The sequence below is a fragment of the Bradyrhizobium sp. HKCCYLRH3099 genome, assembly GCF_051167855.1.
Lineage (GTDB): Bacteria > Pseudomonadota > Alphaproteobacteria > Rhizobiales > Xanthobacteraceae > Bradyrhizobium.
Window position 1 is genome coordinate 56,649 of record NZ_JBNPTW010000006.1, and the last position, 227,734, is coordinate 284,382.

Genomic DNA, 227,734 nt, shown 5'->3' on the forward strand with positions numbered 1-227,734 from the left:
CTCTGCCTGTCCGCAAGACATCCTCCCGATCAACGGCAAGGCCGGACAGCCTGTGGAGGCGCATTTCACGGTGACATCGGCATGAGTGCGCAGAACAAGGCCGAGCGCGCCGAGGCCAACCGCCGCCGTTACGAGGAGTTGCGTGCGGCGGGGCAGGAGCTGAAGCAGTTGCCGCCGCTGACGGCGCTGGACGGTGCGCCCATTGCTCCCGATGCGGTCATTTCGACCGAGCAGGTGCCGCCCGGATGGCACACGACGGTGCGGCTGTCGCGTGGCGAGGGCCTGCGCATCTCGGATGATCTCGGACGCTCCAGCGTTTCGCTGCTGGCCTGGCGGACCGAGGATCCATGCGAGCGGATCAACTGCGCCGACACCGTGAAGGTGCAATGGAGCGCGGCGCTGTCGAAGGGCAGGATGATCCTCTCCGATATGGGGCGCGTGCTGCTGTCGGTGATCGAGGACAGTTCGGGTGCCCATGATCTTCTGGTCGGCGGATCCACGGCGGACTCGACGCTCGCGGCGTACGGCGAAGTCACTCGCAACACCCAGGCCAATTTCATCTCGGCCGCGGCCAAGATCGGGCTGGGCCTGCGCGACATCCCGCCCTGCGTGACGTTCTTCGCGCCGGTGACGACCGATGCGGCCGGGCGGTTCGTCTGGCACCCCTCGCGCAAGCGGCCCGGCGACTTCGTCGATCTCCGCGCCGAGATGAACCTGATGGTCGCGGTGTCGAACTGCGCTCATCCTCTCGATCCCGCGCGTCCCGCGGCGACGGCGCCGGTCACGCTGATCCGGCATCGGCTGCCGCAGCCTGCTTCTGACGATGTCTGCCGCACGGCATCGCCAGAAGCGCTGCGCGCCTACGCCTTCACCGATCGACTGTTCGTCTGAGGGGGCGCGTTGATGTCTGAGACCGATACGGACCAACCCATCTATGCCTTCGACATTCCCGCCGAGCAGCCCTGGTCGCGCGTGCTCAAGAAAGGCCAGACGCTGCGCATCATCGACAGCGAAGGCGAGCAGGCAGTGGACGCGCTGATGTATGTCGCTGCTGACACCGCCGAGCGCTACAGCGCGCAGGATACGTTGCGTGTCCAGGGCTCGGCCTATCTCGAGCTCGGTACGAAGCTGATGTCCAACCGTGGACGGGTCATGGCGCGGATCACTGCCGACACCTGCGGCCGCCATGATACCTCGGCAGGCTGCTGCTCCTGCGAGAGCAACGCCGTGCGTTTCGGCGAGGCGACGCGCTATCTCCATGCCTGCCGGGAGAACTTCATCCTCGAGCTGTCGCGCCATGGCCTGACCAAGCGCGACATCGTCTCCAACCTCAATTTTTTCATGAACGTGCCGATCGAGCCCTCAGGCAATTTTACCGTGCTGGATGGCCCTTCGGCGCCGGGCAACTTCGTCGACGTGACCGCCGAGATGGACGTCTTGTTCGTGATCTCGAACTGTCCGCAGGTCAACAATCCCTGCAACGGCTTCGATCCGACCCCGATCCGCGTGGAAATCAGGGAGCCGGCTGCGCCAGCGACTCCATGATCGAGCTTGATCCAGCCTCACCACGATTAGTCGATCTCAATGGCCGTGAGCGTGCGGAATGACGGTGCAGGCGCTGCGAGTTCGCGAAGCCGCGCCCGCTCTCTTGAACGTGGAGGGATGTTTGGGTGCGGAATGTCAGGGGCGTTCCGAGAGTTAGGTCTGCGCCGCCGGCGGCGAAGCTCGCCGGCGCCACCGATCCGGATCAGGCCGCGCGGGCCAGGCGATCCTTGCGCGACTGCATCAGGGGCTGAATATGTTGGCCGAACGTATCGATTCCCGCGATGAAGTCGTCGAAGGTCAGCATCAGCCCCTTGGTCCCCGGCACCGTGGCGGCCTCGTCGAGCAGCTTCGCGACGGTGGCATAGGAGCCGACGATGGTGCCCATGTTGAAGTTGACGGCCTGCTCGGGCAGGTTGATCGTCTTGGCGGTCGAGGAGTCGGCAGCCGACTGATCCTTCGAACCCTGATCGGCCATCCAGGCCAGCGCGTCGACGTCGACGCCGTCCTTGTAGGATTGCCACTTCGCCATCGCGGCGTCGTCGGTCTCGTCGGCAATGACCATGAACAGCACATAGGCGCCGACGTCGCGCCCAGACTTGGCGACGGCCTCCAGAAGCTGCGTGTTGGTCTTGGCATGTGCGGTCGGCGTATTCACGCCGCTGCCAAGCACGAAATTATAGTCGGCATATTGCGCGGCGAACGCCATTCCGGTCGGGCTCTGTCCGGCCGCGACGATCTCGATCTTGTGCTCCGGCATCGGCTTCATGTGGCAGTCGGACATCTGGAAGTGCTTGCCCTTGAGATCCGAAGTGCCTGTGGTCCAGAGATCCTGCATGACCTGGACGTACTCGGTCGAGTAGCCGTAGCGGTAACCGAAATAGTCGTCGCCGGGCCACAGGCCCATCTGCTCGTATTCCGCCTTGGCCCATCCCGAGACGATGTTGATGCCGAAGCGTCCGCCGGAAATGGAATCGATGGTCGTGGCCATGCGAGCGACGATCGCGGGCGGCAGTGTGAGCACCGCGGTCGACGCGAACAGCTTGATCTTGGTGGTCACGGCGGCGAGGCCCGCCATCAGGGTGAAGCTTTCGAGATTGTAGTCCCAGAACTCGCTCTTGCCGCCGAAGCCGCGCAGCTTGATCATCGAGAGCGCGAACTCGAAGTTATAGGCCTCGGCGCGCTGGACGATTTCCTTGTTGAGCTCGAAGGTCGGCTTGTACTGCGGGGATGCGGTCGAGATCAGCCAGCCATTGTTGCCGATCGGGATGAAGACGCCGAGATCCATTGCAGTCGCTCCTGGTTACGGAAGAGATCGATTGGCTCGCCGGCAAGCGCCTCACCGGCTGATAGTCTGCTAGCAAACGCGATGCCAGATATTGGCGATGCCGGAAGATGCGGCCACGGCGCGCGATCGGCAGGCGTCGTGGCCGGGAGAGCCATGGGTCAATGCTCTTCCAGCAGGCGACCGAGACCGGAGATCCTGTCGGTAATGCCGTTCTGCCGCAGGGCGTGCCAATACGTCGCGGTGTTGATCGCGATCACCGGCTTGTCGAGCCAGAACTCGGCGATCGCGGCGAGCCGGATCATGCTGAGATTGGTACCGACCTGAACGATGGCGTCGACATCGTCGCCATTGAGCTCGATCAGTCGGTCGCGCAGTGTATCCTCTGGAACCTCGGCGATGCCGGTCCAACTCGGGCATTTCAGGCAGATGTCGCGCACCACCGTGTAGCCGGCCTCGGTGAAATAGGTCCGCACCTGATCATTGGCGACCGGATAATACGGCGTCAGGAACGCGATGCGCTTGCCTGCGCCGTAAGCCTTGAGCGCCGCCGTGCAGGCGTGCGAGCCGATGCTGATGCCGACGCCGCTTTCGCGCTCCACCTTGGCCTGGAACGCATCCGCGCCCTTGATGCCGCCATAGAAGGTGATGGCCGACATGCCCATCACGAGATAATCCGGCGAGCAGGTCATGACGCTTTTCACGGCATCGACCACGTTGTCCGAGATGATGCTCGTACCCGCCATGAAGGTTTCATTGCTGACGGCGTGCGAGTTCGGCGTGTAGATGCGGCTGTAATGGTTGGTGACGCCGGCAGGGCGCATCGCCTCGAAGTCCGGCTGGACCACCGTGTTGGTCGACGGTCCCAGCACGCCGAACTTCTTGCGCCATCCGAGGACATCACGCATCGCTTGTTCCTTATGATGCTTGTTACGCTTTTTATGCTTGCCGGGCCGCGGCCTGGCCGGCCAGCCGCCCGAGCGTCACCGCCATGCACAGACCGGCGGCCGGGAGATAGCCCCACACGCCAGGCCCGGAGATGCTGCGCGCGGTGCCGCCGCCGGCAAACAGATTGGGCATCGGAGATCCGTCGGCGCGCATCACGCGGGCGGTGTCATCGACGACCAGGCCGCCCTGGGTATGAAAGAGAGCGCCGGTCACCTTGGCCGCAAAGTAAGGGCCTTCGCCGCTCAGCGGGGGATTGCGGCGGAAGTCGCGGCCGAACGGATCCTCCGCCGCGCCGTTCGCGCAGGCGATGGCGTGGGCGAGGGTCGCCTGCAGCGCGGCCGCGGGAACGCCGATCAGTTGCGCGAGACTTGCCGCATCGGGCGCGGACTTGACCATGCCGAGCTTGGTGAGGGCCTGGTACTCCGGCCAGCGCAAATTGCTCTGTCGCAGCCGCTCGTCATAGACCACCCAGGCGACGCCGTTCGGCTGCGCCAGCACCTGCTTCGATTGGCCGGAAATGTCGAACAGTTCGTTGGAGAAGCGCGTGCCGGTCAGGTTGACCTGGATGCCGCCTTCCATGATCAGGTTGTAGTTGACCAGCACGCCCGATTCGATCGAGAGCGCGCCATAGCCCTGGAACGCAGCCATGTCGGCAGTGGCCGCGCCGAGCTCCATGCCCCATTGAATGCCTTCGCCGTCATCGCCCTCGTGCCCGAAATAGGGGCTGTCGCCCATCTCCGGGATGAAGCGTCGCACCATCTCGCGATTGGCGCCGAAGCCGCAGGTCGCCAGGACCAATGCTGCGCAGCCGATGGTTTCGCGGGTGCCGTCCGGACGCAGGAGACCGACACCGAGCACGCGATCCCTGTCGTCGGCGTAGACGTCGACGACATGCGCGTTCGTCGTCAGCGACACCCGTCCTTCGCCGGCGCGGATCAGGCGACCGAGCAATTCCGTTCCGCTGCGGGATGGCAGCCCGTGCAGCCGCGGCACCGAGTGGCCGAAATCCGTGCGCCAGGCGAGCTCGACATCGAAGGGGAAATCATGATCGGCCATCAGCCAGTCGATCGTGGGGCCGGACTCGCGGGCGATGGTTCGGGCCAGCCGCTCATCGGTCTGTCCGCGCGTCTTCGTCATGATATCGGCAAACATCGCCTCGGCGCTGTCGCTGACCCCCTTGTCCTTCTGTGCCCGCGTCGCGGCCGCGCAGATGAAGCCCTGCGCCATGCTGGTCGTGCCGGTCGGGCTCGCGTCGCGTTCGAGCACCATGACATCCGCGCCTGCATCGGCAGCGGCGAGTGCTGCGGTCATGCCGGTTGCGCCGGCTCCAACCACGAGCACCGGCACCGACGCGTCGAAGCTCATGGCATGGGTGCGGATGACCGGCATTGAAAATCCTCTGATCGGGCGGCGAGGCCTGGTCGTGGATGGACCGACGTCGCTGTCGGTAACCAGTGCAAGATTGTATGCACTGTTGTTCGAGTCCGTCAACGCCTCCGACTACTCATCACGAGCAATCGTCCGTCGCGTTTCAAGAAATGGCTTTCTTATAGGTGTTTTGCGATCGTAACGCGGCGATTGCTGTACTAATGGGCAGGTTGCCTACGCCGTTGCACAGAAAAAGTGTATGCAATCTTGTTGAGGGCGGTGTTAGCCTGACGGCCAGACGGCAGCGATGGGGGCTGGTCTTGAGGCGGATCTTTCAACTGGTCGGCTTACGCAAATGGCGGTCTCGGCCCGCGCCTGGCGCGCCGGTCTCCGCGCCAAGTGCTTGCGCGCCGAGCGTCGCATGAGCGGCAGCACTGCGCTGGTTGCCTCCGAGCGCTTCGCGCGTCATGTCGTCGCGACGCGTTTTGCTCAGTTGACCTCTGACGCGATCGCGCAGGCCAAGGTTTTCATTCTCGATACGATTGGGGTCGGTATCGCGGGCTCGTCGGCCGCCGGTGCCGATCAGCTCGCTGCGGCTTCGGCTGGGTGGGGCGAGGGGAGCGAGGCGGTCGTCTGGGGGCGCCGCATGCGCGCGCCGGCCTCGATGGCGGCGTTCCTCAATGGATTTCAGGTCCATTGCCAGGAATATGACTGCGTCCATGAGCGCGCGGTGCTGCATCCGATGGCGACCCTGCTTCCGGCTGCGCTCGCTTATGCGGATCGCAAGGGCGGCGTATCCGGGCGCGAACTGATCGCCGCCGTCGCGGTCGGCATCGACGTTGCGGCCGGTCTCGGCGTCGCCTCCCGCTCAGCGTTGACGTTCTTTCGGCCGGCCACATCCGGTGGATTTGGCGCTTCCGCAGCGGTCGCGCGCCTCGCCGGCCTCGACGCCGAGGCCACCTGCAATGCGTTCGGCGTTCAGTATGGCCAGACCAGTGGCACGATGCAGGCGCATGTCGAGGGCAGCATCGTGCTGCCGATGCAGATCGCCTTCAATGCACGGGCCGCGCTGCAAAGCTGCGATCTCGCCGCGGTCGGACTCGTTGGTCCCCGCGATGTGTTCGAAGGACCGTTCGGCTATCTCAAGCTGTTCGAGGGGCGCTGGGATCTGGAGCCGACCTTGGATGGTCTCGGGCGCGACTGGCTGGTCAGCGAGCTCAGCCACAAGCCTTTTCCGGCCGGACGGGCCACCCACGGTGGGATCGAGGGCCTGATCGCGTTGCGTCGTGAGCACGGCTTCACGGCCGTCGACGTCCAGTCCGTGCGCGTCATAGGTCCCTCCTTGATCAAGCGGCTTTGCGGACGTCCGGACGTGCCGGCGCCGAATGCCAACTACGCGCGCCTGTGCATGCAATTCATTGCGGCCAAGGCGCTGCTGCACGGCACGGTCGATCTCGCGCATTATCGCGGCGCCGAGCTGACGGACGCCGCGACGCATGACGTCGCCGCCCGCGTCACGATGGAAGCCGACGACAATCCGGATCCGAACGCGCTGGTGCCGCAGGAGATCGTGGTGACGCTCAGGAGCGGCGAGGTGCTGCGCCGGCGCTGCGAGGTGATGCTGGCGCATCCGTCCCGGCGGCTGTCGCGCGACCAGCATCTGATGAAGTTCCGCCGCTGTCTGGAGTTCGCGCAGGTGCCGCTGCACGCCGAGGCGGGGGACCGGTTGATCGACATGGTCGACCGCCTCGAAGACGTCGAGGACGTCCGGGGGCTGACGGCGCTGCTGATGCAATGAGATGAAGAGAACAGGAGAACGACGGATGCGGACGATCTGGGCTGGGGTGACGATGCTGGCGCTTGCGGCAACACCGGCTGCGGCCGAAAGCCAGCTGTTGTTCCTGGCCGAGGACGTCCCAGCGGGGCTCGACTATGACGGCCCGTCGGTCTCGACCAACACCTCGCAGACCGGATTCATCAATCTGTCCGAGCCCTACATCTATTACCCCTATGGCCCGGCCAACAGCGAAGGCATCCGCACGCTCGACTACTCCAAATATGAGGGGCGCCTGGTCGAGAGCTGGGAGTTCGACGAGCCGAGCCTGACCTGGACCTTCCATCTGCGCAAGGGCGTCAAGAGCTGCGCCGGCAACGAGTTCACGGCGGACGACGTGCTCTACACCTTTGCGCGCGCAAAATCGGTCAGCGGCAAGGCGCCGATCGGCTGGTTCCTGGCCAATCTCGCCTCGGTCTCAGGCTTCACGCGCGACGTCTTCAAGCCCGGGGCGGACAAGAGCCTGGGCGATGCGGTCACCAAGGTCGACGACTACACCGTGCGCATCAAGCAGTCGTCGCCGAACCGCCTGTTCCAGATGGTGATGACGATCTATTCGACCTATCCTTACGACAGCAAGGAGATGAAGAAGCACGCCACCGAGGCCGACCCGTGGGCGCATGACTACGTCAACACCCAGAACGTGCCGTCCTTCGGGGCCTACTGCCTGGAGCGCTGGACCAAGGATGACGAGTTCGTCCTGGTCGCCAACCCGAACTATTACCGCGGCAAGCCGGCGATCGATCGCGTCGTCATCAAGAAGGTGCCGCAGAGCTCGAACCGGACGCTGGCGCTGCGCAGCGGCAGCGCGCAGTTGACCCAGCGCCTGACGGCGCGCGAGTTCAATGGCCTGCGCAAGGCCAACGGCGTCAAGGTCGCCGGCATCTTCGGTAACGAGATTCTGATCCTCAACCTGAACTTCAAGACGCCGCCGTTCGATAACCCGAAGCTGCGTCAGGCGATCGCCTATGCGATGCCGTATCAGCAGATCACCAATGTCGGCTATTCCGGCGCGGCCCAGCACATGGACGGTCACTTCTCGCGGGCGCTGAATGCCTATGTGAAGCCGTCGACGCAATACGACACCGACCTCGCCAAGGCCAAGCAGCTGCTGGCCGAGGCCGGCTATCCCGAAGGCAAGGGGCTGGAGGCATACCCCGACGCGTTCAAGCTCGCCTTCGTCGCCGAGCGCGAGTCGCTGCTGGGGCCGATCGCCACCGTGATCCAGTCGTCGCTGAAGGATATCGGCCTTCCGGTCCAGCTCGATCCCTTGCCGCAGACGCAGATGAGCGACCGTCGAATCGTCAAGAAGGATCTGCCGATGGGTCTGTCCGATCAGGAAAAGCCCGTCGGACCCGACGTCGGCTACGCGACGATGCTGTTCTTCGTGTCGACCGCCGCGGGCGGCGTCAACAACCTCGCCAATTATTCGAGCCCGGACGTCGACAAGCTGTTCAGCGAGGCCAAGAGCGAGGTCGACGACGCGAAGCGCCGCCAGATCCTGACCCAGATCCAGGAGCGGCTGCAGACGGATCTCGCCTGGGTGCCGCTGGTCGAGACCAAGACGGAGTGGGCCTTTTCCAGCAAGCTGTCCGGCGTCACCTGGCACCCGGAGAACTCGATCCACTTCATCGATCTGCAACTGCAGAACTGACGGAGCCGGTCGCGTGATCCCGTTCGTCGCCCGGCGGTTGGCCGTCGCCATGCTGCAGCTGGTCGGGCTGCTGCTCGTGGTGTTCTTTGCGATCCGCATGCTGCCGGCGGATCCGGTGGCGCGGCTCGTCGGCATGAACGCGACGCGCGAGGCGTATCTGTCGTCCCAGCATGCGCTCGGGCTGGACAGACCCGTGCTCGAGCAGCTCCTGAGCTATGCGGCCGGCGTCGCGCGTGGCGATTTCGGCCGCTCCTGGGTGAGCGGCGCGCCTGTCATGCAGGACATCCGCAATGTCCTGCCGGTCACCATCGAACTGATCACGATCAGCTTCGTGCTCGCGTTTCTATTGTCCGTGCCGCTCGGCATGCTCTGCGCACTGCGCCCCGGCGGCGTTGCTGACAGCGCGACCTTCACCTACAGCCTGTTCGCCGGCTCGCAGCCGGAGTTCTGGTGGGGGCTTCTGTTCATCTACGTGTTCTTCGCCGTGCTGGGCTGGGCGCCGGCGCCGCTCGGCCGGATCGATCCGATGATGACGCCGCCGGCGGCGGTCACCGGATTCATCACCATCGACTCGCTGCTCGCCGGCAACATGGCGGCGCTGCGCGATGCGCTCCATCATCTGGCGCTGCCGATCGCCACCAAGGTGTTCGTGCTGTCAGGCCCGATCATCAAGATGGTCCGGCAGAACATGGTCCGCGTGCTCGGCGCCGACTACATCCTCTATGCCCGCGCCTCCGGACTGCCGCCGTGGCGCATCGCGCTGGTCGCGCTGAAGAATGCGCTGGTCCCGGCGCTGACGCTGCTCGGCGTGCTCTACGGCTATATTCTCGGCGGCGCGGTGCTGATCGAGACCGTGTTCTCGCTCGGCGGCATCGGCCAATACGCGGTGCGCTCCGTGCTCGCGTTCGACTACCCTGCCATCCAGGCGGTGGTGCTGGTGATCGCCGCGATCTCGCTGTTCGTCTATCTTGCGCTCGATGTCGTGCATGCCTGGATCGATCCGAGGCTCGCGGCATGACCGACCTGATCGACACGGCCGACATCGGCCAGCGCATCGTCGAGCGGCGAAAAATGTCGTGGCTGTTCGGCTTCGGGACTGCTCTCGTGCTGTTGTCGCTGGTCCTGATGATGGCGGGCCCGTGGCTCGCGCCCTACGATCCGAGCCGGCCGACGATGGAGGTGAGCGAGCCGCCGCCGGAACTCGCGAGCGTTCCCGGGCTGATGTGGAGCGCCTTGCGCGGCGCGCCGCATCCGCCGATCCATTGGTTCGGCACCGACGCCACCGGCCTCGACGTCTTCTCGCGGGTGATCGCCGCGCCGCGCACCGACGTGGCGATCGCGGTCGGCGCCAATCTCGCGTCGCTGGTCATCGGCAGCCTGCTCGGACTCCTCGCGGGCTTCGCGCGGTCATGGATCGCGGCCACGGTGATGCGGCTGTCGGACCTGATCCAGGCGTTTCCGGTCTTCATCACCGGCATGATCCTGGTGACCTTGGCGGGCCGCAGCAACACCACGATCATCGTCACGCTCGCCTTCCTCTACACGCCGATCTATGTGCGCCTGACCCGCGCGGAGGTGCTGGCGCAACGCGCCCGCGGCTTCGTCGATGCCTCGCGCGCGCTCGGCAAGAGCGAGTTGTTCATCGCGCTGCGCCACGTGTTGCCCAATGCGTTGGCGCCATCGTTGATCCAGGCCTCGGTCACGATCGGTTTCGCGATCCTGATGACCGCCGGCCTCAGCTTCGTGGGCGCCGGGGTGCGGCCGCCGTCGCCGGAGTGGGGGCTGATGATCGCCGCCAGCGCCAATGACCTGATCCAGGGCGAATGGTGGTCGTCGCTCTTCCCGGGTCTCGCGATCTCGCTGACGGTGTTCGGCTATGCCGCCTTCGGCAACGGTCTGGAGCGCATCTATGCCGAATGAGACCGCGGTCATCGATGTCAGGGGGCTGACCGTCGCCTACGGCGCGCGTGCCGCGATCTCGGACTTCGCGCTGACCATCGCCCCTGGCGAGGTGGTCGGCCTGACCGGCGATTCCGGCAGCGGCAAGTCGACGCTCGCCTTGGCGCTGCTCGGACTGACCCGCGGCAACGGTCGCATCGTCAGCGGCCAGATCATGATGCAGGGGACCGATCTGCTCGCGCTCGATGAAGCCGAGCGCCGCGAGTGGCGGGGCCGTGACATCGGGCTGATCGTGCAGAATCCGCGCAGCGCGCTGAGCCCGCTGCACCAGGTCGGCAGCCAGATCGCCGACGTCTATCGCTCGCACCATCCGGTGTCGGCGCGGCAGGCCGAAGCGCATGCGGTGACGATGCTGCGCAATCTCGGCCTCAATGATCCCGAGCGTCGCGCCAAGGCCTATCCGCACGAGATCAGCGGCGGCATGGCGCAGCGGGTGCTGATCGCGATGGCGCTCGGGTCCGGGCCGCGGCTGGTGGTCGCGGACGAGCCGACCAGCGGTCTCGATGTGACCATCCAGGCGCAGTTCCTCGACGAGATGTGGCGCTCGGTGCGCGAGGCGGGATCGGCGGCGCTGCTGATGACCCAGGATCTCGGCATCATTGCCAATTACTGCGACCGCGTGATCGTGCTGCAGGGCGGACGCAAGGTCGAGGACGCGCCGACCGCTTCGTTCTACGCCGCGCCGCGCGACGCCTACAGCCGCTCGATCCTGGCGCGCCGCAAGGAGGCGACGGTGAGCGCCGCAGCAGTCACGCCGCTGCTCAGCATCAGCGGTCTGCGCAAGACGTTTCCGCTGCGCGACAGCGACAAGCGGGTGCAGGCCGTCGATGACGTCAGCTTCACGGTCGGCCGTGGCGAGACGCTCGGCCTCGTCGGCGAGAGCGGCTCGGGCAAGACCACCGTCGGGCGGGCCATCCTGCGCCTGGTCGAGCCGGACGCCGGCGAGATCGATTTCGCCGGCCGTTCGCTCAGCCGCGCCTCGGCGCGCGAGTTGCGTCTGCTTCGGCGCAAGATGCAGATCGTCTTCCAGGACCCGCTCGACTCGCTCGACCCGCGCTGGACCGTCGCCGATCTCCTCGCCGAAGCGATCGAGCCGAAAGCCGACGCCAAGCGTATTCGTGAATTGCTGGAGCTGGTTGGCCTGCCCCCCGAGACGGCGCGGCTCAAGCCGCGCGCGATGAGTGCCGGAGCGCAGCAGCGGGTCAACATCGCGCGCGCCGTCGCGGTCGAACCCGACCTGATCGTGTTGGACGAGCCGACCTCGGCGCTGACGCCGCTGGCGCGGCTCGCGATCATCAAACTGTTGCGCGGCCTGCAGGAGCGGCTCGGCGTCTCCTATGTGTTCATCTCGCACGACCTCAACACCGTCGAGGAGATGAGCCATCGCGTCGCCGTCATGTATCTCGGCCAGATCGTCGAGATCGGCAGCCGCGAGCAGATCTTCCGCCGCCCGCTGCATCCGTATTCAAAGGCGCTGCTGGCGGCGCATCTCGTGGCCGACCCTAGCCATCGCCGTGTCGACCGGACCGACATCGAGGCGCTCAGCGGCGAGATTCCGAGTCCGATCGATCTGCCGCGCGGCTGCTATCTCGCCGGGCGCTGCCCGGTCGCGCGGCCGTCCTGCAGCGACCAGCCGCAGCCGCTGCTTGCCGCGCCCGATGGGCGGCTGGTGCGCTGCGCGCCGGCCATCGCCAACGTTCTGCCAGCATCCCTCAAGGAGGCCTCATGCATCTGACGCGCCGTACATTCATGGCGGGTGGCGCCGCCGCCATCGCCGGCGTCTCCCTGTTCGATCCCGATCTGGCCCTTGCGGCCGACAGGATGCTGACGATCGCGCTGCCTAACAATCCCTCGACGCTCGATCCGATCCAGATCTCCAATCATGACGCGATGGCGATCACCAACGCCGTGTTCGAGAACCTGCTCGAGATCGACCTCGACGGCAAAGTCGTGCCGTCACTGGCGCGTGCCATGCCGGAGATCTCCGACGACCAGACCGTGTTCAAGTTCGACCTGCGCGATGACGTCGTGTTCCATGACGGCTCGCCGTTCAGCGCCGAGGACGTCAAATATTCCTACGAATACATGCTGGACCCCAAGAACAAATCGGTCCGCCGCTCGCTGTTCGCGCCGATCCAGGAGATCGTGATCGAGAGCCCGACGCGGATCGTGTTCAAGATGAAATCGCCGTACCGGCCGTGGTTTCAGTACATGACCAAGTTCATGGGGATCTTTCCCAAGGGCAGTCGCGAGAAGCTCGGCGACAACGGCTTCAAGACCGCGCCGGTCGGCGTGGGCACGGGGCCGGGGGCCTTCGTCGCCTGGAAGCAGAACGATTATGTCGAGTTGAAGCGGCACGACAAATATTGGCGCAAGGGAGTTCCTGTATGGGACCGCCTGGTCGCGAGGATCGTGCCGGAGGACGCCACGCGCGTCGCCTATCTGATGACGAACCAGGCGCAGATCATCAGCGCGCCGCCGCCGCACGAATTCGAGCGGCTCAAGACGGTGCCGGGCATCGCGACCGGCAGCAAGGTCGCCGTCGGCGGCATGTGGTTCCTGCAGACCAACACCAAGCGGGCGCCGTTCGACGATGTGAATTTCCGCAAGGCCGTCTCCTGCGCCATCGATCGCCGGAAGATCGCCCGCGAGGTGTTCTATGGGCTGATGGACCCGAGCGCGGTGCCGGCGCCGACCAACGTCTCCTATTTCAATGCCGAGGCCGACAAGGCGGTGGGATACGACCCGGCGAAAGCGCGGGATTACCTGTCGCGCTCCAAATACGCAGGGAATGCCGAGTTCGAGCTGCTGGTGCCGTCGACGCCCTATCTGTTCGACCAGTCGGAAGCCGCGATCGTGATCCAGTCGCAGCTCGCCGAGGTCGGCATCAAGATGAAGATCACGGCCATGGAGATGCCGCAGATCCTGTCGCGCGCCATGGCGGGCACGCAGGTCGCCTCCGCGCTGCCGCTGATGGGGCCGAGCGATCCGACCTTCATCATGCAGATCTGCTACACGGCCGATCAGATCATGTCGAAATCGTCGGGCTGGACCAGCGCGGCGCTCGATGACGCTATCAAGGAGAGCTACAAATACCAGGATCCGGCGCATCTCGACCCGCTATTCCAGAAGATGCAGGCGATCCTCGCCGAGGACTGCCCCAACGTCTGGCTCGGTTTCGTCGGCGTCGCGAATGCTTGGCGCGCCGAGATCAAGGACTTCGTCCCGAACACAGGTCTCACGATCTGGACTCGCGACGTCAAGATGAGCTGAGCGGTCGGGATCGTGATCGCCATCGCATACCGCATCATGGGCGCGATCGTGACGCTGGCAGGCGTCAGCCTGGTGCTGTTCGTGCTCGTCCATACGATCCCGGTATCTCCGGCGCGCGTGGTGCTCGGCGCCGATGCCTCCGAGGCTGACGTCGCCGAGTTCGACCGGGATCACGGGTTGGACCGGCCGCTGTGGCAGCAATACGCGTCGTGGATCGGCGGCGTGGCGCGCGGCGATTTCGGCAACTCCGTGATCGACGACACGCCCATTTCGAGCCAGATCGCCGATACGTTCCCGGTCACCTTCGAGCTCGTGGTGCTCGGCTTCGCGTTCTCGCTCGTGACGGCCATTCCCCTGGGCGTGCTCTCGGCGCTTTACGAGGGGCGCGCGATCGACCAGGTCGCGCGGGTGCTGTCGGTGGCCGGCGTGTCGATCCCGAGCTTCTGGCTGGGGCTGATGCTGATCGCATGGGGCGCGGTGGCGCTGCGCTGGTTTCCCGCCGGCGGCTACGTGCCCTGGCGGGACGGGATCGTCGCGCATCTGCAGTCGATGACCTTGCCCGCGATCGCGCTCGGCATCTACTACGTTGCCATCATCAGCCGGATGACGCGCTCGGCCGTGGCCGATGTGCTGAGGGCCGACCACGTCCGGGTGGCGCAGGCGATGGGACTGCCGCGGCGCCGCATCCTGACCTACGTCCTGAAGAACGCGCTGCCGCCGGTCGTCACGGTGTCCGCAATGTCGTTCGGCTACATGTTCGGCTGGTCGCTGATCGTCGAGCAGGTGTTCAACATCGCCGGCATGTCGCGGGCGCTGCTGAGCGCGATCTTCCGGCGCGACTATCTGATGATCGAGAACGTCGTACTCGTCATCACGGCGGTTTTCATCGCCGCCAATGCGCTGGCGGACCTGCTCTACACCTGGCTTGATCCGAGGTTGTCGCGATGAGCGGAGCTGGATGGCGCCTGGAGAGCCGGATCGGCCTCGCGCTCGTGCTCGCGGCGGCCGCCACCGCGCTGCTGGCGCCGTGGATCGCGCCCTATGATCCGCTCGCCGTCGATCTCAGCCGCAAGCTCGCGCCGCCGAGCGCGCTGCATTGGATGGGCACCGATCAGACCGGACGCGATATTCTCAGCCGCATCATCTGGGGCGCGCGGCCCTCGCTCACCGTCGGCCTGCTCGCGGTCGCGATCGGCCTGACCGGCGGCATTGCGCTTGGCGTCAGCGCCGGTGTCGCGAGAGGCTTCTGGGAGCAGGCGGCGATGCGCACGGTCGATGGCCTCGCCGCGATCCCGATGCTGATCTGGGCGATTGCCGTGGTCGGCATCGTCGGCGTCGGCCCCGTGCCGATCGGGCCCTGGCTGCTGCCGAACGAGAGCAAGATCATCCTCCTGGTCGGCATCCTCTACATTCCGCCGCTCGCGCGCGTGACCTATGGCGGCGCGCTGGTGGAAGGGCAGGCGGACTACGTCCGGGCACGACGGATGCAGGGGGCATCGCGGCTGTCGATCATGTTCGGCGACGTGCTGCCGAACTGCCTGTCGCCGGTGATCGTGCAGGCGACCCTTCTGATCGGGGTTGGCATCGTGGTGGAAGCCAGCCTGAGCTTCGTTGGGCTCGGCGTCGAGCCGCCGAACCCGAGCTGGGGCGGCATGCTGGCCGACGCGCGCAAGTACATCTTCTCCGGCGAGTGGTGGACCTACGTCTTTCCGGGCCTTGCCATCTCGCTGAGCGTGATCGGCTTCAATCTTCTCGGTGACGCACTTCGCGAGCTGCTCGATCCGCGCAGCGCCGCCAGCCTGTCGATGGTGGCGTGAGATGGCGCTGCTCGAGCTCGACGATCTGCATATCGGCTATCCCGCTGACGGCGGGACGATCGAGCTGGTCCGCGGATTGAGCCTGTCGCTCGATGCCGGCGAGGCGGTCGGCCTGGTCGGCGAGTCCGGCTCCGGCAAGAGCCAGACGGCGCTCGCGATCCTGCAATTGCTGCGGCCGCCGCTCCGCATCCTCAAGGGACGCATCATCTTCGATGGCCAGGATCTGACCGAGGCCGGCGAGGCCGCCATGCGCCGCCTGCGTGGAGGTGCCATCTCCATGGTGTTTCAGGATGCCATGTCGGGGCTCAACCCGGCCTTCACCATCGGCGCGCAGCTGACCAACGTGATCTCCGCGCACCGCAAGGCGAGCCGCGCCGAGGCGACGCGGATCGCGGTCGAGGCGCTCGACATGGTCGGCATCCGCAATCCCGAGGCCCGCCTGCGGCAATATCCGCACCAGTTCTCCGGCGGCATGCGTCAGCGCGTGCTGATCGCGATGGCCATCGCCTGCCGGCCGAAGCTGCTGATCGCCGACGAGCCGACCACTGCGCTCGACGTCACCGTGCAGGCGCAGATCGTCGATCTGCTCGGCGACCTCCGGCGCAAGCTTGGCCTTGCCGTGCTGTTCATCACCCACAATCTCGATTTGATGGCCCAGCTCTGCGACCGTGCCGTCGTGCTCTATGGCGGCATGCTGATGGAGGAGGGCAAGGTCGACGCGCTGTTTGCTGCTCCCGCGCATCCCTATACGCGTGCGCTGCTCGCCTGCGTGCCGCGGTTGTCCGATCTGCCGGGCGTCATTCATACGATCGAAGGGTCGGCGCCGGTGGCCGGACGGCTCACCACGGGATGTCCGTTCGCGCCCCGCTGCGGCGCGCGGGTCGCGCAATGCGCTGACAGGCCGCCGGTGCGGCTCGTCGCCAGCGGCCGCGTCGCCTGCTGGGAGGCGGCCGCATGACCGCGCTGCTCGAACTCGTCGACATCTGCAAGACGTTCGAACTCGAGCGCCGGCTGCTGCCGCGGTTGCTCGGCGCCCGCCAGCCATTGCATGCGGTGAAGAGCGTCAGCCTCAAGGTCCCGCGCGGCGGCGTGCTCGGCATCGTCGGCGAAAGCGGCTGCGGCAAGTCGACCCTGGCGCAGATCATCATGCGGCTGGAGCGACAGAGCTCTGGCCGCATCCTGTTCGATGGCCACGACATCAGCGCGCTCGATGGCGCGGCGCTGCATCCGTTCCGTCGCCGCTTCCAGATGGTGTTCCAGGATTCGACGGCCTCGCTCAACCTGCGCAAGACGGTGCAGCGGACCTTGCAGGAAAGCCTGGCGCTCGCCGGCCTGCCGAAACCGCAGCGCGCGTCGGCGGCCACGGACCTGCTCGGCATGGTCGGGCTGGATGCCGAGCTGCGCGGCCGCTATCCGCACCAATTGTCGGGCGGACAGCGCCAGCGCGTGGCGATTGCGCGGGCGCTCGCGATGCGGCCGGAGCTGCTCGTCGCCGATGAGCCGGTGTCGTCGCTCGACGTGTCGCTGCAGGCGCAGATCCTGCGTCTGTTGATCTCGCTGCGCCAGCGTCTCGGCCTGACGATGATCTTCATCAGCCACGATCTCGCGCTCGTGCATCATCTCTGCAGCGAGGTCGCGGTGATGCAGGCCGGCGTGATCGTGGAGCAGGGCACGCCGGCGCAGGTGCTGCGCGAGCCGCGCCACGACTACACGAAGAAGCTGCTCGCTGCGGTGCCCAGGGCATCGGCGCACGTGCAACAACGCGACATGACATCCATTTCGTCTGCTGACTTTCAAGGAGAATCCGAATGACCGACGCGCTCGGATGGCGCAAGAAGTTCGCGGTCCTGGTGCCGTCGACCAATACGTCGGTGCAGCCTGAATTCGACGGCATGCGCCCGGTCGGCGTCACCAACCACATCAGCCGGATCCGCATCCCGAACATGGCGCTGCGCAGCAATGACGACTTCCAGCGCCTGGTCGAACTGATTGCGGCGGCGCAGATCGAGGCCGTCGACAGCGCCATGTCGATGGAGCCGGACCGTCTCGTGCTCGGCATCTCCGCCGAGTCGTTCTGGGACGGCTATGCCGCGGCCCGGCGGCTCAAGCAGGAGCTCGAGCAGCACAGCGGCATCGCGGTCACCACCGGCTCGGATGCAGTCGAGTCCGTGCTCAAGCTGATCGGGGTCAAGCGGATCGCAGTGATCACGCCGTATTTCCCGGTCGGCGACGAGAATGTGGTGCGCTTCTTCGAGGAGGCCGGGTTCTCGGTCGCCAAGATCCTCGGCCTGAAATGCGAAAGCCCAGTGGCGATCGCCCATGTCAGCGAGGCGCGGCTGCGCGATGCGATCGTCGCGGTGAACGCGCCGGATGTCGAGGCCATCGTGCAGGTCGGCACCAACCTCGCAATGGCCGCGCTCGCGTCCCGCGCCGAGATCTGGCTCGGCAAGCCCGTGATCGCGATCAATACCGCCATCTACCATCACGCGCTGCGGGCGTCGGGGATCGAAGACAAAATCCCGGGTTGGGGACCGCTGCTGGAGCGCTACTAGCAGCGCGAGCGGCTATATATATCCCGAATCGGCGCGAATGCCGCACACAAGAGAGAGCGGGGAGGCGAATGGCAGCAGCAGTCGAGAGGGCCTATGCCGCGATCCGGGAGGGCATCCTGGGCGGCAAATATCCCGGCGGCTCACATCTGAAGGCGGAGGATCTCGCGGATGCCGTCGGCGTCAGCCGCACCCCGGTTCGCGAAGCCCTGCGCCGGCTCCATGCCGAGGGTCTGGTCGATTTCGTCGCCAATCGCGGCGCCTATGTGCTGAGCTGGGAACGCTCCGATGCCGAGGAGGTGTTCAGCCTTCGCATGGTGCTGGAAAGCTTTGGCGCAGAGCAGGCCGCCGTGCGGCGTTCGCCCGAGCAGCTCGCCCGGCTGCGCGAGCTCGCCGAGCGCATGAGCGTGGCGGCGCGCGAGCGCGGCGAGCATCATCTGGAGGTGATCGCCGAATTGAACACGGAGTTTCACCAGCTGCTGCACGACGCATCCGGCGTGAAGCGGCTGGGGCCGCTCCTGAAGACCATCATCCAGATCCCGCTGACCATGCGAACCTTCAGCCGCTACGACGATGAGGATCTCCAGCGCAGCGCGGCCCATCATTGCGAGATCGTCGCGGCAATCGAACGGCGCGACAGCGAATGGGCGGGGGCGGTGATGCGCAGCCATATCGCGGCCGCGCGTCACGTCATTCTCGGCAGCGACGCTCAGATCGTCGCGTCAGCCAGCGACGCCGCATGATGCGAGATCAAGTGCTGGCGGAGATCCGAAAGCGGCATCAGGTCCGCATATTTCTGCCCCATGTCGAACAGATTGGCTTCATGCGGCGCGATCGCCCGGTCGCCGACGCAGTCAGTCACGACAATGGTCCGCAGATTGTGAGCAGAACTGTCGACGACGGTGGCGCGAACGCACCCCGAGGTCGTGCACCCCGCCACCAGCAGCGTATCGATCCTGTTCCATGTCAGCCAGGCGCCGAAGTCGGTGCCGAAAAAAGCCGATGCGTGCCGCTTCTTGACGATCAACTCACCCTGCCGTGGCTGCAATTGCGGAACGAACTGGCTGAGCGGGCTGGTTTCCGTGAGCTTCAGCAGGCCCGGGGCTTTCCTCGCAAAGGCGCCGGCGTCGCTGCCATCGTCGGCATAGACCACCCGTGTGTGAGCGATCGGAAGCCCGTGCGCGCGCGCCAGCTCGAGCAGCTCGACAGTGCGCTCGATCGCGGGATCGATGTTGCCGCCGCCGAAATGATCGGGGTCGGTGAAACCGTTGATGAAGTCCACGACCACGACGGCCGGGCGATCGCCGAGGCCGACGGTCTGCGCAAATCCCTGTTTGGCGTAGATATCAAGTTCGCTCATGCGTGCTCCGCGTCAGTGACGAGCTACTCTGTCACATCAAATTCGTCCTAACAACTGTCGTGCGGCACTGCCTGTGCTGCAATTCCTCTCACTCCATCGCAACGTCAAGCAACGAGGTCTTCATGGCATCCCCCGCGCTCAAAGCATCGATCGAAGCCCGCGAGTTCATCGTCGCGCCAGGCGTCTACGATCTCATCTCGGCCTTGATGGCAGACCGCATGGGCTTCAAGGCGCTGTATGTCACAGGCTACGGCACTGTCGCCTCCGCGCTCGGACTGCCGGACGCCGGGCTCGCGACCTACACGGAGATGATCGACCGCATCGGCTGCATCTGCCGTATGACCAAGACGCCGGTCATCGCCGACGCCGATACGGGCTATGGCGGCCTGCTCAATGTCCGCCACACCGTGCGCGGCTATGAGGCGGCCGGCGTAACCGCGATCCAGATCGAGGACCAGGAGTTTCCCAAGAAGTGCGGCCATACGCCGAACCGGCGCGTCGTTCCGATGGCCGACATGGTCCGCAAGATCAAGGTCGCCAGCGACAGCCGCAGCAGCCGTGACTTCCTCATCGTCGCGCGCACCGACGCGCGGACGTCGCTCGGTCTCGACGAGGCGCTGCGCCGCGGCGAGGCCTATGCCGAGGCGGGCGCCGACATCGTCTTCATCGAGTCACCGGAGACCGAGGCGGAGATGGTGGATATCGGCCGGCGCATCAAGACGCCGCTCGTCGCCAACATGGTCAATGGTGGGCGGACGCCGATGCTGCCGGCCAAGCGACTTGCCGAAATCGGATTCTCGCTCGCGATCTTCCCCGCGGTCGGCTTTCTCGCGACCGCCAAGGCGCTCGAGACGGCCTATGCCGATCTCAGGGACAACGGCACCACGACCTTGTCCGACACGATGTTCTCTTTCGCGGAATTCAACAAGCTGATCGGCTTCGAGGACGTCTGGGCATTCGAACGCCGCTATGCGGAGACGTGAGATCGGCTTCGCCTGCTGTCCCTGGAAACTCATCGAGATATGTCATCACGGTATTCCGATAGTCCGTAGTACTACGAGGGAGGGTTAATGGGCGATTAACGGCGATCGGCCAGCATGGGAGGCGAGTTGCATGGTCGCAATTCTTGCCTGCCGCGGGGGCGCGGCCTGTTGGGAGCTAAAAAGGTGCTGTCCTTCCTGATGAATTTGAAGACGTCACGTAAGATTGGTGCCGCCTTCCTCTTGACGATCATCGTATCCTTGGTGGCGAACGTCGTAACGTGGCAGAACCTTGGTACGCTCGCCCAGAACAACCAATGGACGGTCCACACCTATCAGGTGATCGATACGACCAAGGCGCTCGTCTCGGCGATGGTGGATGCCGAAACCGGCGTGCGCGGCTTTCTGGTCGGCGGGACGGACAACTTTCTCGAGCCCTACCGAAATGCGGACGCGGCTTTCAAGACTGCGTTGAAGGAAGTGAGGCAACTGACGTCCGACAATGCCGCCCAGCAACGTCGGCTGGAGCAGATCGAGACGGCCGCGAAGGGCTGGCGGCAGGACGTCGCCGAAAAGGAAATCGCGCTGATGCGCAATCCGCAGACGATCGCGGAGGCGCGCAATCTCGAAGCCTCCGGCGCCGGCAAGAAGTACATGGATGGACTGCGCGGACTCGTGAAAGAGGTGATCGACGCTGAGGCGTCGCTGCTCCATACCCGCGCGGAGGCCGCTGATGCAGCTCTCGCATCCTCGAAAATGGCCATCATGGTCGGTGGAGTGGTGATGGCGGTCATCGCGCTGCTCTCGCTGCTGATCCTGAACTCGGCCGTGACGCGCGGCATCACCAGCATGACCGTCGCAATGGGGCGGCTGGCCAATCAGGATTTGAGCGTTGTCATTCCTTACGCCGATCGCCGCGACGAAGTTGGCGAGATGGCGAAGGCCGTGCAGGTTTTCAAGGACAACGCGATCCGCGTGCAGGCCCTCGAGGCGGAGCAGAAGGAGACGGAGCGCAGGCAGGTCGAGCAGCGGCGCCGCGACATGCTGGATCTGGCCAACCGTTTCGAACAGGCCGTCGGCGAGATCGTCGACACCGTGTCGTCGGCATCGACACAGCTCGAGGCCTCAGCCGGCAGTCTCAGCAAGACCGCGGAACGCTCTCAGGAGATGTCCACGTCGGTGGCCGCCGCCTCGGAAGAAGCCTCGACGAATGTTCAATCGGTGGCCTCGGCGACCGAGGAGTTGTCATCCTCCGTCACGGAGATCAGCCGTCAGGTGCAGGAGTCCGCGCGGATGGCGAACGAGGCCGTCGGGCAGGCGCGCAAGACCAACGAACAGGTCGCCGAACTCTCCAAGGCCGCGGGTCGGATCGGTGACGTGGTCGAACTCATCAACACCATCGCCGGGCAGACCAATCTTCTGGCGCTCAACGCCACCATCGAGGCGGCGCGCGCCGGCGAGGCGGGACGTGGTTTCGCGGTGGTTGCGACCGAGGTCAAGGCTCTCGCGGAGCAGACGGCCAAGGCGACCGGCGAAATCGGCCAGCAGATTGGCAGCATCCAGACGGCGACCAACGAATCCGTCGATGCGATCAGGGCCATCTCCACGACGATCGAAAAGTTGTCCGAGATTGCCTCGACCATTGCTGCGGCGGTCGAGCAGCAGGGGGCGGCGACGCAGGAAATCTCCCGCAACGTCCAGCAGGCGGCCTCCGGCACGCAACAGGTGTCGACCAACGTTGTTCAGGTCCAACGCGGGGCGTCCGAGACCGGCTCTGCCTCGAGCCAGGTCTTGTCTGCGGCGAAGTCACTGTCTCGCGACAGCGAGCGATTGAAAACCGAGATCGGCAAGTTCCTTACAACGGTCCGGGCGGCCTGACATCGGGCGCGTGCGAGCTCCGGAGCTTCATAGTCGCTCCGGAGCGGCCCTGAGATGTGATCGCGGATAGGTTTCTCGAACGATCTGCAGATCGACAAGATCTGCGGCTTCAACGGTTAGACCGCCCTCAGGGGCGGTCGTCTCGAAGAGCGAGACCGGAGCTCGGACCTGTCGTAGGCGGGGTCACGTCGCGGGTCAGCGCTCCTTCATCCTGTCGCGCCGCATCTCGTCCTGCCGCATCGGCATCGCATCGATGCGCTTGAACAATGCCTCGGCCGAAATGGGCTCGTCCGACGCGAACGCCGTGTGGCCATCCTTGCCGATGAGATACACCCTGAAGCGGCGGCCGTCGGTGCCGAGTGCGGCCCGCAATTGCCGCGACGAGGTGCTGTCGTCATCGGCTTGCAGCAGGACGATGGCGCGCTCGGACATGCCGGCTCTGGCGGCATCGTAGATCCGGCGTTGCTGCTGCGTGGCTGCGTCGTCGGATCCGGTCACCACCAGAAGGCGGTTCTTCCATCGGTAGGAGTCGAGTGGAGAGGCGTCGCTCGGGTGCGGCATGGCGATCCATCCCAGCAGGAATGCGGTCGTGAGCAGATGTAGCTGCATGGTCGGGGCCTCCTGATGGCTCTCGCCAGAACGCTGGCAGCCGCGCGGTGGATCTGTTGTCCTGCCGCCGGCATCCGCGCGGAAAAACGGCCTCCGCCGTGTGCCCTGCTGCTCCTCGTGTCGAATGCTGCCGCGACTCTCGATGCGGTCTCGATGTCCTGGCAATAGGCATGCGCGCCGAATCTGACCGCGCCGGCATCCCGGACTTCGAACGGCATCGGAATGAAGCCGCCCTGTCCGTGCCGAGGACGACGCGGCCGTCCGTGCGGGATGCCGGACTAAGCGGCGTAACATCAATGGCCGTGACGAGCCCGGCCATGACGCCGTCGGACGACGAGCGGCGCGACCACGGTCGCGCCGAGATTTCGATCGGGGGCGGCTCAGCGGCAGTTCCAGGTCGTGCCCTGCGCACACACGGCATTCGGGCTGTCGCCGCCATAGACCTGATAGGGGAATTCGCCCTTGCGGTAATAGCCATAGGCGTGAGGGTTCGGGCCGTAATAGGACGGCCCGTAGTACCCTGGGCCGCCATACACCGGACCGTCATAGTAGTCATAGGCGTCGCGGCTCGCAGCAATCGCAAGTCCGGTGCCGATGGCACCAGCCGCAAGCGCTGCGCCCACCGCAGCGCCGCCGCCGCCGTGCCAGCGCCCGTTCCGCGCCTCGGCGCTGGTCGGAGTCAAGGCGCCGATCGCGAGTGCGGTCAGCGAAGCGATGACGGCCGTGCGGCCGAGCAGAACAGTTTTGGTCGACATGTCTGGCCTCCAATGAGTATGCCGTGGTCGGCTGATGGGTCCAATGTCGGCCTCGCCGAGACGTCTCGACGACGGTCCGAACAGAGCGGTGTCAAACGCGAGATCAATTCCAGGTCTGGCCCGACCTCGTGCGGCACGGGAGGCGCGAAGACGGATCCACCGACCTAGAACTGCGACCAGCCTTTCGAGTTCCGCCGCGCACGGGGCGCATGCCGACATTGCCCGTCGCGCCAGTTTGTCGCGGCCCTCGGGCGCATGCGGCCGCGAGACGGCCGGCCATGCTCGCTGCTTGAAGATCAAGCTGTTTGGGGCGTGAAGACAATGCCGGCGTTACCGGTTGCCCTGGTCCTCGATCGGGACATCGTCCCATGGTCGATAGTACAGCTTGCTGCAGGCCTCGCGCAGAACGCCGCCTTCGATCGAGATGTCGTCGCGATAGGCGTTCGCGACGAAGTCGAGCGTGTCGACGTGCCGGGTTTCGAAGTACATCTGGTGCACGTCCTCGCGGCCGGCGCCGTAGACGATGCGGCCCACCTTGCTCCAGATCGACGCCATCGTGCACATGCCGCACGGCTGCAGGGTGGTGTAGAGCGTCGCGCCGCGCAACTCGCCATCGTCGAAGCCGCGGCCGGCGGCGCGGATGGCTTCGATCTCGGCATGCGCCGTGGCGTCGCGCTTGGCGGACACGTGATTGCGCTCGGCGGCGATGATGTCGGAGCCGAGCACGATGACGCAGCCGATCGGCGACAGCGACGGATCCGCGCCATCCTGCGTGGCGACCTTGATCGCCTCCTGCATGAAATGCTCGTCGGTTTTCAGGTTCGGCACGATCGGGCGCTCAGGTTGCGAGCTGCTTCATCTCGGCGATCTTCGCCTGCAACGTCTCGCGCTGCCGGCGCAGCGTGGCCGCGGTCGCGGCGTCACCGGCGCAGTCCTTCAGCGCGTCGTCGTATTGACCGAGAATCTGCTCCTCGCCGCTGACGAAGGAGGACAGCGCATTCGTGCCGAGGCCGGTCACCGCGGCGCGGACGCGGATGACGGTCTGGTGCACCGTGGACATGAATGAGCCGGACTCGTCCGGCGTCTCGCCCATCCGCCGCAGCGCGTCATGCAGCTCGGCGTGATCCCGTTCCTTGAGCGCGATCATCTCGGCAAACAGCGCCTTGAGCGCCGGCGTCTCGGCATCATCGGCGGCTTCCTGATAGCCGTTGCGCGCATCAACCAGGGACGTGTGCAGTGTCTTCAGGCTGTCTGCAGCCATGGTCGCCTCATCGTTTTGCTGAGTGGAAATTTCGACCACGACAATCCGGCGTCGCAGGCTTTGTTCCGGCCCGCTGCCTTCCGCCACAGGGGCGTGCGATTGGCGTTGCCGCACACACGGTCACCACCGCGGATGGTTGCCCGCGCGGGGCCGGCATCGTAGGCTCGCGGCTTGCAAGGAGTGTGATCGCAGAGGACGGCGCGGGTGATGGAGGAGGACGACCGGAGCGGACAGATCGCCTTGATCGAGATGCGGATCGAGCAGCTGGCCGACATGGCCGAGCGGTGCCGAAAGATCATCCTGGCGTCGAAGGTCCTGATCTCGGTCGGCGCGGCCTTGCTGCTCGGCGCGGTGCTCGGTCTGCTCGGATCCAACGCGGTGGCGCTGCTCGGCGCGATTGCCGCGGTGCTTGGCGGCATCGTGTCGCTCGGATCGAACGTCAGCACCTTGCTGCAGACCACGGCGGCGATGGCCGATGCCGAGGCGCTGCGATCGGATCTGATCGGCAGCATCGATCTCCGCGTGGTCGGCGAGGGCAGGCGACTCGGAGTTTAGCTCGGCCTAGAGTGATGGTGTGGTGCCGCATCTTGCTGCGGCGTCGTCAGTCCGTCGCCAGCCCGCGAAGGATCTGCTCGATCACGGCGAGCACATCCGCCGGTGCGACGCCCTCGACGACATCGATGGCGGCGCGCTCGAACATGGCCGAGAGCAGCGAGGCGAGCGCATTGAGCGGCAGGCGGGGCAGGGCACCGGCAGCGATCGCCTCGCCGAGGCCGGTCTTCAGGCTGGCGTCCCCGTTGCGTGCTTCGATGGCGCGAATCTCGTCGCGGCCCAGCACGGCCGGGCCTTCGATCAGCAGCAGCCGCGTGCGGCCTTCGGCCTGCATCGCCTGCACGTAGGCCTTGGCGCCGGCGAGCAGTCGCGCCTGCGCGGACAGCTCCGGCGCGTCGGCGGCCGCGATCGCCAGGGCGACATCGGCGGACTCCGCTTCGACCACGGCGCGAAAGATCGCCTGCTTGTCCGCGAAGTGATGATACAGCGCGCCCCGCGTGACCCCGGCCGCTTCGACGATCGCCGGCGTGCTGGTCGCGGCATAGCCGTGTGCGACGAACAGGCGCCGCGCCGTCGCGACAAGCCGCGCTCTCATCTCGGCGGTCCGCTCGGGATTGCTGCGCCGGGCCGATTTCATTTGCATACAGTCTGCCTGTTTGTTAAGAACAAGAAACATACAGAATGTATGTTTATTTGAGGGAGAAGGGAAGCATGAAGATCACCAGCTACTACCCCGTCCTCATGGCCGACGACGTCGCCGGAACGGCCGCGTTCTATGTCCGGCACCTGGCGTTCCAGCCGCTGTTCGAGGCCGACTGGTACGTCCATCTGCAGTCGACACGTGACCCCGCCGTCAATCTCGCGATCCTCAGGGGCGACCACGCGACAATCCCCCAAGCCGCCCGCGGCCGGGCCTCGGGTGTGCTGCTCAATTTCGAAGTCGAGGATGTCGACACGGTGCATGCCGAGGCGGTCGCGGCCGGGCTGCCGATCCTGCTGCCGCTGCGCGACGAGGAGTTCGGCCAGCGGCATTTCATCACGCAGGATCCGAACGGCGTGCTGATCGATGTCATCAAGCCGATTCCGCCGAGCGCAGCCTTTGCCGCGCAATACGCGCCCGACGCGCTGCCGCAGTGACGCATGACGATTGCGGCTCGCCGCATCCATTGCGACACTCGCATCCAACACATCGAGCGTCTGCGCCAGGCCGAGGCGCAGGCGGTCGGCAGACGAAGCAACACGGGGAGGACGCCATGCTGAAGGGGATCGATCCGCTGCTCAATGCCGACGTGCTCTATGCGCTCAGGGCCATGGGGCATGGTGACCGGCTGGTGATCTGCGACACCAACTTTCCAGCGGATGCGATCGCGCGGCAGACCGTGCTCGGCGAACTGCTGCGCATCGACAATGTCAGCGCGGCGCGGGCCGTTCAGGCGGTGTTGTCGGTGCTGCCGCTCGACACCTTCATCGACGATGCCGCCCTGCGCATGGAGGTCGTCGGCCATCCCCTGGAGGTCACGCCGGTGCAGCAGGAGGTGCAGGCCGCGATCGACGCGGCCGAGGGCAGGCCGTGGCCGCTGGTCGGCGTCGAGCGCTACGCGTTTTATGAATTGGCCAGATCAGCCTATTGCGTGATCGCCACCGGCGAGCGCCGCTTCTATGGCTGCTTCATCTTCAGCAAGGGCGTGATCCCGCCGGAGGAGGTGTAAGGCAAATCCGCCTCAATGCTCCTGCCGCATGATCTTCTCGAAGCGGAAGAAGTCGCCGTCGTCGGGCATGCCGTCCAGGGCAGGCCGGTGCGGCAGCGGATTGTGCGCGTTGTAGTATTCGACGATCCGAAAGCCGCATTTGTTGACGTAGAAGTGGATGTTGCGCTTCTCGAAATAGGGCGTGAACGTCTGCCACACCCGGGTCTCGGGATAGCGCGCCTCGATCGCGCGCCATGCGCGCTGCCCGAGGCCGCGGCCATGTTGACGGATCGAGATGTAGAACAGGTCGAGCGAATTGCGCTGCGAGACCGGATCGATGGTCAGGACGACGCCCCCGACACGCCGTCCGTCAAGCAGCACATGATAGGTCGCGGCGCCCGGCGCGGTGAAGGACTGTTCGATATCGTCAGCGGACGGAATCGCCTGATCCGGAAACGAGCCGAGCTCGTCCATCAGGGCAGCCGAGAACGCCTCCTGCAGTTCCCGCTTGAATGCCGGCAGATCGCGCGTGTCCGCGACTTCGAGGGTGACGCGGTCGTCTTCACGGTCGTGTTGCAAGGTCGCCTCGCTGCAGAGCTGCCCACGCGATCCGCCGCGTCCAGGCGCGGTAATGTGAACGCCGTGAAGCTTACCGCCGTCTGACGTGCCGACGTTGGCGAAGCGTCGCGTCACTCACCCCATCGTCGCCAGCCGCACGGCGAGCGCGCAGGCGCGGTCGTATTCGTCGCGGTTGATCCACTCGTCGATCGTGTGCGGCTCGTTCTGGCCGGTGCCGAAGGTGACGGTGGGGATGCCGTGGCGGACCATCCAGTTGGCGTCGAGGCCGCCATTGCCGGCGCGCAGGGTCGGCGTCGCGCCGATGTCGGTGACGGCGGCGGTGGCGCGCTTGACGACGGGCAGGGTCTCCTTGATCTGGAACGGCGGAAACTCCGTCACCGCCTTGAACTTGACGCGGCCGGACTTGCCGTCGCTGTTCGTGACCTGCCTGGCGGCCTTCTCGAACGCGGCCTTGTAGGCATTGCTGATCTCACGGACGAATTTGGCATCATGGCTGCGGCACTCGCCGACGACATGGACATAGTCGGTGACGACGTTGGTGGCGTCGCCCGCGGGGCGGCCCTCGCCGCCGGTGACCGGGCCGACATTGCTGGTCCCAAGCTTGGCGTCCTTGCCCTTGCCCTTCACCACCTTGCCGAACCAGCCGCCGGCTCTGACCTCGGCGAGCGCCAGCGACAGGATTATGGTGGCGCTGATGCCGCGCTCCGGCGCGACGCCGGCATGCGAGGCGCGGCCGAAGATCTCGACCTCCCATTTGTCGGCGCCGACCGCGGCGATCGTGATGCTGGACGCGGAGCCGCCGTCGAAATTGAACGCCATCTTCGGCGCGCCGAGCGCGTCGAGATCGACATGCCGCGCGCCGTGCAGCCCGCTCTCCTCGCGCACGCAGAACAACAGCGTGATCGGCGGATGATCGAGCTTTTGCCGGACGAGTTCGGCCGCGAGCGTCACGAGAATGCCGCAGCCGCAGCGGTTGTCGCCGCCGAGCGCGGTCTTGGCCTGGTTGACGATCTTGCGCCCCGAGATCTTCGGCTGCGCGCCGGCGCACAGCGGCACCGTGTCCATGTGGGTCATGAACATCAGCCGCGGCTGATCCTTCAGGCTGCCGCGGCCGGGCAGCTCGACGATGAGATTGCCGGTCTCGGTCGGCAGCGCGATGCGGCTATTGGCATCGTCGAACCGCATCGCCTTCGCCAGCACGCCGGCCTGCTTCAGCGCCGCCATGATCTCGCGCCCGATCGCCTTCTCCTGTCCGGTGACCCCCGGCACGGCGAGAAAACGCATCAGGCGATCGGTGGCGGCGGCAGTGTCGACGGACATCAGGCGATTCCCATGTTTGAACGAGGGCCGGAACATCCAGCCCGGCGTCCCCTGGCGCAAGGGGACTCTTACAATCAATTCGGTCGCCTGACTCCTTTTCGATGCCTCGATCGTCTTCATGTCATCTGGACAATGGAGCATCATCATGAGCCTGAAGGACAAGTCGATCGTCGTCACCGGTGGCAGCCGCGGCCTTGGCCTCGGGATCGTGGAGGCGCTGGTCGATCACGGCGCCAAGGTGACCGTGGTTGCGCGCGGAGCCGAGGCGCTGAGCGCCGCCGCTGACCGGCTGGCCGTGGCGACGATCGCCGCCGACGTCACCGACGAGGCCGCCGCGCATCGCATCGTCGGCGACATCCGGCCGGACATCCTGATCCTGAACGCCGGAACGACCCCGCACATGGACCGGCTGGATCGGCTGAGCTGGCAGGACTTCTCGGTCGCCTGGGACACGGACGTCAGAGCGGGCTTGTACTGGATCCAGGCGGCGCTCAAACTGCCGCTCAAGCCGGGGAGCCGGGTCCTGGTCGGATCCAGCGGTGCGGCGGTGGGCGGGTCACAGATGTCGGGCGGCTACGCCGGCGCCAAGCGCATGCTCTGGTTCATGACCAAATACGCCAATGGCGTGGCGCAGGACGACAAGCTCGGCATCCGCTTCCAGGCAATCGTGCCGCGCATGATGATTCTGGGCACCGGCATCGGCGACACCGCCGCGGGCGCCTATGCGGGCGCGATGGGCATCACGCCGGACGCGTTCGTCGCCCGCTTCGGCGCGCCGATGCCGCCGCGCGCCTATGGCGATCGCGTCGTCGCCGTGCTGGAGGACGAGCGGTTTGACGAAGGCGTCGTGTTCGGTCTCAACGGCGACGACGGCGTCACGGTGATGGAAGGAGCGGCGGCTTGAGCCACGGCCAGCCCAAATCCGAGGCGGCGCGCACCGAGCTCGTCACGCTGGCGCAGCGGCTGCGGCCCGAGCTGCATCGCTACTGCGCGCGGCTGATGGGCTCGGTGATCGATGGCGAGGACGTCGTGCAGGATGCGCTGACGCGCGCGCTCGCAGCCGTCGACGAGATGCCTGATGTCGCGACGCCGCGCGCCTGGCTGTTCCGCATCGCGCATAATCGCGCCCTCGACCTGCTGCGCAGCCGCGCGCTGCGGGCCGCGGAGCCGATCGATGCGGCCGGCGACGTGGTCGATGCCGCCGCGCCCGACCCCGTGGAGATGATGATGCGCCGGGAAGCGATCGAAACCGCCATATCGCGCTTCACCGCGCTGCCGCTGCACCAGCGCAGCGTGCTGATCCTCAAGGACGTGCTGGACGAGCCGCTCGCGGAGATCGCAGCCCTGCTCGATCTGACGCTCGATTCGGTGAAAGCCCATCTCGCCCGCGGCCGCGCGCGCCTGCGCGAGATCAACGCCAGCGCCATCGATCCGCCGCCTGCAAGGCCGCCATCCGACGCGGTGGCGCGTTACGTCGCGATGTTCAACCGGCGCGATTGGGACGGCTTGCGTGCGTTGCTGGCCGACGATGTCAAGCTGAACCAGTCCACGCATCCCGTCCGTTCCGGCGCGGCCGATGTCGGCATGTTCTTCCAGATCTACGCCAAGGCCGACACCATCTGGCTTGCGCCCGCATGGCTCGAGGGCAGGGAGGTGATCGCCGTCTTCGAGGACCGCGGGGATCACGAGCCCAGCTACGTCATGTGGCTCGCGTGGCGCGACGGAAAGATCAGCTTCATCCGCGACTACCGCTATGTCCGCTATGTCGTCGCCGGCGCCGAACTGGTGCTTGCACCCGATGCAGGGCGCGCCGGCAGGGGCATTGTTTCGAGAACCTGAACACCGCATTTGGTCCCGGCGCCATTATCAACCGGCCCGGGAGCCGCCACATCGGCGCAACGAGCATGATGGTCACGAGAAACCCGTCGAGGCGGCAACGCAGGCGATGCCGTCGTGGGAGCGCGCGGTGGTTGAACAGCAAGGATCGGGCGGAACCCGCATGGTCAATCCGAACAAGGAGCGCTCGCCGGCGGATGCGCGGGCGACACCGCCTGCGTCCGCAGGCCGTGCGCTGCGGCCGCTCGCCGGGCTTGGCCTGATCGTGGGATTGTTCATCGCGCTGTGGTGGATGGTCGATTACGTGACCGTCGGCCAGTATCTCGTTCATACCGACGAGGCCTATGTCGGCGGGAACGAAGTCCCGGTCAGGTCGGCCGTGCCCGGCCGGGTCAGTGAACTGCTCGTGACCGATCATCAGGAGATCGCCGCCGGACAGCTTCTCGCGCGCATCGCGCCCCGCGAGGCGGACACAGCGACTGTCGCGCTGAACGACGTCATCGCTCCCGTCGCCGGCGTGGTGACGGTGGGCGGTCTCCATGTCGGCGACGTCGTCACGGCAGACCGGTCGATGATGGCGGTGGCCACGCCGGGCGAGCCCCACATCACCGCTGTCCTCGCTGTCTCCGACATCACCTATGTCGCGCTCGGACAGGCGGTCACGATCGAGGTGCCGGGCCTGCCGTCCATCCGGCTCTACGGACATGTGGCGGATGCCGAATGGATCGGTGCGGCGCCGGGGTCGCCGAACGGCGAAGACCGCGTCGCCCTGAAGATCCGCCTGAAGACTGTCCTTCCCGCCGGATTGAGGCCGGGCATGGCCGTTAGCGCCACCATTCTGACCGGCCTGACCGGGACGGAGCGGATGGTCTCGGAGATCCTGCAGGAAAAGGCCCAGCGAAGCTGCCGCTGCGGACAGGATCTCCAACCCGCGTCCGTGCGGCGGCGCATCTGACCACAGCCATCTCCGCGCGACGCGCGATCCTTCCATGCGCTGCCTGATACTGCGCCCTCGCCCCCAAGGCGAAGCGAAGCTTCGCCAGGGTGGGAGAGGGCATGTCGGACAGACCGGCAAGCGCGGTTGGGTGAGGGGTCTCTGTCAACGAGCAACGGTTGCAGAGAGAGACCCCTCACCCAACCGAGCACGTTGATAGTTCGGAGATGCCCTCTCCCACCCTGGCGAAGCTTCGCTTCGCCTTAGGGGAGAGGGCGCAGTCACGACGATCGTCGTTCGGCTTCTGAACGTCGGCTGCAAGGATGGATGCGCCGAAACGACATCGTCGTCATACGTCGAGCCGTCCGCGCTGCGTGTTCAATGGTTCAGTGCCTGCACGCCATCATGCACCTGATAGACCACCTTGCCCTCTCGCCATGCGAACGGCGCGCCGGGGTTTCGGCAGGCGATGGCGGACTCTGGAATCAGTTTGTCGCACAGCATGACGATGATGGATTCCAGCGGCGCCGACGTATCGTTCTCCTCGGTCATGCGGTCGATCGAGATCTCGCCGCCCTCGACGCCGTCATCGATGTGCACGATGAAGATCTCCTCATGGCCGTGAATGCCATGCGCCGTCACCCGGAACACTTCTCCCTTGTATTCGAATTCGCGAACCATCGTTTCCGCCCTTGATGAGTTTGTTGATCGCCGCAAGCGGGGGCGGAAGCTAGGAGCGGTCGGCGCGGGGGTCAAGAAAAGTTGGTGTCGCGAATCCGACAAAATGCATCTGCCAGTGAAGTAGTTCGGAGTAGTTTGCAGCGATCGTTGCAGTGCAACGAGGTCTTGCCCGCGCTGTGCTCATCGCTGCGAGCGGCGGGCCTCGGCGCGCAGCCAGCGCCCTTGCAGGAAGCCGCTTGCGGCGAGGACCGCGACATGGCCGAGCGGCAGCTCGAGGAGATGGTCGCCGACAATAGGACGCCTCGCGCGCGTGAGCAGCGCGCCTGGCCGCAGGCGCGCGGCACCATCCGGTCGAAGCGGCCGACGACGAGCCGGCCGTCGGGCGCGACGCGTTCGATCCAGTTGACCAGTTGATCGGATTGTAGCGGCCGAGCGCGGCGGCAACATCGTCGCACCCGTAGCCGCGCCGCTCGGCCTCCTGCCGGATCGTGCGCGCCGCCGGGCTCGCCCAGATCATCAGTTCGCCGCGACCGGCGGAGGCGAAGCTCCACAACGGCCGGCCGATCCTGCTCGCCTTCAATCAAGTCCAGCGCGGAAACCGGCGCAGAGCGTTCGTACGACGTTGCGAGCCATTCTCTCGCTCGGAAGATTGGCTGCGGCCGCCGCTGCGACGTGGGCGGGGTGCACGAAAACGGTGACTGCATCTCGTACGACGCCAGCCGCCGCATCAATATCGTCAACTTTGATTTCGCCACGTTTTTTCGCGTCAGCGAGAATGCGGGCGATGAGCGAAGTCATTGCTCGGGAATAGGCCGCGATGATCTCTGGCCGCTCTTCCACAATGCGACGGTACAACCCGTAAACTTCCGGGTCGGCAACGAAGCGTTCGCGCTTGCGGGCGTGCAGCGCAAGCACCATGCCCTCGATCCGCTCTGCGAATGGTCCTTTGGCGTCCGCGAAGCGACGCGCCATCTCTTCCTCATCACGCATGGCCTCGACGACGAGCGCATCGAAGAGGTCAGCTTTGGAGCGGAAGTGGCGATAAATCGTCGTGTGTGACGTACCCATGGCCCGGGCGACATCGACAACGTTGGTCTTGGCTTCGCCATGACGTCGCACCTGATCACGCGCCGCATCCAGAATCTGCGCCCGAAACGAATTTTCGTCGTCGGGAGAGGGGGGTGCGGAGGTGGAATCCTTCGATTTCATGGTCCCATCACAATAACGGTGGGTCTCCGAATACGCAAACGAACAAAATATGAAATATGTTCGTTGACTTTTGAACGAGTGATCATCAGGATCGGACCATCAGCAGAAGAGGTCCGTCATGATTGCTACCGCTTCATCGTCCCGCCCTCCGCGCCTCGCTCTTGTGACGGGTGGCTCAGGCTTCGTCGGACGTCACCTGATCGCGCGTCTTCTCAGGGAGGGTTGGCAAGTGCGTGCGCTCGCCCGCAGCGCGGACAGCGAGGCAAAGGTGAAGGGTCTCGGAGCAAGCGTCGTCCCCGGCGAACTCAACGACGAACAATCGCTGCGACGAGCGATGGACGGATGCGAGGTCGTTTTCCACGTGGCCGCGCACTTCAAGCTTTGGGGAAAGCAGAAAGTCTTCGACACGGTCAACGTCGAGGGTACGCGCTCGGTCGTCAAAGCTGCAGTTGCGACGAGCAGCGTGCGCCGCGTGGTCGCCGTGAGTGCCGCGGCCGTTGTCATGGGCGATCCCGAACCAATGTTCGATGTCGACGAGAGCTTCCCTCTGCACACGCGGGCCTTCTCGCCTTATGGATCATCGAAGGCCGAAGGTGAGTGCGCTTTGCTCGCAGCCAACGGCGTGAGGCCAGGTCTGGAGACGGTCGCACTGCGGCCACCATTCATTTGGGGCGGCGAGATGCCGACTCTTGATCACATGGTGGAGACGGTGAAGGCCGGACGATGGCAGTGGGTGTCCGGTGGCGAACAGGCCATGTCGAGCTGTCATGTCGATAATCTGTGTCATGCGCTGCTTCTCGCCGCAGACGCGGGTCGCGGCGGCCACGCCTATTTCGTCGCGGATGCCGAGCAGAGCACGTTGAAAAGCTTCATTTCGTCGTTGCTTGCCACGCGCGAGGTGACTGCACCGGACAAGGCGGTCCCGTTCAGGATTGTCTGGATGATGGCCGGGATGATGGGCGTCGCGTGGCGTAGGCTGCGCCTCAAGGGTGAACCGCCGATTACGCGGCAGATGTTACGCCTTATCGGCCAGCCGTTCACCATCAGCATCCGCAAGGCTCAAGCCGAGTTGGGCTATACGCCGCAGATCACGATGCGCGAAGGCCTGTCGGCGATGCGGAAGACCGCGCCCAAGTTCGCTGGTGCCCTTGCTCAACACGGCGAGCACCGCGCGAGCATTGCTTCGTGACGACCTTATCAGGCCGCTCGGCGGGCTTTTTCGGAAGTCCTGCCGCCCTTGTCGCGAATGCTTTAACGATCGGCATGCTTGGGGGCATTCACGATGAATCTCGCCTGCGCCCAGTGGTTGAGCATTTGGCGCGCATCGGCTGGCTCGTTGAGTCAGAGCAAGATCAGGAGTGATGGACAGCCGGTTTTATTCGATGTCGCTTCTGGGCCAACTCGTACCGCCGGTCTGCGCCCGGCGACGTCCGCTCCCGAGATGTAACCCGGAGTAAGCCGTCGGACGGCCGGAGGGCAGCTTTTGACCCAGAGCGAACATGTCGCCTTGCGGATACGGATGGCGTCATACGCCGCGCCTTTGTTGTGCTACAAGATGGCAATTCCAACCTACTCGTCGCGGTGCAAGTGATTCGCCTGACCGAAATCAAGTTACCGCTGGATCATCCGGCTGAAGCAATCAAGAAGGCGGCCGCCGCTCGGTTGCGCATACCGGTGGAGCATCTGCTCTCGTGCGCGATATTCCGGCGCGCCCATGACGCACGTAAAAAGTCCGACATCGCGCTGGTCTATTCGCTCGATGTCGAGGTGAGGGACGAAGCGGCCGTGCTGAAGCGCTTCGCAAAGGACAAGGATGTTGTTCCCGCTCCAGATATGACTTACCGGTTTGTCGCTCGCGCGCCCGAAAGCCTGCGCGTGCGGCCGCTCGTGATCGGTGCCGGGCCTTGTGGACTGTTCGCGGCGCTTGTGCTTGCCCAGATGGGCTTTCGGCCGCTCATTCTGGAGCGCGGCAAAGTGGTGCGGGAGCGCACCAAGGACACTTGGGCGCTATGGCGCCGCTCTGTGCTTGATCCAGAATCGAACGTGCAATACGGCGAGGGTGGCGCGGGAACGTTTTCCGATGGCAAGCTCTACAGCCAGGTCAAGGATCCGCGCCACCTCGGCCGCAAGGTGCTGACCGAGTTTGTCAAGGCGGACGCGCCATCTGAAATTCTCACCGAAGCTCACCCCCATATCGGGACTTTCCGCCTCGTGAAGATGGTGGAGAACATGCGGGCCACGATCGAAGGGCTTGGTGGAGAATACCGTTTCAAGAGCCGCGTTGCGGATTTCGATATCGAGACGTCCAGCAACGGTGAGCGGCGCATCCGTGGCGTCATACTGTCCGACGGTGAGCGCATCGCAGCAAGCCATGTCGTGCTCGCGATCGGCCACTCGTCGCGCGATACTTTCCAGGTTCTGGCGGATCGCGGGGTCCACGTGGAGGCGAAGCCGTTCTCAATCGGCTTCCGGATCGAGCATCCGCAATCTGTTATCGATGCGGCGCGGTTCGGCGCTCGCGCGGGGCATCCTGTTCTGGGCGCCGCGGATTACAAGCTTGTCCATCATGCCTCCAATGATCGCGCCGTTTACAGTTTCTGTATGTGTCCGGGCGGCACAGTGGTCGCAGCAACGTCCGAGCCTGGACGCGTGGTCACCAATGGCATGAGCCAGTATTCACGCGCCGAGCGCAACGCCAACGCGGGTATCGTGGTCGGGATTACCCCGCGCGATTTTCCGGGCGGGGCGCTGGCGGGGGTCGATTTCCAACGGCGCTGGGAGTCGGCGGCGTTTGTTGCGGGGGGCGGCACTTACGCGGCGCCGGGGCAGCGTGTCGGCGACTTCCTTGCCGGCGTACCTTCAACGTCGCTCGGCAGCGTTATCCCGTCCTACAAGCCAGGCGTCACACCGACTGACCTTTCTGCGTGCTTGCCCGACTATGCGATCGCGGCGATCCGCGAGGCGCTCGTTGTGTTCGGCCGCAGGATCCGCGGTTTCGATATGGGGGATGCGGTTCTTACCGGCGTGGAGACACGCACGTCTTCCCCCATTCGCATCACGCGCGACGACACGTTCCAGAGCCTCAACACCAAAGGGCTGTTTCCCGCCGGCGAGGGCGCTGGCTATGCCGGCGGAATTCTCTCCGCCGGCATCGACGGCATCAAGATCGCGGAAGCGGTGGCGAAGAGCATAGTCGTCGACTGACCTCCGGGAGAGCCGGTCCGAGGACTGGTTATCGGTATCTGCTATTGATTCATGTCAGACAATTCCGCCAGGCGACCACAATGCATGCCGCATCGCTATTTTTCAGGCCGTAGGCCTTGGCTCGGTCTGGCATATCCGCGTCGGTTCCGCGCATGACCGGCCAGGCCGGCCATTGGTGCATTGCGGAAGTCAGGTCGCCCTTTTGGCTTGACGCGGGTTGTATGTAGTTGCCGATTTTCGGACGGAACTGGTCGTTTCCCAGTGGTTGAGAAAAGAGCACGTTTGGTGCAACGAGAGTACCGTCGCCTGATGATCGATGCCGGACAAGTTCGCCGCCAATACATCTTCGCCTTGGCTGGGCCGGTGATCGGCTGGATTGTTCTGTGCGCCGTGCTCGGAAAGCCAGCGTTGCTCATCATCGGTACATTGGTCGGATGGCCCTTCATCTATCTATTTGGGCTTCCCCTTGGGGGCCTCGTCTATTGCATTGATCGCGAGTTGATAGATCGGTCAATGCCGCTCTGGTCGAGGAGCCTCGGATGTCTGCTCTCGGGTGGCATTCTCTCATTCGTTCTGATTGAATTCGTTCCACTCCCGCTCAGTCTTGATCACCCGGGTGCTTTGCTCGCGAGTTTACCCGGAGCCATTGCGGGAGTTGTCTGTGCCGCTTGGGGAGACAACTGAAGCTGCAAGGTCAGCGAAGTCCGCCTCTGCCATCGAAACCGACTAGCGCCATCCTTCAGGAAATCGTTCTCGCCTTCAAAACGTACAGGTGAGAACCGGCCGCTGTGATCGATAAATGACTATCCTGAAGTCAGCATTGCAAGGAGTGGTCTGAAGATGGCCGTGACAAGAATTGTCGCTAATCTCTCCGCCCGTGACCCCACGGCGTTGGCAACATTCTATCAGCAGGTGTTCGAGCTCGATCTCCCCCTCGACATGGGTTGGATCACTTTTCTAGGCAAAGGCACAAGCCAGAAGATCGAGCTGCACACTGCGTCCGAGGGCGGCGCTGGCACAGAGCTACCTGTTATTTCCATTGGAGTCACCGATCTCGCCGCGACCGAGCGCGCGGTTCGAGCAGCCGGTGCGGAAGTGGTTTATGGTCCCGTTACGGAAAGCTGGGGACTTCGTCGGTTCTTCTTTCGTGATCCGGCGGGCAACCTCGTGAACGTCGTCGATAGCTGAAGGTCACCGGAACTCTTCTCCGAGTTTCGCCGGACGTTCCAGTCGGCGCCTGGGACGCTTGCAGTTGGAGTGCGACCGGACGTAGGGTGCTGGCCGACCAGACGGCGGCTTTTGACCCAAACCGGACTCGAACCAGCCCCTTTACGATGTAGGAAGGCTTTCGTCACCCGCGCGCTGGCTGATCTTGACGACGTGGACGAGACCGGTAAACCTGCATAAGCTGTTTTCCGACTTCGCGTTTGCCGAGGATTTCAGCCGTCACACGAGACTCCATTCCATGATCGATCCAAGCGCTTTCGTCGCCTCATGGCATTCGAGCAGCTTCGCACGGCACGGATTGGAGCCGTGGCAGATCACCACCCAGGCCTCCGAGCTCATTCGCTCAATGATATGCGGTCTCGGTGCCGGCTACGCATTCGAAGGCGATAAGGCGATCCATGAATCCTCGACGATCGAGCCCGGTGCGATCATCAAGGGCCCCGCAATCATCGGTCCCGGATCGTTCGTGGCGGCAAGCGCATATCTGCGCGGCGGCATATTCCTCGGAGAGGAATGCATTGTCGGGCCGGCATGCGAGCTCAAGACGACCATCATGTTTTGCGCCTCCAAGGTGGCGCATCTAAGTTTTGTCGGCGATTCCATCATCGGCGCCGGCGTCAACATCGAGGCGGGCGCCATCGTTGCGAATTATCGTAACGAGATGGACGACAAGCGCATCAGGATCGTCTGGCAGGGAAGCGTTATCGACACCGGTGTCGACAAGTTCGGCGCGCTGATTGGAGATAACGCCCGCATTGGCGCGAACGCCGTCATTGCTCCGGGGGCTTTGATCAAACCCGGCTTTCGCCTGACGAGGCTAGGCAAGGTCGATCAGCACCCAAATCTGCTTGCCTGAGTCGGGACCATGGCGACCTGCCTATCGAACAGGCGAGCAAGTAATGGCTGGCGATCAATCTCAGAACCGCAAGACCGCTCGGGACTGAGGCTCCGTCCGCCGCCCGCGCCGCCGAGTGTTCGCTGTTGGTGATAGATCGGAACTGGCTTGGTTGAATCGCAACTTCCGAAATTGGCCCATCTCGGAGCTTCCGACCGGCAAAGGCGACGTCGGCTCGCAGGACACAACCGGAAGTGACCTGCGGCGAAAGCGATAGACGGCTTGTGGCTTAGAGCGCTCGTCGTCGGGCAGCGAACCCGAAAGCCCCACAGCTCCGGACAAATCCGCCTTCACTCTGGCGGATATATACTGACTTTTGTCAAGATCGGCGGTTGCTGCAAACCGGCAGGTTGGTAGAGACGGCTTCTCGTCTCGCTGAAAGGCAACTGGATATGAAGCTGCTCAATTGGGGAGGGCTTACGGTCATTGCATGCAGCGCATTTGTGGCGTGGACGGCGATCAGGGTGCTCAACGCGCCGTCAACCGAAGAGGCAATGCAGCGCTCTCTCACTGCATTGAACAGGCCGGAACTTGCCATCGTGTATTCACTCCACCGCGATGCATGCTCGATCGACAAGATCAGCCCTTGGAGATGGAGGGCGGAATGCGTGGGCGTGCCGCAGCATTTTTACCGAGACACCATACATTGTGAGTCACGCATATCGGAATTGCCAAAATGCCGTCCGGCGGCCGCAACAGAGGATGAGGACTGCAGGTCGTTCTTTTGGGACATTGACCTCGATGCTAAACCTATCGATTCCATCACTCATAGAAGCAGTCACTACGCATCTTTGAGTTCGGAATGTAACCCTAAGGGCACCTTCGCCTCCGAACGGGAGGAGATGGCTCGCCGCGGCATTCGCCCGGTCAGAGTGGAAATCAACGGTGGCATGATGAGGAGGCTCGACGAGCCCTGATTCCGATGGGGCGCGCTCGATATCCCCCTGGTCGCGGAGCACAGCATGTCCGCTCTTCGGTGCTGTACTCTTGAGCGATCTAAGTCAATTCTTGCTCGCGAGGGGTCATGAGCTTTCGGCCAGGCTGATGTGATCCCGTCTGCACGACGGGCAACTTCCGCATGTCACCCCTGCGCTAACTGCCCGTCGAGCCAGTTTGTCGCGGACTCATCCCTTGTGTCGTCGGGCAAATCAGCTGCACATTTCCGCGCATCCCGGCTCGCTGAAGAGGGACGTTTCGCGATCGTCATGAAGCGTCGAGCCGGAGATGCGATGGGCGCATTGGTCCGCAGCGTGAACCTGGTTTGCGCCGACGAACGGAGCGATGCGACGGCGAAATGGTGTGGTCCTAGTCTCCCGACGCTGAGACCAAGCCGGTGGTGATGATGATCCGCTGGCGACGGGGGCAAGACAGCCGGTCCCCGGGGAGAGCGCCTATAACCCGCAAAACCGTCGCGCAGGGAAGGCCGGATATTGGGCTGAACCTGTGGTTCTGCCGCGTGCTTATTTGCTGCACGCGGACCGCGGGTATCGGTCGATACCCGGTCTTCCCTGCGCCTCTTCTTCAACGAAGAGGTCGACTGATGCAAAACTCGGGCGCGACGCGCCGCGGGATCGCGATCTCACATGTGTTGTTCGATAAGTGGAAAGACGCCCGTGCCCGCCGCGCTAGCGACCGGCATCATGCGCGTTGATGACGGCGACGAAGGCGTCGCCATAGCGCGCGAGCTTGACGGTGCCGGCGCCCGGAATCGCCGCGAGCTCGGCCGTGGTGCGCGGATGGCGCGCGGCCATCTCGGCCAGGGTCTTGTCGTGGAAGATGACGTAGGGCGGCACGTTCTGTTCTCTCGCAAGCTCCATGCGCTTGGTGCGCAGCTTGTCGAACAACTCGCGGTCGATGTCGGGGAACGCCGCCGCGGTCTCGCGCTCCCTGGCCTTGCGGTCGCGCCGGGTCTTCTTCAGCACGCGCAGGCTGAGCTGCGGCTTGTCGCGCAGGAACTGGCGGCCCTCGGGCGAGATCGACAGGCCGCCATGGCCGGCGATGTCGACGCTGATCAGCCCGTGCGCGACGAGCTGGCGGACGATCGAGCGCCAGGCGTTGCGGTCGTGCTCGGTGCCGATGCCGAAGGTCGAGAGCTTGTCATGGCCGAGCCGCTCGATGCGCTCGTCGCGCTCGCCGAGCAGCACCGCGATCACATGCATCTGGCCGAAGCGCTCGCCGGTGCGGTGAATGCAGGACAGCAGCTTCTGCGCGGCGATGGTGCCGTCGAAGGTCTGCGGCGGGTCGAGGCAGATGTCGCAATTGCCACACGGCTCGCAATCGTCGCCGAAATAGCGCAGCAGCACCTGGCGGCGGCACTGGCAGGTCTCGGCGAAGCCGAGCAGGGCGTCGAGCTTGCGGCGCTCGGTGCGCTTGCGCGCATCGGGCGCGTCGGATTCGTCGATGAAGCGGCGGCGCAGCGCGATGTCCTCGGCGCCGTACAGCATCAGGGTCTCCGACGGCAGCCCGTCACGCCCGGCGCGACCGGTCTCTTGATAATAGGCCTCGATGCTGGAGGGCAGGTCGGCATGGACGACGAAGCGCACGTCGGGCTTGTCGATGCCCATGCCGAAGGCGATGGTCGCGACCATGATCAGGCCCTGTTCGAGCTGAAAGCGGCGCTGGTTCTTCTCGCGCGCCTTCATCTCCATGCCGGCGTGATAGGGCAGCGCCGGGAAGCCGTGCTCGCTGAGCGAAGCCGCGACCTCCTCGGTCTTGCGCTTCGACAGGCAATAGACGATGCCGCTCTCGCCTTCGCGCGATTTCAGGAAGGCCAGCATCTGCTGCATGCTGTTGACCTTCTCCGCCGCGCCGTAGCGGATGTTCGGGCGGTCGAAGCCGGCGATGAAGCTGTTGTGCTCGCCGATGTGGAGATGCTCGACGATCTCGGCCCGCGTCGGCGCATCCGCCGTCGCCGTGAGCGCCATGCGCGGGATCTTCGGGAACAGCTCGGCGAGGCAGTCGAGGGCGCGGTATTCCGGCCGGAAGTCGTGGCCCCATTGCGAGACGCAATGCGCCTCGTCGATCGCGATCAGCGACAGCTGCGCGGATTTGAGGCGGTCGATGTTCTCCGGCTTCAGCAGCGTCTCCGGCGCCATGTAGAGCAGATCGAGCTCGCCGCGGTCGATGTCCTGCCACAGCAGGTCCTTCTCCGCGCCCCACAGCCGCGAATTGAGCGCGGCCGCCTTGATGCCAGCCTGGCGCAGCGCCGTGACCTGGTCCTCCATCAGCGCAATCAAGGGCGAGATCACAAGGCCGAGGCCGGGACGCGCCAGCGCCGGGATCTGGTAGCACAGCGACTTGCCCCCGCCGGTCGGCATCAGCACGAAGGCGTTGTGGCCGGCGATCACGTGGTCGACGATGTCGCGCTGCCGCCCGCGAAAACTGTCATAGCCGAACACGGTCTTGAGGATCGAGAGCGGATCGGCAGTCATGACAACGCACTTCTTCGGCGGACGATGGGACTGGATAAGTCCCGTTGCAGCCCGCCGCCGTCAAGCGAAAGCTGCCCGCGGCCGTTGATTTCGGCGGGAAACAGCCGCGCGTTGGACAAGCGGACGAATTGTGGCAGAATCGGCGTGCATCGCATTATGCTCCTATCTCGATACGAGCATGGGCTCGGGGTGGGCTGACATGACCAACCGGATCATCACGCTGGCCACGCTGAAAGGTGGCAGCGGCAAGAGCACGGTCGCGACCTGTCTCGCGGTGCATTGGCACCTCAGCGGGCGCAGGGTCGTCCTCGTCGACGCCGATCCGCAGCGCTCGGTGGTGCGGATCGCCCAGCGGCAGCGCGGATTGGCGGGCTTGCGGATCGTGGAAGACGCCACGGAAGGCGTCTGGCGCACCGCCAAGGAGCTCGCCAAATCGGCGCTGGTCATCATCGACACGCCGGGGTTCCGCACGCCGTCGACGCTCGGCGCGCTCGCCGCCGCCGATCTCGTGATCGTGCCGGTGAAGCCGTCGCCGCTGGATGTCGACGCCATGCTCGACACGCTGGCGATCCTGGTCAACGGCATCAAGGGCTGGCGGCCGCTGTTCCGCTGCCTGCTGACCCAGACCACGCGCGAGTCGGTCATCGCCAAGCACATCCGCGCGGAGATCATGAAGGCGGGCTTCCCGCTGCTCGACAGCGAGATGCAGAACCGCGTCGCCTATCCGGAAGCCGCGCTGTATGGCGCGACGCCCGATCTCGTCGACGAAGGCGGCCGCGCCGCGCAGGACATCGCCGCGATCGCGAACGAGATCGATCGCCTGTTGCTGCATGAGGCCGCGGCATGAGCCGCAAGCTGCCGAAGGCGGTCGGCCGGACGATGGGAGAGATGCGCGGCACGGGTGCGCCCGGCGCCGGCGATGCCAAGATCGGTGACAAGATCGAGGACGGCAAGGCCGCAAAGGACAAGGCTGCGTCGCGTGAGGCGGAGTCCGATCCGGTCGATGAGGTGGTCGCGCCGGCGCTGGCGCCCGCGTCGATGGCCGCCGTGCCGCCGCATCGCGACCGCGCGCAGCTGATCGTGGAGCGCTACGCTGCCTACGCGGCCGCCGGCGGACTGATCCCGATCCCGTTCGCGGGACCCGTGGGCGTCGGGCTGATCGTGCTCCACATGCTGAAGAAGCTCGCCGAAGAGTATGGCGTGCCGTTCCAATACGACCAGGCCCGGCCGATCGTGGCCAGCCTGATGGCCGCGGCCACGCCGGTGGTCGCTGGAGGGCTGACCACGGCGGCGCTCAGCCGCGTGGTGCCCGGCGCCAACCTCTACGGCGTCGCGGTGTTCTCATTGACGGCGATGACGACCACGCGCGTGCTTGGCGGCATCTTTCTCGATCATTTCGAGCAGGGCGGCAGCCTTGTCGATCTCGCCGCGTGAACGTTATGCGCTCCGGTCGAGCGCGCGCGACCAGTCGGCGATGAGGTCGGCGGCCTCTTCGAGGCCGGTCGAGATGCGGACCCAGAACTCGTCGGCCGGCTGCCGCGCGAACAGCCGCGGCGGCGGCTCGAGGATCGGCAGGACCAGGCTCTCGGCGCCGCCCCAACCGAAGCCGAGCCGGCTGAGCGCGAGGCGGTTGATCGCCGCGATCACGTCGTCGCGGGCCTCAGTCGTGAACGCGACGGTCAACAGCCCGGCGGCGCTTCTGCAGTCGCGGCGCCACAGCTCGTGGCCGGGCGCGCCCGGCAGCGCCGGGCACAGCACGCGCCGCACGTCGGCGCGGCCCGAAAACCAGCGGCCGAGCTCGATCGTGGTTCGCAGCTGCCGCTCGCCGCGCAGCGGCAGGCTGCGCAGCCCGCGCAGCGCGAGATACGATTCCAACGCGCCGGGCACGTGGCCGAGCTGCACCGCGATATCCTTCAGCCGCGCGGCATGGCGATGCGACGTGACGAGCGCGCCGAGCATCAGGTCGGCATGGCCCGCCGCCTGCTTGCCGAGCGACACCACGACGACATCGACGCCATGGTCGAACGGCCGGAAGGCGCCGAACGCGCCCCAGCTGTTGTCGAGGATGGTGACGACGCCCCGCGCCCGCGCCGCAGCCGCGATGGCCGGGACGTCCTGCATCTCCAGCGACAGCGAGCCCGGCGACTCCATGTAGACCGCGCAGCTGTCCGGGCGGAGCAGCCGGGCGATATCGGCCCCGATCGCCGGATCGTAGAATTCGATCTCGACGCCGAGGCCGCGCAGCACGGTCTCGCAGAACCGGCGGGTGCTGGAGGCGACGGTGTCGACGACCAGGAGATGCTGGCCGGACCGGGCAAAGGCGAGCAGGGCGGTCGTGACCGCAGCGCTGCCGCTGGAAACCAGGATGGCGCGCTCGCCGAGCTCGAGCTGGGCCACCGCCGTTTCGATCCGGCTGACCGCGGGCGTGCCCATGCCGCCATAGAAGAACACGTCGAACGGATTGGCCTCGGCCTCATGCAGGCTCTCGACATTGTCGAAGAACACCGTCGAGGCGGGCTGGATGGCGGGCTGCGGCGTCTGCCGTTCGCTGGTTGCCTGCACGACGCGGGTGGTCAGATGGAGCGGCGTTTCGCAGGGCCGGTCCGGAGCGCCCGCCGCAATTCGCGACAGGCTCAGTCTGATAGCGTTGTTGTCAGTCACGGCCGGTGCCCTCCGGAGCGAGCATGTCGATCAGCGCGTCGAGTTCGTCTTCCGACAGACCGTCGAGCGCATCTTCGGACGGTGGCGGCATGTCAGCAGCGGCAGGAGGTTCGGCCAGCGACGCGTCGGCTCGCAGCGCTTCCAGATGCGACGCGATCAGCCGCGGGGTGGGATGATCGAATATCACGGTGGCCGGCAGACGGATGCCCGTTCGGGCTTGCAGGCGGTTGCGCAGGTCGAGGCCGCTCAACGAATCCAGACCGAGCTCCGCCAGGCGACGGTCGGGATCGATGCCGTCGCCGGAGCCACGTCCGAGCGATCTTGCGAGATCGGCCAACACTCCCGCGAGCAGCGTCTCGTCCGAATGGCCGGGCTCCTCAACAGCATCGATCCGGGCCTGCCGCCGTTCGCGGCCGCGCAGCTCGTCGAACTCCGGCGCCGTTCCGCGCCGCTCCAGGAAGCGGTCGAGATCGAGCGGCACGACGCCGACTTGCGTGGGATTGGCCTTGAGGATTCGAAACAGCGCGTCGAGTCCTTGCGCCGTCCGGATCGCGCCGATGCCGAGGCGCTGCAGATTGGCTTGGTGGTCCAGACCCGCCACGACACCCGTCTCGGACCAGGCGCCCCAGTTGATGCTGATCGCTGCGAGTCCGCGCGCGCGCCGATGTGCAGCGAGTGCGTCGAGCCAGGCATTGGCCGCGGCATGGCTGGCCTGTCCCGCCGAGCCGAGCAGCGATGCGGCCGACGAGAACAGCACGAAACAGGCGAGATCGGTCTGTGCAAACAGACGATGCAGCACCAGCGCGCCCGTCACCTTCGGATCGAACGCGCGGGCCAGCCGCTCCGCGGACTGCTCGCTCAGCAAGGCATCGTCGAGCACGCCGGCGGCATGAAAGACGCTGCGGATGGGCACGTCGCGGGGCAGAGTGGAGAGTGCGGTGCGCATGTCCGCTTCGTTGGCGACATCAGCGGACAGCACGTGGATCTCCACGCCCGCGGCACTCCATTGCGCGAGACGCTTGCTGATGGTTTCGTCGGGCCCACGCCGCCCGACCAGCGCGAGCTTGCGCGCGCCCTTTGCGACCAGCGCCTCGGCAAGCGCCAATCCAAGACCGCCATAGCCGCCGGTGATCAGCTGGATGCCGTCGAGGGCGAGAGCAGGCGGCGGATCGTCGGCCCGCTCCGGCGCGGCCGGTGCGATCCGTGCCACCAGACGGCGGCCGTTGCGGACAGCCTGCAGCGTTTCAGCCTCGCTGCTCTCGAGCACCGCGAGGAGATCGGCAGTAGTCGTGCCGGCGTCGATATCGATCAGGCGGGCGGAGAGATTTGGTAGCTCGAGTGCGGCCACTTTCATCAGGCCCGGCAGAGCCGATGCGGCGAGGCCGTCGACGGGATCGCCCGGCGTCGTGGCGATTGCGCCTTGCGTCAGGATGCTCACGCGCGCCGGCGAGGACAGCGATGCTGCGACCTGCAGTGTCGCGAGGCCGCGAGCGGTGGTGTTGAGAACCGCCGTGCGCATCGCCTCGACGGCGACGCCGGTTGTGCCGGCCGCATCCAATGCCGTGCAATCGACGATGTGAAGGCGGCCCTTCGCTGCGTTTACGCGGCGGGAAAGCTCGGATCGGCGCGTCAGGCTGCACGGCGCACCGGTGTCAGACAGCAACTGCGCCAGCCGCGCGGCCTCTCCGCCCTCATCGGCGATGAGCAGCCATTCACTGTCGATGTTGCGGCCAGCACGCGCGAGGATGGCAGTCTGGCCGAACGGCTCTGCGCCAAGCAGCGGCGAGATTTCGCCGAAGCCGTGCCGCGCGAGCATTCGCGTCCAGCCGGGGATGTCGAGCAGGGCGTGCCCCGTCTTGCGCCGATCATCGTCGAAGCGCCACCAGCCCTCTGTCATGCCGAAGGTCAGATCGAGCCAGCGTTGCGGCGTCACCGCCTCGACCAGCACCAGCAATCCGCCGGGCGCCAGCATCTGACGCGTATGTGTGAGCGTGGCCGCGAGGTCACGCGTCGCATGCAGGACGTTGGCGGCGATGACGATATCGAAGCTTCCCTGGGTCACGCCCTGGCTGGCCGGATCGGCCTCAATGTCGAGCCGCTGTGTCTCGATGCGGTCGCCGAAGCGCTCGCGCGCGTTGGTGAGAAATGTTGTGCCGACGTCAGTGAAGACGTAGCGCGTCGTGTCACCCGGCAGGGCGTCGAGCACGGCGGCCGTGGTCGCGCCTGTGCCAGCGCCGATCTCGATCGCGTGGATCGGGCCGGGGCCGGCTCGCTCCACCCAGTCCGTCAGCGCCTGCTTCACCAGCGTGTTCAAGCAACGTGTTGGCAACGGCTCCGAATACAGTTCGGCGAGCAGGTGCGGATCGCCGGCGGGCGAGAGCAGTTCGAGCGGATTGAGCTCGCCGGTGAGCACCTCGGGCAGCCGAGGGCCGCAGCGCGACAACAGGCGCCACTCGGCGGCGATCGAATGGTCGCGCAGATCGGCGGGTGGAACCGGCGGCAGTGGCCGCTCGAGCCGGTCGGCATAGCCGGTCGATGTCGCGGTCACGAGGCCGGCTTGCGCCAGCATCGAGAGCATGCGCGCGAACAGGGCACGCTGGTGCTGCGCAATGCCGAAACGCGACGCGATCGTCTCGAGGGAGCCGTCGTGTGCGAGATGACGGCGCCAGCCGAGGGCTTGAAGCGCATGGGCCGCGTAACACAGGCTGACGTCATCGAGCACGCGCTGGCCTTCGCGATAGGCGGCATAGGGCTGCGCCGTGGAGAGCCGCGCGCCTTCTTCTCCGGTCCTTGCCGCGAGTTCGCGAATGCCGGGCCGATGCAGCCGTCGTTCGCGCCACTGCTCGGCGATGAACCAGGCATCGGGCGCGGCATCGGCGGACGTGAGCCAGTCGGGCAACATCGCACGCGCTTCGAAGCCTTCGATCACGAGCAGCGTGGCGCCGCCGTCCGACAGCAGGCGCAGATCCGCCGTCACGCTCTCGGCGTCGCGGTGCGTCAGTCGCATGTGCCACCAGCCGCTCGCCAACTCCGGACGTTCAGTCCAGCGCACGCTGGCGCAGCGCACCGGCACGATCGGCGCGCGATAAGCGTCGCCGAGCGCCGCGAGCAGCAGTTGGAAGCCGGCATCGATCAGCCCGGGATGCAGCGGTCCGGCTTCGTCTGCGATGACGCCTTCGGGCGGCGCGCAGTGCGCCAGGGCCTCGTCAGGACCGCGCCAGACCTGCTGCAGCCACCGGAAGCGAGGACCAAGCGCGATCCCGAACCGTCGTGCGTGTTCATAAAGCGCGGTGACGTCGACGACCTCACGACACGAGCCGCGGAGCGCCGCGAGCGCGCTCGTCGGCAGCGCTGTCTCCGGTCGATCGAGTTCGGCAGTCAGGCAGCGGCGCCATGTGGACGAGCCCATGGCGCGGCTCATCAGTGTCAGCTGACCGCGATCCTGGTCGCCGTCGTGGATGGCGATCTCGCCTTCTACTTCGGCGCCGCGCCCGAGCGTGAGCGGCTGCGGCAACCTGACATCGCGCAGGCCACCGGCCTCGCAGCGTGCGGCCGCATCGCAGGCCACCGCGATCCAGACGGCGCCGGCGACGACGAGCGTGCCCTGCACCTCGTGATCGGCGAGCAGCGGCTGCAGCGGCGCACCGAGCCGGAACTGAAACAGCGTCGCACCGAGCGCCGCCGAGCGCATAAGCGCGCCGAACAGAGAACGCGGCGTGCCGCTTGCGAGATCGAACCAATAGCGCTGTCGCTGGAACGCCGTCGTCGCGACCTCACGCTTGCGCCAGGTCTTCGCAGGCCAGAGCAGCGTCCAATCGACGGGGCGGCCGGCAAGATACGCGGCAGCGGCGGCGCGACGGTCGCTGGTCTGCTCGGGATCGCCGCTCGCATGCCGCACGACGGCAGATCTGAGCTCCGGAGCGGCTTCATCCCGCGCGAACGCGCGCAGACGCGACGCAAATTCGCGTGGCGTGGCAGCCGTCACCGCGAGGCGATGCGCGAATGCACCGCGGCAGGTCGCGGCTGTCGCACAATAGTTGCTGAGTTCGCCCGCTGGCAGCGCCTCGATCAGATCGGCGTGACGGTCCGCCTGAGCGCGCAACGCCGCGGCAGATTTGGCGGAGATCACCAGCAGCTCTTCGTTGCGCGGCGCGCTCGCTTCCGGCGCATCAGCCGGCGGGGGCGTCTCGATGATAAGATGCGCATTGGTGCCGGAGAAGCCGAACGCGCTGACGGCGGCGACGCGCCGGCCGGCCGGCAGCGGTGCCGGCTCGCGCGGAACGGCGAGCTGATAATGGTGCCAATCGATGTTCGGGTTGGGCACCTCGAAATGCAGATGCGGTGGCACCACGCCATGCTGCAGACTGAGCAGGGTCTTGATCAGGCCGGCGACGCCAGCTGCGGCTTCGAGGTGTCCGAAGTTGGTTTTCAGCGAGCCGACCAGCAACGGGGTGGCGCGTTCGGTGGCATAGACGCGGCCGATGGCGCGCAGCTCGATCGGATCGCCGAGCGGCGTGCCGGTGCCGTGCGCCTCGACATAGGCGACATCGGAGGCGGCGAGGCCGGCGCGGCCGAGCGCCTCGCGCATGACGGCTTCCTGCGCCGCGCCGCTCGGCACGGTCAGGCCGCCGCTGGCGCCGTCCTGATTGACGGCGCTGCCCCTGATGATCCCGAGGATGGTGTCGCCGTCGGCTTCGGCGTCGGCAAGACGCTTCAGCACCACGACGCCGCAGCCCTCGCCGCGCACATAGCCGTCGGCACCGGCATCGAATGTGCGGCAGCGGCCGCGCGGCGACAGCATCTGCGCCTTGGAGAAGGCGATGCTCGGGATCGGACTGAGGATCAGTCCGACGCCGCCCGCCAGAGCGAGGTTGCACTCGTTCTGCTGCAGGCTGCGGCAGGCCTGGTGGATCGCGACCAGCGACGAGGAGCACGCGGTATCGATGGTCATGCTCGGACCGGTGAGGCCGAGCACGTAGGACAATCTACCGGCGGCGACGCTGAGCACCGTGCCGCTGACATGATAAGGACCGACGCGATCGCGGTCCTCGGCCTGCAGTGTCGCGTAGTCGAACGTGCCGAGGCCCATGAACACGCCCGCCGGGCTGCCATAGAGCACGGTCGGATCCTGGTTGGCGCGCTCCAGCGCCTCCCAGCTGACTTCGAGCAGCATGCGCTGCTGCGGATCCATCGCATGGGCTTCGCGCGGCGCGATGTTGAAGAAGTCGGCATCGAAGCGATCGATGCCGTCGCAGAACGCGCCGTGGCGCGCGGTCATGTGCCCCGGCGCGGCGGGATCCGGGTCGACGAGACGATCATTGTCCCAGCGATCCCGAGGCGTCTCGGCTACGGCGTCGTGCCCGCGCGCGAGACTGTCCCACAATTGCGCTGGCGTCTCGGCGCCGGGCAGGCGGCAGGCCATGCCGACGATCGCGACCGGCGCCGGTGTCTTGAGCCGCGCGATCTCCGCCTCCAGGCGGCGGATCGTCAGCAGCGCCTGCTTGATCAAGGACGGGTCTTTGGGCTCGGGAGTGCTCATGGCGCTTGCTGTGTCAGGCCTGATAGGCCAGGCGTCGGCCGAAGCGGCGCACCGCCTCGTTGAACGCCTCGCGCTTCTGCCAGATGCGCTGCCGCCAGGCGGGGCCGGCGGGCGGGCGGCGATAGAACGCGCACAGCGCACCGTCGAGAAAATCCTCGGCGGTGATCACCGGCTCCGCCGGTGGGTGCTCGCCGGGCAGCAGCGTGCTGCGATAGCATTCGCCGGCGAGAACGCGCATCTGCCGGTACTTCTCGCGCGCGCTCGCTGCCGGTTCGGCGGCAGCAGCCCGTAGCCGTCGTGCCGCCGCCTTGCAGGCATCCGCGCGGCGCGGGTCCAGCGTGCCGGCGACGATGTTCTGGATGTGGCAATCGCGGTGCACGCTGCCGATCAGAGCGACTGCGTCGGGATCAGTCACGCCGCCGAAGCGGAAGCTCACCGACATCGCGGCATCGACATAGCCGACATGATGCCACCAGAACGCCGGCATCAGGATCGTCTGTCCCGTCTCGACCACGATTTCGACGCCGCCGGCATAGGCGATCAGCGCCGCGCGCTCGGCATCGTTCATCGCGTTCACCGCGACGGTCGAGAAGATGTCGATGGGAAACAGCTTGAAGCCGGACTCCGGGGGAAACAGCACGATGCGCTTGCGGCCGAACACCTGGTGCAGCAGGACGTCACGGCCGTCCCAGTCGGTGTGGAGATCCGACGCATTGCCGGCATTCGCGACGAACATCAGGGAATGCGCCTCGCTCGCACCGCGCTGCGCCAGCGGATTGCCGTAGCCGCCATGCACTTTCTCGATGCCGACCGCGCTGAGATCACAGCTCTCCAGGATTCGTTGCGGCGTCGGCTGCTCGCTGGTGAGCGCGCGCGTCATGGGCTCGCGCGCGATCAGGTCGAGATAGTCGCGCAGCAGGCCAGGCTTCTTGTTGATGGCGATCGGCGCGCTGCTGCCCTGCACGAAGTTGCGGATGTTGGACAGGTGGGCATCGATGTAGTTGACGCCGATCATGACCTGAAGATCGCCCAGGGCGTCGCGCACCTTCTGCGCATCGGTCAGCTCGCCGAGCAGACGTCCCTTGAACAGCCCGTTGATGACCGCCGGCTGGCGGCGCGCCAGCAGCTCGTCGCGGCGCGCCGGGAGATCCGCGGCATCATAGGTGGCGATGACCGGCTGGTCGGGGTGAGGTGATGTCATTGCAGTCGCTCCAATTCCTGACGCAGCAGCCGCTCGGCCTCTTCCTCGGAGAGGTCGTCGATCTCGGTCGTGCTGACGGTCTGAGTGATGCCACTGGCGGGCGGCGTAGCGGGATCAGCAAACAGGCCGGTGAGATGATCGAGCAGGGCCTCGATGGTCGGGTAGTCGAACAAAAGGGTCGCGTGCAGCTGATGGCCCAGCCGCTCGCCGAGATCTTCGCGTAGTTCGAGCGCCGCCAATGAATCCAGGCCGAGATCGAACAATCGCGTCCTCGGCGTGATCGTGTCGACGTCGGCAAGACCGAGAACCTGTCCGAGCAGCTCGCGCAGGTGGCGTTCGATCGCAGCACGGCTCCGATCGGTTGGCGGCGCGGCTGCAGCCGTCGCCGCGGCCGGATATGGTGTCCTGGCAGGCGCTCTGATGGAGACGGGCGTGGTCTCGCCGGTCAGCATGCGGCGGCTCGCGGTGCGGAAGACGAAGCCGTTTGCGACGAGGACCGGAGCCTGGCCGACCGTCAGTTGCACGCTGGCCGCCGGAGAGTTTCCCGTCGCGGTCGTGCCGTCGTCGCGCCATGCGGTGCACGACAATTGTCCTTCGATGGGCTGCGCCCAGAGCCGAAGCTGATCGATGCGGAAGGGCAGATGAGCCAGGTCGGCGTCGCGCCGGTCCCAGAACCGGCTGAGCAGCTGGAACGCGCTGTCGAGCAGCCCGGGGTGAATAGCGGCATCGGCAACATCGACCAGGGGAGCCGGACGCCGAAGCTCGGCGGTCAGCTCGCGACCATCGCAGCGGATCGCATCGGCCCATTGAAACGACCGCCCGAGATCGAAGCCCTGCGCGATGAGATCGTCATAGAACTCGCTTCCATCGAGCGCCTCGGCGTTCAATGCCGAGCGGCCATGCTCGACCGGAAGGCTTGCGGCAGCGGCATGCTGCTCGGCGCGGCCGGTGACATGGGTCGTCCAGCCATCATCATCGAACGGATCGGCTTCGGCGCGGCGGCTCATCAGGCGGATGCGGTGCATGCCGGGACCGGCAGGTGTCAGCACAAGCTGCATGACGATGCCCTGCGGTGGCAGATGCGCCGCCTGAACCAGCGTCACGTCGCGCAGCGTCAGAGGACCGGTAGCGGAGAGCGTTCGCAAGGCGGTGAAGATCATCGCGAGATGCCAGGCGGCGGGGACGATGACCTCGCCGAACACGCGGTGCTCGATCAGAAACGGATCGCGCCCGGCGATCTCGGTTTCGAACCGCAGCTCGCCCTGCGCCTGCGGCAACGCGAGCCTGCGGCCGATCACGTGACTGCGGCTTGGTGCCGGCGCTGCCGCTTCGGCGGATGACGGCAGGCGGATCGGGCGGCGGTTGAACGGCGTGGTGGGCAGCCGCACGCGTGGTGCCGCGGGTTGGCTGGCGGCGAGATCAGTCGGCAATCCATCGACGGTGAGCGCGGCCAGCGCGTGGCGCATCTGCCTGGTATCGGCGATCCCCGGCGCCACGCTCGGCAGCCACAGAATGTCAGCATCGGGCAGGGTCTGACGTCCCAGTCCGATCAGGACCGGTTGCGGGCCGATCTCGATGACGGCGGTGACGTCGCGCTCAGTGAGCTGCCGGATGCTCTCCTCGAAGCGCACCTGCTCGCGCGTATGCCGGCACCAGCGATCGGGATCGGGGACCTCGTCGCCACTGACGACACCGCCGGTGAGATTGCCGATCAGCTCGATGCTCGGCGGCGCGAAGCGGACCTCCGATACGGCGTCTCGAAGCGCGGGCAGGATCGGCTCCATCGCCCGGGAATGGAAGGCGTGGGAGACGTCGAGACGCTGTGCGGCGATGCCATCGCGTCCGCAGCGCGCGACGACATCGTCGATCGCCCGTGATGGCCCCGCGATGGTGACGCTGCGCGGCGCGTTCGTCGCGGTGATCTCGACCTCGCCGCCATAGCGTTGCACGAGCGGCGCGATCCGCGCCGCATCCGCCCGCACCGCCGCCATCGCGCCGCCCTCGGGCAGCGACTGCATCAGCGCTGCGCGACGGCAGACCAGCCGCAGCCCGTCATCGGGGCTGAAGGCGCCGGCGACACAGGCGGCGGTGTATTCGCCGAGGCTGTGGCCGAGCACGATGTCCGGCACCACGCCCCAGGCGCGCCATTGCTCGGCCAAGGCAAGGCCGAAGGCGAACAGCGCCGGCTGCGCCCAGCCGGTGCGGCGGAGCTGTGTAGGATCGATGTCGCCGAGCAGAAGATCGCGCAGCGGCACGTCGAACTCGCGCGTAGCTACCGCGATCGAGCGTTCGATGCTGTCGCGGAACACCGGCTCAGAGCCGTGCAGCGCGCGCGCCATCGCCGGACGCTGCGCGCCCTGGCCGGTGAAGAGGAAGGCCACGGCGCCATCGCGCCGGCGTGTCGACTCTCCCTGCAGCACCGCTGGATGCGTGGCGCCGGACGCGATCGCCGCAAGCGCAGCGCGTGCCTCGTCGCCTCGATCCGCGATGACGGCCAGGCGGTGCCGCAGCGGCGTCCTTTGCCGAAGCGCGCTCGAACAGATCGCGGCAAACTCGGTGTCGCTGGCGTGCTGCAGCTGCTCGCGCATCGCGTGGGCGAGTGCCGTCAGGGCGTGCGGGCTCTGCGCCGACATTAGCAGCGTGGACGGATGCGCCAACGACCCGTTGTCGGCCGGCGGCTTGCGATCGGCGCGCTCGACGATCACATGCGCATTGGTGCCGCTCATGCCGAACGAGCTGATGCCGGCGAAGCGCAGCTCCTGCTGCGGATGATCGAGACGCGACGGCAGCGTGAACGGCAGCGCACCCCAGGGAATATCGGGGTTTGGCGTGCCGACGCCCGGCTGCGGCGGCACCTGTTGATGGTCCAGGATCAGCAGCGTCTTCAGCACGCCGGCCAGTCCGGCCGCGGCTTCGAGATGGCCGATGCTGCTCTTGACCGATCCAAGCGGGAGCTTGGAGATGCGTTGCTGAGTGTCGAAGACGGCGGCCAGCGACTCCAGCTCGATCGGATCGCCGAGCCGCGTGCCGGTGCCGTGGGCTTCGACATAGCCGACCGCCTCGGGCGGGACGTCGGCCGCGGCGAGCGCGTCGCGAATGACCTGTTCCTGCGCGATCGCATTGGGCACGGTGAGGCCGCTCGCCGGTCCGTCGTGATTGACGGCCGTGCCGCGCACCAGCCCGAGCACGTCATCGTCGCCCGCATCCTCCAGCCGGCGCAGGACCAGCACGACGCAGCCTTCGCCGCGGCCGAAGCCGTCGGCATCGGCTGAAAACACCTTGCTGCGTCCGTCCGGCGCGAGCACGCCGGTGCGCGACAGGAACAACGTGACCTGCGGCGTGAGGTGCAGATGCACGCCGGCGACCAGCGCGAGGTCGCATTCGCGGTTCTCCAGGCTTTGGCAGGCGAGATGCAGCGCCACCAGCGACGAGGAGCAGGCGGTGTCGAGCGACAGGCTCGGTCCGTTCAGTCCGAGCTCGTGTGAGAGCCGTCCCGACGCGAAGCAGAGCAGGGCGCCCGTGCCGGAATAGGGACCGATGCGCGTAGGGTCTGCGCCATACAGTTCGCGCGGCGCGTATTGCGGCTGGCCGATGCCGACGAACACGCCGGTGCGGCTGCCGCGCAGCGAGCCGACGGGAACACCGGCATTCTCGACGGCCTCCCACGCGACCTCCAGCAGCAGGCGTTGCTGCGGATCGAGCGACGCGGCCTCCCGCGGGTTGATGTTGAAGAACTCCGGATCGAAGCCGTCGACATCGTCGAGAAAGGCGCCGCGCCGGACATAGGTGCGGCCAGCCGCGCGGCGGTCAGTGTCGAAGAGGGCTTCATTGTCCCAGCGGCCCGGAGGCAACTCGCCGATCGCATCGCGGCCGGTGCTGAGCAGGTCCCAATAGGCATCGATATCGGCGATGCCGCCCGGCAGGCGGCAGCCGGCGCCGATGATGGCGATGGGCGCGCGTCGTCTCGTCATGCGCGCGCCCCGGTGCGTCCTGACGGCTGTTCGAACAGCGCGGCGTCGAGGAAGGTCGCGAGCTGTTCGACCGAGCCGTGCCTGAACAAGGTGGTCTGCTCGATGCGATGTCCGAGCGACGCACGGATGCGGTTGCGCAGGTCGAGCGTGGCGAGCGAGTCCATGCCGAGGGCGAAGAAGCCGCGGGTGCGGTCGATGTCGGCAGCGCCGGCAAAGCCGAGCACGGCGGCGACCAGGCTGGCGAGATGATCAGCCAGCGCCGCGCGACGGCGGCGGGCCGGCAGGCGCGCAAGCTCGCTGCGCAACTGATTGTCCGTTGCAGGCTCCGAGCGGACCACGCGCAGCGGCACAGCTCCAGCGGCTGTCGTTGCCTTTGGCGCGACGAGCGCATCGATCAGGGCCGGCGGAGTGCTGGCGCAGGCCCGGGTGAACTGCGTCCAGTCGGCGTCCAGCACGGCGGCTTGAGGAAGGTCCGTTCGGATGAGCTGACCGAGCACAGCGAGACAAGCCTCGGCCGGCATCTCGCGCAGGCCTTGTCGGATCCATTCCCGCTGTGTCGCCCGCTCGCCGGCGCCCACCATGCCGGCGCCGGACCAAGGGCCCCAATTGATGCTGAGTGCCGGCAGTCCCGCCGCCCGCCTGACATGCGCGAGTGCATCCAGCCCGGCATTGGCGGCGACATAGCCTGCGAGACCCGGTGCGCCGAACAGTCCGAAGGCCGACGAGAACAGCACGAAATGATCGAGCGGCAGATGGCCGGTGGCCTCGTGCAGATGCCAGGCCCCGTCGAGCTTGGCCGCTAGCACGTCTTTGATGCGATCCCAGCTCTGCGTCTCGATTACGCCGTCATCATGGCTTCCGGCGGTGTGGAAGACACCGCCGAGCGGCGGCATCACGCCGCGGCATCCATCGAGCAGCGCGGCGACGTCGCTGCGCTGGCCGAGATCCGTCGAGCGCAGCATCACCGTGACGTTTCGCCCGCGCAGCTCATCGGCAAGGGCGCGTGCCGCGGTCTCGGCCGAGCGGCTCGCGATGACGACATGGGTGGCGCCGTGGGCGGCGAGCCAGCGCGCCAACGCGGCGCCGAGTGCGCCGCCGCCCGCGATGAGCTGGGTCTTGCCGGCGAGCTGGTGCGGCCGCGTCGCTGTCGCCGGCTGAAACAGCCGCAGCCGCGGCACGCGGGCGGAGCCGTCGCGCCAGGCCATGCGCCATTCGGCTGAGGCGCTGTCGGAGAGATCGGCGATCAGCCAGTCGGCGAAGGCGGCATCGCGCAGGGCTGACGTGTCGATATCGATCAGTCGGGCGCCGAGCCAGGTCTGCTCGCGGCCGAGCACCAAGGGAAGTCCCTGCAGCGCGGCGATCGCCGCGTCGGTCGGCTCATCCGCGAGCGTCGCCATCGCGCCGCGGCTGAGTGCGAACAGCCGCCTGGGCGGATGTGCGAGCTGCGTCAGTTGCTGTAACGAGGCGAGCACGCGCGGCGCCAAAGTTGCCAGTCTCTCTGTCGGCGCCGTGCTCGCATCGGATGACGTGGACAACGCACGCAAATCGACCACCGCGTCGATGCCTTCATCGAGCTGGCTGATCCCGTCGGCATCATCGGCAACGATATGGCTGACAATGCCGCGGCTGCCGAGCAGCGCGGCGAGCGATTGCGCCTGTTCGCCCTGGTCAGCGAGTAGCAGCCAAGGACGTGCGGTCGAAGCAGCCGCGCGGAGCGGGAGCTTGCGGTGCGGCGCGTCGATCCAGTCGATCACGTGGATGGTTCGCGCCTCTGGCCGAGGCGCGGCCGCGGCGCGGACGAAGGTCATGCCGCTGATGCGGGCAATGGTTGCGCCGTCGGCGGCGTAACACATCAGATCCAACACCGCGGCACGTCCGCCTGGTGCGACGTTGCGCAGCTTCGCGTGCGACCACGCGAGCCCCGCGATGTCGCCGAGCAGATCGATGCGTTCGCAGCCGGCCGGGATCCCGCAAGGGATGGTCTCGGGCAGCGCGGCTTGTGCCACCAGCAGCGCCCCGTCCAGCCGGATGGCGTTCGCAAGCGCTGACGGAACGTCGCCCGAACCGATGTGTCCGATGGCTTCACCGGGGCCGCCGCGGAGGGACGTGAGACACGTCATCCCGACACCAGGTTCGCAGCCCTCGGCCCGCAAGCGTGCGATGAGTTGATCGATGGTCATGCCTGCCGTCAGCGCATGCTGAAGCGCGTTTGGCTCGGTGATCGCGGCGTCATCTCTCTCAGCTACGAGATCACTCAGTTCGGCTTCGGCATGAACCGTCCAACTCGCGTCGGCGCCGCGGCTCGCGATCCGCGCACGGCGCGTTCCCGGCTCGTGCGGCAGCAGCAGCGTCTGCACGTCGACGGCATGATCAGGGAGCGGCAGCGGCTGGCGGAATGCGATCGACGACAGTCGCAGCGGCGCGAGGCTGATCGGGCAGGTCCCGCCGGGACCGCTGCCATGCGCCTCGATCATCATCGCCAGCATCGCCGCCGCTGATAACGTCGGTGTCTCGCCGAGACGATGCGTCTCCAGCGCCGGCCACCGGCCGCCGCCGAGCGTGGTGGCGTGCACCGTTCCGTCCAGCGCCAGCGGGATCATCGGCCCGATCAGGCTCGACGGCGCGGCCGCTGGTGCGTCGAGCCGCAAGGCGGGCTGCGAGTCCGCGGCCGGAGCCGCGTCGATCCAGTAGCGCTTGCGTTCGAACGGCGTGGTCGGCAGTGCGATGCGTCGCGACGGACGACATTCGAGCGTGCGCCAATTGATGCCGGCACCGCGCACGAACAAGTCGCCGGCTGCGCGCGACAAGGTCTGCCATGCGGGCTCCGTCGGCACCAGGCTCGGCAACAGCGCGACGGTGCTATCGGTCAGGCAGTCGCGAGCGACGCCGGTGAGCACCGGGCGTGGTCCGATCTCGAGGAAGACATTGGCGCCGAGCGCGGCGGCCGTCGCGATGCCCTGACGGAAGCGGACGGGCTGGCGCACATGGCGCACCCAATAGAAGGGGTCGGTCAGTTCGTCGTCGATCAGTTCTCCGGTGACGTTGGAGACGACGCGGATGCGGGGCGGCCGCGGATGGAGCTTGCGGCAGGTCTCGCCGAACGGCGCCAGCATGCTCTCCATCAGCGGCGAATGACCCGCGCGCGAGACATGCAGCCGGTGAACCTCGATGCCCTCGCGCGCGAAATCGGCGAGCGCGGCATCGACCGCATCGGGAGCGCCCGAGATGACGCAGTTCTGCGGGCTGTTATAGGCGGCGATCACGATGGTTCGCCCGGCGATGCGGCGCTCGACGAAGGCGGCGTCGGCGAACACGACGCCCATGGCGCCATCCGGCGTCGCCTGCATCAGCCGGCCGCGCATCGCGACGAGCTCTGCGGCCTCGCGGAGATCGAGCACGCCGGCGATGCAGGCAGCGGTGACCTCGCCGAGGCTGTGACCCATCACCACCGACGGCGTGATGCCGGCATCGATCCACAGCCGCGCCAGCGCGTATTGAAACGAAAACAGCGCCGGTTGGGCATAGCTCATCTGCTCGATGACGACCGGCTGGCCAGCCGCCGGGTTCATGATCTCCAGCAGCGGCCTGTCGAGGAATGGCGCGAACAGCTCGGCGCATTCGTTCAAGGCGGCTGCGAAGCCGGGGTGGCTGCGGGCGAGCTCCTCGGCCATGCCCGGATATTGCGAGCCTTGGCCCGTGAACAGGAAGGCGACGACAGGCGGCGTGGTGGCGGTGCCGCTGATCACGTCCGCGTAGGGCTCGCCGGCGAGATGACTGCTCAGCTCGCGCCGCCAGGCGGCAGGCCCCGCGCCGACGATGGCAAGGCGATGCGGTTGCGCGCTGCGGCCCGTCGCGGCTGTGGCCGCGATGTCGTCGGGAGCCTGCGTGTCGCCGCTCGTTGCGAAGTAATCGAGATAGCGCTGCCCGAGCGCCCGAAGCGCCGCAGGCGAGCGCGCCGAGAGCACGAGCAGATGCTGCTGCCGCGGATCGTCGGGGCGCTCGTCCAGGTCCGGCGCTTCCGCGAGCACGACGTGCGCATTGGTGCCGGAGAAGCCGAACGAGCTGATGCCGGCGCGGCGGCGCTGTCCGTCGCGCCGCTCCCAGGGCTGCAACTGCGTCGGAAGCCGCGCCGGGATCGCCGCGAGATCGAGCAGCGGGTTGATGGCGCCGAGATGCAGCTGCGGCGGGATCGCACTGTTGCGGAGCGCGAGCACGGTCTTCATCAGGCCGGCGAGGCCGGCCGCCGCTTCGGTGTGTCCGATATTGCTCTTCACCGAGCCGATCAGCAGCGGCCGCGCGCGGCCGCGATGCACGGCGGCCAGCGCGTTGAACTCGATGGGATCGCCGAGCGGCGTGCCCGTGCCATGCGCCTCGACATAGTCGATATCCTCGGCAGCAACGCCGGCATCATCGAGCGCGCGGCGGATGACGGCCTGTTGCGCCAGCCCGTTCGGCGCGGTGAGGCCGTTGCTCGGACCGTCATTGTTGACCGCGCTGCCTTCGATCACGGCCAGCACTGGATCGCCATCGGCAAGCGCGTCATCCAGCCGCTTGAGTGCGATCACCGCGCAGCCTTCGCTGCGCACGTAGCCATTGGCCTCGGCCGAGAACGGCTTGCAGTGCCCGTCAGGCGCCAGCATGCCGGCTTGCGAGAAGGCGATGCTGAGCTCGGGGCTGAGGATCAGGTTGACGGCGCCGGCCAGGGCCATCCGGCAGTCGCCGGCGCGCAGCGCCTTGGCGGCGAGATGCACGGCGACGAGGCCGGCCGAGCAGGCGGTGTCCACCGAGAGCGCCGCGCCCTGCAGGCCGAGCGTGTACGCGATTCGGCCCGACGCGATCGATCCGGAATTGCCCGTGCCATAATGACCGTCGAGCCGCCCGGCGCCGCCGGCGATCCGCTCATAGTCGTGGCCGAACAGGCCGACGACGACCTGGGTGTCGGAGCCGGCGAGACCGCTCGGATCGATGCCGGCACGCTCGAGCGCCTCCCAGCTGCATTCGAGCAGCAGGCGCTGCTGCGGATCCATCGCCGCCGCCTCGCGTGGCGACAGGCCGAAGAAGCCGGGATCGAACTGGTCGACATCCGCGACGAAGCCGCCGCGCCGCGTCGTGATGCGTCCGGGACCGCCGGCGGGATCGTACAGCGCATCGGTATTCCAGCGCGACGCCGGCACGTCGGTGATCCCGTCGCGTCCTTCACTGAGCAGCGTCCAGAATTCGTCGGGCGTGGTGACGTTGCCGGGAAAGCGGCAGGCCATGCCGATAATGGCAACAGGGGTCGACGTCGTCTGCCCGTGAGGGACGGTTGACGTCGCGGCGGTGCGATGCGGCGCGGCCTTCGGGTTTGGCGATGACGAAGGCGGCGCGATCAAGCCTTCGACGATCTTCTCCGGCGTGGGATGACGGAAGAAGAAGGTGGCGTCGATCGAGGTGCCGAGCGCCCGGTTCAGCCCGGCTCTCAGGCTGTGGAGGTCCAGCGAGTCCAGCCCCATCGCATGCAGCGTGCGTCCTGGCGCAAAGCCCGCGGCGCGAGAGGGTCCCAGCACATCGCGCAGCGTGGCCGCGACGATCTCCGGCACGTCGCGCGCGTTGATATCAAGCTTGACGGCGCCGTCGCCGGTGATCGCATCCAGCCGGCCGGCGTCATATGCGATCAGCACGCCGGCCTCGGCACCTGCCATGTAGCCGGGGAATGCTCCTGGCAGCACATCGAGGATGCGGGCGCCGCGCGCGACATGGAAGCGCAGGATGGCATCGACCGGCAGTCCACTCGCATCGCTGCGGGCGACATAGGCGGCGACGTCGTTCTCGCCCGATGCTGAGAAATCGCGGCAGAGCGTCACGCCGACGATGGTCGTGATGCCGGCGGCGCGGGCCAGCCGCAGCGCCAATTGCACCAGGGCTTCGCCGATGCCCGTCTGGGCGTGGGCAGGATCGACGCAGACGCCGAGCAGTTGCGCCACCATCCCATCCGGCGCGTGCAGCGTTTCGAACTGATGAGCCGGCAGGCCGCGCAGCGCCTGCGCGCCCGTGATGCGCTGTCCGTAGATCGCGCCAATGATCCGCTCCCCGCGTAGCACCACGATCTGATCGTCAGGCGCATTCTGGATGCGGCTCAGCAGCCGCTCGGGCGGGCTGCGCAGCGGCGCGGGCCAACAGACCGAGTCCAGCGCGGCGAGACCTTCCAGATCGGTTGGGAGGGCGGCGCGAACCAGGATTTCGGCCTGATCGTCGCCGGTGTCGATGGCAAACCAGATCGGCACGCCGTCGCTGCTCTGCAATGGTGCCGGAATGCGCTGCTCGGTCACGGCGCGCTGCAGACGCTGGATGAGCGCCGCCTCCAGCGTGACATGCGACGGGGAGGGCGAAAGCTGGGCGGTCATGACTGATCCACGCTTTGCGCGACGCGCGCCGCAAACGGTCCGCGCATCAGCCCGTCATGATCGCATTCGAGTTCGATCAGCTCGAACGCGCCGGCGATCAGTGCACGCCATCCGGGTGGCGCAGCCGGATTGCCGCGCTGACGGGCGTGGAAGAACGTGGCATCGCCGATGTACGGCGCGAGCTGATACCCGGCGAGCAGCCGGCCGCAGCGGACATAGGACTGCACGATCTCCTCGACCTGGGCGGCTGTGATGTCAGGTGGAAACTCGCCGCTGCGGCTCAGCACGTCGGCCGCCTTGGTGTAGTCGAGCGCCGTCCCGTCGCTGTTCTGGCCTGCGAGGTCGGCGATGATCTCGGCCGTGCTCACCTCCCATCCGCCTTCGGGCTCGACCGGCGCGTCGAGCAGCAGAAGCGATGCCACGGTCTCTCCCGCCGCGACGAGCTGGCGGGCGATCTCGAACGCGACCACGCCGCCATAGGACCAGCCGAGCAGATGATACGGGCCGTGCGGCTGAACCCGGCGGATCTCCTGGAGATAGCTGCGGGATTGATCGACCAGGCTCGCCGGTGCAGCGCCGTCTCGCCCTGTGACATCCTGCAGGCCATAGACCGGCCGTGCGATCGACAGGCGCGAGACGATCTCGAGATAGCAGAACACCGTGCCCGTGGCCGGGTGGATGCAGAACAGCGGCGGCGCTTCGCCCGCTGCGCGCAGCGTCACCAGGGCCTTCGCGGGCTGCGCTGGCGCGGTGCTGCGCAGCAGCCGCGCCATGCCCTCGATGGTCGGATCCGCCGCGATGTCCGCGGCGCGAAGCTTGAGGCCGAACTCGCTGCGGCAACGCGCGATCAGTTGAATGAGGATCAGCGAGTCCCCGCCGATCTCGAACAGGCTGGTGGTCACGCCGATCGGCGCCGTGCGCAGCAGCTCCTGCCAGATCGACTGCAGCGTGAATTCGATGGCGTCACGCGGCGCGATGATCCGGGCGTCGGTCTCTGATCCCCCGATGGCAGCCAGCGCCTGCCGGTCGATCTTTCCGGCTGGGTTGAGCGGCAGGCGGTCGAGCCGGATGAACTGGGCCGGCACCATGTAAGCCGGCAGATGTTCGGCGAGGTGGCGGCGCAGTTCGGTCGGCGTTGCGTCGGCGCCGTTCTTCGCCGACCACCAGCACACCAGGCGCTGGTCGCCGCTGGTGTTGTCGAGGCCGATGGCGGCGGCGGCGACCGCCTCGTGCCGGCGCAGAACCTCCTCGATCTCGCCCGGCTCGATGCGGAAGCCGCGCAGCTTGATCTGGGCGTCGGCGCGGCCGAGGAAGTCGAGGTTGCCGTCGGGCAGCCAGCGCACGCGATCTCCGGTGCGATACAGCCTGTCGCCCGGCGCACCCCAGGGATCGGCGATGAAGCGTTCCGCCGTCAGGCCTGGACGGTCGAGATAGCCGCGCGCCAAGCCGCGACCGGCCACATAGAGTTCGCCGGCCACACCGATCGGCACGGGATCGAGCCTGTCATCGAGAACGTGGCAGCGCAGGCCGAGGATGGGACAGCCGATCGGCGGCGGACGGTCGCCACTCAGCGGCGCGCTGATCGAGGCGCACACTGTGGTTTCTGTCGGACCATAGCCGTTGATGAAGGTCCGGCCGGGCGCCCACAGCCGGGCGGTCTCAGCCGGGCAGGCTTCGCCGGCAACGACCAGCACGCGGCAGCCGTCGAGATCGCTTGGAGCCATCACGCTCAGCGCACTGTGCGGCAGCGTGGCGTGGCTGACGGCATGACGCCGGACGAGGCTTGCGAGCGCATCTCCGGGCAGCAGATCCTCGGATGAACCGACAACAAGGGCGGCGCCGCCGCCGAGCGCCATGCAGATCTCCCACACCGAGGCGTCGAAATTCGGCGAGGCGAATTGCAGCACGCGATCGCCCGGTCCAGCGCCGAACACGGCGCGCTGCGCACGAACCAGGTTCGCGGCGCCGCGATGCGTGACCATCACGCCCTTCGGCCGTCCGGTCGAGCCGGACGTGTAGATCACATAAGCGAGGTCGTCGGGCCCGATCGCCGGCCGCGGATGGCGCGGCGCGCCGTCGGTCCCCGCCGCAAGATCGTCCATGCTGATGCGCCGGACGGAGGGCGGCAGCCATGCTGCCGCGCTGTCGGTCAACATCCGCTGCACCTTGCTGTCAGCGACGATGAACGCCAGGCGGTCGCGCGGGTAGGCGGCATCGAGCGGCACATAGGCGAGCCCGGCCTTCAGCGCCGCCAGCGCCGCGATGACGAAGCGGGCGCGGTCGCTGCAGGCGATGCCGACGAACTCGCCGGAGCGCGCCCCGTCATCGTGCATCCGGCCGGCCAGACGGTCGGCCGCCTCGTGCAGCTGCCGATAAGTCACGCGGCCGAAATCGCCGATCAAAGCGGGCGCGTCGGCGTGCTCGCGCGCCGTCTGCTCCAGCAGGTCCGCCAGCGTCTCGTCGGCAACCGCAGTCGGCGCCGCGGTCGCGTTCCAGGCGGCGATCTGCTGCAGGTCCTTCGCGTCGGCGCCAAGCAGGCGCTGCAGCGGCGCGTCGCGGTCGGCTGTCACGAGGCGATCGATGATGTCCACAAGGCCGTCGGCCAGCCGCGCCATATCGTCAGCGGCGAACCGCCCGGCATCGTAGCTGAAGGCGAGTTCGTAGACGTCTCCCGGCATGACCGCCACGGCCAGCGGATAATGCGTATGCTGGTCCACCGGCAGCACATGGATGGAGAGCTCGTCGACCGTCCCGTCGATCGCGGCGGCGGGCAGGTTCTCGAACACCATCAAGGTTTCGAACAGCTCGCGATCCGGCCGTCCGGTCGAGCGGATGATGTCGGCAAGGCCCGCATCCGCATGGCCCATGCGCTCGGCGTGTCCGGCCTGGATCTGCGCCAGCCACTCGGCCGTACGCGCCTCCGTCACCAGTCTGATCCGTGCAGGTACCGTGTTGATCAACAGTCCCGCCATGCGCGCGATGCCCTCGATCTCCGGTGGCCGCAGCGCAATGGTCGTGCCGAACACGACGTCGGCGGATGAGGTCAGGCGCGAGAGCATGACGGCCCAGGCGGCCTGCAGCAGCGTGTTGGCGCTGATCCGGTCCTGACGCGCCGCGCGTCGCAGCGCCGCCGTCCGGTCCCGGTCAATCGTTCGCTTCAGCGTGCGCTGGCCACGGCCCTGCGGCGGCGTCGGCAGCGACAGGCGCGCCATCGGCGCTGTGTCCGCCAGATGCTGGTGCCAGAACCGCGCGCTCTGCTCACGGTCCTGTCGCGCGAGCCAACGAACGAAGTCGCTGAACGGCGCGCGGGACGGCAGGATGTCGGTGCGGCCCGCCGCGAGCGCCGCGCGCGCGGCGAACAGATCCTCCAAGACGAGCGACAGCGACCAGCCGTCGAGCAGCACGTGATGATTGCTCAGCACCAAAGCGTGACGGTCCGGCGCCAGCCGGAGCAGCATCACGCGCAGCAGATTGCCGCCATCGAAGCGGAACGGCGTCTGCAGATCATCGGCGAGCACATGACGCAGCGCCTGCTCGGGCTCGTCATGTGCGCTGAGATCACGCGTCTCCCAGGGAGCATCGACCTGATTCCGGATCAGCATCACGTAACGGCCGTGACGCTCGCTGATAACAGTGCGCAAAACCTCGTGTCGGGCGACGACGGATGTCCAGGCGTCGTGCAGGACCGCTGCATCGAGGTGGCCCTCGATGATCAGCACGGTTTGCATCCGATAGGCATCGGGCGCGTCGTCATCGAGGCTGTGACGCAGCAGGCCGAGTTGCAGCGGCGTGAGCTCGACCTCGTCCTCTGCGGACTGCTGGGGTGAAGCGCCCGCCGAGGCGGTCGCCGCGGGCGCAGGTTGCTGCTGCAAGAAGGCGGCGAGGCGCGCGACCGTCGGCAGCCGGAAGATGTCGCGAGCGCTGAACACGAGGCCGGCCTGGCGTGCGCGCATGACCACCTGGATCGCCAGGATGGAATCGCCGCCCAGCGCGAAGAAGTCGTCGTCGATCCCGAGCGGGTCCTGATCGAGGACCGACGCCCAGATGTCCGCCAGTAGCCGTTCGACGACCGTACCCGGCGCCCGCCGCGCGACGTCGGTCACGTCGGCGTCGGTCCAAGGCAGGGCCGCGCGATCGATCTTGCCGCTGCGGCTGCGCGGCAGCGCGGGGAGATCGATGATGCGTGAGGGCACCATGTAGTCCGGCAGGAGCTTGATGAGATGACTGCGCATCTCATCCAGCGTCGCAAGACGATCTTTTTGTCGCGGCACCACATACGCAACGAGCTGGGCGTGGCCGCGCGTCTCACGCACCATGACGCAGGCATCGGCGATGTCCGGATGGCGCTGCAGCGCGTGCTCGATCTCGCCGGGCTCGATGCGCAGGCCGCGGAGCTTGATCTGGTGGTCGACACGGCCGAAGCATTCGAGCACGCCGTCCTCGCGCCAGCGGCCGCGGTCGCCGGTGCGGTACAGCCGCGCACCTGGCGCGCCCAGGGGATCGGCGATGAAGCGTTCGGCCGTCAGGCCGGCGCGGTTGCAATAGCCGCGCGCCAGCCCGACGCCGCCGATATAGATCTCGCCTTCGACGCCGACCGGCACCTCGGCGAGCCAGTCGTCGAGCACGCGGATGACGGTGTTGGCGATCGGCCTGCCGATCGGCGGGCGTCCGCTGTCCGCGCCCGAGAACCGCATCATGGTCGAATAGATCGTTGTCTCGGTCGGGCCGTAGTAGTTGTGGACGCTGGCGACGCCGCAGGCGGTCAGACGCTGCAAGGTCGGCTCGGTCAGGGCTTCGCCCGCACTGAGGACCTTGAGGCCGGCGAAGGCGCTGGGCACCGACGCCGTCAGCAGGTTCAGGACGGTCGGCGTCGCCTGCAGGGCCGTGACGCCAGCCGCGCCGATGAGCGCCGCAAGACGGTCCGGCGCCGTCGCCTCATCCTCGGCGGCCAGCACGACGCAGCCACCGGTGACGAGCGGCAGCAGCAGCTCGACGATCGAGATGTCGAAAGACGCCGTCGTGGTGGCGGCGAAACGATCGCTGGGCTGCAGCTGCAGTTCGGATTGAACGGCTGCGAGCAGATTTTGCAGGCCGCGACAGGTGACGGTGACGCCCTTCGGCCGCCCTGTGGTGCCGGAGGTGTACAGCAGATACGCCGCCTGCAGCGGATGCGGCTGCCGCAAGGACGGCGCCGCATCCATCGTGCCGGGATCGATCGCGAGGACCGGCACGGGCGTGGGCAGAGCCACGGACGTGTCAGCAACGATCGCAAGCGCGGGACAGGCATCGTCCAGCATGTAGCTCACGCGCTCGCGCGGCAAGGACGGATCGATCGGCAGATAGGCCGCCCCGATCCGCAGCACGCCGAGGATCGCGACCAGCAGCTCGGGCGAGCGCGGCAGATGGAGTGCGACGAGATCGTCGGCGCCGATGCCGCGCGCTACCAGTTGCGCGGCGAGCGCGCCGGACATCGCCTCCAGCCTGGCGTAATCGATCGTTTCGCCGCGCCAGATCAGCGCGGGTGCCGTCGGCGCCGCCTGAGCGTGGCGCACGAAGCTCGCGAGCAGATGGCCGGTCGGCTCGGGCGTCGCCGTGGCGTTCCACGCGGTCAGGCGCGGATCGGGGCGCAGATGCGCCGTCACAACGCGGCCGAGCCGTGCATCGCCGTCGTCGGCCATGGCGTTGAGCAGGCCGCGCAGCTCCGCGATCAACGCAGCCGCCGGCGTGCCGCCGAACAGATCGGGTCGGGCGTGCAGCCGCAGCGTCAGACGAGCGCCGGGCAGCACGGCCAGGCTGAGCGGATAATGGTTGGCGTCGCGGCCCTGCACCCGCGTGACGCGCAGCGCGCCGCTGTCACCGATGGCCGCGGCCGAGACCGGATAGTTCTCGAAGGCGAGCAGCGTGTCGAACAGCGTATCGGTGCCGAGCTGCTGCTGGATCTCGCCGAGGCTGAGATGCTGGTGGGCGAGCAGTGAGGCCTGACGGTTCTGCAGATCGGCGAGGAACGTCCTGATCGTTATCGCCGGCGAGAGTTTCACCCGCAGCGGCAGCGTGTTGGCCAAGAGGCCGACGATCTGGTCGGAGCCGTCGAGCGCGGCGTCGCGGCCGGCCACGGTGATGCCGAACACGACATCGTCGCGGCGCGTGCGCGCCCCGAGCCAGAGCGCCCAGGCGCCCTGGACGAGGGTTGCGAGCGTGACCCCGAGCGCGCGCGCCGTGGCCACCAGGCGCCGCGTTTCGTTATCCCCGAGCGTGACGTCGGTCTGCGTTGCGTCCGCATGGCCGGTGAGCTGCGGCGCGACCAGCAACGGCCCGCTCCAATCCTCGAACGCATCGCGCCAGGCGGTGAGCGCCGCGCCGCGGTCCTGCCGGTCGAGCCAATCGAGATAGCGGCTGAACGGCACCGCCGCCGGCTGCGCGGTGTTGCCGTGATAGAGCTGCATCAGATCGCGCAGCACGATCGGCATCGACCAGCCGTCGATGAGGATGTGATGCAACGTCAGGATCAGCACATGGTTCGTTACGGCGCTGATCAGGCTGCCGCGCAGCAGCGGCGGCGCCGCGAGATCGAACCGCTGGGCCAGATCGTCCTGGCGAACCCGGTCGACGACGGCGGCGACATCCTCACCCGCATCGACCATCCGCTCACGCCAGGGCAGCTCGACGGAAGGCGCGATGCGTTGCACGAAGCCGTGCGAGCCATCGGCATGGAAGGCCGCGCGCAGATTGTCATGCCGGGCCAGCAGCGCGGCGACGGCGCCGCGCAGCCGATCACGATCAAGCTCGCCTTCGAACGCGACCTCGAGCTGGACGACATAGACATCCGTCCGGCCGGGATCAGCGAGGTGCTCATACAGAAGCCCGCGCTGCAGCGGCGCTAGCCGGACCTGCCGGATCGGCACAGTCCTTGCCGCATCGCTGCGCGGCAGCGGTGTCGCCAGCGTGAGCTCGGCGAAGCGTTCGAGCAGGGCGAACCAGCGCGTCGCGAGACGGCGGGCGAAACCATCGTCGACCACGCTTCGGTCGCTCGACCAGGTGGCGCTGAGCCGCGCGTCGGCGCCCTGGCCGATCGCGACCGTATTCAGCTCGACCGCGTGCGCGGGACGCAGATCCGACTGTTCGACGAGATCCGCGGGCAGGGCGGTCGGAATGATGCTCCAATCCGCGACATGGTCGGTCGCGAAACGCCCGAGATAGTTGAAGCCGACCTTCGGCGCGGGCAGGCGGGCGAGAGTTTGCGCGCTGTCCTCGTTCAAATAGCGCAGCAGGCCGAAGCCGAGCCCGTCATCGGGCACATCGGCGAGGCCCGCCTGCACCGCGCGCAGTGCGCCGAGCAGACCTTCGCCGTCGGCGTCAGCCGCGGGGAGATCGAAGCGGACGGGATAGAGGCTCGTGAACCAGCCGACGGTGCGCGACAGATCGATCGCCGGGTCGAACTCGTTGCGGCCGTGCCCTTCGAGGTCGATCACGACGGTCTGCGGTCTCATCGCATCGTGGTCGGACAACGCCAGCACGAAGGCTGCGAGCAGGATATCCAGCACGCGCGCGCCAAGCCGGCGCGGTGCGTCGCTCATGATGCGTGCGGTCACCGATGCCGGCAAGGTCAGCGTCAGATGCTGCATGCCGCCGGGGAGCGGCTGTGCCGGCGGCGTCAACTGCGGCGGAGCTGCGCTGGCGGCCAGCGTCCGCTGCCAGTGCGGCAGTTCGGCCAGCACCGAGGGATGCTGTGATCGCGCGTGAAGCCGCCGCGACCATTGTCCGAAACTGGTCCCAAGGGCGGGCAGCTGAGCCGGCTGACCGGCGGCCGCTGCCTTCCATGACGCAGCGAGTTCCTCGATCAGGATGCGCCAGGACACGCCATCGACCGCGAGGTGATGCAATACGAGCAATAGCGCATCATGGTCGGTTCCGGCCGCCGTGAAATGCACCGCCTGCAGCATTACGCCTGCGGTCGGCTCGAGGCGCGCCTCGGCCGCGCCGATCTCCTGGCTGATGCGCTGTGCGCGCTGCTCCGCGGTCAGCGTGCTGATATCGATCTGGCGCAGGCAGCGGCGCGTCAGCGCCGGGTCGACCGGCGCGATCTGCAGCGACGCCGCGCCGTCGATCGGGTCGAAGGCGAGTCTGGAGCGGAGCATGGCATGACGCGCGATCGCGGCGTCGATCAGTCCGATCAGTTGCGGCAAGGTGAGGCCGCGCGGCAGCCGCACCGTCATGCTCTGGCTGAAGCGGGCGAGATCGGTGCCGCGGTCGAGCAGCCAGCGCATGATTGGCGTCAGCGGAACGGTGCCGCCATCCGCGTCATCATCAGTGTCGGCCTGCTTCGGGGCGGTGATGGTCGCGAGCTTCGCGATCGTGCCCTGCTGGAACACGTCGCGCGGTGTGAGCACGAGGCCGGCTCGCCGTGCGCGCGTCACCATCTGGATGCTGGTGATGCTGTCGCCGCCGAGCTCGAAGAAGTTGTCGTCGATCCCGATCTTGTCCGTGCCGAGCAGCTCGGCCCAGATCGTGGCGAGCGCCTGCTCGGTCGCCGAGCGCGGCGCGCGATAGCTCGCCTCCGCGGCGGCGGCGAGATCGGGCTCGGGCAGGGCCTTGCGGTCGAGCTTGCCGTTCGGCGTGAGCGGCAGCGCGTCCAGCGCGACGAACAGCGCCGGCACCATGTAGTCCGGCAGCAGCGCTGCGAGATGACTGCGCAGCTCGGCCGTCGCCGGCGCAACTCCGTCGCGGCCCACGACGTAAGCGACCAGACGCTGTCCTTGCCCATGCTCCTGCGCAACGACCGCGACGGCAGACACACCGTCATGACGGCGCAGCGCGCTCTCGATCTCGCCAGGCTCGATGCGGAAGCCGCGAATCTTGACCTGGTGGTCGGCGCGACCGAGGAATTCGAGCGTGCCGTCGGCGTGCCGCCGCGCGCGATCGCCGGTGCGATAGAGCCGCGTGCCCGGCGATCCGAACGGATCGGCGATGAAGCGCTCCGCCGTCAGGCCGGGCCGGTTGAGATAGCCGCGCGCAACGCCTGCGCCCGCGACATACACCTCGCCCTCCACGCCGATCGCGACTTCGTTGAGCTGTGGATCGAGCAGATGGATGCGTGCATTGTCGATCGGTGCGCCCATCGGCGGCGGTGCGTCGCCCGATAGGGGGGCGCTGATCGTGGCGCAGACCGAGACCTCGGTCGGGCCGTAGGCGTTGAGCATGCGTCGGCCGGGTGACCACAGCGCGACGAGTTCGCCAGGACAGGCTTCGCCGGCGACGACGAGCACGCGGCATCCGGCAACATCGGCCGGCTCCATCACGCGCAGTGCGGTCGGCGGCAGCGTCGCATGGGTGACGCCGCATGATCTCACGAGCGCTGAGAGCGACGCGCCCGGCCGCAAAGTGTCGGCATCGCCGGTGACTATCGCCGCGCCCTTGGCGAGCGCCGTCGCGATCTCCGATACCGATGCGTCGAAGCTCGGCGAGGCAAATTGCAGCACACGGTCGCCGGCCTTGATGTCGAACGCGGCGGTCTGCGCGTGGACGAGATTGACGAGCCCGCGCTGCGGGATGGCGACGCCCTTGGGGCGGCCGGTCGAGCCCGAGGTGAAGATGACGTAGGCGAGATCGTCGGGCCGTGGACGCTGCTGCGGCAATTCGTGTGGCTGTTGCAGCAGCGCGGGATCGTCGATCCTGAGCTGCGTGAGATCGCCGGGCAATGCGGCGGTGCTGCCGTCGGTCAGCACCAGTTGCAGCCTCGCATCCTCCGCCATCACACGCAGCCGCTCGGCCGGATAGGCCGGATCGAGCGGCACATAGGCGTGGCCGGCCTTGAGCACGGCGAGGATCGCCACGATCAGCTCGGGCCCGCGGCCGAGCGCGATGCCGATCAGCGCGTTGGCTGACGTGATGCGCGCGGCGAGATGTCCGGCAAGGTGATCGGCGCGGCGATGCAGCTCGGTGTAGGAGATCTCGCCGCCGGCGTGGACGATCGCCGGCCGATGCGCATGGTCGCGCGCGGCCGCATCGAGCAGATCGAGAATGGTCTCGTCCGGCGCGCGCTGCGCCGACGTCGCATTCCAGGCCTGGAGCTGGCGTTGCTCCGCGGCGCCGAGCATCGAGAGGCTGCTGAGCCTTGCGGTGCCTTCGGCCTTTGCCATCGCGCCGAGCAAGGCGGCGACATGACCGGCCAGCCGCTGCATGCTCGCGTGGGCGAACATCTCGGCGTCGTATTCCAAAATGCCCTCGAGCCCGCCATCGCCGGTCGGCTGTAGCGACAGGGTCAGAGCGAACTTGGCGACACCCGGCTCCGGCGGATGCATCCGCGTGGTGAGGCCGGCGATCTCCGGCGCGCGGAACGCGGCGGCGTTCTGCAGGGCGAGCATCGCCTGGAACAGCGGGCTGACACCGAGCTGGCGGGCCGGCTGCAGCTCCTCGACCAGCTGCTCGAACGGCAGGGTCTGATGCGCGAAGGCGGCGAGATCGGTCTCGCGCACACGGGCTAGCAACTCGGCGAGCGTGGGATCGTCTGACAACCGCAGCCGCAGCACCAGCGTGTTGACGAAGAAGCCGATCAGCCCCTCGAACTCGCGGCGGGTGCGGTTGGCGATCGGCGTGCCGATGCTGATGTCGTCGCTGCCGCTCCAGCGGGCCAGCACAGTGACAAAGGCGGCATGCAGCACCATGAACAGGGTGGCGCCGTGGCGGCGGGCCAGCGCCTCCCAGGCTGCGACCTCGCTGGCGTCATGGCGCAGATGCACGAAGCCGGCGGGATGGCGTGGCGTGCTCGGGCGCGGCAGGTCGAGCGGCAGCTCCAGCCGCGCCGGTGCATCGGCGAGCGCCGTGCGCCAAAAAGCGAGCTCGCGCGGGATCGGTCCATTGGGATCGGCCAAAAGCTGCCGGTGCCACAGCGCGTAGTCGGCGTATTGCACCGACAGCTCCGGCAGCTGCGCAACCGCGCCGTTGCGCGCGGCCTCATAGAGCCGCGCCAGCTCGCCGAAGAACACGCCGGACGACCAGCCGTCGAAGGCGATGTGATGGATGACGACCGCGAGCACATGACGCTCGGCGGCCAGCCGGACCAGCACGGCATGCAGCGGCAGGTCGCGCGACAGGTCGAAGCGGTGCTGCACGAGGCCATCGAGCCGGGCAGCCAGCGCGGCGTCGCGATCGGCGGGGGCGAGATCGGAGAGATCATCGTGCAGCAGGCGGAAGGCGCTCGCCGGCCGGATGATCTGGATCGGCGCATCGGCCTTGAGCTCGACGGTGCTGCGCAGGCTCTCGTGACGGGCCACCAGCGCGGTCAGCGCGCGATCGAGCGCCTGGGCGTCGAGTGCGCCGTCGAGGTCGAGCGCGAAGGGAATGAGGTAGGCGGCCGAGCCGCCTTCGAGCTGATCGAGGAACCAGAGCCGGGTCTGCGCCGCCGACAGCGGCAGATCGGCCAGGCGCGGCAGCGCGACGAAGGCGGTGGCTTGATCATCGGTCTTGTCGTCGAGCGAGGCTGCGAGCCGGGCGATGGTCGGCTGCTCGAACAGCCGGCGCAGCGGCAGCTCGCGGCCGAACTGGGTGCGCAGGCGGGAGACGAGCCGGGTGGCGAGCAGCGAGTGGCCGCCGAGCTCGAAGAAGTTGTCGTCGATGCCGATCCGGGCATGGCCCAGCAGCTCAGCCCAGATCGCAGCCAGTGCCTGCTCGGTCGCCGAGCGCGGCGCGCGATAGCCGGCCTCCGAGGCGGCGGCGAGATCGGGCTCGGGCAGGGCGTTGCGGTCGAGCTTGCCATTGGGCGTGACCGGCAGCGCGTCCAGCGCGACGAACAGCGCCGGCACCATGTAGTCCGGCAGCAGGCTGCCGAGATGACCGCGCAGCTCGGCTGCCGATGGCGCCACGCCGTCGCGCCCGACCACATAGGCGACGAGACGGCGCCCTTGCGCATGCTCCTGCGGCACCACGGCCGCTGCGGCTATGGCCTCATGGCGGCGCAGCGCGCTCTCGATCTCGCCGGGCTCGATGCGGAAGCCGCGGATCTTCACCTGGTGGTCGGCGCGGCCGAGAAACTCGAGCGTGCCGTCGGCGCGCCAGCGCGCGCGGTCGCCGGTGCGGTAGAGCCGCGTTCCCGGCGGCCCGAACGGATCGGCGATGAAGCGCTCCGCCGTCAGTCCGGGACGGTTGATGTAGCCGCGCGCGAGGCCCGCGCCCGCCACATACACTTCGCCGACGACGCCGATGGGTACCAGCGCCAGCCGCTCGTCGAGCAGGTGCACTTGCATGTTGTGCACGGGGCGGCCGATGGTCGGCGGTGCGTCGTCGGGACCGTCTGAGAACCAGGCGGTGGAGTAGACGCTCGCTTCCGTCGGCCCGTACAGATTCCAGATCCGGCAGTCCGGCAGCACCTGGCGTGTCCGGTGCACCAGCTCCTCGGGCAGCGCCTCGCCGGCGAGGATCAGCGCGCGCGCATCGGTCGGCAGCGCCGTGGTGTCGAGCAGCGTGCGCAGCACCGACGGCACGCCGCTCAACAGCCGCATGCCCGAGCGGCCGCGATGAGCGATGGCGAGCAGGTCGGGCGCGACCTCGATGCAGCCGCCGCAGCTCAGCGGCGAGAACATCTCCAGCACCGACATGTCGAAATTGATCGAGGACGAGGCGAAGGTCGAAGCCAGCACATCGGTGCCGACAGCGGCAAAGCTCCAGCGCACGAGATTGACGAGCCCGCGCTGCGGGATGGCGACGCCCTTGGGGCGGCCGGTCGAGCCGGAGGTGAAGATGACGTAGGCGAGATCGTCGGGCCGCGGACGCCGCCGTGACACGGCGGGCGGCGGCTGCAGCAGCGCGGGATCGTCGAGCCGGAGCTGCGTGAGATCGGCGGGCAATGCGGCGGTGCTGCCGTCGGTCAGCACCAGTTGCAGCCTCGCATCCTCGGCCATGACGCGCAGCCGCTCGGCCGGGTAGGCCGGATCGAGCGGCACATAGGCGTGGCCGGCCTTGAGCACGGCCAGGATCGCCACGATCAGCTCCGGCCCGCGGCCGAGCGCGATGCCGATCAGCGCGTTGGCTGACGTGATGCGCGCGGCGAGATGTCCGGCGAGGTGATCGGCGCGGCGATGCAGCTCGGTGTAGGAGATCTTGCCGCCGGCGTGGACGATCGCCGGCCGATGCGCATGGTCGCGCGCGGCCGCATCGAGCAGATCGAGAATGGTCTCGTCCGGCGCGCGCTGCGCCGACGTCGCATTCCAGGCCTGGAGCTGTCGCCGCTCGGCGGCGCCGAGCATCGAGAGGCTGCTGAGCCTTGCGGTGCCTTCGGCCTTTGCCATCGCGCCAAGTAGGGTCGCGACATGCCCGGCCAGCCGCTCCATACTGGCTGGCGCGAACATCTCGGCGTCGTATTCCAAAATGCCCTCGAGCCCGCCGTCGCCGGTCGGCTGCAGCGACAGGGTCAGCGCGAATTTTGCGACACCCGGCTCCGGCGGGTGCATCCGCGTGGTGAGGCCGGCGATCTCCGGCGCGCGGAAGGCGGCGGCGTTCTGCAGGGCGAGCATCGCCTGGAACAGCGGGCTGACGCCGAGCTGGCGAGCCGGCTGCAGCTCCTCGACCAGCTGCTCGAACGGCAGGGTCTGATGCGCGAAGGCGGCGAGATCAGTCTCGCGCACACGGGCGAGCAACTCGGCGAGCGTGGGATCGTCCGCGAGTCGCAGCCGCAGCACCAGGGTGTTGACAAAGAAGCCGATCAGACCTTCGAATTCGCGGCGGGTGCGGTTGGCGATCGGCGTGCCGATGCTGATGTCGTCGCTGCCGCTCCAGCGGGCCAAGACGGTGGCGAAGGCCGCATGCAGCACCATGAACAGCGTGACGCCGTGGCGGCGGGCCAAGCCTTCCCAGGCCGCGACCTCGCTCGCGTCATGATGTAGATGGATAAAGCCGGCGGGATGGCGCGGTGTCGTCGGACGCGGCAGGTCGAGCGGCAGCTCCAGCCGCGCCGGCGCATCAGTGAGCGCCGTGCGCCAATAGGCGAGCTCGCGGGGGATCGGCCCGTTGGGATCAGCGAGCAGCTGCCGGTGCCACAGCGCGTAGTCGGCGTATTGTACCGACAGCTCCGGCAGCTGCGCAACCGCGCCGCTGCGCGCGGCCTCATACAGCCGCGCCAACTCGCCGAAGAACACGCCGGACGACCAGCCGTCGAAGGCGATGTGATGGATGACGACCGCGAGCACATGACGCTCGGGGCCGAGCCGCACCAGCACGGCATGCAGCGGCAGGTCGCGCGAAAGGTCGAAGCGGTTCTGCACGAGGCCATCGAGCCGCGTAGCCAGCGCGGCGTCGCGATCGGCAGGGGCGAGATCGGAGAGATCGTCGTGCAGCAGGCGGAAGGCGCTCGCCGGCCGGATGATCTGGATCGGCGCATCAGCCTTGAGTTCGACCGTGCTGCGCAGGCTCTCGTGACGGGCCATCAGCGTGGTCAGCGCGCCATCCAGGGCTGGCGCGTCGAGTGCGCCGTCGAGGTCGAGCGCGAACGGAATGAGATAGGCGGCCGAGCCGCCTTCGAGCTGATCGAGGAACCAGAGCCGGGTCTGCGCTGCCGACAGCGGCAGATCGGCCGGGCGCGGCAGCGCGACGAAGGCGGTGGCTTGATCATCGGTCTTGTCGTCGAGCGAGGCTGCGAGCCGGGCGATGGTCGGCTGCTCGAACAGCCGCCGCAACGGCAGCTCGCGGCCGAACTGGGTGCGCAGGCGGGAGACGAGCCGGGTGGCGAGCAGCGAGTGGCCGCCGAGCTCGAAGAAATTGTCGTCGATGCCGATGCGGGCATGGCCCAGCAGTTCGGCCCAGATCGCAGCCAGTGCCTGCTCGGTCGCGGAGCGCGGCGCGCGATAGCTCGCCTCGGAAGCAGCGGCGAGATCGGGCTCGGGCAGGGCCTTGCGGTCGAGCTTGCCGTTCGGCGTGACCGGCAGCGCCTCCAGCGCCACGAACAGCGCCGGCACCATGTAGTCCGGCAGCAGGCTGCCGAGATGACCGCGCAGCTCGGCCGCCGATGGCGCCGCGCCGTCGCGTCCGACGACATAGGCGACGAGACGCCGTCCTTGCGCATGCTCCTGCGGCACGACCGCCGTCGCCGCCACGGCCTCATGCCTCCGCAACGCGCTCTCGATCTCGCCGGGCTCGATGCGGAAGCCGCGGATCTTGACCTGGTGGTCGGCGCGGCCGTGAAACTCGAGCGTGCCGTCGGCGCGCCAGCGCGCGCGGTCGCCGGTGCGGTAGAGCCGCGTTCCCGTCGGCCCGAACGGATCGGCGATGAAGCGCTCCGCCGTCAGTCCGGGACGGTTGATGTAGCCGCGCGCCAGCCCGGCGCCTGCGACATAGACCTCGCCAACGACGCCGATGGGCAGCAGGTTCAGCGCATCGTCGAGAATGACGACCGCGCGATTGGCAACCGAGCGACCGAGCGGCAGCGGTGTCGTGATCGCGGCGACGTCCGGCAGCGGATGACGGGTGACGAAGGTCGTCGTCTCCGTCGGACCGTACATGTGGCCGACAACGGTGCGGCTGTGGTCGAGCACGCGGCGCACGACCTCGGGCGATACCGTCTCGCCGCCGGTCAGCACCTCATCGACTCCGTCGAAGCAGCCGGGCTGTTCCTCCGCGACTGCCGCAAACAGCTGATAGGTCAGGAACAGGCGCGTCACGCCGTGATGGCGGATCGCCGCCGCCAGCCGGCCCGCATCGAACGCGCCGGTCGGCCCGATGGCAACGCTGTGGCCGTGCAGCAGAGGTGCGAACAGCTCGAAGGTGCTGGCATCGAAGGCCGGGTTGGAATGCAGCAGGATCGTCTGCGCTTGGCCGCTGTGCCAGATCGGATCGTCTGCCAGTGAGATGATGTTGCGATGGGTGATGCCGACGCCCTTGGGGCGGCCGGTCGAACCCGAGGTGAACATGATGTAGGCGAGATCGTCGGCCGCGCCGGCAATCTCCGGAGCGCGATCGTCGACTGCATCGGGGCGCGGCAACAGAACGCTCACGCCGGCCTGACCGGCAAGCTCCGCCGCCAGCGCCGGCGCGGCCACCGCAAAGCGCGCGCCAGTGTCGAAGAGGATGAAGTCGCGCCGGTCGCGCGGCTGTCCCGGCTCCAGCGGCACGTAGGTCGCCCCGGCCTTGAGCGCGGCCAGGACCGCGATCACGAACTCCGGCGAGCAGGCGAACAGCAGGGCGACGCGATCCCGCGGCCGGACTCCGGCGGCCATCAGCTCGTGGGCGAGCGCATTGGCGCGTCGGTCGAGATCACGATAGGTGAGCGTCCGGTGACCGGCGCGGATGGCGATCACGTCGGGCGTTCGGTTGGCCTGTGCGGCGAAACGTCCGGCGAGGGTTTCCTGCGATGCGATCTCGGTCACGCAGGCGGGCGCGCCGGGCTGCTCGGCTTGCGCCAGATCCGAAGGCACCAGCGCCAGCCGGGCCGCCGGACCCACCGGATCCGCGGCGAAGGCGCGCAGCAGCGTCTCGAACGCCCGGGCCCAATGCCGAACCGTCGCCGGCGCGAACAGGTCAGGATTGAACTTGAAATTGCCGAACAGCGCCGCGTTGGCTTCGTACAGTTCGAGAACGAAATCGAACTGGCCGAGCTGCTGCGGAAACGGGTCGCTGCGCGCAGCCAGTCCGCCCCAAATGCTCCAGCCGTCATTCGGCAGCGGCGCGATCAATCCCTCGACCGCCTGCTGACCGCGGAGTTGCAGGAAGTTGAAGCACGCCTGATAGATCGGCGTTCGCGCCGGATCGCGCCGGGTCTGCAGCCGCTGCGCAAGCAGCGAGAACGGATAGTCCTGGTGTTCGGCTGCTTCCGCTGTGGCGCGCCGTGTGGCGTCGAGAAAGGCCGCGAGGCTCTGGCCGTCCGTCAGCCGCGTGCGATGCACGACGGTGTTGGCGAAATAGCCGACGGTCGCCTCGAAGGAGGCTTGCGTGCGGCCGGAGACCACCGAGCCGAGCAGGATGTCGTCCTGTCCGCTCAGCCGATGCAGCAGCAGGCTGTAGGCGGCAAGCAGCACGACGGACAGCGTGGTCTCGTGACGCCGTGCCAGCGCCTTGAGCTGGGACAACAGCTCCGGCGCGACGGTGAGGTCGATCTGTTCGCCGCGCTCCCGGCGCTGCGCCGGCCGCGGATGATCCAGCGGCAGGTCGAGCACCGGCAGCTCGCCGGACAGCAGCCAGTGCCAATACGACCAGAGCTGCTCGCCGCGCGCCCCGGCCAGCAACGCACGCTGCCAGCGGACGAAGTCCGTGTAGCTGCGTTCGACGGAAGGGAGCTCGGCGATGGTCCCCGCGGCCCTGGCCTGATAGCTCCGTCCGATCTCGTCGAGCAGGATGACGATCGACTGGCCGTCGATGACGATGTGATGGGCGAGCGGCAGCAAAACGTGGTCGTCGCTGCCGCGGCTGATCAGCACAGCCCGGAACAGTGGGCCGTGCTCGAAGTCGAACGGCTCGTCATAGGCGGCCTGCACCGTCTGGCGGAGCGCCGACTCGTCTGCGACCTGGACGTGGCGGAGCTCGACGGCCCGCGACGACACGGCCTGCATCGGTGTTCCCGCGCGCCAGGCGAATGTGGTGCGCAAAGCGGGGTGGCGGGCGGCGACGTCCTGCAACGCCAGCCGCAATGCCGCGACGTCGACCGGTCCGCGCAGCCGGACCGGAAATGCGACGTGATAGGCCGTGCTCGACGGATCGAGCTGGTGCAGAAACCACAGCGCCTGCTGGCCGAAGGACAAGGGATGATGGGCCGCCTCGGCGCCGCGCCGCCGCAACAGCTCGGCCGCGAGCTTGCGCTTGCGCTGGAGCTCGTCGGTATCGACGGCGACGGCAGACCCGATCGGGTTGTCCTCAGGGGGCAGGCGCTCCGATTCTGCGCGTGAGGGGTCCCATCGGTCGTTCACGATGCATCACGCTGCAGATGAGCCGGCGGCATCTCGCTGGCGGCGAAGACTGAGCGGTCTCATGTCGGTCCAGGCGCTCTCGATGAAGGCGAGGCAGTCCGCCTTGCTGCCAACGGGCCCGGTCTGCCGCCAGCCGGCCGGGATGTCCTTGAATTGAGGCCAGAGCGAATATTGCTCCTCATCGTTGACGAGCACGACGAAGATTGCGCTCTCGTCGTCGAATACATTCACCATGTCGGCACCAAGGACGTAAGACATCGTTCCCTGTACCGCGAGGTACAGGGTCACTCAGATCCGCAGCTACTAACGGCAGCGGGGCAGGTGAAGGTTAAGCGGTGGCGGCCGCCTCAGTGGTGGCGCTCTTGCGCGACAAGCCGCGCTTGACCTGATCCTTCATCGACTCGAGATCGACCGACAACAGATCGCCGCCCTTCTCGAAGTGATTGACGAAGACTCGGCCGATGGCCCAGGTCAGGGCCGAGGCGAATGCCGGCACGACGGCGAGCCCGAGCAGGGGGCCGACGAAGGGGACATAGCGAACGGCGCGGATCGCAGCTCCGGAGAGCGGGCTGACCGGTACGATGCCGCCGATCAAGGCCGCGACATAGGACTTCACGGCGTTCTCGTTGAACGGGATCTCGTAGTTCTCAGCGAGCTCGCTGATCATCTTGACCTGAATGCCCGTCAACGCAAAAACATCGAGCAATGGCAAGGGGATGAGCCCGGTGATGGCTCCGAACCCGGCATTGCGCTTGACGATCGCCAGCGCCTGCTTGTGGCGTTCGGGACTGACTGCAGGAGTGACGGGCGGGGAAACAGTTTGGTCGCTGGAAGCCAAATTCGTCATGATGATTGATTCCCAATTATTAGTTGTAAGGTACCATCGTTCCACCAGCCTTGGAAGGGCTGTCGACCTGCTTGTCGTGAACTATCACCAGATAATGAGTCGTTACTACGCCGGTAGCCGGCGGTGCGACTGGTGATGCGACACTGAGTGGTCGAGATGCGGCTGCCCGTCGACGTCTGGGCAATGCACAATAAGGTGCGGTTTGGTGTCCGTGGTGCCGATTGTCCTGTGAGCATCACGGGAACGAGGCGATCTGAGCTGAGCCGGCACGACGTTGTCATGATACTATGCCAATCATTCGATGTGGGTCGATCCATGCCTGATGACGTGCGGCATTCGTTTGCTGATGACTGGCTCCTGTGTTTCAAGCCGAGGGCGGCGGCCCGCCGGCGACTGGTCTGCTTCGGGCCCGCGGGGGGCGGTGCCTCGTTCTTTCGCCGGTGGCCGGATCTGGTGCCGCCGGACGTCGAGGTGCTCGCGGTGCAGCTCCCGGGCCGCGAGACGCGCTTGGCCGAGCCGCCGGAGCACGACATCGTCGGCCCGGCGTTGGCCGTCGGCCGATCGTTGATGACGCGCAAGACGCTGCCGACCGTGCTGTTCGGCCATAGCATGGGAGCGCTGCTGGCGCTGGAAACCGCCCGCGGGCTGCGGCAGGCGCACTTTGCGTGCGATCTCGGTCTGGTCGTGTCGGGGCGCGAGTCTCCCGATCTTGCCATGCAGGATAGCGGCTTCATGGCGCTCGACGATGATGCGTTCCTGGCCGCCATCGATCGCCGCTACGGCGGCATTCCGCCGGCGGTGATGCAGATCGCCGAACTGCGCGAGCTGATCGCGCCGGTGTTGCGCGCCGATTTCGCCGCCGTGATCGGCTACCGGGACCGAGCGGCCGACCCGCTCGACATCGAGGTCACGGTCATGCGCGGCCGCGACGATCCGCAGACGGCCGATGAGCGGATCGCGGGCTGGGGCAGGGTGTCCGTCCGGCCGGTGCGCCGCCGCGACTTTCCTGGCGGGCACTTCTATCTGTCCGATCGTCCCGAAGCGGTGCTGGCTGAAGTGCTGTCGGCGTCGTTCGTCGCCGAGCCATCCTGAGCCGATGCTGGCGGGATCGTCATCGGCCATGAGTTCGTTTGTTTATTTGCAAGCCTCCCGCAGTGTGCCCTTTGCCGTCAACGACCGTTGTGATCAAACACATTGCCGATGGATTCGATTGCGCCATGCGGTTCGAACGCGCCGGCATGCCGGCGCGGGGGCTCATTTTATGGGGAGCCGCGCCTCCGTCCTTGGCTGACGGCGCGGTCCTGGGGTGTTTCAGCGTGGACAGAAGGCGGTTTGAACCTTGGACCTGATACGCTTCGTCCTCGCCTCCGCGGGTCCGATCCGCTTCCGCCTCATCGCCGGCATGGTGCTGACCAGCTTCGCGATGGGCGCGCTGATGGTCGTGACCAACACCGCGACCGCGCCGGAGTCGAGCGACGGGCCGGCGCTGGAGATGGTGCTGCTGTTCGTCGTGCTGGCGGCGCTGGTGATCGGCTCGCATCGCTATTCGATGCGGATGGTGACGGCGCTCAGCGAAGCCATCCTGCGCCAGATCCGCGACAATTACGTGCTGCTGGTCCGCCGCATCGAGCTGGAGGCGCTGGAGCGCACCGGCGTCGACCGGATCTATGACGTCGTCGCACGCGAGACCATCCTGATCTCGGATGCCGCGCCGCAGATCGTCACCGGCATGATCTCGGCGCTGACCTTCGTGCTGCTCGGTGTCTACATCGCCTATCTCTCTTTATTTGCCATCGTGCTGCTGGTGTTCGCCTTCGTGGTGACCGTCTATTTCTACCGCTACAGCCAGCGCGGTTCCCGCGCGGCGCTGGTGGCGGCGAGCGCGCAGGAGACGCGCTTTCTCGACCTGATGGGCCATCTGCTGCACGGGTTCAAAGAGGTGCGTCAGAACGCCGCGCGCGGCCACGACCTGGAGCAGGACCATCTGCTGCCGGCATCGGAGGAGATCGACACCAAGAACACGGTTGCGATGGACCACATCGCCTCCGGCATGAGCATCTCCTATATCGGCTTCTACAGCCTGCTCGCCGCCGTCGTGTTCATCCTGCCCGGCTACATCAAGGAGCACCGCACGGTGCTCCAGGTGCTCTATACCGTCCTCTTCATGCTCTCATCCCTCGACAACGTGCTGCGCTCGGCGGCCGTGCTGGCGCGCGCCAACCTGTCGATGGAGCATCTCCTGGACATGGAGAAGAAGCTGCTGGCCGCCGCGCGCGAGCCCGAGCCGTCGCCGGATGCCTCGCATCAGGTGTTCACCCAGGTCGAGCTGCGGGCGATCACCTATTCGCACACCGGCCGCGACGGCAAGGCCAACTTCACCCTCGGTCCGTGCGACCTCGTCGTCGCGCCCGGGCAGATCACCTACCTGATCGGCGGCAATGGCAGCGGCAAGTCGACCCTGATGCGGCTGCTGACCGGCCTTTATGAGCCGGCCTCCGGCGTCATCCTGTGGGATGGTCAGCCGGTGGACCATGCTCGGCGCGGCAAATATCGTCAGCTGTTCTCCTGCGTGTTCGCCGATTTCCATCTGTTCGACCGCTTCTACGGCGCGCGCACGATCGATCCGGCCAAGGTCAACGCCATGGTGGCCGACTTCGGCCTCGCCGAGAAGACCACGTTCCGCGACGGCGGCTTCACCCAGCTCGACCTGTCGACCGGACAGCGCAAGCGGCTGGCGCTGATCGTCGCACTGCTTGAAGACCGGCCGATCTATCTGCTCGACGAGGTCGGCGCCGATCAGGATCCGTCCTTCCGTCACCGCTTCTACACCGAAATCCTTCCCGACTTGCGAGCTCGCGGCAAGGCCGTTATCGTCATCAGCCACGATGATCGCTACTTCTCGATGGGCGATCGCGTTCTCACGATGCGGGACGGCCGGCTCGAGCAAGCCGAGGCTTTGACATGAGCATCGCGACATGAGCGTGGCCTATCCCGATCGCAGCTCCCGCAACTCGCCGTCGCCGCTCAGGCCGACGCGCGGCCGGCTTCGCGACCGCATCGAGGCCTATGTGGTCGGCACCATCGCGCTGGCCGGCATCCTGGTATTGCTGCTGTGGCGGCTGGTGATCGTCGTCGTCCCCGCCGGCCATGTCGGCGTGCTCTACAGCCTGCTGGGAGGCGGCACCGTCATCGACGACGTCTTCCGCGAAGGCCTGGCGCTCAAGCTGCCCTGGAACAAGATGTATCTGTTCGAGACGCGCGTGCAGTCGCTGCCGCTCGACGTCGAGGCGCTCAGTCTCGAAGGTCTGCGCGTCGACGTGAAGGCCAATCTGATCTTCCACATCGACGGCAATGCGGCGCCACGGCTGCTGAAGGAAGTGGGCACCGACTACGTCAATCGGCTGATCATGCCGGTGACGCAAGGCGTGGTCCGCCGCGTCATCGGCAAGTTCGACAGCCACCGGCTCTACACCATCGACAGCGAGCTTCTGACCGGCCAGATGCTGGAGGCGCTGCGCGGCGAACCGAAGAGCTCGATCCTGATCTATGACGACATGGTCGTGACAAGGGTCATCCTGCCCGACGGCATGCGCAAGGCGATCGAGGACAAGCTGACCCAGGAGCAATACGCCGCGTCCTACGAGTTCATCCTGGCGCGCGCCCGCTCCGAGGCCGAGCGCCAGCGCATCGAGGCCATCGGCCTCGAGAACTACTACGCCACCGTGGCGCGGGCGCTGTCGAAGGACGTGCTGACCTGGACCGGCATCCAGGCGACGCTCGATCTCGCGCGTTCCAACAACAGCAAGGTCGTCGTGGTCGGCGGCGGCACCAATCAGATGCCGCTCATTCTGGGGTCCGAAGTCTCCTCCGGCAGCGCGACCGCGCCGAACCCGGGGATCATGGGGCTCGACAGCACCAAGCTGACCTTCCCGAAGGTCGAAAACCCCGCGCGCGATCCGCTCGAAAATCCGATCGGGCCCGGTCTGCCGGGGCGAGCCCGCATGACTCCGCTGGGCGTGCCGCCGGCGCCGACACGCCAGGGATCGCCAATTCCCGCCGCTCCGGTGCAGAATGCCCAGTAGCCGGTGGTCACCACGCATCGTCGTCAGCATGAGGAGCATGTCTTGATGTCCGCCTTCGTCATCATCTGCTACGTGCTGCTGTGCCTCCTCAGCGGCTATTTCGGCCGCGACTCGCGCATGGGCTTCTGGGGCTGCGTCTTCCTGTCGGCGATCTTCAGTCCGGTGCTGGTGCTGCCCGCGCTGTTCCTGCTCGGTGGTGGCCGGCGGCCGGCCTGAGGCCAGGCGCTCGGTCGTTTCAAAGGCCATCTCTGCAAAGGCGGTCGGCGGTAACGCCCGACGGGCAAAGACCGCATGGCTCGCATGTGCGGATTGCCCGTCGTGCCAGTTTGTCGCGGACACCTCGCTTGTGTCGTCGGGCAAATCAGCTTCACATTCTCGCGCATCCCGGCTCGCTGAAGAGGGACGTTTCGCGGTCGTCACGAGCGTCGAGCTGGAGATGCGGTGGGCGCGTCGGTCCGCAGCGTGACTTGTTTGCGCGGACGAACGGAACGATGCGACGGCGAAATGGTGTGGTCCTGGCGCCCCGATGCTGGCGTCAAGTCGGCGGCGATGATCCGTCGGCGACGGGGGCAAGACAGCCGGTCCCCGAGGAGAGCACCTATAACCCGCAAAACCATCGCGCAGGGAAGGCCGGGATGTCCCAGCCAAACCTGTGGTTCCTACCCCGTGCAATTTTCACTGCACGGGGGCCATGGGGGCGGCAGGCTCCCGGCCTTCCCTGCGCCTCTTCGTCTCCGAAGAGGACCAACGGATGCACGACTCGGGCGCAAGGCGCCGCGAGAACGCGACGTCGCGTTTGCTCTTGTCGACTGGCTGTTTGACTCGTGAAGCGGTTGACCTCCGGCCGGGCGCCGCAAATTCGTGCCGTGCCGTCGCGCCATGGTGTAGACTGACCGTCCGCCGATCCCGAGTGAAGAAGTAGCGTGCAGACCTGCCGATGAGGGCGATCGAAAATCTCTTTCAAAGCCCGGTCGTGGCGGTTGCGTCGTCTCTGTCGCTTGCCGATCACGGCCTCTTTCCCGAAGAGCGCGCGTATGTCGAGAACGCCGTCGCCAAGCGGCGGGCCGAGTTCGGAACAGCGCGCATCCTGGCGCGCAAGGCGCTGGCGGAGCTCGGGGCCGCGCCCGTGCCGTTGGTTCCCGGCCCGGATCGCGCGCCGGTCTGGCCGCAGGGCTACACGGGCAGCATGTCTCATTGTGCCGACTTCTGCGCCGTGGCGGTCGCGCGCAGCCGCGAGGTCCGATCGCTCGGGCTGGACGTCGAGGATCTGCGCCAGCTTGATCCCTCTCTGCTGGAGCTCGTGCTCACGCCCACCGAGCGGCGCTGGCTGCAGGCGCAGCCTGAAGACGTGCGGCCGATGCTGCCGATCACGCTCTTCAGCGCCAAGGAAGCCTACTACAAGTGCCAATATCCGATCACGCGCGGCTTTCTGGATTTTCAGGACGTCGAGCTCGCGATCGATCCGGGGGCAGGGACGTTTGAAGCGCGCGTCGTCAGGGCGGGATGGCCGGACGCCGTCGCGCGTCTCGGCGGACGTTTCGTCGTCGCGGATGGGCGGGTTCATTGCGGGTTGGAGTTGCCACAGGCTGGCGCCTAGCGCTGCAGCTCCAGGTTGGCTCGTCCCGATCGCGCGGCATGCGACGCCGCGTCTCAAGCCGTGCAGAACCGATGGTCCCTGAGCCACTTGCTGCAGTCGCTAAACAAATGGCGCTCGGATTTCGCTCGATTAGCGCTTGACATGTTTAGTCGAAGTAAATCTACTAAACAAAATACTTAACTCGGACGGTGATCCGAGGTGTCATGAGGAAACGCTTGCGGCTCCCGCTGTCGTTGTGACGGCGCATCTTGCTGCGGGCCACACATCGCCGGCATCCGTGCACAAGCGGGGCGGCGCCAACAGGGAGGGAGTGCCAGATGAAGTTGCTGCAGACATTTGCACTGACGGCGACCGTCGCCGCCGCGACAGTGCTCGGCGCATCCGCGCCGGCACGGGCCGAAGGAAAAACCATCACGCTGTGCTGGGCGGCGTGGGACCCGGCCAACGCGCTCGTCGAGTTGTCGAAGGACTTCACCGCCAAGACCGGCGTCAACATGAAGTTCGAATTCGTGCCGTGGCCGAACTTCGCCGACCGCATGCTCAACGAGCTCAATTCCAAGGGCAAGCTGTGCGACCTGATGATCGGCGACTCCCAGTGGATCGGCGGCGCCGCGGAGAACGGCCAATACGTCAAGCTCAACGAGTTCTTCGACAAGGAAGGCATCAAGATCTCCGACTTCATGCCGGCGACCGTCGCCGGCTACGCCGAATGGCCGAAGGGCACCCCGAACTACTGGGCGCTGCCGGCGATGGGCGACGCCAATGGCTGGACCTACCGCAAGGACTGGTTTGCACGGCCGGAGATCCGCGAGGAGTTCAAGAAGAAGTTCGGCCGCGAACTCGAGGTGCCGAAGACGCAAGCCGAGCTGAAGGACATCGCCGAGTTCTTCCAGAAGCGCGTGATCGACGGCAAGACCGTTTATGGCGCGGCGATCTTCACCGAGCGCGGCTCGGAAGGCATCACCATGGGCGTCACCAACGCGCTCTATCCGTTCGGCTTCAAGTACCAGAACCCGAAGAAGCCGTATGACATGCAGGGCTTCGTCAACTCCGACGACGCGGTGAAGGGCCTCGAATTCTACAAGGCGCTGTACAAGTGCTGCACGCCGCCGGGCTATTCCAACGGCTACATGCAGGAGGGCCTCGACGCCTTCAAGTCCGGCCAGGTCGCGCTGCAGATGAACTGGTTCGCGTTCTTCCCCGGCCTCTACAAGGATCCGAATGTCGGCGGCGACAGAATCGGCTTCTTCGTCAATCCGGCCCAGAAGGAAAAGGGCTCGCAGCTCGGCGGGCAGGGCATCTCGGTGGTGGCCTATTCGCCGAACCGCGCCGAGGCGCTGGCCTACATCAAATGGTTCGCCTCGCTGGACACCCAGAAGAAGTGGTGGGCGCTCGGCGGCTACAGCTGCCACAAGGGCGTGCTGAACGATCCCAACTTCAAGAACACCGCGCCATTTGCAGCCGACTTCCTGGTGGCGATGGACCAGGTGGTCGATTTCTGGGCCGAGCCGTCCTACGCGCAGCTCCTGCTCGCGATGCAGAAGCGCGTCCACGACTACGTCGTCGCCGACCAGGGCACGGCCAAGGGCGCGCTCGACGGGCTGATCGCGGACTGGACCAAGGTGTTCAAGGAGGACGGCAAGCTCTGACGATTGCGCTTCTCAGTACCGATCTCTCCACGTGTCGTTCCGGGGCGCGCGAAGCGCGAGCCCGGAACCCATACCCCCAGGAAGCCGCGTGAGGCACAGATGTCCGTTGGATCTCGCCCCAAAGAACGTCCTGTGGCTATGGATTCCGGGCTCGCGCTTCGCGCGACCCGGAATGACGAGAAGATGAAGCAGCTCCCCCAAACAGCCACCGTGAAGCAGTCCCTCGCATGACCGACCAAACCGGATTGAGCGGCCTCGTCGACCGCGCCGCCCTGGTGACGCCGCCCGTCGTGGCGCGTCGCGCGCGCGGTCTGTCCGAGCGCGCGATCGCCTGGCTGTTCATCACGCCGACGATGCTGCTGTTGCTGGCGATCAACATCTTTCCGCTGATCTGGACCATCCGGCTGTCCTTCACGAACTACCGCGCCAACCGGCCCAATGCGACGGTGCTCGATGTCGGGCTCGCCAACTACCAGTCGATCCTCACCGATCCGGATGTCTGGGCGGCGATGACGGTGACGGCCCGCTTCGTGTTCTGGAGCATCCTGATCCAGACCGTGCTCGGCTTCGCCCTGGCCTGGCTGATCGACAAGAAATTCCGCGGCCACGGCCTGTGGACCACCTTGATCCTGCTGCCGATGATGCTGTCGCCAGCGGTGGTCGGCAACTTCTGGACGTTCCTCTACCAGCCGCAGACCGGGCTCTTCAACTACGTCGTCTCGGCCGTCACCGGCACGCCGGCATCCTCGTTCCAGATGCTGGCGCAGGTGCCGCTGGCGCCATGGGCGATCGTCATCGTCGACACCTGGATGTGGACGCCTTACGTGATGCTGATCTGCCTCGCCGGCCTGCGCTCGATCCCGGACTACATCTACGAGGCGGCCGAGGTCGACCGCGCCTCGCCGTGGCGGCAGTTCTGGTCGATCACGCTGCCGATGGCGCTGCCCTTCATCATGCTCGCGGTGCTGTTCCGCGGCATCGAGAACTTCAAGATGTTCGACATGGTCAACCTCTTGACCGGCGGCGGACCCGGATCGACGACGGAGGTCGCCTCGATCACGTTGAAACGCGAGGCGTTCGAGAAGTGGCGCACCGGCTATTCCTCGGCCTTCGCCATCATTCTCTTCGTCACCGTGTTCGGCCTCGCCAACATCTACGTCAAGGCGCTCAACCGGGTGAAAAGCCGATGACCGGTCTCGTCTCAGCCCATTCCGTGGTCGATCCGTCGCCGTTGACCAAGCGGATCGCGGCGGCCGTGGTGATCGCCTATGCCGTCGTCACGCTGGTGCCATTGCTGTGGATCGTGATGACCGGCTTCAAGTCGCCGTCGGACGCGATCGCCTATCCGCCGAAGATCATCGCCGAGCCGACGCTCGAGGGCTACTGCAACCTGTTCACGACGCGGACGCGGCAGGCGCCGGAGTATATGGCCAAGCTGCCGCCGGCCACCGGCCTATGCGACCGCATCTCGCGCGAACGTAACATGGTGATCGCGGGACCGTCGAACTACATTCCGCGCTACGTGAACTCATTGGTGATCGCGTTCGGCTCCACGGCCCTGTCGGTCGTGCTCGGAACGCTCGCGGCCTACGCGTTCTCACGCTTCAAGGTGCCGCTGAAGGACGATCTGCTGTTCTTCATCCTGTCGACCCGTATGATGCCGCCGATCGCGGTCGCGATCCCGATTTACCTGATGTATCGCGAGCTCGGACTGTCCGACACCAAGCTCGGCATGATCCTGCTCTATACGTCGGTCAACATCTCGCTCGCGGTCTGGCTGCTCAAGGGCTTCATGGACGAGATCCCGCGGGAGTATGAAGAGGCCGCGATGGTCGACGGCTACACGCGGCTGCAGGCCTTCTTCAAGGTGGTGCTGCCGCAGGCCACCACCGGCATCGTCGCCACCGCGATCTTCTGCCTGATCTTCGCCTGGAACGAATACGCCTTCGCCGTGCTTCTGACCTCCGGCACGGCGCAGACCGCGCCGCCCTTCATCCCGATCATCATCGGCGAAGGCGGCCAGGACTGGCCGGCGGTCGCGGCAGGCACGACGCTGTTCCTGATCCCGATTGTCGTGTTCACGGTGGTGCTGCGAAAGCATCTGTTGCGCGGCATCACCTTCGGAGCGGTGCGCAAATGAGCGAAGCCACGCAGAACCTTCCTGCCGAAACCGGCGCTCCGCGTTGGCCACGCGCGCTGCGCCGCGGACCGATGGAGACGGTGGCGACGATCCTGATCGCGGCCGGCGTGCTGATGCTGCTGCAGCCGTTCGCGCTGGTGCTCTACACCTATTCCTTTGTGACGACGCTCGCGGGCGTCGTGATGTTCACCATCGTCTCCAAGTTTCCGGATTGACGCCATGGCCGAGATTCGTATCGAAAACCTCGAGAAGCATTTCGGCGGCTTCGCGGCCGTGCGCGGTACCAGCTTCACCATCGCCGATGGCGAGTTCTTCTGCCTGCTCGGTCCCTCCGGCTGCGGCAAGACCACGACCTTGCGGATGATCGCGGGCCTGGAATTGCCGACGTCCGGCACGATCAGCCTCGGCGGCGAGGACGTCACCTTCCGCCGCGCCAGGGAGCGCGACATCGCGATGGTGTTCCAGCTGTTCGCGCTGTACCCCCACATGAACGTTCGCAAGAACATCGCCTTTCCGCTGCTGTCGATGGGCGTGCCCCGGGCCGAGATCAAGCGCAGGGTCGAGGAGGCGGCGCGCATTCTGCGGATCGATCACCTGATCGATCGTCCGGTCAGCGGATTGTCCAGCGGCGACCGCCAGCGCGTCGCGCTCGGCCGCGCCATCGTGCGTGAGCCCAAGGCGTTCCTGATGGACGAGCCGCTCGGTGCGCTCGACGCCGAGTTCCGGCACATCATGTGCGGCGAGCTGCGCGCGCTGCATGATCGCCTCAAGGCGACCACTGTGTTCGTGACCCACGACCAGCTCGAGGCGATGTCGATGGCCGACAAGATCGCGGTGATGAACCGCGGCGTGGTCGAGCAGTTGGGCACGCCGCAGGAGATCTATGACCGGCCGGCCTCGATGTTCGTCGCCGACTTCATCGGCTCGCCCGCCATGAACTTCATCCGCTTCGACGCAAAGCTTGCCGCGGGCACCGAGACAGTCCGGATCGATGGTGCTGACATCAGCGTGCCCGTGCTGCGCGAGGATGCCGACGGCAGCGCGCTGGTGCTCGGCGTCCGTCCGGAGCAGGTGACTCTGACGACCGAGGGCGGCCTGCGCGGCGAGGTGTTTGGCGCCGAATATCTTGGCACCACCCAGATCGTCACCATCACCACCGCGCGCGGCATCGTGAAGGCGCGCATCCCGGCTGCGGTTCGAGTCGAGCGCGCGGAGCCGGTCGGACTGAGTTTCCGGGCTGACCGTCTCTCGCTGTTCAATGCCGCGACCGGCCGCGCGATCCGCACGGCGCTGTATGAGCAGCCGGCAAGGGGAGGCCGTCATGGCTGAGACGCGCCTCAACGCTGTCAGCAAATCCTTCGGCACCAAGCCTGCGGTGCGTGATCTGTCGTTGACCATCCGCGACGGCGAGCTCGTCGTGCTGCTCGGGCCGACCGGCGCCGGCAAGACGACCACGCTGCGCCTGGTCGCCGGGCTCGAGACGCCGGACCGTGGCTCGGTGATCATCGGCGGTGTCGACCAGACCAGCGCGACGCCGGCGGCGCGCGACGTGACCTTCGTGTTCCAGCAATATTCGCTGTATCCGCATCTGTCGGTGTACGACAACCTCGCCTTTCCGCTGCGTTCGCCGGTGCGCAAGACGCCGGAATCCGAGATCAAGCGTATCGTCGGCGACGTCGCTGCGATGCTGCGGATCGAGGACAAGCTCGGCAACCGTGCCACGCAATTGTCGGGCGGCCAGATGCAGCGGGTCGCGATCGGGCGCGCGCTGGTGCGCCGGCCGGCGATCGCGCTGCTCGACGAGCCGCTGTCCTCGCTCGATGCCAAGCTGCGCGCCGATCTGCGCATCGAGCTCAAGCGCATCCAGCAGGATCTCGGCGCCACCATGCTCTATGTCACCCACGACCAGATCGAGGCGATGACGCTGGCCAACCGCATCGGCGTCATCGACCAGGGCCGGCTGGTGCAGGTGGGAACCCCGCGCGAGGTCTACGAGGATCCGGCCAATACCTATGTCGCGACCCGGCTCGGCAGCCCCGGCATCAATCTGTTGCCGCGCGGGCTGTTTCCGGACCTCGCGGTTCCCGGCGACGTCGCGACCATCGGCGCGCGGACCGAGCACATGACCGTGCGTCGCGCAAACGGAGGCGCGTCGGCGCGGGTGAAATGGATCGAGCATCTCGGCGACCAGAACCACCTGCACATCACGCTGAACGATCAGACAATCGTCAGCCTGGTCGAGCCGGACACGGAATTGAAAGTCGGCGACTCCGTCGCTATCGAGTTTACCCGGCCGCTGCTGTTCGACCGGGCGGGTCAGCGGGTGAGATAGAGATGGACCAGGCATTCAAGCGCAGACTGATCGTGGCGATGGCCGATGCCATCATTGCGCATGCCGAGGAGCTGACGGCGCTCGATTCCGCGATCGGCGACGGCGATCATGGCCTCAACATGAAGCGCGGCTTCGAGGCGGTGCTCGCCGACGCGGACAACATCACGGCCAAGCCATTGCCCGATGCGCTGAAGGCCGTCGGCATGGCCCTGGTGATGAAGGTCGGCGGCGCCTCCGGTCCGCTGTATGGCACGCTGGCGATGGGGTTGGGCAAGGCGCTGCCGTCGGAACCATCTGCGGCCGATGCCGCGGCCGCGCTCGGCCGGGCCATCGAAGACGTGAAAGCGCGGGGCAAATCCGAGGCCGGGCAGAAGACGATGCTCGATGTCTTGATTCCCGTGCAGGCGGCCTTTGCCGCCGGCGGCGACGATCTCGCGACGCGGCTGCCCGCGATAGCCGCCGAGGCCGCTGACGCGACGGTGCCGATGAAGGCGATCCGCGGCCGTGCGTCCTTTCTCGGCGAGCGCTCGATCGGGCACATGGATCCCGGCGCGCGCTCGTCCAGCCTGCTGGTGCAGGCGATCTGCAGTGTATTCAACGAGGCCTGAACATGGGTGAGCAGAAGAACGTCGGCATCGTCATCGTGTCGCATTCCGCCAAGGTGGCGGAGGGCGCGGCCGACATGGTCAGGCAGATGGTCGGCGACAGCGTGCCGCTCGCCGCCGTCGGCGGCAATGCCGATGGCGGACTCGGCACTGATGTGGGCGCCATCATGGGCGCGATCGACAAGGCGTGGTCGGAGTCCGGCGTTGCCATCCTGGTCGATCTCGGCGGCGCCGAGACCAACAGCGAGATGGCCGTCGAGATGATGCCGGAGGAACGGCGCGAGCGCATCGTGATCTGCAATGCGCCGCTGGTCGAAGGCGCCGTCATGGCGGCGACGGAGGCCTCCGGCGGCTCCTCGCTCGATGCGGTCCGCGCCACCGCCGAAGAGCTGATGGCTGGATGAGTGGGAATGATGATGGCTGACGGTGGAGAGATCGGCATGCAGGACGTCAGGGCGCATGCGCTGTTGACCAACGAGGTCGGGCTGCACGCGCGCCCCTCGGTCAAGCTCACGCAGCTCGCCAAGCGCTTCGCTGCGACGGTCGAGATCGCAGTCGCGGCCGATGGTCCGTGGACCGACGCCAAGAGCCCGGTGAAGATCATGCGCGTCAAGGCGGCCAAGGGCGAGACATTGTACATGCGCGCGAACGGCTCTGATGCCGAGGAGGCGGTGCGCGCGCTGGCGGATCTCGTCCATCGCAAGTTCGACGAGGAGTAGATGGTGGAACGCTGCATCCGAGGTCGCGCAGCGTCGGAAGGCCTGGCCGTGGGGCCGGCGGTGGTCCTGCGCGCGCTCGAAGGCGCCAGCCGGGTCAAGGGCTCGATCGCCGAGGAGCACGCCGCGCTGGCGGCGGCGGTGGCGGGCGCGCGACTGGCGGTGGCCGATCTCATCACGCGCCTCGATGGCGACGCCGCCGAGCTGATCGGTTTTCAGCTCGCGCTGCTCGAAGACGATGCGCTGACCGAAGCCGCCTATGCCGGGATCGAGACCGGCATCGCGGCTGACGATGCCTGGCGCGCGGCGATGGCCGCGGAGATCGCGGGCTATGAAGCCGCCGATGACGAATATTTTCGCGCCCGCGCCAGCGATCTCGCCGACATCAGGGATCGCGTGCTCCGCCATCTGCTCGGCCTCGAGGACAACGGCGCGATGCCGAACGGGGCGATCATCGTCGCCCGCGATCTCGCACCGTCGGCCTTTCTCGGGATCGACTGGTCGAAGGGCGGCGGCATCGCGCTTGGCGAGGGCAGCCCGACGAGTCATGTCGCCATGCTCGCGCGCGGCCGTGGTGTTCCGATGGTCGTGGGGCTCGGCCACGTGTGGGAGAGCCTCTCCGGCTCGCTGCTCGTCGATGGTGGCGCTGGCCTTGTCGAGGTCGATCCGAGCGTTGAGCGGGTCGAGCGGGCGCGCTCGCTCGGCGCGGCTCTCCTGCAGCGGCGCGCCGATGCGACGGCACATCAGCTCGAGCCCGCTGTGACGCGTGACGGCACGGCGATCTCGGTGCTCGTCAACATCTCCGGTCCATCCGACATGACGGCGCTGCCCGCGGCGGCCTGCGATGGCGTGGGATTGGCGCGCACGGAATTTCTGACGGGCAATCTGCTGCGAGACGAAGAGGCGCAATATCGGGCCTATGCCGAGCTTATGCGCTGGGCCGACGGCCGTCCCGTGACGATCCGCACGCTCGATGCCGGCGGCGACAAGCCGATCCCGGGCTATACGGTCGATGGCGAGAGCAATCCGTTCCTGGGTCTGCGCGGCATCCGCCTGTCGCTGCGCCATCCTGATATCTTCCGCGTTCAGCTGCGGGCGCTGGCGCGCGCGGCCGCGCTGGGGCCGCTGAAGGTGATGCTGCCGATGGTGACGAATGCGGCCGAGCTTGAGACGGCGCGCGCGCATCTGCGTGCGGTGCTGGCCGAACTCGGCGACAGCAACATCGCTTTCGCTGAGCCGGCTTTCGGGATCATGGTGGAAGTGCCCGCTGCAGCCCTCGCCGCACAGCACTTCACGGCCGACTTCTTCTCGATTGGCACCAATGATCTGACGCAATATGCGACAGCGGCGTCGCGGGACGGCACCGAGGTTGCCGACTATGCCGACGTGCTGCATCCCGGTGTGCTCGCAATGATCGCGCATGTCGTGCGCGCCGGCCGGGTCAGTGGCATCGATGTCTCGATCTGCGGCGATGCCGCCGGTGACGTCAGGACGATTCCGGCGTTGCTGGAGGCGGGTGTGCGCGCGCTCTCCGTGTCCCCCGGATTGTTGCCGCAGGTGAAAGCCGCGATCCGCGAGCTCGATCTGGCCACGCTTGCGGAGAGCGCATGAGCGAGCAGGATTCATCGGGAGCGTCCAGCCCGCTCGCCGACTACAAGGCCATCCTGCGCGCGGTGGTCGAGAGCCGCCCGTCCGGCACGCGACAGCGGCTGGCGGAGGCGATCGGCAAGAACCGCAGCTTCATCTCGCAGATCATCAATCCGGCCTATCCGACGCCGATCCCGCTGCAGCATCTCGAAACCATCTTCCACATCTGCCATTTCTCGCCGCATGAGCAGCAGGCGTTCCTCACTGCCTACCGCGCCGCGCATCCGGGCCGGCTGGAAGAGGCCGAGACACAGCGGCCGATGCGGCGCCTCGTCGTGGAGTTGCCGGATTTCGGTGACGACGCGCTGAACGCCCATGCCGACCGCATCATCAGCGGCGTCGCGCGCGGCATCACCGCGCTGATCTCGGCCAATGAAAACAAGGACGAAACTGATCCGGGAGGGAAGCCATGAAGAAGCTGATCAACGCCGTGGACGACGTGCTGACCGAGAGCCTGCACGGTTTCGCTGCCGTGCATGGCGACATCGTCGCGCTCGGCGAGGACAACAAGTTCGTCCGCCGCAAGACCCTGAAGCCGGGGAAGGTCGCGCTGATCTCCGGCGGCGGTTCCGGCCATGAGCCGCTGCACGCCGGCTTCGTCGGCCAGGGCATGCTGGATGCCGCCTGTCCCGGCCAGGTGTTCACCTCGCCGACGCCCGACCAGATGCTGGCGGCCGCGCAGGCGGTGGAGACGGGCGGCGGCTCGCTGTTCATCGTCAAGAACTACGAAGGCGACGTGATGAATTTTGCGATGGCCGCGGAGATGATGGAGACCAAGGTCGCCACCGTCATCACCGATGATGACGTTGCAGTGGAGACGTCGACCTATTCGACCGGACGCCGCGGCGTCGCCGGCACGCTGGTCGTGGAGAAGATGCTCGGCGCGGCGGCCGAGCAGGGGCGCGATCTGGATGCGCTCAAGGCGCTGGGTGACGAGGTCAACAAACGGACGCGTTCGATGGGCGTGGCGCTGACCTCGTGCACGGTGCCGGCGGCGGGCAAGCCGACCTTTACGCTGGATGAGGACGAAATGGAGATGGGCGTCGGCATCCATGGCGAGCCCGGCCGGCGCCGCGTCAAGCTCGCCTCCGCCGATGCGATCGCCGAGGAGATGATGGGCGCGATCCTCGCCGATCTCGCGCCCAAGCCCGGGACGCCCTGCCTGCTGCTGGTCAACGGCTTCGGCGGCACGCCTGCGATGGAGCTCTATGTGATGGCCAATGCCGCGCGCCGCATTCTGGAAGCACGCGGTCTTGCGATTGCGCGCGGATTGGTCGGCTCCTACGTCACCTCGCTCGACATGGCCGGCTGCTCGCTGACCGTCACCGCGCTCGACGATACGACGCTGGCGCTGTGGGACGCGCCGGTACACACCGCGGCATTGCGCTGGGGCTGCTGAGCGCGAGTTCAGCGGATCTCGTTCGAATAATAGTGATGCGCCGTCGTGGCGCGGTGCTGGCTGAGGATCGCCAGCGCGCCGGTCTGGTCGTAGGCCTCTTCGTCGATGACCAGCACGGCGCTCGGAGAGGGCAGGCCCAGCAGTTTGCGATCTTCCTTGGTGGCGACCTCGGCCGTCACCTTCTCGCGCACCGCCGCGACTCGGATGCCATAGGCCTCGAGCAGGTGCCGATAGATCAAAGCGGGGACATTCTTAGGCTCGCGCGGAAAGTCCGGCATTCGGCTCGCGACCATCGCGATACGAGAGTACAGCACCGGCGCGCCCGCCACCCGACGGATGCGCTGCAGGTGCAGCAGCGGTTCGCCGTCGTCGACCGCAAACAGCGCGGCCTCGTCCGGTCCGGCAGGTCGGGTCGTCACCGACAGTACCTCGGCATCCGAGTGCAGCAGGCTGCCGTCCTCGCCGAGCAGCCGGAAATACTGAAAGAAGAAGCTGAGGCCGTGTCGTGACGCCCGGCCGGTCACCACCGTCCCCGTCTTCCGCCGCCGCATCAGCATGCCGCCGGCCGTCAGATCAGCCAGGGCACGCCTGATCGTGCCGACGGCGACGCCATATTGATTGGCGAGCGCGACCTCGCCGGGCAGCACCGTGCCCGGCGCGAGATCACCGATCAGGATCGCATCCGCGATCTGCCGCTTCACATGCTCGTACAGCGGCACGGGCAGGGCTCCGGGACCCGCGCCCACGCTCTCTGCCGCTTTGCTGGCCACGCCTGCCTTTTTCATGGAATTGACAAGTGCCACATTGTGATTTTTATTTCTATATAGAATATAGGATTAAGCGCGCGACATGAAGCCTCAGGAGATCCCGGATCAGAGCGCGGCCAATTTGGCCGGTGCCTTCGCTGCGATCGAGCGGCTGTCGGACACGGCGGTCGATGATCTCCGTCGCATGGTGGCGGTGGATACGAGTTTTCCGCCCGGCGCCGGCTATGAGCAGTTCGCCGATCTGATGGAGCAATTCGCGGCACCGTTGGCGCTGGATTGCGAACGCGTCGTCGTGCCCGAGGAACTCTGGCGGGCTCCCGGCGCCTATGGACCGCGCACCAACGTGATTGCGCGGCGAAGCTCGGGCAGGCCGGTGCTCGGGCTGTATTTCCATGTCGACACGGTGCCCGCTGCGCCGGGCTGGATCAGTGATCCGCTGCAGCTCGCTCGCGAAGGCGATCGCCTCATCGGCCTCGGCGCCGCGGACATGAAGGGTTCGATCGCAGCCACGCTGCTCGCGCTGCGCGCCGCGCGGCAGACCGGCCTCGTGCTCGCCTATGATCCGATGCTGCTGTTGTGCACCGACGAGGAGGCGGGGCTCTATCCAGGCGTCCGCTATCTGGCAGAGCAGGGACGCCTCGAAGGGCACATTCTGAACTTCAACGGCAGCGCCATGCCCCGAATCTGGGCCGGCTGCTTCGGCCTGTTCACGCTGACGGTGCGCGTGCGCGGCAAAGCGGCCCATGCGGGTGAACAGCGCAGCGCTGGCGCCAACGCGATCGAGGCGTCGTTGCCGATCCTCAACGCGATTGCTGGCTTGAAGCCGATCATCGCGCAGCGGACGTCGCGCCTGCCGCCACCACCGCAGGCGACCGGACCGCTGGCCGCAAGCCTCGACATCTCAGCCGTTCATGGCGGGCAATGTGGCGGCCAAATTCCGTCGCAGCTCGAGATCCTGTTGTGCCGCCGCTATGCCCCCGAAGAGGACTTTGCCGCCGCGCGCAGCGAAATCGAGATCGCGATCAGACAGGCCGCAGCTGGCCTCGACCTCGATATCATCTTGACCGGTCATTTGATGCCGACCGCCGATCCTGGCGGTCCGCATTGGCCGCGCTGGCAACGCGCGCTTTCGGCCGGGTTTGGCTACGCACCTGAGGACTTCGCGCGCTGGGGCGCGTCCGGCTGCTCCGATTTTGGCTGGGTCCAGCAGGCCACCGGCATGCAGGAGGTCCTTCTCACCGGTCTTGGCAAGCCCGACAGCCGCATTCATGCGCCCGGCGAGGCGACCACGCTGACCGATATCGTCGCATTGGCGAAATCGGTCCTCGCGTATCTTTCAGCCGAGTTCTGTCCCGAACTCTCTCCCGAACACACGACGCCCTAAGAGGATTCCGCCTAGATGTCGTCCGTCACCCGCCGCCATTTCCTTGCTGGTACCGCGCTCGCGCTGGGCGCTCTGCCGCAGATCTCTCTCGCTACAGAGGCGCCGAAGCGCGGAGGCGTGCTGCGCATTTCCGTCGATCAGGGCGCTGCGGTGATCCATCCGCTATTGGCGCGCGTCAATCCGGAATATCTCGTCACTGAGCTACTCTATTCCAACCTGACCCGGCTGAAGCCGAACATGGCGGTCGAGCCGGATCTGGCCCTGTCCTGGGAGCATGCGGCAGGCTTGACCGAATGGACGTTCAAGCTGCGGCCCAACCTCAGCTTCCACGATGGATCGCCACTCACGGCCGATGACGTCGTCGCGACCTTCAAGGCGATCCTCGATCCGAAGACCGCCTCTCCCGCGCGCACCAATGTCGGACCTATCCAGGACGTGGTTGCGATCGACGCCGCCACTGTCAAGTTCATGTTGTCCGTCTCCTTCGCCGACTTCCCCGTCGCGCTCGCCTACAACAATGCGCGCATCATCCCGGCGAAAGTTGTCGCCGCGGATCTCGCCAGCCTCGCGACCAAGCCGAATGGTTCAGGACCCTTCAAGCTCGTGTCCTATGAGCCGGACCGCAAGATCGTGGTCGAGCGCAACCCGGCCTACTACGATCCGGCGCGGCCCGCACTCGATCGCATCGAGATCCTCGTCTATCCCGACCGCACGGCCGAGGCGTCGGCCCTGATCTCGGGCGACATCGATCTGATGCTCTCGACCACGCCCGGCGAGTATGAGCGGCTCGGCAAGGCCTCCGGCATCAAGGCGTTGCGGATTCCCTCGGGACAGTTTCTCAACGTCAACATGGGCTGCGACCAGAAGCCGTTCAACGACGTTCGCGTGCGCCAGGCGCTTGCGCTGACGATCGATCGCGAAGCGATGGCTGGCTTCGTGGCTGGCGGCTATGGCACCCCCGGCAACGACACGCCGCTGAGCCCCGCCTATCGCTTTTACAAGGAAAGCAAGCTGAAGACGCCTGATATCGCCAAGGCCAAGCGGCTGCTCACCGAGGCCGGCTACCCCTCCGGCATCGACTTGACGATGGTCGCCTCCGACAAGCCGGACACGCGCACGCAGCTCGGTGTTGCGATCCGCGAGATGGCGGCGCCGGCCGGTTTCCGCATCAGCGTTCAGACCATGCCGCACGCGACCTATCTCGACCAGGTCTGGAAGAAGGGAAATTTCTACGTCGGCTTCTACAACATGCAGTCGACCGCGGATGCCATCTTCAAGCTGCTCTATACGTCGGACGCGGCCTGGAACGAAACGCGCTGGAACAATGCGCGCTTCGATGAGATCGTCAATGCCGCGCGGAGCGAGACCGATGACGCCAATCGCGCGGCGCTCTATGGGCGGGCCCAGACGATGATGAGCGAAGAGGTACCGTCGGTGATTCCGGTCTTCTTCGATATTCTCGCAGCGCAGCGGTCTTACGTCGAAGGCTATCAGTTGCATCCGCGCGGATCGGTGTTCCGGTTCGATCTGGTCTCGCTCGGCGCCGGTGCGCCGAAGCGCGCCTGAGGACGAGGTCCACCGGTGTCGCTTGCCTGGCTGCTGCGGCGGCTGCTGCTCATGATCTATACGGTCGCCGTCGTCTGTGTGCTGGTGTTCGCCATCACACAGGCGCTGCCGGCCGATGCCGCGCAGACGTTGCTGGGCGAGAACGCGTCGCCGGAGGCGCTCGCGGCGGTCCGCGCACGGCTGGGGCTCAATGATCCTGTCTGGCTGCAATTCGTCCATTGGGTAGAGCACGCGGTCAGCGGCAATTTCGGCGTCTCCATGCGGACAGGTCTGCCGGTGGCGCCGGAGATGCTGACCGCGCTGTCGCGGTCGCTGTTGCTTGCCGCCGGCTCGCTTGCGCTCACACTTCTGATCGCGGTGCCGCTCGGGATGTTCGCCGCGCTCCGCCAGGGCCGGATGGCCGACACCGCAGCCAGTGTGATTGCCTATCTCGGCGTTTCCCTGCCGGAATTCGTGACTGCGACTGTCCTCGCTCTGCTGCTGACGGACATCCTGCCGTGGTTGCCGGCGACCGGCTACGTGTCGCCGCTCGAGAACCCTTCGCTGGCGCTGCGTCATCTGGCACTGCCGGTCCTGACCGTGTCGGTGATCCTCGTCGCGCATGTCATGCGCATGATGCGTTCTGAAACTCTCGACGTGCTGCAATCCGACTATGTTCGGGCCGCCCGATTGAAGGGCTTGCCGGAGCGCACGGTGCTGGTCCGCCATGTCATGCGCAACGCGCTGCTGCCGGTCATCACCATCGTTGCGCTCGACGTCGGCTATCTGCTCGGCGGCATCATCGTGATCGAGGAGATCTTTGCCATCCCCGGGATCGGCCGTGCCCTGATGATCGCCATCACCACGCGCGATCTGCCGTCGATCCAGGCCGGGGCGATGATCATGGCGGTGACCTACGCGATCACCAACACGCTGGCGGACATGGTCTATGCTCTGCTCGACCGGCGGATCCGCTATGACTGAGCTGCTCCGACGGATGATCCGCAAGCCGCAGGGCGCGATCGGCATCGTCCTGCTGGCCGTGCTCGTCGCGGTCTGCCTCCTTGGTCCGTGGCTTGCGCCGTCCGGTCCGGAGAAGATGGATTTTCTCGGCCGCTTCCGGGCGCCGGGCTGGCAGAACCTGTTCGGCGCCGACCAGTTCGGCCGCGACGTGCTGAGCCGCCTGCTGTCTGGCGCGCGCGCGACCGTTCCGATGGCACTCGCGGCGACCTTGGCCGGCACCGCGATCGGCGCGGTCATCGGTATCGCCTCGGCATATCTTGGCGGCAAGGCCGATGAGTTCATCATGCGTACCAATGACGCGGTGATGGCGATCCCTGGCCTGCTGATGGCGCTGCTGCTGGTCAGCACGCTCGGCAATGGTGCCGGCAATGCCGTAACTGCGATCGCGATCGCCTTTGCGCCGGGCATGGCCCGGGTGACGCGCTCGGTGGCGCTCGCTGTGCGCAACCAGGACTTTGTCAAGGCCGCGGTCGCGCGCGGCGAGGGCGCCCCGCACGTCATCTTCCGCGAGATGCTGCCCAATGTGATGGGGCCCATCATCATCGAGGCGACCATCCGGGTGTCGTTTGCGGTGATGTTGTTCGCGACGCTCAGCTTCCTCGGCCTGGGTGCGCAGCCGCCGGCGTCGGAATGGGGCCTGATGGTTGCCGATGCACGGCAGTACATGCACCGCGCGCCGTGGATCCTGATCGCGCCGTCGGCGGCGATCGCGCTGTCGGCGATTGCTTTCAATCTCGTCGGCGACGCGCTGCGCGATGCGCTCAACCCGCGAGACGATCGATGACAGCAGCGCTCTCGATCACCGACTACGGCCTCGACTACGAGACGCCCTTGGGCGCGATCCCCGTGTTGCGCGACGTTACGCTGGCCATCGCGCCCGGCGAGGTGCTCGGCCTCGTCGGTGAATCCGGCTCCGGCAAGAGTTCGCTCGCCTGGGCTATGATGCGGCATCTGCCGGCCAATGCGCGCGAGGTCTCGGGCTCGCTTCGGCTCGGCGACATCGATTTGCAGGCGCTAGGACCAAGACAGTTGACGGAGGTGCGCGGACGCCGGATCGGCATGGTGTTCCAGGATCCCTCCACGGCGCTCAACCCGACGCTGACCATCGGCCGTCAGGTGACCGAGGCGCTGATGCGTCATCGGGCTCTGGACGGGCGGGACGCCAGAAATCTCGCAATCGAGCTGCTCGGCCATGTCGAGCTGCGTGATCCCTCTGCCATGCTGCGCCGCTACCCGCACGAGATCTCCGGTGGCGAGAAGCAGCGCGTGATCATTGCCACCGCGTTCGGTTGCCGGCCCGACGTGATCGTGTTCGACGAGCCGACCACGGCGCTGGATGTCATCACCGGTGCGCGCATCATCGACCTGTTCGGCCGGCTGCGCGCCGAGACCGGCGTTGCCGCGCTGTACATCTCGCATGACCTGGCGATGATGACCCGCGTCGCCGATCGCGTCGCGGTCATCCGGCATGGCCGGGTGGTCGAGCAGGCGAAGGCGTCCGAGATCTTCCGCAAGCCGCAGCACGACTACACCAAATCGCTGATCGCGGCGGTACCGCGTCCGGAACGGCGGCTGGTGCACGATACGCCGGGTTCGGCCGTGCTGCTCGAGGCCAGGGCCATCGAGGTTCACTATGGCAGGCGCGGCCTGTTCCGTGCGGCGCCGCCGCCCGCGACCCAGGCCGTCAATGTCGACATCCGCGTTGGCGAAATCGTCGGTCTTGTCGGTGAATCCGGTTCTGGCAAATCGTCGATGGCGCGGGCGCTGACCGGGCTCGCGCGATTCTCCGGCGCGATCAGCTTCGATGGCCGGACGCTGCATGGAGCCGGCGACATGAAGCGAGGCTATCGCCGCGATGTCCAGATCGTCTTCCAGCATCCGGATTCCTCGCTCAACCCACGCCACCGTGTCGGCGAGATCCTGTCGCGGCCGCTGAAGCTCTATGGTGGCGATCTGTCGTCGGTGCGGCGGCTTCTCGAGCAGGTACGGCTCCCGGCATCCTATGCGGAACGCTGGCCGCATCAGCTTTCGGGCGGCGAGAAGCAGCGCGTCGCGATCGCCCGCGCCTTCGCGGCGCGCCCGCGACTGGTGATCTGCGACGAGATCACCGCGCCGCTCGACGTCTCCGTGCAGGCCCAGATCATCGAGCTTTTGCTGGCACTCCGTGCCGAAACCGGCACGGCCTATCTGTTCATCACCCACGATCTGAATCTCATCCGGCAGATCGCCCATCGCATCGTCGTGATGCGTCACGGTCAGCTTGTCGACAACCGCGCCGTCGATGCCTTCGGCGCCGAGGATGTTCACCCCTATACACGCGAGCTGATGGCGGCTTCGCCCGTCCCGGTCGGCTGACCGCAAGGAATACATCACATGGACCGCAACGATCTGCTCGCCCGTATCGATGTCCCGGCTGCGCTCGCGCTGCTGTCGCGCATGGTGCAGCACAAGAGCTATTCGAAGACCGAGGGCGAGAAGCAGCTCGCCACTTTCATGGCCGATCAGATGCGCAAGATCGGTCTCGACGCCGCCGTTGCGCCGTTCGGCAACGAGGGACGTGTCAACGCCGTCGGGCGCTGGAAAGGAACCGGTGGCGGCAAGAGCCTGCTGTTCAACGGTCACGTCGACACCAACCCGGTGACCGAGGGCTGGACGGTCGATCCATGGGAAGGAAAGGTCGACGACAAGTTCATCTACGGCATCGGCGTCTCCAACATGAAGGCCGGCGACGCGGCCTACTTCTGTGCCGTCAAGACGTTGATCGACGCTGGTGTCAAGCTAAGAGGCGACGTGATTCTGACCTATGTGGTCGGCGAGCTGCAGGGCGGCGTCGGTACCTATTCGCTGATCGAGCAGGGGCTGCGCGCGGACTACTTCATCAACTCGGAGCCGACCGATCTCAAGGCGATGACGATGCACGCGGCCGCGTTCATGTTCATCATCGAGCTCGTCGGCAACACGCGCCATCTGTCGAAACGCGAGGAGGCGGTCGATACGATCAGCGCCGCCTGCGACCTCATTCCGCGCCTCAACGCGATGACGTTCTCCGGCGCCCGCTCGCCGGCGCATGCGGCGATCAATCGCGTCCATGTCGGCGTGGTCCATGGCGCACTCGGCCGCGAGTTGCACGAGTGGCGGACGCCGCAGGTGGCGGACTTCGTCCGCATCAAGGGCTCCGGCCGCTACGCGCCGGGCCAGACAGAGCAGGGCGCGCTGGCGGACATGCGGCGCGAGCTCGATGCATTGGAGGCGCGGTTTCCCGGCCTCAAGGCGCATCTGATGTCGGAGGACCGTGCCGGCGTCCCGACGATGCCGCCCTTCGAGGTCGCCCCGGACAGTCCGATCGTCCGCGCCATCAACGACGCCTACCGCGCCGTGCGCGGCGAGGCACAGCCGACCGGGCCGGTCGCGCCGAGCTGCTTCTATGGCACCGATGCCGGCCATCTCTATGCCTCAGGCGGCATGGAGGGAATCGTCTGCGGGCCCGGTGGCCGGTACAACACGATGCCGGACGAGCGCGTCGACATTCCCGACTATCTCGACATGATCCGCATCTACATGCTCGCCATTCTCGACATCTGCGGCTGAGTACGGCTCAAGCGGCGGCCGCCTGCTGCTGGAACTGCTCGAACGCCGCGATCGCGTCGGCGGCGTACATCAGCGACGGGCCGCCGCCCATGTAGATCGCCATGCCGAGCGTCTCCTCGACCTCCTGCTTGGTCGCGCCGAGGCGGACCAGGGCCTCGGCATGGAAGCCGATGCAGCCGTCGCAGCGGACGGCGACGCCGATCGCCAGCGCAATCAGCTCCTTGGTCTTCTTGTCGAGCGCGCCGTCAGCGCCGGCCGCCCGCGCCATCGCCGAGAAGCCCTGCATGACGTCGGGGATGTCCTTGCGCAGCGTCCGCAGATTGCCGGAAATGCTCTTGCAGAGGTCGGGGAAGTTCTTGTCCATGATCGTCTCCTAGGACATCTTCGTGGTGGGTTTGCCAGGCTCGCGCAGCGCGATGTAGATCGCGGGGATGACGAGCACGGTGAGCAGGGTGGACGACGCCAGGCCGAACAGCAGCGAGATCGCCAAGCCCTGGAAGATCGGATCGAGCAGGATCGTCGCCGCGCCGATCATCGCCGCGAGCGCCGTCAGCAGGATCGGCTTGAAGCGCACGGTGCCGGCCTCGAGCACGACGTCACGCAAGGTCTTGCCCTCGCCGCCGCTGTGCCGGATGAAGTCGACCAGCAGGATGGAGTTGCGCACGATGATGCCGGCAAGCGCGATGAAGCCGATCATCGACGTCGCCGTGAACGGCGCGCCGAGCAGCCAATGGCCGAGCAGGATGCCGATCAGGGTCAGCGGGATCGGCGTCAGGATGACCAGCGGCAGCCGGAAGCTCCTGAACTGCGCGACCACCAGCACGTAGATGCCGAGAATGGCGGCACCGAAGGCCGCGCCCATGTCGCGGAAGGTGACATAGGTGATCTCCCACTCGCCATCCCACAACAAGGTCGAGTGTGACTCGTCCTCGGGCTGGCCATGAAAGCCGATCACCGGCTTCGGCAGCTTGCCCCAGTCATGCGCGTCGATGCGGTCCGCTACCGCGAGCATGCCGTAGAGCGGCGCCTCGAAACGGCCGGCGAGTTCGGCCATCACCATGTCGGCAAAGCGGCCGTCGCGGCGGAAGATCATCGGCGATCCCTCTTCCATCGTCGCCTTCACGACCTGGCCGAGCTCGACCACGGTCTTGCTGCCGGGCACGGTGTTGGCCGGCACCGGCGTGGACGCCAAGGCTTGGCTCCAGCTCTTGGCGCGCTTGGGCAGCTTCACCGCGATCTCGATCGGGTTGCGGTCCTCGCCACGATGCGAGTAGCCGACCGAGATGCCGCCGAACAGCGTCTGGATGGTGTCGTAGACGTCGCGCTGCTCGACGCCGAAGAATTCGAGACTGTCCTGATCGATCGACAGCCGCAGCCGCGGTCGCCGCTGACCGATGGAGTCGTCGATGTCGACGATGAACGGGACATCGGCAAACACCTTCTTAAGCTCGGTCGTGACGGCCCTCCGGGTCGCGGCATCCGGGCCGTAGATCTCGGCCAGCAAGGTCGCCAGCACCGGCGGGCCGGGCGGCACCTCGACGACCTTGATGCTGGTGCCGGAGGGCACCGAGACCGCCTTCAGCCGCTGCCGCAGATCGAGCGCGATGTCGTGGCTCGAGCGTTTGCGGTCGCCACGCGCGGCGAGATTGACCTGGAGCTCGCCGAGCTCAGGCCGTTCGCGCAGGTAGTAGTGCCGGACGAGGCCGTTGAAGTTGAACGGCGCCGCCGTGCCGGCATAGCTCTGCACGTTCGTGATCTCCGGCAGCTGATGTGCGATATCGGCGGCCGCGAACAGCGTCCGCTCCGTATCCTCGAGGCTCGCGCCTTCGGGCAGATCGACCATTACGGCGATCTCCGACTTGTTGTCGAACGGCAGCAGCTTGACGGTCACGGACTTGGTCGCGAACAGCGTCATCGACAGCAAGGTGGCGATGCCCACGCCGAGCAGGAAGATCCAGGCGGAGCGCTTGCTGGCGACGATCGGTCGCGCGACGCTGCGATAGATCCGGCCGAGCCGGCCCTCGCCATGTGCGTCGTGATGCGCTCCGGCCCCCGCGGCGGGGGTCTGCTTCGGCGCGAGCCGCAGCATCAGCCAGGGCGCCACGACCATGGCGACGACAAACGAGAACAGCATCGCGGCTGACGCGTTTGCCGGGATCGGCGCCATGTACGGGCCCATCAGGCCCGACACGAACAGCATCGGGAGCAGGGCGGCGACCACGGTCAGGGTGGCGACGATCGTCGGGTTGCCGACCTCGGCCACCGCCTCGACGGTTGCCTGCAGGCGCGGACGGCCGTCGCGCATGCCCCAATGGCGGGCGATGTTCTCGACCACGACGATGGCGTCGTCGACCAGGATGCCGATCGAGAAGATCAGCGCGAACAGGCTGACGCGGTTGATGGTGTAGCCCATCAAATTCGCGGCGAACATCGTCAGCAGGATCGTGGTCGGAATGACGACGAAGGTGACGAGCGCCTCGCGCCAGCCGATCGCGATCGCGATCAGGACGACGATGGAGATCGTGGCGAGGCCGAGATGGAACAGCAACTCGTTGGCCTTCTCATTGGCGGTCTCGCCATAGTCGCGCGTCACCGTGACCGCGACGTCGCTTGGAATGAGGCTGGTCTTGAGCCCTTCGAGGCGCTGCGCGATGTCGTGCGACACCACGACCGCATTGGCGCCGGCGCGCTTGGCGAGCGCAAGGCTCACCGCGGGCACGCGGTGCCACTCGCCCTTGTCGTTACGGGCGTCGTCCCAGACGCGGTGCTCGGCGAGATTGGGGCCGATGACGACATTCGCGACATCGCGCACATAGACCGGGCGGCCGTCGCGCGTCGAGATCAGCAGCAGGCCGATATCGGGAATGCCCGTCAGGGTCTGGCCCGCCGTGACGTTGCGGACGATGCCGCCGTCGCGAACGTCGCCGGCGAGGAAGGAGCGGTTGGCATCCTTCACCTTGGCGACGAGCTGCTGCAAGGTCACGCCGAACAGCGACAGTTTTTCGGGGCTGGGCTCGACGCGGATCTGCTGCGCGCCGCCGCCGGAGATGTAGGTGAGCCCGATATTGTCGACCTTGGTCAGCTCGGCACGCAGCTTGTCGGCGAGCTCATACAGATCTTTGTCCGTCCAGCGCTCCGCGGCCTCCGGCTTTGGCGACAGGGTGAGCACGGTGACAGCGACGTCGTTGATCCCGCGGCCGACGATCAGCGGCTCGGGAATGCCGACCGGGATTCGATCGAGATTGGCGCGGATCTTCTCATGGACGCGCAGGATCGCGTCTTCGAACTTGGTGCCGACCAGGAAGCGCGCGGTGACCATGACGCGGTCATCCTCGGTCTGGCTGTAGACGTGCTCGACGCCGTCGATCGCCTTGACGATCGTCTCCAGTGGCTTGGTCACGAGCTCGACGCCGTCGGGCGCGCGCAGGCCGTCGGCGTTGACGCGGATGTCGACCATGGGCACGCTGATCTGCGGCTCCTCCTCGCGCGGGATCATCACGACGGCGATAAGGCCGACCACGAGCGAGGCGAGCAGGAACAGCGGCGTGAGCGGCGAGGCGATGGTCGCCTGGGTCAGCTTGCCTGAGAGTCCGAGTTTCACGGCTGCACCAACTGGTCGCCAGCGCGCAGGCCGGACAGGATTTCAAGTCCATCGGGAAGGTCGGCGCTCGGCAGCGCGCGGCCGCGCTGCACGGGGATGCTGACCTGTTGCGCACCCTGCTGCAGTCGGACGTAGTCGATGCCGAAGCGGGTGCTGACATAGCGGGCAGGGATCACATAGGCATCGCGGTGGCCGCCGGAGATCCAGACCCGCAGCCGGTCGCCGACGAAGTACTGGCCGAGGCCGGGAACGATCGCGTCGGCGACGACGCGGCCTTCCTCGATCTGCGGATAGACGAGGTCGATCACGCCCCATTTGTCGCCGCTGTCACCGAACTCGGCGCCATCGATGCGGATCTTGTCTCCGGCCTTCAGGAACAGCGCATGGCGCTCGGGCACGCGCAGCCGCAGCTTGAAGTTCTGCTGCGCCACGGTGACGACGGGGTCGCCGGGCAGCACCACGGATCCGACGACCACGAGCCTCTTCAGCACGCGGCCATCATCGGGTGCCAGCACCTGGCCTTCGCTCATCTGCTGATTGACCACGGCGCGCTCGGCGGTCTTCGCCCGCAGCCCATTCTCGGCGACGTTCAGCGCGGTGCGGGTCTCGTCGAGCTTGACCCGGGGCAGGGTGCCGCGCTCGACGAGGCCCTCGGTGCGGGTGAAGTCGATCTGCGCCTGGTTGGCCTGCGCCTGCAGCGCCTCGATCTGGGCGTCGAGCGATTTGAGTTGCAGCGCGAGCTTCTCGTCGCCGATCAGGGCGATCGGCTGGCCGCGCTTGACCGGGTCGCCCTCGCGGACGGAGAGCTGAGCAACCGTGCCCCCGATGCGGCCGCGCGCCGGGACGACGCTGACGCTTTCCACGGTCGCGAACACCGCCTTCTCGTCGGCCACCTGGCGCGGGGCCACCGTGAGCGTCTCGGCCTTGGCGGGGACCATCTGCCAGCTCATGACGGCGATCAAGCTCAGGAGCGATAATCTGCGCATTGGCTTCATCCTGTTTTCATTTGAATCAAATGGGGCGGCCGAGCCAAACGGGCGGTCCAGACATCTCACCGGACTGCGGGTTCCCACTTGATGCTGCTCAACTTGCTTGCGGTGAATGGTCATAGTCTCGATCCGGATTTCGGCGGCGGCGCCGCGCAATAGACCTGATAAAGCGTCTTCAGGACCTCGCGGGCCGGCTCGCTGCTGATCGAATAGTAGATCGTCTGTCCGTCCCGCCGTGCGATGACCAGGCCATCCTTGCGCAGCAGCGCAAGATGCTGCGAGACGGTCGAGTCGCGCAGGCCGAGAGACGCAGCCAACTCGCCGACCGAGCGCTCAACGTCGACCAACTGGCAGATGATCAGGAGCCGATGGCGGTTCGACAGCGCCTTCAGGAGGTCGCTGGCCTGGTCGGCCGCCGCTTCCATGGTGTCAGCATCAAATTTCATGGTTGCGTATATACGAAGATGCGAATATATAGTCAAGGCCGGCCTGGGAGATTGAGGTTGAGCAGAACAAAAACGAAGGAAGGCGAGGAGGACCCAATGGCGGACGTTGTCGTGATCGGAGCGGGGCTGAGCGGCTCCTTGATGGCTTATGAATTGCTGCCCCAGATGCGAAAGGAGGATCGCGTGACCGTCATCTCGCAAGGGTCCTCGTATCATTTCGTACCCTCCAACCCGTGGGTGGCGGTGGGCTGGCGCAAGCGCGACGACATCGAGATCGATCTCGTCGACGTCATGCAACGCAAGGGCATCCGTCTGCTGACCCAGGGTGCCAAGCGGGTGCACCCGGACGACAACCAGATCGAGCTGACCGACGGCGCCATGGTCGCCTACGACTATCTCGTCGTCGCGACCGGCCCCGAGCTCGCCTTCGACGAGATCCCGGGGCTCGGCCCCGATGGCTATACCCAGTCGGTGTGCCATGTCGACCATGCCGCGCATGCCAAGGTGGCGTTCGACAAACTGGCCGAGAAGCCGGGGCCGGTCATCGTCGGTGCGGTGCAGGGCGCGTCGTGCTTCGGGCCGGCCTACGAATTCCTCTTCATTCTGGAGACCGAGCTGCGCCGCCGCAAAATGCGTGACCAGGTGCCGATGACCTTCGTGACCTCCGAGCCCTATATCGGCCATCTCGGCCTCGACGGCGTCGGGGATACCAAGGGGCTGCTCGAAAGCGAGATGCGCGAGAAGCACATCAAGTGGATCACGAGCGCGCGCGTCACCAAGGTCGAGGACAGCCGGATGGTCGTGGAGGAGATGGCCGACGACGGCTCGGTGCGCAAGACCCATGAGCTGCCGTTCGCCTATTCGATGATGCTGCCGGCGTTTCGAGGCGTCGGCGCCGTCAGGGGCATCGATAAGCTGACCAATCCGCGCGGCTTCGTCATCGTCGACAAGCATCAGCGCAACCCGGCCTATCCCAACGTGTTCGCGATCGGCGTCTGCGTCGCGATCCCGCCGATCGGGCCGACGCCGGTGCCGGTCGGCGTGCCCAAGACCGGCTTCATGATCGAGTCGATGGTCACCGCGACCGCGCTGAACATCGGCGCGCTGCTGCGCGGGCAAGAGCCGAAGACGCAGCCGACCTGGAATGCGATCTGCCTTGCCGATTTCGGCGATTCCGGCGTCGCCTTCCTGGCGCAGCCGCAGATCCCGCCGCGCAACGTCAACTGGTCGTCGAAGGGGGAGTGGGTGCATTACGCCAAGGTCGCCTTCGAGAAGTATTTCCTGCGCAAGATGAAGCGCGGCACGCCCGAGCCGTTCTACGAGAAGTTCCTGCTCGACCGGCTCAACATCGCAAAGATCAAGGAAGTCAGGACGGGCACATGAGCGAGACCTTTCAACTGGTGTGCGGCCATTGCGGGCAGATCAACCGTCTGCCGGCGGGCCGTGCGGCCACCCAAGGCAAATGCGGCAAGTGTCACGCGCCGCTGTTCTCCGGTCATCCGATCGAGGTCGACCAGGCTGCCTTCGCGCGCCACCTTGCGAACAGCGACCTGCCTTTGCTGGTCGATGTCTGGGCGCCCTGGTGCGGGCCGTGCCGGGCGATGGCGCCGATGTTTGCGCGCGCCGCGCAAGAGCTCGAGCCGCGCGTGCGGCTCCTGAAGCTGAATTCCGACGAGGCCCCGGAGGTCTCGGCCAAGTTCGGCATCTCCGGGATTCCGACCCTGCTGCTGCTGCACAAGGGCCGGGAGCTCCAGCGGATTTCGGGTGCGATGGATTCGCAACGAATCGTCGCCTGGACGATGTCCGGCCTGCGGCCGTGAGGCCACGGCACGGGCTTGATTACGCTCAAATGCAACCATGGAGGACCATGTCATGAACGTCGATAAAGCAGTTCTCACCTTCGCCGGGTTCGTCGTCCTGCTCAGCCTCGCGCTCGGCTGGTACGTGAATCCATACTGGTTCCTGCTCACCGCCTTTGCCGGCGTGAATATGATCCAGGCCTCGTTCACCGGCTTCTGTCCGGCGGCGATCGTGTTCAAGAAGCTGGGCTTGAAGAGCGGCAACGCATTCTCCTGAGCCGGCGGGAAGGTGGGGCGAGATGAGAATGAAGCGAGGACATCATGGCTGACTCGGACGAAACCTATATTGTCGGGCCGCTCTACAAGGCGCGCGACAAGGTCTATCCGGCTGCCGTGCACGGCCGCTTCCGGCGTATCAAATGGACGATCCTGTGCATCACGCTCGGCATCTATTATCTGCTGCCGTTCGTGCGCTGGGACCGCGGACCCGGAATGCCGAACCAGGCGGTGCTGGTCGATTTCCCGCATCGCCGCTTCTACTTCTTCTTCATCGAGCTGTGGCCGCAGGAGGTCTATTACTTCACCGGGCTGCTGATCATTGCGGCTGTCACCCTGTTCCTGATGAATGCGGTGGCCGGCCGGCTGTGGTGCGGCTATCTCTGTCCACAGACGGTGTGGACCGACCTGTTCTATGCGGTCGAGCGCTGGGTCGAGGGTGACCGGCGCGAGCGCATGATGAGCGACAAGAAGGGGTGGACCTTCAGCCATATCCGCAAGGTCGCGACCAAGCATGTCCTCTGGATCATGATCGGCTGGTGGACCGGCGGCGCCTGGGTGCTCTACTTTGACGATGCGCCGACCCTGGTGAAGGACCTCGCCACCTTTCAGGCGCCGTTCACGGCCTATCTGTGGATTGGCATCCTGACGGCGACGACCTACATGTTTGCCGGCCATGCCCGCGAGCAGACCTGCATCTACATGTGCCCGTGGCCGCGCATCCAGGCAGCGCTGACCGACGAATGGGCGCTCAACGTCACCTACAAGGGCGACCGCGGCGAGCCGCGCATGTCGGTGAAGAAGGCGGAGGCGGCGCGGCTGCAGGGCGCGCCGGCCGGCGACTGCGTCGACTGCCATCAATGCGTCAATGTCTGCCCGACCGGCGTCGACATCCGCAACGGCATCCAGCTCGGCTGCATCCAGTGCAGCCTGTGCATCGACGCCTGCGACAGCGTGATGACCCAGATCGGGCGGCCGACCGGCCTGATCGGCTACGACACCGACATCAACGTGGCCAGGCGCAAGGAAGGCAAGCCGGAGATCTATCGCATCATCCGGCCGCGCACGATCATCTATGCGAGTTTCATCGCCATCGTCGGCGGCATCATGCTGTACACCTTGGCGACGCGCGGCACGATGGGCATCAACGTGCTGCACGAGCGCAACCCGCTGTTCGTCCAACTGTCCGACGGCGGCGTGCGCAACGACTACACGGTGCGCCTGCTCAATAAGCGCGGCGCGCGCGACTTTGTGCTCGACGTCGTCGGCCTGCCGAACGCCAAGGTCACTGTCGCCGGCGAGACCCGTGAGGCTGACGGGCGGATGGTGATCGATGTCGGCCAGGACCAGACCCGGGAGATCCGCGTCTCGATCGAGGCCAAGGGCGCCGATCTGCCGGCCACACCCGTCGACATCGAGATCAGGATCACCGATCCGGCGACGGGCACCTCGGTCAGCGCGCGCGATCACTTCGTGCCGGCGACGCGATAGCGGGGCAATGGCCGAGTCGCCGAGTGCGGGGCCTCATGGTTCGAGACGCGCCGCGGACCACGATCTAACCTCGCATTCGCGCTCTCGGCGCGGCGCTCCTCACCATGAGGGGCGAGCGTCGAGGGCGATGCCGCACACCGGGCCATGAACAAGCCAAGAGCGTGTGCACGGTCCGGGTTCAGCTCCGCAGGCCCAATTGCACGTTGACGATGAGCGGACGACTTCCTCTCCTCACCCTGAGGAGGCCGCCCTCGGCGGCCGTCTCGAAGGGCGAGGCCCAGCTGTTGCCCCACAACTCACAGCTCGACGAGTGCCAAGCCTGATGGGGACGTTCACGAAATCAAACAGCGCATTCAAGAGCGATCGTCCGAACCAGACATCGTCAAGCGCTCCCGCGACGCGATGCGCCCGAGTGGCTCCAGTTCGTTCCGCCCTTTCGATAGAGAGGGCGCAGGGAATGCCGGGCGCTGGCCGCACCCATGGCCCGCCTGCAACACAAAAAGCAGGCGGCAGTCACCACAGGTTCAGCCGAGATCACCCGGCATTCCCCGCGCGATGGTTTTCACGCTTACTACGCGATCTCCCCGGTGTCCGGCTTGTTAGCCACCGTCGTCAGCGGGATCATCGCCCGCGACTTGACGCCAGCATCGGGGCGCCAGGACCACGCGTCTTCACGTCCGCAGCCAGCCGTTCGTCGGCGCACTGAAAGCACGCTGCGACATGGCCGCGGCCACCGCATCCCACCCCGCGTGTCGTGACGATCGCGATGCGCCCCTCTCATGGGGCGGGACGGCGACATATAATCATGAATTCGGAAAAATGGCAATATAAATATAATTTGCCGAAGCGCGGGCCGCTCCATCTCGCCAAGCCACATCCGCCGCGGCGTATGGGTCCCGGGTCAGCGTCCGCCAACGCTTCGCGTTGTTGGCCTTGCCCGGGACGACGGGGAGAGTGTGGCGCGCGTGTGTGCCATGGGCGATGACGTGCCTGATGAGCTGGCGCCTTCATCGGCCAACCCCCCCCCGCTGTCGTCCCGGACAAGCGCGCTCAGGCAACGCGCAAGCGTTGTGCTGAGCGCGCGCCGATCCGGGACCCATACTCCCAGGGAGATGTGTGAGGCACGATGGCCACGCCATCTCGCCAAGCCACGTCCGCCGCGGCGTATGGGTCCCGGGTCAGCGTCCGCCAACGCTTCGCGTTGTCGGCCTTGCCCGGGACGACAGCGAGAGTGTGGCGCGCATGTCCGTCACTCGCAGCTCAGATGCGAGCTGTTGCGTCAATGTCCGGCTCAATCCGGCGCGGGCAATTGCGGCACGCGGGCGAGGCCGACGCCTGCCGTGCGGTGCTGGAACATGCGTGCGATCAGGTCCGCGGCCTGGCGCGCGGCGTCGGCCGGCGCGAGCCCGCCCTGGCGGACGTTGGAGATGCAGTTGCGCTCGGAATCGACGCGGCCGCGGCGCGGCATCCAGGTCAGATAGAGGCCGAGCGAGTCGGCGGCGGTGAGGCCGGGGCGCTCGCCGATCAGGATGAGCGAGGCGGACGCGCCGAACATTTCGCCGATGTGGTCAGCGAGCGCGACGCGGCCTTGCGACGCGACGATCACCGGCGACAGGCTGCGGCCGGTGGCGGCGAGCAGGGGCATCAAGGCGTCGAGCACGGGCAGGGCGTTGACCTGCACGGCGCGGCTGCTCAATCCGTCCGCGACCACCACGACGATGTCGGCTGGCGCGCGCGCCTCCGACAGCATCGCCTCGGACTCCGGCGACAGCAGGCGGCCGGCGTCGGGGCGTTGCAGGTAGACGCTGCGGTCGGTGGCACGGCTGTGGACGGCGAGCGCCGGCCAGCCATGGGCGCTCAACTCGGCCGCGAAGCTCTCGGCCTCGAACGGCTTCAGGACGGCATCGCGGGCTTCGGCATGCGCGGCCTGGAAGGCGAGATGCGCCGAGGTCGGCACGCCCGGACCGCATCGTCCGAGCGCGATGCGCGCCTCGGTGTAGCGCGACAGCGAGGTCCAGTCGTCGGGAGAGGACGTCGCAGGCGCCTTGATGTCATCCGAGCCGCTCATCACTCGGCCTCCAGCAGCGGCAGTGCGGGCATCAGCCGCGCCGGCTCGAAGCTTAGCTCACCTTTGGGATCGCTGATGCCGGTGGCCGCAAGCCAGGCCTCGAATTCCGGCGCCGCGCGCTTGCCGAGCACCTTGCGCACATACAGCGCATCATGGAACGACGTGCTCTGATAGTTCAGCATGATGTCGTCGGCGCCGGGGACGCCCATGATGTAGGTGCAGCCGGCGACGCCGAGCAGTGTGAGCAGGGCATCCATGTCGTCCTGGTCGGCCTCGGCATGGTTGGTGTAGCAGACGTCGCAGCCCATCGGCAGGCCCATCAGCTTGCCGCAGAAATGATCCTCCAGCCCGGCGCGCATGATCTGCTTGCCGTCGTAGAGATATTCCGGACCGATGAAGCCGACGACGGTGTTGACCAGCAGCGGCCGGTAGCGCCGCGCCACGGCGTAGCAGCGCGCCTCCAGCGTCTGCTGATCGACGCCGCAATGTCCTGCCGAGGACAATTCGCTGCCTTGCCCGGTTTCGAAATACATCACATTGCCGCCGTCAGGGCAGCGCTGCAGGCTTTGCGCGGCGGCGTAGGCCTCGTCGAGCAGCGCCAGCGTGATGCCGAAGCCGCGATTGGCCTCCTCGGTGCCGGCCAGCGACTGGAACACGAGGTCGACCGGCGCGCGGCGCTCGATCGCCTTCAGCGCGGTCGTCACATGCGCGAGCACGCAGGACTGGATCGGCGCGTTCGCGGCCAGGCGCAGCGTCTCGATCATGTCGAGCAGCCGGATCATGGTCTCGACATCGTCGCTCGCCGGATTGATGCCGATGGTGGCGTCGCCGACGCCATACATCAGCCCGTCGAGAATCGAGGCTGCGACGCCCTTGGGATCGTCGAGCGGATGATTGGGCTGCAGCCGTGTCGCCATCGTTCCGGGCAGGCCGATGGTGCAGCGGAAGCGCGTGACCACCTCGCATTTCGCCGCGACCGTGACGAGATCCTGCAGCCGCATGATCTTGCTGACGGCCGCGACCATTTCGGGAGTCAAGCCCGGCGAGACGGCGGAGAGCATCGTCGCGTCGGTGGCATCCGACAGCAGCCATTCGCGCAAGCCGCCGACAGTGAGGCTTGCGACCGGAGCGAATGCGCTGCCGTCGTGCTGGTCGACGATCAGCCGCGTGATCTCGTCGCTCTCATAGGGAATGACGGCCTCGGTGAGGAAGTGCCGCAGCGGAAGATCGGCAAGCGCCATCCGCGCGGCGACGCGCTCGGCCGCGTCCTGCGCGGCGAGCCCGGCGAGCACGTCGCCGGAGCGCAATGGGGTCGCCTTCGCGAGCAGCGTTCTCAAATCGTCGAAGCGGTAGGTCGTGCCGCCCAGCGTGTGTGAAAAACCCATGGCGGCTCTCCTCACAAATTGGGCTGGAGTGACCCGGACGGCCGGAGCGATTCATTGCATGGCCGGGCCCGGAAAACGGAACGGGAGATCATGTCAGGGCCTCCTGGATGTCATGCAACGCATCATGCCACTTATCATGCACGATATATGCCCGCATCCGATGACCAATTTGCTGCAGGGTCGTCTCTGGTCTGCCGGGTTGCGCCGGCTGCGCACATGGCTAAGGTCGCGCGCCGAACAACGCAACCCGAGGGAACTCCGCCATGGCGCGTATCCGCTGTATCACCGAGATGGGTATGGGCGTCGACGTCCATGGCCGCGACGCCACCAAGGCCGCCAGGCGCGCGGTATCGGATGCGATCCGGCATTCCAGCCTCGGCTTCTTCCGCATGGTCGGCAAGACGCCGCAGGACATGCTGGTGGACGTCACCATCGGCGTGCCGAACCCGGAGGCGGTCGATACGGCGGCTGTCGCCAAGGAATTGCCTTACGGCACCGTGACGGTGACCGCGGTCAAGGGCGGGCTCGAGATCCCGGCCGAGGCGGGCAGCGACGCCATCATCATCGCCAACGCCGCGGTGCTGGTGCATCTCGACGACGGCAAGTGAGCGGGACCCAGCAGTCCCTGTCTTTGGTGCCAGCATTGATTGACGAAGCACATGGTCAGCCGCGCCGAAATCGAGAGACAGAACCAGTATCTGTTGCGTCAGCAGCACGACTTTCGGCGGGCCGCGGATATCGTGACCGACGCGCTGGCCGCGGCCGAGGGCCGAGCACGGCCAATCATCAAGTCGAGGTCTTCCTGATCGAGCCCGCGACGGATCGGTATCTCGGACGCCTCTGTAACTATAACACCTGCCCCAAGGGCAAGCCGAAATGCGACGTGCCGGGATGCGGCAAGATTCCCTTCAACAAGGTCGTCGACGGCTTCGAACCGTTCCCGGACCTGTTGGCGGCTGCGAGCTATGCGACCCTGTATCGGCGTGGTCAGGGCCGTCTCCGCTCCGCCCTCGATCTGCCTCAGCCGATCGAGGGCGAGTGAAGCGCAGACGCACGGCCGCTCACGGCGCGTGATGGTCGGCGACGGCCGCTTCGAGCCGCGGCTTCATGGTGCGGAAGCGCGCGTCGATCTCCTCGGGATGGTCGCGGTTGAGGGTGATCATGGCGCGGCGGGTCTCGTTGGCGCGGATCACCTCGCGGGCGCAGGACGCGAGGCCGTCGACCAGCGCGTCGGCGACCATCTCGGGTGTCTCGCGCGCGAAGCCGAGCTCGGGACCGGCCTTGTTGCTCGCCATCATCGGCGTCTCGGTGGCGCCCGGGTAGACCGTCAGGACGCGCACGCCTTCGTCGAGCAGCTCGCGATGCAGGGCTTCGCCGAACCGGGCGAGGCCGGCTTTTGCCGCCGCATAGGTCGCGTAGAACGGCGCGCCGACCAGGGCTATGCCGGAGGATACGTTGACGATTGCGCCGTCGCCGCTGGCGCGCAACAGCGGCAGCGCCGCGCGGGTCCACAGGATCGGGGCGAGCAGGTCGACCTCGATCATGGCGCGGATATCGGCGATCTCGGTTGCTTCGAGGCGCCCGGCGTGGACGTTGCCGGCATTGTTGACGAGGATGTCGAGCCGGCCGAAGCGGTCGCGCGCCAGGGCGAGCGCCGCAGCACAGGCCGTCTCGTCGGCGACGTCGCCGGTGAGCGTCTCGATTCTGACGCCGTGGCTCGCCGCGAGGGAGGCGGTCTCCGCGAGCTTGGCCGCGGTGCGGCCGAACAGCACGAGGTGAACGCCGCAGGCGGCGAGGGCGAGCGCGGTGGCGCGGCCGATGCCGCTGCCGGCGCCGGTGATGAGCGCGATCTTGCCATCGAGGGTCATCGCATCAACTCCTTGTTCAAACGGCAGCGGGCAGGGCGAGCGCGGCGAGCGCCGCGTCCGGCTCGAGCCGGGTGCGATAGTCCGGGCTGACATGGGCACGCAGGATGCGGCCGCCCTTGGCGATGACGTAGGTCGCGGGCATCGGCAGCGACCAGCGGCCGTCGCCATTGTGCACGGGCAGGTCGTGGCCGAATTTCTGGTACAGCGCCTTGATCGGCGCTGACAGTTCGTAGCGGATGCCGAGCGCGTCGGCGAGCCGGCCCTCGGTATCGGACAGGACGTCGAAGGCGAGCGCGTTCTTCTCCGCGGTCGTCAGCGTGTTGTCGGGCGTTTCCGGCGAGACCGCGACCAGCCGTGCGCCGCGCGCGGTGATCTCCGCGAGCCGAGCCTGATAGGCGCGGAGTTCGAGATTGCAGTAGGGACACCAGCCGCCGCGATAGAATGTCACGATGAGGGCGCTGTCGGCCATCAGCGCCGCGAGGTCGGTGATCCCGCCTTTGTGGTTGGGCATCCGGAGGGCAGGGAAGGGGGCGCCCTGCTTGACGGCGCGCGCCGCGAGGTCTTCGAGCGTGGCGTTGTCGGATTCGACGAGCTGGGCGATGTCGTCGCCGACACGCGAGGTCCAGGCCGTCTTGAAGGCATCGAGTTCGGTTTGCAGGGACATGATGGTGATCCTTTGGAGAGAATTCGGCGAGCGGCTTGCTCGGTCTGCACCTCTCCCCGCTTGCGGGGAGAGGTCGGATCGCATCGCCAGATGCGATCCGGGTGAGGGGGGTACAGGTCTCGCCGCGGAGACTTCCCGTGCGGGTGCCCCTCACCCCGACCCTCTCCCCGTGAAGGACGGGGAGAGGGGGCGCAGCGTCGCTGGGGCAAGGGATTGGCTCACATCGAGCGGACTAACTACGCAGGGGCTGGGAGTTCTCCGACTTTCTCAGCGTTGCCCGGCCGTCATCTGCTGCATTAGGGCGTTGGCGCTGGCGCCTTCGAGGGCGAGGCCGTAGCCGACTTCGCGGACGATGCGCTCCTTGAGCGGTTGGACGAAATGGATGCGGCTGTTGCGGCGGGTGACTTCGGGCTGGCGCAGATAGAGCGCGGCGAGCTCGCGGGCGAAGGCGACCGTGTTGCCGTCGTCGGTGATGTGGTTGACGACGCCCCAGCTCAGCGCCTCCTGCGCCGACAGCGGCTGCGGGTTGAGCAGGAACGCCTGCGCGCGGCCGGCGCCGGCGCGATACGACCAGGTGGTGAAGATGCCGTCGCCGGGCACGATGCCGCCGGCGAAATGCGGCAGATCGTTGAAGGTGGCGCTGCGGCCGGCGATGATGACGTCGGCGAACAGCGCGTATTCGGTGTGGATGTGGGCGCGGCCCTCGATCGCGGCGATCAGCGGCACGCGGATGTTGGCGATGTTCTCCAGGATCTGCGTGCCCTCGTCATGGACGCGCGACCAGACATTGGCGTCGCCGACATTGCCGAAGCTGGCGAAGTCGATCTCCGCCATGTAGTCGCCGATACCCGTCAGGATGACGATCTTGTTGTCGCGGTCGCGGCCGATCTCATAGAAGGCGTCGGTGAACTCGGTATGGTCGCGCGCATCGAAGCGGATCGGTCCGCCATCGCTGTGCATCTCGACCAGCAGGACTCCCTCCGCGTCGCGGCTCAGGCGCAGATGGGCGAAGCGGGTGAAGTAGGACGGGGTCATGGCTCTCTCCGTGGCGATGGGCGGCGACGTGCCGGCCGTTGCTGTCGGAAGGACAATCGCGCATTCGGCACGCTTGGATAATTGGCGGCGGTCAGATATCATTCATACGATTTTCGTATGGATGGTTGTCATGGATCTCCTGGGACCGATGCGGACCTTCGTGCGGGTGGTGGAGGCCGGCAGCTTCACCGCCGTCGCCACCGAGCTGAACACGACGCAGCCGACCATCAGCCGCCAGATCGGCGCGCTGGAGGATCACCTGCGGACGCGGCTGTTCACCCGCACGACGCGGGCGCTCACGCTGACCGACGACGGCCGGGTGTTCTACGAGCACGCGCTGCGCGCGCTGGAGGCGGTGTCGGAGGCCGAGGGCGCGGTTGGGCGCCGGCGGCAGAAGCCGTCCGGGCTGTTGCGGCTGGCCGCGCCGGTCGTGTTCGGCCGGCTGCATGTAGTGCCGCGGCTGCCGGCGTTCCTGAAGCGCTATCCGGACGTGTCGATCGATCTGATCATGAGCGACGGCTTTGCCGACCTGGTGGAGCAGGGCATCGACGCCGCCATCCGCGTCGGCGAGATCACCGATCCCGGGCTGATCGCACGGCGCATCGGCACGGTGCAGCGCGTGACCGTGGCGTCGCCGGCCTATCTCAAGGCCCACCGTGCGCCCAAGGTGCCGGCCGATCTCGCCGAGCACCAATGCATCGTCTACACAAGGCTCGCCACCGGAAACCGCTGGCTTTTCGAGGGCGCTGACGGACCGGTCGCCGTCGAGGTGAGCGGACGCTATCGCGCCGACAATTCGGAGGCCGTGCGCGACGGCGTGCTCGGCGGGCTCGGCATCGCCGTGATTCCAACATTTGCCTTTTCGCAGGAGATCGAGAGCGGGGCGGTCAAGGTGCTGTTGCAGGATTTTGCGCCGCGGCCGCTGCCGATGCACGCGGTCTATGCCTCGCGGCGGTTCGTGCCGCTCAAGGTACGCGCGATCATCGATCATCTCGCCCACGAATTCTCGCTCGACGCGCGGCTGTCATCCTACACGGCGTGATGCCGCTGGGGCGGTGCTGGAACAGCATCCGCCGCCCATGCGTTCGAACCGGCAGATAAGCCGACAACGATCGGCGACACGCCAGGAGATTTTTCATGGAACGCACGATCATCGGCCATTTCGCCACCCGCCGCGCCGCCGAGCTCGCCGTCGAGCATCTGGTGCAGGACCACGGCATCGCCCGCACCGACGTGTCCGTGCGCGCCGCAGGCGAAGCCAACAGCGCCGGCTCGAAGGCCGCCGGCGCCGACGTCGAGAGCGGCCATCCCGGTGTCGACAAGCAGGGGGCGCCGGAGCTCGAAGGCGAGATCGAGGTGTCGGTCGGCGGCCGCGCTGCCGGCTCGGCAGACGTGGAGGGCATCATGAGGGAGGCGGGAGCGCGGAGCGTCAGCGCGCACTGACGGCATCGGATGCGCCTCGCGCCGATCTCAAACGCAAAAAGGCCCGGGCGCGTGTTTGACGCGTCCGGGCCGGTTGTTGTCAGTGCAGCGTGCTCCCGCGAGAGCTTTCCTCCTGCGCCGCGATCCAGGCGATCACGGCCTCGGAGAAGCCGTTGACCCGCGTCCAGGGTCCGTATCCGACCCCGTGCTGGTACGACGCCACGTTGACCATGGTCCCGCGCGCCTTGGGCTGCGGCACCGCATCGTGGCTCTGCTCGTCCGTGAAGACGATCAGGCGGTCGCCCTTGCGGTCGACCTCGCCCACCGCACGTCCGAGATAGGTCCCGGAATGCGGCTGCGATCCGAGGATCGCATCGCGCAGCGCGAAGCCACGCCGCGGCGGCACCTTCACGACCTTGTCGCTGAACGTGAAGATCTCCACCTCGTCGCAGACCTCGCGGGCGAGGATCGCAAGCCCGCACGCGGCCTCCGCGCGCGTCATCTCCGACTGCGCGGACAGCCTTGCGAACATCGAGCCGGACACGTCGATCAGGAGCCGCGTGCGGCCTCGCAGCCGTGCATAACCCTTGATCGACTTCAGCATCGCCTGCTCGAGCTCCGGCTCGACATCAGGCGCGTGCCGCGCCGCCGTGATGAACCGATACGGCAGGACACGGTCCGTCCGCATCGTCTCGATCGCGGCCGCGATGGCCTCGCGCGACACCCCGGCCTGACGCATCAGGCGCAGGTTGCGCAGCAGCGCCAGCGCTCCGAGCCGCCTCTCGGCGAGCAGCCGCTCGAAGCTCTCCCGCTTGTCCGCGCCAGTCGAGAGCGCGACCTCCCAGGTGTCGGGCGAGGGCAGCTCGCCATCGACGAGCTGCTTCCACACCGCCTCCTGGGCCACGTCCTTGGGCCTGGCGTGCACCAGGAACAGGACGTCGCGCAGTCGCACCGGGCCCTCGCGGTCATATTTCGCGAGCTGATAGGCGTCGAACTTCGCGAACGCCTTCGCCAGCCCCTTCTTGACCTGCGCCGACACCGGCTGCCGCTTGCGCTGCTGCTGCGGCCCGAGGGAGTCTGCCCAGTAGATCGCGAGTAGCTCGGTCATCTCGTCCGGCCGCTGGATGATGCGCGCAAGCGTCTCGGCGACCAGCGCACGGTGCTGGGGCAGCCGCGCCATCTCGCGGGCGACGAGCAGCGGCGCGTGCCGCAGCTTCATCTCCTCGCGCGCGCGGACCGCAAGCCCGGCGACCTCGCGCGGCTCGACCTGCGCTACGAGCGACGTGATCCGATCGGCGATCGCGACCCCGTCCTCGTAGAACTGGTCCTCCCACAACAGGCAGCTCATCAGCGTGCGCTGCAGCGCCTGGACGGGCGCGAGCTGCCGGGACGGCGCACCCTCATGGGTGAAGGCGCGCAGGGACTTGTTGAGCCTGACCATGATGGCCTCCTCTTGGCTTGGGTTGATGATGGATGGAGTCGCCGGAGTACCGGCCAGTGCGCATGATGTCGGTTGAGATCGCATGCGATAGGAACCACGCGCCGGGAACGGGCGAATGCTGAGGTCCGCTCCACTCGCGTGGAGCGGCTAGTGCTCTGCCGCTGAGCTACCGGCGCATGGAACGCCGGGTGGGAGTCGAACCCACGACCTCTCGATTAGCAATCGAAGTATCAGCACTCTTCACCACGGCACGTGGAGAACGGGACGCAGAGGATATCTGCGCCGTCTCTGAGATGACCGCCTTTCGTCGACGATCGGTGACATGGATCACGAGCCGGGAACGGGCGACGACTGTACCCGGTCCACTCGCGTGGACCGGACAGTGCTCTACCCCTGAGCTACCGGCATTTGCGCCGGGCGGGACTCGAACCCGCGACACCTGGCGTGGCAAGCGAAGTAACAGTCGTCTTCACCACGGCTCGTGAAACTGGTCGGCGGGGAACGGGTGATGCTGTTGCTGCCCCAAGGGGGCGCTCGGTTTCAACGAAGTAACAGACATCCTCACCACCGCCTGGCCGCCCGGCGGTCGCTGGACGGCGTTGTTGGCTTGCTGGGGAACGGGCGATCACGGCAATACGACGATCGAAACGCAGGCTCGACATCAGCCTCACCGTAGCCCGCGACTCACCCATCTCGCTTGACGGATTCCACGGTACGATCGATCGAAGGCGGCTCATCGCCGCGTTGACGCGAAGGATCCGCGATCTTCACCACCAGCAGCTCCCGGCCGCGAACGGCCGGGAAGTCAAATAGCTTGTCTGCGGCGCTCATTGGCGCCGCGTGTTGCGAGCTCCTTGGAGCTCGCTCTGTCATCGGTGTCCGGCGTCACGCCTCGTTCCCTCCGACAGGCCCCGCGCTCTTGGGCACGCGCGTCACCTGCGCGAGCCCCGGGATCCGGGTCTCCCGTTCCGGCTGGTCGCCGGGACAATTTGTAGTTCGCCGTGCAGCCGGCTCGCGAAGGGCAACAAAAAACCCTCCGGAGCGGCTGGCTCGGGAGGGTCCGTGTGAACAGGACAATGGATCTTGCGTCAGGCAAGATCGCTCCTCCGAGCATGGCGTGCGTCATCCGACGGCCCAAAGCCGCTGGACGTGCAAATCATGTGTTCGTCACCGAAGGACATCGTCGTTCTCATTGTTAGTCGCGGACGCAATCGCTCGCGAGGTCGCGGGGCATACGCTCGTTTGTTGTTGCTGTCAACAGTGCGTTGCGGACTTTCTCGCTCACTTCTGGCGATGTTGATTTGAAACAAGACAGGACGGCGTTGCGCGCCTATCATTGTTGTCATGAATTCGGCGGGCATGTGGTGATGAACCGACGGCAGATCCTGTTAGGAGCGAGCAGCGCGCTGACAGCGGCTGCGCTCGGCGCGGGCGCCTGGCGCTCGGCCACCGGGGCGATGTCCGCGTACGAGAGCTACAGCGCGCGGCTGCGTGCGCCTCTGTCGGGCGAGATCGCCGACGTGATCCGCTACGCGACCTTGGCGGCCAACGGCCATAATACCCAGCCGTGGCGCTTCGCCGTTTCGGCCGATGCGATCACGATCGCGCCCGATCTGTCGCGACGCACGGCGGTGGTCGATCCCGACGATCATCATCTGTATGTCAGCCTCGGCTGCGCGGCGACCAACCTTGCGATCGCGGCCGCCGCCAGCGGCCGTCCGGGCGAGGTGATCATCGATGGTCCGCTGGTGCGCTACGTCTTCACCGGCGGCCGGCGCGATGACGTCGATCCGCTATTGGCCGCCATCAGCCGCAGGCAGTCGACGCGCGCCGACTATGACGGACGCGAGGTGCCGCCGCGCGATCTGTCGTCGCTGCAGGTCGCCTCGGCGGTGGCCGGCGTCGATCTCGCCATCGTCACGGCGCCGACTGATATCGCCGCCATCCGCGACCTCGTGATCGCCGGCAACAGCGCGCAGATGCGCGACGCCGCGTTCATGCGCGAGCTGAAGGAGTGGATCCGGTTCAATCCGCGCAGCGCGATGGCGAGCGGCGACGGCTTGTTTGCTGCAGCGAGCGGCAATCCGTCCTTGCCGACGACGCTGGGCAGCCTTGCCTTCGATCTCCTGTTCGATGCTGCGGCCGAGAACGACAAATATGCGCGACAGATCGCATCCTCGTCAGGCATTGCAGTGTTCGCCGCCGAGCAGGCCGATCCCTCGCACTGGATCAGGGCGGGGCAGGCGTGCCAGCGCTTCGCGCTCGAAGCGACGCGCCTCGGGCTCAAGCTCGCCTTCATCAATCAGCCGGTCGAAGTGGCCGCGTTGCGGCCCGAGCTGGCGCGACTGATCGGGACGACGCGGCGGCCGGACCTCGTGCTGCGTTTCGGCTACGGCCCCACGCTGCCATTCTCGCCGCGCCGGCCTGTCGATGCGGTGGTGGGTTCATGAGTCGTTCCTGTCAATCTTGACGGATTCGCGACTCGGTGCATTGCTTCATGACATGTTCGAGAACACCCGATTGGCACGCATGAGCGACGGGCATTATTGCCTGGTGCGCGACCTTGGCCTGGTCAAGGGCGGCAAGGGCATGCGTCATCATGAGGTGGTGGTGGACTTCAGCTATCGCGGCCTCAAGGTGTTTGCCAAGCAGGGCGCATCGACCCTGATGCGCCGCGTCGCGGCGAAGCTGGCGCAGTACGAGGCGACGGCGAAGCTGCCGGCGCTGCTGCGCGTGCGTCTGCGCGAGCCGCAGTAGACGTCACCGCCTGGGCTTGCGCTTCGGATCGTACGGACTGTCCGGGTTGACGTCGAGATCGACATCGGCGACGCAATATTGCGGCTGGCTGTGGCTGCGTCCCGAATGCCAGCGGCCCTCGCGCAGCTCGACCTCGCTCATCCCGGCAACATCGAAGCACTTCCATTGACCGCCCGGCGGCAGGCCGCTGCTCGCGCCGCCCGCGAACTGGAAGGCGAGCACGCGCTCGCGGCCCGCGGTGTGACCGAGGATGATCGGACAGATCGCGCGGGCGTGGCCGTGATACAGGCACAGCACCTGCCGGCGCTTCATCATCGCCTGCATGATCAGGTCATAGGTCGAACTCGGCATGCGCCATCTCTGCACATCGGCTGCACGACAAGACGATCCTGTAGCAACAGTTCCCGGCTCATGTCTTGCGGCGCGAGCGCATGGGCTTAGATTGAGACCTCAACGCAACAGGCGAGCCCGACCATCATGTCCGACCTTTCCAGCTTTCCGATCACCAAGCGCTGGCCGGCGCTGCATCCCGACCGCATCCAGCTCTATTCGCTGCCGACGCCGAACGGCGTGAAAGTCTCGATCATGCTGGAGGAGACGGGGTTGGCTTACGAGCCGCACGCGATCGATTTCGGCAAGGACGATCAGAAGACGGCGGAATTCCTATCGCTCAATCCGAACGGCAAGATCCCGGCGATCATCGATCCCGCTGGTCCCGGCGGCCAGCCGCTCGGCCTGTTCGAGTCCGGCGCGATTCTGCAGTATCTCGCCGAGAAGACCGGCAAGTTCCTGCCCGCCGATCCGGCGCGGCGCTGGCAGACCATCCAGTGGCTGCACTTCCAGATGGGCGGCGTCGGGCCGATGTTCGGCCAGCTCGGCTTTTTCCACAAATTCGCCGGCCGTGAGTACGAGGACAAGCGGCCGCTGCAGCGCTACGTCGCCGAGAGCAAGCGGCTGCTCGGCGTGCTCGAAGCCAGGCTCGACGGGCGCGCGTGGATCATGGACGGCGACTACACCATCGCCGACATCGCCACGCTTGGCTGGGTGCGCAACCTGATCGGCTTCTACGGCGCGCGAGAGATCACGGACTTTGACGCGCTGAAGCACGTGCCGGCCTGGCTGGAGCGCGGGCTGGCGCGGCCGGCGGTGCAGCGCGGGCTGGAGATCCCGAAGCGGCCGTGATCGTCAGCGAAGCCGATTTCGAGCGTTGCCTGGATGAGGTGCTGTCGGCGCCTGCGGTCGCGGGCGACGGCGTGCTCGGTCCCGACAGCGTGATGTGGCGGGTGCATCGCGAGGCCGCGCTGTTTCTCGGCGCCGGCCGCGCACTGCTGCTGCAGCTCGCCCATCCCTGGGTCTCGGCCGGCATCGCCGAGCAGTCGAAGGTGTTCGCCGATCCGCTCGGCCGCTTCCACCGCACCTTCAGCATCGTCTACACGATGGTGTTCGGCACGCGTGACCAGGCGGCCGCCGTGGCGCGCCGGCTGTACCGGCGGCATGCGGCTGTCGATGGCGCGATGACGGAGACGGCCGGGCCGTTCGCGGCCGGCTCGCGCTATCGCGCCAACGATATCGACGCGCTGCGCTGGGTGCATGCGACGCTGGTCGAGACGGCGATGATGTCCTACGGTCTGCTGTGTCCGCCGCTGACCGATGCCGAGCGCGAGCAGTATTGGCGCGACGCGATGCGCTTCGCGGGCCTGTTCGGGATTCCCCGCGAGGTGCTGCCGCCGGACTGGTCGTCCTTCAAGCTCTACACGGCCGAGATGATGGACTCGGAGACGCTGACGGTCAGCGCGGCCGCGCGCGAGATCGCCCAGCGCATCTTCTCCGGCGAGGCGACATGGATCGGGCTGCCGCGCTGGTTCACGGCGCTGACGGCCGAGATGCTGCCGGAGCGGCTGCGGCTGGCGTTCGAACTGCCGTATGCTGAGCGCGAGCATCGCAGCGCCGCGCGGGCGCGGATCTGGCTGCCGCGGCTCTACGCGGCGTTGCCGCCGAGATTGCGCACCGTCGGTCCGTATCAGGAGGCCATGGCGCGCCTCCGCGGCGAGCCTTGCCCGTCCTTCACGCGGCTGCTCAACCGCGGCTGGATCGGGCAACCGCTCATGCCGGCTGCGAACGCCGGTGGCATGCGGGGCACATCCGCGCAGAGTTGAGCTCGCGTTGCGCGGTCGCGGCCCAGAGGCGCGCCGCGCCGCGGAGATATCCCCAGGCCGCAGGTCCGCGCCCATTTTTCGGCGCTGATCGTGGTACATGGGTGCTGCGCAGTCACGTTGGCGTGCGTCAGGTTCACCATTATGCCGCTTCCTTTCAAAAAGCCCGGGGCCATCCGTCCGCTCTTCAGCCAAGCCGCCTTTCAGAAGGCGGAGGTCGTGCAGCGCAGCGGCGGCGTGCTCGATCTCGAGATCAGCGAGGACGGCCTCGAGCTGGCGGCCTCGGTGCAGGGTTCTCAATCCTGGCCATATGAGGTCGAGATCAGGCTGAAGCCGGACAAGCACGGGCGCGTGGGCGTCATCGGGACGTGTACGTGCCCGATGCAATTCAACTGCAAGCATGTCGCGGCAGTGCTGCTCGAAGCGACCGAGCCGCCGGAGGATGACGACGACGACCTGAAGACACGCGCGAAGCCGGAGAAGGCGAGCCGGGTGGTGCTGCCGCCGGAGATTAGTGCGTGGCTCAACAAGATCGGCGCGGTCAGCCGTGGCGATAGCTATCCTCCCGCGGTGAGGCAGAGACTGATCTATGGCGTGCAACCCCATTCCGAATCCGGAGGTGCACCTTTTCCCGTCGTGCGGCTGTGGTCGGTCCGGCTGGGCAAGGACGACAGCTTTGCCTCTGCGTTCGCGAAGGTCGATCAACTCAGGACGAGTGCCGCGAATGCGCCGGCGTTCTATCGCGACATCGACATCGCGATCGCGGCGCGGCTTGGATTTCAATTCTATCTCGACGGACAATGGGCGTTCCGGATCGGCTCTGCCGCGCTGCTGAAGCGCATCGTCGAGACCGGCCGGGCGTATTGGCGCGATCATACCGGGCCGCTGCTGCGATGGGGCGACAAGCGCGATGGCCGCATCGAATGGCAGCCGGTCGGTCTGCGAGCCATCGGGGCGAGGCTCGTGGTCGATGGCCTGACGGCGTTGCATGCCGAGCCGCCCATCTATGCCGACGAGAGCAACGGCATCGTGGGCGAGGTCGATCCCGGGATTGATCCGCAAATGGCGCAGCACCTGCTGAGTGCGCCGACGCTGCCGAAGGCGGTGATCGGCGAGGTCTCGCGGCATCTCAGCGAGCGGCTGCCCGCGCTCGATCCCGCTCTGCTGCCGTCGCCGCCGAGCGAGGTCGTCCGGATCGAGGCCAAGCCGGTGCCGATCCTGCACCTGCGACGCGGACCTTATCCGGGCTATGGCTTCCAGGGCGTCCACACCAGCGGGCTTCCGCTCGGCGTGGTCCGCCAGGTCTACCGTTATGGTCCGATCGAGATCGAAGCCGACCAGGGCGGCAACGAGACCGAGCTTTTTCACGACGGCCGCGTGCACCTCGTGACGCGCGCCAAGGCGGACGAGCGCAAGACGTCGAAGAGGCTGAGCGACCTCGGGCTCGTTCCGCTCAGGAAAGTCCAGACCTACAGCTTCGGCGGATTCGGCGGTGATCTCACTTTTGCCGACGAAGGCCGCTGGCTGCAGTTCATGCATCTCGACCTCGACCCGTTGCGGGCGGAGGGCTTCGAGATCCGCATCGATGACACCTTCCCGTTCCGGATGGCCGACTCTTCCGGCATCGTCGACATGGAAATCGAAGGCAGCGGGATCGACTGGTTCGAGTTCGGCTTCAAGATCGACATCGACGGCAAGCCGCATGATCTCGCCGAGCTGCTGGCGCGGCTGCTCGCGGAGCCTGGGATCGTCGACGCGCTGGCGGAGGCCGACTCCACCGCGAAGCACATGTATGTACCGCTGCCCGACGGCCGGCACCTGGCGCTCGCGGCCGGTCGTTTCCTGCCGGTCCTGCTGGCGCTGCAGACGATGGGGCTGAGTGGCGGCAGCTTCGATGCCTCCGGCAAGCTCCGGCTCTCGCGTGCGCAATTGGTGCCGCTGCTGGCGCATGACGCGGAGGCGTTCAAGGGACCTGACGATCTGCGGCGGCTGGCCGATCTGCTGCGGCAGCGTCAGCCTGACGACATCGAGCTGCCTGCCGGCTTCAAGGCCAAGCTGCGGCCGTATCAGCAGCACGGCGTCGCCTGGCTCGATCTCTTGCGGCAGGCCAATCTCGGCGGCGTGCTCGCCGACGACATGGGCCTCGGCAAGACGGTGCAGGTGCTGGCGCTGCTCGCGCTGGAAAAGGCGCGCGGCGCGATCACGGCGCCGGTGCTCATCGTCGCCCCGACCAGCCTGATGACGAACTGGTTCAACGAGGCTGCCAAGTTCGTGCCTGATCTGAAGGTCCTGGTGTTCCACGGCGCCGCGCGCAAGGAGCTGGTCGATCAGATCCCGCAGCACGACGTGGTGCTCACGACCTATCCGCTGATCGCGCGCGACCATGAGCTGATCCTCGGCCGCGACTGGCACATGGCCATTCTCGACGAGGCGCAGACGATCAAGAACCCGAATGCCGCGACGACGCGCTGGCTCAGCGCGATCAAGGCCAGTCATCGCTTCTGCCTCACGGGCACGCCGATGGAGAACCATCTCGGCGAGCTCTGGTCGATCATGAGCTTCGTCAACCCCGGCTATCTCGGCGACAAGACCGCGTTCACCCGCAACTGGCGTTCGCCGATCGAGAAGGAGGGCGACCAGGTGCGGGCCGCGGCGCTGACGCGCCGGGTCAAGCCGTTCCTGTTGCGACGGACCAAGGAGGAGGTGGCCTCCGAGCTGCCGGCCAAGGTCGACATCGTGGAAACGGTGGCGATCGAGGGCAAGCAGCGCGACCTCTATGATTCGATCCGCGCGGCGATGGCCAAGAAGGTGCGCAAGGCGCTCGACGAGCGCGGCCTCGCCCGCAGCCACATCATCGTGCTCGAGGCGCTGCTGCGGCTGCGCCAGGTCTGCTGCGATCCGCGGCTGTTGAAGCTCGACGACAAGACCGAGCGGCCCTCGGCGAAGCTCGACCGCCTCATGGAGATGGTCGAGGAGTTGCTGAGCGAGGGACGCAAGATCATCATCTTCTCGCAGTTCACCTCGATGCTGGCGCTGATCGAGCAGCGCTTCAAGGAGCTGGAGATCGGCTACGGACTTCTCACGGGCGATACGCGTGATCGCAAGCGCGCGATCGAAGGGTTCCAGAAAGGGAAGAGCCCGGTCTTCCTGATCAGCCTGAAGGCCGGCGGCGTCGGGCTGAACCTGACGGCCGCGGACACGGTGATCATCTACGATCCCTGGTGGAATCCCGCCGTCGAGGCCCAGGCGATCGACCGCGCCCACCGCATCGGCCAGGACAAGAAGGTCTTCGTCTATCGATTGGTCACCGCCGGGACGATCGAGGAGAAGATCGGCGAGCTGAAGCAGCGCAAGCAGGCGATCGCCGATCGGCTGTTCGACAACGAAGGCAATATCGGCAAGGCGCTGACCGAGGACGATATTGCCGCGCTGCTGTCTTGAGGCAGTGGCACGCGATCGGCCGTGTTCCGATCACGCCAGCGCAATGTCCTCGCGGTCCCTGGTCTCCTCGACCCAGGCATGGGCGGCGAACCATTCATGATAGGTCCGGCAGTGCGGGCAGTAGGCGCGCGAGAAGAACACGGGCATGCGCTGAAAACGCGCGGCATCCATTTCCATTCCCGTCTCGATGCTGCGGCCGGTCTGCGGACAACGCACCATGATCTTGCCCATTCGCGGTCTCCTGTTCGCGCGCCAGATACGCCGGGGATGCGAAGAAAATGTAATGCTGAGCCGACACTTTCATGGCAAAGCTCGGAGTGAATTCCGACTGTGGAACGAACGGCGTTCGCGCATCAAAAGCGGGTGAATCGCACTGCAAAATGCGGGGCCGATTGTCGCAACATGAGACATTCTTCGGCATCGCACACGAAGGGTTGAGGACGAGTGGCATGAGCATCACGATCTACGGAATCAAGAACTGCGACACGATGAAGAAGGCGCGCGCCTGGCTTGACGAGCACGGCGTGGCTTACGACTTCCACGACTACAAGACCGCCGGAATCGACAAGGCGACGTTGAAGGCGTGGAGCGACGAAGTGGGCTGGGAGGTTTTGCTCAATCGCGCCGGGACGACGTTCAAGAAACTGCCGGATGCGGAGAAGGAGGGGCTGACCGAGAGCAAGGCGATCGCGCTGATGCTGGCGCAGCCCTCGATGATTAAGCGCCCGGTGCTCGATCTCGGAACCAAGCGCGTGGTCGGCTTCAAGCCGGACCTCTACGCGAAGGACGTGAAGGCTGCCAAATAATAGCTGGCTGCCACCACCTTCGCGCTCGCGAGATTCGGGGGCGCGAGCACATGTGACAGAACGGCGGTGGTCCGTTACTCTATGTCCGCGGGTAGGACACAGCAGAATCAACGCGAGGTTCAGAAGGCGCCCCGCGACCGCGTTGCCCAGCTTTCCGCCTTGCTTAACTCCCTCGATTGACGGCATATTCCGGCCCGAAGCGGTCGCGGAGGACGGCGCGGAATCGTTCAAGCCCTCCGGTAGAGCCGCCGTACAGGAAGAAGCGAGGGCCGGGCGCTATCCGCGCCGGCTCGGGGGGAATCTGTTTGGCTGACGAGTTCATTCTCGAAACCCACGGATTGACGAAAGAATTCGCGGGTTTTTTTGCCGTTCGCGATGTTTCGCTCAAGATCCGCCGGGGCACCATTCACGCGCTGATCGGCCCCAACGGGGCCGGCAAGACGACGTGCTTCAATCTCCTGACCAAGTTTCTGCGGCCTTCGGCCGGCAAGATCCTCTATAAGGGGCAGGATATTACGGCTGTGGCGCCGGCCGACGTGGCGCGTCTCGGGCTGGTCCGCTCGTTCCAGATCTCGGCGGTGTTTCCGCATCTGACCGCGCTGGAGAACGTCCGCGTCGCCCTGCAGCGCCAGCATGGCTCGTCGTTCGACTTCTGGCGCTCCAAGAGCGTGCTGAACCGCTTCAACGGCCGCGCGCTGGAGCTGCTCAATGATGTGGGCCTCAGCGAATTCGCCAATATTCCGGCCGTCGAAATGCCCTATGGACGCAAGCGCGCGCTGGAGATCGCGACCACACTCGCGCTCGATCCCGAGATGATGCTGCTGGACGAACCGATGGCCGGCATGGGCCACGAGGACATCGACAAGATCGCAGCCCTGATCAAGCGCATCTCGGCCAAGTACACGATCCTCATGGTGGAGCATAATCTGAGCGTCGTCGCCAATCTCTCCGACACCATCACCGTGCTGACGCGCGGGCAGGTGCTGACCGAGGGACCTTACTCCGAGCTCTCCAAGGATGAGCGCGTCAAGGAAGCCTATCTGGGAGCCGGACATGCCTGAGGTGATGACGGCGACGAAAACAGGGCAGGCGGCTGCCACCAGCACCATTCTCGACGTCAAGAATCTCGAGAGCTGGTACGGCGAGTCCCACATTCTCCACGGCATGAATTTCAACGTGAATGCCGGCGAGGTCGTCACCTTGCTCGGGCGCAACGGCGCCGGCAAGACCACGACCCTGAAGTCGATCATGGGGATCATCGGCAAGCGCACCGGCTCGGTCGCCTTCAACGGTCAGCAACTGATCCGCATGACCTCGGACAGGATCGCGCGGCTCGGCATCGCGCTGTGCCCGGAAGAGCGCGGCATCTTCGCCAGCCTCGACGTGCGCGAGAATTTGCTGCTGCCGCCGGTGGTCCGGCCGGGTGGGCTGACGCTTGACCAGATCTTCGAGCTGTTTCCGAACCTGAAGGAGCGGCTGAAGAGCCAGGGCACCAAGCTCTCCGGCGGTGAACAGCAGATGCTGGCGATCGCGCGCATCCTGCGCACCGGCGCGAGCTTCCTGATGCTGGACGAGCCGACCGAGGGCCTCGCGCCGGTCATCATCCAGCAGATCGGCCACACCATCGCGCGGCTGAAGAAGGAGGGGTTTACGATCCTCCTCGTCGAGCAGAACTTCCGTTTCGCCTCGACGGTGGCCGACCGCTACTACGTCGTCGAGCACGGCAAGGTCATCGACGGATTCGCCAATGCCGATCTGTCCGCCAACATGGACAAGCTGCATACTTATCTCGGCGTCTAACCGGCGCCGGGACTGTTTCTTGGAATTTGGAAAGTTGGAAATGAACAGCAAATTCATCGCGTCATTGCTGCTGGGAACGGCGCTCACTCTGGTCAGCGGCAGCCTTGCCTCGGCCGGCGACAAGGTCGTCAAGATCGGCGCACTGTCCGATCAGTCCGGTCTCTATTCCGACCTCGGCGGCCCCGGCTCGACGCTCGCGACGCAGATGGCGATCGAGGATTCCGGCCTCACCGCGAAGGGCTGGAAGATCGACGTGATCTCCGGCGATCACCAGAACAAGCCCGACATCGGCACCTCGATCGCGCGGCAGTGGTTCGACGTCGACAAGGTCGACATCATCGTCGACGTGCCGAACTCCGGCGTGGCGCTGGCGGTGAACAACGTCGTCAAGGAGAAGAACGGCGTCTACATCAATTCGGGCGCGGCAACCTCCGACCTCACCAATGCGCAGTGCTCGCCGAACACCGTGCATTGGACCTACGACACCTACATGCTGGCCCACACCACCGGTCAGGCGCTGGTCAAGGCCGGCGGCACCAGCTGGTACTTCCTGACCGCGGACTACGCCTTCGGCGCGGCGCTGGAGCGCGACACCACGGCGGTGGTCACCGCCAATGGCGGCAAGGTGGTCGGCACCGTCAAGCATCCGCTCAACACCTCCGACTTCTCGTCCTTCCTGCTGCAGGCGCAGTCGTCGGGCGCCAAGGTGATCGGGTTGGCCAACGCCGGCGGCGACACCACCAACTCGATCAAGCAGGCGGCCGAGTTCGGTTTGACGAAGGGCGGCCAGAAGCTCGCTGCGCTGCTGCTGTTCCTGACCGACGTGAAGTCGATCGGGCTCGACATCGCGCAGGGCCTGAACTTCACCGAGACCTTCTACTGGGACATGAACGACCAGACCCGTGCGTTCTCGGCGCGCTTCTCCAAGCGGATGAAGAACGGCGCGCCGCCGACCATGGTGCAGGCGGGCGTCTATGCAGGCCTCTTGCATTACTTCAAGGCGCTGGAGGCACTGGGCGAGAATCCGCATGACGGCGTGAAGATCGTCGACAAGATGAAGTCGATTCCGACCGAGGATGCGCTGTTCGGCAAGGGCGAGATCCAGCCCAACGGCCGCACCATCCACACCGCCTATCTGTTCGAGGTCAAGAAGCCGTCGGACTCGAAGGGCCCGTGGGATCTATACAAGATGGTCGGCTCGGTGCCGGGCGACCAGGCCTTCACGCCGCTCGACAAGAGCGCGTGCGCGCTGTTGAAGAAGTAAGCCGCTGCGGTCCCGGCGGTTCGCCGCCGGGGCTGTCGTTTGACCCTTGGGAAACGCCGAGAAAAATAGAACAAGACGATGCAGGCTCTCTACGCACAGCTCCTGGTCGGACTGATCAACGGCTCGTTCTACGCGCTGCTCAGTCTCGGGCTTGCCGTCATCTTCGGCATGCTCAACATCATCAATTTCGCCCACGGCGCGCTCTACATGATGGGCGCGTTCTGCGCCTATTTCCTGCTGAACCTCGGCGGCATCGGCTATTGGTGGGCGCTGCTGCTGGCACCGATCATCGTCGGCATCTTCGGCATGGTCCTGGAGCGCACGCTGCTGCAGTGGCTCGCCGGGCTCGACCATCTCTATGGCCTGCTGCTCACCTTCGGCATCGCGCTGATCGTGCAGGGCCTGTTCCAGAACTATTTCGGCTCCTCGGGCCTGCCTTACGCGATCCCCGACTATCCGCAGATCGGCGGCTTCCGCGGCCTTCAGGGCGGCATGAACCTCGGCTTCATGTTCCTGCCGATCTATCGCGGCTGGGTGGTGATCTTCTCCCTCGTGGTCTGCCTGGCCACCTGGTTCCTGATCGAGCGCACCCGGCTCGGCGCAAATCTGCGCGCCGCCACCGAAAATCCCACGCTGGTCCGCGCCTTCGGCATCAACGTGCCGCGCATGATCACGCTGACCTACGGCCTCGGCGTCGGCCTCGCGGCGCTCGCCGGCGTGCTGTCGGCGCCGATCAACCAGGTGCGGCCGTTGATGGGCGCCGACCTGATCATCGTCGTGTTCGCGGTGGTCGTGATCGGCGGCATGGGCTCGATCATGGGCTCGATCATCACCGGCTTCGCGCTCGGCGTGATCGAGGGACTGACCAAGTATTTTTATCCCGAGGCTTCCAACACCGTGGTCTTCGTTCTGATGGTCCTGGTGCTGCTGGTGAAGCCGACGGGTCTGACCGGACGGGCGGCCTGACATGACATCGATCACCGACGAGACCCTGCCGATCACCCCGCGCGCGATGCGCGACGAGATGATCGTGTTCGTCATCATGGCGGCGCTGCTCGCCATCGTGCCGTTCACCGGGCTGTATCCGTTCTTCGTGATGCAGGCGCTGTGCTTCGCGCTCTTGGCCTGCGCCTTCAACCTGCTGATCGGCTATGGCGGCCTGCTGTCGTTCGGCCACGCGATGTTCCTGGGGACCGCCGGCTATTGCAGCGCGCATGCGCTGAAGGTCTGGGGCTTCCCGCCGGAGCTCGGCATCCTCACCGGCGTCGCCGGCGCCTTCGTGCTGTCGATCATCACGGGCTACATCTCGATCCGCCGCCAGGGCATCTACTTCTCGATGATCACCTTGGCGCTGTCGCAGCTGTTGTACTTCGTCTATCTGCAGACGCCGTTCACCCATGGCGAGGACGGCATCCAGGGCATTCCCCAGGGCAAGCTGTTCGGCTTCATCGACCTGTCGAAGCCGGTCACGCTGTACTACGTCGTGCTGGTCGGCTTCCTCGCCGGCTTCCTGCTGATCTTCCGCACCATCAACTCGCCGTTCGGCGAGGTGCTGAAGTCGATCCGCGAGAACGAGCAGCGCGCGATCTCGCTCGGCTATAAAACCGACCAGTACAAGCTCTTGGCCTTCATCCTGTCCGGCACCATCGCGGGGTTCGCCGGATCGCTGAAGGTGTTCGTGGCCCAGAACGCCTCGCTGACCGACGTGCACTGGTCGATGTCCGGCGAAATCGTGCTGATGACGCTGGTCGGCGGTCTTGGAACGGTATTTGGGCCCGTCGTCGGGGCGTTCGTGATCATCGCCATGCAGCAATATCTGGCCGGGTTCGGGCAGTGGGTCACCGTCATCCAGGGCGTCATCTTCGTCGCCTGCGTGCTCACCTTCCGCCGCGGCGTGGTCGGGGAAATCGCCCATTTGTTCAAGCGATCCCTGTAAACCATTGATCTAAAATAAGATTGTTCGCAGGGCAGAAAGTGGTGGATCATCCGTCCACCGCTTCTGCTGCGGCGTGATCCGGAGTATGACACTTCCGTGACAGGCCAGCCCTGGCCCGTTCCGGAATGGATGGATTTCGTCCCATGCTGAACTGGTTTCGCGCCGTCCTCCCCAAGGAGGAGCGGTTTTTCGATTTGTTCGCCCGCCACAACAAGGTGGTCATCCAGGGCGCGCATGCGCTGCAGGACATGCTCAAGGGCGGCGACGACGTGCTGACCCATTGCCAGCGCGTCAGCCAGTTCGAGAACGAGGCCGACAACATCACCCGGGAGGTGCTGACCGCCGTCCGCCGCACCTTCATCACCCCGTTCGACCGCGGCGACATCAAGAACCTGATCACCTCGATGGACGACGCCATCGACCAGATGCAGCAGACCGCCAAGGCGGTGGTGCTGTTCGAGGTCAAGGAGTTCGAGCCGACGATGCGCGAGATGGGCACGCTGCTGGTGGATTGCGCCAATCTCATCGGCCGCGCGCTGCCGCTGTTGCAGGCCATCGGCCAGAACGTGCCGATGATCACCGCGATCACCGAGGAGATGACCAAGCTCGAGGGCCGCGTCGACGATCTCCACGACATCGGGCTGAAGGAGCTGTTCCTCAAGCACCGCAACGCCAACACCATGGACTTCATCGTCGGCGCCGAGATCTACGATCATCTGGAGAAGGTCGCCGATCGCTTCGACGACGTCGCCAACGAGATCAATTCGATCATGATCGAACAGGTCTAGGGTAGGGACGCGCCGTGGACGCTCATCTCGGCCTTCCCATCCTGGTCGGCCTCATCGCCGTCGCGCTTGCCTTCGACTTCCTGAACGGCCTGCACGATGCCGCCAATTCGATCGCGACCATCGTCTCGACCCGCGTGCTGCGGCCGCAATACGCGGTGTTCTGGGCGGCGTTCTTCAATTTCATCGCCTTCGGCGTATTCGGCCTGCACGTCGCCCAGACCATCGGCACCGGGATCATCGATCCCGCCATCGTCGATGCGCAAGTGATCTTCGCCGCCCTCATCGGCGCGATCGTCTGGAACCTCGTGACCTGGGCGGCCGGCATTCCCTCGTCGAGCTCGCACGCACTGATCGGCGGCCTGGTCGGGGCGGGGATCGCCAAGGCCGGCATTTCGGCCGCGGTGTGGAGCGGCCTGTCCAAGACGGTGCTGGCGATCGTGCTGTCGCCGCTGGTCGGGCTGATCCTGGCGATGATCCTGGTCGCGATCGTGTCCTGGGCCTCGGTGCGCTCGACGCCCTTCGCCGTGGACCGCGCCTTCCGCATCCTGCAATTCGCATCGGCGTCGCTGTATTCGCTCGGTCATGGCGGCAACGACGCGCAGAAGACGATGGGCATCATCGCCGTGCTGCTGTACTCGCAGGGCCATCTCGGCGAGCACTTCACGGTGCCGTTCTGGGTCGTGCTGTCGTGCCAGGCGGCGATGGCCTTGGGCACCCTGATGGGCGGCTGGCGCATCGTCCGCACCATGGGCCTGCGCATCACCAAGCTGAACCCGATGCAGGGCTTCTGCGCCGAGACCGGCGGCGCCATCACGCTGTTCCTGGCGACCTTCCTCGGCGTGCCCGTCTCGACCACCCACACCATCACCGGCGCCATCGTCGGCGTCGGCGCCGCCCGCCGGGCCTCTGCCGTGCGCTGGAACGTGGCCGGATCCATCGTCTACGCCTGGATCTTCACGATCCCGGCGTCGGCCATCGTTTCGGCGCTGAGCTTCTGGCTGGTCTCGGTGCTCCGGCACTGACACCCGGAGCGAGGCTAGGTTGCCGAACGTTTGGGGCCTCATGGTTCGAGACGCGCCGCAAGGGCGGCGCTCCTCACCATGAGGGTTGGAATTTTGGCGAGTCTGGGGATTTCGCTGCACATTCGGACCTCGTCCTGAGGAGCGCGCCGTTTGGCGCGCGTCTCGAAGGACGGCCACGGCCTCGGTGCCAGTCCCGACTGGCCTACGTTCCGCCCGGTTAACTCCCCGGTTGGAGTTGCGGTGCAAAACGCCTATATGGAGGGCGCGCGGCGGCTGTGAGCCCGCGCGTTTTCCCACGACATCGCCGCTCTCTGGCCCCGAACCGACGTCCGCCGCCTCATGTCCGATACCGCCGTCACCACCGAACAGCCGTCCCGTTCGCCGCTCTCCGACGAGGTGGCGCGCCGGCGCACCTTCGCCATCATCTCGCATCCGGACGCTGGCAAGACCACCTTGACGGAAAAGCTGCTGCTGTTCGGCGGCGCCATCAACCTCGCCGGCCAGGTGAAGGCTAAGGGTGAGCGGCGCAACACCCGCTCCGACTGGATGAAGATCGAGCGCGACCGCGGCATTTCGGTCGTCACCTCGGTGATGACCTTCGAGTTCGAGGGACTGGTCTATAATCTCCTGGACACGCCGGGCCACGAAGACTTCTCCGAGGACACCTATCGCACGCTGACCGCGGTCGACTCCGCCGTGATGGTCATCGACGCCGCCAAGGGCATCGAGGCGCGGACGCGAAAGCTGTTCGAGGTCTGCCGCCTGCGCGACATCCCGATCATCACCTTCATCAACAAGATGGATCGCGAGAGCCGGGATACGTTCGACCTTCTGGATGAGATCGAGAAGACGCTGGCGCTCGACACCACGCCGATGACCTGGCCTGTGGGGCGCGGCCGCGACTTCATCGGCACCTACGACGTCAGGGATGGCGGCGTGCGCCTGCTCGAAGGCGGTGGCGCCAAGACCGGCGCGGCACAGCAGATCGAAATCTCGGAGCTCGGCAAGCTCAACGCCAATCTCGACATGGGCCAGATCACCGACGAGCTCGAACTGGTCAAGGAAGCCTGCAAGCCGTTCGAGCTCGACGCCTTCCGCGAGGGCCATCTGACGCCGGTCTATTTCGGCAGCGCGCTGCGCAATTTCGGCGTCGGCGATCTCCTGGAAGGTCTCGGCCGCTACGCGCCGTCGCCGCGCGCGCAGGAGTCCAATTTGCGCAAGGTCGACGCCGCCGAGCCGCGCATGAGCGCCTTCGTGTTCAAGATCCAGGCGAACATGGACCCGAACCACCGCGACCGCATCGCATTCGCGCGTCTCTGCTCGGGCAAGCTCAACCGCGGCATGAAGGCGAAGCTGGTGCGCACCGGCAAGACCATGCCGCTGTCGAGCCCGCAATTCTTCTTCGCCCAGGACCGCTCAGTCGCGGACGAAGCCTTCGCCGGCGACGTCGTCGGCATTCCCAATCACGGCTCTTTGCGCATCGGCGACACGCTGACCGAAGGCGAGGATCTGACCTTCGTCGGCGTGCCGAGCTTCGCGCCGGAAATCGTCCGCCGCGTTCGCCTCACCGATGCGATGAAGGCGAAGAAGCTGAAGGAAGCCCTGCAGCAGATGTCGGAGGAGGGCGTCGTGCAGGTGTTCCGCCCGCGCGACGGTGCGCCCGCGCTGGTCGGTGTCGTCGGCCCGCTGCAGCTCGACGTGCTGAAGGCGCGGCTCGATGCGGAGTACTCGCTGCCGGTCGAGTTCGAGATCTCCGAGTTCTCGCTGGCGCGCTGGATCTCCTGCGACGACAAGAAGAAGCTGGAAGCCTTCATCGCCTCCAACAATTCCGGCGTCGCCGACGACGTCGACGGCGATCCGGTGTTCCTGGCCAAGAACGAGTTCTATCTCGGCTACACCAAGGAGCGCGCCGAGGGCATCGTGTTCTCCAACGTCAAGGACGTGAAGAAGAAGGCCTGAGCCCGCGTCCTCGTCGTCGCGGCTACCGGTTGCGGCCAAAGACCTCGAGCACTTGCAGCAGCTGCCGGTGTCCGTCGGCACCGACCTTGTCGATCAGCCGCTGCTCATGCTCCTGCACCAGGCGGTCGGCCCGCGCCAGCAGGGCGGAGCCGGCTGCGGTGAGATGCAAAGCATTGGTCCGCCGGTCCGACGTCGGCAGGCGCTCGAGCAGGCCCCGCGACTGAAGTTCGTCGAGCGGCGGGATGATTCCGGAGCGGCTGATGCCCAACACCTCCGACAGCGCCATTTGCGACAGCCCGGGATTGTCGCGGACGATCACCAGGATCGAATACTGGGCGGGACGCATGTCGAGCGGCGCGAGCGTCGCGTTGAAGTCCTCGAAGACCCACAGCTGCGCCTGCCGGATCAGATAACCCGCAAGCCCCGTCAGGCCGACCACGCTGATCTCGGGCCGGTCCTTGCCAGCCTCAGGGCCGAGAGAACGCCGTTTCGAACGCGCGAGTGCGCCCCCCACGGCGAGTTGAGTCCGATCCGCCAAGTGACCCCTCATGTCTGATGCATCGAGGCCACACACTGCCTCAACGCGCTGTCGATTTAAACTGAATGTGTAATTGTTCTTGACGTGAACAGATCATCCAATGAACATTATGTGCACAAGAGCGACCATATGACGCGCTGACGTCGGGATGACGATACCCCTGAGCAAGGCCGGGGGCTCACCCCTTCGGAAGCATGTCCACAACGCGATCAACGCGACGGCGCTCATCAGGGGAGAGTCAAATGCGCAATGTCGTGGGGCGACGCGGGTCCAAGACCGCCAGCAGCAAGCACATCGATCGCCAGGGCCGGAGCAGAGCGGGGCGCGCATCATCGCGCAGCCGCTGGGCCATGGCTGCGGCGGTTGCGGCTGTGGGGATGATCGGCAGTTCGACCGGCTCATCAGCTCAGACCTATACGCCGATCGCCGTCGTTCCGACCCCGGATGCCTATGCCTACATCCAGCAAAATCCGTCCGTTCAAGGGCTGTTCGGCCCGACAGTCACGGGCCAGTTCACACGACTGACGGTGTTCGGCGACAGCTACGCCGACTGGGGAAATGCGCTGCGGGCCGGGTCGGCGGTCCCGCCGAGCGGCCGCTACAGCGCGGGACTGTCGATGGCCGACGCGCTCCAGCTTCACTACGGGCTTCCCACTTCGGCCGTCGCCAACTACGCGACCGGCGGCGCGATGAGCGGCGACACCAATGTTGGAAACCTGTTGGGGCCGCCCGTTCCGGTGCTGCCGGGCACCGGCACGGAAATCAGCACGTTTGTTGCGGCGGGCGGGCGTTTCGGCCCGCAAGATCTCGTCAGCATCATCACGGCGGGCGGCAATGACGGTGTGCCGATCCTGTTCAACCCGGCCATCACGCAACCCCAGATGAACGCGGCCGCTGCGCAGACCACGGCCAACATCATGTCGGGCGTTCAGAAACTGGTTCAGGTCGGCGCACGCAACCTCGCGATCATGTCAGTGGGTGATCTGTCTTATCTGCCGATCGCCCCCGGCAATCAAAACATCCACTACTTCCAATCCACGTTGACGCAGATGGAGCAGGCCAACCTGGCGCCGCTGGCGCGCTCCGGCGTTCGCATCTTCTTCTTCGATCTTGCCACCCTGACGCGGAACGTCGTCGCAAACCCCGCCCTCTATGGGTTCACCAACGTCACCCAGGCCTGCACGGCCGTTCCGTCCTGCGTCGGTGGCAGTGTCGCGGCGCAGAACCAGTTTCTGTCCTATGACGGCCTGCATTTCACGACTGCAGGCTTCGCCCTGATCGGGCGCTATCAGACCAACCAGATCGATGCGCCGTTGACGGTGGCGCCGCAGGGCGACGTGGCGATGTCGATCGCCAACGGCTTTGCCGGCTCGGTGTTCGGCCATATCGACGCCTATCGCAACGTCGCCGGCACCGCCAATGCCATGAACGCGATGGCGGCGGACATGCCGGTCAAGGCGATCCGCGCGGCCTCAGCCGGCGTGCAGAACCCCTGGTCCGTCTACGGCGACGTCGCCTATGCCGGAGGCAGCCGCGACTCCCAGCAGTTCCTGTCGAGCTACACCTATCAATCACTCGGCGGACGGATCGGGCTCGACTATCAATTGTCGCCGGACCTGATGGTGGGCGGGCTGTTCAGCTACGCCCAGCCGAACGTGAACCTGTCCGTGCAGAACGCCCATCAGAAGATCGATGCCTATCAGATCGGCGGCTACGCGGCCTATAGCCGCGCCAACTGGTTTGCCGATGCGTTGCTCGCCTATGGCCGCCAGGCGATCGCCACCGATCGTCAGGGCGTCATCGATACGATCCGCGGCTCGACCCATGCGGATACGTTCGCGGTCGCCGCCCGCGGCGGCTATCTCTGGGATCTCGGCGCCTTGCGGATGGGGCCGATCGGCGGCCTGTCCTACACCAATGCGCAGATCGCGGGCTATACGGAGACTGGCGACATCCTGCTCACCAACGTGATCAACCGCCAGAGCCTGGAGAGCCTCACCGGCAGTGCGGGCGTCCAGTTTCGCGCGCCGTTCACGACCGCCGGAGCGTTCTACAATCCCTATCTGAACCTGACCGTTGAGCACGATTTCATCGGTTCCGCACGGACGCTGATCACGACCCAGGTGACGACGCCCTTGTTGCCGGTACTGACGCCGATCGATGGACGCAAGGCGACCTACGGGAAGGCCGCGGCCGGCCTGGCTGCGGCGATCACCGACAAGATCAGCATCAATCTCGGCGTGATCAGCACGTTCGCCAGGTCCGACCGCAACGACTATGGCGTGAACGGCGGAATCAAGATCGCGTTCTGAGCGCCGGGCCGGACGCGCTCGGACGTCCGGCCGATATTGCTGGCGTTGAAGCCAGGCGCGGCGCGTGCCCCGCCTGGCTTTCGCGTTGCGGAACGCAAGCTCCGGCGCGGATTTCCTCGGGTCTTTCCGCTTCGCGCTTCTCGGTAAATCATCCCTGGGTTACGCTCGGCATGGTCGTCAGCAAAGGGGAGGGCGAGCGATGTCAGTCCGCCGACAGATCGCCACGCTGTTCGCTGTCGTGAGCTGTTTTGCGGCTGCGACGGTCGGAGCGACGGAGGCCGCCGAGGTCGTCGCGCTCGGCGCCAGCAACACCTATGGCAAAGGCGTCAATCGCGGCGAGGATTTTCCGGCGCAGCTCGAGGCCATGCTGCGCGCCAAGGGCGTACAGGCGAGCGTTGCCAACGCCGGCATCAATGGGGACACCACCGCCGGCATGCTCTCCCGTTTCGACAGCGCGGTCGACGGTTCAACCCGCGTCCTCGTGCTGCAGCCCGGCGGCAACGATGCCCGCAAAGGCGCAGGCGATCAGCGCGCGGGCAACATCGGCGCCATCATGGCCAAGGCCTCGCAGCGCCGGATCAAGGTGGTGATGGTCGAGAACGGCATGTTCCGCGGCCTGCCGCACCAGGTCGACGGCGTGCATCTGACGCCCGAGGGATATCGCATGCTGGCCGCGTCTTTGCTGCCGCGCGTCAGGGGCGGCCTGCGCAAGTAGTTCGTCGTCCAATCGCGAAACGCGGCGCGCTCCGGCAATCTCAGAGCTCGATGATCCCGCGCCTTGCCGCGTGCGCCACCGCATCGGTGCGGCCGGTGGCGTCGAGCTTGTCGAGTAGCGAGCCGACGTGGAACTTTGCCGTGTGCACGGAAATGCCGAGGCTGCGCGCGATCTCCTTGTTGGAACAGCCCTCCGCCATCAGCGCCAGCACGTCGCGCTCGCGCGCGGTGAGCTGGAAGGCGTCGCTCGCGTCGCTGCGATGCTCGCCGTTGTCACGCGTAGCGCTGGGAGGCGCGACGACCGCGACATCGGCACTCTCGCCCGCCGCCACGAGCCGCAGGCCGGCGACGCCGCCGAGCAGCGCCGCCAGCCGGTCGGCCAGTTCGGCATCATCGATCGCGATGGCGATCGTGATCGGCGCGTTGTCGTCCGCGCTCACGCGGGGCGCTCGCCGATGGTCAGGGCCAGCTGCAACGGCTCGCCGCCGCGCAGCGCCGCGATCTCGACCACGGCGCCGACGCTGTCCGGACCGAGCTCGCGCATCAAGGCGCGCATGCCTCGGAACGGCTCCTTGTTGAGCGCGGTGATGACGTCGCCCTGGCGCAGGCCGGCGGCAGCGGCGGGGCCATGTTTGTCGATGCTCATCACCATCGCGCCGAGGCCGTCATCGAGCCGGACCGGCTGCAGCCCCGCGCCGAGATAGCCGCGCGCGATGCGGCCATGGCTCTCGAGCTTGCTTGCGACGCGCGTGATCGTGGCGGCGGGAATGACGAGCGTGCGGCGCGGTCCGCGCACGGCCATGCCGATCGCGCGCCCAGTCGCGTCGAGCACGAGCCCGCCTTCGGAGCTGTGCCGCAGCCGTGTGTCCAGCTCGATCCGCGCGTCGATGTCGCCGCCGCGCAGGCTGCGCCAGGGCCCACCTGATTTCGACACCAGCGCGAGCGCCGCGACCGGCGTGCCCTGGTCGGCGGCGACGATGACGGCGAGCGCGCCGAGTGGCGGGACATCGATGGCGAGCGGCGCGGCAGGCGCGTCCTTGCCGTCGAAGCGGAGCAGGGCGATGTCGGTGGTATGATCGCGGCCGGCGATGGTTGCGGCGCGCGCGGTGCCGTCGGAAAAGGTCAGCGAAATCTCGCCTTCGTCCGCGAGCGCCTCGTCGGCGGTGACGACCAACCCGGACTTCCAGACAAAGCCGGAGGCACGCGAGCGGTGCGAATGAACGGACACGAGCGACGGCGCGGCAGCGGCGACGGTTGCAGAAAGTGCTGACGACAGCGCGGAGAGGGCAGAGAGGTCGGACATCGAAGGCTCCATGGTTGAAACCAATGTGGAGCCTCGGCCGGCGTTTCGGAACTCCCCGGGTGGGCAGGATGAAGCGCTCTAGCCCGGATGAGCGCAGCGACATCCGGGTTCTCTTCCGACGTCTGCGATGAACCCGGATGTCGCTTGCGCTCATCCGGGCTGCGTCATCTCAAATCGTCGTGCGCGCCTTGGGCAGCGGAAACGCGAGATCGCCATGCTTCGACGTCTTCAAGCCCAGCCCGACCAGCGCCTCGGCGAAGCGCACCGCGGCGGCGACGCCGTCGATCACGGGGATGCCGAGCTCGGTCGAGAGATCATGGGCGAGATCGGCCATGCCGGCGCAGCCGAGCACGATGGCGCCGATGCCGTCCTCGCGCAGCGCCGCGCGGCATTCGCCGAGCAGGGTGCTGCGCACGTTGGACTCCGGCTTGTCGAGATCGAGCACGGCGACGTCGACCGCGCGCACCTTGCGGCAGTGATGCTCCATGCCGTAGTTGCGCACGAGATGCTCGGCGATCACCTTGGTGCGCGACAGTGTGGTGACGACGCTGAAATGCGTCGCGACGAAGCTCGCCGCATGCATCGCGGCCTCGGCAATGCCGAGCACCGGCACGGCCGAGATTTCGCGCGCGGCCAGCAGGCCGGGATCGCCGAAGCAGGCGATCACATGCGCGTGGGCGCCTTCGTCGTCACCGGCCTCGACCTCCTTGAGCATGCCGACGGCCGCGATCGCCTCATCGTAGTGCCCCTCGATCGAGGCGGCGCCAAACCGGGCGGTGCGGCCGACGATCCGTGTGCCCGGGCTGGCGCTGGCCTGCGCGGCCTTCGCGATCAGATCGGTCATGGTCGCCGTCATGTTGGGGTTGATGACGTTGATCACGGTCTCGCTGGCGCGGCTCATCGTTGCATCCGTCTGCTGTCGGGTCCTGCCGTGTTCTAGCCGAGTTCCGCAGGCACGGTCGAGAGCCGTCCGCGATGCGGGAACGCACGGATGTGAACGGGATTGAGCTTGCTTATCCCCTGGCCAGAACCAGCTCTCAATCATCCATCTCGAGTCAGCCATGCTGCGTGCCGTCATCCTTCTCCTGTTGCTGCTGGCAGCCCCGGTCAGCGCTGACGCGCGCCGGCGTCAGATCAACCCGGTGCCGTTCGCGCATACGCCGTGCAGCGTGCTCGACGAGCAGCCGTGCACGCCGTCATTCTGCAGCGTCTACGGGCCGTGGCCGTGCATTCCGGAAATGAACTATCCCTATGGCCAGAACCTGCAGCTGACGATCGAAAGCCGGCCGCCCAAGGACCAAGCCGGCAAATATCAGAAGCCGGATCACGATCTCGACACCATCGGTGATCTGTTTGCCGCGCTGCGCTCCTGCTGGACGCCCCCGCCCGAGGGGGACGCCCGTGCCGGCATGCAGATGACGGTGCGCTTCAGCTTCAAGCGAACCGGCGACATGGTCGCGCCGCCGCGCGTGACCTTCGCGACCTCGGGCGCGTCGTCCGACACCCGCGCGACCTATCTGAAGGCGATCAATGCCTCGCTCGACTCCTGCCTGCCGCTGAAGTTCACGAAGGGCCTCGGCGGCGCGCTCGCCGGCCGTCCGATCGCGATCCGTTACGTCGACAACCGCGAGCTGAACAAGACGTCGCAGCAGCAATAGCCAGGCACTCCATCTTCCCACTGCGGGGGTCTCTCCCCAACCACCGTCATTCCGGGGCGACGCGTCAGCGTCGAACCCGGAATCCCGAGATGATTGGCAAAGAACGCAAGCCAAGCTCGGGATTCCGGGTTCGGCTCTGCGAGCCGCCCCGGAATGACGTCATCTCGGTGAGCGGGCCCCGTGTTGACGTCTTCGTCACGTTGCGAGGCCGCCCCCGAAAATGATACCCAGTTCCTCCATCGTTTGCGTGCATCAGAGGGGGACGTCGTGGGACTTGTGGTGATGGTGGTGGGACTGGTGCTGTTTCTCGGCGCCCATGTGTTCACGACGCGGCGCGAGGCGCGGGCGCAGGTCATCGCGAGACTGGGTGAGGCGCCCTACAAGCTGGTCTACACGGTCGTTGCGCTCGCCGGCCTCGCGCTGATCGTCTGGGGCTTCGCCGAGTATCGCAATGGCGGCGGCTGGATCCAGGTCTGGACGCCGCCGAAGGCGCTCAAGCACGTCAACCTCGCCCTGATGCTGCCAGCCATCATCATGATCGTCGCTTCCTATATTCGCGGCCGCATCTACACCACGCTGAAGCATCCGATGCTGGCCGGCGTGAAGCTGTGGGCGTTCGGCCATCTGCTCGCCAATGGCGATCTCGGCGGCATCATCCTGTTCGGCTCGATCCTGGCCTGGGCCGTGTTCGACCGCATTTCCCTGAAGCGCCGCGCGGATGCCGGCGGGCCGCCGATTCCGGTCGGAGGCGTCGGCAACGACGTCATCGCCGTCGTGGTCGGCATCATCGTCTATGCGGCGCTCGCCTTTGCGTTCCATCCCGTCGTGCTCGGCATCCCCGTCATCGGCAATTAGCGGTTCTCGGCGGACGCGTTCTGCCGCACAATTGCGCGCCGCCCCAAGCGGGCGGCGCATGACCGGCGCGAGCCGGCAACAACAAGAAACAACTCAGGGGAGGCGATCCGATGCAGTGGTCGCAACATGCCGCCATCCCGCCGATGCGCAGCGAGCAGCGCTTCGGCGACCGTGTGGTGCCGCTCTTCGCGGAGCGTCCGGCCAGCATCTGGGCGATGGTGCAGGACGCCGCCGCGCGCCATGGCGACGGCGAGGCGCTGGTCTGTGGGGCCCGGAGGCTGTCGTGGCGCGAGACCGCCGCGGCCGCGACACGGATCGCCGGCGGACTGCGGGCGAGGGGGCTTCAGAAAGGCGACCGGCTGGCACTCCTGCTCGGCAATCGCATCGAGTTCGTGCTCACGCTGTTCGCGGCCGCCAAGCTCGGCCTGATCACGGTGCTGCTGTCGACCCGGCAGCAGACGCCTGAAATCGCCTATGTGCTCAACGATTGCGGCGCGCGGCTGCTGTTGCACGAGGCGGCGCTCACCGATCGGCTGCCGCTCGCGGCTGACACGCCCCAGCTCGCCGGTCGTATCGCAGTCGATGACGATCCGGCGCGCACCGGCTTCGCCGCGCTCGCCGATCACGCGCCTGAGGCCGATGGGGTCGCGGTGGCCGAAGAGGACATCGCGATGATCCTCTACACCTCCGGCACCACCGGCCGGCCGAAAGGTGCGATGCTCGCCCACTGCAACATCGTCCACTCCTCGATGATCTACGAGGTGTGCCTCGGGCTGACGCCGGCGGATCGCTCCATCGCCGCGGTGCCTCTGGGCCACGTCACCGGCGTCGTCGCCAACGTCACCAGCATGGCGCGCTGCGCCGGCACCTTGATCATCATGCCGGAGTTCAAGGCCGGCGAGTATCTCAAGCTCGCGGCGCGCGAGCGCGTGACCTACACGGTCATGGTGCCCGCGATGTATAATCTCTGCCTGCTGCAGAGCGACTTCGACAGCCATGATCTGTCGTCCTGGCGCATCGGCGGCTTTGGCGGCGCGCCTATGCCGGTGGCGACCATCGAGAAGCTGGCGGCGAAGATCCCGGGGCTGCGGCTGGTCAACGCCTACGGCTCGACCGAGACCACCTCGCCATCGACGTTGATGCCGCCTGACCTGACCGCCCGCCACATCGACAGCGTCGGGCTGCCGTGTCCGGGCGCCAGCATCCTGGTGATGGATGCGCAGGGGCGGGAGCTGCCGCGCGGCGAGATCGGCGAGATCTGGATCGGCGGCGGCCAGGTCATCAAGGGCTACTGGAACCGACCGGAGGCGACCGCGGAGAGCTTCACCGCCGGCTACTGGCATTCCGGCGACCTCGGCTCGATCGATGCCGACCATTTCGTGCGGGTGTTCGATCGCCAGAAGGACATGATCAATCGCGGCGGGCTGAAGATCTATTCGGCCGAGGTCGAATCGGTCCTGGCGGGCCACCCGGCCGTGGTCGAGAGCGCCATCCTGGCCAAGCCTTGCCCCGTCCTTGGCGAGCGGGTGCATGCCGTGGTCGTCACGCGCGGCCCGGTCAGTGCCGAGGCGCTGCGCAGCTGGTGCCGCGAACGGCTCTCCGATTACAAGGTGCCGGAAACATTGATCGTCACGCCGGACCCTTTGCCGCGCAATGCGAACGGCAAGGTGATGAAACGGCAGTTGCGCGAGTCCTTGACGGCGTGATAGCCGCCTTGCGACGCCGTGGCCAAACCGGGGAGTAACGCCTTGATTCGGCTGGACTCGCCTTGCCACCGCCATACCGATGCGGTATCCGCGCCGGCGCGTGGGCAATCGGCGGCCCGCGCGGCACCTCACGACCACTGGCGCTCGTTCCTAGCGAACCTGACGGGATGTTCATAAGTGTCTGAATTTATTGATGAAGTAGACGAGGAGGTCCGCCGGGAACAGCTCAAGAAGCTGTGGGACCGCTACTCCATCTACATCATTGCGGTCGCCGTGCTGATCATTGCCGGCGTCGGTGGCTGGCGTGGATACCAGTATGTCGAGGGCCAGAAGGCCGCCGAGGCGGGGTCTGCCTTCAACAAGGCGATCGAGCTGTCCGAGCAGAACAAGCACGCCGAGGCCGAAAAGGCCTTTGCCGACGTGGCGGCCACCGCCCCGTCCGGCTACCGCATGCTCGCCCGATTCCATCAGGCGGCCGAGGCTGCGGTGCGCGACAAGGCGGCTGCGGTCAAACTCTATGATGACCTTGCCGCCGATCGCAGCATCGGCGCGGAGCAGCAGTCGATGGCGCGGCTGCGCGCGGCTGGCCTGCTGGTCGATACCGCGCCCTATGGCGATCTCAAGCCGCGCCTCGAGGGCGATACGGTGGCGGGCGCGCCATTCCGGCACGCCGCCCGCGAGCTGCTGGCCCTGTCGGCCTGGAAGGCCAATGACGCCGCCGCGGCCCGCCAATGGCTCGACATGATTTCGCTGGATGCTGAGACGCCGCCCGGCCTGCGCTCGCGCGCCGAAGCGCTGCAGGCGCTGCTGCCTGCCGTGGCCAAAAGCTGATCGCGGATCGCGACGGCGAAACTGACCGGATTGGAAGACGACCATGCGCCGCCAACGTCTCATCGCCTTGACCGTCCTTGTCGCGCTCACGGGCGCTCTCGGCGGCTGCGCCAGCGGCGGCAGCTTCGACCCGTCCGACATGCTCGACTTCCTCGATACCAAGAAGAAGCTGCCGGGTGACCGCAAGCCAGTGTTCCCCGAGGGCGTCCCCGGTCTCGAGCAGGGCGTGCCGAAGGAGCTCTACAAGGGCGCGCAGCAGCAGAACGCCGATCCGGCCGCCCAGGCCGCCGTGCCGCCGCCGGCTCCTGCCGAGGAGCCGAAGGCCAAGAAGGGCGCCAAGGGCCGGCAGCAGGCCGCCGTGAGCAATCCGACGCCGGCCGATCCGCAGGACGGCGAGGCCGCCGCGGTCGAGGAGGGCGCCGCCGCCGTGCCGCCCGCGCCCAAGCCCAAGAAGATCGTCCGCCGCCGGACCACCGCACCGCCGCCGGACGACGCGGCCCCCGTGCAGCAGCCGCCGGCCCAGCGCTCCAGCGGCGGTTTCCCGGCGCCGATGCCGAGCGGCTCGTTCAGCCGTTAATCTAAGGCCCGCGAATCCAGCGATCAGGCGTTCGGTTTTGCGCTCCGATGCGCTAAAGCTGCGCGCTCACGCGCACGGAACATCATGTCCTTCACCATCGCCATCATCGGCCGGCCCAATGTCGGCAAATCGACCCTGTTCAACCGCCTGGTTGGGCAGAAGCTGGCGCTCGTCGACGACATGCCCGGTGTCACCCGCGACCGCCGCGAGGGCGACGCGAAGCTCGGCGACCTGCATTTCACGATCATCGACACCGCCGGTCTCGACGAGGGGCCGAAGGGCTCGCTGACGGCGCGGATGCAGGAGCAGACGGAGACCGCGATCGCGCTCGCCGACGCGCTGTTCTTCGTGATCGACGCCCGTATCGGCCTGACGCCGGCCGACCGCGCCTTTGCCGATTTCGCCCGCCGCGCCGACAAGCCGGTGCTGCTGCTCGCCAACAAGAGCGAGGGCAAGCATGGCGAGCTCGGCGCGATGGAGTCCTACGCGCTCGGCCTCGGCGATCCCATCCAGATCTCGGCCGAGCACGGCGAGGGCATGGGCGAGCTCTACGACGCGCTGAGCCGGATCGTGCCAGAGAGCGAGGACGAGGAGGAGGAGCGCGAGGAGACCGACGAGGAGCGCGCCAACAGGCCGATCCGCGTCGCCATCGTCGGCCGCCCCAATGCCGGCAAGTCGACCTTGATTAATCACCTGCTCGGCGAGGAGCGGCTGCTGACCAGCCCCGAGGCCGGCACGACCCGCGACTCGATCGCGGTCGAGATCGAGCACAAGGGCCGCGGCTTCCGCGTGTTCGACACCGCCGGCTTGCGCCGCCGCTCGCGGATCGAGGAGAAGCTCGAGAAGCTCTCGGTGGCCGACGCGCTGCGCGCGGTGCGCTTCGCCGAGGTCGTCGTGCTGATGATGGATGCGCAGCACCGCTTCGAGGAGCAGGATCTGCGCATCGCCGATCTGGTCGAGCGCGAGGGCCGGGCACTGGTGCTCGCCGTCAACAAATGGGACCTGATGGAAGCCCAACCCGGCCAGATCTCGATGCTGCGCCGGGATGCCGACCACTGGCTGCCGCAGGTGTCGGGCGTGCCGATCGTCGCGGTGTCGGGACTGATGGGCGAGGGCATCGACCGGCTGATGCAGGCGATCGTGGAGGCCTATGCGGTCTGGAATCGGCGCGTGCCGACGTCGGCGCTGAACCGCTGGTTCGAGGGCGCGATCGCCAACAATCCGCCGCCCGCGGTGTCCGGCCGCCGGCTCAAGCTGAACTACATCACCCAGACCAAAGCGCGACCGCCGAGCTTCGTGCTGTTCTGCTCGCGCGCGGATGCGATCCCGCAATCATACTTGCGCTATCTCACCAACTCGATGCGCGAGACCTTCGAGCTGCCGGGCACGCCGGTGCGCATCACCCTGCGCGAAAAGGCCAACCCGTTCGCGCACAAGCGCAAGCGGCCGAACTAGGCCGGCTGATCAGCAAGCGCTGCCTGCTGCTCCGCAGGGCAGCGTGACCATCGGCACATTCCCGTCGCTCCCGATAGCGCTAACCCGTGCCTCGCCCCGTCATGTCGACGAGGCGACTGGGATTTCGCTGTGGCCTCGCGTTTCGTCGCGTCCGTCCAAGCTCACGGCCTCCTGCGATCGTATGAGATCGCATGGCGGTGAGCTGTCGGGCGCGCGGCCTGAAGGAGGCGAGGAGAGGTTGCGATGGCGCAGGCCGACGAGTTGCTCGATCTGATCGGAGACATCTACGATGCCGCGCTCGATGCCTCGCGCTGGCCCGATGTCGTCGGCCGTGCCGGACGGTTCGTCGGCGGGCAGGTGGCCTCGATCTTCTCCAAGAGCCCGATCGCCGGCGGCGGCGACGTGCTTTGCCAGTCCGGCATCGATCCGCATTATTGCCGCTTGTACTTCGAGAAATACGTCAAGCTCGACCCGGCCACGACCGGGCAGTACTTCGCCGAGGTCGGGCAGCCGATCGCCGTGTCCGACCTGATGCCGCAGGATGAGCTGCGCGAGAGCCGGTTCTATCAGGAATGGGCGGCGCCGCAGGGCATGGTCGATTTCATCTCGACGGTGATCGACAAGTCGGCGACGACGGCCGCGCTGTTCGGCGTGTTCCGCTTCGAGCAGGATGGTCTCGCCGATGATGCCGCGCGCATGCGCATGCAACTGATCGCGCCGCATATCCGCCGCGCCGTGCTGGTGGGGCGGCTGATCGATCTGAAATCCGCGGAGGCCCAGGCCTTTGGCGCGGCGCTGGAGCGCATGACCGTGGGCGTCGGCCTGGTCGACCGGCTCGGGCGGCTGGTGCATGCCAATGCCGCCGCGCGTGCTTTGCTCGAGGCTGGCGATCCGCTGTTCACGCGCGATGGCCGCGTCGCGGTCCGCGATGGCCGCTCCGATCAGGCGTTGCAGGATCTCATCACGAGATGCGCGGCGGGCGACGCGGCGCTCGGCACGGGCGGCTCGGCGATGCTGATGACGGCGCAGGATGGCACGCATCACATCGCGCATGTGCTGCCGCTGACGTCGCACGCGCGCCGTGCGGTCGGACGGATGGTCGAGGCGACTGCGGCGATCTTCGTCCGCAACGCAGCGCTCGAACCGCCGCAGGCGCCCGAACTGATCGCGAAGGCCTATCGGCTCACGCCCGCCGAATTGCGGGTGCTGCTCGGCATCGTCGATGTCGGCGGGGTTCCCGAGGTCGCCGACCTCCTGGGCGTGGCCGAGACCACTATCAAGACCCATCTGCGCCGCGTCTTCACCAAGACGGGGGCGGCGCGGCAGGCCGACCTCGTGAAGCTCACGGCCGGCTTCGCTCTGCCGGTGTCCGCCTGACGCCCGCCGATTGCTGGTCCCGATGGCGCATGTATAAAGCGGCGCCCGCGTCCGCCGGACGGCGGCAAACCAGGGGCCGCGATGGTCGAGACCGGACTGACGAGTTCCGCTGACGTGCCGTCGCCGCAGGCACCGCGCCGCGGCGCGGTCGCCTTCATCTTCGTCACCATCCTGCTCGACATGCTCGCGCTCGGGCTGATCATGCCGATCCTGCCGAAGCTGATCGAGAGCTTCGTCGGCAACGACACCGCGAGCGCGGCGCGCATCTTCGGCCTGTTCGGCACCGCCTGGGCGGCGATGCAGTTCGTGTTCTCGCCGGTGCTCGGCAGCCTGTCCGATCGGTTCGGCAGGCGTCCGGTGATCCTGCTGTCGAACTTCGGCCTCGCCGCGGACTACGTGCTGATGGCGCTGGCGCCGTCGCTCGCCTGGCTGTTCGTCGGGCGGCTGATCTCAGGCGTCACCTCGGCCAGCATCTCCACCGCCTTCGCCTATATCGCCGACCTGACGCCGCCTGAGCGGCGCGCCGCGATCTTCGGCCGCATTGGCGCAGCTTTCGGTGCCGGCTTCGTGCTCGGCCCCGCCACCGGAGGTCTGCTCGGCGACATCGATCCGCGGCTGCCGTTCTGGGCCGCGGCAGGCCTCAGCTTCGCCAACGCGCTCTACGGCCTGCTGGTGCTACCGGAGTCGCTGCCATCGGAGCGGCGCAGCCCGTTCCGCTGGCGCAGCGCCAACCCGCTGGGCGCGCTGCGCCTGCTGGGCTCGGATCGCATCCTCGCGGGATTGTCGACCGTCAACTTCATCACCCAGCTCGCCCATGTCGTGCTGCCCTCGACCTTCGTGCTCTACGCCACCTATCGCTATGGCTGGGACACGCGCACGGTCGGGCTCACGCTCGCGATGGTCGGCGTTTGCGCGATGATCGTGCAGGGCGGGGCGATCGGGCCGATCGTGCGGATTTTCGGCGAACGCGGCGCGCTGATGCTGGGACTGTCCGCGGGCATGGTCGGCTTCTTCATCTTCGGCGCGGCGCCGACCGGACCGCTGAGCTGGCTCGGCATTCCCGTGATGGCGCTGTGGGGCGTCTCGGGCGCGGCGCTGCAGGCGCTGATGACGCGGCTGGTGGCACCGGACAAACAGGGGCAGTTGCAGGGCGCGACGTCGAGCGTGCAGAGCGTGGCGCAGCTTGCGGGGCCCTTCCTGTTCACGCTGAGCTTCGCTTATTTCATCGGTAGCAGTGCGCCGCTGCATCTGCCCGGCGCGCCGTTCCTGCTGGCGTCTGCGCTGATGATCGTCGCGATCGTGATCGCAGTGCGGACGCTGCGGGCGGCCAACGAAAAGCCCTCATCCTGACACGCGCCCGCGAAGCGTCTGGGATGGGGGTTGATCGAGATCGGGGCCTCATGGTTCGAGACGGCGCTGCGCGCCTCCTCACCATGAGGGTCTTGCTACATGAGGGCCTTGCTTTGAGTCTGCCGGCCTACTTCTTCACCAGCGGGCACTCGCTGGCTTCGAGCGGCTTGGCAGCATCCTCGGGAGCGATGGTCGCGACCAGCTTGTAATAGTCCCACGGATATTTGGATTCATCCGGCTTCTTGACCTCGAACAGATAGGCCGGGATCAGGCGGCGGCCGTCGGCGCGCAGCGGGCCCTTGCCGAACAGCGGATCGTCGGTCGGGATCTCCTTCATCTTGGCCACGACCTTGGCGCCGTCATGCGGATTGCCGCCGAGCGCTTCGAGCGCCTTCAGGTAATGCAGCGTGCCGGCGTAGTTGCCCGCCACCGTCATCGACGGCATCGTGCCCTTCGGCGACAGCTTCTGGAAGCGCTTCGACCATTCGCGGGTCTTGTCGTTGAGATCCCAGTAGAAGGATTCCGTGAACGTCAGGCCCTGCGCGACCTTCAAGCCCAGCGCATGCACGTCGTTGACGAACAGCAGCAGCGCGGCGAGCTTCTGGCCGCCCTGGACGATGCCGAACTCGGAGGCCTGCTTGATCGAGTTGGTGGTGTCACCGCCGGCATTGGCGAGGCCGATGACCTTGGCCTTCGACGACTGCGCCTGCAGCAGGAAGGACGAGAAGTCGGCGGTGTTGAGCGGATGCTTGACCGAGCCCAGCACCTTGCCGCCATTGGCGGTGACGACGGCCGAGGTATCGCGCTCCAGCGCCGCGCCGAAGGCGTAGTCCGCGGTGAGGAAGAACCAGCTGTCGCCGCCCGCCTTGGTCAGCGCCTTGCCGGTGCCGTTCGCCAGCATGTAGGTGTCGTAGGTGAAGGAGATCGTGTTGGCGTTGCAGGCCTTGCCGGTGAGGTCGGCGGTCGCGGCGCCCGAGTTCAGCAGGATCGAGTTCTTCTCCTTGACCAGGTTGGAGACGGCCAGCGCGACGCCGGAGTTCGGCGTGTCCATGATCACATCGACCTTCTGGGTGTCGATCCACTGCCGGCCGATATTGACGCCGATGTCGGGCTTGTTCTGGTGATCGCCGCTGATGACCTCGATGGTCCAGCCCTTGGCCTTCAGGCCGGAATCCTCGACCGCCATGTTGACGGCCGCGACCGAGTTCGGGCCGCCGATGTCGGCATAAAGGCTCGACATGTCGTTGAGCACGCCGATCTTGACGACCTTGTCGTCGGCGAAGGCGGAACCGGCAAAGCTGAGAGCGGTGGCAGCAAGCAGCGCGGCAATGCGCCGCGCATGAGACGTCGTCATCAAAGTCCTCCCTGGTGTCGTGTCGCGGCGGGGCATCTTGGGCGCCCTTTGCCGTCTGCCATCCTGATTAGCCGGTCTTGTGAGTTGCGGCAATGCGCCAAAAGGGGGGAGGACCGCCCAAGCTTTGGGCGGATGGCGCAAGCGTTAACGCAGCGCGTCCGAGGTCAGCCTGAATTTCTGGATGCGCTTTCCGGTGTCGACCTCGGCGGTATAAACGTTGCCCTGCTTGTCGACCGCCATGGCATGGACCCAGTGGAATTGGCCGGCATTGCGGCCGTTGTGGCCGAAGCTTCCGACCACCTGGCCGTCGGCTCGCCGGATGATCCGGATCTCGTTGTTCTCGCCATCGGCCGACAACAAATAAGTCTGCTTCGGGTCGGGCCAGATCGCAATGTCCCACACCGCGCCATTGCCGAGGGTGTTTTTTTCGAAGAACCATTCGGTCACGAAGGTGCCATCCTTCTTGAACACCTGGATGCGGTCGTTGATGCGGTCGCAGACATAGACCAGGCCGTCGTCCGCGAGCTTCACGCAGTGCACGGGATTGCCGAACTGCTGCGACACCGGCGCCTTGGGATCATAGGCCGGCTGCTTCGCATCATCAGGCACACGGCCATAGGCGCCCCAATGGCGCTTGTAGGCGAGCGTCGTCGCATCGAACACGATGACACGCCTGTTGCCGTAGCCGTCGGCGACGTAGATCTCGTTGGCTTCCTTGTCGATCGCGGTCTCCGCGGGCTTGCCGAGCTGCGTGGTGTCGTTCGAGCCCTTGCTCGGTGCGATCGCTCCGATCTGTGCGACGAATTGGCCGTCGAGGGTGAATTTCAGGATGGCGTTGTCATTGTCGGCATTGCCGCCGATCCAGACGAAGCCGCGCTCGTCGACCTCGATGCCGTGCTCGCGGCCGACCCATTCATAGCCGGGACCGGGCCCGCCCCAGGCGCGCAGCAGATTGCCGTCGGCATCGAATTCGAGCACAGGCGGCGCAGGGATGCAGCATTTGGAGCGCGGCGGATTGAGTGCCGCACCCTTCTCGTCGTCAGTCAGCGAACGCGGCCGGTGGATGACCCAGACGTGGCCTTGCGCATCGACGGTGATGCCGCCGACCTGGCCGAGGATCCAGTTGTTGGGAAGCTGCTTCGGCCAGGACGGCTCGACGGCGAAGGCCGGGATGTCGGCGGCGCCGGCGCTGCGCGGCAGCAGGAGAATGGTGGCTGCTAGCGCGGAGACTAGCGTCATCAGGGCAAGATTGAGCGCGCGTCTGCGCGGTGCTCGCGTCATGGCATCCTCCCCGAGATCGGCTGCGACCGGCCGCTTGTTGCAAGCAGTCAATCGTGCGCAGGGGAGGGTGTCAATTGAAGTGCAGGCGGGCGTCAGCTGTGAGCGGCCGTGTGCCTGGTCGCCGCGGGCGGCGCAAGGAAGCGTCTCAGCATGATCCGCAGATGCGCGCTGCTCGCCGGAATGTCGACAGCCGGATTGCGGATCGGCAGCGCGCGGGCGCCGTCGACGATGGCGAGCAGAAGATTGGCCGTCGCCTCGGGATCGAGCCCGGCATCGATCTCGCCACGCTGCTGCGCCTGGACGATGAACTCGACCAGGAGCGTACGCATCGCGCACGTCTGGGCGTGGACGATCGCCGCGAAGTCGGGATTGCGGCAGGCCTCCGCCAGCGCCTCGGTGCTGAGCATCTGGGCCTGCGGCTGGTGGAGGCTGGTGTTTTCGAGTTCCTGCACCAGCGCGTCGATCACATCAGGCGCTGCCAGCACGGCCTGGAGCCGGGCCTCGGCATGGCTGAGGTTGATCTCGACCAGCGCCTGGATCACGGCCTCCTTGCTCGGGAAGTAGTGATAGAGGTGGCCCGGGCTGATTTTGGCCGCAGCGCAGATGTCGGTGGTGCTGGCGCCGTGAAACCCGCTCCTGACGAAGCATGACAGCGCCGCCTGGAGAATCTCCCGGCGCTTCTGTTCATGCTTGACCGGATCGACCTTCCGCATCGCTTCAATTCCGTCGCCCAACTCTCGCCAAAATCGCGGGCTCCCGACAACTCATTGTAATATAAAATAATATTTCGCGCCGCTGTAATCTAGAGAATTTGATCTAGCTTTGTTGGACAAGCGCCGAGGCTTGTGAGAATAAATAGAGTAAGTTCTCTATCAATGGAATTCCCGCGTCATGCGTGTCGCATCGCTGCAATGGACGGCGCTTCTCTCGGTGGCCCTGTCGCAGTCGGGTTGCGCGACCGCACCGCTGGAACGCGCCGGTTCGCTGCGGAATTACGACCGGCTCGCTGACGCCAACGGTCTCGTGACCCGGGCTCAGATCAAGGCCAACAAGCAAGAGTTGATCGACGCCAAGACCATCCGGATCGAGCCGACCGCATTTCCGCCGCGTCCCGACGTCACCCTGGACGAATCCGAGCGCAAGCTGGTGGCCAATGTGATCAGCCGCGAAATGTGCCTGCGCTTGAGCGAGCGCTTCCGCATCGTCTTGCCGGGAGAGGATTCCGACCTGACGGTGAAGGCGACCGTGACTCATGCGACCGCCACCAATGCGACCGCATCCGCGGCCTCGCAGGCAGCCTCGGTCGCCAAGAGCGTGGCGCTTCCGGGCGTGCCGGTGCCCGTGCCGCGGCTTCCGGTCGGGCTGGGAACATTGTCGGTCGAGGCCGAGGCGCGCAACTTCGCCGGCTTCCAGGCCGCTGCGATGGTGTGGGCGCGCGGCGCCAGTTCAGTCTCGACGGCCCGCATGGCCAATGACGGCGATGCCTACGATCTCGCGTCCGAGTTCGGTGCCGATTTCGCCAGGCTGGTGTCGACCGGCGAGTCGCCGTTCGGCGGCCTGCCGTCGCTGCCGTCGGCGTCGAGCCTGCCGGCCAAGCTGGGCGGCGCGCCGAAATATGCCGCCTGCGAGCAGTTCGGGCGCTTTCCCGGCGTGAAGGGGTTTGTCGGTGCCGGTCTCGGCCTGCCTCCGGCCTGGACCGACAAGGGCGCCGAGGAGGCGAACTCCACAGCGCAACCGCCGCCGCCGATGGTCGCGAGCATGGAGCAGAAGCCCGCGCGATGACCCCGGCCGTTGATGTCCGCACCGTCGTTTCGCGTGTGTTGCTGACGCTTGCCGTCGCGCTGCCGCTGGCGGCCTGCGCCGCGATCATGCCGCGCAACGCCGCGCCCGAGTTCGCGGCCGCCAGCGCCGAGCCGGTCGGTTTTCGCGACGTGCGCTATTGGGGCGATGAGCCGGCGCCGCGCTTCGCCGAAGCGTCCGTGCAGCGCGCCTCGGCCGTGCTTCCGGCCCAGCGCTCGCTGAACTTTCTGGCGATCTCCGGCGGCGCGGAGAACGGCGCGTTCGGCGCCGGGCTGCTGGTCGGCTGGAGCGAGGCCGGCAACCGGCCGAACTTCGACATGGTGACCGGCGTGAGCTCCGGCGCGCTGATCGCGCCATTCGTCTTCCTCGGCCGCGCGCATGACGACCGGCTGCAGGAGGTGTTCACGGCTTACGAGCGCAAGGACATCTTCACCTCCAACATTCCCGGCCTGTTGCAGGGCTCGGCGCTGGCCGACAACACGCCGCTGTCGCGGCTGATCGAGAAATACGTCGATCGCGACTTCCTGCGCGACGTCGCCCGCGAGAGCGCCAAGGGCCGGGTGCTGCTTGTCGGCACCACCAATCTCGATGCGCAGCGGCCGGTGCTGTGGGATATGGGCCGCATCGCCGCCGCCGACACGCCGGAGGCGATCGAGCTGTTCCGCAAGGTGCTGCTGGCCTCGGCGACGGTGCCCGGCGCGTTCGCGCCGGTACGCATCAAGGTGCGGATCGGCGACAAGGATTATGACGAGCTGCATGTCGACGGCGGTGTGACCCGGCAGGTCTTCATCGGACCCTCGGTGCTGCGCCTCGTCTCCGGCCGCGGCCCGCGCCGCAGCGTGAACGGCGCGCATCTCTACGTCATCCGCAATGCCCGCATCGATCCGCAATTCGAGAGCGTCGGTGCCGACGTGCTCTCGGTGACGCAGCGCTCGCTCGCCACGCTGATCAAGAACCAGGGCATCGGCGACATCTACCGGATCTATTCGGTGGCGAAGTTCAACGGCATCGACTTCAACCTTGCCAGCGTGCCCGGCGACTTCCAGGTCAAGGCCGACGGCCCGTTCGACCGCACCTACATGACCGCTTTGTTCGACCGCGGCCGCGACATGGGCCGGAGCGGCTATCCGTGGGTGAAGGCTCTGCCGGGCCTGCAGTCCAATGAGCATGGCATCACGGCGCAGAGTTCGGCGCCCGCGTTGGCGCTCGCGCGATGATGTCGCCTCGTGGTCTATCAACGATGGGGCGTACGGCGCTCGCGGCCGCGCTGTTGATGCCGCTCCTGCTCGGCGGCTGCACAACGACCGGCACGACGCCGACGTCCGACAACGCGCAATACGGCGCCGCGTACAACTATCTCCCCGTCAACGACGTGCCGCATGATGATCAGCGTCCGGTGCTGACCACGGAGCAGCAGGAGAAGCTGCGCAAGGAGTTGGCGGCCGTGCGCGATCGCCAAGTGCCGGCGGCGGTGAAGGCAACCGCCGCAAAATCGGCGCCAGCAAGTTCTTCCACCTCTACTGTGAAATAGCCGCGGCTCACATCACGCGCTTCATCTTCAGGCGAGATGGTTCTCCACCCCGTCATTGCGAGCGCAGCGAAGCAATCCAGAGTCTTCGCGGGACCCCTGGATTGCTTCGCTGCGCTCGCAATGACGGAGGAGAGAGGAATGGACGCTCTCGACAGTCGTTGTTCAGGATGTACTTGGCAAGCGGACGACTACGCCGGCGGCTGAAAACTCTTCAGCGTGCGGGTCTTGTACTCGTAGATCTTGCCGGTCTCGGTCCAGGACGGCAGACACATCGGCAGGATGAACTCGGCGACCTGCTCGGGCGTCTCCAGCGTCATCGGGTCTTCGCCGGGAAACACCGTGGCGCGCATCCGGGTGCGGATCGGGCCCGGGCTGAATAGGTTCACGCGGAGCGGCGTGCGCTCGGTCTCGTGGGCCCAGACGCGCGCCAGGGTCTCGAGCGCGGCCTTGGTGACAGCGTAGGGGCCGAGATAGGCCTGCGCCTTGTGGGCGGCGCCCGAGGTGAGGAATACGGCGCGGCCGGCGTCGGAGGCCTTCAGCAGCGGCTCCATGCAGCGGATCAGCTGGAAATTGGCCGTGAGGTTGACCGCGACCACGTCGTTCCACGGCTTTAAATCGATATGGCCGAGCGGCGAGGACGGGCCGGGCACGGCGGCATTGCCGACGAGGATGTCGAGCTTGCCGTGGCGCTCATGCAGCGCCGCGCCGAGCCGCGCGATGCCGTCGCTGTCGGTCATGCTGAGCGGCACCAAAGTGGCGCCGTTGCCGGTTTCTTTGCGGATCTCGTCGTCGAGCTCCTCCAGCCCTCCTTGCGTTCGGGCGACGGCCACGACATGCGCGCCGGCGCGGGCAAGCGCGCGGGCGGTCGCATGGCCAATGCCGCGCGAGGCACCGGTGACGAGGGCAATCCGATTGGCGAGGGGAAGGGTCATGGCCGCAGGTCTCAATTGTCGTCATCCCCGCGGAAGCGGGGATCGATACTCCGCGGCGGTTATGAGGGAGTTGGCTGGTCGTGGCTAGTCCTGCCGGCCAAACGACGTTCGGTGGCTATGGGTCCCGGCTTTCGCCGGGACGACTGCCAACCTTATGCCGTCATTCCGGGGCGTGGCCGCAGGCCTCGAGCCCGGAATCTCAAGGTGAGTCGCGCAAGACAATGTCGAGATTCCGGGTTCGATGCTGCGCATCGCCCCGGAATGACGTCGTGAGGAGAGAGAGCCTCAGCTCGCCTCGGCCAGCAACGACAGCTGATGCTGGGTCGGCTCGACCAGCGACTGGTCGGTGAGGTTGGTCGGGTAGCTGCCGGTGAAGCAGTGGTCGGCGTATTTCGGCGCCGCGGGGTCGCGGGCCGGCTCGCCCATCGCGCGGTACATGCCGTCGATCGACAGGAAGGCCAGCGAGTCCGCGCCGATCAGCTCGCGCATCTCCTCGAGGGAATGCGTCGCCGCCAAGAGGCCGCCGCGGTCGGGCAGGTCGATGCCGTAATAGTCGGGATAGAGGATCGGCGGCGAGGCCAGGCGGAAGTGCACCTCGGTGGCGCCGGCATCGCGCATCATGCGCACGATCTTGCGCGAGGTGGTGCCGCGCACCAGCGAGTCGTCGATCAGGATGATGCGCTTGCCCTCGATCGCGGCACGGTTGGCCGAGTGCTTCATGCGCACGCCGGATTCGCGGATCGCCTGGGTCGGCTGGATGAAGGTGCGGCCGACATAATGATTGCGGATGATGCCGAGCTCGAACGGCACGCCCGAATATTGGCTGTAGCCGATCGCCGCCGGCACGCCGGAATCCGGCACCGGGACGACGACGTCGACCTCGGGATGGCTCTCGCGCGCCAGCTGTGCGCCGAACGCCTTGCGCACTTCATAGACCGAGCGACCGCCGACCACGGAATCGGGACGCGCGAAGTAGATGTATTCGAACACGCAGGGACGCGCCGGCTTCGGCGGGAACGGCTTGTGGCTGTGCATGCCGGTCTCGTCGAAGATCACGACTTCGCCGGGCTCGATGTCGCGGATATAGCGCGCGCCGATCATGTCGAGCGCGCAGGTCTCCGACGCCAGGATCGGGCAGCCTTCGAGCTCGCCATAGACCAGCGGACGAATGCCGAGAGGATCGCGCGCGCCGATCAGCTTCTTGTTGGTCATGCAGACCAGCGAGTAGGCGCCTTCGATCGCGCGCAGCGCCTCGATGAAGCGGTCGATGAAGTTGCTGCGGCGGGAATGCGCGACCAGATGCAGGATGACTTCGGTGTCCGTGGTCGACTGCATGATCGCGCCAGCGCGCACCAGCTCGCGGCGCAGAGTGAGGCCGTTGGTGAGGTTGCCGTTGTGGCCGACAGCAAAACCGCCCGCGCCGAGCTCGGCGAACAGCGGTTGCACGTTGCGCAGGATCGTCGCGCCGGTGGTCGCATAGCGGACATGGCCGATCGCGGCATTGCCGGGCAGGCGCTCGATCACCTCGCGGCGGGAGAAGGTGTCGCCGACCAAGCCAAGACGACGCTCGCTGTGGAAGCGCGCGCCGTCATAGGAGACGATGCCGGCGGCTTCCTGGCCGCGATGCTGGAGCGCATGCAGGCCGAGCGCGGTGATCGCAGCGGCATCGCTGTGCCCATAAATGCCAAACACGCCGCACTCCTCGCGCAGCGTGTCTCCATCTAGGTCTGGGTCTCTGATGTAGGCTTGGGGTCCGAAGTGCAGATCCGCGTCGGAGTCCATCTGGGCTTGGCCTGAAGAGTGTTGGCCGGAAGAATCGTGGTGCTGGTCCATCGCGCCTCTCTTCTGGGCTTGGCTCACTTGGCCGCGGGTTTTTCGATCAGCTTCTTCAAGCTGTCGCGGGCAGGCTTGCTGTACCCATCGCCGCCCGCTCCGGGCGACTCGGTGTCAGTCTGGTCTTCGTCCGGCTTGTTCTTCTTGAATTTCTTTAAAATGGTGTTCTCGGGATCATCAGGCAAGAGCGACATCAGCCAATCCCCGGTTCCCTGCAGGACCACACGGGATTTTGCGCCTGTAACCCAGTCCGGACGTTGCTTGTCCGGCACCAGCCAGCTGAAGAACAGGAAGGCGACAACGACGATCAGGAGGCCACGGCCCAGTCCGAACAGGAATCCAAGGGTGCGGTCGAGCGCGCCGATCCGCGAATCCAGGATCATGTCGGAAATCTTGACCGTGATGACCGAGACGATGAGCAGGGTGCCCACAAAAGTACCGGCGACCACGACGACGCTCGCCACCGTATCGTTGTTGAAATAGGTCTTGGCGGTCGGCAGCAGCTTCGAGAATGAATAAAGCGTGACCAGAGCGGCCGCGCCCCAGGCGGCGATCGAGAGAATCTCGCGCATGAAGCCGCGGACCATCGCGAGCAGCCCCGAGATCAGCATGACACCGAGCAGGATGAGATCGAGGATCGTTACGGGCATCGGCTGCTCAGGTCCGCTTCACAGGTCCAAGGTTCGCTTCGAATCGCCCGGGATCGCTGCTGCTCCAGGTGGAGCGGAGCAGGGTTCCCCAGCAAGTCCGGATCCGGCACGATGCCGTGCGCGCGCCCGGTTGCGGCGTTGTATAGCGGCGAGTCACGGGAACGTCACGGTCCGGCTAGCCGTCCTGGCGGCGGAATCTCGCTGGTGTGGCATTTTTTTCGGCATGGCTCGGGGCGCGGCGGCCCTGATCGCGCGAATCGTCGTCGTCTCGGCCGCTGCCGTGGCGCGCGCGTGGCGTGCCGCGCGCGGCGATGTCTGCAACCAACGAGGTGAGTCCGCCGACGGTATTGAGGTTGAGGCCGGCATCGCCGCCGGCCTCGCCGCGGGCGCGCTCCGGCAGCACCACGCGGAGGAAGCCGAGCTTCGCCGCCTCCTTCAGCCGCGCCGAGGTCTGCGCCACCGGCCGTACCGCGCCAGATAGCGAGATTTCGCCGAAATAGACCGCATCGGGCGGCAACGGCGCGTTCACCAAGGATGATACCAGCGCCGCGGCGGCGGCGAGGTCCGCAGCCGGCTCGTGGATGCGCAGGCCGCCGGCGACGTTGAGATAGACGTCGTGGCCGGACAGCTTGACGCCGCAATGCGCCTCCAGCACCGCGAGCACCATCGACAGCCGGCTCGGATCCCAGCCGACCACGGCCCGGCGCGGCGTGCCGAGCGAGGTCGGCGCCACCAGTGCCTGCATTTCGACCAGCACCGGCCGCGTACCCTCGATGCCGGCAAACACGGCGGTGCCGGGGCTGCCGAGATCGCGCTCCGACAGGAACAGCTCCGAGGGGTTGGTGACCTCGCGTAAACCCAATCCCGTCATTTCGAACACGCCGATCTCGTCGGTCGGGCCGAAGCGGTTCTTCACCGCGCGCAGGATGCGGAACTGCTGCGAGCCTTCGCCCTCGAACGACAACACAGCATCGACCATGTGCTCGACGACGCGCGGACCCGCGATCTGGCCGTCCTTGGTGACGTGGCCGACCAGGATGATGGCGGCGCCGGATTTCTTGGCGAACCTGATCAGCTTCTGCGCCGAGGCGCGGACCTGGGTCACCGTGCCCGGGGCCGATTCCACCGTGTCGGTCCACATCGTCTGGATCGAATCGATCACGATCAGCCGCGGTACCGTGCCTTCGGACAGGGTTGAGATGATGTCCTCGACCGAGGTCTCAGCCGCCAGCTGCACCGGCGCATCCGCAAGCCCCAGCCGCTCGGCGCGCAGCCGCACCTGCGCGACGGCTTCCTCGCCCGAGATGTAGACGGCGCGGTGGCCGGCACGCGCCATCATCGCGGTGGTCTGGGTCAGCAAGGTCGACTTGCCGATGCCGGGATCGCCGCCGACCAGCAGGATCGAGCCGCGCACGAAACCGCCGCCGGTGACGCGGTCGAGCTCGGTCATGCCCGAGGACAGCCGGGGCGCGTCGATGCTCTTGCCGGTCAGGGATTCCAGCTGGAAGGTGCGGCCCTTGCGCTTGGAGCGCAGCGACACCGGCGCGGAGGTCGCGCCCGTGGTGTCCTCCTCGGCCAGCGTGTTCCACTCGCCGCAGGCCTCGCATTTGCCCTGCCAGCGCGAATAGGCCGCGCCGCAATTCTGGCAGACGAAGGAGAGGGCGTTCTTGGCCATGGGGAAGAATCGATGCGGTCAGGAGTGGGCGGCGTTCCATAACATACTTAGACCTGCGGCCAGCATGATGCCATCCATCACCAGCCGGAACACGTCGGGCTTCATATGCAGCACGAAGCGCTTGGCGACGAAGGCGCCGGCCATCAGCGAGCCGCCGGCGATCAGGCCTTTCAGCAGGATATCCGGCGTCAGCGCGCCGAACCGCTGGAAGGTGATGGATTTGGAGACGTAGAGCCCGAGCGAGCTCGCGGCCTCGGTGGCGAGGAAGGCACCCTTCGACAGGCCGTAGAACAGGAACAGCGGCACGCTGAGCGGCCCGGTCGAGACCACGATGCCGGTCAGAAATCCGATCAGCGCACCGCCGAGCGCGAGGTGCCAGAGGCTGGCCTTGATTTCGTGCCGCGCCAGCCAATGCCGCACCGGCACCATGGCCATGAGAAACAGCCCGATGGTGATGTCGACGGCGTGTGACGGCAGGATCAGGAGGGTGCGCGCGCCGAGCGCCGCGGCCGGAATGCCGGTCACCGAATAGGCTGCGCAGGCGCGCCAGTCGACCTCGCGCCACCACGCGAGAATGCGCGACAGGTTCGCCATCACGGCCGCCACCGCCATGATCGGCACGGCTTCTTTGGGCCCGTACTGATAGGCGAGCACCGGCATCAGCATGATCGAGGAGCCGGTGCCGACGATGCCGGACAGCGTGCCGGCGACAAGGCCGACGGCGAGGACGAACAGGAAGCCCAAGGGTGTCGTCCTCCGCAGGGATGAGGCACGACCTTTCCGCCCGTCATTGCGAGGAGCGAAGCGACGAAGCAATCCAGGGCTACGCCCGCGGCCCTGGATTGCTTCGCTGCGCTAGCAATGACGGAGGAGAGAGCTGCGCCGGTGGTTAACGGGTGGTTCGACCCGACTCGAAATCGCCGATGATTGTGCGTCTGCATCTTTAAAAGTTGAAGCGTATTCGTCGCAACACGATCCGATGTTTTCGAGCGAGACGACGATGCGCAGCGACCACCGGCCGAGACTTACGCCATCCGCATCCGCGTTTCCGCTGTTCGCAGGCGCGATGCTGGCGATGGAGGCGGGCGAGGTGATCTGCCTGCGGCTCGAGAAGTTCGCGCGCTGCGATCAGGATGCGTCGCAGGAGGCGCAGTTGATGGTGGCCGAGAAGATCGCGGCCGCCTTCGAGGCCGCGGCAAGCCTTTGCGCCGGTGCATCTCCGGCGGCGATCGTCGGCCGCTATCGCGAGCACGTCGCGGCCAATGCGCGACGGCTGTCAGCCTGAGTTGGACTGCGCGCGCCAGTCGCGCGGGCGCTGGCCGAAGCGCTGCTTGAAGCGGCGCGTGAAATGCGACAGATCCGAAAATCCCCAATCGAACGCGATGCGGCCGATGTCGCGGTCCGCGCAGGCGGGATCGCGCAGGTCGCGCGCGACGCCGTCGAGCCGCCGCGCCATCACGATGTCCGAGAAGCTGGTGCCGGCGCGCGCCAGGAGCTTGTGCACGTAGCGCTCGCTGATCCCCACGACGGACGCGATGGTGGCGACCGTCAGGCCGGGCTCGCGCAGCCGCTCGTGAATGGCGCGGCGCAGCGCCAACGTCGTGGCGTCGGCGAACGAAGCCGTCGCATGCGCCTCCCGGCTGCGCGACACGCTCAGCGCGACGAGATCAAGCAGCACGTCGAACAGCGCCGTGGCGTCATCAGCCGAGAGTCGCAGCGCATTGGCATTGAGCGAACGGGCGGTCTCGACGATCAGCGCGCCGAGGCAGGGATCGTCCGACAGACGCGTCGGCATGATATCCTGAACGGCCGGCAGCCGGCCGAACAACGCAGTGGCAGGCACGCGAAACGAGATGACGCCGAGCGACGGGCCGCGATCGTGCTGCAGCACGAAGGTGCGGTCGCTGTCGAAGATGCCGACCTGTCCGGCCGACAGGCTGACCTCGTGCTCGTCCTGCTGGATGGTGCAGCGGCCGGCGAGCTTGAGGTTCAGGTAGAAACAGCGCTGGTCGGAGGCCGCGATGTCGGTGCGCGAGCGGCGCACGATGTGCTCCGGGAAGGTGACGCGATTGATGGCGCCGCTGCCGATACCGACATGCTGCACCTCGGCCGAAAAGCCGATGCCGCGCGCCGGCTCGGGCGTCAGGTTCATGAAGGCCTGGCAGATCGCCTCGCGATAATAGGAGAACTGCTCGGCCGGCCGCACCGCGGCCGTATTCCAGCTTCGCTGACGCTCAGCCTCCACGCCCGGCATCGGTTCACTCCGAGACCAATTGGTTCAGTTGCAGCCAAGCGCGGCGACCGCGCTCCGGCCATCCTCCTTGCACCGTCACTCATCGTGCAAAGGAACTCGACCATGTCAACCTACGTCCTGGTTCACGGCGCCTGGCATACCGGCGCCGAGCTCGAGCCGGTCGCCGCGCCGATCCGCGCCGCCGGCCACACCGTGCATCTGCCGACCATCCGTGGCAACCGCCCCGGCGACGCCAAGACCACCGGGCTCGACGAGGCCATCAGCTCGATCGTCGACTACTTCACCGCGCACGACATCACCGACGCCGTGCTGATGGGTCATTCCTATGGCGGCATGGTCATCACCGGGGTCGCCGATCGCATCCCGGAGCGCATCCGCCGCCTGATCTATTGGAATGCATTCGTGCCCAATGACGGCGAATGCCTCAACGACATGGTGCCGCCGCACTACGTCGCGCTGTTCGATGCCGTCAGTAGAGAGCGCGGCGACGGCTCGGTGGTGCTGCCGTTCCCGATCTGGCGCGAGGCCTTCATCAACGATGCCGATCTCGCCACCGCAACGCGGACCTATGAGATCCTCAATCCGCATCCGAACAAGACCTTCACGGATCCGATCAAGCTGAAGACCAATCCCGCCGAAATGACGATCGCCAAATCCTACATCAACTGCACCGAGGACACGGCGCTGCCGCACAGCCTGCCGTGGCATCCGCGTCTGTCCGGCAAGCTCGGTCTGTTCCGGCTGGTGCAGGTGCCCGGCAGCCACGAGCTGTGCTTCTCCGATCCCGCGCGGCTGGCGCAGGCGATCATGGATGCCGGCCGGGACTGACGCCGCGACCGTTCTCCGTGTGACGCCGGTTCGACAATCATTTCTGGTTGTGACCGGCGTCACATTCGCTGGGCGCGGGACATGTCAGATTAATCTCCGATGAACGGACCCGGTTGGTCAGCAGTCTCTGTCACAGACATCGGAGAACGCAGTCATGGCCCAGCTCCATCTCGCCTCGTCCAAGCTTCTCAGTTCGAAATCGGCCGCGCCGTCGGGCGGCGCCAGGACCGGCTGGCTCGCAATGGCGGCCGGCGTGATCACCACGGTGTTCGCCGCGATCGGCGCGGTCAACAGCGTCATTCCCGCCGCCGCCAATGTCGGCACCAAGGTGCTCGAGACGCTGAACCTGCCGGCCTGCCTGCGCTACAGCGACCGCTATGAGGGCACGCAGAGCGCCTTCCGCAAGGAGGGCAAGCTGTGGCGCGAATATCCGCGGGGGTCGGAGACCTTCAGCTACGAGTTCAAGGAGATCCGCCGCACGCCCCAGGAGATCACGCTGTGGAACGTGACGCCGCGCGCCAACGTGCCGGACGCGGCAAGCCTCGTCGTGCATCTGCCGGTGTGCGGCGGCATGGCGGTGCTGACGGAGGGGCTGCCGGAGCGCTCCACCAATCTCGAGCAGGTCTGGCCGGATCGCGGCTGACGCCGTGACGCGGCCGCGCCTACTTCAGCACGATCCAGGCCGGCGCGTGATCACTGGCGCCGTCCTCGCCGCGAATGGCGCGATCGACGCCGGCTTTCTTGAGTCGCGGCGCGAGCTGCGGACTGAGCAGCAGATGATCGAGCCGCAGTCCAGCATCGCGCGGCCAGCGATTGCGCTTGTAGTCCCAGAAGGTGAACATCGGCGCCTCCGGATGCAGCGTGCGGATCGCGTCGCACCAGCCCTGATCGACCAGCGCGCGAAAGGCCGCGCGGCTCTTCGGCTGGATCAGCGCATCCTTGTCCCACGACTTGGTTGGGTAGATATCCAGCGGTGTCGGCGCGACATTGTAGTCGCCGGCGAGCACGACCGGCAGATTGTCCTTGATGAACTTGGCCGCATGCCTGTGCAGCCGCTTGAACCAGGCGAGCTTATAGTCGAATTTCGGCCCCGGCTGCGGATTGCCGTTCGGCAGATAGAGACAGCCGACGACGATGCCGCGCACGGCGGCCTCGATGTAGCGCGCCTCCTTGTCGGCGGGCGCGCCGGGCAGGGCGGTGCGGATCAGCACCGGCTCCGCCTTGCGCGCGAGGATCGCGACGCCGTTCCAGGTCTTCTGCCCCTGCCACACCGCGCCATAGCCGGCCTTTCCGATCTCATCGATCGGAAATTCGCCTTGCGCACATTTCAGCTCCTGCAGGCAGACGATGTCCGGCTTGGCGGCGCGCATCCAGGCCAGCAAGTTGGGGAGACGCCGCCGGACATTGTTGATGTTGAACGTCGCGATCTTCATGATGCCGCCGCTTGGGGGAAGGGTCGGATGAAAAAGCTCGCAACCGCCATTTTGTTCACGCTGACGATTGCCGCCGTCCCTGCGGCGCAGGCGCAGCGGCTGCCGACCGACGAGGAGCGTGCCGCCTGCCAGGCCGATTACGACAAGTTCTGTATCGGCCTGATCCCCGGCGGCGGCCGCATCATCGCCTGCCTCACGCGGAACTATGCGCAACTCGCCGACGCCTGCAAGAAGATGGTCGACGCCTACAAGGCCGAGGTCAAGGAGTAGATTGCATCGGAGATGCGTCCGGCGCTCAGTGCTGCTACGCTGGCAGGATCAATGCACGAGTACGTCCCATGGCCAAGCCGCCGATCCCGCATCCGATCCTGTCGACCTCGCGGCTGACGCTGCGCCAGTTTCGCCCCGATGATGCGGAAGGCCTGCATCGCTGCTACGGCGACGCGGCCGCGATGCGGTTCTGGAATCACACCGCTCACACCAAGCTCAGCGAGAGCGAGCGGAGCGCCCGCCGCTTCATCGATTGCACGCCGTCCTACTACCGGTTCTGGGCGGTGGCGGAGGCCAAGAGCGACCGCTGCATCGGCATGGTCAACTACCACGATGGTCAGATGAAGAGCCGGCGCGTCACGATCGGCTACATCGTCGATCCCGCCCGGCAGCGCGAGGGCATCGCCTTCGAGGCTGTGGCTGCGATGCTCGACTTCTGTTTCGGCGAGCTCGGCCTGCGCCGCGTGCAGGCGCTCATCCATCCCGACAACGCCGCCTCGCGCGGATTGGCGGAAAAGCTCGGCTTCCACTGCGAGGGCCGGCTGCGCGATCATCTGCGCGTCGGCGGCGAATGGCGCGACGACATGCTCTACGCGCTGTTGGCGACGGACGCGCGCGGGTGGACGCCGGGTCTCCGGACCACCTGAGCGCGGCGCCCCGCCAGTTGTGTCGGGCGTGTTTGGGGGCCATGCGGCCGAATGCGGTCGCCCGGCTTTGGCCAGGCTTGCCGCGGGGGATCTCGCGCGGGCCGCATGCGGCGCGTTAGGAGGATCTTAACTACGATCCGGTCGCCGCAACTATCGAGCTACCGCTCGAAGTGTTTCTGAATGTATCATGTAACCTCTCACTCTTGACCCTCACCTCGGCAACCCACGAGCCCCAGGCGGCCAGGCGCTCGCCTGGATGTTCGACCTAAGGTCGAGAACTGGGAAGAGCGCCATTCAAGAATTGAAACGCGCGAGATTGTGACATGAATGTTCCTGCACTTCTGATTGCGACCGCTTTCGGCGCGGCATTTCTGGCCGCGGAGCTGCGCTGGCAGATCCATCCGTCGACCACGATCAGCCCCACCGTGGTCATGAGCGCCCTGTCTTCCGAGCACATGAAAGCGCGAACGGCGGTTCGCAATGTGCTGCTCGACCCGGACTCGGCGCAGTTCGAGAGCATGCGCTCGGTGACCGAGGGCACCTCGAAGCTCGTTTGCGGCCTCGTCAAGGCGAGGGATCGAAGCGGCAGTCTTTCCCAGGCCGCCTTCGTCTATGCCGTCGACATCGATTTCGCCCGTGTCGATGATGGCGGACGGATGACGCGCCAGCAGTCGGCCTACAGGCCATGTCCGGCGCCGGAGGCCGAGCAGACGATCGCCCAGACCGACAAGAAACTCACGCTATCGCCGACCGCGCTCGCTCTGGTGAAGACCGCCCAGAAGCTGATCCCCGAGGGCGATCCCGCGACCTTGACCGAGCTGTCGGCGACGCTCGCGCCTGGGGGAGCCTCCGGCGGAGGCGGGGCAGGCGGCCAGCGCATGGAGCAGCAGATCGGCGCGCTCGCCGCACGCACGGCGCTTCCCGCGCCGGGCGGCACTTCAGGGCAGGGCGGCACCGGGACCGAAAGAGTCGCCGTCAGCAAGCCGGTCGAATGGCGCGCCGATCAGCCGCCACGTGCCTGGCCAAAGTTTCCGCAAGGCCATCCGCTGGCGGAGCCGGCGCCGAAGCGACCGCCGGCGGACGCGCTGGCCATGGCGAAAGACGTCGAGGAGCGCTGGAAAAGATCGGAAGCCGCCGGCGATCCGCGGCTGCGTCCGTCATCGAAGCAGATCAGGGAGGCCTGCCGGGCGCTGCTGACGATCGACACCATCGACATCGAGTATCGCCAGGCCTGGGCGGCATTCGTCCGCCTGCAGGAGATGGACCGGGTCGTCGCGGCCGGCTAGTCCGCCGGGATTCACCAGCATCGGGCCAAACGAAGCTACGCGACCGCCCCGTAGCCAGCATGAGCGTCGTGACAGGGAGGCCGGCCTGTCATGCGCGGTTTGCGTCGCATGTCGCTGCAGGCGACCGACGCGTGGAACGCCGCAACGACGAGGGAGAGCGCCGCGCGGTCACGGCGCGGCGAGCCGATCCTGCGCGGCCGCGATGATCTCGTCCTGGAGCGGCGAGGGACCGAGCGCGCGCGCCATCACGACCGTGCCGACCAGCATCGTCAGCGTGCGGATCGCGTCCGCGCGCGCCGCCTCGGCGGCCACGCCGCGCGCAACCAGGCCGGCCGTCACGCGGGCAATCAGCTGTTCGGCGCCGTCGGCAAACTCCGCGCCGAGCACCTCCGGCATCCGTCCGGCGTCGGTGCCGAAGCCCGCGGCAGGGCAGCCCATGCCCGGGTTGGCGACGTGCTCGCGGGACAGATAGCGCGCCACATAGGCGGAGAGCGCGGCGTCGGCGCCGGCCGCGTCGATGTCGCGGTCGATGCCGCTCGCCATGGTCGCGAAGGCGTGCCGCGAGGCGGCAGTCAGCATGTCGTTCTTCGAGGCGAAGTGCCGATAGAAGCCGCCCTGGGTCATGCCGGCGGCCGCCATGACGTCCGCAATGCTTGCGCCTGCGACCCCGCGCTCGCGCAGCAGCCGCGCCGCCGTTTTGATGATTTTCTCTTTGCTTTCAGCGGCTTGTTCTCTGGTCTTGCGCATCCGGTCGAGCCTGTTCCGTTTCGCTTGACAATTTAGCGGTCGTTCGACATCTTTGCAATTAGAGTTCGATCGTAATCTAAATGGGGTGATCCATGACCAGCCGAGTTCAATTGCCCCTGGCCGAAGCCGAGCGCCTGCGGCGGGCCTATGGGGCCTGCGCGGTCGTCACTGGAGCGTCCGACGGGATCGGACGGGCAGTGGCGATGCGGCTCGCCGAAGCCGGCTTCGAGCTCGTGCTGGTCGCGCGGCGTCTGGCGGTGCTGGACGCGCTCGCCGATGAACTGGCGCCGCAGATGCGCGTCCGTCCCGTCGTGATCTCGGCCGATCTCTCGCGGCCCGACGATGTTGCCGGTGTCGCGCAGCAGACCGCGCATCTCGATGTCGGCCTGCTGGTTGCGGCCGCAGGTTTCGGCACCTCGGGTCCGTTCGTCGAGGGTGATCTGGCAGCCGAACTCGACATGATCGACGTCAACTGCCGTGCGCTGGCGCAGCTCACGCATCTGTTCGGCCGCCGCTTTGCCGCGCGACGGCGCGGCGGCATCGTGCTGATGAGTTCGCTGGTGGCGTTCCAGGGCGTGCCGCGCGCCGCCAACTACGCGGCGACCAAGGCGTTCGTGCAGAGCCTTGCCGAGGGGCTGGCACCGGAGCTCAGGCCGCTTGGCGTCGACGTCCTGGCCTCGGCGCCGGGGCCTGTGATGAGCGGCTTCGGCCGGCGCGCCCGGATGACGATTGCGAGCGGCCAGACGCCCGACGAGGTCGCGGTCGGCACGCTCAAGATGCTGGGCCGCCGCACCACGGTGCGGCCCGGCTTTCTCGCCAAGGCGCTGGAGGCGAGCCTGATGCTGCTGCCGCGCTCAGGCCGTGCCGCGATGCTGGCGCGGGTGATGGCCGGCATGACGAAGACGGCGTGAGCCGATGCGTCCCAAAGCCCGGAGCGCGAAACCATGACCACCGAGACGCTGTCCGCCTTTGCCGTTCCGTCGCCTGCGCCGCCGCGGCTCTCGGCCCAAGAGCTGCTCGATCTCGCCCGCGCCTGCGGCGCCGACGATAGCGGGCTGGCCTCGATCGAGGATCCCAGCCTCGCCGAGGATCGTCCGCATATCCTCGCGGCGTTTCCGAAGGCACGGACGCTGCTGGTGCTGGTCGGGCGAATGCATCGCGAGCCGGTCCGCTCGCCCGCGCGCTCGGTCGCCAATCTCGAGTTTCATCGTTCGGGCGACCACATCGACGAGGTCGCGCGCGGCATCGTGCGCGCGCTCGAGGATCGCGGCATCCGCGCGCTCAATCCGGCGATGGCGTTTCCGATGGAGATGGACAACTTCCCGGACCGCGCCTGGATCGTGTCGCACAAGCGCGCCGCCGAGGCCGCCGGGCTCGGCCGCATGGGCATCCATCGCAGCGTGATTCATCCGCGCTTCGGCAGCTTCATCCTGCTCGGTACGGTGCTGATCGCCGCCGAGGTCGATGCGGTCGCAACCCCGCTCGATCACAATCCATGCCTGGAGTGCAAGCTGTGCGTCGCCGCCTGCCCGGTCGGCGCTATCAAGCCCGACGGCGCGTTCGACTTCTCCGCCTGCCTCACCCACAATTATCAGCAGTTCATGGGCGGCTTCGTCAACTTCGTCGAGGACATCGCCGAGGCGAAGTCCGTGAAGGATTTGCGCGGCCGCACCAGCTACGCCGAGACGGTGACGCGCTGGCAGAGCCTCGCCTATGGGCCGAACTACAACGCCGCCTATTGCCTCGCGGTCTGTCCCGCGGGCCACGACGTCATCGGCCCCTATCTCGCCGACCGCAAGCAGCACGTGACGGATGTGCTCGAGCCGCTGACGCGCAAGACTGAGCCGGTCTATGTCGTGCCCGGAAGCGACGCCGCCGACTACGTGACGCGGCGCTTTCCGCACAAGAAGGTCCGCTTCGTCCGGTCGAGCGCGCGGGCGACCTCGATCCGCGGCTTCCTGCAGGGCATGCCGCTGACCTTCCAGCCCGGCAAGTCGAAGGGCCTGGAAGCGACCTATCACTTTACCTTTACCGGCCAGGAGGCGGCGCAGGCCACCGTCACCATCCGCGACCGGCGTTTGACGGTGCAGCCGGGCCATGTCGGCCGGGCCGACCTCAGCATCACCGCCGACGGCAAGGCGTGGCTGCGCTTCCTCGCCAAGGAGATCTCGGTGGCGCGGCTGATCCTGACCCGCGCGCTGCGGCTGAAGGGGCCGGTCCGCCTGATGGCGGCGTTCGGCAAGTGCTTTCCGTCCTGATGCCGGACAAGGCGTCAACCCAGTGAGGCAAGGAATCGCTGTTGCCGAGATTTCACACGGTCCGGTCGGATCGGTGGTCCTGATGAAGCGGTCCTTCGCTAACCTGACGGTCGTCATCCGCCAGGCTGCTGTGGTTTGATGGTTGTTCGGCGCTGGTGCCGCCGCCCGTGTCTGTCGAGGCGGCAGGCGCGTCAACGTGTTGCTCCTCCGCCGGCGATGAAGATGGTTGCGGTTGATCGTCGTCGCGACCGCCGCGCAAACGCCGGTGCAGCTTTTCGCCCTGGTCGAAGATGATGCCGAGCAGCCAGCCGGCGATCGGCCGCGCGATCGCGCGGAACGATCGGGCGATGATGAAGCCGCCCTTGACGTTCTCGATCGGGAAGGCAAGCGCGTTGATCAGCGTGTCCGCTGTGACGTGCCGGTAGTTGTTCGCCAGATGCTCGGAGTTGATCAGCATCTGGATGGCAGGCTTGTCGTCGTCGCCGTTGACCAGGATCTTCGCGAAGAACCTGTCCGACCCGGTCACTTCATTGGCGGCCGCCGCGGGGAGGGGATGCAGGCGCACCACGCTGGCTTCGGTTTCCTTGCGGTAGTGGATCGCGAGCGTGAGCTCGCCCATCTGCACGGCCGCCAGCAGCGTGTCGAGATAGCCGGCATCGATCTCGGGGCGCTCGAATTTGACGCCCGGCACCATCTCGATGATATCGAGAATCCGGCCGAGATCGGCTGCCGCCGCCGCACGGGTCGCGAGGCTCGCGGCGAGGTCGGCAATGGCGCTGGAGGCTTTAGCAAACTGCCCGCCGACGCTTTTGGCGGCGCCGCTGGCAAGATCCTTGAGCTTGGAGAACACGGCTCACTCCCATCCGTGACCATGCGGCCGCATTATGCGGTTGCCTCGTGGGCCGCCATCAGCATCTGCTCGACGATCGCATCGAATTCTGACTTCCCAATGGGATCGGTCGCAGCCAGTTCGTCGTACGATTTGCGGTAAGGCTCCCACCAATGGTGGTGAACTCCCGCGCGATGAAGCACCCGAGCAGCGGCCTCGACTTCTGCCAATGATGGCCGCCACATGCCCGATACCCCCTGAGCCGCGTTCTGTCGACGGACGGTCCGACTGATAGCTTTTCACGCCGCTTGCCTGATTTGGAGGGCAAACATGATCGTTGCAAGAGCGTGTACAGCCGAAGGGGGCGCCGAGATGCCAATTTGTCGAATGATCTCAAGGCGACTCACCCTGTCCAGTGCTACGCGGAAAAATATTTGCCTTTCGTTTTTCCGAAAATCATGATTGTATAGCGCCGTCCCGCCTCGATACGAGGGGCGCATCGCGATCGTCACGACACGCGGGGTGGGATGCGGTGGGCGCTTCGGGTCGCAGCATGGTGTGATGCCGCGCGGACGAACGACACGATGCGCACGTCGAAAACGTATGGTCCTGGCATCTCGACGCTGATGCTACGCCGGCGGTGATGATCCGCTAGCTACGGGGGCAAGAACGCCCGATCCCCGGGGAGAGTACGCATAAGGCGTAAACCCATCGCGCAGGGAATGCCGGTTGACCGGCTGGACCTGTGGTGACTGCCGCCTGCACTTTTTTCTGCAGGCGGGCCATGGGTTGCGGCCAGCACCCGGCATTCCCTGCGCCCTCGTCTTCAAGAGGGCGAAAACGAGAAGAAAAACTCGGGCGCTAGATGCCGCGAGAATGAGAACGCATGTTCGAGCGCCGGCACCACGAACGAAGCGACGATCGATGATCGCTCCTCGCACTCGATCGTCATCCCCGCGAAAGCGGGGATCCAGTACGCCGCGGCTCATCGAGGACTCACCACTGTCTCTGGAATACTGGATCGCCCGGTCAAGCCGGGCGATGACAGCGGAGGTTGGCGGGGCTACGACAGCGGGCGACGTCGCAAGTTCGTGCCGATATCCATCAGCTCGTCATTGCGAGCGTGGCGAAGCAATCCAGGGCGGCGGGCGGGATTCTGGATTGCTTCGCTGCGCTCGCAATGACGTCGAGGAGGCAGCAACGCAAAACAACGTCGACCGCCGCTGCGAAAACTCAGCTCTCCGCGAGCGCCGCACCACCTTTGTAGATGCGATGATAGCGCCGGCCGAGATTGGTCAGGACTTCGTAGCCGATGGTGCCGAAATGATGCGCGAGCTCGTCGACGGTGATGCCTTCGCCGAGCAGGGTGGCGAAGTGGCCGCGGCGGGCGGCTTTCGGCGGCAGGTCAGTGACGTCGACGGCGATCAGGTCCATCGACACGCGGCCGGCGACCGGGCAGCGCTGGCCGGCGATGATGACGTCGGCGCCGCGGGTGCCGTCGTTGGACGAGGCCGCGCGGAAATAGCCGTCGGCATAGCCGGCGGAGAGAATGGCGATCTTCGTCGGCCGGCGCGCCGTCCAGGTGCCGCCATAGCCGACCGTGTCGCCGCGTGCGAGGTCGCGCAGCTGCACGATGCGGGCCTTGATCTCGGCGACCGGCTGCATCGGGTTGTCGGCCTCCGGCGTCGGGTTGACGCCGTAGAGCGCCGCACCGGGGCGAACCATGTCGAACTGGAAGGAGGCGCCGAGGAAGATGCCGGAAGAGGCCGCGAGCGCGGCCGGCACGCCGGTGAAGACGCTGGTGACCTCGCGAAAGGTCGCGAGCTGGCGCGCATTCGCGGGGCTGTTGACCTGCTCGGCGGAGGCGAGATGGCTCATGACGAGGGTGATGCCGTGGTCGCCGCTCTGGATGCGCGGGATCATGCCTTGCGCATCAAGCGGCGTCAGGCCGAGCCGGTTCATGCCGGTATCGACATGAATGGCGGCGCCGCCCTTCCAGCCGGTACGGCGGCAGAACATGTCCCACTCGGCGAGCTCGTTGAGATCACCGATCACGGGGCGGCAATTGATCGCGGCGTAGTCGTCGCCGGTGTTCTGGAAGAAGCCGTCGAGCACGTACAGAGCGGCGCTGTCGGGCAGGGCGCTGCGGGCGACCTTGGCTTCGCCGAGCGTGGCGACGAAGAAGGTCTTGCAGCCAGCGGCGGCGAGCGTGCGCGCCACCTGCGGGATGCCGCAGCCATAGGCGTCGGCCTTGATCACGCCGGCGCATTCGGCCGGTACCGCGGTCTTTTCCAGCTTGCGCCAATTGGCGGCGAGCGCGTCGAGATCGATGGTCAGCACGCCGGTGGCGCCGGCGGGGATCTCATCCACCGCCGAAGCGGAGGGCTCGGCGGGTTTCGGTTCGGGAACAGTCATGCGGCGCTTTTACGCGCCGCAGCGCATCCGTTCAACAGCACACGGTCAATAGTCGTGATGCTGCGGCGGCATACCATCATGCGCAAGATCGCCGAACCGGGTGACCGAGGCATCGAAGTGCAGCTCGACGGTACCGGTCGGACCGTGACGCTGCTTGCCGATGATCACTTCGGCCTTGCCCAGCGCCTGTTCCATTTCCATCTGCCACTTCTGGTGCTCCTCGGTGCCGGGGCGCGGCTCCTTGGCGGCGAGGTAGTATTCGCCGCGGTACACGAACAGCACGACGTCGGCGTCCTGCTCGATCGAGCCGGATTCACGCAGGTCGGACAGTTGCGGCCGCTTGTCGTCGCGGTTTTCGACCTGGCGCGACAGCTGCGACAGCGCGATGATCGGAACGTTGAGCTCCTTGGCCAGCGCCTTCAGGCTGGTGGTGATCTCGGTGATTTCCTGCACGCGGTTGTCGCTGCCGCGTTTGCCAGAGCCGGCAAGCAGCTGGATGTAGTCGATCACCAAGAGGTCGAGGCCCTTCTGACGCTTCAGCCTTCGGGCGCGCGCCATGACCTGGGAGATCGAGATGCCGCCGGTTTCGTCGACATAGAACGGCAGCGACTGCAATTCGATCGAGCATTCGCGCAGCTTCTCGAAATCGGCCTCGGTGATGCCGCCGCGGCGGATCATGCTGGAGGGAATGCCCGAGCGCTCGGCGACGATACGGGTGGCGAGCTGCTCGCCGCTCATTTCGCACGAGAAGAACCCGACGACGCCGCCCTGCGCCGCTTTGTACGTGCCGTCAGGCTGCAGTTCCGGAACGTAGGCCTGGGCGACGTTATAGGCGATGTTGGTGGCGAGCGAGGTCTTGCCCATGCCGGGACGGCCGGCGAGGATGATCAAGTCGGAATGCTGCAGGCCGCCCATCTTGGCATCGAGGTCGCGCAGTCCCGTCGAGATGCCCGACAGCTTGCCGTCGCGCTGGAACGCCTTCGCGGCCATATCGAGGGCGGTGGTCAGCGCCTGCGAGAATTTCTGGAAGCCGCCGTCATAGCGGCCGGATTCGGCGAGCTCATAGAGCCGGCGCTCGGCGTCCTCGATCTGGTTGCGCGGCGCGAAGTCGACCGGCGCGTCATAGGCGACGTTGACCATGTCCTCGCCGATGCCGATCAGGTCGCGTCGCAACGACAGGTCGTAGATGGTGCGGCCATAGTCCTGCGCGTTGATGATCGTCGTGGCTTCGGCGGCGAGCCGCGCGAGATATTGCCCGACGGTCATGCCGCCGAGATCGACGTCCGCCGGCAGGAACGTCTTCAAGGTCACGGGCGTGGCGATCTTGCCCATGCGGATGAGGCTCGCCGTCGTCTCGAAGATCGTCTGGTGCAGCGGCTCGTAGAAATGCTTCGGCTCGAGGAAGTCCGAGACGCGATAGAACGCGTCGTTGTTGACGAGGATCGCGCCGAGCAGACCCTGTTCCGCCTCGATGTTGTGAGGCGCGCTGCGATAGGTCGGCGTCGCGGCGTCCGTCGGAGCCAGCTTGAGTACGTTCGAATCGGTCAATGCCATGGCCGTGTTTAGCAGCTTTGAAGGGGAGGGGATAAAGCGCCAGTCGCCGACGAAGCGGAAGCGAAAGCTGCGCGCTATTCACCGTCCGGTAAATTTGGTGGATGAATCTGGACTCGCCAGATGCCGTGCTTGACGGAACCTGGAGGACTCAAAGCCGCACTGGCCGGAGTTCACGTTTCATGCCGGGAAAGGGTGCAGCGCGTTCGATGGTCTGCGAGACGGAGACAGGAACTGGCGCGTCCACTGCGGCGGCGCGTGGATCGGCGCGGCGGGTCAGACCAGCAGCAGATAAATCAAGGCGATGAGGGACGCGCCCACACCGGCAGCAATCAGCGCGTAGTCGGTGCTGAAGTCGGTCTGAGGTTCCAACATGGCTCGTGCAGTGCTCTGGGACATGCCGGGACTTTACGGCCGGAGTTCACCGGGGTCTGTGAGCCAGTTCACAGACCGCACGGTTTGTTCGAAAATTTGAGACGGATCAGCGGGAATTCGTGCTGGAGATGTCTCTTTACAATTTATCAGCCTGAGATTGAGGACGCCGCGCGTCCTACTCGCCCGCCATCCGCAACGCCGGCCGATAGCCCCGCTCGACGGCGCGCAGGCGCGCCTCCTCGCGATGGATGTAGTCGCGCGTCATCGGCACGATGCCCTGCCGCTTCGTCAGCTGGATCTGGAAGTTCATCATGTTCTGCTTGCGGAACGCCATTTCGGAGGCGGCAAGGTAGAACTCCCACATCCGCGCGAAGCGCTCGTCATAGAGCTGCACGGCGTCCTCGCGGCGGGCGATGAAGCGCTCGCGCCACGCCTTCAGCGTCTCGGCGTAATGCAGCCTGAGGATCTCGATGTCACACACCAGCAGGCCGGCGCGCTCGATCGCGGGCAGCACTTCCGAGAGCGCCGGAATGTAGCCGCCGGGGAAGATGTATTTGGCGATCCACGGATTGGTGGAATCCGGTCCCTCCGAGCGGCCGATCGAGTGCAGCAGCATCACGCCGTCGTCGTCGAGCAGCTCGGCGCAGCGGCGGAAGAACGTATCGTAGAACGCGACGCCGACATGCTCGAACATGCCGACCGAAACGATGCGGTCGAAGGTGCCGGGCACGTCGCGATAGTCCTGCAGCAGGAAGCGCGCGGATGCGGAGAGATCGCGCTCGGCCGCGCGGGTGTTGGCGACCTGCAATTGCTCGGACGACAGCGTGACGCCGGTGACGTCGGCGTTGCACATCTCCGCGAGGTAAAGTCCGAGCCCGCCCCAGCCGCAGCCGATGTCGAGGATCCGCTGGCCGGGATCGATCAGCAGCTTTGCCGCGAGGTGGCGCTTCTTGGCGAGCTGGGCGTCATCCAGCGTGGTGTCGGGCGTGTCGAAATAGGCGCAGGAGTATTGCCGGTCGGCATCGAGGAACAGCGCATAGAGCCGGCCGTCGAGATCGTAGTGATGCGCAACGTTTTGGCGCGACCGTGCCCGGATGTTGAGCTGGCGCAGATGCCGGACGAGGTAGCGCAGCCACCATTGCGGCTTGGCCCATTCCGGCATCACGGCCGGCTGGCTCATCACGATGGACAAGAGGTCCGTGATCGATCCGCGCTCGATCACGAACGTCCCGTCCATATAGGTCTCGCCGAGGGCGAGCTCGGGATTGACGAGCAGCCGGCGCTCGGCGTCCCGGGTCAGAAAACGCGCCGCCACGGAGACGCCGGTCCCGTCTCCGCAAGCGAAGGTAACACCGTCGGCGGTCGTGAAGCTGATCGACCCACGGCAGATAAAACGACTCAACAGACTACGCAGCAAACGGTCCATTCCCACCACCCAACGAGCTATCCCCGTGAGATGCTGACTTGCCCGGCCGTCGCACTCGACGCGTTGAGAACCGATTGGTTCCCATTCTACCTTTCCATATGTTAGTCAGCAGGCATAAAGCGTGCCATGGCCACGGACACAAAGCCGTTATTCCGAAATCACATGAGCACGGGACATCTCCGCGCAGGAACACATGTGCGCTTTCAATCCCGCCGCAATTCGCTAAAAAGGCCGCGGCCAACGGCCTTTGGGCCGGTGTCCGGCGGGGGAGCCGGGCCAGGTCTTCGAGGGTACGTCGTCGACGATTGCGAGACGGCGTGAAGGGAACACGGTTGCGGATGTCGCGCAGAACGGCGCCGTGTGGGCAGAACCATAGCTGGAGAATGAGAATGGTGGGCCGAGCGCTCAATTTGGCGACGGTGGTGGCTTTGTTCTGCATCGGCTTGGCCGGTGCGGCTGCGGCGCAGGAAAATCTCGACGCGGGCAAGAGCCCGGCGCAGATCTTCAACGGCACCTGCGTGGTCTGCCACAAATCACCGCGCGGTCTCGCCAAGAACACATCGCCGGGATCGCTGCCGGGCTTTCTGCGCCAGCACTATACCACCAGCCCCGAAATGGCCGGCGTGCTCGCCAACTACCTGATCTCCAATGGCGCCACCGATGCCCGCTACATGGGGCATTCGGGCAAGGACGCCCGCGAGACGCGCTCCGAGCGCCGCGCCCGGTCGGCCGCGACCGAGCCCGCCGAGGCGAAGCCGGAGGCCGATGGTGCTGCTCAGCAGGACGGTCGCCGCGGACACTATTCCAAGCGACGGTCGGCCCCGACCGAGGCCAAGCCGGAAGCAGGGGCTGAGCCGCCGGTGGCGGCGCCCGACGGCGAGGCGCGTCCGAAGAGCAAGGGCAAGCGCAAGAAGCCGGCCCAGGACGGTGCCTCCTCCGAGGACACGCCGAGCGAAGCGACCGGCGCGACCAGGGCGTCGGCCGTGCGCGGCGAGAGTGCGGCGCGCTCCGAGCCTCCCGCGCTGGAGACGCCGAAATCGAGCGATGCAGCGCCTGCGCTGCGTGCCGATCCGGTTCCGCCGGTGACGCCGGCGCCGGCCAAGGACTGAATGAAAAAAGCCCGGCTCGATGAGCCGGGCTTCGTTTTTTGGCAGATGCCGCGCTGCTTACTGCGCAGCCGGCTCGGCAGCGCCCTCGTCCTGGGCCTCCGGATCGAAGAACTCGCCGGCGGCGGCGATGGCTTCGGCGGCGGCGTCGAGGTCCTCCTGGCGGGTCGAGATGTCCTCGCCGCGCTTGATGCGCTCGGCCTCATCGGCGCTGCGGGCCACCGTCACGGTCACCGAGGTCTCGACCTCCGGGTGGATCGCGATGGTGATCTTCTGCTGGCCGATGGTCTTGATCGGCGCATCCAGCCAGACCTGCGGACGGCTGACGGTGATGCCGTCGGCGGCGAGGGCCGTGACGATGTCGCGGACCGAGACCGAGCCGAACAGCTGGCCGGATTCGGAGGCCTGGCGGATGATGACGATGTCGCGGCCGTCGATCTTCTCGGCAACCTTGGACGCCTCGCCCTTGGCCTTGATGTTGTTGGCCTCGAGCTCGGCCTTCATGCCCTCATACTTGGCCTTGTTCTCGGCGGTGGCCCGCAGCGCCTTCTTGCGCTTGAGCAGGAAGTTGCGGGCGAACCCGTCCTTGACCTTCACGATCTCGCCCATCTGGCCGAGCTTGGCGACGCGTTCCAGCAGAATGACTTCCATCGATGTTCTCCTTCAAGATGTTCGGAAGCGGTTGGTGTGTGTGGTTGGTTCTTTCAGGGCACCGGCAACGGCGGCGGCCGCCGCGGCCCAAACCGGTGGCGGAGGTCGAAGGCGGCGTCGGCGAGGCCGAGCGCGACCATGGCGAAGACAGGGATTGGCCAGATGAAGGTCAGCATCAGCGCATAGGCGAGGCCGAGCCAGAGCGGGCGGGTTCGCAGCGGCAAGGTCAGCGTATGCAGCACGGCAAAGCCAGTGAGCGCATAGGCTGTCAGCAGCGCCGCCGCGGCGATCCGCGCCAGCAGCCCGATCAGGCCGTCCGGGAAGCAGAAGGCGATGATGGCGAACAGCGCGGGGAGCGTCATCACCGGCAGCTTGGTCTCGCGCAGACGCGGCCATGGGCGCATCAGCCGGCCGGAGATCGCGGTGATCTTGGCGGCGATCACCACGTTCAGCGTTAGCACCGTGGTCATGATCATCGCGACCATCATCGGCGCCAGGAAGACCAGCAGGTCGAGAAGCCGGGGGATGTCGACGCCGTCGGGCGCACCGGTCCTGGCCAGCACGCGTTCCAGCATTCGCCTGAAGGATTGATTCGTGGCCGTCGCATCCGTCCCGAAGGCGAACGCGATGATCAGTGCGGCGATCACGGCGATCCAAAGCAGGATATGGCCCGCCGGATACCATTCGACGAAGTCCTGACCCGATGGGCCGGTCGTCGTCCGGCCGAGCAGGATCAGGTGGCCGAGCCACCAGGCGGGAAGGGCAACGGAGATCGCAAAGATCTCGGCGCGCGTAAAGCTGAAGGCGGCCAGAACGCAGGCCGTCGCGAACAGCCCGCCGATGACGGCGCAGAGGCGGCCCCAGGTGATGCCGGCGACCAGCAATGGAACGGGAGCGAACAGCGCGAGCACGATCGACATCATCACGCCCGACATCGTCGAGGCGAACATGACAGCGGAGGCAGCGCCTGCCGCGAGCGCGATGAGAATCTGTGCGATCATCAGCTGTCCCGCTCCCTTCGAGCGGTTAGAGGCGACGGGGCCCCAACCATCGGCGACCGGACGACCCGGAAGCCTTATGAGAATTCGAGAAAGAGAACCGGCGGCGCGAGGCCGCCGGTCTCGGGTCCACTATCAGCGGATGACGTAGGGCAGCAGGCCGAGGAAGCGGGCGCGCTTGATGGCGCGGGCCAGCTCACGCTGCTTCTTGGCCGAGACGGCCGTGATGCGGCTCGGCACGATCTTGCCGCGCTCGGAGACGTAGCGCATGAGCAGCTTCGAATCCTTGTAATCGATCTTCGGCGCGTTCGGGCCCGAGAACGGGCAGGTCTTGCGGCGGCGGAAGAACGGGCGACGTGCGGGGGCTTCAGCCATTGATCTTACTCCTCGTCCGCAGTTTCTTCGTCACGGGGCCGGCGCGGGCCACGATCGCCACGGTCACCGCGATCGCCACGGAAGCCGCCGCCATCGCGCTCACCACGGAAGCCACCGCCACGGTCGTCGCGCTCACGGTCGCGATCGGCCTTGCGCATCATCGCCGACGGGCCTTCCTCGAGCTCCTCGACGCGGACGCTGAGGTAGCGGATGACGTCCTCGCTGATCCGCTCCTGGCGCTCGATCTCGGCGATCGCCGCGGACGGCGCGTCGATGTTGAGCAGCACGAAGTGCGCCTTGCGGTTCTTGTTCATGCGGTAGGTGAGGGAGCGAACGCCCCAATTCTCGGTCTTCGTGACCTTACCGCCGAGACCCTCGACGATACCGGTCATCTGAGCCGTCAGTTCTTCCACCTGCTGGGTGCTCGCGTCCTGACGCGCGAGGAAAACATGCTCGTAAAGCGGCATGGCTGTCCTTTCCAAGTTGGCGCAAATCCCGGCGTCAAGCCCTTCGAGACCTTGTGGAAAGGACTCGCAGACGTCAGCTCAGAAGGCGGGAACACGGGACGACGGGCCGACTGGCCCTGCCACATCAAAGCCGCCTGGACGTCCTGGAGGTTGGAATTCCCCAAGATGAAGCAAAGCGATTTTGCTGGGACCGTCCGTTCAGCTCCCGGCTCGGGATTCACGGATGGCGGGCCTTATACCGATTTTCGCAGCCGAGGCAAGGGAAAGTGGTCGAAATGCGCCCGTCGCGCGCTTGACATCACGGGGCCGGCCAGTGTCTTTCCGGCCAAAGTTACTCAATTCCAGGGATTTTGGAACGTTCAGGGAGCGGCCATGACGGCAGCATTCACTTTTCCGGGGCAGGGGTCCCAGGCCGTCGGCATGGGCAAGGCGCTCGCGGACGCATTTCCGGCGGCTCGCGCCGTGTTCGACGAGGTCGACGCCGCGCTCGGCGAGAAGCTGACCGCGACGATCTGGGAAGGCCCCGCCGAAACCTTGCAGCTGACCGAAAATGCCCAGCCGGCCCTGATGGCGGTGTCGATGGCGACCCTGCGCGTGCTGGAGACCGAGGCCGGGTTCGCGGTCGGCCGCGACGCCGCCTTCGTGGCAGGCCATTCGCTCGGCGAGTATTCGGCGCTGGCCGCCGCCGGCAGTCTGACGATCGCCGATACCGCCCGCCTGCTGCGGACGCGCGGGCTGGCCATGCAGAAGGCTGTTCCCGTGGGTGTCGGCGCCATGGCTGCGCTGCTGGGGATGGATTACGAGGCGGCGGTGGCTGTCGCCGAGGAGGCGGCCCAGGGCGAGGTCTGCCAGGCAGCCAATGACAATGGCGGTGGCCAGGTGGTGGTGTCCGGCAACAAAGCTGCCGTTGACCGCGCCGTGGAGATCGCACGCGGCAAGGGCGCCAAGCGCGCCATGCTGCTGCCGGTCTCCGCGCCCTTCCACTGCCAGTTGATGCAGCCGGCTGCGGACGTCATGGCCGAGGCGCTGGCGAGGGTCACGATCAAGGCTCCGGCCGCGCCGCTGGTGTCCAACGTCCTGGCCGCGCCGATCAGTGATCCCGAGGAGATTCGCCGGCGCCTGGTCGAGCAGGTCACGGGAACGGTGCGCTGGCGCGAATCGGTCGCCTATATGGCGGGTCAGGGCGTCACGCGCTTCTTCGAGATCGGCGCCGGCAAGGTGCTGAGCGGGCTGGTCAAGCGGATCGCCGACGGCGCGGTCGGCGTCGCCGTCGGCGGGCCGGCGGATATTGCGGCGGCGAAGGATGCGCTGGCCGCGGCGAAGGCATCGTAAGAGGCTGCGTCAAAGCGGCAGTGAGGAGAGTTGAATGTTCGATCTGAGTGGCAGGACCGCACTGGTGACCGGCGCGACCGGCGGCATCGGCAATGCGATCGCCAAGGCGATGCATGCCCAGGGTGCGACCGTGGCCATCTCCGGCACGCGCCGCGAGGTGTTGGAGACGCTGGCGGGCGAGCTGGGCAGTCGTGTGCACGTGCTGCCTTGCAACCTGTCGGACGCGGCCGAGGTCGAGGCTCTGGTTCCGGCGGCCGAGCAGGCCATGGGACAGCTCGACATTCTCGTCGCTAACGCCGGAATCACCCGGGACAACCTGTTCGTGCAGCTGCGCGACGAGGACTGGGACGAGGTCATCAAGGTCAATCTGACCGCCACCTTCCGGCTGTCGCGCGCCGCGACCAAGCTGATGATGCGCAAGCGCTTCGGCCGCATCATCGCGATCACCTCGATCGTCGGCGTCACCGGCAATCCGGGGCAGGGCAACTACACCGCGTCCAAGGCGGGCATCATCGGCATGATCAAGACGCTCGGCGCCGAATACGCCAAGCGTGGCGTCACGGCGAACTGCATCGCCCCCGGCTTCATCAAGACGCCGATGACGGACGCGCTCAACGACAAGCAGCGCGAGAGCATTCTTGCCAAGGTGCCCGCCGCCCGACTCGGGACTCCCGAGGATATTGCTGCAGCTGCGGTGTATCTCGCCTCCAACGAGGCCGGCTACGTGACCGGCCAGACCATTCACGTCAACGGCGGGATGGCCATGATCTAACCGGCGTCCACGGGGCGGAATGCGGCGAAAAAACGTCGCATCGGCCGCCCCGGACGCCGTGGGCAATGATTCGCGTGTATGGTAACCGGAGCACTCACGGCGGACCGAAGAACGCCATTGCAGGATTTCGAAACCCTGTATATTGGCGGGGCGAGCTGCCATCGTTCGCCGGGCCTCCGACGGCTGGTGCTGCTGATCCGGGTTCCTGTTTGAGCGCTCGGGGTTGGAGGCGTACCGGACTCAAGGAGTCCTCAGGATTGGAGTTTGTGAGTGGCCCCGTTTCCGAAGTTTTCGGACCGCAAGTTGTCCGCCAAACTTCGGTAAAGGGGCGCTGCGGGGCAAATCTGGTTTTGCGCGATCGCGAAGGAAGTTTAACGGCCGGGGTGACGCGGATCATCCGGGGGTCGGGTCTTAAAGGAACAAGCACGAGGTTGAACGATGAGTGAGATTGGCGAGCGGGTTAAGAAGATCGTGGTCGAACACCTTGGTGTCGAGCCCGAGAAAGTGGTCGACAACGCGAGCTTCATCGACGATCTCGGTGCTGACAGCCTCGATACCGTCGAGCTCGTGATGGCGTTCGAGGAAGAGTTCGGTTGCGAGATTCCGGACGACGCCGCCGAGACGATCCTCACGGTCGGCGACGCCACCAAGTTCCTCGAGAAGAACGCCAAGAGCTGACGCTCACGGCGAGAGTTCTTTGAAACCGGCCGATCGTCACGCGCGGTCGACCGGTTTCTTGCTGTTGGCGGCGTTGTTGCGGCTGCTGCCGCCAGCCACCGGCGTACGACCAGCAAGCTCCGTCATGCGCCGGGAGAGTGTTGCTCGAAACGATGACCCGAGGCGCAGGTGTCGGCCGCGAGCCCACCGGTTGCGCGCGAGGGCTGTTCTGGAGAAACGGATATGAGGCGGGTTGTCGTCACGGGCCTTGGCATGGTTTCGCCGCTTGGCTGCGGGGTGGAAACGACCTGGCAGCGGATCCTCCAGGGCAAGAGCGGCGCCCGCGTGATCGAGACGTTCGACGTTTCCGATCTGCCGGCCAAGGTGGCCTGCCAGGTGCCGCGTGGTGATGGCACGGACGGCACCTTCAATGCTGATCAGTGGATGGAGCCGAAGGACCAGCGCAAGGTCGACGACTTCATCATCTTCGCGATGGCTGCGGCGCGCCAGGCGCTCGATGACGCCAACTGGCATCCTGCGACCGAAGAGGACCGCTGTGCTACGGGCACGCTGATCGGTTCCGGTATCGGCGGTCTCTCCGGCATCGCCGACACCGCGATCCTCCTGAAGGAGCGCGGCCCGCGCAAGGTTTCGCCGTTCTTCATTCCCGGACGTCTCATCAACCTGGCCTCGGGCTATGTCTCGATCGAGCACGGGCTGAAGGGGCCGAACCATTCGGTGGTCACCGCCTGTTCGACCGGGGCTCACGCGATCGGCGACGCGAGTCGTCTGATTGCGCTCGGCGATGCCGACGTCATGGTCGCGGGGGGCACGGAGTCGCCGATCTGCCGGATCGGCATGGCCGGCTTCTGCGCGGCGCGGGCGCTGTCGACGGGCTTCAACGAGACCCCGGAGCGGGCCTCGCGTCCCTATGACAAGGATCGCGACGGCTTCGTCATGGGCGAGGGCGCCGGCGTGGTCGTGCTCGAGGAGTATGAGCATGCGAAGGCGCGCGGCGCGCGGATCTACGCCGAGGTCTGCGGCTACGGCCTGTCGGGCGACGCCTATCACATCACCTCGCCGTCTCCGGATGGCGATGGCGGCTTCCGCAGCATGAGCGCGGCGATGAAGCGCGCCGGAATCACCGCCGCCGACATCGACTACATCAACGCCCACGGCACCTCGACTCAGGTCGGCGACGAGATCGAACTCGGCGCCGTCGAACGCCTTCTCGGCAACGCCGCGTCGAAGATCTCGATGTCCTCGACGAAGTCCTCGATCGGGCATCTGCTGGGAGCTGCCGGCGCGGTCGAAGCGATCTTCAGCATTCTCGCGATTCGGGATAACATCGCGCCGCCGACGATCAATCTCGAGAACCCGTCGGTCGAGACCGCGATCGACCTCGTCCCGCACACGCCTCGCAAGCGCGAGATCAACGTGGCGCTGTCGAACTCGTTTGGTTTCGGCGGCACCAATGCGTCGGTGATCCTGCGGCGCGTGGTGAACTAGTGCGGAAGGACGGACTGCCGCTTGGGCCCGTTATCTCTTGGTCACGCGGATATCCGACTGCAGCCACACTAGAACCCAAGACTTCGCGTGTGTTGACTTCGCGTGTCTTGACTTCGCATGTCTTTCGCCGATCGGACGCTGGCCGACGCGGGAGGCAGATGCGCACGGCGGCAAGGCCCGGCGTAAACACCTTTTCGCCGTATTCGATGACGAATCGTTAGGATGGGCGTGGACTTCAGGTCGCTTGCGTGGGGAGCGCACGGCCGCGACGAGAGCGACAGGACTGAAGGTTGCATCGATGAGTGAACGGCCGCCCATCTCGCCCCGTAGTCCGCGCGCAGCGCTGGAGCCCGAACGCGTGCCGCCGCCGCCGCGGCGCTCGGAGCGCGCCCGCAATCCGTTCGTTGTCGTGGGCAATGCGATCATCACGCTGCTGTTGTTCGCGATGCTCGGCGCCGGCGCCGCCTACTACTACGGGCGGCAGATCCTGGAGACGGCCGGACCGCTGCAGGAGGACAAGATCGTCAACATTCCGCAGCGTGCCGGCAAACGCGACATTGCCGACGTGCTCGCGCGTGAGGGCGTCATCGACGTCAATCCCTGGATCTTCATCGGCGGCGTGTACGCACTGAAGGCGAGTTCCGACCTCAAGCCGGGCGAGTATGCATTCCAGAAGAACGCATCGCTGCGCGACGTCATCGGCGTGATCGTCGAGGGCAAGGTCGTCCAGCATTCGGTCACGGTGCCCGAAGGTTTGACCTCGGAGCAGATCGTCGCCCGCCTGTCCGAGAACGAGATCTTCACCGGCAGCGTGCGCGAGATTCCGCGCGAGGGAACGCTGCTGCCCGAGACCTACAAGTTCCCGCGCGGCACCAGCCGCGATCAGGTGATCCAGCGCATGCAGCAGGCGCAGAAGCGCGTGCTGGCCGAGATCTGGGAGCGCCGCAGCGCGGACCTTCCGGTGAAGACGCCCGAGCAACTGGTCACCCTTGCTTCGATCGTCGAGAAGGAAACCGGCAAGCCGGACGAGCGCAGCCGTGTCGCCGCGGTGTTCGTGAACCGGCTCAAGCAGAGGATCAAGCTGCAGTCCGATCCGACCATCATCTATGGCCTGGTCGGCGGCAAGGGAACGCTGGGGCGCCCGATCAAGCGTAGCGAGATCACGCAGCCATCGCCTTACAATACCTATGTGATCGAGGGCCTGCCGCCCGGGCCGATCTCGAATCCCGGCCGCGCTTCGCTCGAGGCGACCGCGAATCCGGCGCGCACGCGTGATCTCTATTTCGTCGCCGACGGCACCGGCGGCCACGCCTTCACCGAGACCTACGACCTGCATCAGAAGAACGTCGCCAAGCTCCGGGCGATGGAACGGCAGACCCAGAACGACACAGTCGAACCGGACGAGGCGCCGGCCCCGGCCGTCGCGGGCTCGCCGGTGGATCCGGCTGCCGGAGCGGCGTCCCCGCGAACGCCGGCCGGCGCCAAGAAGCCGCCGGCCAATCGCGCAACGGGCGGCGCTGCGCCCGCCAACGGCGCGCGGCAGGGCGCGGCCCAGCCGAGCCCGCCGGTCGTTCAGCAATAATTTCCCACGCAGGCCGGCCGCGCAGAACCGGGCTTAACATTTGCCCAAAAGACCGTAAGGTTCGCGCACTTTTGGCGGGCGAGTCTGTCGCCCGTGCTGATCTGCCGGAGACATTGACGAAATGGCGCTGTCGAGCATGACCGGCTTTGCCCGTCACCACGGGGCAAGCGGTCCCTACTCGTTCGAGTGGGAGTTGAAGTCCGTCAACGCCAAGGGATTGGACGTCCGGGTGCGGCTGCCGCAGGGCTGGGACGAGGTCGAGGCCTTCGCGAAGAAGCGAGCCACCGAGGTGCTGTCGCGCGGCACCGTCTATGCAAACCTCACCGTCAAGCGCACCGAGACCGGCTCGACGGTGCGCATCAACGAGGACGTGCTGGCGGCGGTCGTGAAGGTCGCGAGCTCGCTGTCCGGCCGCATCGACGCGGTCGCGCCGAGCATCGACGGGCTGCTGTCGATCAAGGGCGTCATCGAAGTGGCGGAGCCGGAGACCGACGAGGCCGAGGAGAAGGCCGCCAAGGACGCCGCGATCGCGGCGTTCGAGACCGGGCTGAAGCACCTCGTCGAGATGCGCCGGCGAGAGGGAGATTCGCTGGGCCAGATCCTGAACCAGCGCGTCGATGAGATCGAGGCGCTGGCGAAGCGGGCGGAAGCGTCGCCCGGCCGCAAGCCCGAGGCGATCAAGGCACGGCTCGCCGAACAGGTCGCGGCCCTGCTCGAGACATCCGACCGTTTCGATCCCGATCGCCTTGCGCAGGAGGCGCTGCTGATCGCGGCCAAGGCCGACGTGCGCGAGGAGCTCGACCGCATCGCCTCGCACATCGCGCAGGCGCGCGAGATGCTCGGCAAGGGCGGACCGGTCGGCCGCCGGCTCGACTTCCTGTCCCAGGAATTCCATCGCGAGGTCAACACCACCTGCTCGAAGTCGAACGACATCGAGCTGACCAATATCGGCCTCGAGTTGAAGACTGTGGTCGAGCAGTTTCGCGAACAGGTTCAGAATCTGGAGTGATCCATGGCGGCTCACGACGGAAGCTTCGATGGAGTTGAGCGGCGCGGCCTGATGTTCGTGCTGTCGTCGCCGTCCGGCGCCGGCAAGACGACCTTGTCGCGCCTGCTGATCGATCGCATGCCCGGACTGCAGATGTCGGTCTCGGCGACGACGCGGCCGATGCGGCCGGGCGAGGTCGACGGCCGCGACTATCACTTCGTCGACCGCGCGCGCTTCGAGGAAATGGTCAAGCGCAGCGAGCTGCTCGAATGGGCGACCGTGTTCGACAACCGCTACGGCACGCCGCGCGGTCCGGTCGAGGCCGCGCTCTCGGCCGGCAAGGACGTGCTGTTCGACATCGACTGGCAGGGCACGCAGCAGCTGCGCGAGAAGGCCCGGCAGGACGTCGTCAGCGTGTTCATCCTGCCACCGTCTGCCGCTGATCTGGAAAAGCGGCTGCACACGCGGGCGCAGGATTCGCACGAGGTCATCCGCGGGCGGATGAGCCGCGCCAGCCATGAGATGAGCCACTGGGCGGAGTACGACTACATCGTCATCAACCGCAACGTCGACGATGCCTTCGCCGAGGTGCAGTCGATCCTCAAGGCCGAGCGGCTGAAGCGTGAGCGGCGCACCGGGCTGACGACGTTCGTACGCGAACTGCAGAGCCAGCTCGACAGCTGAAGCGCTTCGTCAGGCCCGGCGGCCGAGGCGCGCCAGGATATCCTGGATGCCGTCGAGCGACTCGTCGTGCTGAATGCTGTGCGCGCGCGGCCGCAGCGCCTGCGGTCGCGGGATGAAGTCGAGCGGCGGCGAGGCCGGATCCTCGAACGGCGCGGGAGCGAATTGCGGACGCCGCTGCTGAACCGGTTGCTGCCGCTGTGGCTGCGGCTGTTGCCGCTGTGGCTGCTGCTGCCGTTGCGGCGGTGGCTGCCGCTCCACGGCAGTCGGTGCGGCGGGTATGCTGGACCGTGACTCCAACATGCTCAACAACTGAGCCGCCGGATCTTCGTGGAAGTGGGCAACGGTCTGCGGCGGCTCGGGCGCCGACGTCTCGGGCGTGTCCTGCGCCGTGTCCGGCTCCAGTTCATCTTCGGGCAGTGAGAACCGCGACTGTAGCAGATTGATCAGCGCCGCCGCGGGATCGTCGAGCTCGTCGTCCTCAGCGGACGCGGGCGCGTTCGACATCGGCATCCGCCCGGCCGGGGTGTCGTGCTCCTGGCCGTCCCGCTCATAGGTCGGCTGCCGCGCGGCATGGGCGCGAAGTGTCTCGATGAGCGCAGCGGCCGGATCGCCTGACTGAGCAGCCTCAGGTGCAGCCATGGCCTGAGCCGGGATGAGGGGAGCGGGCTGTCCGGCTTCCTCTCTGCCGTCCCGGAAGCGATCGATGAGATGCTGGGCGGCCTGCATCGTCTGCACCGCGGCAACATCGGCCGCCGGCTGCGGGGCCACCTGGGTCGTGGCGCCGGCAGCAGGGCGCGCGGCACCGGCTTCGTCTGGACCAGATTGAGCCGCGCGCCGCTTGGCGGCGCGCGACACCAGCAGGGCCGCGATGACCTTGGCGGCGTCCACCGGCGCGCCGCCGCCGGCTGCAGGGCCGGCTTCGCCCGCGCGGGCCTTGCGCAGGGCTGAAACGATTTCGCCCACGTCGACCGGTGCCGGTGGGGCGGATGCGGGTTCTGGCGCTGGGGCAGGCGCGAACGGCATGGCCGCTTGGTTCGGGGGCGGACCGGCCGGCGCACCTCTCTGTGCGTTCGGCCAGGGCTCTACCGGCGGCATCGGCGCGGTGTGGTAGGGCGGACTTTGCGGACCGCTTGCGGCCGGGGCGTTGCCGGCTGGGATCGGGGGGGCCGCGATCTTCGCGTTGGCGGCCTGGGCGGCTGCCATCTGGATTGCGGCGATCTGGGCCGCCGTCATTTGCGTCCGTGGCGCGGGTGCAAGAGGGGCTGTTGCGAACGGTTGTGCGTCGGGCGTCGGTGCTGGTCGTGCCGCGTCCACGGGCCCGCCATGCGACGGGATGCGGTCGGCGAGTTGATCGACGGCCTGCCAAACCGCCTCGTCGTTGGCCTGTGTCCGCTGCATCTCGTCGGCTGCGTCGCGGTCACGCCGGCGCGCCGCCAGCGCGGGATGGTCCTGTTGAGGGGCCGGATGGGCAGGGCGGTACACGCGGGGATCGACCGGCTCCGGGTCGGCCGCGGACAGCCGCGCGCTGGCGAGGTCGAGCGCCGACTGCGGCGGATAAGAGCTGCGTCCGCTGCCCGCCGGGGCCGCTGAGCCGCCGCGGTTTCCGCGCATGGCGGTTTGCGTCGCGGTGTGCGTTTTGGGCCGCGACTTCATGCGGCCACGTCGCGCTCTTGCGTCCGCGTGCCAGCTGCCGTTGCGCCGCCGCTGCCGTCCCATCCGGCTGAGCCGGTAGAGCGCGCTTGCCAGCAGGCCGGAGATCGCCAGCGCGCCGATCACGACCAGCATCAGCACATGGATCGGCGCTTCCGGCTTGGACGACTTCGCGGGCGAGATGATCGGACCATCCGCTGACGGCGGCGTGTTGGCGTCCGGGTCGAGGTTGCCATCGTCGGCCATCGCCGCGGGAGCGACGCCGGTGGTCGTGGGCTCAGCCGGTTGCGGTGGTGCGGAGGACCAGGGTGAGGTGTCGAGGTTGCGCGGCAGGCTGGCGTCCGACGCGGTGAGCGTCGTCGGCGTGATCGCAACGTTTTGCGGCCGCGGCGTGCCTCGCACGGCAAGGTCGGTGCGCAGGCGCGGCTGCGGCGTCTCGGCGAGCGCGTCGCTGCTGCGTACCACCGGACCGTCGGCGCGCTTCGGCGTCAGCTTCGGTGGCGCGGGCTGGGCGAAATCCCACGGCGCCGGCTGCTGCCCGGCGCGCACGGGAGCCGTCGTGTTGCCGTTGGCATCCTTCAGGTACCAGCAGCGGCGGTTGGTGCCGCGGTCGAAGCGGTAATACCAGCGCTGCGCATCGGTTTTCTCGCCGGTGGGCTCGGTCAGACAGTCCTCGGCAGCGACGACGGCGCGCGGCACCACCAGCACAGCCGTTCCGAGGAATCCGGCTGCAATGGCGAATGCAACTCCTGCCGTTCGGCTTGCCATTGACGACTCCGGATACGCGACGCAACGGCGCGTTCTCGGAAACAAGTTGGGTCGCAATGAGCCGCAATTCCGGATTAATTCTGTCTCGGTTTTTTCGCTGTGGACTGCGTCTTTTTTCCCACAAGAGAGTCTGCGCGGCGTCGCGATTTCGGCCGCGATGTCGCGCCAAATCGGTCACATCGGTGAAGATCGACGGCGTAATTCGGCTATGCGGATCATCGACGTCGAATCCGCAATCCCCGGCGTTTGTGGACAAATGATCTGCGCCGACGTCACGCGGCTGAGTTCCGGAATCCGGGCGTTGCTGTCGGAATGCAGAGCAGCGGATCAAAACGGGTGAGCCGCCGGCGGCAACCGCATTCGCGGCTCGCCGTGACGCCGTCGGCCCATCATCGTGTCCGATTCAGGCGATGAGCAGAGGAGAAGCGAGCGGCGAGGGTGCAAGCACCGCCGCCCGCCAGTTCGAACGACGAACTAATCAGTTCGTCAGCACCACGCGGCCGACGACGTGGCCGGCGCGCAACGCGTCGATCCATTTCTGGACGTCGGTCATCGGCTCCTCGCGCATCGGCGGCGGCTTGATCTGACCGGCGCGCGCCAGCGCCATCAATTCATGGCCCTCGGCCAGCGTACCGACCATGAAGCCTTCGATGGTCATGCGCTTGTACACCCATTGAACCATCGGCAGCGTGAACTGGCCGCCCATCAGGCCGGAGACGACGATCTTGCCGCCGCGTGCCACGACCGCGACGGCGAACGCCATCGACTTCTCGTTTCCGGCGAAGTCGACGACCTCGTCGAACCCACCCCCGGTTTCCTTGAGGATGCGCTTGATCACGTCCGGTTCGGCCGGATCGTAGGCCGTGGCGGCACCATTCTTGAGCGCGGTCTCGCGCGCGGCGGCCGAGAGATCGGCCACGGAAATCGGCTGCTTGAACATCGCCTGCGCGAACGACAGCCCCATCATGCCGACGCCGCCGAGACCGATCAGCAGGAGATTGCGCTGGCGCGGACGATCGACGAGGCGCTTGAGCGCGCCATAGGCCGTGACGCCCGAGCACATCAAGGTCGCGGCTTGGTTCACCGGCAGCGGGTCATATTCGAGCAGATATTTCGCGTCGGGCACCAGCACATGCGTGGCGAAGCCGCCGTCGATCGAGACACCGAGGAAACGCTGCTTGGCGCAGAGGTTCTCGTCGCCGTTGGCGCAGTCCCGGCATTGGCCGCAGCCGATCCACGGAAACACCGCGCGCTTGGCGCCGATCAACTCCTTCGGCACGTCGGGGCCGACCTCGTCGACGACGCCGGCGATCTCGTGTCCGAGCGTGAAGGGCAGGGTCATGCCGCGCGTGGTGTCGAGGCGCTTGCCGCCTCCGAGATCGGCATAGCCGTCCTGGATGTGCAGGTCGGAGTGGCAGAGGCCACAGCGCTCGATGCGCACCAGCACCTCGCGCCCGCTCGGCTTCGGTGTCTCGACGATGGTTTCGCACAGCGGCGCATCGAATTTGACGAGCGACTGACGGCGCATCAACGCCATGATGACTCTCCCTGAAATGCTTGTTGTTTAAGTCTTGTCGTCGTTGCGACTATTGGTCAATTCGCGGGCCATGGCAACAAAGCCGGACACCGGAATGGTCTCGGCGCGGCGGGTGGGATCGACGCCCGCGGCGGCGGCGAGACGCGCGGGATCGGCGGGCAGAGACTTGAGGCTCTGGCGCAGCATCTTGCGGCGCTGGCCGAAGGCGGCGGCGGCAACTTGTTCGAGCGCGCGCCGATCGCACGGCTCAGGTGACGGGCGCGGCACCAGCCGCACCACCGACGAGGTCACCTTCGGCGGCGGCACGAAGGCCGACGGCGAGATGTCGAACAGGATCTTGGTCTCACAGCGCCAATTGGCCAGCACGCCGAGCCGGCCATAGGCCTCCTCGTTCTCGCGCGCGACAATGCGCTCGGCGACCTCGCGCTGGAACATCAGCACCATCATGTCGTACCAGGGCGGCCATGGCTCCGCGGAGAGCCAGCCGATCAAGAGATGCGTCGCGATGTTGTAGGGCAGGTTGGCGACGATCTTGGCTTTGGTGCTGCCGAGATAGGGCCGGACGTCGAAGGTGCGCGCGTCGGTGCAGACGATCTCGAGCCGTCCGGGGTAGCGATCGGCGATTGTCCGCAGCGCGGGAATGGCGCGCTCGTCGTGCTCCACCGCGATGACATGGCGGGCGCCGAGCGCCAGCAGCGCTCGCGTCAGTCCTCCGGGGCCCGGACCGATCTCCACCACCGTGGCGTCCTCGAGCGGGCCCGCCGCACGCGCGATCCGCGCAGTGAGATTGAGGTCGAGCAGGAAGTTCTGGCCGAGCGCCTTGCGCGCCGACAACTGATGATCGCGAATGACCTCGCGCAGCGGCGGGAGGTCGTCGATCGCGCTCATGATGATTGCTGGGCCATGCGCGCGGCGAGGCGCAGCGCCGCAATCAGGCTCGCCGGATTGGCGGTGCCCTTGCCGGCGATGCCGAACGCCGTGCCGTGATCCGGCGACGTCCGGATGAAGGGAAGGCCGAGGGTGACGTTGACGCCGTCGTCGAACGCCAGCGTCTTGATCGGGATCAGGGCCTGGTCGTGATACATGCAGATCGCGCAGTCATAGGTCTTGCGCGCGGCGTCATGGAACATCGTGTCGGCAGGCAGCGGCCCCTGCACGTCGAGCCCGGCGTTGCGCAAGGTCGCGATGGCCGGTGCGATGATCTCGTCCTCCTCGGTGCCGAGCGTGCCATCCTCGCCGGCATGCGGATTGAGACCTGACAAGGCGATGCGCGGCCGCGACACGCCGAAATAGCGGCGCAAGCTGGCGGCAACGATGCGCGTGGTCGACGTGATCAACGGGCTCGTCAGTTGCTCGATCGCCTCGCGTAACGCGACGTGGATGGTGACCGGCACGACGGCCAGCGTCGGTGACCACAGCATCATCACGGGTTGCGGCACGACACCGCCGTCAGCGGCGAGCTCGGCGAGAAATTCGGTATGGCCGGGATGGGCGAAGCCGGCGCGATAGAGCACGGCCTTGGCGATCGGATTGGTCACGACGGCAGCCGCGTGCCCCGCCTTGACGTCGGCGACGGCCTCGCGGATCGAGCCGATGGCGGCCGCGGCGCTGGTCGAGTCCGGACGCCCGGGCAGGGCGGTGACGGGGTGTCCGGTGGACACCACGGGCAGTGCTCTTGAGAAGAGTTGCGCCGCCTGGTCCGGGCGCACCTCTTCGACCGGAATGGGCAGATCGAGCAGTCTGGCCCGGTGCGCCAGGAAGCCGGCATCGCCACGCACATAGAAGGCGGGAAGTCCAAGCTTGGCGCGGCGCAGCCATGCCTGCAGGGTGATGTCGGGTCCGATGCCGGCCGGCTCCCCCAGGGTCAACGCGAGGGGCTTGGTCATCAGCGATATTCGATCATCGCCGCCTTGCGGACTTCCTGCAGATAGGCCTTCGACGTGGCCTCGTACTTCTTGGTGTACATCTGCTCCTTGATCTCGCGCTTCTTCGGCGTGTCGATCGTGGTCGGCGTGCGCGAGCAGAGGGCGACCATCTGGATGCCCTGGCGGGTCGCTTCCGGCGGCGTGAGGTGGCCGATCGGGGTATCGTCGAGCAGCTTGCGGAGATTGGGCGGGATGTCGGCGGAGGTCTTGACGACGATCTCCTTGATCACGGCGTTCGCCGTGGTCTTGAACACGTTGTTGGCTTCGGCGCAGGTCTGCACGCGTGCGCGCAGCGCCTCGGCCTCCTTATGCCGCGCTTCCATCAGGCCCTGGTTCGACGCGTTCGACACGATCAGCACGACCGGCTGCATCTTGTATTCGTAAGCCTGGCCCTGCTGGTCGCCATCGCCACCGGCGGCGGCCACGGCAGCGGCCACGTCCTTGTCGGACACGATCAACCGCTCCTTGTAGCGGCCGCGCACGAGGCTGCTCCAGACGATTTCCGCCTTGATGCGCGACTTCAGCGTCTCCGGACGGACGCCCTGGCTCTCGAGCGACTTGGTCAGCTGCTCGGGGCTGAGCCGCATGCGAGAGCCCATGCCGGCGAACGACTGATCGACATCGGAAGAGCTCGGCTCGACGCCGAACTTCTTGCCTTCCTTGATCTTCACCCGGTCATCGATCAGCTCGTTGATGATCTCCTGGCGGGTCTGCTGTTTGCGGGTGCTCAGGAAGTTCAGCTTCGTTCGCTGCTGGATGTCGAAATCGGTGATGGGGTCGCCATTCACCATGACGACGATGCTCTGGGCACGGGCCGGAGAGGTTCCGGCGCCGCAGGCCAGTGCCGCAAGACTGCAGACGGCCAGGGCCCGAAGGCGGAGAAGGAACGCGATCGTCATGACCAAGCTTCGCTGTTCGAAATGGATCCAACGGGAAGCGGCACCACGGCTCTCGACGAGGAACTCTCGAGCCCGGCGGAACCGTCGGGGGGCTGGCGCGCGCTACTGGATACCAGCCCCGGTCCCCGTGGACGAGGAGTTCGCAAGCGTCCGAAGTCCGATCTGGAGCATGTAGGCGTGGCTCAGAACGGGCGGAGTGGTGCCTGCCGTGTAATTATAGGACGTAACGTAGTTTGCGGCCAGCACGAAACAATCGTCCACGTAGCCAGCGCCGATCACATACTGGTTGATCTTGTTGGCGGCCAGATCCCAGCGCGCTGCACCTGTGACGATCCAGTTCGGTGCCACCTTGACGGAGCCGCTGCCCAGGATGCCCTCACGCCGGTCGAGGTAGCCGAGCGCCGGATCTGCGGCATAGTTGCCGTAGGTCAGGGCCACCGACCAGCGGTCGAAGTTCGCCTTCGCCTCGGCCTCGAAGCGCTGGATGTTCAGCGTCTGCTGGTCGAACCGGCTGCGCATGCTGAACGTGTAGGTCCGGTTCGGCGAGTAATCGACGCGGGCGACATAATCCGAGACGTTCTTGTCCAGGCCCGACCCGATGCCGGTGTTGTTCATGTCCTGAACCGCGAACGAGTTCAGCCCGAACAGGTGGTAGGACTGGCCGAACAGCACGTTGATGGTGCCGCCGCGGTCGAACTGGGTGGTGGCCTGCACGCCGACATTGGCGCGGCCGCCGCCCTCGACGCGGTCGTAGCCGGAGAATTTGTTGACGCTGAACAGGTTGCTGGCGTCGTACACCATGCTCTGCGCGTCTTCGTTCGGCAGCCTGCCGGCATAGGTCTCGTTCGGCCGGATGATGACCTGCGCGATCGGCTCGATCGTGGTGGTGCCCCACGGCTGCACGTTGATGAACGGGTAGCGATATTCGAGGCCGACGGTCGGCATCAGGCGCAGCGCCTGGGTGTCGCCGGTCTGCAGGAAGTTGCCGACGCCCGGCTGGTTCGAGACCTGCGCGTTGATCGCATCCGCGCGCAGGATCGCGAACGGCGTCCAGATCTGGCCGAACGGGTCCGTGAACGAGCGCCGCCATTCGGCCTGCGCCGTCAGCCGGGTATAGGTGCCGGGTGTGGCGCGCAGCAGGCACTGGGTGGGCAGGCGCGCGCGCGGATCAGCCGATGTCGTGGTGCACAGGCCGGCGGTGTTGGCCGTCGTCGTGATCGGATCGAACACCGCCGTTTCGCGGCTGAGATTGACGAAATTGGTCTTGTAGCTGACCTCGCCGCCGAACACCGGATAGTTCAGCACGTTGAAGTAGTCGAGCACCGGGTAGACCACCGGAACGGTCTGCTGGTTGCCCGAGAAGCTCAGATAATGGATCGCCCGGACGTCGAAGAAGCTGCGGCTGCCGACGCCGGTCAGGTACAGCTGCGAGATCGCTTCCGTCGGCAGGCTCATGAACGAGTTGAAGGGGTCGCGATACTGCGCCAGCCGGTAATCCGACAGGAACATGTAGTCGGACAGCAGGATGCCGTCCCAGCCCCACACCCATTTGTCGTTGATCGCGAACTGGCCCTTGGTGTCGACGCCGCCGCGGAACTGGCGGTCGCCCGGCTGGCCGGCGAACGCGTTGCGGTTCAGTTGGTCGATGCCGTACAGGCGCACCTGGTAGCCGCCATTGCTGAGGCGCTGGCGGAATTCGGTCTGCACCAGCACGCCCTGCTTGGAGGTGATGCGCGGCGTGAACGTCGCGTCGTAATCCGGCGCGATCGCCCAGTAATAGGGGATGTCGACGCCGAAGCCGTAGCCGCCCGTCTGGGTGAAGCCCGGCATCAGGAAGCCGCTCTTGCGCTTCACCGTCGGATCTGGCGTCGAGAAGTAGGGAATGTAGGCGAGCGGAACGCCGAAGAATTCGAGCTGGGCGTTCTCGAAATACAGCATCTTCTCGGTCTGGTCGTGGATGATGCGCGCACCCTTGACCTGCCACAGCGGCGGCTTCTTGGGATTGTCCTTGCAAGGCGCGCAGGCGGTGTACACGCCGTTCTCGAAGACGGTGTAATTGCCCTTGGAGCGGTCGGCGCGGGTCGCCGCCATCCGCGTCTGGTCCTCGGTCTCGACCCGCAGCGAATCGACGAAGCCGTCGCGGTAGTCGTCGGAGAGATCGAGGCTGTTGGCGTAGGTGATCTTGCCGTCGGCGTCGGTCATGCGGATGTTGCCTTCCGCATGCAGGCGCTTGGTCTTCTGGTCGTAGATCACCCGGTCGGCCTCGACCGAGGTGCCGTTGTAGAACAGCTGCACGTTGCCGACGGCCGACACACGCGAGTTGTTGTAGTCGTAGTCGACCTCGGTCGCCTGCACCAGCATCTGGTTGTCGTTGGCGACGCGCGGCGGCGGCGCCTTGGGCGGCCGCGGATTGTAGGTGAAGCTCTGGGCAGCAGCAGGAGACGGGGCCGCGATGCCGACGGCGAGCGCCAGCAGCAGGCCGAATCCTCCGGCCACGACGAATCCGGTAGCGGCAGACGCGACGAAGCGCGCGCGCGCGCAGGCGCTGCGCGCGGCAACACGCTGCCGAATCGCGGCGAGCGCGGTCTGACGGACGGCAACGAACGACACTAGCCGTCCTCCTGGTAGAGCAAGGCCATGAAGCCGGTGAGGCCGCCGACGAACACCGGCAGCCACGCCGCAGCGATCGGATTCATCAACTCAGCCTTGCTCAAATCTTCAGTTACTTTCGACAGAACGTAGAGCAGAAACCCGGCGCCCACGCCACTCAAAACCATCTTTTGAACGCCGCCCATTCGGAAGAACCGCAAGCTTACGGATGCGGCCAGCATGACCATCGCAGCCAGCAGAAACGGCTGTGCGATCAGCTTATGATACTGCAGTTTGTACCCCGCGGTCGCGAAGCCTGAACTCTCCGAGGAGCGGATGTAGGTCGGAAGTTGCCAAAACGACACAGTTTCGGGGGTGGAGAAGCTGTTTCGGACCTGCGCCGGCGTCAGGCTTGTGGGAAGAATGAACGTCGGTTCGTCCACCGGCGGCGCATCGAGCGAGAATCGGCGCACCGAGCGGAAGACCCAGCGGCCTTCCTCCAGCGTCGCCTCGCGCGCTTCGATTCGGTCCTTGAAGCGCTTGTTCGTGTCAAAACGAAACAGGGTCAGGCCGGTGAGCCGCACGCCCTGCTGTTCGCTGCGCGCGGCGTTGATGATGACCGAGCCGTCCGGATTGATCTGGTTGAGCCAGAAGCCGGCCGCGTCCTGCACGCCGCCGCCAGGGGCGGAGCCGAACAGCTCGGCCTCCATGCGCTTGGAAAGCTCGCGCAGATTCGCCGACATCGGGTTGTACAGCGTGGTCGCCATCAGGCCGAGCATGATGGCGCTGGCGAGCGCGGGCGCGATGAATTGCCAGGCCGAGACCCCCGCGGCGCGCGCCACCACGAGCTCGAGCCGGCGCGACAGCGCGAGGTAGCAGGTCATCGCGCCGATCAGCACGCAGAACGGCATCATCTTCTCGAGCAGCTGCGGCACGCGGAAGAGGGAGGTCTCCGCCACCATCAGCGCCGAGGCCGAGGCCAGCCCGGAGGTCTTGCGCACCATCTCGATGTAGTCGACGAGCACCAGCAGGATGAAGATGCTGGCGAACACGCCGACCGCCGAGACCAGGAAGCGGCCGGCGAAATAGCGTCCGAGCGTGTTGGTGACCATGCTCATGCGGCGACCGGCCTTCTGAACAGCCGTGCGATGCGCGCGTTCGAGCGGTTGATCGCCTCCATCAGCCGCGCCGGCGGTTCGACCACCACGCCGCCGACGATGATCCAGATCGACAGGCCGAGCACGCCGAACAGCATCAGGTATTGCACCAGCGCGGCCATGGGGGTCTTCACCGTCATGACTGAGCAGGCAAAGCCCGCCATGCGGACGCCGAACACGGCCAGGATGGCGCTGCCGAACGAGAAGTTGCGGCTCTGCCGCGTCGTGCGTGGCGCGCCGAGGAAGGCGAAGGTGAGGGCGGCAAAGGCGAACGGATAGATCGGCGCCAGGAAGCGGTCATGCAGCTCCTGCCGGAACTGTCCAGGGATCTGCTTGTAGATCGGATCGTTCTCGGCGGGCGCCATCAGCTCCCAAAGATAGCGCTCGCGAATGCCGAGCGTGACGTCGCGGCCCTGGTTCGAGAACTTCGACATGTCGAAGGCGTAGCGAGCGAACGCGACCATCGCCGGCTCGCGCTTGCCGAGCTCGAAGCGCTCGAGATTGCCGTCCTCCAGCACCAGGAACGAGCCGTCGGCGTTCTTCACTACGGTGCCCTTCTCGGCGATGATCGTGATCCGTTCCTTGGGGTCGCGGCGGTCGTCGATCAAAATGCTCTTCAGCTCGCCGCCGGGCGAGCGTTCGCCGATTCGGATCGTCAGGTTCTGGTCGAGCTGCGCGAAGCGTCCCGGCTGCAGGATGTTGGCGAGCACGTCGGCGGTGATCTCGGCGTCCCATTGCTTGATCCGGCGCAGGCCGTCGGGCGCGAAGAACGAGGCGATCAGGGTCACCAGGATCGCGACCACGCAGGTCGCGTAGGCGAACGGGACGAACAGCCGGATCGGCGACATGCCGGCGGCGTTCATGACGATGATCTCCGAATCGGTCGCGAGCTTGTTGAGCGTGTGCGAGACCGCGATCATCAGCGCGATCGGCGCGATGACGCCGAGCAGCGAGGGAATCACGAGGCCGGTGATGCCGAGGAAGGTCAGGATGGTCTGGCCCTGGCTGGTCATCAGGTCGATGCCGCGCAGCGCCTGGGTAATCCAGATCACGCCGGTGAGGCTGACCAGCACCAACGCGAACGACGCCAAGGTCGTGCGAAAGATGTACCTGTCGATGGACCCCATCGTGTGCGCTCGAATCCCCAGTCAGCTGTCCCAAACGAGCGCTGCAGCCAACCCTCGCAACGGGCCCCCGAGGCTGCTGTCGCCGTCACGTTCCGAAGGCGGTGAGTATCTGTACCATCCCTTTGATCCGTCGACAAAATGGCTGTGACATGGCGCCACGAAAATACGGTTAAAATTTCATCATTGTGACCACTCCGCCACGCGACCTTTCATGGGCCCCTTGGCAGGTCCGGCCACGGCGGGCCATACTGTTGCCAAGTTGGGTTCTGAACAGCCGCCATCCTCGTCTGGCCCTTGAAGTTTTCGGCCGGACGTGGCGGCTCATCACGTCGAAATCTGGAGGATTGCTTGATGTCCGACGCCGTCAAGGTCGGCTTCGTCCCGCTGTCGACCGCTCCCCGCGGTATCGTGGTGGCGTTTTGCGATGACACCCTGCGACTTGGAGTCGCGACCGAGAAGGCGCTCGGGGGAGCCACGGACCTGATCAAGCGCGCCGCTGGCGCCGCGCGGTTCAAGGGCAAGGACGGCGCCGTGCTCGACCTGCTGGCGCCCGAGGGAATCAAGATTCAGCGCTTGATCGTGATCGGCACGGGCAAGGGCGCCGATCTGAAGGACAAGGATTTTCTCAAGTACGGCGGGACTTTAACCGGCAAGCTGAATGCCGGAACTGAAGCGGTGACGGTGCTGGCCGAACTGCCCGCGGGGCCGATGACGCCGGACCAGGTCAGCTCGCTCGCGGAAGGCGTGCGGCTGCGTGCCTATCGGTTCGACCGCTACAAGACCAAGAAGAAGGACGAGGAGGGCGGCGTGTCCGCCAACCTGTCGGTCGCCGTCGCCGACGTCGCTGCCGCGAAGAAGGCGTTCTCGCCTCGCGCGCATGTGACCGATGGCGTCATCCTGGCGCGCGATCTCGTGAACGAGCCGCCGAACGTGCTTTACCCGGAAGAATTCGCCAAGCGCGCCGCCGCGCTGCGCAAGCTCGGCGTCACCGTCGAGATTCTCGACGTTCCCGCCATGAAGAAACTCGGCATGGGCGCGCTGCTCGGCGTCGGCCAGGGCTCGGCGCGGCCGAGCCGCACGGTGGTGATGCGCTACGACGGCGGCAAGAAGGGCGAGCCGCCGGCCGCCTTCATCGGCAAGGGCGTCTGCTTCGACACCGGCGGCATCTCGATCAAGCCGGCCGGCTCGATGGAGGACATGAAGGGCGACATGGGGGGCGCAGCCTGCGTCGTCGGCCTCATGCATGCGCTCGCCGCGCGCAAAGCCAAGGCGAATGTGATCGGCGCGATCGGCCTGGTCGAGAACATGCCCGACGGCAACGCCCAGCGTCCCGGTGACATCGTCACCTCGATGTCGGGCCAGACCATCGAGATCATCAACACCGATGCCGAAGGACGGCTCGTGCTCGCCGACGTGCTCTGGTACGTCGCGACCAAGTACAAGCCGAAATTCATGATCGATCTGGCGACGTTGACGGGGGCGATCCTGGTCGCGCTCGGCACCGAGCATGCCGGCCTGTTCACCAACAACGACGATCTCGCCGACAAGCTCGTCAAGGCGGGACAGGAAACCGGTGAGAAGGTCTGGCGCATGCCGCTCGGACCCGAATACGACAAGCTGATCGATTCGCAGTTCGCCGACATGAAGAATACCGGCGGACGGCATGGCGGCTCGATCACTGCAGCGCAATTCCTGCAGCGCTTCGTCAACGACACGCCATGGGCGCATCTCGACATCGCCGGCACCGCGATGGGCGCGCCGAAATCGGAAATCAACCAGAGCTGGGGGTCCGGCTACGGTGTCCGCCTGCTCGACCGGATGTTGTGGGACGCCTACGAGGCCAAAGCAGGCGCCAAGGCTTGAACCTGCGATGACCGAAGTCCTGTTCTATCATCTGCAGAACATGACGCTCGAATCCGTCCTGCCGCCGCTGCTCGAGAAGTCGCTCGAGCGCGGCTGGCGCGTGGTGGTGCAAGCGACCTCGGAGGAACGCGCGGATGCGCTCGATGCGCATCTGTGGACCTATCGTGACGATTCGTTTCTGCCGCATGCCACCTGGCGGGTGGCCGATGCAGCCGACCAGCCGATTCTGCTGGCGGTGGAGGAGAGCAATCCCAACGGCGCGCATGTGCGATTTCTCGTGGACAACGCGCCGTTGCCGTCCGACTCACAGAACTATGAGCGCATGGTTCTGGTGTTCAACGGCGACGATCCGGATGCGCTTGCTGCAGCGCGGTCGGCATGGACCGATTGCAAAGCGCGCGGATTCGAGGTCACTTACTGGCAGGCCGATGAGCGGGGACGGTGGCAACGTCGGCAGTAGCAGCCGGTTCATTGCTGGCCCGGCAATAGCGGCACATCGTGATTAATGATAATCTGCCGATTTGCCGGCCAAGCGTTGGCAAAGTCACGAACGTGCCGCAAAGTGATGTTGGGACAACATCTTAGAGTGTCCACAGGTTGCAATTCAGCAAGGTTCATCGTGCGAGATCACAACAAACAGCTGACGCGCGTTCTGGCGTTTCTTGTGCTGGCACCGGTCATGGCCGGATGCTCGAGCACGCCGGAGTTCCTGTCGAAGGACGCCGAATGGTTCAACCGGCCGCAGCGCCTGTTCATCAAGAACATCTCGATCGACGCGCCGCCGTTGACGCCGGATAAGCCGGTGTCGCCTGAGGATCTCGTCAGCGCGGATGGTGCGTGTCCCGGCATGGCGCCTTCCGGCGCCAATGCGATGGCGAATGACGCTGCGGCTGCGCCGCCGCCGACCGCCGGGGGCACTGTTGCGCTCGGCCATACCGAGTGCGACGTCGTGCGTGGCATCGGTGCGCCCGACAACGTCAACATTTCGAGCAATGGCGGTGAGCGTGTTGCTACCGTGACATGGCTGCGCGGCGCCCGCGCCGGCGTCTACACCTTCAACAGCGGCCGGCTCGCTTCGGTCGAGCGCGCGCCCGATGCCGGACCGGCGCCGAAGGTGGCGAAGCCGAGCAAGGCCAAGAAGCGCGCCACTTAAGACCAAGCCTGTAAGACTAAGCTTGGTGCCGCGCTACCCGTGAGCAGGCGGGCGAGTGAATTCGTCCGCCGATGCTCTTTCAGCTTGTTGCCTCATCTTGCAGCGTGCTGGCTTCCAGCCATTGCTCCTCGGCGCGCGCGAGCGCGTCCGCCGCATTGGCGCGCGCCTTGGAGAGTTGCGTGGCCTGTTTCGGATCGCGCGTGAAGATGTCGGGCAGCGACAACGCGCTGTCGATCTTGGCGATGATCTCGGTGATGCGCGCGATCTCGGCCTCTGCCGCGGCGATCTTCTGCTTCAGCCCGCTGCGCTTGTTGTCGCCGCGCGGCCGCTCGGCTTTCTCCGACGGCTGAGATCGCTCGGTGTCGCGCGCCGGCGCGCCGCTGCGCGTTGACAGGATCATGCGCCGGTATTCGTCGAGGTCGCCGTCATAGGTCTTGACGGTGCGGTCGGCCACCACCCACAGACGGTCGGCACAGGCCTCGATCAGATAGCGATCATGCGAGACCATGATCACGGCGCCCGGGAATTCGTTGATCGCCTCCGCGAGCGCGGCGCGGCTGTCGATGTCGAGATGGTTGGTCGGCTCGTCCAGGATGATCATGTTCGGGCCGTAGAAGGTCGCAAGCCCGAGCAGCAGGCGCGCTTTCTCGCCGCCGGACAGGCTTTTCACCGAGGTGTCCGCCGCCTTGCCGGAGAAGCCGATCGCGCCGGCGCGGGCCCGCACCTTCGATTCCGGCGCATCACCCATCAGCTTGCGGACATGGGTGTACGGTGAGCCGCTCTCGTCGAGCTCATCGAGCTGATGCTGGGCGAAATAGGCGATCGACAGCTTGTCGGCGCGCGTCACTTTCCCGGAGAACGGCGCCAGCCGTCCGGCCAGCAGCTTCACCAGCGTCGACTTGCCGTTGCCATTGGCGCCGAGCAGCGCGACGCGATCGTCATTGTCGATCCGCAAGGTGACGCGATTGAGCACGGGCTGCGCCGGGTCGTAGCCGACCGATGCGTTGTCGACCGCGATGATCGGCGGCGACAGCAGCTTCTCGGGCGCCGGAAACGTGATCTCGCGGACGTCCTGGGTGACCAGGGCGGTGATCGGCTTCATCCGCTCCAGCATCTTCACGCGCGATTGCGCCTGCCGCGCCTTCGAGGCCTTGGCCTTGAAGCGCTCGACGAACGCCTGCAGCCGCGCGCGCTCCGCCTCCTGGCGCTTCACCGCCTTGGCGTCGAGCATCTCGCGCGTCGCGCGCTGCTCCTCGAAGGACGAGTAGCTGCCGCGGTAGAGCGTGAGCTTGCCGCGGTCGAGATGCAGGATCTGGTCGACCGAGGTTTCCAAAAGGTCGCGGTCGTGGCTGATCACGATCACCGTGCGCGGATAATGCGCCAGGTGATCCTCGAGCCACAGCGTGCCTTCGAGATCGAGATAGTTGGTCGGCTCGTCCAGCAGCAGCAGGTCGGGCGCGGCGAACAGCGTCGCCGCAAGTGCCACGCGCATGCGCCAGCCACCGGAGAATTCCGAGCAGGCGCGGGCCTGGTCGGCCGCGGAGAAGCCGAGACCGCTGAGGATCGCGGCCGCGCGCGCCGGCGCCGAATGCGCGTCGATGTCGACGAGGCGTGTCTGGATCTCGGCGATCCGGTCCGGATCATCGGCGGTCTCGGACTCGCGCAGCAGCGCATCCCGCTCCAGGTCGGCGCGCAGCACGACCTCGATGAGGCTCTCGGGACCGCTCGGGGCCTCCTGCGCCAGGCTGCCGATCCGCCACCGCGGCGGCAGGCTGATACTGCCGTTCTCCAGCGACAGTTCGCCGCGGATGGCCTTGAACAGCGTCGACTTGCCGGTACCGTTGCGGCCCACCAGGCCGACGCGCGCGCCGGGCGGGATCTGCACCGAGCTTTGGTCGATGAGAAGCCGTCCGGCGAGGCGGATGGAGATGTCGGTGATGGAAAGCATGCGCGCCTTGTCACCGCGCGCGCCGCCAAACGCAACCGCTTTATCGTGTCTCCAGGTGCGGGCTGGTCAGTCGAAGCGCGCGGCCGCGTCGTCCTGCTTGCGCAGTTCGTTCAGCAAATGGGCCAGCGACGCGGGCAATTCTGAGCCTTCTGGCGGCAGGCTGCGCTGCAGCCTTTCGCCTACGGCCTCACAGATCGATCGGCTGGTCTTGCGATCGAGCGCCTCGCTGAAATCGGCGGTGCGGCCAGACATGATGGAGTTCCACGAGCAGTTGCAATTCAGTGTCTTACCAAGTCGTAGGAGGCCGAATTGTTTCCGCGCAAGCTCCGAGAAGGCCGAAAATGGGTTGATAACACACGAAAAAAGCCCCGGCGTGGGGGAGACGCCGGGGCAATGCGAGTTCGGAGCGGCGGGGGGCGGATGCCGTTCCTAGGCTCGTATCAGGGGAGATCTCAGTAGCAGCGGTTGATCCAGCGCCAGCGCGGCCCCCACGGGGTCGGAACCACGCGGCGCACGTAGCAGCCGCCATAGCCGTAGCTGTAGGCCGGGCCGCCGACGAACACGCGCGGACCATAGAACGGACGGTGCCAGCCGTAGCCGCCGTGCCAGCCGTGATGCCAACCGCCGCCGCCATGCCAACCACCGTGCCAATGGGCCGATGCAGCGGTAGGGGCGAGGGCGGCTGCGCCCAGGGCAACCGTGGCCGCGGCGATGAGTGAGAGTTTGCGCAACATGATCGTCTCCTGGATGACAGCGCTGGCGGCGCCGAAATTGTCCGAGGGATGAGGCTGGGAGAAGGCGGTCAGCCGGATCGCGGCTGGCTCGTCATCGCCCGATAGCGCACACGATAGGGCAAGACACCTGAACGAGGAGCGCACGAGCCCTTCAGACAATGTTCAGAATCGTGAAATTGTCGTAAGGCATCGCGCCTCCGGGAGGGCTCCGGTCGCTTGCCGTCGACCCATGGCGTCGATATAAGCCCGCAACCCACCCAAATCCCGCACCTCCAAGGACGATATCATGGCGATTGAGCGCACCTTTTCGATCATCAAGCCCGACGCGACCGAGCGTAACCTCACCGGCGCGGTCAACGCGCTGATCGAGAAAGCCGGCCTGCGCATCGTGGCCCAGAAGCGCATCCGCATGACCCGGGATCAGGCCGAGACCTTCTACGCCGTGCACAAGGCGCGGCCGTTCTTCGGCGAGCTGGTCGACTTCATGATCTCCGGCCCGGTCGTCGTCCAGGTTCTCGAAGGCGAGGGCGCCATCCTGAAGTACCGCGACGTGATGGGCGCGACCGATCCGTCGAAGGCGGCCGACGGCACCATCCGCAAGCTGCACGCCAAGTCGATCGGCGAGAACTCGGTGCACGGCTCGGATGCGGCGGAAACTGCCGCGATCGAGATCGCGCAGTTCTTCTCCGGCAACGAGATCGTCGGCTGACGCTGAACATTGCGGCGGGGCCAGGCCCCGCCGCAGGGTTTCCGGCCGGGGAAGTCCCGTCGAACACATCTGGAAGGTCTGGCCGTGAACTGGCTGTCGCAACTCGCTGATCCCGCCACCTACGGTCATCTCCTCGCTCAATTCGAAGCCGATCTGCAGAGCCCCGGGTTCTGGCTCGCGCTCGGCAAAATCATCTGGATCAACGTGCTGTTGTCGGGCGACAACGCGCTGGTGATCGCGCTCGCCTGCCGCGGCCTGCATGGCAAGCACCGTTTCTGGGGCATGGTGGCCGGCTCCGGCATTGCCGTGGCGCTGCGGATCGCCTTTACCGGCATCGTCGCCACCCTGATGGCGCTGCCCTATCTGAAGCTGATCGGCGGCCTGGCCCTGCTGGTGATCGCCGCCAAGCTGCTGGTTCCCGAGGACGAGAACGACGACATCGCTGCCGGTACGACCTTGTGGCACGCCGTGCGCATCGTCGCGCTCGCCGACCTCGTGATGAGCCTCGACAACGTGATCGCGGTGGCCGCCGCCGCCAATGGACAGGCCTCGCTGCTGATCATCGGCCTTGCCATGAGCATCCCGCTGATCATTGCGGGTGCCGCGCTGATCATGCTTGTCCTCGATCGTTTCCCGCTGCTGGTCTGGCTCGGCGCCATGCTGCTCGGCTGGGTCGCCGGCGAAGTGATCGCGACCGATCCCGCGATCGAGCCGATGCTGCATCATCTGCTCGACGGCACCGTCAATATCAGCATCGACGCGACGTCGGCGCTGTGGGCGGGCAAGTCGACTCTCACCAGCCATGTCGACGTCATGGAAACCCTGATGTCGCTGCTCGGCGCCCTGGTGGTCCTGGTAGCCGGCTCCATCTGGCGGGGGCGGGCGCTGCAGAACAAGGGCAAGCACGAGATCGAAGCCGTTCCGGCGCGCGGCGTCGAGCTGCCCTGACTGCAGGGTCAGTGCAGAAGGTTCGTCCAGTTCCGACCAACAACAAGGCCGCTCGTCGCACGAGCGGCCTTCTTCTTTGGGTGATCAGGGACGTGCGCCGGTGGTGATGACCGAGCCGACATGATGGCCGCGCAGCGCCGCCGTCAGCCGCCCCGGCACCAGGCCGTTGACGACCTGCACGCGCGAGAGGTGGCGGGCATTGGCCATCACTTCGAGCAACGTGCGGTCGAACGGCAGCGTGCCCTGTTGCTTGGCCAGCGCATCATGGCTGGTCTCGCGCAGCAATGTCGCCTTGGCCGCGTCGGGCCCGTTGGGATCGGCCGTGTAGACCCCATCCACGTCCTCCACGATCGTCAGTCCGGCCGCGCCCAGCGCGTCGGCGATCAGGAAGGCGCCGGTGTCGGCGCGATGCGTCGGCAGCCGCGAGGTCGGGAATTCATGGTGGTGATAGGGCGGGAAGGCGCTGCCGACGACCGCACGCGCTGCCGTCAGATGAATGGCGAGCTGGTTCGCAATGGTCGGGTGCTCGATGTAGGAGACGCCCTCTGCGGCCAGCAGCGCTGCCAGGATGTGTCCATTCTGTCCGGCCTCGCTGGCGGCAAGCGGCGCGAGCGAGCCGACCGGCAGGCCGAGATCGAGGCCGACGCCGTAGAGATGGCGGGCGCGGATACCGGCACCGGTCAGGATCAGAAGACGATGCTCGGGCAGCAGCTTCCTGATCTCCTCGACCAGCGGCAGGATCGCCTCGGCGCCGCGATCCATGATCGAGCGGCCGCCGATCTTGACGACCTGAAGCCAGGGCAGCAGCGCCATCGGGCGCTTGCCGGCGACGGGGCGGGTGAGCTTGTTGTCGAGGAGGGTCTGCCGGGCGAGCGGCGAGGCGACGTGCTTGATGGTGTTGGTGTCAGCCATGACGGGTCGGCTCCGTTAGCTCGCGGTGATGATGGTGCCGACATGCTCGCCCGCGAGCGCGCGGGTCAGGTTGCCGGGAACGAGGCCGTTGACGATTTGCACCTCGCGGACGTGGCGGGCGGCTTCGAGCAGGTCGAGCATCGGGAATTCCAGGATGGAGTCGGCAAGGCCCTTGGCCTTCATCTCGGCGACCGAGATCTTTGGAATGAAGGTGGCGGTCTTGTCCGTCTTCGGATTGGCTGTGTAGAGCCCGTTCTCGTCCTTCACATAGATCATCGCCTTGCAGCCGAACTGTTCGGCGACCAGGAAGCAGCCGGCATCGGTGCGGTAGGGCGGGATGACGCCGTCGGCTGATGGCCGCATCCACAGGCCGTAGGGCGGCATGCCGCTGAACACCACGGCGTTCACCTCGGCGAGATACAGCGGCACGGCGGACAGGCCGGCGCCTTCGACCGCGGAGATGCCGTACTTCGCAAGCAACTGACCCAGCATCGCCGCGTTCTGGTCGGCTACGGACGCGCCGAGCTGCGACAGCACGCCGGCAGGCAGGTTCAGGCCCGCGGCGATCGAATACAGGTGCCGCGCCCGAGTGCCGGCGCCGGTGCCGATCAGCATCTTGTGCGTCTTGCGCGCGGCGACGATCTCCTCGACCAGCGGATAGACGGCGGCACGGCCGCGATCGATCATGCTCTGTCCACCGATCTTGATCACGGTGGCATCAGGGAGGATGCGGAAATCAGCTGCCGTCTCCGCCGCCGCGATCAATTCGGCGTCGGTGAGCGAGCGCTGCATCAGAAGCTGCTCGAGCTCGGCCGTCGTGGTCGCCATTGAAGATTTTCCTTTCCTGGTCGCCGAGCCCACATGGCCTTCAGCTCCCATGTTCGTCCCTATCGCGCGGAGGATCGGCAGGCGGATCGCCCCGCACCGAACGCAGATAGAATGATTTTGGAATTCTCGAAAGCTATATTGTGAGAAATACAGATCACGTGTCGGAGTGTCGGCTTTGCGACAAGCCCGCGACGTTGCCCAAGTTCAGGTCATCATGCGTCGTGATGCATCGCGGATAATGCTCAACAATGATGCAGTGTGACGATGCCCTCGCGACGGGACATCGTGATAGTCCCGCGGCACGCTTGCGATGGCGGCAACGCCTGATGACCGGCTGATGCAGCCGGTGCTGTGATGGATCGCCGAGACGCGATCTCCGCCCGCCGGATCTGTCCGCATGGGCCGACGCGCTCAACGGAGCCGGGGAAGGGCGTGAGCTGTTGATGCGGCTGCGGCACGGTGCCGCGTTTTGAATAAATAGGGTAGGGTGGCGTCGGTCGCGTCTCATAGTCTTGAGCTGGATCGTCGTGAACCAGATCGTCTTGAACCAGATCGTGCCGCGGCGACACCACCACGTCGGACTTCAAGCCATCGAGCCATCATCGGTATTTTTGAAATTGGACTAGCGAATGTTGACTGCAGAGGAGATCGGCCATGTCAGGTCGTCGTTCGACATGGTATTTGCCAATGCCTCGGAGATGACCTCCACGTTCTATGACCGCGTTTTCGAGCTCGCTCCGGAATGCCGCCAGTTGTTTCCCGCCGACATGGAGGTCCTCAAGCGGGATTTCATCGCGACCCTCGCGGTGCTCGTCGGCAGCCTCGACAAGATGACGGGCCTGTTGTCCAGCACTGATATTCTCGGCCGCAATCATGCGCGCTACGGCGTCAGGCCGGAGCACTATCCCGTGGTCGGCGAGGCGCTGTTGTGGAGCCTCTCCAAGGGTCTCGGGCCGCAATGGACCGAAGACGTCGAGAACGCCTGGCGCAAGGTCTACGGCATCATCGCCCAGCGCATGATCGCGATCTCGGCCGGCGTCCCGCCGCAGCCCCGCTAGCGCCCTCAGGGCCGTTGGCCCGGCCGCTCGGCGTGTTGGTCCAATGCCGAGGCGCGAACTCGGCTAGCTCAGCACCACCGAGCCGGAGCGGCCGACGAGCCGGGCCAATTGCTTGAACCGCCCGCCGACGCGGTCGGCGACGAGATCGACCAGGTGATGTTCGAACACCAGCATCAGCTTGCGGTCCTGGGTGCGGAAATGCGTGGCGGACAGCACGCCCGGCCGCGCCGCCGAGATCAGATGCGCGACGCGGAAGGCGGTACCGAGCAGGCGGGCGCGATCGATCTGTGCGGGACTTAGTTGCTGGGTGAGAGCAGGGGCAGCCGCCTCGTCGCGCTGACCCTCGTAGCGGAAGAACACCGACAGCGCGACGAAGATGCGGCCCTCATGGCTGATCGAGCCGAAATTGCCGTTGAGGATGATGCCGTAGGTCTGCTCGCCGCGATGATCCGGATGCATCCGCCAGCCGATGTCGGACATCAGGCAGGCGGCGTGGCGCAGCCTGCGCTCGTCATCAGTCTCGCGGACATGCACGACGCGAAACAGCCGGTCGGTCCAGTCGATCAACTCGCGGGCATGCTGGGCCGAGCGCGACAGCAGCTCGTTCAACCCTTGCGCCGCGCTGAGCAGGCCGTCCTTGGCGCGCTCGGCATCCGGCAGCTTGGAGTAGAGCAGGCCCTCACGTACGCCGAAGGTGGAGAATACGACCGTGGTGGGCTTGGCGACGCGGATGATGTGCTCGAGCACCAGCGCGGCATAGGCGAGCAGCGGCCGGCGCGCCTCGGCGATCGCCTCGATGTCGGCCAGCATGTCCGCGGCGACCAGCCGGCGCAGCCGGCGCACGAAGGCGAGCGCGTCCGCGGCGGGGATCGCATAGCCGTGCATGACGCCGAGCGGATAGCCGCTCTGGATGATGTGGATGCGCGCCAGCGCGCGCCAGGTGCCGCCGACCGCGTAGAAGGTGCGGCCCTCGCCGGCCAGAAGCTGCGGCAGGTCGGTCAGCGCCTCGCTGGCGATCCGCTGCGCCTTCTTCAGCGATTTCTCCGCGAGGTCCTGCAGCGCCAGGCTGCCGAGCGGCAAGGTGACGCCGCTCCGCACCTGATGGCCGCGCACGTCGATCAGCTCCAGCGAGCCGCCGCCGAGATCGCCGACGATGCCGTCGGGCTTATGAATGCCGGAGATGACGCCGAGCGCCGAGTAGCGCGCCTCCTCGGGACCGGTGAGGATCTGGATCGGCACGCCGCAGATCTTCTCGGCCTTGGCGATGAAGTCGGGGCCATTCGAGGCATCGCGGCAGGCGGCCGTGGCGATCGCATGGACTTCGCCAACCTTCTGCACCTTGCACAGCGCACGGAACCGCTTCAGCGCCGTCAGCGCCTTGTCCACGGCGTCGGCAGCGAGCAGGCCGGTGGTCTGCACCTCGCGGCCGAGCCCGCACAGCGCCTTCTCGTTGAACACGGTGACGAGACTGCGCTCCATCGCCTGGTAGACGACGAGACGGACGGAGTTCGAGCCGATGTCGATGACACCGACATTTCCGGCCCTGGTCGCGGGCCGTTTCACCGCGTCATTCCCCTGAGAAGCAGGTCGCTAGGACGAGTTGCGTTCGTTCCGGCGCGTGAGCCGGCGCGGTGATGATTCCTTGAGCGACTTTCCACGGCCGGACAGACTCGGATTCGTCATGAAGTAATTGTGCAGGTTGAACGGCTCCTCGCCCTTCGCGGCCTTCATACGCGTTGACGACCCATCCGGCAACAATTGCCAGCTCTGCTCGGTGTCCTTGAGGTTGGCGACCATGATCTGCTCCAGCACCTGCTGGTGCACGGTCGGGTTCTGCAGCGGGCACAGCACCTCGACGCGGCGGTCGAGATTGCGCGGCATCATGTCGGCCGAGGAGATATAGACCGCGGCCTTGGCGCTCGGCAGGCCCTGGCCCATGCCGAAGCAGTAGATGCGGCCATGTTCGAGGAAGCGTCCGATCACCGATTTGACGCGGATATTGTCGGACAGGCCGGGAATACCGGGCCTGAGGCAGCAGATGCCGCGCACGATCAGGTCGATCGAGACGCCGGCCTGCGAGGCCTCGTACAGCGCGTCGATGATATCGGGATCGACCAGCGAGTTCATCTTCATCCAGATCACGGCCGGCTTGCCCTGGCGGGCAAAGCTGGTCTCGCCATGGATGTGCTCGATCATGCGCTTGCGAAGCGTGAGCGGCGACACCGCCATCTTCTCGATGTCGATCGGCTCGGCGTAGCCGGTGATGTAGTTGAACACCCGCGTCACGTCGCGGCCGATCACCGGGTCAGAGGTGAAGTAGGACAGGTCGGTGTAGATGCGCGCCGTCACCGGATGATAGTTGCCGGTGCCGGTGTGCACATAGGTGGTCAGGCTGCCGCCCTCGCGGCGCACGACCATCGACAGTTTCGCATGGGTCTTCAGCTGCAGGAAACCATAGACGACCTGCACGCCGGCGCGTTCGAGGTCGCGCGCCCAGCGGATGTTGGCTTCCTCGTCGAAGCGTGCCTTGAGCTCGACCAGCGCGGTGACCGATTTGCCGGCCTCCGCCGCTTCCACCAGCGTGCGCACGATCGGCGAATTGTTCGACGTGCGGTACAGCGTCTGCTTGATGGCGACGACATCGGGATCGCGCGCCGCCTGCTGCAGGAATTGTACGACGACGTCGAACGACTCGTAGGGGTGGTGGACGATCAGGTCCTTCTGCCGGATCGCAGCAAAAATGTCGCCGCCATGGTCGCGCACCCGCTCGGGATGGCGCGGCACATAGGGCGCGAATTCCAGGTCGGGCCGGTCGACGCGCGTCAGCTGCGACAGCTCGTTCATCGCCAGCACGCCGTCGACCACGAACACCTCGTCGTCGGTGGTCGCCAGCGCATCCTGCACGAAGTGGCGCAGCTCCTCCGGCATGTTGGCCTCGATCTCGAGCCGGATCACCGAGCCGCGGCGGCGGCGCTTCAGCGCGGTCTCGAACAGCCGCACCAGATCCTCGGCCTCTTCCTCGATCTCGATCTCGCTGTCGCGGATGATGCGGAAGGCGCCCTGGCCCTTGACCGTGTAGCCGGGAAACAGGCGGCCGATGAACAGGCTGGTCGCCTGTTCCAGGGTAATCAGGCGGATCACGCCGTCCTTGGCGCCGGGGAAGCGGATGAAGCGGTCGATCTTGCCGGGCATGCGGATCAGCGCGTTCATCGGCCGGCCGTCGGCGGTGCGCGTGAGCTGCAGCGCCACGGTGAAGCCGAGGCTCGGGATGAACGGGAACGGATGCGCCGGGTCGATCGCGAGCGGCGTCAGCAGCGGGAAGATGTTGGCGAGGAAGTGGTCCTCGATCCAGGCCCGCTCGCTCTTGGTGACATCCTGGCCGTCCACCAGCACGATGCCGAGCTCGGCGAGGAATTTTCGCAGGTCGCGCCAGATCGCCTGCTGGTCGATCGCGAGCTGCGACACGGTCTCGTTGATCAGCTTCAGCTGCTCGATCGGCGTCAGCCCGTCTGGACTGCGCTCGGCGATGCCCTCGCGCACCTGGGCGCGGATGCCGGCGACGCGGACCATGAAGAATTCATCAAGGTTGTTGGCTGAAATCGACAGGAACCGCACCCGCTCCAGCGCCGGGTGGCGCGGATTGACCGATTCCTCGAGCACGCGACGATTGAAATGCAGCCAGGACAGTTCCCGGTTGATGAAGCGCTCGGGGCTCGAGGCGATCTCGAGCCCGGCAGCCGTAACCGGCTCTTGTGCTGCAATCTCAGTCACTTGCTCAATATCCATCAGAACTCGATCCATATTCGGTCACGGCGCCAAATCAGGGCGCGAGTGCCAACCAGTAGCGCAGGCCGTATGACAGAGGGATGACGTCGCCGGCACCATTGAGGTTCCGGCGAAGGCTGCCGTCAAGATGGCCGGCGGTCACACGCTGCGGAGCAGCTCGGCCGCCAGGGCACGGGTGACGGGCCGTCCGAGCCGCAGCGACTCGTTGTCGAGCATTGCGATGGTCTCGCGCGCCGCCGCATAGGATCGCTCGATGCGGCTCGCCAGGTAGCTCACGACCGTCTCGTCGATCGAAAGCTGCCGGTCCGCCGCGAGCTTGACGATCAGGGCTCGAAACAGCTGGTCGTCGGGCGGCAGCAGGGTGACCACCGGGACGGCGCGCAGCCGCGACCTCAGGTCGGCCAGCGCAATCGGCAGGCTCGCCGGTGCCTCGCGGGCGGTGATCAGCACGAAGGCTTCGTCCTGGCGCGCCAGGTTCAGCAGATGAAACAGCGCCCGTTCATCGAGATCGGCGGCCGTGAGGTCCTCCAGCACCAGCGCGCCGGTGGCGAGCGCCCCGGGGACGGCGCCGGCCTCCAGCGCATGCGCCGACAGCGAGCGGGCGCCGGCCTGCTCGGCCCAGATCGCGGCGAGATGGCTCTTGCCGGAGCCGTCGGGGCCGACCAGGAACATCGTCCGGGCCGGCCATTCCGGCCATGCGTCGACCAGAGCGAGCCCGGACGCGTTGCCGGGACCTTCGAAGAAGTTGTCCCGTGTCAGGCTCTCCGCGTGCGGCAGGGCAAGGGCCAGCTGGCGAGGGGGAATGTGGCTGGCCAAGATCGACGTGCTCCGTAACGTGGCGTGCCCGAGGTCCGCGACAGCTCTTGAGAGGATCAGCGGACTTCAATGGTGCTCATGTGGCGCACCCAGTCGACCAGATACAGCCCGACCGACACGAGCGTAAAGACCGTGACCAGCACCATCAGCACCGCGTCGTAAGGCTTGGGCTCGAAGCCGAAGCTGAGTGAGGCGAGCACGAGCGCGGCAAATCCGACCTGGGCTGCCGTGTTCAGCTTGGAGACCATCAACGGCTTCATCGCGACCGGCCGGTCGAACAGCCAGGAGACGATCACCGCGGCCACGATCATGATGTCGCGCGAAACCACCAGGATGACGATCCAGCGCGGGATGGCGCCCCAGATGCCGAGCGTGACGAAGATCGAGACCAGCAGGGCCTTGTCCGCCAGCGGGTCGAGCAGGGCGCCGAGCTCGGAGCGGAGATTGAATCGCCGCGCCAGGAAGCCGTCGACGGCATCGCTCACGCCGGCCACCACGAACACCAGAAACGCGACCTCCATCTCTCCGGCCGCGATGGCCCAGACCACGATCGGCACCAGCAGGATTCGGCCCAGCGTAATCAGATTGGGGATAGAGTGGGGAATGGTCACGCAGCTGGTCCCGACGACAACTCGATCAAAACTTAACCCACTTCCGTGCGAAGCGAACCGGTCGGTTCCTAGATAGGGTGGGGACGAGCCCCCTGCGAGCCATTGCGCGCAGCCGGATTCCGACGTAACCAGCGGTCAGATTAGGGGTTTTTACCATGACCGAGCGCAAGAACGGGCTCACTTATGCAGATTCGGGCGTCGATATCGATGCCGGAAACCGTCTGGTCGATCTGATCAAGCCCATGGTGCGCGCCACCGCCCGCGCCGGCGCGGATGCCGAGATCGGCGGCTTCGGCGGCCTGTTCGATTTGAAGGCCGCCGGCTTCAAGGATCCGATCCTGGTGGCCGCGACCGACGGCGTCGGCACCAAGGTCAAGATCGCGATCGAGACCGGGCTGCATGGCGGCATCGGGATCGATCTCGTTGCCATGTCGGTCAACGATCTCGTGGTGCAGGGCGCCGAGCCGCTGTTCTTCCTCGACTACTTCGCCTGCGGCAAGCTCGACCCGGAGGCGACCGCCTCGATCGTCGCCGGTATTGCCGAAGGCTGCCGCGAATCCGGCTGCGCGCTGATCGGCGGCGAGACGGCCGAAATGCCGGGCCTTTACAAGGACGGCGACTACGATCTCGGCGGCTTTGCCGTCGGCGCAGCCGAGCGCGGCACCCTGCTGCCGTCGCCGGACATCGCGGCCGGCGACCTGGTGCTCGGCCTGGCCTCCTCGGGCGTGCATTCCAACGGCTACTCGCTGGTGCGCAAGATCGTCGCCCAATCGGGCCTCGGCTTCGATGCGCCGGCGCCGTTCGCGCCGGTGCTGACGCTGGGTGCGGCACTGCTGACGCCGACGCGGCTCTACGTGAAATCCTGCCTGCGCGCGATCCGCGAGACCGGCGCGGTCAAGGGGCTGGCACATATCACCGGCGGCGGCTTCACCGACAACATCCCGCGCGTGCTGCCGAAGCATCTCGGCGTCTCGATCGACCTGACGCATCTGCCGGTGCTGCCGGTGTTCAAATGGCTGGCCGGGCAGGGCGGCATCGCCGAGCGCGAACTGCTGCGCACCTTCAATTGCGGGATCGGCATGATCGTGATCGTCAAGGCCGAGGCCGTCGACGCCGTCACCGAGGTGTTCACCGCCAATGGCGAGCACGTGGCCCGCCTCGGTGAAGTGGTCGCGGCGTCGGGCGAGGAGCGCGTGATCTACACCGGCGCGCTCGATCTGGCTCTGTGAGACGAGCTGCCACGATGAAGCGCCGCGTCGCCATCCTGATCTCCGGTCGCGGTTCGAACATGGCCGCGCTGATCCGCGCTGCGACGCAGCCGGGCTTTCCGGCCGAGATCGCCGTCGTGATCTCGAACCGCGCGGACGCCGCCGGACTGCAGAAGGCTGCGGAGAGCGGCATCGCGGTCGAGGTGATCGAGAGCAAGCCGTTCGGCAAGGACCGCGCCGGCTTCGAGGCCAAGCTGCAGGCGGCGCTGGACGCGCGCGGCATCGAGATCATCTGCCTGGCCGGCTTCATGCGGCTGTTCACGGCCGAGTTCGTGCAGCGCTGGTATGGCAGGATGCTCAACATCCATCCCTCGCTGCTGCCGTCTTTCCCTGGCCTTGATCCGCACGGCCAGGCGCTGCGCGCCGGCGTGAAGCTCTCCGGCGCGACCGTGCATTTCGTGATTCCCGAGACGGACGCCGGCCCAATCGTGATGCAGGGCGCGGTCGTGGTGCGGGACGACGACACCGCCGACACGCTGTCGGAGCGCATCCTCGGCGTCGAGCACCGGATCTATCCGGAAGCGCTGAAGCTGCTGGCGAGAGACCAGGTGCGGCTGGAAGGCGATCTCTGCAAGACCACCGCGACGGAGCAGGCGGACCAGATGATGATCTGGCCGATGGTTTCGTAGTTGGGGCGTTGTTGCCGGGTGAGGGATCTTGTCTGCGGAGAGAGTGCGCTCGCGGAAAGAACCCCTCGCCCGAGTGAGTATGACGCTGCCACCGTCTGGCCCTCTCCCACCCTGGCGAAGCTTTGCTTCGCCAGGGTGGGAGAGGGCATCGCCGGCCGATCTGCGGGCTCGCTTGGGTGAGGGGTTTCTTTCCGCAGGAACAGCCGTGTATCGCCCGCGCTGAGCCTGCGTTCGGACAAAAAAATCCCCGGCAGGGCCGGGGGCGCATCAAGGGCTGACGAAGTCTGGTCATCCGCGTAGTAGCCTTGCGCGGAGTTCGTTAGCTGAGGGCGGCCCACATCATGGCATGTCCGCCCGCACACAGGTTCACGACAGCTTCAAATTCTCCGCCGAGGTCTTGCCGCGGCTCTCCACCAGGTCATATTCGATCGGCTGGTTCTCGTTGAGCGTGGTCAATCCGGCCCGCTCGACGGCCGAGATATGGACGAACACGTCCTTGTCTCCGCCGGCCGGTTTGATGAAGCCGTATCCCTTGGTCGGGTTGAACCATTTCACGCTGCCCTTGTAGGTCGGCATCGTTGTCTCCTCCGTCTAGACGAAAAAAAGACGCGGCCACGCTCGCGCGTGCCACGCCACAAACGGGCTTCCCGGGATCTGCTTGATTTCCGAAGTCACGAAACGCACAGTCGAACGGCCAATCCGATTGTATCCGAGATTGCAACACGATTTTCCGTCGATATCAAGTTTGCCGAACTGATGAGAACGCGTCGCGGAGTCGCAAGCACTGTCGCGCCAGCGCCTCGCGACGTTGTGGCGCCGGAACCACAAAGTTCCGCACGACCCGGCCGGACCGGAACATCCGGATTGACCATCAGGGAGAACTGCAGGCAAATCCCGACGGTTGATATTTAATCAATTCGGGGCGGGCATCGATGCGCGGCGCATCTCGGGCTGCAGAGACAGGACGCTCGCGCGGGTTCGCACGCGCACTGGCTGGTGTCGCCGCACTCGGGTTGACGCTCGTGCTCTCCGCTGGCGCCGCCGGCGCGGCAAGCCTGCCAAGCCCGTCGGCAAGCCCCACGCCCACGCCAAGCCCGACCCCCGTTCCTGTTCCTGTCCCAAAGGCAAGCGCGCTGAATGCCGATCTGTCTGCGGGCCAGTCGGTGCTCAATCTTGGCTCCAGCTTCCTGGAGCGGCTGGGGGTCGAGGCGACGCATGGCGGAAGCCGGCTCCAGCGCAGCAATCCCGGCGGCGGCGGCGCGTCGGAGGCGGCGGAGCAGCCGCGCTTTCGGACCTGGGGCGAAACCTATGGGGTTTGGGCTCGCAGCCAGCCCCAGGGCGATTTCGTCGGCGACCGCAGATCGACCTGGGGCGGCGTTGCCGGTATCGGCATGCGCCTCGCGCCCGGCGTGAATGCCGGGATCTCGGTGGACCAGAGCCGCACCTGGGTCGACGTGCCGCTGGCGCTCCAGTCGACCACCCTCGACCTGACGCAGCTGGGCTTCAATGCCTCCGTGGATCAGGGACCCTGGACCTGGGCCATCGCGGTGGTCTATGGCTCCGGTGGGATCAAGGCGCAGCGCGGCACCAGCCTGGGTGCGACGCGCGCAGCCTACGGCGCCCACATCACCGGCGTCCTGAGCGAACTCGACTACTACTGGAGCTTCGGTGAAACCCGGGTCGTGCCGAAGCTCGCCTTCGAATATGCGCGCGCAACCACCGCCGCATTCCAGGAAAGCGGCGGCCTCGAACCGCTCACTGTCAGCGGCACGTCGCTCGAGCGCGCGCGCTTTCTCGTCGGGGCCGAAGTCGGCCGCTACTTCATTCTCGATGGCAAGATCCTCGACCTCTCGGCCTACGCCAAGTTCGTCGACAATGTCTGCCAGAACCTCGGCTCCGTCACCGTCAGCCTCGGTCCGCAAAGCATCACGCTCCAAGGACTGGGCGAGGGCCGCTACGGCGCCGACACCGGAGCGGCGATGTCGCTGTCGCTGAGCAGCACCTCGCGCATCTATGTGAACTACGACGCCAAGCTTCGCTCGGCGCTGCAGTCGCATCAAGGCACGCTCGGCGTCGAGTTCAAGTGGTAGGCTCTCAGACCGGGCTGGGCGCGACGTAGCCGCCGAAGCCGACCACCTCCCGTGCCTGCGCCATCAAGGGGACCAGCTCCAGCGGATGGATGAATTCGTCCCGGAAGCAGGCGTGGACCTTCGGATCGAAAATGCGCTTCAGCCAGTCGATGACGATCTTGTGCCGGTCCGAGTTGCGAAACTCCTTGTGGTAGGTCAGCCACAGATCCATGTGGTAGTTGATGCCGAGGTCCACCGGAACCAGCGGCGCGCCGAGCGCGACCGCGGATGTCGGCAGGAAGCCGATGCCGGCGCCGCGCTCGACGGCGTAGAGCACGGCCACGCTCGAATTCGTCGAGATGCCGACGATGCCTTCGAGGGACTCCAAGCCGAGAATGCGGGCGTAGCCCGTCTCATCCAGTTGCACGCCGTGCTGCTTGATGATGCGGTGGTTCCTGAGATCGGCGAGCGTCTTGGGCAGTCCATAGGCGTCGCGATAGGATTCCGACACGAAGCCGTAGATGTGAAGGCGGCCGAGCTTGGCAACGATGACATCGGGATTGGTCGGCGGCTCGAACTGAATCGAGATGTCGGCCTCCAGCCGTGAGACGTCCGCCTGCTGCATCGCGCAGCTCAGATCGACCGTGATCCTGCGATAGGTCCGCTGGAAGTCGATCAGCCGCGGCAGGATCCAGAAATTGCCGGGGCCTTCGGTCACCGCGACGCGCACGGAGCCGCGGGTATCGGTCGAGAGCGAGGCGCGCCGGAAGATGTTGAAGCTCAGCCTTTCCATCTGTTCGACGTCGAACAGCAGCGACCGCCCTTCATCGCTGAGCGACAGGCCGGACTGATCGCGAATGAACAGCTTGCAGCCGAGCTCTTCCTCGAGCCGGTCGATCTTGCGCATCAATGTGGTGGCCGTGAGCCCGAGCACATCGGCGGCATGTCGAAAGCTGCGGTGCCGGGTACAAAGGAGAAATGCTCTTAAATCTTCCCACGATGCATTAAGCGTTTCGTCAGGTTTGCGGCGCTGCGTCAGCGCAGCGCCCCGATGCAAATGTTGCGGCATACACACTCCAGCCCCGACTAGTATGGTGACGTCATCAAAGCCAAGCTGGAAACATAGATGCAGAAGCCGCAGTGCGGAAGCACAGAATACAGCGTCCGACATGACCTCGACGCATTGCCGCAGTCAGATATCGTCACGGCGCACGCAGTCACGCGTGACCGTCTGGCTGAGCTCGCCGCGCTCGCGCGGCGGGAAATCCCTGGCGTGCGCGCCACCGAGCACGAGCTCGCCGAATTCCTGCGCTACGACCCGGACTCCATCTTCATGCTTTGCCGCGGTAGGAACCTGCTCGGCGGGATCGCCTTTCTCTATCTGAATTGCGCCGGCCTCGATGCGTTGCTGCTGGATGAGTTCAATTTGATTCAACCGCCGCGCCAATTTCTGGCGCGGCCCGGCGAGCAGGCCGCGGCGATCTACGTGTGGGCGCTGGTCGCGCAGGGCCGGGGCGCCATCGGGCTCGGCAATGTCGCCCGGATGATGCGCGAGCCCAGGTTTCGCGCCGCCGACTACTA

Annotated in this window: 197 protein-coding genes and 2 tRNA genes (2 of these 199 only partly in view); 118 read left to right on the forward strand and 81 right to left on the reverse strand. The window is 66.5% G+C overall.

The annotated features are described in order from the left end of the window. The 3 genes in view from ACQR1Y_RS14555 to ACQR1Y_RS14565 are tightly spaced (at most 12 nt apart) and all read left to right on the forward strand, a layout consistent with a single transcriptional unit that may run on beyond the window. Positions 1 to 85 carry the final stretch of a DUF1989 domain-containing protein gene (locus tag ACQR1Y_RS14555; protein ID WP_434875666.1) on the forward strand. Its footprint begins 518 nt before the window's first position, so only the last 85 of its 603 coding nucleotides appear in the window; its start codon lies beyond the left edge, outside the window; it ends in the stop codon at positions 83 to 85. Continuing rightward, the gene (locus ACQR1Y_RS14560; protein ID WP_434875667.1) at positions 82 to 891 is read left to right on the forward strand and encodes an urea amidolyase associated protein UAAP1; all 810 of its coding nucleotides are present in this window, start codon (positions 82 to 84) and stop codon (positions 889 to 891) included. The genes ACQR1Y_RS14555 and ACQR1Y_RS14560 overlap by 4 nt, the downstream gene beginning before the upstream one ends. A 12-nt stretch (positions 892 to 903) precedes the next feature. Beyond that, entirely contained in the window at positions 904 to 1,545 is a 642-nt protein-coding gene (locus ACQR1Y_RS14565) for an urea amidolyase associated protein UAAP2 (RefSeq protein WP_434875668.1), read from the forward strand. A gap of 202 nt (positions 1,546 to 1,747) precedes the next feature. Here the strand turns inward: ACQR1Y_RS14565 and rutA are convergent, their stop codons facing one another. The 3 genes from rutA to ACQR1Y_RS14580 all read right to left on the reverse strand — a co-directional run bounded on the left by rutA (position 1,748) and on the right by ACQR1Y_RS14580 (position 5,164). Continuing rightward, complete coding sequence (gene rutA, locus ACQR1Y_RS14570; protein WP_434875669.1) at positions 1,748 to 2,830, reverse strand: pyrimidine utilization protein A; 1,083 nt, start codon at positions 2,828 to 2,830, stop codon at positions 1,748 to 1,750. 158 nt (positions 2,831 to 2,988) lie between these two features. Next, the gene (locus ACQR1Y_RS14575; protein ID WP_434875670.1) at positions 2,989 to 3,735 is read right to left on the reverse strand and encodes a maleate cis-trans isomerase family protein; all 747 of its coding nucleotides are present in this window, start codon (positions 3,733 to 3,735) and stop codon (positions 2,989 to 2,991) included. Positions 3,736 to 3,766: 31 nt separating this feature from the next. After that, positions 3,767 to 5,164 carry an FAD-dependent oxidoreductase gene (locus ACQR1Y_RS14580; RefSeq protein ID WP_434875671.1) on the reverse strand — a complete coding sequence of 466 codons (1,398 nt, stop codon included), beginning with the start codon at positions 5,162 to 5,164 and terminating at the stop codon, positions 3,767 to 3,769. Positions 5,165 to 5,564: 400 nt separating this feature from the next. Between ACQR1Y_RS14580 and ACQR1Y_RS14585 the strand changes: the two genes are divergently transcribed. The 12 genes from ACQR1Y_RS14585 (at position 5,565) to ACQR1Y_RS14640 (ending at position 18,972) form a co-directional block, all read left to right on the forward strand. Beyond that, a complete protein-coding gene (locus ACQR1Y_RS14585) occupies positions 5,565 to 6,941 on the forward strand; it encodes an MmgE/PrpD family protein (protein WP_434875672.1) in 1,377 nt (458 codons plus the stop codon). Positions 6,942 to 6,966: 25 nt separating this feature from the next. Beyond that, positions 6,967 to 8,631 carry an ABC transporter substrate-binding protein gene (locus ACQR1Y_RS14590; protein WP_434875673.1) on the forward strand — a complete coding sequence of 555 codons (1,665 nt, stop codon included), beginning with the start codon at positions 6,967 to 6,969 and terminating at the stop codon, positions 8,629 to 8,631. 13 nt (positions 8,632 to 8,644) lie between these two features. Continuing rightward, positions 8,645 to 9,649: an ABC transporter permease gene (locus ACQR1Y_RS14595; protein ID WP_434875674.1), complete on the forward strand. Its 1,005-nt coding sequence runs from the start codon at positions 8,645 to 8,647 to the stop codon at positions 9,647 to 9,649. Further along, complete coding sequence (locus tag ACQR1Y_RS14600; RefSeq protein WP_434875675.1) at positions 9,646 to 10,551, forward strand: ABC transporter permease; 906 nt, start codon at positions 9,646 to 9,648, stop codon at positions 10,549 to 10,551. Before ACQR1Y_RS14595 ends, ACQR1Y_RS14600 begins: the two co-directional genes overlap by 4 nt. After that, on the forward strand, positions 10,541 to 12,325 hold the full coding sequence (locus tag ACQR1Y_RS14605; RefSeq protein WP_434875676.1) for a dipeptide ABC transporter ATP-binding protein: 1,785 nt from the start codon (positions 10,541 to 10,543) through the stop codon (positions 12,323 to 12,325). Before ACQR1Y_RS14600 ends, ACQR1Y_RS14605 begins: the two co-directional genes overlap by 11 nt. Next, the gene (locus tag ACQR1Y_RS14610; protein WP_434875677.1) at positions 12,316 to 13,863 is read left to right on the forward strand and encodes an ABC transporter substrate-binding protein; all 1,548 of its coding nucleotides are present in this window, start codon (positions 12,316 to 12,318) and stop codon (positions 13,861 to 13,863) included. The genes ACQR1Y_RS14605 and ACQR1Y_RS14610 overlap by 10 nt, the downstream gene beginning before the upstream one ends. A 12-nt stretch (positions 13,864 to 13,875) precedes the next feature. Further along, positions 13,876 to 14,811 carry an ABC transporter permease gene (locus ACQR1Y_RS14615; protein WP_434875678.1) on the forward strand — a complete coding sequence of 312 codons (936 nt, stop codon included), beginning with the start codon at positions 13,876 to 13,878 and terminating at the stop codon, positions 14,809 to 14,811. After that, positions 14,808 to 15,680, forward strand: coding sequence for an ABC transporter permease (locus tag ACQR1Y_RS14620; protein ID WP_434875679.1), 873 nt, complete (start codon positions 14,808 to 14,810; stop codon positions 15,678 to 15,680). The genes ACQR1Y_RS14615 and ACQR1Y_RS14620 overlap by 4 nt, the downstream gene beginning before the upstream one ends. A 1-nt stretch (position 15,681) precedes the next feature. Then, the gene (locus ACQR1Y_RS14625; protein WP_434875680.1) at positions 15,682 to 16,638 is read left to right on the forward strand and encodes an ABC transporter ATP-binding protein; all 957 of its coding nucleotides are present in this window, start codon (positions 15,682 to 15,684) and stop codon (positions 16,636 to 16,638) included. Beyond that, positions 16,635 to 17,492 carry an ATP-binding cassette domain-containing protein gene (locus ACQR1Y_RS14630; RefSeq protein WP_434875681.1) on the forward strand — a complete coding sequence of 286 codons (858 nt, stop codon included), beginning with the start codon at positions 16,635 to 16,637 and terminating at the stop codon, positions 17,490 to 17,492. The genes ACQR1Y_RS14625 and ACQR1Y_RS14630 overlap by 4 nt, the downstream gene beginning before the upstream one ends. After that, on the forward strand, positions 17,489 to 18,232 hold the full coding sequence (locus ACQR1Y_RS14635; protein WP_434875682.1) for a maleate cis-trans isomerase family protein: 744 nt from the start codon (positions 17,489 to 17,491) through the stop codon (positions 18,230 to 18,232). The genes ACQR1Y_RS14630 and ACQR1Y_RS14635 overlap by 4 nt, the downstream gene beginning before the upstream one ends. A gap of 68 nt (positions 18,233 to 18,300) precedes the next feature. Further along, entirely contained in the window at positions 18,301 to 18,972 is a 672-nt protein-coding gene (locus ACQR1Y_RS14640; protein WP_434875683.1) for a GntR family transcriptional regulator, read from the forward strand. Here ACQR1Y_RS14640 and ACQR1Y_RS14645 read toward each other — a convergent pair. Next, the gene (locus ACQR1Y_RS14645) at positions 18,939 to 19,589 is read right to left on the reverse strand and encodes an isochorismatase family protein (protein ID WP_434875684.1); all 651 of its coding nucleotides are present in this window, start codon (positions 19,587 to 19,589) and stop codon (positions 18,939 to 18,941) included. The genes ACQR1Y_RS14640 and ACQR1Y_RS14645 overlap by 34 nt on opposite strands. Positions 19,590 to 19,711: 122 nt before the next feature. On the opposite strand from ACQR1Y_RS14645, the gene ACQR1Y_RS14650 reads away from it, so the two are divergent. Both ACQR1Y_RS14650 and ACQR1Y_RS14655 read left to right on the forward strand, forming a co-directional pair. Beyond that, entirely contained in the window at positions 19,712 to 20,572 is an 861-nt protein-coding gene (locus ACQR1Y_RS14650; RefSeq protein WP_434875685.1) for an isocitrate lyase/PEP mutase family protein, read from the forward strand. Positions 20,573 to 20,770: 198 nt separating this feature from the next. Next, a complete protein-coding gene (locus ACQR1Y_RS14655) occupies positions 20,771 to 22,447 on the forward strand; it encodes a methyl-accepting chemotaxis protein (RefSeq protein WP_434876019.1) in 1,677 nt (558 codons plus the stop codon). Between the two features lie 195 nt (positions 22,448 to 22,642). On the opposite strand, the gene ACQR1Y_RS14660 is transcribed toward ACQR1Y_RS14655, so the two are convergent. The 4 genes from ACQR1Y_RS14660 to ACQR1Y_RS14675 form a co-directional block, all read right to left on the reverse strand. Further along, positions 22,643 to 23,056, reverse strand: a complete 414-nt coding sequence (locus tag ACQR1Y_RS14660; RefSeq protein ID WP_434875686.1) for a DUF4174 domain-containing protein — start codon at positions 23,054 to 23,056, stop codon at positions 22,643 to 22,645. A gap of 380 nt (positions 23,057 to 23,436) precedes the next feature. Next, positions 23,437 to 23,811 (reverse strand): hypothetical protein, encoded by a 375-nt coding sequence (locus ACQR1Y_RS14665; RefSeq protein ID WP_434875687.1) that lies wholly within the window; start codon positions 23,809 to 23,811, stop codon positions 23,437 to 23,439. A gap of 330 nt (positions 23,812 to 24,141) precedes the next feature. Then, a complete protein-coding gene (locus ACQR1Y_RS14670; RefSeq protein ID WP_434875688.1) occupies positions 24,142 to 24,639 on the reverse strand; it encodes a nucleoside deaminase in 498 nt (165 codons plus the stop codon). Positions 24,640 to 24,649: 10 nt separating this feature from the next. Then, complete coding sequence (locus tag ACQR1Y_RS14675; protein WP_434857357.1) at positions 24,650 to 25,072, reverse strand: ferritin-like domain-containing protein; 423 nt, start codon at positions 25,070 to 25,072, stop codon at positions 24,650 to 24,652. A gap of 207 nt (positions 25,073 to 25,279) precedes the next feature. Between ACQR1Y_RS14675 and ACQR1Y_RS14680 the strand changes: the two genes are divergently transcribed. Next, positions 25,280 to 25,627, forward strand: a complete 348-nt coding sequence (locus ACQR1Y_RS14680; protein WP_434875689.1) for a hypothetical protein — start codon at positions 25,280 to 25,282, stop codon at positions 25,625 to 25,627. Between the two features lie 46 nt (positions 25,628 to 25,673). Here ACQR1Y_RS14680 and ACQR1Y_RS14685 read toward each other — a convergent pair whose 3' ends face one another. Further along, on the reverse strand, positions 25,674 to 26,267 hold the full coding sequence (locus tag ACQR1Y_RS14685; RefSeq protein ID WP_434875690.1) for a TetR/AcrR family transcriptional regulator: 594 nt from the start codon (positions 26,265 to 26,267) through the stop codon (positions 25,674 to 25,676). 68 nt (positions 26,268 to 26,335) lie between these two features. Here ACQR1Y_RS14685 and ACQR1Y_RS14690 point away from each other — a divergent pair, with 68 nt between their 5' ends. Continuing rightward, complete coding sequence (locus tag ACQR1Y_RS14690) at positions 26,336 to 26,761, forward strand: VOC family protein (protein ID WP_434875691.1); 426 nt, start codon at positions 26,336 to 26,338, stop codon at positions 26,759 to 26,761. Positions 26,762 to 26,877: 116 nt separating this feature from the next. Then, positions 26,878 to 27,333: an RbsD/FucU family protein gene (locus ACQR1Y_RS14695; RefSeq protein WP_434875692.1), complete on the forward strand. Its 456-nt coding sequence runs from the start codon at positions 26,878 to 26,880 to the stop codon at positions 27,331 to 27,333. 12 nt (positions 27,334 to 27,345) lie between these two features. On the opposite strand, the gene ACQR1Y_RS14700 is transcribed toward ACQR1Y_RS14695, so the two are convergent. Both ACQR1Y_RS14700 and ACQR1Y_RS14705 read right to left on the reverse strand, forming a co-directional pair. After that, positions 27,346 to 27,891, reverse strand: a complete 546-nt coding sequence (locus tag ACQR1Y_RS14700; RefSeq protein WP_434857352.1) for a GNAT family N-acetyltransferase — start codon at positions 27,889 to 27,891, stop codon at positions 27,346 to 27,348. A 114-nt stretch (positions 27,892 to 28,005) separates the two neighbouring features. Beyond that, positions 28,006 to 29,211 carry a M20/M25/M40 family metallo-hydrolase gene (locus tag ACQR1Y_RS14705; RefSeq protein WP_434875693.1) on the reverse strand — a complete coding sequence of 402 codons (1,206 nt, stop codon included), beginning with the start codon at positions 29,209 to 29,211 and terminating at the stop codon, positions 28,006 to 28,008. Positions 29,212 to 29,356: 145 nt separating this feature from the next. Here ACQR1Y_RS14705 and ACQR1Y_RS14710 point away from each other — a divergent pair, with 145 nt between their 5' ends. From ACQR1Y_RS14710 to ACQR1Y_RS14720, 3 genes are read left to right on the forward strand one after another with little or no spacing between them, the layout of a single operon-like run. Further along, entirely contained in the window at positions 29,357 to 30,115 is a 759-nt protein-coding gene (locus ACQR1Y_RS14710; protein ID WP_434875694.1) for an SDR family oxidoreductase, read from the forward strand. Then, positions 30,112 to 31,050, forward strand: coding sequence for a sigma-70 family RNA polymerase sigma factor (locus tag ACQR1Y_RS14715; RefSeq protein WP_434875695.1), 939 nt, complete (start codon positions 30,112 to 30,114; stop codon positions 31,048 to 31,050). The genes ACQR1Y_RS14710 and ACQR1Y_RS14715 overlap by 4 nt, the downstream gene beginning before the upstream one ends. After that, positions 31,010 to 32,002, forward strand: a complete 993-nt coding sequence (locus ACQR1Y_RS14720) for an HlyD family secretion protein (protein ID WP_434875696.1) — start codon at positions 31,010 to 31,012, stop codon at positions 32,000 to 32,002. Before ACQR1Y_RS14715 ends, ACQR1Y_RS14720 begins: the two co-directional genes overlap by 41 nt. 357 nt (positions 32,003 to 32,359) lie before the next feature. Here the strand turns inward: ACQR1Y_RS14720 and ACQR1Y_RS14725 are convergent, their stop codons facing one another. Further along, entirely contained in the window at positions 32,360 to 32,662 is a 303-nt protein-coding gene (locus tag ACQR1Y_RS14725; RefSeq protein WP_434875697.1) for a hypothetical protein, read from the reverse strand. Positions 32,663 to 32,884: 222 nt separating this feature from the next. Here ACQR1Y_RS14725 and ACQR1Y_RS14730 point away from each other — a divergent pair, with 222 nt between their 5' ends. Beyond that, positions 32,885 to 33,076 carry a hypothetical protein gene (locus ACQR1Y_RS14730; RefSeq protein WP_434875698.1) on the forward strand — a complete coding sequence of 64 codons (192 nt, stop codon included), beginning with the start codon at positions 32,885 to 32,887 and terminating at the stop codon, positions 33,074 to 33,076. A gap of 162 nt (positions 33,077 to 33,238) precedes the next feature. Here ACQR1Y_RS14730 and ACQR1Y_RS14735 read toward each other — a convergent pair whose 3' ends face one another. Next, a complete protein-coding gene (locus ACQR1Y_RS14735; protein ID WP_434857345.1) occupies positions 33,239 to 33,871 on the reverse strand; it encodes a TetR/AcrR family transcriptional regulator in 633 nt (210 codons plus the stop codon). Positions 33,872 to 33,989: 118 nt separating this feature from the next. On the opposite strand from ACQR1Y_RS14735, the gene ACQR1Y_RS14740 reads away from it, so the two are divergent. From ACQR1Y_RS14740 to ACQR1Y_RS14765, 6 genes are all read left to right on the forward strand, one after another. Next, complete coding sequence (locus tag ACQR1Y_RS14740; RefSeq protein ID WP_434875699.1) at positions 33,990 to 35,060, forward strand: NAD-dependent epimerase/dehydratase family protein; 1,071 nt, start codon at positions 33,990 to 33,992, stop codon at positions 35,058 to 35,060. Between the two features lie 398 nt (positions 35,061 to 35,458). Continuing rightward, the gene (locus tag ACQR1Y_RS14745; RefSeq protein WP_434857343.1) at positions 35,459 to 37,075 is read left to right on the forward strand and encodes an NAD(P)/FAD-dependent oxidoreductase; all 1,617 of its coding nucleotides are present in this window, start codon (positions 35,459 to 35,461) and stop codon (positions 37,073 to 37,075) included. Positions 37,076 to 37,384: 309 nt separating this feature from the next. Beyond that, positions 37,385 to 37,759, forward strand: coding sequence for a hypothetical protein (locus ACQR1Y_RS14750; protein ID WP_434875700.1), 375 nt, complete (start codon positions 37,385 to 37,387; stop codon positions 37,757 to 37,759). Positions 37,760 to 37,915: 156 nt separating this feature from the next. Then, the gene (locus ACQR1Y_RS14755) at positions 37,916 to 38,263 is read left to right on the forward strand and encodes a VOC family protein (RefSeq protein WP_434875701.1); all 348 of its coding nucleotides are present in this window, start codon (positions 37,916 to 37,918) and stop codon (positions 38,261 to 38,263) included. 277 nt (positions 38,264 to 38,540) lie between these two features. Next, positions 38,541 to 39,158, forward strand: a complete 618-nt coding sequence (locus tag ACQR1Y_RS14760; protein WP_434857340.1) for an LpxA family transferase — start codon at positions 38,541 to 38,543, stop codon at positions 39,156 to 39,158. Positions 39,159 to 39,589: 431 nt separating this feature from the next. Beyond that, positions 39,590 to 40,114: a hypothetical protein gene (locus tag ACQR1Y_RS14765; RefSeq protein WP_434857339.1), complete on the forward strand. Its 525-nt coding sequence runs from the start codon at positions 39,590 to 39,592 to the stop codon at positions 40,112 to 40,114. A 708-nt stretch (positions 40,115 to 40,822) separates the two neighbouring features. On the opposite strand, the gene recQ is transcribed toward ACQR1Y_RS14765, so the two are convergent. Continuing rightward, entirely contained in the window at positions 40,823 to 42,628 is a 1,806-nt protein-coding gene (recQ, locus tag ACQR1Y_RS14770) for a DNA helicase RecQ (RefSeq protein ID WP_434875702.1), read from the reverse strand. Between the two features lie 199 nt (positions 42,629 to 42,827). On the opposite strand from recQ, the gene ACQR1Y_RS14775 reads away from it, so the two are divergent. Together ACQR1Y_RS14775 and ACQR1Y_RS14780 are read left to right on the forward strand one after the other, a co-directional pair. Continuing rightward, positions 42,828 to 43,475, forward strand: a complete 648-nt coding sequence (locus ACQR1Y_RS14775; RefSeq protein WP_434875703.1) for an AAA family ATPase — start codon at positions 42,828 to 42,830, stop codon at positions 43,473 to 43,475. Further along, positions 43,472 to 44,062 carry a DUF697 domain-containing protein gene (locus ACQR1Y_RS14780; RefSeq protein WP_434875704.1) on the forward strand — a complete coding sequence of 197 codons (591 nt, stop codon included), beginning with the start codon at positions 43,472 to 43,474 and terminating at the stop codon, positions 44,060 to 44,062. The genes ACQR1Y_RS14775 and ACQR1Y_RS14780 overlap by 4 nt, the downstream gene beginning before the upstream one ends. A gap of 3 nt (positions 44,063 to 44,065) precedes the next feature. Here ACQR1Y_RS14780 and ACQR1Y_RS14785 read toward each other — a convergent pair whose 3' ends face one another. Genes ACQR1Y_RS14785 through ACQR1Y_RS14820 form a run of 8 tightly spaced genes read right to left on the reverse strand, consistent with a single transcriptional unit; the run spans position 44,066 to position 81,112 of the window. Next, positions 44,066 to 45,289, reverse strand: coding sequence for a trans-sulfuration enzyme family protein (locus ACQR1Y_RS14785; protein ID WP_434875705.1), 1,224 nt, complete (start codon positions 45,287 to 45,289; stop codon positions 44,066 to 44,068). Beyond that, complete coding sequence (locus tag ACQR1Y_RS14790) at positions 45,282 to 50,828, reverse strand: type I polyketide synthase (protein WP_434875706.1); 5,547 nt, start codon at positions 50,826 to 50,828, stop codon at positions 45,282 to 45,284. The genes ACQR1Y_RS14785 and ACQR1Y_RS14790 overlap by 8 nt, the downstream gene beginning before the upstream one ends. A gap of 13 nt (positions 50,829 to 50,841) precedes the next feature. Next, positions 50,842 to 52,029, reverse strand: coding sequence for a cupin-like domain-containing protein (locus ACQR1Y_RS14795; protein ID WP_434875707.1), 1,188 nt, complete (start codon positions 52,027 to 52,029; stop codon positions 50,842 to 50,844). Continuing rightward, positions 52,026 to 56,000, reverse strand: a complete 3,975-nt coding sequence (locus tag ACQR1Y_RS14800; RefSeq protein WP_434875708.1) for a type I polyketide synthase — start codon at positions 55,998 to 56,000, stop codon at positions 52,026 to 52,028. The genes ACQR1Y_RS14795 and ACQR1Y_RS14800 overlap by 4 nt, the downstream gene beginning before the upstream one ends. Then, positions 55,997 to 62,383, reverse strand: coding sequence for an SDR family NAD(P)-dependent oxidoreductase (locus tag ACQR1Y_RS14805; RefSeq protein ID WP_434875709.1), 6,387 nt, complete (start codon positions 62,381 to 62,383; stop codon positions 55,997 to 55,999). Before ACQR1Y_RS14805 ends, ACQR1Y_RS14800 begins: the two co-directional genes overlap by 4 nt. Next, positions 62,380 to 80,265 (reverse strand): non-ribosomal peptide synthase/polyketide synthase, encoded by a 17,886-nt coding sequence (locus ACQR1Y_RS14810; protein ID WP_434875710.1) that lies wholly within the window; start codon positions 80,263 to 80,265, stop codon positions 62,380 to 62,382. The genes ACQR1Y_RS14805 and ACQR1Y_RS14810 overlap by 4 nt, the downstream gene beginning before the upstream one ends. 6 nt (positions 80,266 to 80,271) lie before the next feature. Beyond that, positions 80,272 to 80,553: an MbtH family protein gene (locus ACQR1Y_RS14815; RefSeq protein ID WP_434875711.1), complete on the reverse strand. Its 282-nt coding sequence runs from the start codon at positions 80,551 to 80,553 to the stop codon at positions 80,272 to 80,274. A gap of 40 nt (positions 80,554 to 80,593) precedes the next feature. Beyond that, positions 80,594 to 81,112, reverse strand: a complete 519-nt coding sequence (locus ACQR1Y_RS14820) for a YcjF family protein (protein ID WP_434857328.1) — start codon at positions 81,110 to 81,112, stop codon at positions 80,594 to 80,596. Between the two features lie 156 nt (positions 81,113 to 81,268). Here ACQR1Y_RS14820 and ACQR1Y_RS14825 point away from each other — a divergent pair, with 156 nt between their 5' ends. The 17 genes from ACQR1Y_RS14825 (at position 81,269) to dhaK (ending at position 97,279) form a co-directional block, all read left to right on the forward strand. Beyond that, a complete protein-coding gene (locus ACQR1Y_RS14825) occupies positions 81,269 to 82,204 on the forward strand; it encodes a thioesterase II family protein (RefSeq protein WP_434875712.1) in 936 nt (311 codons plus the stop codon). 247 nt (positions 82,205 to 82,451) lie between these two features. Beyond that, a complete protein-coding gene (locus ACQR1Y_RS14830) occupies positions 82,452 to 84,077 on the forward strand; it encodes a cyclic peptide export ABC transporter (protein ID WP_434857326.1) in 1,626 nt (541 codons plus the stop codon). A gap of 10 nt (positions 84,078 to 84,087) precedes the next feature. Next, a complete protein-coding gene (locus ACQR1Y_RS14835; protein ID WP_434875713.1) occupies positions 84,088 to 85,194 on the forward strand; it encodes a prohibitin family protein in 1,107 nt (368 codons plus the stop codon). A gap of 45 nt (positions 85,195 to 85,239) precedes the next feature. Then, positions 85,240 to 85,410 carry a hypothetical protein gene (locus ACQR1Y_RS14840; protein WP_434857324.1) on the forward strand — a complete coding sequence of 57 codons (171 nt, stop codon included), beginning with the start codon at positions 85,240 to 85,242 and terminating at the stop codon, positions 85,408 to 85,410. A 721-nt stretch (positions 85,411 to 86,131) separates the two neighbouring features. After that, the gene (locus tag ACQR1Y_RS14845; RefSeq protein ID WP_434875714.1) at positions 86,132 to 86,791 is read left to right on the forward strand and encodes a 4'-phosphopantetheinyl transferase family protein; all 660 of its coding nucleotides are present in this window, start codon (positions 86,132 to 86,134) and stop codon (positions 86,789 to 86,791) included. A gap of 317 nt (positions 86,792 to 87,108) precedes the next feature. Beyond that, on the forward strand, positions 87,109 to 88,440 hold the full coding sequence (locus ACQR1Y_RS14850; RefSeq protein ID WP_434875715.1) for an ABC transporter substrate-binding protein: 1,332 nt from the start codon (positions 87,109 to 87,111) through the stop codon (positions 88,438 to 88,440). Between the two features lie 227 nt (positions 88,441 to 88,667). Next, positions 88,668 to 89,630, forward strand: a complete 963-nt coding sequence (locus tag ACQR1Y_RS14855; protein ID WP_434875716.1) for a carbohydrate ABC transporter permease — start codon at positions 88,668 to 88,670, stop codon at positions 89,628 to 89,630. Beyond that, positions 89,627 to 90,580, forward strand: a complete 954-nt coding sequence (locus ACQR1Y_RS14860; RefSeq protein WP_434875717.1) for a carbohydrate ABC transporter permease — start codon at positions 89,627 to 89,629, stop codon at positions 90,578 to 90,580. The genes ACQR1Y_RS14855 and ACQR1Y_RS14860 overlap by 4 nt, the downstream gene beginning before the upstream one ends. Beyond that, a complete protein-coding gene (locus ACQR1Y_RS14865) occupies positions 90,577 to 90,795 on the forward strand; it encodes a hypothetical protein (RefSeq protein WP_434875718.1) in 219 nt (72 codons plus the stop codon). The genes ACQR1Y_RS14860 and ACQR1Y_RS14865 overlap by 4 nt, the downstream gene beginning before the upstream one ends. Before the next feature lie 4 nt (positions 90,796 to 90,799). Continuing rightward, the gene (locus ACQR1Y_RS14870; protein ID WP_434875719.1) at positions 90,800 to 91,909 is read left to right on the forward strand and encodes an ABC transporter ATP-binding protein; all 1,110 of its coding nucleotides are present in this window, start codon (positions 90,800 to 90,802) and stop codon (positions 91,907 to 91,909) included. After that, entirely contained in the window at positions 91,902 to 92,912 is a 1,011-nt protein-coding gene (locus ACQR1Y_RS14875; protein WP_434875720.1) for an ABC transporter ATP-binding protein, read from the forward strand. The genes ACQR1Y_RS14870 and ACQR1Y_RS14875 overlap by 8 nt, the downstream gene beginning before the upstream one ends. A 2-nt stretch (positions 92,913 to 92,914) precedes the next feature. Next, positions 92,915 to 93,520, forward strand: coding sequence for a dihydroxyacetone kinase subunit DhaL (gene dhaL / locus ACQR1Y_RS14880; protein ID WP_434875721.1), 606 nt, complete (start codon positions 92,915 to 92,917; stop codon positions 93,518 to 93,520). A 2-nt stretch (positions 93,521 to 93,522) separates the two neighbouring features. Then, on the forward strand, positions 93,523 to 93,921 hold the full coding sequence (gene dhaM, locus ACQR1Y_RS14885) for a dihydroxyacetone kinase phosphoryl donor subunit DhaM (protein ID WP_434857315.1): 399 nt from the start codon (positions 93,523 to 93,525) through the stop codon (positions 93,919 to 93,921). Positions 93,922 to 93,933: 12 nt separating this feature from the next. Beyond that, a complete protein-coding gene (locus ACQR1Y_RS14890) occupies positions 93,934 to 94,236 on the forward strand; it encodes an HPr family phosphocarrier protein (RefSeq protein ID WP_434876020.1) in 303 nt (100 codons plus the stop codon). After that, on the forward strand, positions 94,237 to 95,844 hold the full coding sequence (gene ptsP / locus ACQR1Y_RS14895) for a phosphoenolpyruvate--protein phosphotransferase (protein ID WP_434875722.1): 1,608 nt from the start codon (positions 94,237 to 94,239) through the stop codon (positions 95,842 to 95,844). Beyond that, on the forward strand, positions 95,841 to 96,293 hold the full coding sequence (locus ACQR1Y_RS14900; RefSeq protein ID WP_434857312.1) for a hypothetical protein: 453 nt from the start codon (positions 95,841 to 95,843) through the stop codon (positions 96,291 to 96,293). The genes ptsP and ACQR1Y_RS14900 overlap by 4 nt, the downstream gene beginning before the upstream one ends. Further along, on the forward strand, positions 96,290 to 97,279 hold the full coding sequence (dhaK, locus tag ACQR1Y_RS14905) for a dihydroxyacetone kinase subunit DhaK (protein ID WP_434875723.1): 990 nt from the start codon (positions 96,290 to 96,292) through the stop codon (positions 97,277 to 97,279). Before ACQR1Y_RS14900 ends, dhaK begins: the two co-directional genes overlap by 4 nt. An 8-nt stretch (positions 97,280 to 97,287) precedes the next feature. Here the strand turns inward: dhaK and ACQR1Y_RS14910 are convergent, their stop codons facing one another. Continuing rightward, on the reverse strand, positions 97,288 to 98,049 hold the full coding sequence (locus ACQR1Y_RS14910; protein ID WP_434857310.1) for a GntR family transcriptional regulator: 762 nt from the start codon (positions 98,047 to 98,049) through the stop codon (positions 97,288 to 97,290). Between the two features lie 79 nt (positions 98,050 to 98,128). On the opposite strand from ACQR1Y_RS14910, the gene ACQR1Y_RS14915 reads away from it, so the two are divergent. From ACQR1Y_RS14915 to ACQR1Y_RS14940, 6 genes are read left to right on the forward strand one after another with little or no spacing between them, the layout of a single operon-like run. Beyond that, positions 98,129 to 99,430 carry a M20 family metallopeptidase gene (locus ACQR1Y_RS14915; protein WP_434857309.1) on the forward strand — a complete coding sequence of 434 codons (1,302 nt, stop codon included), beginning with the start codon at positions 98,129 to 98,131 and terminating at the stop codon, positions 99,428 to 99,430. Between the two features lie 15 nt (positions 99,431 to 99,445). Continuing rightward, entirely contained in the window at positions 99,446 to 100,996 is a 1,551-nt protein-coding gene (locus ACQR1Y_RS14920; protein WP_434875724.1) for an ABC transporter substrate-binding protein, read from the forward strand. A 15-nt stretch (positions 100,997 to 101,011) separates the two neighbouring features. After that, positions 101,012 to 101,959, forward strand: a complete 948-nt coding sequence (locus ACQR1Y_RS14925; RefSeq protein WP_434875725.1) for an ABC transporter permease — start codon at positions 101,012 to 101,014, stop codon at positions 101,957 to 101,959. Continuing rightward, complete coding sequence (locus ACQR1Y_RS14930) at positions 101,952 to 102,782, forward strand: ABC transporter permease (protein ID WP_434857306.1); 831 nt, start codon at positions 101,952 to 101,954, stop codon at positions 102,780 to 102,782. Before ACQR1Y_RS14925 ends, ACQR1Y_RS14930 begins: the two co-directional genes overlap by 8 nt. Continuing rightward, positions 102,779 to 104,353 carry a nickel ABC transporter ATP-binding protein NikE gene (nikE, locus tag ACQR1Y_RS14935; RefSeq protein WP_434875726.1) on the forward strand — a complete coding sequence of 525 codons (1,575 nt, stop codon included), beginning with the start codon at positions 102,779 to 102,781 and terminating at the stop codon, positions 104,351 to 104,353. The genes ACQR1Y_RS14930 and nikE overlap by 4 nt, the downstream gene beginning before the upstream one ends. A gap of 18 nt (positions 104,354 to 104,371) precedes the next feature. Further along, positions 104,372 to 105,586, forward strand: coding sequence for a M20 family metallopeptidase (locus ACQR1Y_RS14940; protein ID WP_434875727.1), 1,215 nt, complete (start codon positions 104,372 to 104,374; stop codon positions 105,584 to 105,586). A gap of 7 nt (positions 105,587 to 105,593) precedes the next feature. On the opposite strand, the gene ACQR1Y_RS14945 is transcribed toward ACQR1Y_RS14940, so the two are convergent. The 4 genes from ACQR1Y_RS14945 to ACQR1Y_RS14960 all read right to left on the reverse strand — a co-directional run bounded on the left by ACQR1Y_RS14945 (position 105,594) and on the right by ACQR1Y_RS14960 (position 110,601). Next, positions 105,594 to 105,950, reverse strand: a complete 357-nt coding sequence (locus ACQR1Y_RS14945; protein ID WP_434875728.1) for a carboxymuconolactone decarboxylase family protein — start codon at positions 105,948 to 105,950, stop codon at positions 105,594 to 105,596. Between the two features lie 9 nt (positions 105,951 to 105,959). Next, on the reverse strand, positions 105,960 to 109,187 hold the full coding sequence (locus tag ACQR1Y_RS14950) for an efflux RND transporter permease subunit (protein WP_434875729.1): 3,228 nt from the start codon (positions 109,185 to 109,187) through the stop codon (positions 105,960 to 105,962). Beyond that, positions 109,184 to 110,173 (reverse strand): efflux RND transporter periplasmic adaptor subunit, encoded by a 990-nt coding sequence (locus ACQR1Y_RS14955; protein ID WP_434875730.1) that lies wholly within the window; start codon positions 110,171 to 110,173, stop codon positions 109,184 to 109,186. Before ACQR1Y_RS14955 ends, ACQR1Y_RS14950 begins: the two co-directional genes overlap by 4 nt. Positions 110,174 to 110,292: 119 nt before the next feature. Continuing rightward, positions 110,293 to 110,601: an ArsR/SmtB family transcription factor gene (locus ACQR1Y_RS14960; RefSeq protein WP_434876021.1), complete on the reverse strand. Its 309-nt coding sequence runs from the start codon at positions 110,599 to 110,601 to the stop codon at positions 110,293 to 110,295. Between the two features lie 117 nt (positions 110,602 to 110,718). Here ACQR1Y_RS14960 and ACQR1Y_RS14965 point away from each other — a divergent pair, with 117 nt between their 5' ends. Genes ACQR1Y_RS14965 through ccoG form a run of 4 tightly spaced genes read left to right on the forward strand, consistent with a single transcriptional unit; the run spans position 110,719 to position 114,188 of the window. Then, on the forward strand, positions 110,719 to 112,005 hold the full coding sequence (locus ACQR1Y_RS14965) for an NAD(P)/FAD-dependent oxidoreductase (protein WP_434875731.1): 1,287 nt from the start codon (positions 110,719 to 110,721) through the stop codon (positions 112,003 to 112,005). Next, complete coding sequence (gene trxC / locus ACQR1Y_RS14970; protein ID WP_434875732.1) at positions 112,002 to 112,442, forward strand: thioredoxin TrxC; 441 nt, start codon at positions 112,002 to 112,004, stop codon at positions 112,440 to 112,442. The genes ACQR1Y_RS14965 and trxC overlap by 4 nt, the downstream gene beginning before the upstream one ends. Positions 112,443 to 112,494: 52 nt before the next feature. Further along, the gene (locus ACQR1Y_RS14975) at positions 112,495 to 112,698 is read left to right on the forward strand and encodes a YgaP family membrane protein (protein ID WP_434875733.1); all 204 of its coding nucleotides are present in this window, start codon (positions 112,495 to 112,497) and stop codon (positions 112,696 to 112,698) included. A 44-nt stretch (positions 112,699 to 112,742) separates the two neighbouring features. Continuing rightward, positions 112,743 to 114,188: a cytochrome c oxidase accessory protein CcoG gene (ccoG, locus tag ACQR1Y_RS14980; RefSeq protein ID WP_434875734.1), complete on the forward strand. Its 1,446-nt coding sequence runs from the start codon at positions 112,743 to 112,745 to the stop codon at positions 114,186 to 114,188. Between the two features lie 1,291 nt (positions 114,189 to 115,479). On the opposite strand, the gene eutC is transcribed toward ccoG, so the two are convergent. Together eutC and ACQR1Y_RS14990 are read right to left on the reverse strand one after the other, a co-directional pair. Continuing rightward, positions 115,480 to 116,256 carry an ethanolamine ammonia-lyase subunit EutC gene (eutC, locus tag ACQR1Y_RS14985; RefSeq protein WP_434875735.1) on the reverse strand — a complete coding sequence of 259 codons (777 nt, stop codon included), beginning with the start codon at positions 116,254 to 116,256 and terminating at the stop codon, positions 115,480 to 115,482. After that, positions 116,256 to 117,641, reverse strand: a complete 1,386-nt coding sequence (locus ACQR1Y_RS14990) for an ethanolamine ammonia-lyase subunit EutB (protein ID WP_434875736.1) — start codon at positions 117,639 to 117,641, stop codon at positions 116,256 to 116,258. The genes eutC and ACQR1Y_RS14990 overlap by 1 nt, the downstream gene beginning before the upstream one ends. A 263-nt stretch (positions 117,642 to 117,904) precedes the next feature. Here ACQR1Y_RS14990 and ACQR1Y_RS14995 point away from each other — a divergent pair, with 263 nt between their 5' ends. The 3 genes from ACQR1Y_RS14995 to ACQR1Y_RS15005 all read left to right on the forward strand — a co-directional run bounded on the left by ACQR1Y_RS14995 (position 117,905) and on the right by ACQR1Y_RS15005 (position 118,683). Then, complete coding sequence (locus ACQR1Y_RS14995; protein ID WP_035655349.1) at positions 117,905 to 118,249, forward strand: Lin0512 family protein; 345 nt, start codon at positions 117,905 to 117,907, stop codon at positions 118,247 to 118,249. 51 nt (positions 118,250 to 118,300) lie between these two features. Next, a complete protein-coding gene (locus ACQR1Y_RS15000) occupies positions 118,301 to 118,447 on the forward strand; it encodes a hypothetical protein (protein ID WP_434875737.1) in 147 nt (48 codons plus the stop codon). A 77-nt stretch (positions 118,448 to 118,524) separates the two neighbouring features. Continuing rightward, on the forward strand, positions 118,525 to 118,683 hold the full coding sequence (locus ACQR1Y_RS15005) for a hypothetical protein (RefSeq protein ID WP_434857293.1): 159 nt from the start codon (positions 118,525 to 118,527) through the stop codon (positions 118,681 to 118,683). A 19-nt stretch (positions 118,684 to 118,702) separates the two neighbouring features. Here ACQR1Y_RS15005 and ACQR1Y_RS15010 read toward each other — a convergent pair whose 3' ends face one another. From ACQR1Y_RS15010 to ACQR1Y_RS15020, 3 genes are all read right to left on the reverse strand, one after another. After that, positions 118,703 to 119,509 (reverse strand): SDR family NAD(P)-dependent oxidoreductase, encoded by an 807-nt coding sequence (locus ACQR1Y_RS15010; protein ID WP_434875738.1) that lies wholly within the window; start codon positions 119,507 to 119,509, stop codon positions 118,703 to 118,705. Positions 119,510 to 119,525: 16 nt separating this feature from the next. Beyond that, positions 119,526 to 120,173 carry a peroxiredoxin-like family protein gene (locus ACQR1Y_RS15015; protein ID WP_434875739.1) on the reverse strand — a complete coding sequence of 216 codons (648 nt, stop codon included), beginning with the start codon at positions 120,171 to 120,173 and terminating at the stop codon, positions 119,526 to 119,528. 267 nt (positions 120,174 to 120,440) lie between these two features. Next, positions 120,441 to 121,208 carry an enoyl-CoA hydratase/isomerase family protein gene (locus ACQR1Y_RS15020; protein ID WP_434875740.1) on the reverse strand — a complete coding sequence of 256 codons (768 nt, stop codon included), beginning with the start codon at positions 121,206 to 121,208 and terminating at the stop codon, positions 120,441 to 120,443. 130 nt (positions 121,209 to 121,338) lie between these two features. Between ACQR1Y_RS15020 and ACQR1Y_RS15025 the strand changes: the two genes are divergently transcribed. Next, the gene (locus ACQR1Y_RS15025; protein ID WP_434875741.1) at positions 121,339 to 122,250 is read left to right on the forward strand and encodes a LysR family transcriptional regulator; all 912 of its coding nucleotides are present in this window, start codon (positions 121,339 to 121,341) and stop codon (positions 122,248 to 122,250) included. 95 nt (positions 122,251 to 122,345) lie between these two features. Then, positions 122,346 to 122,651 carry a hypothetical protein gene (locus tag ACQR1Y_RS15030; protein WP_434875742.1) on the forward strand — a complete coding sequence of 102 codons (306 nt, stop codon included), beginning with the start codon at positions 122,346 to 122,348 and terminating at the stop codon, positions 122,649 to 122,651. 79 nt (positions 122,652 to 122,730) lie between these two features. Here ACQR1Y_RS15030 and ACQR1Y_RS15035 read toward each other — a convergent pair whose 3' ends face one another. The 4 genes from ACQR1Y_RS15035 to ACQR1Y_RS15050 form a co-directional block, all read right to left on the reverse strand. Further along, positions 122,731 to 124,071, reverse strand: a complete 1,341-nt coding sequence (locus ACQR1Y_RS15035) for a TROVE domain-containing protein (protein WP_434875743.1) — start codon at positions 124,069 to 124,071, stop codon at positions 122,731 to 122,733. Positions 124,072 to 124,168: 97 nt separating this feature from the next. Then, a tRNA-Glu gene (locus ACQR1Y_RS15040) sits at positions 124,169 to 124,247 on the reverse strand. Between the two features lies 1 nt (position 124,248). Continuing rightward, positions 124,249 to 124,325, reverse strand: a tRNA-Ser gene (locus ACQR1Y_RS15045). A gap of 430 nt (positions 124,326 to 124,755) precedes the next feature. Next, positions 124,756 to 124,902 (reverse strand): hypothetical protein, encoded by a 147-nt coding sequence (locus ACQR1Y_RS15050; RefSeq protein WP_434875744.1) that lies wholly within the window; start codon positions 124,900 to 124,902, stop codon positions 124,756 to 124,758. Between the two features lie 536 nt (positions 124,903 to 125,438). Between ACQR1Y_RS15050 and ACQR1Y_RS15055 the strand changes: the two genes are divergently transcribed. After that, positions 125,439 to 126,521 (forward strand): Acg family FMN-binding oxidoreductase, encoded by a 1,083-nt coding sequence (locus tag ACQR1Y_RS15055; RefSeq protein ID WP_434875745.1) that lies wholly within the window; start codon positions 125,439 to 125,441, stop codon positions 126,519 to 126,521. A 79-nt stretch (positions 126,522 to 126,600) separates the two neighbouring features. Further along, positions 126,601 to 126,828 (forward strand): hypothetical protein, encoded by a 228-nt coding sequence (locus ACQR1Y_RS15060; protein WP_434875746.1) that lies wholly within the window; start codon positions 126,601 to 126,603, stop codon positions 126,826 to 126,828. A 3-nt stretch (positions 126,829 to 126,831) separates the two neighbouring features. Here ACQR1Y_RS15060 and ACQR1Y_RS15065 read toward each other — a convergent pair whose 3' ends face one another. Next, the gene (locus ACQR1Y_RS15065) at positions 126,832 to 127,179 is read right to left on the reverse strand and encodes a hypothetical protein (protein ID WP_434875747.1); all 348 of its coding nucleotides are present in this window, start codon (positions 127,177 to 127,179) and stop codon (positions 126,832 to 126,834) included. A gap of 126 nt (positions 127,180 to 127,305) precedes the next feature. On the opposite strand from ACQR1Y_RS15065, the gene ACQR1Y_RS15070 reads away from it, so the two are divergent. The 3 genes from ACQR1Y_RS15070 (at position 127,306) to ACQR1Y_RS15080 (ending at position 132,422) form a co-directional block, all read left to right on the forward strand. Further along, positions 127,306 to 128,010 (forward strand): glutathione S-transferase N-terminal domain-containing protein, encoded by a 705-nt coding sequence (locus ACQR1Y_RS15070; RefSeq protein WP_434875748.1) that lies wholly within the window; start codon positions 127,306 to 127,308, stop codon positions 128,008 to 128,010. Next, positions 128,007 to 128,984, forward strand: a complete 978-nt coding sequence (locus ACQR1Y_RS15075; protein WP_434875749.1) for an oxygenase MpaB family protein — start codon at positions 128,007 to 128,009, stop codon at positions 128,982 to 128,984. The genes ACQR1Y_RS15070 and ACQR1Y_RS15075 overlap by 4 nt, the downstream gene beginning before the upstream one ends. Positions 128,985 to 129,125: 141 nt before the next feature. Further along, on the forward strand, positions 129,126 to 132,422 hold the full coding sequence (locus tag ACQR1Y_RS15080; protein ID WP_434875750.1) for an SNF2-related protein: 3,297 nt from the start codon (positions 129,126 to 129,128) through the stop codon (positions 132,420 to 132,422). A gap of 30 nt (positions 132,423 to 132,452) precedes the next feature. Here the strand turns inward: ACQR1Y_RS15080 and ACQR1Y_RS15085 are convergent, their stop codons facing one another. Beyond that, positions 132,453 to 132,653: a hypothetical protein gene (locus ACQR1Y_RS15085; RefSeq protein WP_434875751.1), complete on the reverse strand. Its 201-nt coding sequence runs from the start codon at positions 132,651 to 132,653 to the stop codon at positions 132,453 to 132,455. 218 nt (positions 132,654 to 132,871) lie between these two features. Between ACQR1Y_RS15085 and ACQR1Y_RS15090 the strand changes: the two genes are divergently transcribed. From ACQR1Y_RS15090 to ACQR1Y_RS15130, 9 genes are all read left to right on the forward strand, one after another. Beyond that, positions 132,872 to 133,228 carry an ArsC family reductase gene (locus ACQR1Y_RS15090; protein WP_434857278.1) on the forward strand — a complete coding sequence of 119 codons (357 nt, stop codon included), beginning with the start codon at positions 132,872 to 132,874 and terminating at the stop codon, positions 133,226 to 133,228. Positions 133,229 to 133,533: 305 nt separating this feature from the next. Then, positions 133,534 to 134,289 carry an ABC transporter ATP-binding protein gene (locus tag ACQR1Y_RS15095; RefSeq protein WP_035648423.1) on the forward strand — a complete coding sequence of 252 codons (756 nt, stop codon included), beginning with the start codon at positions 133,534 to 133,536 and terminating at the stop codon, positions 134,287 to 134,289. Next, the gene (locus tag ACQR1Y_RS15100) at positions 134,282 to 135,028 is read left to right on the forward strand and encodes an ABC transporter ATP-binding protein (RefSeq protein WP_434857277.1); all 747 of its coding nucleotides are present in this window, start codon (positions 134,282 to 134,284) and stop codon (positions 135,026 to 135,028) included. The genes ACQR1Y_RS15095 and ACQR1Y_RS15100 overlap by 8 nt, the downstream gene beginning before the upstream one ends. A 40-nt stretch (positions 135,029 to 135,068) precedes the next feature. Then, on the forward strand, positions 135,069 to 136,292 hold the full coding sequence (locus tag ACQR1Y_RS15105; RefSeq protein WP_434875752.1) for an ABC transporter substrate-binding protein: 1,224 nt from the start codon (positions 135,069 to 135,071) through the stop codon (positions 136,290 to 136,292). A gap of 78 nt (positions 136,293 to 136,370) precedes the next feature. After that, a complete protein-coding gene (locus ACQR1Y_RS15110; protein ID WP_434875753.1) occupies positions 136,371 to 137,258 on the forward strand; it encodes a branched-chain amino acid ABC transporter permease in 888 nt (295 codons plus the stop codon). Between the two features lies 1 nt (position 137,259). Then, a complete protein-coding gene (locus tag ACQR1Y_RS15115) occupies positions 137,260 to 138,228 on the forward strand; it encodes a branched-chain amino acid ABC transporter permease (RefSeq protein WP_434875754.1) in 969 nt (322 codons plus the stop codon). Positions 138,229 to 138,371: 143 nt separating this feature from the next. After that, complete coding sequence (locus ACQR1Y_RS15120; protein ID WP_035648421.1) at positions 138,372 to 139,016, forward strand: DUF47 domain-containing protein; 645 nt, start codon at positions 138,372 to 138,374, stop codon at positions 139,014 to 139,016. A 14-nt stretch (positions 139,017 to 139,030) separates the two neighbouring features. Further along, positions 139,031 to 140,038 carry an anion permease gene (locus tag ACQR1Y_RS15125; protein ID WP_434875755.1) on the forward strand — a complete coding sequence of 336 codons (1,008 nt, stop codon included), beginning with the start codon at positions 139,031 to 139,033 and terminating at the stop codon, positions 140,036 to 140,038. Positions 140,039 to 140,377: 339 nt separating this feature from the next. Continuing rightward, positions 140,378 to 141,997, forward strand: coding sequence for a peptide chain release factor 3 (locus tag ACQR1Y_RS15130; RefSeq protein WP_434857272.1), 1,620 nt, complete (start codon positions 140,378 to 140,380; stop codon positions 141,995 to 141,997). 22 nt (positions 141,998 to 142,019) lie between these two features. Here ACQR1Y_RS15130 and ACQR1Y_RS15135 read toward each other — a convergent pair whose 3' ends face one another. Continuing rightward, a complete protein-coding gene (locus ACQR1Y_RS15135) occupies positions 142,020 to 142,535 on the reverse strand; it encodes a MarR family winged helix-turn-helix transcriptional regulator (protein ID WP_434875756.1) in 516 nt (171 codons plus the stop codon). A gap of 350 nt (positions 142,536 to 142,885) precedes the next feature. On the opposite strand from ACQR1Y_RS15135, the gene ACQR1Y_RS15140 reads away from it, so the two are divergent. Together ACQR1Y_RS15140 and ACQR1Y_RS15145 are read left to right on the forward strand one after the other, a co-directional pair. Continuing rightward, the gene (locus ACQR1Y_RS15140; protein ID WP_434875757.1) at positions 142,886 to 144,847 is read left to right on the forward strand and encodes an autotransporter domain-containing protein; all 1,962 of its coding nucleotides are present in this window, start codon (positions 142,886 to 142,888) and stop codon (positions 144,845 to 144,847) included. A gap of 199 nt (positions 144,848 to 145,046) precedes the next feature. Beyond that, positions 145,047 to 145,562, forward strand: a complete 516-nt coding sequence (locus tag ACQR1Y_RS15145) for a GDSL-type esterase/lipase family protein (RefSeq protein ID WP_434875758.1) — start codon at positions 145,047 to 145,049, stop codon at positions 145,560 to 145,562. A 40-nt stretch (positions 145,563 to 145,602) separates the two neighbouring features. Here the strand turns inward: ACQR1Y_RS15145 and ACQR1Y_RS15150 are convergent, their stop codons facing one another. From ACQR1Y_RS15150 to ACQR1Y_RS15160, 3 genes are all read right to left on the reverse strand, one after another. Further along, positions 145,603 to 146,001, reverse strand: a complete 399-nt coding sequence (locus ACQR1Y_RS15150; protein WP_434875759.1) for a response regulator transcription factor — start codon at positions 145,999 to 146,001, stop codon at positions 145,603 to 145,605. After that, positions 145,998 to 146,864, reverse strand: a complete 867-nt coding sequence (locus ACQR1Y_RS15155; protein ID WP_434857267.1) for a S1C family serine protease — start codon at positions 146,862 to 146,864, stop codon at positions 145,998 to 146,000. Before ACQR1Y_RS15155 ends, ACQR1Y_RS15150 begins: the two co-directional genes overlap by 4 nt. 169 nt (positions 146,865 to 147,033) lie before the next feature. Next, a complete protein-coding gene (locus ACQR1Y_RS15160; RefSeq protein WP_434875760.1) occupies positions 147,034 to 147,765 on the reverse strand; it encodes an aspartate/glutamate racemase family protein in 732 nt (243 codons plus the stop codon). Positions 147,766 to 147,925: 160 nt separating this feature from the next. Between ACQR1Y_RS15160 and ACQR1Y_RS15165 the strand changes: the two genes are divergently transcribed. From ACQR1Y_RS15165 to ACQR1Y_RS15200, 8 genes are all read left to right on the forward strand, one after another. After that, positions 147,926 to 148,522: a hypothetical protein gene (locus ACQR1Y_RS15165; protein WP_434875761.1), complete on the forward strand. Its 597-nt coding sequence runs from the start codon at positions 147,926 to 147,928 to the stop codon at positions 148,520 to 148,522. A 267-nt stretch (positions 148,523 to 148,789) separates the two neighbouring features. Continuing rightward, positions 148,790 to 149,377, forward strand: coding sequence for an NnrU family protein (locus ACQR1Y_RS15170; protein ID WP_434875762.1), 588 nt, complete (start codon positions 148,790 to 148,792; stop codon positions 149,375 to 149,377). 110 nt (positions 149,378 to 149,487) lie between these two features. Beyond that, positions 149,488 to 151,083, forward strand: coding sequence for a class I adenylate-forming enzyme family protein (locus tag ACQR1Y_RS15175; RefSeq protein ID WP_434875763.1), 1,596 nt, complete (start codon positions 149,488 to 149,490; stop codon positions 151,081 to 151,083). A 177-nt stretch (positions 151,084 to 151,260) separates the two neighbouring features. After that, positions 151,261 to 151,914, forward strand: a complete 654-nt coding sequence (locus ACQR1Y_RS15180; protein WP_434875764.1) for a tetratricopeptide repeat protein — start codon at positions 151,261 to 151,263, stop codon at positions 151,912 to 151,914. A gap of 43 nt (positions 151,915 to 151,957) precedes the next feature. Beyond that, entirely contained in the window at positions 151,958 to 152,491 is a 534-nt protein-coding gene (locus ACQR1Y_RS15185; RefSeq protein ID WP_434875765.1) for a hypothetical protein, read from the forward strand. An 84-nt stretch (positions 152,492 to 152,575) separates the two neighbouring features. Beyond that, positions 152,576 to 153,946 (forward strand): ribosome biogenesis GTPase Der, encoded by a 1,371-nt coding sequence (gene der, locus ACQR1Y_RS15190; protein ID WP_434875766.1) that lies wholly within the window; start codon positions 152,576 to 152,578, stop codon positions 153,944 to 153,946. A 243-nt stretch (positions 153,947 to 154,189) separates the two neighbouring features. Beyond that, on the forward strand, positions 154,190 to 155,323 hold the full coding sequence (locus tag ACQR1Y_RS15195; protein WP_434875767.1) for a helix-turn-helix transcriptional regulator: 1,134 nt from the start codon (positions 154,190 to 154,192) through the stop codon (positions 155,321 to 155,323). 81 nt (positions 155,324 to 155,404) lie between these two features. Then, positions 155,405 to 156,673 carry a TCR/Tet family MFS transporter gene (locus ACQR1Y_RS15200; protein ID WP_434875768.1) on the forward strand — a complete coding sequence of 423 codons (1,269 nt, stop codon included), beginning with the start codon at positions 155,405 to 155,407 and terminating at the stop codon, positions 156,671 to 156,673. Between the two features lie 127 nt (positions 156,674 to 156,800). On the opposite strand, the gene ACQR1Y_RS15205 is transcribed toward ACQR1Y_RS15200, so the two are convergent. The 3 genes from ACQR1Y_RS15205 to ACQR1Y_RS15215 form a co-directional block, all read right to left on the reverse strand. Next, complete coding sequence (locus tag ACQR1Y_RS15205; RefSeq protein WP_434862448.1) at positions 156,801 to 158,027, reverse strand: ABC transporter substrate-binding protein; 1,227 nt, start codon at positions 158,025 to 158,027, stop codon at positions 156,801 to 156,803. 144 nt (positions 158,028 to 158,171) lie between these two features. Next, on the reverse strand, positions 158,172 to 159,308 hold the full coding sequence (locus ACQR1Y_RS15210; RefSeq protein ID WP_434862449.1) for a hypothetical protein: 1,137 nt from the start codon (positions 159,306 to 159,308) through the stop codon (positions 158,172 to 158,174). A 92-nt stretch (positions 159,309 to 159,400) separates the two neighbouring features. Beyond that, entirely contained in the window at positions 159,401 to 160,021 is a 621-nt protein-coding gene (locus ACQR1Y_RS15215; protein ID WP_434862450.1) for a TetR/AcrR family transcriptional regulator, read from the reverse strand. 178 nt (positions 160,022 to 160,199) lie between these two features. Between ACQR1Y_RS15215 and ACQR1Y_RS15220 the strand changes: the two genes are divergently transcribed. The 3 genes from ACQR1Y_RS15220 to ACQR1Y_RS15230 are packed head-to-tail and all read left to right on the forward strand — an operon-like array spanning position 160,200 to position 162,639. Further along, entirely contained in the window at positions 160,200 to 161,090 is an 891-nt protein-coding gene (locus ACQR1Y_RS15220; RefSeq protein WP_434875769.1) for a DUF3313 family protein, read from the forward strand. Next, positions 161,087 to 162,325 (forward strand): patatin-like phospholipase family protein, encoded by a 1,239-nt coding sequence (locus ACQR1Y_RS15225; RefSeq protein ID WP_434875770.1) that lies wholly within the window; start codon positions 161,087 to 161,089, stop codon positions 162,323 to 162,325. The genes ACQR1Y_RS15220 and ACQR1Y_RS15225 overlap by 4 nt, the downstream gene beginning before the upstream one ends. A gap of 56 nt (positions 162,326 to 162,381) precedes the next feature. Next, on the forward strand, positions 162,382 to 162,639 hold the full coding sequence (locus tag ACQR1Y_RS15230) for a hypothetical protein (protein ID WP_434894310.1): 258 nt from the start codon (positions 162,382 to 162,384) through the stop codon (positions 162,637 to 162,639). Between the two features lie 188 nt (positions 162,640 to 162,827). On the opposite strand, the gene ACQR1Y_RS15235 is transcribed toward ACQR1Y_RS15230, so the two are convergent. From ACQR1Y_RS15235 to ACQR1Y_RS15255, 5 genes are all read right to left on the reverse strand, one after another. Further along, positions 162,828 to 163,571, reverse strand: a complete 744-nt coding sequence (locus ACQR1Y_RS15235; RefSeq protein WP_434875772.1) for an SDR family NAD(P)-dependent oxidoreductase — start codon at positions 163,569 to 163,571, stop codon at positions 162,828 to 162,830. A gap of 285 nt (positions 163,572 to 163,856) precedes the next feature. Further along, a complete protein-coding gene (purF, locus tag ACQR1Y_RS15240) occupies positions 163,857 to 165,404 on the reverse strand; it encodes an amidophosphoribosyltransferase (protein WP_434861202.1) in 1,548 nt (515 codons plus the stop codon). Positions 165,405 to 165,427: 23 nt separating this feature from the next. After that, positions 165,428 to 166,054 carry a CvpA family protein gene (locus ACQR1Y_RS15245; RefSeq protein WP_434875773.1) on the reverse strand — a complete coding sequence of 209 codons (627 nt, stop codon included), beginning with the start codon at positions 166,052 to 166,054 and terminating at the stop codon, positions 165,428 to 165,430. A gap of 175 nt (positions 166,055 to 166,229) precedes the next feature. Next, positions 166,230 to 167,729 (reverse strand): DNA repair protein RadA, encoded by a 1,500-nt coding sequence (radA, locus tag ACQR1Y_RS15250; RefSeq protein WP_434875774.1) that lies wholly within the window; start codon positions 167,727 to 167,729, stop codon positions 166,230 to 166,232. Positions 167,730 to 167,747: 18 nt separating this feature from the next. After that, positions 167,748 to 168,473, reverse strand: a complete 726-nt coding sequence (locus ACQR1Y_RS15255; protein ID WP_434875775.1) for a sulfite exporter TauE/SafE family protein — start codon at positions 168,471 to 168,473, stop codon at positions 167,748 to 167,750. 256 nt (positions 168,474 to 168,729) lie between these two features. Here ACQR1Y_RS15255 and ACQR1Y_RS15260 point away from each other — a divergent pair, with 256 nt between their 5' ends. Continuing rightward, positions 168,730 to 169,014 carry a hypothetical protein gene (locus ACQR1Y_RS15260; RefSeq protein WP_434875776.1) on the forward strand — a complete coding sequence of 95 codons (285 nt, stop codon included), beginning with the start codon at positions 168,730 to 168,732 and terminating at the stop codon, positions 169,012 to 169,014. Here ACQR1Y_RS15260 and ACQR1Y_RS15265 read toward each other — a convergent pair. Beyond that, a complete protein-coding gene (locus ACQR1Y_RS15265; RefSeq protein ID WP_434875777.1) occupies positions 169,006 to 169,983 on the reverse strand; it encodes a helix-turn-helix domain-containing protein in 978 nt (325 codons plus the stop codon). The two genes, ACQR1Y_RS15260 and ACQR1Y_RS15265, sit on opposite strands and share 9 nt — an antisense overlap. Before the next feature lie 102 nt (positions 169,984 to 170,085). Here ACQR1Y_RS15265 and ACQR1Y_RS15270 point away from each other — a divergent pair, with 102 nt between their 5' ends. Both ACQR1Y_RS15270 and ACQR1Y_RS15275 read left to right on the forward strand, forming a co-directional pair. After that, on the forward strand, positions 170,086 to 170,811 hold the full coding sequence (locus ACQR1Y_RS15270; RefSeq protein WP_434875778.1) for an alpha/beta fold hydrolase: 726 nt from the start codon (positions 170,086 to 170,088) through the stop codon (positions 170,809 to 170,811). A 154-nt stretch (positions 170,812 to 170,965) separates the two neighbouring features. Further along, positions 170,966 to 171,454: a hypothetical protein gene (locus ACQR1Y_RS15275; RefSeq protein ID WP_434875779.1), complete on the forward strand. Its 489-nt coding sequence runs from the start codon at positions 170,966 to 170,968 to the stop codon at positions 171,452 to 171,454. 19 nt (positions 171,455 to 171,473) lie between these two features. On the opposite strand, the gene xth is transcribed toward ACQR1Y_RS15275, so the two are convergent. After that, positions 171,474 to 172,244 (reverse strand): exodeoxyribonuclease III, encoded by a 771-nt coding sequence (xth, locus tag ACQR1Y_RS15280; protein ID WP_434875780.1) that lies wholly within the window; start codon positions 172,242 to 172,244, stop codon positions 171,474 to 171,476. Between the two features lie 27 nt (positions 172,245 to 172,271). On the opposite strand from xth, the gene ACQR1Y_RS15285 reads away from it, so the two are divergent. From ACQR1Y_RS15285 to ACQR1Y_RS15295, 3 genes are all read left to right on the forward strand, one after another. After that, positions 172,272 to 172,514, forward strand: a complete 243-nt coding sequence (locus ACQR1Y_RS15285) for a hypothetical protein (protein ID WP_434875781.1) — start codon at positions 172,272 to 172,274, stop codon at positions 172,512 to 172,514. Between the two features lie 68 nt (positions 172,515 to 172,582). Then, on the forward strand, positions 172,583 to 173,161 hold the full coding sequence (locus ACQR1Y_RS15290) for a GNAT family N-acetyltransferase (protein WP_434861212.1): 579 nt from the start codon (positions 172,583 to 172,585) through the stop codon (positions 173,159 to 173,161). Between the two features lie 323 nt (positions 173,162 to 173,484). After that, positions 173,485 to 174,447: a hypothetical protein gene (locus ACQR1Y_RS15295; RefSeq protein WP_434875782.1), complete on the forward strand. Its 963-nt coding sequence runs from the start codon at positions 173,485 to 173,487 to the stop codon at positions 174,445 to 174,447. A gap of 168 nt (positions 174,448 to 174,615) precedes the next feature. Here the strand turns inward: ACQR1Y_RS15295 and ACQR1Y_RS15300 are convergent, their stop codons facing one another. Next, positions 174,616 to 175,194 (reverse strand): TetR/AcrR family transcriptional regulator, encoded by a 579-nt coding sequence (locus tag ACQR1Y_RS15300; protein WP_434875783.1) that lies wholly within the window; start codon positions 175,192 to 175,194, stop codon positions 174,616 to 174,618. A gap of 92 nt (positions 175,195 to 175,286) precedes the next feature. On the opposite strand from ACQR1Y_RS15300, the gene ACQR1Y_RS15305 reads away from it, so the two are divergent. Both ACQR1Y_RS15305 and ACQR1Y_RS15310 read left to right on the forward strand, forming a co-directional pair. Continuing rightward, complete coding sequence (locus ACQR1Y_RS15305; protein ID WP_434875784.1) at positions 175,287 to 176,105, forward strand: SDR family NAD(P)-dependent oxidoreductase; 819 nt, start codon at positions 175,287 to 175,289, stop codon at positions 176,103 to 176,105. 33 nt (positions 176,106 to 176,138) lie between these two features. Next, positions 176,139 to 177,452, forward strand: coding sequence for an SCP2 sterol-binding domain-containing protein (locus tag ACQR1Y_RS15310; RefSeq protein ID WP_434875785.1), 1,314 nt, complete (start codon positions 176,139 to 176,141; stop codon positions 177,450 to 177,452). A 52-nt stretch (positions 177,453 to 177,504) separates the two neighbouring features. On the opposite strand, the gene ACQR1Y_RS15315 is transcribed toward ACQR1Y_RS15310, so the two are convergent. From ACQR1Y_RS15315 to ACQR1Y_RS15335, 5 genes are all read right to left on the reverse strand, one after another. After that, positions 177,505 to 178,302: a hypothetical protein gene (locus ACQR1Y_RS15315; RefSeq protein ID WP_434875786.1), complete on the reverse strand. Its 798-nt coding sequence runs from the start codon at positions 178,300 to 178,302 to the stop codon at positions 177,505 to 177,507. A 1,212-nt stretch (positions 178,303 to 179,514) separates the two neighbouring features. Continuing rightward, positions 179,515 to 180,696, reverse strand: coding sequence for an alanine racemase (gene alr, locus ACQR1Y_RS15320; RefSeq protein ID WP_434875787.1), 1,182 nt, complete (start codon positions 180,694 to 180,696; stop codon positions 179,515 to 179,517). 45 nt (positions 180,697 to 180,741) lie between these two features. Next, the gene (locus tag ACQR1Y_RS15325; RefSeq protein ID WP_434875788.1) at positions 180,742 to 182,250 is read right to left on the reverse strand and encodes a replicative DNA helicase; all 1,509 of its coding nucleotides are present in this window, start codon (positions 182,248 to 182,250) and stop codon (positions 180,742 to 180,744) included. Between the two features lie 273 nt (positions 182,251 to 182,523). Continuing rightward, complete coding sequence (locus ACQR1Y_RS15330; RefSeq protein ID WP_434861357.1) at positions 182,524 to 182,646, reverse strand: hypothetical protein; 123 nt, start codon at positions 182,644 to 182,646, stop codon at positions 182,524 to 182,526. Positions 182,647 to 182,797: 151 nt separating this feature from the next. Further along, positions 182,798 to 184,048 carry a class I SAM-dependent methyltransferase gene (locus tag ACQR1Y_RS15335; RefSeq protein ID WP_434875789.1) on the reverse strand — a complete coding sequence of 417 codons (1,251 nt, stop codon included), beginning with the start codon at positions 184,046 to 184,048 and terminating at the stop codon, positions 182,798 to 182,800. A 389-nt stretch (positions 184,049 to 184,437) separates the two neighbouring features. Here ACQR1Y_RS15335 and ACQR1Y_RS15340 point away from each other — a divergent pair, with 389 nt between their 5' ends. After that, positions 184,438 to 185,157, forward strand: a complete 720-nt coding sequence (locus tag ACQR1Y_RS15340) for a hypothetical protein (protein WP_434875790.1) — start codon at positions 184,438 to 184,440, stop codon at positions 185,155 to 185,157. A 57-nt stretch (positions 185,158 to 185,214) separates the two neighbouring features. Here the strand turns inward: ACQR1Y_RS15340 and rplI are convergent, their stop codons facing one another. The 4 genes from rplI to rpsF form a co-directional block, all read right to left on the reverse strand. After that, the gene (gene rplI / locus ACQR1Y_RS15345; RefSeq protein WP_434861221.1) at positions 185,215 to 185,805 is read right to left on the reverse strand and encodes a 50S ribosomal protein L9; all 591 of its coding nucleotides are present in this window, start codon (positions 185,803 to 185,805) and stop codon (positions 185,215 to 185,217) included. A gap of 53 nt (positions 185,806 to 185,858) precedes the next feature. Beyond that, on the reverse strand, positions 185,859 to 186,806 hold the full coding sequence (locus ACQR1Y_RS15350; protein WP_434875791.1) for a hypothetical protein: 948 nt from the start codon (positions 186,804 to 186,806) through the stop codon (positions 185,859 to 185,861). Positions 186,807 to 186,938: 132 nt separating this feature from the next. Beyond that, entirely contained in the window at positions 186,939 to 187,178 is a 240-nt protein-coding gene (rpsR, locus tag ACQR1Y_RS15355; RefSeq protein WP_008963441.1) for a 30S ribosomal protein S18, read from the reverse strand. A gap of 5 nt (positions 187,179 to 187,183) precedes the next feature. Continuing rightward, on the reverse strand, positions 187,184 to 187,645 hold the full coding sequence (gene rpsF / locus ACQR1Y_RS15360) for a 30S ribosomal protein S6 (RefSeq protein ID WP_434861223.1): 462 nt from the start codon (positions 187,643 to 187,645) through the stop codon (positions 187,184 to 187,186). Between the two features lie 372 nt (positions 187,646 to 188,017). Here rpsF and fabD point away from each other — a divergent pair, with 372 nt between their 5' ends. The 7 genes from fabD (at position 188,018) to gmk (ending at position 195,169) form a co-directional block, all read left to right on the forward strand. Continuing rightward, positions 188,018 to 188,977, forward strand: a complete 960-nt coding sequence (fabD, locus tag ACQR1Y_RS15365; protein WP_434875792.1) for an ACP S-malonyltransferase — start codon at positions 188,018 to 188,020, stop codon at positions 188,975 to 188,977. Between the two features lie 34 nt (positions 188,978 to 189,011). Next, complete coding sequence (gene fabG / locus ACQR1Y_RS15370; protein ID WP_434861225.1) at positions 189,012 to 189,749, forward strand: 3-oxoacyl-[acyl-carrier-protein] reductase; 738 nt, start codon at positions 189,012 to 189,014, stop codon at positions 189,747 to 189,749. 438 nt (positions 189,750 to 190,187) lie between these two features. Further along, the gene (locus ACQR1Y_RS15375; protein ID WP_006610957.1) at positions 190,188 to 190,427 is read left to right on the forward strand and encodes an acyl carrier protein; all 240 of its coding nucleotides are present in this window, start codon (positions 190,188 to 190,190) and stop codon (positions 190,425 to 190,427) included. A 222-nt stretch (positions 190,428 to 190,649) separates the two neighbouring features. After that, the gene (fabF, locus tag ACQR1Y_RS15380) at positions 190,650 to 191,915 is read left to right on the forward strand and encodes a beta-ketoacyl-ACP synthase II (RefSeq protein WP_434875793.1); all 1,266 of its coding nucleotides are present in this window, start codon (positions 190,650 to 190,652) and stop codon (positions 191,913 to 191,915) included. Between the two features lie 298 nt (positions 191,916 to 192,213). Then, a complete protein-coding gene (gene mltG, locus ACQR1Y_RS15385; protein ID WP_434875794.1) occupies positions 192,214 to 193,497 on the forward strand; it encodes an endolytic transglycosylase MltG in 1,284 nt (427 codons plus the stop codon). Positions 193,498 to 193,618: 121 nt separating this feature from the next. Further along, the gene (locus ACQR1Y_RS15390; RefSeq protein WP_434861228.1) at positions 193,619 to 194,506 is read left to right on the forward strand and encodes a YicC/YloC family endoribonuclease; all 888 of its coding nucleotides are present in this window, start codon (positions 193,619 to 193,621) and stop codon (positions 194,504 to 194,506) included. A 3-nt stretch (positions 194,507 to 194,509) separates the two neighbouring features. After that, complete coding sequence (gene gmk, locus ACQR1Y_RS15395) at positions 194,510 to 195,169, forward strand: guanylate kinase (RefSeq protein ID WP_434875795.1); 660 nt, start codon at positions 194,510 to 194,512, stop codon at positions 195,167 to 195,169. Positions 195,170 to 195,178: 9 nt separating this feature from the next. Here gmk and ACQR1Y_RS15400 read toward each other — a convergent pair whose 3' ends face one another. Next, complete coding sequence (locus ACQR1Y_RS15400; protein ID WP_434875796.1) at positions 195,179 to 197,527, reverse strand: hypothetical protein; 2,349 nt, start codon at positions 197,525 to 197,527, stop codon at positions 195,179 to 195,181. Positions 197,528 to 197,552: 25 nt separating this feature from the next. On the opposite strand from ACQR1Y_RS15400, the gene ACQR1Y_RS15405 reads away from it, so the two are divergent. Further along, positions 197,553 to 197,927, forward strand: a complete 375-nt coding sequence (locus ACQR1Y_RS15405) for a hypothetical protein (protein ID WP_434875797.1) — start codon at positions 197,553 to 197,555, stop codon at positions 197,925 to 197,927. A 138-nt stretch (positions 197,928 to 198,065) separates the two neighbouring features. Here the strand turns inward: ACQR1Y_RS15405 and ACQR1Y_RS15410 are convergent, their stop codons facing one another. From ACQR1Y_RS15410 to lptF, 7 genes are all read right to left on the reverse strand, one after another. Beyond that, positions 198,066 to 199,124: an alcohol dehydrogenase gene (locus ACQR1Y_RS15410; RefSeq protein ID WP_434875798.1), complete on the reverse strand. Its 1,059-nt coding sequence runs from the start codon at positions 199,122 to 199,124 to the stop codon at positions 198,066 to 198,068. 27 nt (positions 199,125 to 199,151) lie between these two features. Next, a complete protein-coding gene (rsmA, locus tag ACQR1Y_RS15415; RefSeq protein WP_434875799.1) occupies positions 199,152 to 200,012 on the reverse strand; it encodes a 16S rRNA (adenine(1518)-N(6)/adenine(1519)-N(6))-dimethyltransferase RsmA in 861 nt (286 codons plus the stop codon). Further along, a complete protein-coding gene (gene pdxA, locus ACQR1Y_RS15420; RefSeq protein ID WP_434875800.1) occupies positions 200,009 to 201,010 on the reverse strand; it encodes a 4-hydroxythreonine-4-phosphate dehydrogenase PdxA in 1,002 nt (333 codons plus the stop codon). Before pdxA ends, rsmA begins: the two co-directional genes overlap by 4 nt. Beyond that, complete coding sequence (locus tag ACQR1Y_RS15425) at positions 201,010 to 201,975, reverse strand: SurA N-terminal domain-containing protein (protein ID WP_434876022.1); 966 nt, start codon at positions 201,973 to 201,975, stop codon at positions 201,010 to 201,012. Before ACQR1Y_RS15425 ends, pdxA begins: the two co-directional genes overlap by 1 nt. A gap of 75 nt (positions 201,976 to 202,050) precedes the next feature. Then, entirely contained in the window at positions 202,051 to 204,558 is a 2,508-nt protein-coding gene (locus tag ACQR1Y_RS15430; protein ID WP_434875801.1) for an LPS-assembly protein LptD, read from the reverse strand. Continuing rightward, entirely contained in the window at positions 204,558 to 205,655 is a 1,098-nt protein-coding gene (gene lptG / locus ACQR1Y_RS15435) for an LPS export ABC transporter permease LptG (protein ID WP_434861236.1), read from the reverse strand. The genes ACQR1Y_RS15430 and lptG overlap by 1 nt, the downstream gene beginning before the upstream one ends. Then, positions 205,652 to 206,821 carry an LPS export ABC transporter permease LptF gene (lptF, locus tag ACQR1Y_RS15440; RefSeq protein WP_434861237.1) on the reverse strand — a complete coding sequence of 390 codons (1,170 nt, stop codon included), beginning with the start codon at positions 206,819 to 206,821 and terminating at the stop codon, positions 205,652 to 205,654. Before lptF ends, lptG begins: the two co-directional genes overlap by 4 nt. A 351-nt stretch (positions 206,822 to 207,172) precedes the next feature. Between lptF and ACQR1Y_RS15445 the strand changes: the two genes are divergently transcribed. The 3 genes from ACQR1Y_RS15445 to ACQR1Y_RS15455 all read left to right on the forward strand — a co-directional run bounded on the left by ACQR1Y_RS15445 (position 207,173) and on the right by ACQR1Y_RS15455 (position 209,837). Next, complete coding sequence (locus ACQR1Y_RS15445; RefSeq protein WP_434875802.1) at positions 207,173 to 208,684, forward strand: leucyl aminopeptidase; 1,512 nt, start codon at positions 207,173 to 207,175, stop codon at positions 208,682 to 208,684. A 7-nt stretch (positions 208,685 to 208,691) separates the two neighbouring features. Next, positions 208,692 to 209,144 carry a DNA polymerase III subunit chi gene (locus tag ACQR1Y_RS15450; RefSeq protein WP_434875803.1) on the forward strand — a complete coding sequence of 151 codons (453 nt, stop codon included), beginning with the start codon at positions 208,692 to 208,694 and terminating at the stop codon, positions 209,142 to 209,144. A 204-nt stretch (positions 209,145 to 209,348) separates the two neighbouring features. Continuing rightward, a complete protein-coding gene (locus tag ACQR1Y_RS15455) occupies positions 209,349 to 209,837 on the forward strand; it encodes a hypothetical protein (RefSeq protein ID WP_434876023.1) in 489 nt (162 codons plus the stop codon). Between the two features lie 79 nt (positions 209,838 to 209,916). Here ACQR1Y_RS15455 and ACQR1Y_RS15460 read toward each other — a convergent pair whose 3' ends face one another. The 3 genes from ACQR1Y_RS15460 to ACQR1Y_RS15470 form a co-directional block, all read right to left on the reverse strand. Further along, entirely contained in the window at positions 209,917 to 211,785 is a 1,869-nt protein-coding gene (locus tag ACQR1Y_RS15460; protein WP_434875804.1) for an ABC-F family ATP-binding cassette domain-containing protein, read from the reverse strand. A 66-nt stretch (positions 211,786 to 211,851) separates the two neighbouring features. After that, a complete protein-coding gene (locus ACQR1Y_RS15465; RefSeq protein WP_434875805.1) occupies positions 211,852 to 212,037 on the reverse strand; it encodes a hypothetical protein in 186 nt (61 codons plus the stop codon). A gap of 200 nt (positions 212,038 to 212,237) precedes the next feature. Next, on the reverse strand, positions 212,238 to 212,519 hold the full coding sequence (locus ACQR1Y_RS15470; protein ID WP_434861242.1) for a sulfur globule protein precursor: 282 nt from the start codon (positions 212,517 to 212,519) through the stop codon (positions 212,238 to 212,240). A gap of 286 nt (positions 212,520 to 212,805) precedes the next feature. Here ACQR1Y_RS15470 and ndk point away from each other — a divergent pair, with 286 nt between their 5' ends. After that, positions 212,806 to 213,228: a nucleoside-diphosphate kinase gene (gene ndk, locus ACQR1Y_RS15475; RefSeq protein ID WP_006613441.1), complete on the forward strand. Its 423-nt coding sequence runs from the start codon at positions 212,806 to 212,808 to the stop codon at positions 213,226 to 213,228. An 84-nt stretch (positions 213,229 to 213,312) separates the two neighbouring features. After that, a complete protein-coding gene (locus tag ACQR1Y_RS15480) occupies positions 213,313 to 214,176 on the forward strand; it encodes a TerC family protein (protein ID WP_434861243.1) in 864 nt (287 codons plus the stop codon). A gap of 84 nt (positions 214,177 to 214,260) precedes the next feature. Here ACQR1Y_RS15480 and ACQR1Y_RS15485 read toward each other — a convergent pair whose 3' ends face one another. Next, complete coding sequence (locus ACQR1Y_RS15485; RefSeq protein WP_434875806.1) at positions 214,261 to 215,088, reverse strand: molybdenum storage protein subunit alpha; 828 nt, start codon at positions 215,086 to 215,088, stop codon at positions 214,261 to 214,263. 15 nt (positions 215,089 to 215,103) lie between these two features. Then, positions 215,104 to 215,916 (reverse strand): uridine kinase, encoded by an 813-nt coding sequence (locus tag ACQR1Y_RS15490; RefSeq protein WP_434875807.1) that lies wholly within the window; start codon positions 215,914 to 215,916, stop codon positions 215,104 to 215,106. A 629-nt stretch (positions 215,917 to 216,545) separates the two neighbouring features. Here ACQR1Y_RS15490 and ACQR1Y_RS15495 point away from each other — a divergent pair. Further along, the gene (locus ACQR1Y_RS15495) at positions 216,546 to 216,974 is read left to right on the forward strand and encodes a globin family protein (RefSeq protein WP_434875808.1); all 429 of its coding nucleotides are present in this window, start codon (positions 216,546 to 216,548) and stop codon (positions 216,972 to 216,974) included. Between the two features lie 63 nt (positions 216,975 to 217,037). Here the strand turns inward: ACQR1Y_RS15495 and ppx are convergent, their stop codons facing one another. From ppx to ACQR1Y_RS15515, 4 genes are all read right to left on the reverse strand, one after another. Beyond that, complete coding sequence (gene ppx / locus ACQR1Y_RS15500; RefSeq protein WP_434875809.1) at positions 217,038 to 218,537, reverse strand: exopolyphosphatase; 1,500 nt, start codon at positions 218,535 to 218,537, stop codon at positions 217,038 to 217,040. A 27-nt stretch (positions 218,538 to 218,564) separates the two neighbouring features. Continuing rightward, positions 218,565 to 220,760: an RNA degradosome polyphosphate kinase gene (locus tag ACQR1Y_RS15505; protein ID WP_434861248.1), complete on the reverse strand. Its 2,196-nt coding sequence runs from the start codon at positions 220,758 to 220,760 to the stop codon at positions 218,565 to 218,567. Positions 220,761 to 220,898: 138 nt separating this feature from the next. Beyond that, the gene (locus tag ACQR1Y_RS15510) at positions 220,899 to 221,576 is read right to left on the reverse strand and encodes a chromosomal replication initiator DnaA (RefSeq protein WP_434875810.1); all 678 of its coding nucleotides are present in this window, start codon (positions 221,574 to 221,576) and stop codon (positions 220,899 to 220,901) included. Between the two features lie 56 nt (positions 221,577 to 221,632). Continuing rightward, positions 221,633 to 222,187, reverse strand: coding sequence for a CDP-alcohol phosphatidyltransferase family protein (locus ACQR1Y_RS15515; protein ID WP_434861250.1), 555 nt, complete (start codon positions 222,185 to 222,187; stop codon positions 221,633 to 221,635). Positions 222,188 to 222,342: 155 nt separating this feature from the next. On the opposite strand from ACQR1Y_RS15515, the gene purM reads away from it, so the two are divergent. Continuing rightward, a complete protein-coding gene (gene purM / locus ACQR1Y_RS15520) occupies positions 222,343 to 223,416 on the forward strand; it encodes a phosphoribosylformylglycinamidine cyclo-ligase (protein ID WP_434861251.1) in 1,074 nt (357 codons plus the stop codon). Between the two features lie 14 nt (positions 223,417 to 223,430). After that, a complete protein-coding gene (gene purN / locus ACQR1Y_RS15525; RefSeq protein WP_434861252.1) occupies positions 223,431 to 224,084 on the forward strand; it encodes a phosphoribosylglycinamide formyltransferase in 654 nt (217 codons plus the stop codon). Positions 224,085 to 224,450: 366 nt separating this feature from the next. On the opposite strand, the gene ACQR1Y_RS15530 is transcribed toward purN, so the two are convergent. Further along, entirely contained in the window at positions 224,451 to 224,660 is a 210-nt protein-coding gene (locus ACQR1Y_RS15530; RefSeq protein WP_434861253.1) for a cold-shock protein, read from the reverse strand. Positions 224,661 to 225,016: 356 nt separating this feature from the next. Between ACQR1Y_RS15530 and ACQR1Y_RS15535 the strand changes: the two genes are divergently transcribed. After that, on the forward strand, positions 225,017 to 226,174 hold the full coding sequence (locus ACQR1Y_RS15535) for an autotransporter outer membrane beta-barrel domain-containing protein (protein WP_434875811.1): 1,158 nt from the start codon (positions 225,017 to 225,019) through the stop codon (positions 226,172 to 226,174). A gap of 4 nt (positions 226,175 to 226,178) precedes the next feature. Here ACQR1Y_RS15535 and ACQR1Y_RS15540 read toward each other — a convergent pair whose 3' ends face one another. Continuing rightward, positions 226,179 to 227,222 (reverse strand): LysR family transcriptional regulator, encoded by a 1,044-nt coding sequence (locus tag ACQR1Y_RS15540; RefSeq protein WP_434861255.1) that lies wholly within the window; start codon positions 227,220 to 227,222, stop codon positions 226,179 to 226,181. Between the two features lie 57 nt (positions 227,223 to 227,279). On the opposite strand from ACQR1Y_RS15540, the gene ACQR1Y_RS15545 reads away from it, so the two are divergent. Next, positions 227,280 to 227,734 carry the 5' portion of a hypothetical protein gene (locus ACQR1Y_RS15545; protein WP_434861256.1) on the forward strand. It continues 184 nt past the right edge of the window, so 455 of the gene's 639 nt are visible here — the first part of the coding sequence; it begins with the start codon at positions 227,280 to 227,282; its stop codon lies off the right edge, out of view.

Coding starts and splice junctions, on each gene's coding strand:
- ACQR1Y_RS14560 (WP_434875667.1), top strand. CDS start 82: ATGAGTGCGCAGAACAAGGCCGAGCGCGCCGAGGCCAACCGCCGCCGT.
- ACQR1Y_RS14565 (WP_434875668.1), top strand. CDS start 904: ATGTCTGAGACCGATACGGACCAACCCATCTATGCCTTCGACATTCCC.
- rutA (WP_434875669.1), bottom strand. CDS start 2,830: ATGGATCTCGGCGTCTTCATCCCGATCGGCAACAATGGCTGGCTGATC.
- ACQR1Y_RS14575 (WP_434875670.1), bottom strand. CDS start 3,735: ATGCGTGATGTCCTCGGATGGCGCAAGAAGTTCGGCGTGCTGGGACCG.
- ACQR1Y_RS14580 (WP_434875671.1), bottom strand. CDS start 5,164: ATGCCGGTCATCCGCACCCATGCCATGAGCTTCGACGCGTCGGTGCCG.
- ACQR1Y_RS14585 (WP_434875672.1), top strand. CDS start 5,565: ATGAGCGGCAGCACTGCGCTGGTTGCCTCCGAGCGCTTCGCGCGTCAT.
- ACQR1Y_RS14590 (WP_434875673.1), top strand. CDS start 6,967: ATGCGGACGATCTGGGCTGGGGTGACGATGCTGGCGCTTGCGGCAACA.
- ACQR1Y_RS14600 (WP_434875675.1), top strand. CDS start 9,646: ATGACCGACCTGATCGACACGGCCGACATCGGCCAGCGCATCGTCGAG.
- ACQR1Y_RS14605 (WP_434875676.1), top strand. CDS start 10,541: ATGCCGAATGAGACCGCGGTCATCGATGTCAGGGGGCTGACCGTCGCC.
- ACQR1Y_RS14610 (WP_434875677.1), top strand. CDS start 12,316: ATGCATCTGACGCGCCGTACATTCATGGCGGGTGGCGCCGCCGCCATC.
- ACQR1Y_RS14620 (WP_434875679.1), top strand. CDS start 14,808: ATGAGCGGAGCTGGATGGCGCCTGGAGAGCCGGATCGGCCTCGCGCTC.
- ACQR1Y_RS14625 (WP_434875680.1), top strand. CDS start 15,682: ATGGCGCTGCTCGAGCTCGACGATCTGCATATCGGCTATCCCGCTGAC.
- ACQR1Y_RS14630 (WP_434875681.1), top strand. CDS start 16,635: ATGACCGCGCTGCTCGAACTCGTCGACATCTGCAAGACGTTCGAACTC.
- ACQR1Y_RS14635 (WP_434875682.1), top strand. CDS start 17,489: ATGACCGACGCGCTCGGATGGCGCAAGAAGTTCGCGGTCCTGGTGCCG.
- ACQR1Y_RS14640 (WP_434875683.1), top strand. CDS start 18,301: ATGGCAGCAGCAGTCGAGAGGGCCTATGCCGCGATCCGGGAGGGCATC.
- ACQR1Y_RS14645 (WP_434875684.1), bottom strand. CDS start 19,589: ATGAGCGAACTTGATATCTACGCCAAACAGGGATTTGCGCAGACCGTC.
- ACQR1Y_RS14650 (WP_434875685.1), top strand. CDS start 19,712: ATGGCATCCCCCGCGCTCAAAGCATCGATCGAAGCCCGCGAGTTCATC.
- ACQR1Y_RS14655 (WP_434876019.1), top strand. CDS start 20,771: ATGAATTTGAAGACGTCACGTAAGATTGGTGCCGCCTTCCTCTTGACG.
- ACQR1Y_RS14660 (WP_434875686.1), bottom strand. CDS start 23,056: ATGCAGCTACATCTGCTCACGACCGCATTCCTGCTGGGATGGATCGCC.
- ACQR1Y_RS14665 (WP_434875687.1), bottom strand. CDS start 23,811: ATGTCGACCAAAACTGTTCTGCTCGGCCGCACGGCCGTCATCGCTTCG.
- ACQR1Y_RS14675 (WP_434857357.1), bottom strand. CDS start 25,072: ATGGCTGCAGACAGCCTGAAGACACTGCACACGTCCCTGGTTGATGCG.
- ACQR1Y_RS14680 (WP_434875689.1), top strand. CDS start 25,280: ATGGAGGAGGACGACCGGAGCGGACAGATCGCCTTGATCGAGATGCGG.
- ACQR1Y_RS14685 (WP_434875690.1), bottom strand. CDS start 26,267: ATGCAAATGAAATCGGCCCGGCGCAGCAATCCCGAGCGGACCGCCGAG.
- ACQR1Y_RS14690 (WP_434875691.1), top strand. CDS start 26,336: ATGAAGATCACCAGCTACTACCCCGTCCTCATGGCCGACGACGTCGCC.
- ACQR1Y_RS14695 (WP_434875692.1), top strand. CDS start 26,878: ATGCTGAAGGGGATCGATCCGCTGCTCAATGCCGACGTGCTCTATGCG.
- ACQR1Y_RS14705 (WP_434875693.1), bottom strand. CDS start 29,211: ATGTCCGTCGACACTGCCGCCGCCACCGATCGCCTGATGCGTTTTCTC.
- ACQR1Y_RS14710 (WP_434875694.1), top strand. CDS start 29,357: ATGAGCCTGAAGGACAAGTCGATCGTCGTCACCGGTGGCAGCCGCGGC.
- ACQR1Y_RS14720 (WP_434875696.1), top strand. CDS start 31,010: ATGCAGGGCGCGCCGGCAGGGGCATTGTTTCGAGAACCTGAACACCGC.
- ACQR1Y_RS14725 (WP_434875697.1), bottom strand. CDS start 32,662: ATGGTTCGCGAATTCGAATACAAGGGAGAAGTGTTCCGGGTGACGGCG.
- ACQR1Y_RS14735 (WP_434857345.1), bottom strand. CDS start 33,871: ATGAAATCGAAGGATTCCACCTCCGCACCCCCCTCTCCCGACGACGAA.
- ACQR1Y_RS14740 (WP_434875699.1), top strand. CDS start 33,990: ATGATTGCTACCGCTTCATCGTCCCGCCCTCCGCGCCTCGCTCTTGTG.
- ACQR1Y_RS14750 (WP_434875700.1), top strand. CDS start 37,385: ATGATCGATGCCGGACAAGTTCGCCGCCAATACATCTTCGCCTTGGCT.
- ACQR1Y_RS14755 (WP_434875701.1), top strand. CDS start 37,916: ATGGCCGTGACAAGAATTGTCGCTAATCTCTCCGCCCGTGACCCCACG.
- ACQR1Y_RS14760 (WP_434857340.1), top strand. CDS start 38,541: ATGATCGATCCAAGCGCTTTCGTCGCCTCATGGCATTCGAGCAGCTTC.
- ACQR1Y_RS14765 (WP_434857339.1), top strand. CDS start 39,590: ATGAAGCTGCTCAATTGGGGAGGGCTTACGGTCATTGCATGCAGCGCA.
- recQ (WP_434875702.1), bottom strand. CDS start 42,628: ATGACTGCCGATCCGCTCTCGATCCTCAAGACCGTGTTCGGCTATGAC.
- ACQR1Y_RS14775 (WP_434875703.1), top strand. CDS start 42,828: ATGACCAACCGGATCATCACGCTGGCCACGCTGAAAGGTGGCAGCGGC.
- ACQR1Y_RS14780 (WP_434875704.1), top strand. CDS start 43,472: ATGAGCCGCAAGCTGCCGAAGGCGGTCGGCCGGACGATGGGAGAGATG.
- ACQR1Y_RS14790 (WP_434875706.1), bottom strand. CDS start 50,828: ATGAGCACTCCCGAGCCCAAAGACCCGTCCTTGATCAAGCAGGCGCTG.
- ACQR1Y_RS14795 (WP_434875707.1), bottom strand. CDS start 52,029: ATGACATCACCTCACCCCGACCAGCCGGTCATCGCCACCTATGATGCC.
- ACQR1Y_RS14800 (WP_434875708.1), bottom strand. CDS start 56,000: ATGACGAGACGACGCGCGCCCATCGCCATCATCGGCGCCGGCTGCCGC.
- ACQR1Y_RS14805 (WP_434875709.1), bottom strand. CDS start 62,383: ATGACCGCCCAGCTTTCGCCCTCCCCGTCGCATGTCACGCTGGAGGCG.
- ACQR1Y_RS14820 (WP_434857328.1), bottom strand. CDS start 81,112: ATGACGAATTTGGCTTCCAGCGACCAAACTGTTTCCCCGCCCGTCACT.
- ACQR1Y_RS14825 (WP_434875712.1), top strand. CDS start 81,269: ATGCGGCTGCCCGTCGACGTCTGGGCAATGCACAATAAGGTGCGGTTT.
- ACQR1Y_RS14835 (WP_434875713.1), top strand. CDS start 84,088: ATGAGCGTGGCCTATCCCGATCGCAGCTCCCGCAACTCGCCGTCGCCG.
- ACQR1Y_RS14840 (WP_434857324.1), top strand. CDS start 85,240: ATGTCCGCCTTCGTCATCATCTGCTACGTGCTGCTGTGCCTCCTCAGC.
- ACQR1Y_RS14845 (WP_434875714.1), top strand. CDS start 86,132: ATGAGGGCGATCGAAAATCTCTTTCAAAGCCCGGTCGTGGCGGTTGCG.
- ACQR1Y_RS14850 (WP_434875715.1), top strand. CDS start 87,109: ATGAAGTTGCTGCAGACATTTGCACTGACGGCGACCGTCGCCGCCGCG.
- ACQR1Y_RS14855 (WP_434875716.1), top strand. CDS start 88,668: ATGACCGACCAAACCGGATTGAGCGGCCTCGTCGACCGCGCCGCCCTG.
- ACQR1Y_RS14860 (WP_434875717.1), top strand. CDS start 89,627: ATGACCGGTCTCGTCTCAGCCCATTCCGTGGTCGATCCGTCGCCGTTG.
- ACQR1Y_RS14865 (WP_434875718.1), top strand. CDS start 90,577: ATGAGCGAAGCCACGCAGAACCTTCCTGCCGAAACCGGCGCTCCGCGT.
- ACQR1Y_RS14870 (WP_434875719.1), top strand. CDS start 90,800: ATGGCCGAGATTCGTATCGAAAACCTCGAGAAGCATTTCGGCGGCTTC.
- ACQR1Y_RS14875 (WP_434875720.1), top strand. CDS start 91,902: ATGGCTGAGACGCGCCTCAACGCTGTCAGCAAATCCTTCGGCACCAAG.
- dhaL (WP_434875721.1), top strand. CDS start 92,915: ATGGACCAGGCATTCAAGCGCAGACTGATCGTGGCGATGGCCGATGCC.
- dhaM (WP_434857315.1), top strand. CDS start 93,523: ATGGGTGAGCAGAAGAACGTCGGCATCGTCATCGTGTCGCATTCCGCC.
- ACQR1Y_RS14890 (WP_434876020.1), top strand. CDS start 93,934: ATGGCTGACGGTGGAGAGATCGGCATGCAGGACGTCAGGGCGCATGCG.
- ptsP (WP_434875722.1), top strand. CDS start 94,237: ATGGTGGAACGCTGCATCCGAGGTCGCGCAGCGTCGGAAGGCCTGGCC.
- ACQR1Y_RS14900 (WP_434857312.1), top strand. CDS start 95,841: ATGAGCGAGCAGGATTCATCGGGAGCGTCCAGCCCGCTCGCCGACTAC.
- dhaK (WP_434875723.1), top strand. CDS start 96,290: ATGAAGAAGCTGATCAACGCCGTGGACGACGTGCTGACCGAGAGCCTG.
- ACQR1Y_RS14915 (WP_434857309.1), top strand. CDS start 98,129: ATGAAGCCTCAGGAGATCCCGGATCAGAGCGCGGCCAATTTGGCCGGT.
- ACQR1Y_RS14920 (WP_434875724.1), top strand. CDS start 99,446: ATGTCGTCCGTCACCCGCCGCCATTTCCTTGCTGGTACCGCGCTCGCG.
- ACQR1Y_RS14930 (WP_434857306.1), top strand. CDS start 101,952: ATGACTGAGCTGCTCCGACGGATGATCCGCAAGCCGCAGGGCGCGATC.
- nikE (WP_434875726.1), top strand. CDS start 102,779: ATGACAGCAGCGCTCTCGATCACCGACTACGGCCTCGACTACGAGACG.
- ACQR1Y_RS14940 (WP_434875727.1), top strand. CDS start 104,372: ATGGACCGCAACGATCTGCTCGCCCGTATCGATGTCCCGGCTGCGCTC.
- ACQR1Y_RS14945 (WP_434875728.1), bottom strand. CDS start 105,950: ATGGACAAGAACTTCCCCGACCTCTGCAAGAGCATTTCCGGCAATCTG.
- ACQR1Y_RS14955 (WP_434875730.1), bottom strand. CDS start 110,173: ATGCGCAGATTATCGCTCCTGAGCTTGATCGCCGTCATGAGCTGGCAG.
- ACQR1Y_RS14960 (WP_434876021.1), bottom strand. CDS start 110,601: ATGGAAGCGGCGGCCGACCAGGCCAGCGACCTCCTGAAGGCGCTGTCG.
- ACQR1Y_RS14965 (WP_434875731.1), top strand. CDS start 110,719: ATGGCGGACGTTGTCGTGATCGGAGCGGGGCTGAGCGGCTCCTTGATG.
- trxC (WP_434875732.1), top strand. CDS start 112,002: ATGAGCGAGACCTTTCAACTGGTGTGCGGCCATTGCGGGCAGATCAAC.
- ACQR1Y_RS14975 (WP_434875733.1), top strand. CDS start 112,495: ATGAACGTCGATAAAGCAGTTCTCACCTTCGCCGGGTTCGTCGTCCTG.
- ccoG (WP_434875734.1), top strand. CDS start 112,743: ATGGCTGACTCGGACGAAACCTATATTGTCGGGCCGCTCTACAAGGCG.
- eutC (WP_434875735.1), bottom strand. CDS start 116,256: ATGAGCGGCTCGGATGACATCAAGGCGCCTGCGACGTCCTCTCCCGAC.
- ACQR1Y_RS14990 (WP_434875736.1), bottom strand. CDS start 117,641: ATGGGTTTTTCACACACGCTGGGCGGCACGACCTACCGCTTCGACGAT.
- ACQR1Y_RS14995 (WP_035655349.1), top strand. CDS start 117,905: ATGGCGCGTATCCGCTGTATCACCGAGATGGGTATGGGCGTCGACGTC.
- ACQR1Y_RS15000 (WP_434875737.1), top strand. CDS start 118,301: ATGGTCAGCCGCGCCGAAATCGAGAGACAGAACCAGTATCTGTTGCGT.
- ACQR1Y_RS15010 (WP_434875738.1), bottom strand. CDS start 119,509: ATGACCCTCGATGGCAAGATCGCGCTCATCACCGGCGCCGGCAGCGGC.
- ACQR1Y_RS15015 (WP_434875739.1), bottom strand. CDS start 120,173: ATGTCCCTGCAAACCGAACTCGATGCCTTCAAGACGGCCTGGACCTCG.
- ACQR1Y_RS15020 (WP_434875740.1), bottom strand. CDS start 121,208: ATGACCCCGTCCTACTTCACCCGCTTCGCCCATCTGCGCCTGAGCCGC.
- ACQR1Y_RS15025 (WP_434875741.1), top strand. CDS start 121,339: ATGGATCTCCTGGGACCGATGCGGACCTTCGTGCGGGTGGTGGAGGCC.
- ACQR1Y_RS15030 (WP_434875742.1), top strand. CDS start 122,346: ATGGAACGCACGATCATCGGCCATTTCGCCACCCGCCGCGCCGCCGAG.
- ACQR1Y_RS15035 (WP_434875743.1), bottom strand. CDS start 124,071: ATGGTCAGGCTCAACAAGTCCCTGCGCGCCTTCACCCATGAGGGTGCG.
- ACQR1Y_RS15050 (WP_434875744.1), bottom strand. CDS start 124,902: ATGAGCGCCGCAGACAAGCTATTTGACTTCCCGGCCGTTCGCGGCCGG.
- ACQR1Y_RS15055 (WP_434875745.1), top strand. CDS start 125,439: ATGAACCGACGGCAGATCCTGTTAGGAGCGAGCAGCGCGCTGACAGCG.
- ACQR1Y_RS15060 (WP_434875746.1), top strand. CDS start 126,601: ATGAGCGACGGGCATTATTGCCTGGTGCGCGACCTTGGCCTGGTCAAG.
- ACQR1Y_RS15065 (WP_434875747.1), bottom strand. CDS start 127,179: ATGCCGAGTTCGACCTATGACCTGATCATGCAGGCGATGATGAAGCGC.
- ACQR1Y_RS15070 (WP_434875748.1), top strand. CDS start 127,306: ATGTCCGACCTTTCCAGCTTTCCGATCACCAAGCGCTGGCCGGCGCTG.
- ACQR1Y_RS15080 (WP_434875750.1), top strand. CDS start 129,126: ATGCCGCTTCCTTTCAAAAAGCCCGGGGCCATCCGTCCGCTCTTCAGC.
- ACQR1Y_RS15085 (WP_434875751.1), bottom strand. CDS start 132,653: ATGGGCAAGATCATGGTGCGTTGTCCGCAGACCGGCCGCAGCATCGAG.
- ACQR1Y_RS15090 (WP_434857278.1), top strand. CDS start 132,872: ATGAGCATCACGATCTACGGAATCAAGAACTGCGACACGATGAAGAAG.
- ACQR1Y_RS15100 (WP_434857277.1), top strand. CDS start 134,282: ATGCCTGAGGTGATGACGGCGACGAAAACAGGGCAGGCGGCTGCCACC.
- ACQR1Y_RS15105 (WP_434875752.1), top strand. CDS start 135,069: ATGAACAGCAAATTCATCGCGTCATTGCTGCTGGGAACGGCGCTCACT.
- ACQR1Y_RS15110 (WP_434875753.1), top strand. CDS start 136,371: ATGCAGGCTCTCTACGCACAGCTCCTGGTCGGACTGATCAACGGCTCG.
- ACQR1Y_RS15115 (WP_434875754.1), top strand. CDS start 137,260: ATGACATCGATCACCGACGAGACCCTGCCGATCACCCCGCGCGCGATG.
- ACQR1Y_RS15120 (WP_035648421.1), top strand. CDS start 138,372: ATGCTGAACTGGTTTCGCGCCGTCCTCCCCAAGGAGGAGCGGTTTTTC.
- ACQR1Y_RS15130 (WP_434857272.1), top strand. CDS start 140,378: ATGTCCGATACCGCCGTCACCACCGAACAGCCGTCCCGTTCGCCGCTC.
- ACQR1Y_RS15140 (WP_434875757.1), top strand. CDS start 142,886: ATGGCTGCGGCGGTTGCGGCTGTGGGGATGATCGGCAGTTCGACCGGC.
- ACQR1Y_RS15145 (WP_434875758.1), top strand. CDS start 145,047: ATGTCAGTCCGCCGACAGATCGCCACGCTGTTCGCTGTCGTGAGCTGT.
- ACQR1Y_RS15155 (WP_434857267.1), bottom strand. CDS start 146,864: ATGTCCGACCTCTCTGCCCTCTCCGCGCTGTCGTCAGCACTTTCTGCA.
- ACQR1Y_RS15160 (WP_434875760.1), bottom strand. CDS start 147,765: ATGAGCCGCGCCAGCGAGACCGTGATCAACGTCATCAACCCCAACATG.
- ACQR1Y_RS15165 (WP_434875761.1), top strand. CDS start 147,926: ATGCTGCGTGCCGTCATCCTTCTCCTGTTGCTGCTGGCAGCCCCGGTC.
- ACQR1Y_RS15175 (WP_434875763.1), top strand. CDS start 149,488: ATGCAGTGGTCGCAACATGCCGCCATCCCGCCGATGCGCAGCGAGCAG.
- ACQR1Y_RS15185 (WP_434875765.1), top strand. CDS start 151,958: ATGCGCCGCCAACGTCTCATCGCCTTGACCGTCCTTGTCGCGCTCACG.
- der (WP_434875766.1), top strand. CDS start 152,576: ATGTCCTTCACCATCGCCATCATCGGCCGGCCCAATGTCGGCAAATCG.
- ACQR1Y_RS15195 (WP_434875767.1), top strand. CDS start 154,190: ATGGCGCAGGCCGACGAGTTGCTCGATCTGATCGGAGACATCTACGAT.
- ACQR1Y_RS15200 (WP_434875768.1), top strand. CDS start 155,405: ATGGTCGAGACCGGACTGACGAGTTCCGCTGACGTGCCGTCGCCGCAG.
- ACQR1Y_RS15205 (WP_434862448.1), bottom strand. CDS start 158,027: ATGACGACGTCTCATGCGCGGCGCATTGCCGCGCTGCTTGCTGCCACC.
- ACQR1Y_RS15210 (WP_434862449.1), bottom strand. CDS start 159,308: ATGACGCGAGCACCGCGCAGACGCGCGCTCAATCTTGCCCTGATGACG.
- ACQR1Y_RS15215 (WP_434862450.1), bottom strand. CDS start 160,021: ATGCGGAAGGTCGATCCGGTCAAGCATGAACAGAAGCGCCGGGAGATT.
- ACQR1Y_RS15220 (WP_434875769.1), top strand. CDS start 160,200: ATGCGTGTCGCATCGCTGCAATGGACGGCGCTTCTCTCGGTGGCCCTG.
- ACQR1Y_RS15225 (WP_434875770.1), top strand. CDS start 161,087: ATGACCCCGGCCGTTGATGTCCGCACCGTCGTTTCGCGTGTGTTGCTG.
- ACQR1Y_RS15230 (WP_434894310.1), top strand. CDS start 162,382: ATGCCGCTCCTGCTCGGCGGCTGCACAACGACCGGCACGACGCCGACG.
- ACQR1Y_RS15235 (WP_434875772.1), bottom strand. CDS start 163,571: ATGACCCTTCCCCTCGCCAATCGGATTGCCCTCGTCACCGGTGCCTCG.
- purF (WP_434861202.1), bottom strand. CDS start 165,404: ATGGACCAGCACCACGATTCTTCCGGCCAACACTCTTCAGGCCAAGCC.
- ACQR1Y_RS15245 (WP_434875773.1), bottom strand. CDS start 166,054: ATGCCCGTAACGATCCTCGATCTCATCCTGCTCGGTGTCATGCTGATC.
- radA (WP_434875774.1), bottom strand. CDS start 167,729: ATGGCCAAGAACGCCCTCTCCTTCGTCTGCCAGAATTGCGGCGCGGCC.
- ACQR1Y_RS15260 (WP_434875776.1), top strand. CDS start 168,730: ATGCGCAGCGACCACCGGCCGAGACTTACGCCATCCGCATCCGCGTTT.
- ACQR1Y_RS15265 (WP_434875777.1), bottom strand. CDS start 169,983: ATGCCGGGCGTGGAGGCTGAGCGTCAGCGAAGCTGGAATACGGCCGCG.
- ACQR1Y_RS15270 (WP_434875778.1), top strand. CDS start 170,086: ATGTCAACCTACGTCCTGGTTCACGGCGCCTGGCATACCGGCGCCGAG.
- ACQR1Y_RS15275 (WP_434875779.1), top strand. CDS start 170,966: ATGGCCCAGCTCCATCTCGCCTCGTCCAAGCTTCTCAGTTCGAAATCG.
- xth (WP_434875780.1), bottom strand. CDS start 172,244: ATGAAGATCGCGACGTTCAACATCAACAATGTCCGGCGGCGTCTCCCC.
- ACQR1Y_RS15285 (WP_434875781.1), top strand. CDS start 172,272: ATGAAAAAGCTCGCAACCGCCATTTTGTTCACGCTGACGATTGCCGCC.
- ACQR1Y_RS15290 (WP_434861212.1), top strand. CDS start 172,583: ATGGCCAAGCCGCCGATCCCGCATCCGATCCTGTCGACCTCGCGGCTG.
- ACQR1Y_RS15295 (WP_434875782.1), top strand. CDS start 173,485: ATGAATGTTCCTGCACTTCTGATTGCGACCGCTTTCGGCGCGGCATTT.
- ACQR1Y_RS15300 (WP_434875783.1), bottom strand. CDS start 175,194: ATGCGCAAGACCAGAGAACAAGCCGCTGAAAGCAAAGAGAAAATCATC.
- ACQR1Y_RS15305 (WP_434875784.1), top strand. CDS start 175,287: ATGACCAGCCGAGTTCAATTGCCCCTGGCCGAAGCCGAGCGCCTGCGG.
- ACQR1Y_RS15310 (WP_434875785.1), top strand. CDS start 176,139: ATGACCACCGAGACGCTGTCCGCCTTTGCCGTTCCGTCGCCTGCGCCG.
- alr (WP_434875787.1), bottom strand. CDS start 180,696: ATGACTGTTCCCGAACCGAAACCCGCCGAGCCCTCCGCTTCGGCGGTG.
- ACQR1Y_RS15325 (WP_434875788.1), bottom strand. CDS start 182,250: ATGGCATTGACCGATTCGAACGTACTCAAGCTGGCTCCGACGGACGCC.
- ACQR1Y_RS15330 (WP_434861357.1), bottom strand. CDS start 182,646: ATGTCCCAGAGCACTGCACGAGCCATGTTGGAACCTCAGACCGACTTC.
- ACQR1Y_RS15335 (WP_434875789.1), bottom strand. CDS start 184,048: ATGGACCGTTTGCTGCGTAGTCTGTTGAGTCGTTTTATCTGCCGTGGG.
- ACQR1Y_RS15340 (WP_434875790.1), top strand. CDS start 184,438: ATGGTGGGCCGAGCGCTCAATTTGGCGACGGTGGTGGCTTTGTTCTGC.
- rplI (WP_434861221.1), bottom strand. CDS start 185,805: ATGGAAGTCATTCTGCTGGAACGCGTCGCCAAGCTCGGCCAGATGGGC.
- ACQR1Y_RS15350 (WP_434875791.1), bottom strand. CDS start 186,806: ATGATCGCACAGATTCTCATCGCGCTCGCGGCAGGCGCTGCCTCCGCT.
- rpsR (WP_008963441.1), bottom strand. CDS start 187,178: ATGGCTGAAGCCCCCGCACGTCGCCCGTTCTTCCGCCGCCGCAAGACC.
- rpsF (WP_434861223.1), bottom strand. CDS start 187,645: ATGCCGCTTTACGAGCATGTTTTCCTCGCGCGTCAGGACGCGAGCACC.
- fabD (WP_434875792.1), top strand. CDS start 188,018: ATGACGGCAGCATTCACTTTTCCGGGGCAGGGGTCCCAGGCCGTCGGC.
- fabG (WP_434861225.1), top strand. CDS start 189,012: ATGTTCGATCTGAGTGGCAGGACCGCACTGGTGACCGGCGCGACCGGC.
- ACQR1Y_RS15375 (WP_006610957.1), top strand. CDS start 190,188: ATGAGTGAGATTGGCGAGCGGGTTAAGAAGATCGTGGTCGAACACCTT.
- fabF (WP_434875793.1), top strand. CDS start 190,650: ATGAGGCGGGTTGTCGTCACGGGCCTTGGCATGGTTTCGCCGCTTGGC.
- mltG (WP_434875794.1), top strand. CDS start 192,214: ATGAGTGAACGGCCGCCCATCTCGCCCCGTAGTCCGCGCGCAGCGCTG.
- ACQR1Y_RS15390 (WP_434861228.1), top strand. CDS start 193,619: ATGGCGCTGTCGAGCATGACCGGCTTTGCCCGTCACCACGGGGCAAGC.
- gmk (WP_434875795.1), top strand. CDS start 194,510: ATGGCGGCTCACGACGGAAGCTTCGATGGAGTTGAGCGGCGCGGCCTG.
- ACQR1Y_RS15405 (WP_434875797.1), top strand. CDS start 197,553: ATGGCGAATGCAACTCCTGCCGTTCGGCTTGCCATTGACGACTCCGGA.
- ACQR1Y_RS15410 (WP_434875798.1), bottom strand. CDS start 199,124: ATGGCGTTGATGCGCCGTCAGTCGCTCGTCAAATTCGATGCGCCGCTG.
- rsmA (WP_434875799.1), bottom strand. CDS start 200,012: ATGAGCGCGATCGACGACCTCCCGCCGCTGCGCGAGGTCATTCGCGAT.
- pdxA (WP_434875800.1), bottom strand. CDS start 201,010: ATGACCAAGCCCCTCGCGTTGACCCTGGGGGAGCCGGCCGGCATCGGA.
- lptG (WP_434861236.1), bottom strand. CDS start 205,655: ATGAGCATGGTCACCAACACGCTCGGACGCTATTTCGCCGGCCGCTTC.
- lptF (WP_434861237.1), bottom strand. CDS start 206,821: ATGGGGTCCATCGACAGGTACATCTTTCGCACGACCTTGGCGTCGTTC.
- ACQR1Y_RS15445 (WP_434875802.1), top strand. CDS start 207,173: ATGTCCGACGCCGTCAAGGTCGGCTTCGTCCCGCTGTCGACCGCTCCC.
- ACQR1Y_RS15450 (WP_434875803.1), top strand. CDS start 208,692: ATGACCGAAGTCCTGTTCTATCATCTGCAGAACATGACGCTCGAATCC.
- ACQR1Y_RS15460 (WP_434875804.1), bottom strand. CDS start 211,785: ATGCTTTCCATCACCGACATCTCCATCCGCCTCGCCGGACGGCTTCTC.
- ACQR1Y_RS15465 (WP_434875805.1), bottom strand. CDS start 212,037: ATGTCTGGCCGCACCGCCGATTTCAGCGAGGCGCTCGATCGCAAGACC.
- ACQR1Y_RS15470 (WP_434861242.1), bottom strand. CDS start 212,519: ATGTTGCGCAAACTCTCACTCATCGCCGCGGCCACGGTTGCCCTGGGC.
- ndk (WP_006613441.1), top strand. CDS start 212,806: ATGGCGATTGAGCGCACCTTTTCGATCATCAAGCCCGACGCGACCGAG.
- ACQR1Y_RS15485 (WP_434875806.1), bottom strand. CDS start 215,088: ATGGCTGACACCAACACCATCAAGCACGTCGCCTCGCCGCTCGCCCGG.
- ACQR1Y_RS15490 (WP_434875807.1), bottom strand. CDS start 215,916: ATGGCGACCACGACGGCCGAGCTCGAGCAGCTTCTGATGCAGCGCTCG.
- ACQR1Y_RS15495 (WP_434875808.1), top strand. CDS start 216,546: ATGTTGACTGCAGAGGAGATCGGCCATGTCAGGTCGTCGTTCGACATG.
- ACQR1Y_RS15505 (WP_434861248.1), bottom strand. CDS start 220,760: ATGGATATTGAGCAAGTGACTGAGATTGCAGCACAAGAGCCGGTTACG.
- purM (WP_434861251.1), top strand. CDS start 222,343: ATGACCGAGCGCAAGAACGGGCTCACTTATGCAGATTCGGGCGTCGAT.
- purN (WP_434861252.1), top strand. CDS start 223,431: ATGAAGCGCCGCGTCGCCATCCTGATCTCCGGTCGCGGTTCGAACATG.
- ACQR1Y_RS15530 (WP_434861253.1), bottom strand. CDS start 224,660: ATGCCGACCTACAAGGGCAGCGTGAAATGGTTCAACCCGACCAAGGGA.
- ACQR1Y_RS15535 (WP_434875811.1), top strand. CDS start 225,017: ATGCGCGGCGCATCTCGGGCTGCAGAGACAGGACGCTCGCGCGGGTTC.
- ACQR1Y_RS15540 (WP_434861255.1), bottom strand. CDS start 227,222: ATGCCGCAACATTTGCATCGGGGCGCTGCGCTGACGCAGCGCCGCAAA.